The organism is Pseudorhodobacter aquimaris (genome assembly GCF_001202025.1).
GTDB classification, from domain to species: domain Bacteria; phylum Pseudomonadota; class Alphaproteobacteria; order Rhodobacterales; family Rhodobacteraceae; genus Pseudorhodobacter; species Pseudorhodobacter aquimaris.
Genome location: NZ_LGHS01000041.1, coordinates 1 through 212,815 on the forward strand (window position 1 = coordinate 1; position 212,815 = coordinate 212,815).

The 212,815-nt window shown below is 58.5% G+C and carries 193 protein-coding genes, 4 tRNA genes and 10 pseudogenes; 107 read left to right on the top strand and 100 right to left on the bottom strand.

Annotation, left to right across the window (positions count from 1 at the left end; translation table 11 throughout):
- Positions 1-559, top strand: a 559-nt coding sequence (locus AKU94_RS05295) for a DDE-type integrase/transposase/recombinase (protein ID WP_157056431.1), incomplete at its 5' end; no start/stop codon positions are given.
- A 255-nt stretch (positions 560-814) separates the two neighbouring features.
- On the opposite strand, the gene AKU94_RS19595 is transcribed toward AKU94_RS05295, so the two are convergent.
- Entirely contained in the window at positions 815-1,006 is a 192-nt protein-coding gene (locus tag AKU94_RS19595; RefSeq protein WP_157056432.1) for a hypothetical protein, read from the bottom strand.
- A gap of 112 nt (positions 1,007-1,118) precedes the next feature.
- Positions 1,119-1,370: a DUF1127 domain-containing protein gene (locus tag AKU94_RS05300; RefSeq protein ID WP_198144844.1), complete on the bottom strand. Its 252-nt coding sequence runs from the start codon at positions 1,368-1,370 to the stop codon at positions 1,119-1,121.
- An 891-nt stretch (positions 1,371-2,261) separates the two neighbouring features.
- Between AKU94_RS05300 and AKU94_RS05305 the strand changes: the two genes are divergently transcribed.
- The 4 genes and pseudogenes from AKU94_RS05305 (at position 2,262) to AKU94_RS05320 (ending at position 4,800) form a co-directional block, all read left to right on the top strand.
- Positions 2,262-2,603, top strand: a complete 342-nt coding sequence (locus tag AKU94_RS05305; protein ID WP_083444951.1) for a GreA/GreB family elongation factor — start codon at positions 2,262-2,264, stop codon at positions 2,601-2,603.
- Between the two features lie 475 nt (positions 2,604-3,078).
- A pseudogene (locus AKU94_RS20850) lies at positions 3,079-3,516 on the top strand (mechanosensitive ion channel family protein); the annotation flags it as partial.
- Positions 3,517-3,564: 48 nt separating this feature from the next.
- Positions 3,565-3,885: a hypothetical protein gene (locus tag AKU94_RS20730; RefSeq protein ID WP_050526288.1), complete on the top strand. Its 321-nt coding sequence runs from the start codon at positions 3,565-3,567 to the stop codon at positions 3,883-3,885.
- Between the two features lie 120 nt (positions 3,886-4,005).
- Positions 4,006-4,800, top strand: coding sequence for a hypothetical protein (locus AKU94_RS05320; RefSeq protein ID WP_050526289.1), 795 nt, complete (start codon positions 4,006-4,008; stop codon positions 4,798-4,800).
- 105 nt (positions 4,801-4,905) lie between these two features.
- On the opposite strand, the gene aldA is transcribed toward AKU94_RS05320, so the two are convergent.
- The 8 genes from aldA to AKU94_RS05360 form a co-directional block, all read right to left on the bottom strand.
- Positions 4,906-6,381 (bottom strand): aldehyde dehydrogenase, encoded by a 1,476-nt coding sequence (gene aldA, locus AKU94_RS05325; RefSeq protein ID WP_050526443.1) that lies wholly within the window; start codon positions 6,379-6,381, stop codon positions 4,906-4,908.
- A gap of 130 nt (positions 6,382-6,511) precedes the next feature.
- Positions 6,512-7,483 carry a GAF domain-containing protein gene (locus AKU94_RS05330; RefSeq protein ID WP_050526290.1) on the bottom strand — a complete coding sequence of 324 codons (972 nt, stop codon included), beginning with the start codon at positions 7,481-7,483 and terminating at the stop codon, positions 6,512-6,514.
- 96 nt (positions 7,484-7,579) lie between these two features.
- Complete coding sequence (locus AKU94_RS05335; protein ID WP_050526291.1) at positions 7,580-10,789, bottom strand: hypothetical protein; 3,210 nt, start codon at positions 10,787-10,789, stop codon at positions 7,580-7,582.
- Positions 10,790-10,986: 197 nt separating this feature from the next.
- A complete protein-coding gene (locus AKU94_RS05340; protein WP_050526292.1) occupies positions 10,987-11,652 on the bottom strand; it encodes a hypothetical protein in 666 nt (221 codons plus the stop codon).
- 30 nt (positions 11,653-11,682) lie between these two features.
- On the bottom strand, positions 11,683-12,615 hold the full coding sequence (locus tag AKU94_RS05345) for a chymotrypsin family serine protease (protein WP_157056433.1): 933 nt from the start codon (positions 12,613-12,615) through the stop codon (positions 11,683-11,685).
- Between the two features lie 126 nt (positions 12,616-12,741).
- Positions 12,742-13,803, bottom strand: coding sequence for a dipeptidase (locus AKU94_RS05350; RefSeq protein ID WP_050526444.1), 1,062 nt, complete (start codon positions 13,801-13,803; stop codon positions 12,742-12,744).
- 78 nt (positions 13,804-13,881) lie between these two features.
- Positions 13,882-14,997, bottom strand: a complete 1,116-nt coding sequence (aroB, locus tag AKU94_RS05355) for a 3-dehydroquinate synthase (protein ID WP_050526294.1) — start codon at positions 14,995-14,997, stop codon at positions 13,882-13,884.
- Between the two features lie 3 nt (positions 14,998-15,000).
- Complete coding sequence (locus AKU94_RS05360) at positions 15,001-15,573, bottom strand: shikimate kinase (RefSeq protein ID WP_269744957.1); 573 nt, start codon at positions 15,571-15,573, stop codon at positions 15,001-15,003.
- A gap of 237 nt (positions 15,574-15,810) precedes the next feature.
- Between AKU94_RS05360 and AKU94_RS19955 the strand changes: the two genes are divergently transcribed.
- The 6 genes from AKU94_RS19955 (at position 15,811) to AKU94_RS05385 (ending at position 22,038) form a co-directional block, all read left to right on the top strand.
- On the top strand, positions 15,811-15,948 hold the full coding sequence (locus AKU94_RS19955; RefSeq protein ID WP_198144845.1) for a hypothetical protein: 138 nt from the start codon (positions 15,811-15,813) through the stop codon (positions 15,946-15,948).
- Positions 15,938-17,485: a hypothetical protein gene (locus AKU94_RS05365; RefSeq protein WP_050526296.1), complete on the top strand. Its 1,548-nt coding sequence runs from the start codon at positions 15,938-15,940 to the stop codon at positions 17,483-17,485. The genes AKU94_RS19955 and AKU94_RS05365 overlap by 11 nt, the downstream gene beginning before the upstream one ends.
- Entirely contained in the window at positions 17,482-18,417 is a 936-nt protein-coding gene (locus tag AKU94_RS05370; protein ID WP_050526297.1) for a tyrosine recombinase, read from the top strand. The genes AKU94_RS05365 and AKU94_RS05370 overlap by 4 nt, the downstream gene beginning before the upstream one ends.
- Positions 18,418-18,426: 9 nt before the next feature.
- On the top strand, positions 18,427-19,731 hold the full coding sequence (locus AKU94_RS05375) for an HlyC/CorC family transporter (protein WP_050526298.1): 1,305 nt from the start codon (positions 18,427-18,429) through the stop codon (positions 19,729-19,731).
- Positions 19,732-19,830: 99 nt separating this feature from the next.
- The gene (locus AKU94_RS05380; RefSeq protein ID WP_050526299.1) at positions 19,831-21,879 is read left to right on the top strand and encodes an ASKHA domain-containing protein; all 2,049 of its coding nucleotides are present in this window, start codon (positions 19,831-19,833) and stop codon (positions 21,877-21,879) included.
- A gap of 85 nt (positions 21,880-21,964) precedes the next feature.
- Positions 21,965-22,038 (top strand) — tRNA-Gly (locus AKU94_RS05385).
- A 114-nt stretch (positions 22,039-22,152) separates the two neighbouring features.
- Here AKU94_RS05385 and AKU94_RS05390 read toward each other — a convergent pair.
- A tRNA-Val gene (locus tag AKU94_RS05390) sits at positions 22,153-22,228 on the bottom strand.
- Between the two features lie 168 nt (positions 22,229-22,396).
- Between AKU94_RS05390 and AKU94_RS05395 the strand changes: the two genes are divergently transcribed.
- A complete protein-coding gene (locus tag AKU94_RS05395; RefSeq protein WP_232295690.1) occupies positions 22,397-22,993 on the top strand; it encodes an acylneuraminate cytidylyltransferase family protein in 597 nt (198 codons plus the stop codon).
- 105 nt (positions 22,994-23,098) lie between these two features.
- On the opposite strand, the gene AKU94_RS05400 is transcribed toward AKU94_RS05395, so the two are convergent.
- Genes AKU94_RS05400 through AKU94_RS05430 form a run of 7 tightly spaced genes read right to left on the bottom strand, consistent with a single transcriptional unit; the run spans position 23,099 to position 29,896 of the window.
- Entirely contained in the window at positions 23,099-24,376 is a 1,278-nt protein-coding gene (locus AKU94_RS05400) for a 3-deoxy-D-manno-octulosonic acid transferase (protein WP_050526300.1), read from the bottom strand.
- Entirely contained in the window at positions 24,373-25,611 is a 1,239-nt protein-coding gene (locus AKU94_RS05405; protein ID WP_050526301.1) for a 3-deoxy-D-manno-octulosonic acid transferase, read from the bottom strand. The genes AKU94_RS05400 and AKU94_RS05405 overlap by 4 nt, the downstream gene beginning before the upstream one ends.
- Positions 25,604-26,725, bottom strand: coding sequence for a UDP-N-acetylglucosamine 2-epimerase (neuC, locus tag AKU94_RS05410; RefSeq protein WP_050526302.1), 1,122 nt, complete (start codon positions 26,723-26,725; stop codon positions 25,604-25,606). Before neuC ends, AKU94_RS05405 begins: the two co-directional genes overlap by 8 nt.
- A gap of 44 nt (positions 26,726-26,769) precedes the next feature.
- A complete protein-coding gene (locus tag AKU94_RS05415) occupies positions 26,770-27,798 on the bottom strand; it encodes an N-acetylneuraminate synthase family protein (protein WP_050526303.1) in 1,029 nt (342 codons plus the stop codon).
- Between the two features lie 24 nt (positions 27,799-27,822).
- Positions 27,823-28,341, bottom strand: a complete 519-nt coding sequence (locus tag AKU94_RS05420; RefSeq protein ID WP_050526304.1) for a gamma carbonic anhydrase family protein — start codon at positions 28,339-28,341, stop codon at positions 27,823-27,825.
- Positions 28,338-29,003 carry a guanylate kinase gene (gene gmk, locus AKU94_RS05425; protein WP_083444954.1) on the bottom strand — a complete coding sequence of 222 codons (666 nt, stop codon included), beginning with the start codon at positions 29,001-29,003 and terminating at the stop codon, positions 28,338-28,340. The genes AKU94_RS05420 and gmk overlap by 4 nt, the downstream gene beginning before the upstream one ends.
- Positions 29,003-29,896 (bottom strand): YicC/YloC family endoribonuclease, encoded by an 894-nt coding sequence (locus AKU94_RS05430; protein WP_050526305.1) that lies wholly within the window; start codon positions 29,894-29,896, stop codon positions 29,003-29,005. The genes gmk and AKU94_RS05430 overlap by 1 nt, the downstream gene beginning before the upstream one ends.
- A 241-nt stretch (positions 29,897-30,137) precedes the next feature.
- Between AKU94_RS05430 and AKU94_RS05435 the strand changes: the two genes are divergently transcribed.
- Entirely contained in the window at positions 30,138-30,818 is a 681-nt protein-coding gene (locus tag AKU94_RS05435) for a PAS domain-containing protein (RefSeq protein ID WP_050526306.1), read from the top strand.
- Between the two features lie 138 nt (positions 30,819-30,956).
- On the opposite strand, the gene AKU94_RS05440 is transcribed toward AKU94_RS05435, so the two are convergent.
- On the bottom strand, positions 30,957-32,327 hold the full coding sequence (locus AKU94_RS05440) for a class II 3-deoxy-7-phosphoheptulonate synthase (protein ID WP_050526307.1): 1,371 nt from the start codon (positions 32,325-32,327) through the stop codon (positions 30,957-30,959).
- 162 nt (positions 32,328-32,489) lie between these two features.
- On the opposite strand from AKU94_RS05440, the gene AKU94_RS05445 reads away from it, so the two are divergent.
- The 6 genes from AKU94_RS05445 to AKU94_RS05470 all read left to right on the top strand — a co-directional run bounded on the left by AKU94_RS05445 (position 32,490) and on the right by AKU94_RS05470 (position 38,881).
- The gene (locus tag AKU94_RS05445; RefSeq protein WP_050526308.1) at positions 32,490-33,503 is read left to right on the top strand and encodes a GlxA family transcriptional regulator; all 1,014 of its coding nucleotides are present in this window, start codon (positions 32,490-32,492) and stop codon (positions 33,501-33,503) included.
- Between the two features lie 157 nt (positions 33,504-33,660).
- Positions 33,661-34,845, top strand: coding sequence for an ABC transporter substrate-binding protein (locus AKU94_RS05450; RefSeq protein WP_050526309.1), 1,185 nt, complete (start codon positions 33,661-33,663; stop codon positions 34,843-34,845).
- A 107-nt stretch (positions 34,846-34,952) separates the two neighbouring features.
- A complete protein-coding gene (locus tag AKU94_RS05455) occupies positions 34,953-35,735 on the top strand; it encodes an ABC transporter ATP-binding protein (protein ID WP_050526310.1) in 783 nt (260 codons plus the stop codon).
- An 81-nt stretch (positions 35,736-35,816) separates the two neighbouring features.
- The gene (locus AKU94_RS05460) at positions 35,817-36,527 is read left to right on the top strand and encodes an ABC transporter ATP-binding protein (protein ID WP_050526311.1); all 711 of its coding nucleotides are present in this window, start codon (positions 35,817-35,819) and stop codon (positions 36,525-36,527) included.
- A 45-nt stretch (positions 36,528-36,572) separates the two neighbouring features.
- On the top strand, positions 36,573-37,583 hold the full coding sequence (locus tag AKU94_RS05465; RefSeq protein WP_050526312.1) for a branched-chain amino acid ABC transporter permease: 1,011 nt from the start codon (positions 36,573-36,575) through the stop codon (positions 37,581-37,583).
- Positions 37,580-38,881 (top strand): branched-chain amino acid ABC transporter permease, encoded by a 1,302-nt coding sequence (locus tag AKU94_RS05470; protein WP_050526313.1) that lies wholly within the window; start codon positions 37,580-37,582, stop codon positions 38,879-38,881. Before AKU94_RS05465 ends, AKU94_RS05470 begins: the two co-directional genes overlap by 4 nt.
- A 51-nt stretch (positions 38,882-38,932) precedes the next feature.
- Here the strand turns inward: AKU94_RS05470 and AKU94_RS05475 are convergent, their stop codons facing one another.
- From AKU94_RS05475 to purQ, 3 genes are all read right to left on the bottom strand, one after another.
- On the bottom strand, positions 38,933-40,261 hold the full coding sequence (locus AKU94_RS05475; RefSeq protein WP_050526314.1) for a sigma-54-dependent transcriptional regulator: 1,329 nt from the start codon (positions 40,259-40,261) through the stop codon (positions 38,933-38,935).
- A 3-nt stretch (positions 40,262-40,264) separates the two neighbouring features.
- On the bottom strand, positions 40,265-41,968 hold the full coding sequence (locus AKU94_RS05480; protein WP_157056442.1) for an ATP-binding protein: 1,704 nt from the start codon (positions 41,966-41,968) through the stop codon (positions 40,265-40,267).
- 113 nt (positions 41,969-42,081) lie between these two features.
- Complete coding sequence (gene purQ, locus AKU94_RS05485; protein ID WP_050526316.1) at positions 42,082-42,750, bottom strand: phosphoribosylformylglycinamidine synthase subunit PurQ; 669 nt, start codon at positions 42,748-42,750, stop codon at positions 42,082-42,084.
- Positions 42,751-42,965: 215 nt separating this feature from the next.
- On the opposite strand from purQ, the gene AKU94_RS05490 reads away from it, so the two are divergent.
- From AKU94_RS05490 to AKU94_RS05505, 4 genes and pseudogenes are all read left to right on the top strand, one after another.
- The gene (locus AKU94_RS05490; protein WP_083444955.1) at positions 42,966-43,325 is read left to right on the top strand and encodes an ArsR/SmtB family transcription factor; all 360 of its coding nucleotides are present in this window, start codon (positions 42,966-42,968) and stop codon (positions 43,323-43,325) included.
- A gap of 113 nt (positions 43,326-43,438) precedes the next feature.
- Positions 43,439-43,945 (top strand): TRAP transporter small permease subunit, encoded by a 507-nt coding sequence (locus AKU94_RS05495; protein WP_050526317.1) that lies wholly within the window; start codon positions 43,439-43,441, stop codon positions 43,943-43,945.
- Positions 43,945-45,270, top strand: coding sequence for a TRAP transporter large permease (locus AKU94_RS05500; protein ID WP_050526318.1), 1,326 nt, complete (start codon positions 43,945-43,947; stop codon positions 45,268-45,270). Before AKU94_RS05495 ends, AKU94_RS05500 begins: the two co-directional genes overlap by 1 nt.
- A 42-nt stretch (positions 45,271-45,312) precedes the next feature.
- A pseudogene (locus AKU94_RS05505) lies at positions 45,313-46,346 on the top strand (TRAP transporter substrate-binding protein).
- Positions 46,347-47,524: 1,178 nt separating this feature from the next.
- On the opposite strand, the gene hflX reads toward AKU94_RS05505, so the two are convergent.
- From hflX to dusB, 9 genes are all read right to left on the bottom strand, one after another.
- Positions 47,525-48,763 (bottom strand): GTPase HflX, encoded by a 1,239-nt coding sequence (hflX, locus tag AKU94_RS05515; protein ID WP_050526447.1) that lies wholly within the window; start codon positions 48,761-48,763, stop codon positions 47,525-47,527.
- A 92-nt stretch (positions 48,764-48,855) separates the two neighbouring features.
- Positions 48,856-49,089, bottom strand: a complete 234-nt coding sequence (gene hfq / locus AKU94_RS05520) for an RNA chaperone Hfq (protein ID WP_022704857.1) — start codon at positions 49,087-49,089, stop codon at positions 48,856-48,858.
- A gap of 142 nt (positions 49,090-49,231) precedes the next feature.
- Positions 49,232-50,743: a TrkH family potassium uptake protein gene (locus tag AKU94_RS05525; RefSeq protein WP_050526448.1), complete on the bottom strand. Its 1,512-nt coding sequence runs from the start codon at positions 50,741-50,743 to the stop codon at positions 49,232-49,234.
- Between the two features lie 9 nt (positions 50,744-50,752).
- Positions 50,753-52,129: a Trk system potassium transporter TrkA gene (trkA, locus tag AKU94_RS05530; RefSeq protein WP_050526320.1), complete on the bottom strand. Its 1,377-nt coding sequence runs from the start codon at positions 52,127-52,129 to the stop codon at positions 50,753-50,755.
- A gap of 73 nt (positions 52,130-52,202) precedes the next feature.
- Complete coding sequence (gene ntrX, locus AKU94_RS05535) at positions 52,203-53,615, bottom strand: nitrogen assimilation response regulator NtrX (RefSeq protein ID WP_050526321.1); 1,413 nt, start codon at positions 53,613-53,615, stop codon at positions 52,203-52,205.
- A complete protein-coding gene (locus tag AKU94_RS05540; RefSeq protein WP_050526449.1) occupies positions 53,612-55,864 on the bottom strand; it encodes a sensor histidine kinase NtrY-like in 2,253 nt (750 codons plus the stop codon). The genes ntrX and AKU94_RS05540 overlap by 4 nt, the downstream gene beginning before the upstream one ends.
- A 97-nt stretch (positions 55,865-55,961) precedes the next feature.
- Positions 55,962-57,323 carry a sigma-54-dependent Fis family transcriptional regulator gene (locus AKU94_RS05545; RefSeq protein ID WP_050526322.1) on the bottom strand — a complete coding sequence of 454 codons (1,362 nt, stop codon included), beginning with the start codon at positions 57,321-57,323 and terminating at the stop codon, positions 55,962-55,964.
- Positions 57,324-57,326: 3 nt separating this feature from the next.
- Entirely contained in the window at positions 57,327-58,385 is a 1,059-nt protein-coding gene (locus tag AKU94_RS05550) for a two-component system sensor histidine kinase NtrB (protein WP_050526323.1), read from the bottom strand.
- Positions 58,382-59,356, bottom strand: a complete 975-nt coding sequence (dusB, locus tag AKU94_RS05555) for a tRNA dihydrouridine synthase DusB (protein WP_050526450.1) — start codon at positions 59,354-59,356, stop codon at positions 58,382-58,384. Before dusB ends, AKU94_RS05550 begins: the two co-directional genes overlap by 4 nt.
- 189 nt (positions 59,357-59,545) lie before the next feature.
- Between dusB and ispD the strand changes: the two genes are divergently transcribed.
- The 4 genes from ispD to AKU94_RS05575 are packed head-to-tail and all read left to right on the top strand — an operon-like array spanning position 59,546 to position 61,649.
- The gene (gene ispD / locus AKU94_RS05560) at positions 59,546-60,211 is read left to right on the top strand and encodes a 2-C-methyl-D-erythritol 4-phosphate cytidylyltransferase (protein WP_050526451.1); all 666 of its coding nucleotides are present in this window, start codon (positions 59,546-59,548) and stop codon (positions 60,209-60,211) included.
- Positions 60,212-60,691: a 2-C-methyl-D-erythritol 2,4-cyclodiphosphate synthase gene (ispF, locus tag AKU94_RS05565; RefSeq protein ID WP_050526324.1), complete on the top strand. Its 480-nt coding sequence runs from the start codon at positions 60,212-60,214 to the stop codon at positions 60,689-60,691.
- A complete protein-coding gene (locus AKU94_RS05570) occupies positions 60,688-61,185 on the top strand; it encodes a phosphatidylglycerophosphatase A family protein (RefSeq protein WP_050526325.1) in 498 nt (165 codons plus the stop codon). Before ispF ends, AKU94_RS05570 begins: the two co-directional genes overlap by 4 nt.
- Positions 61,182-61,649, top strand: a complete 468-nt coding sequence (locus AKU94_RS05575; protein ID WP_050526326.1) for a CinA family protein — start codon at positions 61,182-61,184, stop codon at positions 61,647-61,649. The genes AKU94_RS05570 and AKU94_RS05575 overlap by 4 nt, the downstream gene beginning before the upstream one ends.
- On the opposite strand, the gene AKU94_RS05580 is transcribed toward AKU94_RS05575, so the two are convergent.
- Complete coding sequence (locus AKU94_RS05580; protein ID WP_050526327.1) at positions 61,646-62,098, bottom strand: type II toxin-antitoxin system RatA family toxin; 453 nt, start codon at positions 62,096-62,098, stop codon at positions 61,646-61,648. The two genes, AKU94_RS05575 and AKU94_RS05580, sit on opposite strands and share 4 nt — an antisense overlap.
- A 78-nt stretch (positions 62,099-62,176) precedes the next feature.
- Between AKU94_RS05580 and hpt the strand changes: the two genes are divergently transcribed.
- From hpt to AKU94_RS05600, 4 genes are all read left to right on the top strand, one after another.
- The gene (gene hpt / locus AKU94_RS05585; protein ID WP_050526452.1) at positions 62,177-62,722 is read left to right on the top strand and encodes a hypoxanthine phosphoribosyltransferase; all 546 of its coding nucleotides are present in this window, start codon (positions 62,177-62,179) and stop codon (positions 62,720-62,722) included.
- Positions 62,722-63,213: a mismatch-specific DNA-glycosylase gene (locus AKU94_RS05590; RefSeq protein ID WP_050526328.1), complete on the top strand. Its 492-nt coding sequence runs from the start codon at positions 62,722-62,724 to the stop codon at positions 63,211-63,213. Before hpt ends, AKU94_RS05590 begins: the two co-directional genes overlap by 1 nt.
- On the top strand, positions 63,210-63,398 hold the full coding sequence (locus tag AKU94_RS05595; RefSeq protein ID WP_050526329.1) for a hypothetical protein: 189 nt from the start codon (positions 63,210-63,212) through the stop codon (positions 63,396-63,398). The genes AKU94_RS05590 and AKU94_RS05595 overlap by 4 nt, the downstream gene beginning before the upstream one ends.
- Before the next feature lie 77 nt (positions 63,399-63,475).
- Positions 63,476-64,369, top strand: coding sequence for a cytochrome c (locus tag AKU94_RS05600; RefSeq protein ID WP_050526330.1), 894 nt, complete (start codon positions 63,476-63,478; stop codon positions 64,367-64,369).
- Positions 64,370-64,379: 10 nt separating this feature from the next.
- On the opposite strand, the gene lipA is transcribed toward AKU94_RS05600, so the two are convergent.
- Together lipA and AKU94_RS05610 are read right to left on the bottom strand one after the other, a co-directional pair.
- Positions 64,380-65,312 carry a lipoyl synthase gene (gene lipA / locus AKU94_RS05605; protein ID WP_157056443.1) on the bottom strand — a complete coding sequence of 311 codons (933 nt, stop codon included), beginning with the start codon at positions 65,310-65,312 and terminating at the stop codon, positions 64,380-64,382.
- 120 nt (positions 65,313-65,432) lie between these two features.
- Positions 65,433-66,542: a DUF6456 domain-containing protein gene (locus tag AKU94_RS05610; protein ID WP_050526332.1), complete on the bottom strand. Its 1,110-nt coding sequence runs from the start codon at positions 66,540-66,542 to the stop codon at positions 65,433-65,435.
- Between the two features lie 221 nt (positions 66,543-66,763).
- On the opposite strand from AKU94_RS05610, the gene AKU94_RS05615 reads away from it, so the two are divergent.
- Entirely contained in the window at positions 66,764-67,054 is a 291-nt protein-coding gene (locus tag AKU94_RS05615) for a DUF6477 family protein (RefSeq protein ID WP_050526333.1), read from the top strand.
- A 76-nt stretch (positions 67,055-67,130) separates the two neighbouring features.
- Here AKU94_RS05615 and AKU94_RS05620 read toward each other — a convergent pair whose 3' ends face one another.
- Positions 67,131-68,672 (bottom strand): trimethylamine methyltransferase family protein, encoded by a 1,542-nt coding sequence (locus AKU94_RS05620; RefSeq protein WP_050526334.1) that lies wholly within the window; start codon positions 68,670-68,672, stop codon positions 67,131-67,133.
- 228 nt (positions 68,673-68,900) lie between these two features.
- On the opposite strand from AKU94_RS05620, the gene guaA reads away from it, so the two are divergent.
- The gene (gene guaA, locus AKU94_RS05625) at positions 68,901-70,457 is read left to right on the top strand and encodes a glutamine-hydrolyzing GMP synthase (RefSeq protein ID WP_050526453.1); all 1,557 of its coding nucleotides are present in this window, start codon (positions 68,901-68,903) and stop codon (positions 70,455-70,457) included.
- 35 nt (positions 70,458-70,492) lie between these two features.
- Here the strand turns inward: guaA and AKU94_RS05630 are convergent, their stop codons facing one another.
- On the bottom strand, positions 70,493-72,022 hold the full coding sequence (locus AKU94_RS05630; RefSeq protein ID WP_050526454.1) for a helicase HerA-like domain-containing protein: 1,530 nt from the start codon (positions 72,020-72,022) through the stop codon (positions 70,493-70,495).
- 440 nt (positions 72,023-72,462) lie between these two features.
- Between AKU94_RS05630 and AKU94_RS05635 the strand changes: the two genes are divergently transcribed.
- Positions 72,463-73,095, top strand: a complete 633-nt coding sequence (locus AKU94_RS05635; RefSeq protein WP_050526335.1) for an invasion associated locus B family protein — start codon at positions 72,463-72,465, stop codon at positions 73,093-73,095.
- A gap of 88 nt (positions 73,096-73,183) precedes the next feature.
- A complete protein-coding gene (locus AKU94_RS05640) occupies positions 73,184-74,071 on the top strand; it encodes a MurR/RpiR family transcriptional regulator (RefSeq protein ID WP_050526336.1) in 888 nt (295 codons plus the stop codon).
- Positions 74,072-74,783: 712 nt separating this feature from the next.
- On the opposite strand, the gene AKU94_RS05645 is transcribed toward AKU94_RS05640, so the two are convergent.
- The 4 genes from AKU94_RS05645 to pdxH all read right to left on the bottom strand — a co-directional run bounded on the left by AKU94_RS05645 (position 74,784) and on the right by pdxH (position 76,666).
- A tRNA-Pro gene (locus tag AKU94_RS05645) sits at positions 74,784-74,860 on the bottom strand.
- Between the two features lie 74 nt (positions 74,861-74,934).
- Positions 74,935-75,411 (bottom strand): DUF192 domain-containing protein, encoded by a 477-nt coding sequence (locus AKU94_RS05650; protein ID WP_050526337.1) that lies wholly within the window; start codon positions 75,409-75,411, stop codon positions 74,935-74,937.
- The gene (locus AKU94_RS05655; RefSeq protein ID WP_050526338.1) at positions 75,408-75,944 is read right to left on the bottom strand and encodes a cold-shock protein; all 537 of its coding nucleotides are present in this window, start codon (positions 75,942-75,944) and stop codon (positions 75,408-75,410) included. Before AKU94_RS05655 ends, AKU94_RS05650 begins: the two co-directional genes overlap by 4 nt.
- 119 nt (positions 75,945-76,063) lie before the next feature.
- Entirely contained in the window at positions 76,064-76,666 is a 603-nt protein-coding gene (gene pdxH, locus AKU94_RS05660; protein WP_050526339.1) for a pyridoxamine 5'-phosphate oxidase, read from the bottom strand.
- A 156-nt stretch (positions 76,667-76,822) separates the two neighbouring features.
- Here pdxH and fabI point away from each other — a divergent pair, with 156 nt between their 5' ends.
- The 6 genes from fabI (at position 76,823) to trpE (ending at position 83,505) form a co-directional block, all read left to right on the top strand.
- Positions 76,823-77,653, top strand: a complete 831-nt coding sequence (fabI, locus tag AKU94_RS05665) for an enoyl-ACP reductase FabI (protein WP_050526340.1) — start codon at positions 76,823-76,825, stop codon at positions 77,651-77,653.
- The gene (locus AKU94_RS05670) at positions 77,650-78,255 is read left to right on the top strand and encodes a LysE family translocator (protein WP_050526341.1); all 606 of its coding nucleotides are present in this window, start codon (positions 77,650-77,652) and stop codon (positions 78,253-78,255) included. The genes fabI and AKU94_RS05670 overlap by 4 nt, the downstream gene beginning before the upstream one ends.
- Before the next feature lie 89 nt (positions 78,256-78,344).
- Entirely contained in the window at positions 78,345-78,848 is a 504-nt protein-coding gene (gpt, locus tag AKU94_RS05675; protein WP_050526342.1) for a xanthine phosphoribosyltransferase, read from the top strand.
- Between the two features lie 27 nt (positions 78,849-78,875).
- The gene (locus tag AKU94_RS05680; protein ID WP_050526455.1) at positions 78,876-80,054 is read left to right on the top strand and encodes an aminotransferase; all 1,179 of its coding nucleotides are present in this window, start codon (positions 78,876-78,878) and stop codon (positions 80,052-80,054) included.
- 70 nt (positions 80,055-80,124) lie between these two features.
- Entirely contained in the window at positions 80,125-81,987 is a 1,863-nt protein-coding gene (locus AKU94_RS05685) for a SurA N-terminal domain-containing protein (protein WP_050526343.1), read from the top strand.
- Positions 81,988-81,996: 9 nt separating this feature from the next.
- Positions 81,997-83,505 carry an anthranilate synthase component I gene (gene trpE / locus AKU94_RS05690; RefSeq protein ID WP_050526344.1) on the top strand — a complete coding sequence of 503 codons (1,509 nt, stop codon included), beginning with the start codon at positions 81,997-81,999 and terminating at the stop codon, positions 83,503-83,505.
- Positions 83,506-83,510: 5 nt separating this feature from the next.
- Here the strand turns inward: trpE and AKU94_RS05695 are convergent, their stop codons facing one another.
- Entirely contained in the window at positions 83,511-84,779 is a 1,269-nt protein-coding gene (locus tag AKU94_RS05695) for a divergent polysaccharide deacetylase family protein (protein WP_050526345.1), read from the bottom strand.
- Between the two features lie 419 nt (positions 84,780-85,198).
- Between AKU94_RS05695 and AKU94_RS05700 the strand changes: the two genes are divergently transcribed.
- The 6 genes from AKU94_RS05700 (at position 85,199) to lexA (ending at position 90,038) form a co-directional block, all read left to right on the top strand.
- Complete coding sequence (locus AKU94_RS05700) at positions 85,199-85,780, top strand: anthranilate synthase component II (protein ID WP_050526346.1); 582 nt, start codon at positions 85,199-85,201, stop codon at positions 85,778-85,780.
- Positions 85,777-86,796, top strand: coding sequence for an anthranilate phosphoribosyltransferase (trpD, locus tag AKU94_RS05705; RefSeq protein ID WP_050526347.1), 1,020 nt, complete (start codon positions 85,777-85,779; stop codon positions 86,794-86,796). The genes AKU94_RS05700 and trpD overlap by 4 nt, the downstream gene beginning before the upstream one ends.
- Positions 86,797-86,815: 19 nt before the next feature.
- Complete coding sequence (gene trpC, locus AKU94_RS05710) at positions 86,816-87,628, top strand: indole-3-glycerol phosphate synthase TrpC (RefSeq protein WP_050526348.1); 813 nt, start codon at positions 86,816-86,818, stop codon at positions 87,626-87,628.
- Positions 87,628-88,107 carry a cyclic pyranopterin monophosphate synthase MoaC gene (moaC, locus tag AKU94_RS05715; protein ID WP_050526349.1) on the top strand — a complete coding sequence of 160 codons (480 nt, stop codon included), beginning with the start codon at positions 87,628-87,630 and terminating at the stop codon, positions 88,105-88,107. Before trpC ends, moaC begins: the two co-directional genes overlap by 1 nt.
- On the top strand, positions 88,104-89,282 hold the full coding sequence (locus AKU94_RS05720) for a molybdopterin molybdotransferase MoeA (RefSeq protein ID WP_050526350.1): 1,179 nt from the start codon (positions 88,104-88,106) through the stop codon (positions 89,280-89,282). Before moaC ends, AKU94_RS05720 begins: the two co-directional genes overlap by 4 nt.
- Before the next feature lie 69 nt (positions 89,283-89,351).
- Entirely contained in the window at positions 89,352-90,038 is a 687-nt protein-coding gene (lexA, locus tag AKU94_RS05725) for a transcriptional repressor LexA (RefSeq protein ID WP_050526351.1), read from the top strand.
- On the opposite strand, the gene AKU94_RS05730 is transcribed toward lexA, so the two are convergent.
- The gene (locus AKU94_RS05730) at positions 90,032-92,125 is read right to left on the bottom strand and encodes a ComEC/Rec2 family competence protein (RefSeq protein ID WP_232295691.1); all 2,094 of its coding nucleotides are present in this window, start codon (positions 92,123-92,125) and stop codon (positions 90,032-90,034) included. The two genes, lexA and AKU94_RS05730, sit on opposite strands and share 7 nt — an antisense overlap.
- A gap of 75 nt (positions 92,126-92,200) precedes the next feature.
- Here AKU94_RS05730 and gltX point away from each other — a divergent pair, with 75 nt between their 5' ends.
- The 3 genes from gltX to AKU94_RS05745 all read left to right on the top strand — a co-directional run bounded on the left by gltX (position 92,201) and on the right by AKU94_RS05745 (position 95,587).
- Positions 92,201-93,604, top strand: coding sequence for a glutamate--tRNA ligase (gene gltX / locus AKU94_RS05735; RefSeq protein WP_050526352.1), 1,404 nt, complete (start codon positions 92,201-92,203; stop codon positions 93,602-93,604).
- Between the two features lie 101 nt (positions 93,605-93,705).
- Positions 93,706-95,001, top strand: coding sequence for a citrate synthase (locus AKU94_RS05740; RefSeq protein WP_050526353.1), 1,296 nt, complete (start codon positions 93,706-93,708; stop codon positions 94,999-95,001).
- 103 nt (positions 95,002-95,104) lie between these two features.
- Positions 95,105-95,587, top strand: coding sequence for a PaaI family thioesterase (locus AKU94_RS05745; RefSeq protein ID WP_408633670.1), 483 nt, complete (start codon positions 95,105-95,107; stop codon positions 95,585-95,587).
- On the opposite strand, the gene AKU94_RS05750 is transcribed toward AKU94_RS05745, so the two are convergent.
- On the bottom strand, positions 95,584-96,618 hold the full coding sequence (locus AKU94_RS05750) for a DUF2235 domain-containing protein (RefSeq protein WP_232295692.1): 1,035 nt from the start codon (positions 96,616-96,618) through the stop codon (positions 95,584-95,586). The two genes, AKU94_RS05745 and AKU94_RS05750, sit on opposite strands and share 4 nt — an antisense overlap.
- A gap of 230 nt (positions 96,619-96,848) precedes the next feature.
- On the opposite strand from AKU94_RS05750, the gene AKU94_RS19960 reads away from it, so the two are divergent.
- The 5 genes from AKU94_RS19960 (at position 96,849) to AKU94_RS05770 (ending at position 103,502) form a co-directional block, all read left to right on the top strand.
- Positions 96,849-97,661 (top strand): cache domain-containing protein, encoded by an 813-nt coding sequence (locus AKU94_RS19960; RefSeq protein WP_198144846.1) that lies wholly within the window; start codon positions 96,849-96,851, stop codon positions 97,659-97,661.
- Between the two features lie 8 nt (positions 97,662-97,669).
- Positions 97,670-98,677 carry a sensor histidine kinase gene (locus tag AKU94_RS19965; RefSeq protein ID WP_198144847.1) on the top strand — a complete coding sequence of 336 codons (1,008 nt, stop codon included), beginning with the start codon at positions 97,670-97,672 and terminating at the stop codon, positions 98,675-98,677.
- Positions 98,677-100,026 (top strand): sigma-54-dependent transcriptional regulator, encoded by a 1,350-nt coding sequence (locus AKU94_RS05760; protein ID WP_050526354.1) that lies wholly within the window; start codon positions 98,677-98,679, stop codon positions 100,024-100,026. The genes AKU94_RS19965 and AKU94_RS05760 overlap by 1 nt, the downstream gene beginning before the upstream one ends.
- A 215-nt stretch (positions 100,027-100,241) precedes the next feature.
- Complete coding sequence (locus AKU94_RS05765) at positions 100,242-101,219, top strand: TAXI family TRAP transporter solute-binding subunit (RefSeq protein WP_050526355.1); 978 nt, start codon at positions 100,242-100,244, stop codon at positions 101,217-101,219.
- A gap of 105 nt (positions 101,220-101,324) precedes the next feature.
- Entirely contained in the window at positions 101,325-103,502 is a 2,178-nt protein-coding gene (locus AKU94_RS05770; RefSeq protein WP_050526356.1) for a TRAP transporter permease, read from the top strand.
- Between the two features lie 101 nt (positions 103,503-103,603).
- Here AKU94_RS05770 and AKU94_RS05775 read toward each other — a convergent pair whose 3' ends face one another.
- The 7 genes from AKU94_RS05775 to AKU94_RS05805 form a co-directional block, all read right to left on the bottom strand.
- A complete protein-coding gene (locus tag AKU94_RS05775) occupies positions 103,604-104,992 on the bottom strand; it encodes a M20 family metallopeptidase (RefSeq protein ID WP_050526357.1) in 1,389 nt (462 codons plus the stop codon).
- A gap of 3 nt (positions 104,993-104,995) precedes the next feature.
- On the bottom strand, positions 104,996-106,561 hold the full coding sequence (locus AKU94_RS05780; protein ID WP_050526358.1) for a gamma-glutamyltransferase family protein: 1,566 nt from the start codon (positions 106,559-106,561) through the stop codon (positions 104,996-104,998).
- Between the two features lie 18 nt (positions 106,562-106,579).
- Positions 106,580-107,569, bottom strand: a complete 990-nt coding sequence (locus AKU94_RS05785) for an ABC transporter ATP-binding protein (protein ID WP_050526359.1) — start codon at positions 107,567-107,569, stop codon at positions 106,580-106,582.
- Positions 107,566-108,579 (bottom strand): ABC transporter ATP-binding protein, encoded by a 1,014-nt coding sequence (locus AKU94_RS05790; protein WP_050526360.1) that lies wholly within the window; start codon positions 108,577-108,579, stop codon positions 107,566-107,568. Before AKU94_RS05790 ends, AKU94_RS05785 begins: the two co-directional genes overlap by 4 nt.
- A gap of 3 nt (positions 108,580-108,582) precedes the next feature.
- Positions 108,583-109,485: an ABC transporter permease gene (locus AKU94_RS05795; protein WP_050526361.1), complete on the bottom strand. Its 903-nt coding sequence runs from the start codon at positions 109,483-109,485 to the stop codon at positions 108,583-108,585.
- 1 nt (position 109,486) lies between these two features.
- Positions 109,487-110,404 carry an ABC transporter permease gene (locus AKU94_RS05800; protein ID WP_050526362.1) on the bottom strand — a complete coding sequence of 306 codons (918 nt, stop codon included), beginning with the start codon at positions 110,402-110,404 and terminating at the stop codon, positions 109,487-109,489.
- A gap of 95 nt (positions 110,405-110,499) precedes the next feature.
- Positions 110,500-111,984 carry an ABC transporter substrate-binding protein gene (locus AKU94_RS05805; RefSeq protein ID WP_408633672.1) on the bottom strand — a complete coding sequence of 495 codons (1,485 nt, stop codon included), beginning with the start codon at positions 111,982-111,984 and terminating at the stop codon, positions 110,500-110,502.
- A gap of 219 nt (positions 111,985-112,203) precedes the next feature.
- On the opposite strand from AKU94_RS05805, the gene AKU94_RS05810 reads away from it, so the two are divergent.
- Positions 112,204-113,013 carry an IclR family transcriptional regulator gene (locus tag AKU94_RS05810; protein WP_050526363.1) on the top strand — a complete coding sequence of 270 codons (810 nt, stop codon included), beginning with the start codon at positions 112,204-112,206 and terminating at the stop codon, positions 113,011-113,013.
- On the opposite strand, the gene AKU94_RS05815 is transcribed toward AKU94_RS05810, so the two are convergent.
- The 8 genes from AKU94_RS05815 to AKU94_RS05845 form a co-directional block, all read right to left on the bottom strand.
- Positions 112,992-114,164, bottom strand: coding sequence for an OpgC family protein (locus tag AKU94_RS05815; protein WP_232295693.1), 1,173 nt, complete (start codon positions 114,162-114,164; stop codon positions 112,992-112,994). The two genes, AKU94_RS05810 and AKU94_RS05815, sit on opposite strands and share 22 nt — an antisense overlap.
- Positions 114,151-115,932, bottom strand: a complete 1,782-nt coding sequence (gene mdoH / locus AKU94_RS05820) for a glucans biosynthesis glucosyltransferase MdoH (RefSeq protein ID WP_050526365.1) — start codon at positions 115,930-115,932, stop codon at positions 114,151-114,153. The genes AKU94_RS05815 and mdoH overlap by 14 nt, the downstream gene beginning before the upstream one ends.
- A gap of 13 nt (positions 115,933-115,945) precedes the next feature.
- On the bottom strand, positions 115,946-116,116 hold the full coding sequence (locus AKU94_RS19600) for a hypothetical protein (protein WP_157056435.1): 171 nt from the start codon (positions 116,114-116,116) through the stop codon (positions 115,946-115,948).
- Positions 116,113-117,693: a glucan biosynthesis protein gene (locus tag AKU94_RS05825; RefSeq protein ID WP_083444958.1), complete on the bottom strand. Its 1,581-nt coding sequence runs from the start codon at positions 117,691-117,693 to the stop codon at positions 116,113-116,115. The genes AKU94_RS19600 and AKU94_RS05825 overlap by 4 nt, the downstream gene beginning before the upstream one ends.
- A 254-nt stretch (positions 117,694-117,947) precedes the next feature.
- Positions 117,948-118,715 carry an SDR family oxidoreductase gene (locus AKU94_RS05830; protein ID WP_050526366.1) on the bottom strand — a complete coding sequence of 256 codons (768 nt, stop codon included), beginning with the start codon at positions 118,713-118,715 and terminating at the stop codon, positions 117,948-117,950.
- A 29-nt stretch (positions 118,716-118,744) separates the two neighbouring features.
- Complete coding sequence (locus AKU94_RS05835; RefSeq protein WP_050526367.1) at positions 118,745-120,013, bottom strand: TRAP transporter large permease; 1,269 nt, start codon at positions 120,011-120,013, stop codon at positions 118,745-118,747.
- A gap of 4 nt (positions 120,014-120,017) precedes the next feature.
- Positions 120,018-120,509 (bottom strand): TRAP transporter small permease, encoded by a 492-nt coding sequence (locus tag AKU94_RS05840; RefSeq protein ID WP_050526461.1) that lies wholly within the window; start codon positions 120,507-120,509, stop codon positions 120,018-120,020.
- Between the two features lie 72 nt (positions 120,510-120,581).
- The gene (locus tag AKU94_RS05845) at positions 120,582-121,565 is read right to left on the bottom strand and encodes a DctP family TRAP transporter solute-binding subunit (RefSeq protein ID WP_050526368.1); all 984 of its coding nucleotides are present in this window, start codon (positions 121,563-121,565) and stop codon (positions 120,582-120,584) included.
- Between the two features lie 189 nt (positions 121,566-121,754).
- On the opposite strand from AKU94_RS05845, the gene AKU94_RS05850 reads away from it, so the two are divergent.
- The 5 genes and pseudogenes from AKU94_RS05850 to AKU94_RS19605 form a co-directional block, all read left to right on the top strand.
- Positions 121,755-122,501, top strand: coding sequence for a GntR family transcriptional regulator (locus tag AKU94_RS05850; RefSeq protein ID WP_232295694.1), 747 nt, complete (start codon positions 121,755-121,757; stop codon positions 122,499-122,501).
- 16 nt (positions 122,502-122,517) lie between these two features.
- Positions 122,518-123,414 (top strand): 3-hydroxyacyl-CoA dehydrogenase NAD-binding domain-containing protein, encoded by an 897-nt coding sequence (locus AKU94_RS05855; RefSeq protein WP_050526370.1) that lies wholly within the window; start codon positions 122,518-122,520, stop codon positions 123,412-123,414.
- A gap of 25 nt (positions 123,415-123,439) precedes the next feature.
- The gene (locus AKU94_RS05860; RefSeq protein WP_050526371.1) at positions 123,440-124,372 is read left to right on the top strand and encodes a BKACE family enzyme; all 933 of its coding nucleotides are present in this window, start codon (positions 123,440-123,442) and stop codon (positions 124,370-124,372) included.
- Positions 124,373-124,760: 388 nt separating this feature from the next.
- Positions 124,761-124,962 (top strand): annotated as a pseudogene (locus AKU94_RS20855) (IS3 family transposase); the annotation flags it as partial.
- Positions 124,963-125,188: 226 nt separating this feature from the next.
- Positions 125,189-126,011 (top strand): annotated as a pseudogene (locus AKU94_RS19605) (IS3 family transposase); the annotation flags it as partial.
- Here AKU94_RS19605 and AKU94_RS05865 read toward each other — a convergent pair.
- A pseudogene (locus AKU94_RS05865) lies at positions 126,012-126,295 on the bottom strand (IS110 family transposase); the annotation flags it as partial.
- A 146-nt stretch (positions 126,296-126,441) separates the two neighbouring features.
- Between AKU94_RS05865 and AKU94_RS20280 the strand changes: the two are divergent.
- Positions 126,442-126,788 (top strand): annotated as a pseudogene (locus AKU94_RS20280) (integrase core domain-containing protein); the annotation flags it as partial.
- A gap of 348 nt (positions 126,789-127,136) precedes the next feature.
- Here the strand turns inward: AKU94_RS20280 and AKU94_RS05870 are convergent.
- On the bottom strand, positions 127,137-128,399 hold the full coding sequence (locus AKU94_RS05870) for a glutamate-5-semialdehyde dehydrogenase (protein WP_050526373.1): 1,263 nt from the start codon (positions 128,397-128,399) through the stop codon (positions 127,137-127,139).
- Positions 128,400-128,529: 130 nt separating this feature from the next.
- Between AKU94_RS05870 and AKU94_RS05875 the strand changes: the two genes are divergently transcribed.
- From AKU94_RS05875 to AKU94_RS05890, 4 genes are read left to right on the top strand one after another with little or no spacing between them, the layout of a single operon-like run.
- Positions 128,530-129,651, top strand: coding sequence for an ABC transporter permease (locus tag AKU94_RS05875; RefSeq protein WP_050526374.1), 1,122 nt, complete (start codon positions 128,530-128,532; stop codon positions 129,649-129,651).
- 5 nt (positions 129,652-129,656) lie between these two features.
- The gene (locus tag AKU94_RS05880) at positions 129,657-130,442 is read left to right on the top strand and encodes an ABC transporter ATP-binding protein (protein WP_050526462.1); all 786 of its coding nucleotides are present in this window, start codon (positions 129,657-129,659) and stop codon (positions 130,440-130,442) included.
- A gap of 3 nt (positions 130,443-130,445) precedes the next feature.
- On the top strand, positions 130,446-132,164 hold the full coding sequence (locus AKU94_RS05885) for an MlaD family protein (RefSeq protein WP_050526375.1): 1,719 nt from the start codon (positions 130,446-130,448) through the stop codon (positions 132,162-132,164).
- Positions 132,165-132,181: 17 nt separating this feature from the next.
- Positions 132,182-132,814 carry an ABC-type transport auxiliary lipoprotein family protein gene (locus tag AKU94_RS05890; protein ID WP_050526376.1) on the top strand — a complete coding sequence of 211 codons (633 nt, stop codon included), beginning with the start codon at positions 132,182-132,184 and terminating at the stop codon, positions 132,812-132,814.
- A gap of 13 nt (positions 132,815-132,827) precedes the next feature.
- On the opposite strand, the gene proB is transcribed toward AKU94_RS05890, so the two are convergent.
- The 6 genes from proB to AKU94_RS05920 form a co-directional block, all read right to left on the bottom strand.
- Positions 132,828-133,946: a glutamate 5-kinase gene (gene proB / locus AKU94_RS05895; RefSeq protein WP_050526377.1), complete on the bottom strand. Its 1,119-nt coding sequence runs from the start codon at positions 133,944-133,946 to the stop codon at positions 132,828-132,830.
- Positions 133,934-134,956, bottom strand: a complete 1,023-nt coding sequence (obgE, locus tag AKU94_RS05900; RefSeq protein WP_050526378.1) for a GTPase ObgE — start codon at positions 134,954-134,956, stop codon at positions 133,934-133,936. The genes proB and obgE overlap by 13 nt, the downstream gene beginning before the upstream one ends.
- 76 nt (positions 134,957-135,032) lie before the next feature.
- A complete protein-coding gene (locus AKU94_RS05905) occupies positions 135,033-135,572 on the bottom strand; it encodes a GNAT family N-acetyltransferase (protein ID WP_050526463.1) in 540 nt (179 codons plus the stop codon).
- Positions 135,573-135,738: 166 nt separating this feature from the next.
- A complete protein-coding gene (rpmA, locus tag AKU94_RS05910) occupies positions 135,739-136,008 on the bottom strand; it encodes a 50S ribosomal protein L27 (RefSeq protein WP_050526379.1) in 270 nt (89 codons plus the stop codon).
- 6 nt (positions 136,009-136,014) lie between these two features.
- A complete protein-coding gene (rplU, locus tag AKU94_RS05915) occupies positions 136,015-136,497 on the bottom strand; it encodes a 50S ribosomal protein L21 (RefSeq protein WP_050526380.1) in 483 nt (160 codons plus the stop codon).
- Between the two features lie 214 nt (positions 136,498-136,711).
- Positions 136,712-137,467: a DUF2059 domain-containing protein gene (locus tag AKU94_RS05920; RefSeq protein WP_050526381.1), complete on the bottom strand. Its 756-nt coding sequence runs from the start codon at positions 137,465-137,467 to the stop codon at positions 136,712-136,714.
- Positions 137,468-138,082: 615 nt separating this feature from the next.
- Here AKU94_RS05920 and AKU94_RS05925 point away from each other — a divergent pair.
- Positions 138,083-138,172 (top strand) — tRNA-Ser (locus AKU94_RS05925).
- A 247-nt stretch (positions 138,173-138,419) separates the two neighbouring features.
- The gene (locus AKU94_RS05930; RefSeq protein WP_050526382.1) at positions 138,420-138,710 is read left to right on the top strand and encodes a hypothetical protein; all 291 of its coding nucleotides are present in this window, start codon (positions 138,420-138,422) and stop codon (positions 138,708-138,710) included.
- A 128-nt stretch (positions 138,711-138,838) separates the two neighbouring features.
- Here AKU94_RS05930 and AKU94_RS05935 read toward each other — a convergent pair whose 3' ends face one another.
- The 7 genes and pseudogenes from AKU94_RS05935 to AKU94_RS05960 all read right to left on the bottom strand — a co-directional run bounded on the left by AKU94_RS05935 (position 138,839) and on the right by AKU94_RS05960 (position 144,423).
- Positions 138,839-139,417 carry a hypothetical protein gene (locus tag AKU94_RS05935; RefSeq protein WP_157056436.1) on the bottom strand — a complete coding sequence of 193 codons (579 nt, stop codon included), beginning with the start codon at positions 139,415-139,417 and terminating at the stop codon, positions 138,839-138,841.
- Between the two features lie 178 nt (positions 139,418-139,595).
- Positions 139,596-141,088 (bottom strand): annotated as a pseudogene (locus AKU94_RS05940) (YfjI family protein).
- Entirely contained in the window at positions 141,085-141,972 is an 888-nt protein-coding gene (locus tag AKU94_RS05950; RefSeq protein ID WP_050526386.1) for a DUF7146 domain-containing protein, read from the bottom strand. Before AKU94_RS05950 ends, AKU94_RS05940 begins: the two are co-directional and overlap by 4 nt.
- Positions 141,969-142,127 (bottom strand): hypothetical protein, encoded by a 159-nt coding sequence (locus AKU94_RS19610; RefSeq protein WP_157056438.1) that lies wholly within the window; start codon positions 142,125-142,127, stop codon positions 141,969-141,971. Before AKU94_RS19610 ends, AKU94_RS05950 begins: the two co-directional genes overlap by 4 nt.
- Positions 142,128-142,129: 2 nt before the next feature.
- Positions 142,130-142,315: a helix-turn-helix transcriptional regulator gene (locus AKU94_RS19075; protein WP_408633671.1), complete on the bottom strand. Its 186-nt coding sequence runs from the start codon at positions 142,313-142,315 to the stop codon at positions 142,130-142,132.
- Between the two features lie 106 nt (positions 142,316-142,421).
- Positions 142,422-143,198, bottom strand: coding sequence for a hypothetical protein (locus AKU94_RS05955; RefSeq protein WP_157056439.1), 777 nt, complete (start codon positions 143,196-143,198; stop codon positions 142,422-142,424).
- A 10-nt stretch (positions 143,199-143,208) separates the two neighbouring features.
- Entirely contained in the window at positions 143,209-144,423 is a 1,215-nt protein-coding gene (locus AKU94_RS05960; protein WP_050526388.1) for a tyrosine-type recombinase/integrase, read from the bottom strand.
- A 608-nt stretch (positions 144,424-145,031) separates the two neighbouring features.
- Between AKU94_RS05960 and AKU94_RS05965 the strand changes: the two genes are divergently transcribed.
- The 4 genes from AKU94_RS05965 (at position 145,032) to AKU94_RS05975 (ending at position 148,779) form a co-directional block, all read left to right on the top strand.
- Positions 145,032-146,195: an efflux RND transporter periplasmic adaptor subunit gene (locus AKU94_RS05965; protein ID WP_050526389.1), complete on the top strand. Its 1,164-nt coding sequence runs from the start codon at positions 145,032-145,034 to the stop codon at positions 146,193-146,195.
- Between the two features lie 2 nt (positions 146,196-146,197).
- Positions 146,198-146,350: a hypothetical protein gene (locus AKU94_RS20860; RefSeq protein ID WP_232295695.1), complete on the top strand. Its 153-nt coding sequence runs from the start codon at positions 146,198-146,200 to the stop codon at positions 146,348-146,350.
- A gap of 139 nt (positions 146,351-146,489) precedes the next feature.
- Positions 146,490-148,142, top strand: coding sequence for an ABC transporter permease (locus tag AKU94_RS20645; protein ID WP_269744956.1), 1,653 nt, complete (start codon positions 146,490-146,492; stop codon positions 148,140-148,142).
- 283 nt (positions 148,143-148,425) lie between these two features.
- Positions 148,426-148,779 (top strand): RcnB family protein, encoded by a 354-nt coding sequence (locus AKU94_RS05975; RefSeq protein ID WP_050526390.1) that lies wholly within the window; start codon positions 148,426-148,428, stop codon positions 148,777-148,779.
- Positions 148,780-149,035: 256 nt separating this feature from the next.
- On the opposite strand, the gene AKU94_RS05980 is transcribed toward AKU94_RS05975, so the two are convergent.
- The 4 genes from AKU94_RS05980 to AKU94_RS05995 form a co-directional block, all read right to left on the bottom strand.
- Positions 149,036-149,218, bottom strand: a complete 183-nt coding sequence (locus AKU94_RS05980; RefSeq protein ID WP_050526391.1) for a hypothetical protein — start codon at positions 149,216-149,218, stop codon at positions 149,036-149,038.
- A 60-nt stretch (positions 149,219-149,278) separates the two neighbouring features.
- Entirely contained in the window at positions 149,279-149,845 is a 567-nt protein-coding gene (locus AKU94_RS05985) for an HNH endonuclease (protein WP_050526392.1), read from the bottom strand.
- Between the two features lie 585 nt (positions 149,846-150,430).
- Complete coding sequence (locus AKU94_RS05990) at positions 150,431-151,090, bottom strand: alpha/beta hydrolase (RefSeq protein WP_050526393.1); 660 nt, start codon at positions 151,088-151,090, stop codon at positions 150,431-150,433.
- Entirely contained in the window at positions 151,087-151,716 is a 630-nt protein-coding gene (locus AKU94_RS05995) for a DNA-3-methyladenine glycosylase family protein (protein ID WP_050526394.1), read from the bottom strand. The genes AKU94_RS05990 and AKU94_RS05995 overlap by 4 nt, the downstream gene beginning before the upstream one ends.
- A 127-nt stretch (positions 151,717-151,843) precedes the next feature.
- On the opposite strand from AKU94_RS05995, the gene AKU94_RS06000 reads away from it, so the two are divergent.
- Positions 151,844-153,070, top strand: a complete 1,227-nt coding sequence (locus tag AKU94_RS06000; protein ID WP_050526395.1) for an MFS transporter — start codon at positions 151,844-151,846, stop codon at positions 153,068-153,070.
- 30 nt (positions 153,071-153,100) lie between these two features.
- On the opposite strand, the gene AKU94_RS06005 is transcribed toward AKU94_RS06000, so the two are convergent.
- The 4 genes from AKU94_RS06005 to cysS all read right to left on the bottom strand — a co-directional run bounded on the left by AKU94_RS06005 (position 153,101) and on the right by cysS (position 158,361).
- Positions 153,101-154,333, bottom strand: a complete 1,233-nt coding sequence (locus AKU94_RS06005) for a lytic murein transglycosylase (RefSeq protein ID WP_050526396.1) — start codon at positions 154,331-154,333, stop codon at positions 153,101-153,103.
- A 79-nt stretch (positions 154,334-154,412) separates the two neighbouring features.
- Entirely contained in the window at positions 154,413-155,159 is a 747-nt protein-coding gene (locus AKU94_RS06010) for a squalene/phytoene synthase family protein (protein ID WP_050526397.1), read from the bottom strand.
- Positions 155,156-156,772, bottom strand: a complete 1,617-nt coding sequence (gene cimA, locus AKU94_RS06015) for a citramalate synthase (protein WP_050526398.1) — start codon at positions 156,770-156,772, stop codon at positions 155,156-155,158. The genes AKU94_RS06010 and cimA overlap by 4 nt, the downstream gene beginning before the upstream one ends.
- The gene (cysS, locus tag AKU94_RS06020; RefSeq protein ID WP_083444961.1) at positions 156,769-158,361 is read right to left on the bottom strand and encodes a cysteine--tRNA ligase; all 1,593 of its coding nucleotides are present in this window, start codon (positions 158,359-158,361) and stop codon (positions 156,769-156,771) included. The genes cimA and cysS overlap by 4 nt, the downstream gene beginning before the upstream one ends.
- A 147-nt stretch (positions 158,362-158,508) precedes the next feature.
- Here cysS and AKU94_RS06025 point away from each other — a divergent pair, with 147 nt between their 5' ends.
- Entirely contained in the window at positions 158,509-159,378 is an 870-nt protein-coding gene (locus tag AKU94_RS06025) for a TPM domain-containing protein (RefSeq protein WP_050526399.1), read from the top strand.
- Between the two features lie 65 nt (positions 159,379-159,443).
- Complete coding sequence (locus AKU94_RS06030) at positions 159,444-160,196, top strand: SDR family NAD(P)-dependent oxidoreductase (protein WP_050526464.1); 753 nt, start codon at positions 159,444-159,446, stop codon at positions 160,194-160,196.
- 56 nt (positions 160,197-160,252) lie between these two features.
- On the opposite strand, the gene AKU94_RS06035 is transcribed toward AKU94_RS06030, so the two are convergent.
- The 3 genes from AKU94_RS06035 to ndk all read right to left on the bottom strand — a co-directional run bounded on the left by AKU94_RS06035 (position 160,253) and on the right by ndk (position 163,328).
- Positions 160,253-160,840, bottom strand: a complete 588-nt coding sequence (locus AKU94_RS06035; protein WP_050526400.1) for an outer membrane protein — start codon at positions 160,838-160,840, stop codon at positions 160,253-160,255.
- Between the two features lie 170 nt (positions 160,841-161,010).
- Positions 161,011-162,822, bottom strand: a complete 1,812-nt coding sequence (locus tag AKU94_RS06040; RefSeq protein WP_050526401.1) for an ABC-F family ATP-binding cassette domain-containing protein — start codon at positions 162,820-162,822, stop codon at positions 161,011-161,013.
- 83 nt (positions 162,823-162,905) lie between these two features.
- On the bottom strand, positions 162,906-163,328 hold the full coding sequence (ndk, locus tag AKU94_RS06045) for a nucleoside-diphosphate kinase (RefSeq protein ID WP_050526465.1): 423 nt from the start codon (positions 163,326-163,328) through the stop codon (positions 162,906-162,908).
- Positions 163,329-163,464: 136 nt separating this feature from the next.
- Between ndk and AKU94_RS06050 the strand changes: the two genes are divergently transcribed.
- The 3 genes from AKU94_RS06050 to AKU94_RS06060 all read left to right on the top strand — a co-directional run bounded on the left by AKU94_RS06050 (position 163,465) and on the right by AKU94_RS06060 (position 167,447).
- Positions 163,465-165,318, top strand: a complete 1,854-nt coding sequence (locus AKU94_RS06050) for an ABC-F family ATP-binding cassette domain-containing protein (protein ID WP_050526402.1) — start codon at positions 163,465-163,467, stop codon at positions 165,316-165,318.
- Between the two features lie 111 nt (positions 165,319-165,429).
- Positions 165,430-166,215, top strand: coding sequence for an HAD-IIB family hydrolase (locus tag AKU94_RS06055; RefSeq protein ID WP_050526403.1), 786 nt, complete (start codon positions 165,430-165,432; stop codon positions 166,213-166,215).
- A gap of 11 nt (positions 166,216-166,226) precedes the next feature.
- A complete protein-coding gene (locus AKU94_RS06060; RefSeq protein ID WP_050526404.1) occupies positions 166,227-167,447 on the top strand; it encodes a glycosyltransferase family protein in 1,221 nt (406 codons plus the stop codon).
- A gap of 3 nt (positions 167,448-167,450) precedes the next feature.
- Here AKU94_RS06060 and AKU94_RS06065 read toward each other — a convergent pair whose 3' ends face one another.
- Positions 167,451-169,202 carry a sugar phosphorylase gene (locus AKU94_RS06065; protein ID WP_050526466.1) on the bottom strand — a complete coding sequence of 584 codons (1,752 nt, stop codon included), beginning with the start codon at positions 169,200-169,202 and terminating at the stop codon, positions 167,451-167,453.
- Positions 169,203-169,670: 468 nt separating this feature from the next.
- Between AKU94_RS06065 and urtA the strand changes: the two genes are divergently transcribed.
- From urtA to urtE, 5 genes are read left to right on the top strand one after another with little or no spacing between them, the layout of a single operon-like run.
- A complete protein-coding gene (gene urtA, locus AKU94_RS06070; protein ID WP_050526467.1) occupies positions 169,671-170,951 on the top strand; it encodes an urea ABC transporter substrate-binding protein in 1,281 nt (426 codons plus the stop codon).
- Positions 170,952-171,010: 59 nt separating this feature from the next.
- Positions 171,011-172,936, top strand: coding sequence for an urea ABC transporter permease subunit UrtB (gene urtB, locus AKU94_RS06075; protein ID WP_050526405.1), 1,926 nt, complete (start codon positions 171,011-171,013; stop codon positions 172,934-172,936).
- A gap of 4 nt (positions 172,937-172,940) precedes the next feature.
- Positions 172,941-174,107 (top strand): urea ABC transporter permease subunit UrtC, encoded by a 1,167-nt coding sequence (gene urtC / locus AKU94_RS06080; protein ID WP_050526406.1) that lies wholly within the window; start codon positions 172,941-172,943, stop codon positions 174,105-174,107.
- Positions 174,104-174,853 (top strand): urea ABC transporter ATP-binding protein UrtD, encoded by a 750-nt coding sequence (urtD, locus tag AKU94_RS06085; RefSeq protein WP_050526407.1) that lies wholly within the window; start codon positions 174,104-174,106, stop codon positions 174,851-174,853. Before urtC ends, urtD begins: the two co-directional genes overlap by 4 nt.
- Positions 174,846-175,541 (top strand): urea ABC transporter ATP-binding subunit UrtE, encoded by a 696-nt coding sequence (gene urtE, locus AKU94_RS06090; protein ID WP_050526408.1) that lies wholly within the window; start codon positions 174,846-174,848, stop codon positions 175,539-175,541. Before urtD ends, urtE begins: the two co-directional genes overlap by 8 nt.
- Here urtE and AKU94_RS06095 read toward each other — a convergent pair.
- The 6 genes from AKU94_RS06095 to AKU94_RS06120 form a co-directional block, all read right to left on the bottom strand.
- Positions 175,538-177,319: an ABCB family ABC transporter ATP-binding protein/permease gene (locus AKU94_RS06095; protein WP_408633673.1), complete on the bottom strand. Its 1,782-nt coding sequence runs from the start codon at positions 177,317-177,319 to the stop codon at positions 175,538-175,540. The two genes, urtE and AKU94_RS06095, sit on opposite strands and share 4 nt — an antisense overlap.
- A gap of 180 nt (positions 177,320-177,499) precedes the next feature.
- Positions 177,500-178,102 (bottom strand): superoxide dismutase, encoded by a 603-nt coding sequence (locus AKU94_RS06100; protein ID WP_050526410.1) that lies wholly within the window; start codon positions 178,100-178,102, stop codon positions 177,500-177,502.
- 99 nt (positions 178,103-178,201) lie between these two features.
- Positions 178,202-178,747 (bottom strand): sarcosine oxidase subunit gamma, encoded by a 546-nt coding sequence (locus AKU94_RS06105; protein WP_050526411.1) that lies wholly within the window; start codon positions 178,745-178,747, stop codon positions 178,202-178,204.
- A complete protein-coding gene (locus tag AKU94_RS06110) occupies positions 178,740-181,685 on the bottom strand; it encodes a sarcosine oxidase subunit alpha family protein (RefSeq protein WP_050526412.1) in 2,946 nt (981 codons plus the stop codon). The genes AKU94_RS06105 and AKU94_RS06110 overlap by 8 nt, the downstream gene beginning before the upstream one ends.
- Positions 181,682-182,005, bottom strand: coding sequence for a sarcosine oxidase subunit delta (locus tag AKU94_RS06115; RefSeq protein WP_050526413.1), 324 nt, complete (start codon positions 182,003-182,005; stop codon positions 181,682-181,684). The genes AKU94_RS06110 and AKU94_RS06115 overlap by 4 nt, the downstream gene beginning before the upstream one ends.
- Positions 182,006-182,078: 73 nt before the next feature.
- Positions 182,079-183,326, bottom strand: a complete 1,248-nt coding sequence (locus AKU94_RS06120) for a sarcosine oxidase subunit beta family protein (RefSeq protein ID WP_050526414.1) — start codon at positions 183,324-183,326, stop codon at positions 182,079-182,081.
- A gap of 222 nt (positions 183,327-183,548) precedes the next feature.
- Between AKU94_RS06120 and ccmI the strand changes: the two genes are divergently transcribed.
- From ccmI to AKU94_RS06135, 3 genes are read left to right on the top strand one after another with little or no spacing between them, the layout of a single operon-like run.
- Complete coding sequence (ccmI, locus tag AKU94_RS06125; protein ID WP_050526415.1) at positions 183,549-184,757, top strand: c-type cytochrome biogenesis protein CcmI; 1,209 nt, start codon at positions 183,549-183,551, stop codon at positions 184,755-184,757.
- Positions 184,754-185,236: a Holliday junction resolvase RuvX gene (gene ruvX / locus AKU94_RS06130; RefSeq protein WP_050526416.1), complete on the top strand. Its 483-nt coding sequence runs from the start codon at positions 184,754-184,756 to the stop codon at positions 185,234-185,236. Before ccmI ends, ruvX begins: the two co-directional genes overlap by 4 nt.
- Complete coding sequence (locus tag AKU94_RS06135; protein WP_050526417.1) at positions 185,233-185,466, top strand: DUF1289 domain-containing protein; 234 nt, start codon at positions 185,233-185,235, stop codon at positions 185,464-185,466. Before ruvX ends, AKU94_RS06135 begins: the two co-directional genes overlap by 4 nt.
- Here AKU94_RS06135 and AKU94_RS06140 read toward each other — a convergent pair.
- The 6 genes from AKU94_RS06140 to AKU94_RS06165 form a co-directional block, all read right to left on the bottom strand.
- Positions 185,463-186,281, bottom strand: coding sequence for a sulfite exporter TauE/SafE family protein (locus tag AKU94_RS06140; protein WP_050526418.1), 819 nt, complete (start codon positions 186,279-186,281; stop codon positions 185,463-185,465). The genes AKU94_RS06135 and AKU94_RS06140 overlap by 4 nt on opposite strands.
- Positions 186,282-186,354: 73 nt before the next feature.
- The gene (dusA, locus tag AKU94_RS06145) at positions 186,355-187,302 is read right to left on the bottom strand and encodes a tRNA dihydrouridine(20/20a) synthase DusA (RefSeq protein WP_050526419.1); all 948 of its coding nucleotides are present in this window, start codon (positions 187,300-187,302) and stop codon (positions 186,355-186,357) included.
- Positions 187,303-187,767: 465 nt separating this feature from the next.
- On the bottom strand, positions 187,768-188,445 hold the full coding sequence (locus tag AKU94_RS06150; RefSeq protein ID WP_050526420.1) for a glutathione S-transferase family protein: 678 nt from the start codon (positions 188,443-188,445) through the stop codon (positions 187,768-187,770).
- A gap of 31 nt (positions 188,446-188,476) precedes the next feature.
- Entirely contained in the window at positions 188,477-189,340 is an 864-nt protein-coding gene (yghU, locus tag AKU94_RS06155; RefSeq protein ID WP_050526421.1) for a glutathione-dependent disulfide-bond oxidoreductase, read from the bottom strand.
- 45 nt (positions 189,341-189,385) lie between these two features.
- Positions 189,386-190,003 (bottom strand): TetR/AcrR family transcriptional regulator, encoded by a 618-nt coding sequence (locus tag AKU94_RS06160; protein WP_050526422.1) that lies wholly within the window; start codon positions 190,001-190,003, stop codon positions 189,386-189,388.
- Between the two features lie 150 nt (positions 190,004-190,153).
- The gene (locus tag AKU94_RS06165) at positions 190,154-190,453 is read right to left on the bottom strand and encodes a DUF2218 domain-containing protein (protein WP_050526423.1); all 300 of its coding nucleotides are present in this window, start codon (positions 190,451-190,453) and stop codon (positions 190,154-190,156) included.
- A 120-nt stretch (positions 190,454-190,573) separates the two neighbouring features.
- Here AKU94_RS06165 and AKU94_RS06170 point away from each other — a divergent pair, with 120 nt between their 5' ends.
- The 9 genes from AKU94_RS06170 to AKU94_RS06210 all read left to right on the top strand — a co-directional run bounded on the left by AKU94_RS06170 (position 190,574) and on the right by AKU94_RS06210 (position 198,740).
- Entirely contained in the window at positions 190,574-191,464 is an 891-nt protein-coding gene (locus AKU94_RS06170) for a siderophore ABC transporter substrate-binding protein (protein ID WP_050526424.1), read from the top strand.
- A gap of 37 nt (positions 191,465-191,501) precedes the next feature.
- Positions 191,502-192,455, top strand: a complete 954-nt coding sequence (locus tag AKU94_RS06175) for an ABC transporter permease (RefSeq protein WP_050526425.1) — start codon at positions 191,502-191,504, stop codon at positions 192,453-192,455.
- Positions 192,448-193,389: an iron chelate uptake ABC transporter family permease subunit gene (locus AKU94_RS06180; RefSeq protein WP_050526426.1), complete on the top strand. Its 942-nt coding sequence runs from the start codon at positions 192,448-192,450 to the stop codon at positions 193,387-193,389. Before AKU94_RS06175 ends, AKU94_RS06180 begins: the two co-directional genes overlap by 8 nt.
- A complete protein-coding gene (locus tag AKU94_RS06185) occupies positions 193,386-194,141 on the top strand; it encodes an iron ABC transporter ATP-binding protein (protein ID WP_050526427.1) in 756 nt (251 codons plus the stop codon). Before AKU94_RS06180 ends, AKU94_RS06185 begins: the two co-directional genes overlap by 4 nt.
- A 46-nt stretch (positions 194,142-194,187) precedes the next feature.
- Positions 194,188-194,847 (top strand): MotA/TolQ/ExbB proton channel family protein, encoded by a 660-nt coding sequence (locus AKU94_RS06190; protein WP_232295697.1) that lies wholly within the window; start codon positions 194,188-194,190, stop codon positions 194,845-194,847.
- Positions 194,844-195,221 carry an ExbD/TolR family protein gene (locus AKU94_RS06195; RefSeq protein ID WP_050526429.1) on the top strand — a complete coding sequence of 126 codons (378 nt, stop codon included), beginning with the start codon at positions 194,844-194,846 and terminating at the stop codon, positions 195,219-195,221. Before AKU94_RS06190 ends, AKU94_RS06195 begins: the two co-directional genes overlap by 4 nt.
- Positions 195,222-195,223: 2 nt before the next feature.
- The gene (locus AKU94_RS06200; protein WP_050526430.1) at positions 195,224-195,646 is read left to right on the top strand and encodes an ExbD/TolR family protein; all 423 of its coding nucleotides are present in this window, start codon (positions 195,224-195,226) and stop codon (positions 195,644-195,646) included.
- Complete coding sequence (locus AKU94_RS06205) at positions 195,643-196,524, top strand: energy transducer TonB (RefSeq protein ID WP_050526431.1); 882 nt, start codon at positions 195,643-195,645, stop codon at positions 196,522-196,524. Before AKU94_RS06200 ends, AKU94_RS06205 begins: the two co-directional genes overlap by 4 nt.
- Positions 196,525-196,757: 233 nt before the next feature.
- Positions 196,758-198,740 carry a TonB-dependent receptor domain-containing protein gene (locus AKU94_RS06210; RefSeq protein WP_050526432.1) on the top strand — a complete coding sequence of 661 codons (1,983 nt, stop codon included), beginning with the start codon at positions 196,758-196,760 and terminating at the stop codon, positions 198,738-198,740.
- A gap of 80 nt (positions 198,741-198,820) precedes the next feature.
- Here AKU94_RS06210 and AKU94_RS06215 read toward each other — a convergent pair whose 3' ends face one another.
- Both AKU94_RS06215 and AKU94_RS06220 read right to left on the bottom strand, forming a co-directional pair.
- Positions 198,821-200,128 carry a short-chain fatty acid transporter gene (locus AKU94_RS06215; RefSeq protein WP_050526433.1) on the bottom strand — a complete coding sequence of 436 codons (1,308 nt, stop codon included), beginning with the start codon at positions 200,126-200,128 and terminating at the stop codon, positions 198,821-198,823.
- A 150-nt stretch (positions 200,129-200,278) separates the two neighbouring features.
- Positions 200,279-201,058 (bottom strand): DeoR/GlpR family DNA-binding transcription regulator, encoded by a 780-nt coding sequence (locus tag AKU94_RS06220; RefSeq protein ID WP_050526434.1) that lies wholly within the window; start codon positions 201,056-201,058, stop codon positions 200,279-200,281.
- Positions 201,059-201,261: 203 nt separating this feature from the next.
- Between AKU94_RS06220 and AKU94_RS06225 the strand changes: the two genes are divergently transcribed.
- The 5 genes from AKU94_RS06225 to wrbA all read left to right on the top strand — a co-directional run bounded on the left by AKU94_RS06225 (position 201,262) and on the right by wrbA (position 207,015).
- A complete protein-coding gene (locus tag AKU94_RS06225) occupies positions 201,262-202,143 on the top strand; it encodes a choline kinase family protein (RefSeq protein WP_050526435.1) in 882 nt (293 codons plus the stop codon).
- 12 nt (positions 202,144-202,155) lie between these two features.
- Positions 202,156-204,603, top strand: coding sequence for a GcvT family protein (locus tag AKU94_RS06230; protein WP_050526436.1), 2,448 nt, complete (start codon positions 202,156-202,158; stop codon positions 204,601-204,603).
- Between the two features lie 155 nt (positions 204,604-204,758).
- Entirely contained in the window at positions 204,759-205,967 is a 1,209-nt protein-coding gene (gene eutH / locus AKU94_RS06235) for an ethanolamine utilization protein EutH (RefSeq protein WP_050526437.1), read from the top strand.
- A 98-nt stretch (positions 205,968-206,065) separates the two neighbouring features.
- Positions 206,066-206,428: a hypothetical protein gene (locus AKU94_RS19615; protein WP_157056441.1), complete on the top strand. Its 363-nt coding sequence runs from the start codon at positions 206,066-206,068 to the stop codon at positions 206,426-206,428.
- On the top strand, positions 206,425-207,015 hold the full coding sequence (gene wrbA / locus AKU94_RS06240; protein WP_050526438.1) for an NAD(P)H:quinone oxidoreductase type IV: 591 nt from the start codon (positions 206,425-206,427) through the stop codon (positions 207,013-207,015). Before AKU94_RS19615 ends, wrbA begins: the two co-directional genes overlap by 4 nt.
- 439 nt (positions 207,016-207,454) lie before the next feature.
- Here wrbA and AKU94_RS06245 read toward each other — a convergent pair whose 3' ends face one another.
- Positions 207,455-208,372, bottom strand: a complete 918-nt coding sequence (locus AKU94_RS06245) for a LysR family transcriptional regulator (RefSeq protein WP_050526439.1) — start codon at positions 208,370-208,372, stop codon at positions 207,455-207,457.
- A 107-nt stretch (positions 208,373-208,479) separates the two neighbouring features.
- On the opposite strand from AKU94_RS06245, the gene AKU94_RS06250 reads away from it, so the two are divergent.
- The 7 genes and pseudogenes from AKU94_RS06250 to AKU94_RS19080 form a co-directional block, all read left to right on the top strand.
- The gene (locus AKU94_RS06250) at positions 208,480-209,412 is read left to right on the top strand and encodes a VOC family protein (protein WP_050526440.1); all 933 of its coding nucleotides are present in this window, start codon (positions 208,480-208,482) and stop codon (positions 209,410-209,412) included.
- Between the two features lie 35 nt (positions 209,413-209,447).
- Positions 209,448-210,032 carry an alpha/beta hydrolase gene (locus AKU94_RS06255; protein WP_232295698.1) on the top strand — a complete coding sequence of 195 codons (585 nt, stop codon included), beginning with the start codon at positions 209,448-209,450 and terminating at the stop codon, positions 210,030-210,032.
- Between the two features lie 35 nt (positions 210,033-210,067).
- A complete protein-coding gene (locus AKU94_RS06260; protein ID WP_050526442.1) occupies positions 210,068-210,295 on the top strand; it encodes a pirin family protein in 228 nt (75 codons plus the stop codon).
- Positions 210,280-210,855 (top strand): annotated as a pseudogene (locus AKU94_RS06265) (FecCD family ABC transporter permease); the annotation flags it as partial. The gene AKU94_RS06260 and the pseudogene AKU94_RS06265, both read left to right, overlap by 16 nt.
- Positions 210,852-211,610, top strand: a pseudogene (locus AKU94_RS06270) (ABC transporter ATP-binding protein); the annotation flags it as partial. The pseudogenes AKU94_RS06265 and AKU94_RS06270, both read left to right, overlap by 4 nt.
- A 90-nt stretch (positions 211,611-211,700) precedes the next feature.
- Positions 211,701-212,045: a pseudoazurin gene (locus tag AKU94_RS19970; protein WP_269744958.1), complete on the top strand. Its 345-nt coding sequence runs from the start codon at positions 211,701-211,703 to the stop codon at positions 212,043-212,045.
- A 114-nt stretch (positions 212,046-212,159) separates the two neighbouring features.
- A pseudogene (locus AKU94_RS19080) lies at positions 212,160-212,815 on the top strand (transposase); the annotation flags it as partial.

The window sequence follows — 212,815 nt, forward strand, 5'->3', positions numbered from 1 at the left end:
CCTGAAGCGTGATAAACCCGAGCCATTGGCTGTGCCTGACAGACCCAATGAGACATGGTCGATGGATTTCATGGCTGATCAGCTCGCAGATGGGCGTTCGATCAGGACATTGAACGTGCTGGATGACTTTAATCGTGAAGGCTTATGTATTGAAGTGGACTTCTCGCTGCCCGCAGAGAGAGTTGTCAGAAGCTTAAACCAGATCATCGAATGGCGCGGACAACCTCAGGCAATTCGAGTCGACAACGGCCCAGAATATGTGAGTGGAAAGCTTATGGAATGGGCTGAAAAACACAATGTGCGGCTCGAATACATCCAGCCGGGCAAGCCTCAGCAAAACGCCTATATCGAACGCTATAATCGCACCGTTCGCGGCGAATGGCTGGGACAATACATCTTCGAAACGATTGAGGAGGCACAAGACCAGGCGACTGAATGGCTCTGGACTTACAACAACGAGCGGCCCAACATTCCTCTCACGGTTTGCTTGCAAACCGTTGCCGGACAGCGGGGCATCGGCGGCATAACTCCCGCAATGAAATTGAAAACAGCCGCATGAATTCTATGGCTGGACCCCATTAAAAATGGGGAGATTACCCATCCTACATGGTGGATGGATGGGGTGACCTATGAAAAACCTCTTTCAATCAACGAAGTCGACATTCGTATTCAACAACTTCGAGGTGGCATTTTTTGAACACGGGCAATTGGTTCTTGCGTTTCTGCATTTGGGAACACTTCTTTCGCCATGCGATCCACCTTAAAAACCGATCCAAATCTCCGCGACTAAATCTGAAATCAATGGCGCGTGAGGTTAAGCCTGTCGTGGCATGGGAGGATGGCAGGCGAACAGGCGGTTTGCGCCACAGTGCTGTTCGCCACCGTCGTTCTTGCGGGTCAAACCACCCCCATCCGATTGCGATATGATCGCTTTTTCTGAACTTGGCGGCGGAGCAGGGAAAAGGTCCGGGAACAATTCTTGGAAATCGGCTTTGCAAATCATCATCAGTCAGTCTCCTTCATACGTGGGGTTTGGGGAAAACGTAGTAACGCTGCGCGCGGGTATGTTCCTGTGCGTTGCCCCTTTGAATGGCATGGTGTGGGCGGATGGCCGACGATCAAATGCTTGGCTTGGGCGGTGCCAGCGGGGTCATCCGCAGCTCATGCGCGTCAAAGCCTTTTACAATGCGCTCGATATCACTGCGCTCAATGCCGATATCCCTGAGCATCCAGTTGTCCATTGCGTTGAGGGCGGCGATCATCTTGCGTTGCTGCCATGTGCGGGCGGAACGCGTCAGCCAGCGACGAAGCAGACCGCCGACAGCATTGTGACCGATGACAGGGTGTGGGTAAGATGGCGTAGGATGCATGACATTCTCCTGATGATGAGTAATGAATTCAGCACAAACCAAGGCACCAAACTGTCCCAAAACGCGGCGGGACCACATCTGAGCGAGCCTGAAAGCTTGGGCGGATTCTGATTTGATTTGTAAGAGACGTTAATGCCGCCGAGGCGGAAAGCGACATCGCGCAGTATGCCCGCCCGGGGTTACACCCGGTTCAGTCTGTTTCCTGCGTAAAGCAAGAACCTCATATCAATACTAAACATCATCATACCTTTCATATGGGCATTGAGGCGGGAGCTTTCAATCGGCCTCGGCCTGGTGGCGGCCCATTCGGCGCAAAAGCGCCCAAGGTGGGCCATTTATATGACAAGCGCGTGAAGTTATCTGCGGGCTGCCGGGCGTCAATTGACACGAACGCAGTGGGTACCTAGATTAGGATCATGATGAAGTCTGTAGATCATTTCCGGTCCCCTTTGCTGAACCGCCTACTTCCCCGGGCGGAGTAGGCGCGTTTGCGCCTGACGAACTCCCCGGGGCCTCCTCATAATCTTAAAATGAGCGCGTGACGTTACAGCGTCCGAGGAGCAAAAATGATCAAAACCCATCTCCTTTTGCCGATAATATCCCCAGTAACAGTCTGCGACCGCTGCAAGCTGCGACCACGTTGAGCGGCCGGAATGATCGCGCTGCGTATCAGTGATACGCATGCATGTGTTGCTGACCGACATCATTAGCTGAAGCGCCGCAAATCCTGTGCCAATCCCACAACCCGATCCCGGGATAGGAGGCCTGCCAACAGGCCATCGTTTCAAGGACCTGCCCCATAAATATCCGAATATTTGAGAACCAAAAAAACGCGAACCAGTGACCTGTAGCGACACGTCCGCCCATGTTGAAAGGCTGACGGATACCGTCATGTTGCGCAACACCGTATTGGCCGACCGCATGCTCGAAGAGCTTGGCCACGCGAGGAGTATCAAGCCGAACGATATGCCCAAAGATATTGTCTCGATCGGCAGTACCGTGACCTACCGCGATGAAGCAGCAGGCAAGATCCAGACTGTAACGCTGGTTTATCCTGAACATGCCAACCCTATGGACCAGCGGGTCTCGATTATGACACCCGTCGGTGTGGCGCTTTTGGGGCTATCGGTCGGGGCCGCTTTTTACTGCGATACAGGCTGCGACCAGCGCCGCCTGTTGACGGTCATGGGGGTATTGCGACCATCCGCAAACGAAAGCGGTGATCTGTCATAGCCCCCGATCCTCTTAAGCCCCGAGCAGCCAAGCCAGTGTTGCAATCCTCACTGACGCGTTTGTTCGAGGCACTATCAGACATCTTCCATCCTCAATAATCTTATTCCGGAGTGAGGCCAGTGCCACCACAATCCAGCCGCAATCATTGTACGTCTTGCCATCAGATGCTTCCTAGGTCAGCAGCGTTTCGCTGCCCCTTCTGCCGTGCACATATCCAGCCCTGCAAACTGTCTTTTGGCACGACCTGTAACCTGTGCGGCGATCCGATACCGCGTGCACATGCGGGGAAATGCCCGTGTCTTACGGTTGCTAACCTCAATTATGCCAGAGAACCTGAAAGGAGACAAAAGTGACCGCAAAACATCATGCCCGCCGCCTTGTGTGGCCGACAGCCCTTGTGATTTTAACGCTCGGATTGGTGACGTTCCTGTTTTATACGGACATCAGCGCCCTTGTCGAAGATGGCGAAACCTTGATGCTGGGGGTCACGGGGCTGGCCTATTTTGCTGTGGCATGGTTTGCCAGCCGGCTTTTGGCGCTTGTGCTGGATCAGGCAACGGCGCGTCGACGGCGCTATCCGCGACTGCTCAAGGACTTGATCGCAGTGATGCTGTTTCTCTTTGCATTTGCGGCAACAGTGGCCTTGTTCATGGGACAGGGGGCGACAGGCGCGCTGGCCGGGTCGGGTCTGGTTATTGCGATGCTGGGTTTTGCCATACGAAACGTGGTGGCCGATACGCTGTCGGGGATTGCCCTCGGTGTCGAGGGGCCCTTTCGCATCGGTGACTGGGTCGATATCGTCGGGCTGGCGCGCGGTAAAGTCGTTTAGATCGGCTGGCGCACCACGCGCGTTCTGACGCGTGACCAAACGTATCTGATTATTCCCAACAGTGCGATCGCGCGCCAACGCATCACCAATTATTCCGCGCCAAAGCCGCAATATCGCGCACAAGTCTCTATTATGCTTGATCATGTGATACCGATTGAACTGGCAAAAGAAGTCATGCTGGGTGCTGTGAAAGAGGCAAAGCTCATTCAGCAGGATCCGGCCCCGGATGTGCGCGTGTTGTCCTATGACGAGGGCGGGATCGTCTATGGGCTGCGCTACTGGCTGACACGTTTTGACCGGGATATTGACTGCCGCGATGAAGTCTATAGCTTGATCGATAACGCCTTGCGCAAAATTGGCAACACAATGCCACATCGACGTATCGAACTGGTTCCAGCCGAAGCACATGATTTCGACAAACTAGAGGGATTGGACTTCATAAAACCATCATAAGCCACAAAGGCTGGTTAACGGGCCACTTGCCCGTTCGCAACTGTGCGCCTTGCACAGCATGGGGCGCAGCATATCGTGGATATCTGGCGTGCCTGATATCCATAAAGGGAAGTAACCCACATGTCTTCTGATCTGCTCGTTGAGCTTTTGGTCCGGGTTTTTGCAACCGCAGGGATCGTCATCGGCATCACATTATCGGTTGAGCGGCTTGGCCCGAAGATCGGCGGTGCGCTTGCTGGTTTGCCCATTGTCATCGGCCCTGCCTTTTTCTTTATTGTGCGCGATCACAGCATTGAATTTAGTGCGAATGCGGCCGCGGCTTCCTTGATTTCCCTTGCCGCGACACAGGCGTTTTTACTGGCGTATATCTTTGTTGCGGCCAGATCAAGGGCGGCGATTTTGGCAGCCACCTTGGCTTGGGCAGTCTGCGCTTGGGGGTTGTCTTGGGTTGCGCCATCGCCCTGGACCGGATTGCTGATTTTCCTGCCTGCAATGATTGCGGTGCGTATCCTGTCGCGCAGGTTCGTGCGGCCCTTTACGCCAGGCCGCGCAAAGGGAACCCTGACCTTGTTGGTTATACGCGGTGTTGCCGCAGGCTTGCTTGTGGCCGGGGTCACTGCGGCCTCGTGGCAGCTTGGACCTGTATGGGCAGGGCTGCTTATTTCCTATCCTGTCGGCCTGACCGTTATTTCGATGACCATTCACCACCGTTCCGGCGCGGATATGGTGATATCAACGTTGCGGGCGGTTATGTTGGGGGTGCTCAGCCCGGTTGCCTTCACATTTGTGCTTGCGGTTTTGTTGGAACCTTTGGGGCCGGTTCTGGCGTTCGCCCTTGCCCTTATTGCCGGGGTTCTGGCCACCTCTGGGCTGATCCTCGTGGCACCAAAGAAACCGGATACGGCACGGAGCTAAGCGCGTATCTTGGCGCGACAGACCTGCCCCCAATCCATCAAAATTTGCAATTGGGGGCAGGTTAAAAACTGTCGTGAGGGTACGGATTTATATAAGGTCGCGCAGCTATTCCTGAATATACACGACCTGAGTCACCATAAATTCGTAAAGCCCGTGCTTGCCATCGGCCCCACCAATGCCCGACTTTCGGTGACCAGCGTGATAGCCCTGCATCGCCTCAAAATTCTCGCGGTTGATATAGGTTTCACCGAACTTCAGCTCACGCGCGGCCTGCATGGCCGAACTGAGATCGCGGGTATAGATCGAGGACGTCAGCCCATAGTCGCTGTCATTTGCGAGGGCGATGGCCTCATCAAGGGTATCGACCGCCTGAACAGGCAGCACCGGTCCGAATGTTTCGCGTCGCATGATGTCCATCTCATGGGTCGCGCCTGTGATCACTGTTGGCTGGAAATGGAACCCCTGCCCCAGATCGGCGGGTTTGCCGCCGCAAACGATGGTTGCGCCCTGCTCTTGGGCCAGATCGACCGCCGCGGTCACCTTGTCCAAGCCCGCCTTATTGACCAGCGGTCCCATATGCAGGTCGTCCTGCTCTGACGGATCGCCATAGCGGGTGGCCTCAAAATGGGCGGTCAGCTTTTCGACAAAAAGATCATGGACCTCACGCGCGACATAGACCCGTTCCGCGCAGTTGCAGACCTGTCCGGTATTGATGATGCGTGAATCATAGATTGCATTGGCCGCCAGATCGAGATCGGCATCCTTCAGCACAATCGCCGGGGCTTTGCCGCCCAGTTCCAGATTGACCTTGGTCAGGTTCTTGCCCGCCACCTGCATGATATGCGATCCGGTCCCCACGCTGCCCGTAAAGGTGATCAAATCCACCCCGGGATGGGAAATCAAGGCTTCACCGGCCACAGCCCCCCGTCCGCCGACAAGATTGAACACCCCCTTGGGCAGATCGGTCTCGGCCAGCAACTCGGCAAAGAGATAGGCGTTGATCGGGGTTTCTTCGCTTGGTTTGATGACAATGGTGTTGCCCGTGACCAGCGCGGGGGCCAGTTTACGTGCAATCAGGAAAAACGGAAAGTTCCAAGGCAGGATGCCAGCCACAACCCCAACCGGCTTGCGCAAAAGCAGCATGGTTTCTTTGGGGCGGTCGCTGGTCAGGACTTCGCCCTCAATACGGCGTGCCCATTCGGCCATGTAGTCGATGTAATCCGCGGTGAAATCGACCTCAACCTGCGCCAGACCGCGCACCTTGCCCTGTTCCTTGACGATGATATCGGCCAACTCAAGGCGGTGCTCGCGCAGCTTGGCCGAGATTTTGCGCAGATAACCGGCACGCTCGATCGCTGGGAGTTTTTCCCACGGCCCCTGTGCGCGGCGCGCCGCCTGAACCGCCCTGTCAACGGTCTCGGCGCTTGTTTCGGGGATACGGCCCAAAAGTGCCGCATTGGCGGGGTTGAGGACGTCGATCATATCGCCGTCATTGGCGACAAAGGCCCCGTCGATATAGTTGCGGTAATCCTGTGGGTCGCTGGAAAAACGCTCGGCAGTTTTACGCAAAGCTGTGGTCATTTTGATTTCCTCCTCTAAGGCATTGCTGCCATTTTCTGAAGAAAGTCTTGAGGCCATTGTGCAAAGACGCAATACGCGGCCTGCATACCGACTTTAAAAACCGGTTCATATTTGAGCCGGTTTCAGGGCCTTAGTTCAGGTGACGGCGGTCAAGCCTGTGGATATTGAGTTTGCGCTTGATCGTTGCGTGGCTGATGTTCAGATTGCGTGCGGTCGCTGTGACATTGCCGCCGTTGCGAATAAGCCAACGTCGCAAGACGCCGTATTCGGCCCCCTGCAATGTTTCATCCGCGCTATCCAGAGATCTGGCAAAAAGATCGCCCGCGATGACCCCCGCCTTCAAATCCGCAGCTGTCAGGTCAAAGATACGCCTTGCGCCGCGTGTGGCCCCGATGATCACATCATCAGGGTCCACCGCAATCAAGATCGCTCCCGAACGGGTTTCACCGGGAACAGAGATGATCCGCTCGCCGGCAAAGCTTTGGTGGAAATGATCGATCTCGATCTGCCGGGTTGCATCCGAGATACCTGGCATCAACAAACCGACAGGGGCCTCTTCACTGCCGCGGCCATAGTAGGTGATATTCGCGGCCCCCGCCAGCGTCCCCTGGTCGTCGAAAAACGGTGCAGACACGCAGGTGATGCGTAGCGCGTTGGTGTAAAAATGCTGATCCGGCCGGACGTATAGTGCGCGGCGTTCGACCAGCGACGTGCCAATTCCATTGGTGCCGCTTTGTGCCTCGCTCCAGTCCACCCCTTCGCAAAGACCATGTTGGCGCAGGTCCGGCATATCGACGTCAGGCCCCCAACACAGCACCGGAACACCCTGCGCATTGCTGACCAGCACACAGACCCCCCGATTTCCCAGTGCGTGCCGCAAACGTTCCAGGGTGGGCGCCGCGCTGGCAAGCATAGGTGCCAGCGGTTCGGACAGTCGGCGCAGCTCGGTGTCGGTGATGCGCTCCGGCTTGGGCGGCGCCTCTGGGTCGAGGCCGTGCAGATGCGCGCAGCGATGCCAAGACGCCGCAAGCGGCAAGCGCGCCATATCCTTGGTCGCAATAGTTTGGCGTACATGCGCGGCATGCGAGATCAAATCCGTCATCGCCCCCTCCTCCCTTCTGCCGCTGATCTGGGAGCAAACCGGCGGCGTAATTGTTCTTCAGGTTACTCTTGGGCGGGGAGGTGTCAACTCCTTGCGCTACCGGCGGCACCCTTGCAAGGAGCGATGCAGCGCAGGGTCAACAAAGGCGATCTGCCTGAAATGCCTTGCGGGATCCATGCGAAGATAGGTTTGCATGTCTGCACTGCTGCGATCCATGAACGGCCCTGCGCAGCGACAATAGCTGCGGGTTGTATTCATGATCATTCCATCGTCCAGCGCCACAAGGCAGATGTCAGCCATTGCAAGCGCCTCAACCGGCACCCCGTCAGCGGGATTGATCACATAGCGGCGTGCATTCTCGAAAAGGCTGCGCAGCTCGTTTCCTGTGCAGTCAAGATTGCGCAGCAGGATCTGTGCGTCCCCGTCGGCGGTGGCGAATATCTCATCTTGCCGCATCGCGCGTGACATCGCAGCCCCCGGATCGGCAAGCATGCCCAACCCCTCGACGATAGCGTTCAAACCTTGGGCCGCAACCTGATCGCGCGACCCTGTCAATGCGTTCAGATCGATGAAATACCCGGTAACCAGCTGGGGCAGTTCCGGTGGCAATGCCGCCGGGCAATAGTCACGAAAGACCCGCGTCAGCCGTTGCAGATAAAGCATCGTCGCATCACGGTCAGCACGATAGGCTGCGATACGGTCCCCTGTCAGAAAGGCCGTGATAAGTGCATTTTGGCGCAGGTTGGCAAGATTTCCGCCTGAAAGAACAGGCTCCACCCTGAGCAGATCTGGCACTGGCGCGGCGCTGACAATCTTGGCCAGAAGCGCACGGGCCTTGGCGTTATAACCGGCCAAAATCTGTGCATCGCTGCCAAAGTGTTGCCGGAGCTGACTGAGCAACGGTTGCAGGTCCTCGATCCGGGTGACACGCGCAATCCGGTCTTGCAGGGCGGATCTTGCCTCGGCCTGTGCGCTACGCCGGTTTTGCTCTATGCGGGCGATGGTATTGGCAATCGGCGGGAACAGCGTAAGCTGTTGCAGGGAGGCAAGCTCCGTATCCGAGGCATCTTCCACCTGACCGGCAAGGGTTTGCGCCACCCCGTCAAGCCGTTCAATCCAGTGCGCGCGTTCTTGTGCGCTGCGGTCTTGCAATATTGCGTTGGCCCGTATGAAACCTTGTGAGCTTGTCGGTTCCGTTCCATCCGCAAGCGCGGAGAGGAAGGCATCACTTTGCATCGCGGTGATTTGGGCCGATCTTTCGTTCAGGATTGCCGCAAGCTCTGCCCTATCGGTTTCCAGTAGGGGTAACGCTGCAAGGCGGTCATGCAGCCCCGGAATGACCGCGCCAGATGCGGGAATCAAAGGTAGGGCTGTGATCTCTTTGGTCAGACGCAGGGCCTCGGCGTCATTCTGGCGGGCCTTGGCCACGGCAAGACGAAACCTATGGGCCTTGCTCGCAAAGAGCGCGCTGTTGCGTTCCACGCCGAAGGCCAGCGACAGGGCCGTTCGCAGGTGCAAATCCTCCACCCCAAGGTCGCCGCATGTTTTGCGCAGCGGGGCGATCAATGCCTGGCCCACCGCTGGGGATGCCGAAAGCTGCGCATAGGGCAACCCGAAGACCGGTTCGAAATAGCGGTCCTGAAAGAGCATGGGCCACCCGCCGTAATCACTCACCCAGCTGCCCGCGCGCGTCATCCGTGCCTCTGCCGCGCTAAGGGGGCGAACCCAATTGGCAACGGCGCTGCAAATCTCGGCGGGGGGTGCGACGCTCAGGGTTGTATCGCCGCTTTGTGCAACCAGCAGTGCGCCCTGACCGGCATGGCCGGGGATGGCCGCAAATGCCGGTGGCGGGTCGGCACGATTAAGGGTGGTATCATCGCAGCCCTGCGCAAAGGACAGCAAAAGCCCCGCATCCTGAAGCGTCAAAGAGGCTGGCTCAAAAGACTGCTGGTTGAGCGGGCCGGAACGTTGTTCGACCAAGGTCAGGGCAATTGGATCGCCAAGCTGCGCGCCCAGTACAAGATGTGTCGTCCCCGCCAGTTTCCCCGTTTCGAAATAACGGAAATCAAGGTTTCCCCCCTCGCCGATCAGGTCGGGCAGTGTCAGTTCCAGCAAATGTTCGGCCCCGTTGCATTGGGCGAAACCGGACCAGAGGCCAGCCATACGGGCTATGGTGTTTTGCGCGGCGTCACCAAGCAGGGTTGGGGGCGGGTCAGCAGCGGCTTTGGTGCGGCTTACGGTAACCGGCCCGCAGCCTGCCATCGCGCCCTGCATCGCGGCCCCGTCAGGGGCGATGCTGAAGGTGACCGGCAGGGCTTGATGGCGATAGGGGTGTACCACCCATTGCAGCGGCATAAGAGAGATTTCCCCCACCCCTGCGGCCTCTGCGTGAAAGAGTATCTCGCCCTCAAAACCGTTGCCGCGGTAGCCCCATCGGGCCAATGTCAGGCCACTGACGGGATCTGCATCCATGGTCAGATCCAGCGCGGTTTCGACACCGCAATTGTAACTGCCCTGCCATTGCCCCAGAAAACCTGCCGATGCCAGATCTTTGGTCGCTGCAAGCGCCTGTTGGGGTAACGGCAGCGGGACGCGCTCAAAGGTGAACTCTGTGCATGTGTGGCTTTGCAGATCGGCATTCTCTACGCGCAAGCGATCCGCGGATAGGGTCGTGCCAAAAATCTGCGGAATTTTATATCCCTCTACCGGCACCGAAATCGGTGAATTTGCCGTCAACGTGATACTGCCGTTTGCCGGGGTAACCTGTGCCAAAAGCGGCCAGACCCCGGTCTTGCCTTTGTCCGGCCCGCCTATCAAAGTCAGGTGCAAATCCCCCAAATATCCGTTTTCATAAAAATGCGGGCGTAGCGTGACCTCGAACTCTCCGATGCCTTGGCTACAGGTGATGCGGCCCCGCCACTTTCCCGCCAGGCCGTATTTGCGGGCAAACGCGAGGGTATAGGGGTCAGCCGCTTTGGTCTCTTGTGCCGGGGCGGTCAGCGCGCTGCGGGCCAAAAGCGGGTTGCCAGCAGATTTTTTATGAAGCCGGATTTCAATTATCTGGCCCGGCCCAGGATCATCAAAATGAACCTGAGCCGCCTTCGGGCCGGTCAGATAGTGAAAGCTTGTATAGGCGCCCAGCTCTGCACTCGTTGGAACCAGTGTGATCCAATAGCTTTGGTTGGCATCAAGATCCGACACGGTTACGTCGACCCCCTCTCCCGCCCGCGTCAACAAAATTTCCGGATCGGCATGCGCAGAGAAAGGCAGGGCCAGAAAGGCAAAAAGAAAAAGCAGTCCGCGCATTACAGAGCTTTCAAGAAATTAAAATTTGTTCGATGCAAAAAAATAATAACAATATTTCGCAACAAGTCAAATTGCTGAGGCAAAGACGTCGTCGCAAGGCGCTAACCTTCGGTGCATAAAACTGGCGGAAAGACACAGCTTCCGGCGCATCAATGGTTACGACTATTGCCCGAAAAAGATCTCGCCGCCCATAATCATCACTGTGCGTTATCCTCGGGTGTAGCGCTGTGATACCCAAGATGAACGGGCCTGAGGTAATGTAGGGCGCTTTCTCCGAAGACGTATTTTTGAATATTCGCAAAGGCCTGCATGTATTCTGCGAAATTTTCGACGCTTAGTTGTGCGGGTGACGGGATCAAATCCCCAAGGGGGCCGCAGAAACCGGAAACGGAAAGGGCAATGCGGACATCACTTTTGCCGTAATCAAGCTGCGCGCTGGCCGCGAGGTTCGGAATGGTTAGCTTGGCGCTGAAATTCTGTGAGCTGGTCGCAGCGGTCAGACGAACGGCACAGCCAATTTCCGTCTTTACGCCATTCTCGCCTACAAGGATACGGTAGCGTTTGGCCTCTTGCACGACGCCTTGCAAGACAACCCTGCCCTTGGTTGAAAACAAACGCGCAAGCAGATCGACTTTTCCGCCGATCTCACTCCGGTATTGATGCGCCTGTACATCCCAAAGCTCCAGATCTGCCCCCACCAGCGGCTGCGTGCCGCTATGCGGGGTTCCGTAATCAACCTCGTCAGTGCTTTCCATCAAAAGCCGGGGGCGTGAAGCTGTGCGGGCCTCTTGCATTGCCTGTTCTGCAATTTCCTTTACGTCGGCCGGTGTGCCATCGGAAATTCCGGATTCTGCGATAAACATGGTCACTCTCCTACTTTGGGGTTTAACTGTTCAAAGCTGCAAATTTGGCCCACCCCGTGCGCGGATCTCTTGCAATTGATATCCAATGGATTGAACGACGGATGTGTTCCTTTGGTTATAGGCGCCAATCAGGCTGCCGACAGTCCGGCCACCGCTTGTGACAAGCCCGCCAGAGTCGCCGGGACGGGAGAAAACCTTTTCGGTTATAAAAACTTCGCCGTAGGTGGCCCTTGCGGGGCCAAAGCGCACGAAATCACAAAAGCCGAACACAGCATCGCTTTTTGCGGTGGCGGCAAGGTCAAGCGGCTCACCGCTGCCCGGAAAATGCCGACCGGTGCCAAGCCCGTTTACCGTGACATGCGCAAGCGCCTCAATGATGGCCACATCGACGTCTTTTGAGGGGTGCCGCTGCCTGCCCGGGTCGTTCTGCCAAAGGACGGGGCCAATTGTGGCACCACCACCGCCAACTGCCATGGCATTGACGCGGCGCGCCACATGGCCTGCTGTCAGATAACCACTGTGCGGCCCCCATCTTACCGCGGCACCAAGACGACCATCGGGCGGAAAGAAATAGATTTTGTCCCCCGGGGCCGCGTGGCGCTCCTCGGTTTCAATGGGCAAAATCTGGCAATTGAGCCGACGGATAAGATCATTGGGACTGATAAAAGAGGGGAATAGTTCAAGCGCGGAACTGAGGGATTCAAGGCTCCTGAGGTTTTCGGCGACAGATGCTTCTTGATCAACTTCTTGTCTAAGGAATGTGTTGTCTACAAGAACCAAGAGCGAAGGATCAGCACCCGGTGCAAGGTAACTTATCCCCAAACCGAACACATAGCGCCGAACGGCCGGATCGTCACTGGTCTGGTACCAGTTCGACAAGACTTCGGCCGCCTCTAGCAAATATGAGGCGTTTTCGCTGATACGCGACCCCTCGGTGGCCACCAGAAATGCATAGAGTGACATCGACATGCGCCTCCCCGATCATGCTGCGACAGACACCATACGATATGGTGCCTGTGATACGGGGTTCGGGCAAGTATTTTATGCGGGTGCCACAAGTCCTCGCCCATGCCAGTCAAGCTGGGGGCGCTATGCCCCCCAGGTCTTGTCCAGCACCCGCAGCCAGTTTTCATGACATAGTTTCGCAACCAGTGCTGGGCCATAGCCGTGCTGATCCATCGCCGCGCGCAAATCTGGAAGGTCCGAAATACGCGTCAACCCTTGCGGCACCATCGCCCCGTCATAATCGGAGCCAAGCCCAACCCGATCCTCGCCCAGCTTTTCCAGCAGATAGTCGAGGTGGCGCAGCATCTGGGCGATCGGCACATCGGCCTGCATCTTGCCGTCATCGCGCAAGAAGGCCACGGCAAAATTCAACCCCACCATACCGTCACTGTCGCGGATGGCGTCCAGTTGCGCATCGGTCAGATTGCGGCTGTGGGGAGAAATGGCATGGACGTTGGAATGGGTTGCGACCAAAGGGGCCTCCGAATGGCGCGCAACATCCCAAAAGCCCGCCTCGTTCATATGCGACAGGTCCAGCATGATGCCCAGCTCATTACACCGGTTGACCAGCCGCACCCCTGCCTCGGTCAGCCCGCCTCCGATATCGGGGGTGCTGGGGAAACAAAAAGGCACGCCCTCGGCAAAGATCGTGTTCCTGCTCCAGACCGGCCCAAGGGAACGCAGGCCGGCCTGATAAAGCACATCCAGCGTGTGCAGGTCGGGATCAATGGCCTCTGCCCCTTCCATATGGAAAATCGCGGCCATGATGTCCGCATCCATTGCGGCGCGGATATCAGCCACCGTGCGGCAGATTTTCAAACCGCCAAGGCGCTCCAGCTCAAACAGGATCGCGGCTTGTGACATTACCACCGGAATCGCAGCGTCCCAAGAAACCGGATCAGGCAGCGAGAGCCGGTACTGCGGCTTGGACATCTCTGCCAGTTTTTCATCCAGATCGGTGGGCGATGGAACATAGACCGCAAAAAAGCCGCCGCCAAAGCCGCCCGTCTTGGCGCTGGGCACATCAATCGCCCCCGGAAGGCCGGTCAGGAACGCAGGTGCCGGCGAGGTCCCGCCCGCCTCATATAGCCGGTAGAGCAGATCGTTATGTCCGTCAAAGATTATAGGAGCCGTTGGTTGCGTCAAATTCAGTCCCTCCGCAGTATTCAGCGCATTGATTGACCGGGTTTGCGATTTGCGCTTGTTGGCAAACCCGGGGGGCACTTAGCGGCCGCGCAAGGCGTCTTGCAGCAGGTCAAGCACCACATCACGCGGCACATCCCCCGACACAAAGCTGTCCCCTATCCCGCGCGCCAGAACAAAGCGCAGCTTGCCATCGACCACTTTCTTGTCCTGCCCCATCAGCTCCAGCAGGGTTTCGGCATCCGGCAGATCGCCCGCGATATCGGCGATATCGACCTTCATCCCCATGGCGCGCAAATGGGCACGCACCCGGCTCGGGGCCTCCTGGCTGCACAGGCCTAGGCGCATGCTCAGCTCAAAGGCCAACGCACAGCCGACGGCCACGCCCTCACCGTGCAACAGACGGTCGCCAAAGCCCGTCGCCTTTTCCAGCGCATGGCAAAAGGTGTGCCCAAGGTTCAACAGCGCGCGGTCGCCTTCCTCGGTCTCGTCGCGGGCGACAATCTCGGCCTTCATCTCGACTGAGCGGCGCACGGCATATTGACGCAACGCCACATCACCGCGTGCCAAGGCCGGGCCGTTTTGTTCCAGCCAGCCGAAAAACGCATCATCGCCCAGCAAACCGTATTTCGCCACCTCGCCGTAGCCGGACAGGAAATCGCGCGCCGTCAATGTGCCCAGCAGGCCAATATCGGCCAGCACAAGACGCGGCTGATGGAAGGCGCCGATCAGGTTCTTGCCTTGGGGTGCGTTGATGCCAGTCTTGCCGCCAACGGAACTGTCGACCTGTGCAAGCAGGCTGGTCGGGATTTGCACAAACCCCACCCCGCGCCGCAGCACCGCCGCCGCAAAGCCGACCAGATCGCCGATGACCCCGCCGCCAAAGGCAATCACAAGGTCTTTGCGTTCCACCTTTTGATCCAGCAGCCATTCGACACAGCGCGAGAAATGCGGCCAGCTTTTGGTCCCTTCGCCCGCAGGCAGGGTCAGCGCCGTGCTTTCAATCCCTGCCTCCATTAGGGCGGCCTGCAAGCGCGCCAGATGCAAGGCGCCTACGTTTTCATCGGTGACGATGGCCACGCGGCGACGTGGCAAGAGCGGTGCAATCTCGGCGCCTGCCCGGTCAATCAATCCATCCGCGATCCGCACGTCATAGCTGCGAGACCCCAATTCCACATGGACGACATCGGTTTGCATGGCTTATCCTTCCAAAACATCGGCGCGGGTCAAAAGCGCCTCACGGACCCTTAGGGACATATCCTCGATTGACAGATTGGGGGCGGAATCCACCGTCAGATCTGCCTTGGCATAGATCGGCACGCGAGCCCGGAAAATTTCGGCCAGGGTGGCGCGGGGGTTCGGGGTGTGCAACAGCGGCCGGGTGCTTTTGTGCCGCACCCTTTGCCACAACAGGTCAAGATCGGCGCGGAGCCAGACCGACACCCCCTTGGCCGCAATCGCCTGCCGGTTGGCCTGTGCCATAAAGGCCCCCCCGCCGGTAGAAAGAATGCATGGCGGGCCTTGCAGCAGACGTTCTAGAACCTGCGTTTCCTTTTGACGAAAGAAGGCCTCGCCCTCACGTTCGAATATCTCGGCGATGGAACGGTTGGCGGCCTCGACGATGGCATCATCAGAATCGATGAAAGGCACCTCCAGAAGTCGGGCAAGCTGGGTGCCGATCGCGGTCTTGCCCGATCCCATCATCCCCACCATGACCACCGACTTCTTTAACCGCATCATCAAGCCACCCCTGCGTTTGTTTTTTTGCTTTATTCTTCCAATAACGGCCTCACTTGGCCCCTGTCCAGCCCCAAGCACCCTGCCCTCATATCGAACATCGGCAATCCCTCGCTAAAATCGTTGCAGATTCGCGCTTGAGGGCGTGAACTCATCCAAGAATGCGTATATAAGGCTGGCCAGAGAGACCGAACGCAGCGATGGTTCGCAGGATTTTGCCCTGCACCATAGGATGTAAAGTCGGCGAATGAGGTTTGGCAAGAAAGCAGCAGCATGAAACTTTTTATCTTCAAGGCCGTGTTGATATTGTTGGTCTTCGGATTTCTGGGCCTCGCGGGCTTTGCCTATCTGGGGGATCTGTCTCCCAGTCAGGAAACGGTGACCAAGCCGGTGGTGCTTGATGTCGAATAGGCCAAGGCCTTGGGCGGTTCTTTTATGTGCGACACTGGGGTTTGCCTCGCTTGCCGCCCATGCCCAAGAGCCGCTTTCCGCGATTGACTGGCTGTCGAGTTCGGTCGCAACCCCCGCCACCAAACCCGCCCTCAATGAGCCGGGCGTGACGGGTGTAGGCAGCGCCATGCCGCAAAGGGTTATCGTCTCGCGTCTGGACGGGCCGTCACCGGATGCGGCGGGGGTGCTGGCCTCTCGCGTTACCGGACTGCCGCGCAACCTTTGGGGTTTGGGCGAAACCGAACAGATCGCGGCCCTGATCTCGACGCGGCGCGATGATGCCCTGCCGTCGCTTCAACGGGTGATGATGACCTTGATGCTGGCGCAGGCAAATGCGCCTGCAGATGCCGACGGGCGCGGTCTCTTGTTGATGGCGCGGATTGACAAGCTGCTGGATATGGGCGCGCTGGATGAGGCGAACGCCCTGATTGCCGCCACGGGCAAGATGACGCCGGATGTCTTTCGCCGCTTTTTCGATATTTCGATGCTGACCGGCCATGAGGATGACGCCTGCGCGCATTTGCATAAATCGCCCGATCTGGCACCGACCTATCCTGCGCGGATCTTTTGCCTTGCGCGCTCGGGCGATTGGACGGGGGCGGCGCTGACGCTGCGCATGGCGCAGGCTTTGGGCTATGTAGATGCGGCCGATGACGCGCTGTTGTCGCGTTTCCTTGATCCCGACCTTTATGAGGGGGAGCCGCCCCTGACCCCGCCCGCGCCCGTAACCCCGCTGGCATGGCGGATGCTGGAGGCGATTGGCGAGAGCCTGCCCACCATCCATCTGCCGATAGCCTTTGCCCATGCCGAGCTGCGCGATGCGGCGGGCTGGAAGGCCAAGCTGGACGCCGCCGAACGTCTGGGTCGGGCCTCGGTTCTGTCGCCCAACCGCTTGCTCGGGATCTATTCCGAACGTTTGCCTGCGGCCTCGGGCGGGGTCTGGGATCGGGTCGAGGCTGCGCAACGCTTTGACACCGCCCTCAAGACTGCGGACCCGGGCGCGGTCGCGCTTGCCCTGCCCAAAGCGTGGGAGATGATGGTCGAGGCCGGGCTGGAGGTGCCTTTTGCGGAACTCTATGCCGAAAGGTTGATGCGCCTGCCCTTGACCGGAGAGGTCGCGGCGCTGGCCTTTGAAATCTCGCTCCTGTCATCGCAATATGAGGTGGCCGCCCTTGAGCGCAGGCCTGCCAATCCGCAAGAGAGCTTCCTGATCGGCATCGCCCGCGGCAGCCTACAGGGTGTCACCCCGCCCGACGCCCTGTCGCGTGCCATAGCGCCTGCCTTTTTGCGCGCGGCCCCGCCTACCGATCTTCTGGCCTTGCTCGAGGAACAGCGTCTGGGTGAGGCCATCCTGCACGCCGTTGACCGTATCGAGCGCGGGTTGCACGGCGATCTGCGCGGCGTCACCGAAGGGCTGGCCCTGTTTCGCCATGTCGGGCTGGAAACCCTCGCGCGCCGTACCGCATTGGAGTTGATCTTGCTGGAGCGACGCGGATGAGCGCGGAACATGACCGCTGGATTTCCACCTTTCTGGAGGCGCAGGCCGCCGAGCTTGACGCCGCGCAGAACACGCGCTTGGCTTATGGCCGCGATCTGGTGGATTTCGGGCGTTGGCTTGCCCGCAAGGAGAAGGCGTTTTCCACGGCCCTGCGTGAGGATATCGAGGATTATCTGATCTTTTGTGAGGCGCAGGGGCTGTCGCGTTCTACCCGCGCGCGTAGGCTATCGGCCATCCGTCAACTTTACAGGTTTGCCTTTGACGAGGGCTGGCGCGGCGACAATCCCGGCATCCGGATCAAAGGGCCGGGACGCAATGCCAAGCTGCCGCAAACGCTGGAATGGCCCCAAGTAGAGGCCTTGCTGGAAGTGGCCAGGGAAAGTGGGCGCACCAGGATGGATAGCCTGCGCAACAGTTGCATGCTGGAGCTGATCTATGCCACCGGCATGCGGGTGTCAGAAATGGTGGAACTGCCGGTCGCCGCCGCGCGTGGCAACCCCGCGATGCTTCTGGTGCGCGGCAAGGGCGGCAAAGAGCGTATGGTGCCGCTGTCGCCTCCCGCCAAAGCGGTGCTGGCCAAGTGGCTGATTGCGCGCGACGAGGCCGAAGAGGCCGCGCAGGCCAAAGGCAAAAAGCCCTCGCGGTTTTTGTTTCCGGGGCGCGGTGCGGCAGGCCATGCCACGCGGCAACAGTTTTTTGTCTTGCTCAAATCCCTCGCCGCCAAGGCGGGGCTGGACCCGCAAAAAGTCACCCCGCACACCCTGCGCCATGCTTTTGCCACCCATCTTTTGGCCGGCGGTGCCGATTTGCGCGTGATCCAGACACTTTTGGGCCACGCGGACCTTTCCTCGACCGAGATTTACACCCATGTTCTGGACGAGCATTTGAAATCTCTGGTGCTGGAACATCACCCGCTGGCACGCAAGACATAAGGATTTATTGTGGACGAGACTGTTTTCGACACGGGGCTATGGCTGACGGCTGCAGCAATTCTGGGCCTTCTGGTGCTTTCGGCATTTTTCTCCGGTTCTGAAACCGCGCTGACGGCGGCATCGCGGGGCAAGCTGCGCGCGCAGGCCGATCGCGGGTCCAAGGGGGCCGAGCATGCGCTGGATGTGACAGACGACAGCGAAAAGCTGATCGGCGCGCTCTTGCTGGGCAATAACGTGGTTAACATTCTCTCGGCGGCGCTGGCGACGGCCCTGATGACGCGGCTTTTTGGTGAAAGCGGTGTGGCGCTGGCGACGCTGGTGATGACCATGCTGGTGCTGATCTTTGCCGAGGTGCTGCCAAAAACCTATGCCATCACCAATGCCGAACTGGCCGCCTCACGCGTGGCGCCGGTGATCCGCCTGATCATTCCGGTGTTCTCGCCCCTAGTGAACCTTGTGCGCCGTCTTGTGCGCGGTATCTTGTATGTGTTCGGGGTGCGCACCGATCCCAACAGCAAATTCTTGGCCCTGCGCGAAGAGATTGCCGGTGCCATCGCCCTTGGCCATTCCGAAGGGGCTGTGCAAAAAGAAGACCGTGATCGCCTGCTGGGCGCGCTGGACCTGCATGACCGCACCGTGGATGAGATCATGCGCCACCGCCGCGAGATCGAGATGATCGATGCCGCCAAAGCGCCGAATGATATCCTGAGCCAGGTGTTGGCCTCGCCCCATACTCGTCTGCCCGTCTATCTTGGCGATGATGAAAATATCCTCGGAGTTGTCCATTCCAAAGACCTTTTGCGCGAGGTTGAAAAGCTTTTGCGGTCGGGGTCTGGCCGGATCGCCAAGCTGGATGAGCTGGATATCCTCAAGGTTGCGATGAAACCCTATTTCGTGCCCGAAACCACCCCTCTGGATGACCAGATGCGCCAGTTCCTGAAACGGCGCACGCATTTTGCCTTGGTGGTGGATGAATATGGCGCCCTGCGCGGCTTGCTCACACTTGAGGATATTCTGGAGGAAATCGTCGGCGAGATTCGGGACGAATTTGATATTGTGGAAAAGGACCAACCCTTTGCGCGGACCGAGGCCGGAGATTATGTGATTGAGGGCGCGATGACCATCCGCGACCTGAACCGCATAACCGATTGGGGCTTGCCCGATGAGGAGGCCAACACCATTGCAGGGCTGGTGATCCACGAGGCGCAGTTGATCCCTAATGAGGGGCAGGTTTTCAGCTTTCACGGCTTCCGCTTTGAGGTGGCGCAGCGCAAGGAAAACCGGATTACAACGTTGAAAATCCGTCCGCTTTGATCGCGGGCGGCGGCGCAACCGTGCCGCCGAATGCCGCTTTGAGGCGATGCAAGGCGCGCGCGGGGGCTTAGAACAGATCAAAGCACTTGGGGGAACGACATGACGCCAGAATCCGGCAAAGACGCTTTGGTGATCTTTACGCCCTCGGGCAAACGTGGACGCTTTGCGCATGGCACCCCGGTTTTGACGGCGGCGCGCGCGTTAGGCGTCGACCTCGACAGCGTTTGCGGCGGGCGCGGGATTTGTTCGCGCTGTCAGATCACCCCCGGCTATGGCAGCTTTGCCAAACATGGTGTGACGGTGGGCGCGGATGCGCTGTCGGAATGGAACGCGGTCGAGGAGCGCTATAAATCCAAGCGCGGGCTGATCGAGGGGCGGCGCTTGGGCTGTCAGGCAAAGGTGCAGGGCGATGTGGTCATTGATGTCCCCCCCGAAAGCCAGCTCCACAAACAGGTGATCCGCAAACGTGCCGAGGCGCGGGAAATCACGCTCGACCCCTCGGTGACGCTGCATTACGTTGAGGTGGCCGAGCCGGATATGCACGATCCCTCGGGTGATTTTGAGCGGCTGACCGCCGCGCTGCGCGATCAATGGCAGTTGGATCACCTTGGGGCTGATCTGTCGGTGCTGACAACCTTGCAACCGATCTTGCGCAAGGGCGATTGGAAGGTCACCGTGGCGGTGCACCGCGCCCAAGAGGGTGTAACCCCACGCATCATGCATGTCTGGCCGGGGCTTTATGAGGGCACGGTTTACGGCATGGCGGTTGATCTTGGCTCCACCACCATCGCGGGCCATCTGTGCGATCTGCGCACGGGTGAGGTTCTGGCCTCCTCCGGTCTGATGAACCCGCAAATCCGCTTTGGCGAGGATTTGATGAGCCGCGTCAGCTATTCGATGATGAACCCGACGGGGGCTGCCGATATGACAACGGCGGTGCGGGCGGGGATGAACGCGCTTTTCACCCAGGCGGCGGCCGAGGCCGAGGTTGATGTCGGGTTGATCATGGATGCGGTCTTTGTCTGCAATCCGGTGATGCACCATCTTTTCCTCGGGATTGATCCGTTTGAGCTGGGTCAGGCCCCTTTTGCGCTGGCAACCTCGGGCAGTTTGCACCTGACGTCCCATGATCTTGAGCTACAGATGCATCCTTCGGCGCGGGTCTATATCCTGCCCTGCATTGCGGGGCATGTGGGGGCCGATGCCGCCGCTGTGGCCCTGTCCGAAGCCCCCGAGAAATCCGAGGACCTTGTCTTGATTGTCGATGTTGGTACCAATGCGGAAATCCTGCTGGGCAACCGCGAAAAAGTGCTGGCGTGCTCCTCCCCCACCGGCCCCGCCTTTGAGGGCGCGCAGATCAGCTCGGGTCAGCGAGCCGCCCCCGGCGCGATCGAGCGGGTGGAAATTGACCCCGTCACCAAAGAGCCGCGATTCAAGGTGATCGGTTCGGATCTCTGGTCGGATGAGCCGGGGTTCGAGGCGGCCGTGGCCAGCACCGGCATCACCGGCATTTGCGGGTCGGGCATCATCGAGATGGTGGCCGAGATGCGCATCGCCGGTATCGTGGACGGGCCTGGCTTGATCGGCTCGTCTGTCCAAACCGGCACCACGCGCTGTTTTCTCGACGGGCGCACCCATTCCTATATGGTTTGGGACGGCAGTGCGACGGGCGGGCCGGTGATCACCGTGACCAACCGCGATATCCGCGAGATCCAGATGGCCAAGGCCGCGCTCTATTCCGGTGCGCGGCTGTTGATGGATAGGTTCGGCGTCGATCATGTCGACCGGATCGTGCTGGCCGGGGCCTTTGGCGCGCATATCAGCCCCAAACATGCGATGGTCTTGGGGATGATCCCCGATGTGCCATTGGATAAGGTGACATCGGCGGGCAATGCCGCAGGGACCGGCGCGCGGATTGCCCTTCTCAACCGTGCCGCGCGGGCCGAGGTGGAACAAACCGTGGCACAGATCCACAAGATCGAAACCGCCATCGAGCCGCGCTTTCAAGAGCATTTCGTCAATGCCTCCAACATCCCCAATGCGGTTGAGGGTTTTCCCCATCTGTTCAAGGTTGTGACATTGCCCGAGGTGACCTTCAATTCCGGCGGCGTAGAGACATCAGGCGGGCGCAGACGCCGCCGCGGCTGAATTCAACGGGGACAGGCAAAAATCGCCAGCCGGCGCGGTAACCCGCTTGACGCCACCGCCGCGCTGCCCTATTTCAACGCTCAACGCGGGTGTAGCTCAATGGTAGAGCAGCAGCTTCCCAAGCTGAATACGAGGGTTCGATTCCCTTCACCCGCTCCATCCCCACATTTTATGCATACGTCCCCATAAACACGCCATGCCAAATGGTCGGTTTTATGCGCGCCAAAGCAACCAATACAGACTGCTGTTTCTTCACTATAAAAAGAAGGAAAATGGTGGGTAATGACGGGCTCGAACCGCCGACATCTTCGGTGTAAACGAAGCGCTCTACCAACTGAGCTAATCACCCGACTGGCGTCTAATTAGCCCAAGCCTTTGAGTGCTGCAAGAGGCCTTTGTGGTTTTTTTTCACGTTGTCCGTTAATTTCTTGCAAGGCGCGCCTAGGGCTTCTCCGGCCCATTGCAAAGCCCGCCGAAGGTTGGCATTTTCAGGGCTGCCAATCCAAAGGGGAAAGCCATGATCATCGGCCATATCGGCGTGCGCAAAGGGTCCAAAGGGGTGCCGGGCAAGAATTTCCGGCCTGTTTGCGGCAAGCCATTGATGGATTGGTCGCTGGACCAGCTGTTTAACGAGCCGCGCGTGGATGCGGTCGTTGTCTCCACCGATGATGAGGTGATGTATGAACATGCCGTCAAGCGGGGCGCGCTGGATATCGGTTTGCGCCCGGCCCATCTGGCGACCGATACCGCCGGCAAGTTCCACGTCTGGCAACACGCGCTCGAGGTGACCGAGGCGATCACTGGCCCCGCGACGGCTTTTCTTGACCTCGACTGCACGTCGCCGCTGCGGCTGCCCTCGGATATCACCAATGCGCTGGATCTTTTTGCCGCCGAGAATCCCGATATGGTCATGTCCTGCTGTGAGGCGCGCAAGAACCCCTATTTCAACCTTGTGGAGCCGGATGAAATGGCGCGCTGCATGTCTCCAAGCCCCTGCCCGGCCGCGTTCTGGCGCGTCAGCAAGCGCCGGTGGTCTATGAGCATGTCGGCGTGGTCTATGTCGTGGCACCGGACTATCTGCGCCGCGCCGAAGGGCTCTATGACGGGCGGGTGATCCCCTATGTTCTGTCGGCGGAACGTTGTCATGATGTCGACAGCCCGTTTGATCTGCGGATTGTCGAGTTCCTGTTGCAAGATCAAATAGACGCAGGCCTGAAGCCTAAGCCCTAAGGGCCGCGATCCCTGCAAGGGTCCGGGCCGTAGCGCCGGCATGGGCGGCGAAAAACGCATCGATCTGTGCAGGCGTGGGATCGTCCCGCGCGATCAGGGCCTGTGCCAAAGCCTCAAAGTCGGGGACTGATCGCGCCACCCCTGCGGCCTCTGCCTCGGTGAACGGGTACTCGATGGTCCATGTTTCGGGCCCGACCAGAACCGGCTTTTTCAGGGCCAGCGGCTCGATGATGTTATGCGCGCCCTTAGGGTTGAAACCGCCCCCGACGACCACACGATCAGCCATGGCCAGATAGAAATACATTTCGCCGAGGCTATCTCCATAGAAAACGTCGATGCCCTCGGGCAGGTTGCCGGAAAGGTCTTTGGCCAGAATTTTGGACCGCCGCGCCAGACGCAGACCGGCGGCTTCGATCTGTTGGGCCACCTCATCAAAACGTTCAGGACGGCGTGGGACATAGACAAAAAGCGTGTCACGAACGTCCCGCACAGCCCTGATTGCGCTTATATATCCAGTATCCTCACCTTCGATCGCACTGGCGATGACCACGATGTCACGCGCAGGTTTCAGCGTACGCCCCGCGGCGATCTGTGCAGGCGGGATTGGTTGGTCAAAGCGCAGCTCACCGGTTATCTCAATCCCTGTGACACCGACCTGGGCAAAACGGCGCGCCTGAAGATCGGATTTTACCAAAGCTCCCGCAAACCCTTGCATAAGCTGTGCCCTAAGGCCGATTTTCCCATCACGCTCAAAGGCTTTACTGGGGTATTGCGCATTACACATGAAGAGTGGGATATCGTGGCGGCGGGCGGCCATGATCATGCGTGGCCAAACCTCCACCTCCATCACCAGCCCGTATTTGGGGGTGAAACGGTGAAAGAACCCCGCGAAACAAAAGCCCAACTCAAACGGGACCCAAACCACCCGCACCCGCCCTGCGGCGATCTCATCGGCATAAATCTGGGTTGAGGAGCGCCTACCTGCGGGCGTGAAATGGGTGATCACCACCCGTTCCCCCTGCTCTAACAGCGCGTTGATCAATGGCACCGCTGAGCGAAACTCCCCCAAGGAAACGGCATGTACCCAGACCGCATCCGCCATTGGCGTCCCACCAAGGCCAAAGCGTTCCGCGATATGGCTGCGGTAATCGGAGTCTTTGCGGCCCCTGCGCCAGAGATAGAACAAGGCCAAAGGCAGGCCGAGCGCCCACAACAGTGCGTAGCCCCAAAGGGCGATCCGAAGTTTGAAGCCGGGGAAACGGTTCACTTTGCCATCCCCAAAAGCTGTTTGGCCAAGCCGTCCAAGGGCGCCGCACGACGGACCCGTGACTGCCCGCGCAAGCCCATCTGGGCCAGATCGCCCTTGAGTGCGCGGACCAAAGAGGCCGCATCCGTTATCTCTTTGGCGGCCTGAGCCATGTGAAGGGCATTGAAATCATTAGCAAAATTTTCAATGCGCGGGCCGTGTAGAACGGCCGTCCCCAAGGCGGATGCCTCCCACGGGTTATGGCCCTCGACTGCGCTGAAACTGCCGCCGATCAATGCGGCATCGGCCAGCCTGTACCACAGCCCAAGCTCGCCAAAACTATCGGCAAGATAGACCGGCTGATCGGTCAGGTTGTCTTCCGCGCTGCGCCTCGCAAAGGGCTGATCGAGCAACAACTCTCGCTTGGGATCGCGCGGAACCAGAACCAGCAGCCAACGCGGATCATCGGCGAAAAGCTGTGCCTGTGCGGCCAATGCCACGGCCTCATCCTCGGGGTGAGTAGAGGCCGCAACCCAGATCCGCCGCCCGTCAAACATCGCCCGCATCCGTGCAAGTTCCGCCTCGTCCACGGCAAGCATTGGTGCCGCGGATTTCATCGAAGGTGCGATCTCAACCGCGCTTGCACCAAGCGCCTTCAGGTTTGCGGCACTACGGCTGTCTTGGGCCAGAACAAGTTGAAACCGTCTCAGAACATCTTCGTAGAGTGGCTTGATAAAACGTTTCTTTTCCAAGGATTGATCCGTGATCCGCGCATTCAGAAATACCAAGGGGATACCGCGTCTGTCTGCTTCTAGCGTGCAAACAGGCCAGATTTCCTGATCACTCCAGATCGATAGATCGGGTTGCCAATGCTCCAGAAACCGCGCCACAAAAGCCGGCGCATCAATCGGCAAATATTGGTGGATGCTGCGCGGCGGCAGGTTGCCCGCCACCACCTGCGCCGAGGATCGCGCCGAGGAGGTTATCAGAAAATGCGCCCGTGGATCAGCGCGCCCCATGGCCGCGATCAGCCCGCGCAGGGCCATCACCTCGCCCACGCCAACACCGTGCAGCCATATCAGCCGCCCCTTGGGTCGTGGCCTGCCCGCCTGCCCCAGCTTTTCTTGCCAACGGGCCGGATCTTCGCGCCCTTGGGCCAAACGGCGCCGCAGGTGCATTGGGGCCAAGGGCGCCAGCATCCGCGTCAGCATCATATAGGCGCGCAAGGCCCTTGTCGGGGAACGGGGCTTATCCAAGGTCTTGAAACTCTTTTTGCAATCCACGCGCCCAGAATTCGGGGTCTTTCAGCACTGCGGCAAAACGCTCGGCGGCAGAGCCGGAGCCGAAGCCCTCATGCCGCGGATGGGAATTTCCCCATTCATCGGCCAGAAAAGCGGCAATCGTATCGGCATCCCCTGCATCGGCAAAACGAATGGAGGGCGCATCAGAGCGGTTATGTTGACGCGTGCCGATATCGAGCGAGGGAATGCCCAGAAAGGGGGCCTCACGTACACCGGCACTTGAATTGCCGATCATACAGGCTGCATTCTTCATCAACTCTGAAAAATGCGCGAAACGCATTGAGGGCAAAAGGCGGAAACGCTCTTTGGGCAGGGCATTGATGACATCAAAGATCTCTTCGGAGCCGGGATCGTTATTCGGTGCGATCAGCACGAAATTCCGGCCCGAGGCCTCAAGCGCCGCGTAAAGATCACGCGCCTGTACGCCCATGGTGGCCTGTTCGGAGGTGACGGGGTGGAACACACAAATCCCGAAGTCCTTGAATCCGATGCCATAGCGCGCGCGCACCTCATCGATTGTCACGCCAGAGGGGCGCGAGTGGAAATCAAGCTCGGGTGAGCCGATGACATGCACCGCTGATTGCGGCTCGCCCAGTGCCATCACGCGGCGGGCGGCGGCCTCGGATGAGACGAAATGCGCCGAGGCGAGCTTGGTGTTACAATGGCGGAAAATCTCGTCGATGGTGCCGGACACCTCGCCGCCCTCGACATGGCCGGAACGGATGTAATTGGTCGCCGCGACCAAGGTACAGGCCAGCGCCTCAACGCGGTCACCGTGCGTGATGATCAGATCGGGGCGCATTTCGGTGACGAAATCGGAAAACCCCATTACGGTTTTGGCCAGCACCATATCTTGGGGATCATTCGGGCGCTGGTTGAGAAACTCATAGGCCATGATGCCGTCGAGGCGCTGCACCTCAAGCTTGGTCAGCCCGTAGCGTGCCATCATATGCATGCCGGTCACGAAAAATGAGACCTCGAACCCCGCCGCTTTCGCGGCAGAGGCGAGCGGTTCCAGCTTGCCAAAATCGGCACGGGTTCCGGTCACGAAAAGCAATTTGCGCGTCATGCGCGGCCCTCTTTACTGTTGTGTGCATATACCCATTTACAGGGTTACGCCAGATCATCCCATTTCAACTGGGTGTTGCGTGTAACCGCACGTGTCAGCCGACGGCCCACCACCTTGTCGAAATCATAGCCCGCGATCTCTCCGCTGCCGGGGCGACGTGCCCAGATGTCGGATTCGGTGATCACATGGCCTGCGGCCAGATCACGGTCGGCCACCACGCTTGCGCGGGCAAAGCGGTAGACGGGCTCTTCGGCCTCGGTGCGCCGTTTGGGGTTGTTCGCGGCAATCCAGATTTCACGCGAACGGTCGATCAGGTGGCGCAGCTCTGCCGGGTCCATCGAGTTGATGATATCCGGCCCGATGCGGTAGCGGCTGTCGGTATAATGCCGCTCCACAATGCTTGCGCCCAAGGCGACACTTGCCAGTGCCATCTCCGGCCCGATGGAGTGGTCGGAAAACCCGACAACAGCCTTGGGAAAGGCTGCCTTTAGGTCAGTAACCCCTTTCAGCGACACAATTTCCGGCGGGCTGGGGTAGAGGTTGGTGCATTCCAAAAGCGCGTAATCCACCCCCGCCGCATCCAGAATCTCGACCGATGCGCGGATGGACTCGATACTCTGCATCCCCGTCGACATGATCACCGGCTTGCCCTTGCGCGCGATGTGGCGGATCAACGGCAGGTTGTCCGCCTCGCCTGATCCGATCTTATAGGCTGGCACATCGAGGCTTTCCAGAAAATCCGCCGCCGCCCGGCTGAACGGGGTGGACAGGTAAATCATCCCCAAACTTTCGGTATAATCCTTCAGGCTGCGCTCATCCTCCAGCGAGAGCGCACAACCCGCCATCACATCCCAGATGGAGACATCGGCATTGGGCGGAAAGATCGATTTCGCCTCCTCCGTCATCTCGTCTTCGAGGATATGGGTCTGATGCTTGACGCATTCACAGCCCGAAAGCGCCGCAAGCCGCACCATTTCGCGTGCCACCTCAAGGCTGCCGCCATGGTTGATGCCGATTTCGGCGATCACCAAGGGCGGATGGGCGGGGCCGATCTCACGGTTACCGATTTTCATCTGTCACATTCCCTTTTAGCGCGGTTATACCCGCCGCAATCCATCCCGAAAACGCCGCATGTTGGCGCGGTAATTGGCCGCCGATTCCAGCAGCTTTTTCTGCGCCTCAGCATCCAGCACCCGGATCACCTTGCCCGGTGCACCCATCACAAGGCTGCCATCGGGGATCTCTTTGCCTTCGGTGATCAAGGCCCCCGCCCCGATCAAACAGCCCTTGCCGATGCGTGCACCGTTCAACACGGTTGCCCCCATCCCGATCAAGGAGCCCTCACCGATGGTGCAACCGTGCAGCATCGCCTTATGGCCGATGGTGCAATTGGCGCCAATCGTCAGCGGATAGCCCATATCGGTGTGGAGCACAGAATTTTCTTGCACATTGCTGCCCGCGCCGATCAGAATTTCTTCATTGTCGCCGCGCAGGGTGGCACCGAACCAGATGCTCGCCCCCTCTTCCAGCACGATCTTGCCAATCAGATTGGCATCACCCGCCACCCAAGTGTCGGCGTGGATTTTCGGGGCGTATCCGTCGAGGGCGTAAATCATCTGGCGTCAAACTCCTGATTGAGACTGCGGACAAAGTTGGAAAGTTGCGGCTGGCGGTCACGGCGCAGGCGCTCGCCCTCCAGAATGGTGCGAAGCTGGGTAAAGGTCTGGTCCAACTCCTGGTTCACCAGAACATAGTCGTATTCCGCCCAATGGCTGATCTCGCTCTGGCTTTTCTCCATACGGCCGGTAATAACCTCATCGCTGTCCTGCGCACGACCACGCAGGCGGCTTTCAAGCTCGGCAATCGACGGCGGCAGCACAAAGATCGATACCACATCGCGGCCCAACGAAGAGTTGCGAATCTGCTGGCCGCCCTGCCAGTCGATATCAAACAACGTATCGCGCCCCTCTTGCATCGCCGCCTCAACCGGCGCCTTGGGCGAGCCATAGAAGTTGCCGAACACCTCAGCATGTTCCAACATCTCGCCCGCCGCGATCATCGCCTCGAAATCGGCACGGTCGCGGAAATAATATTCGCGCCCGTCCTCTTCGCCCGGACGCGGGGCGCGGGTCGTGGCCGAAACGGAAAAGCGGATCGTCGGATCCCATTGCATCAACATCCGCGCAAGGGTGGATTTTCCCGCCCCCGAGGGCGACGAGAGAATAAGCAAAAGCCCGCGGCGGTTGGCACTGTCTGGCCCCGAAGTATATGGCATCATCATTCCACGTTTTGAACCTGTTCACGCATCTGGTCTATCACGGTTTTCAGGTCAAGCCCAACCCGCGTCAGTGCCAGGGATTGCGCCTTGGAACACAGGGTATTTGCCTCTCGCATGAATTCCTGCATCAGGAAATCAAGTTTGCGACCGACGGGAACATCCGCCGCGATCAGGGCGCGGGCCGCATCCGTATGCGCGTGCAAACGGTCGAGTTCCTCACGGATATCGGATTTGACGGCCAGCAGGGCCAATTCCTGCGCAAGTCGCCCCTCTTCAATAGTATCGGTGGTTTGCAACAGTTTTTGAACACTATCCCTCAGGGTTTCGGCGGCGGTCTGGCTGCGTTTTTCGGCCTCGGTCTTGGCGATGGTGATATAGGCTTTTATCTGTGCAAGTTGGGTCTGGATAACAGTGTGTAGGGCTGCACCCTCTTGTGCGCGCATGGTTTTCAGATCCTCCAGCGCGGCTTGGAAATCCTGCATGAGGGCGGCGGCCAGCGGTGCGCTGTCTTCTTCGGTCTGGCTTTGCTCCATCACACCGCGCATCACCAGCACATCTGCCTGACTTGCCTGAGCGAGGGTTACGCCATTGGTCATAGCGGCCTCCTCGATCTGGCCCAGCATGGAAAGGACCCGATGCAAAGCCTGCGTGTTCAGCCGCAGTGCATTTTCACCCGCATCCTCGCGCGTGACTTTCAAGGTGACCGAAATGCTGCCGCGGGCCAGCTGTTGAGAGAGAAGCTTGCGTATTTGCCCCTCGAGCCCGTTAATCCATTCTGGCACCCGCAACCGTAGATCCAGCCCCTTGGAATTCACCGAGCGGAGATCGATCTGCCATGAATAAGCCGCAAATCGGCCTTGCTTGGTGGCATAGCCGGTCATGGATTTGGTCATATATACAGATCTTTCCAACTAGATGTTGTGTTGCGCGCGGCGGATAAGCCCGTTATTTACCATTTATATTGTTTATTTGCCAAATGCAGTAGGCTTCGTGTAATTTAAGGTTTTAGTAAGGCTTCTTGCCGTATTCTTAACATAGTTTCCCAGACGATGCGGGAATGGACACAGTTAGGAATGCAAGAGGGACACAACAATTTAAGGGGCCACGCCAAAGCGGTGCGGACAGGGTACGGATATGACAACATTTATCGAAACGGACCAAGACGATGCCCTGTCCCGCAAGTCCCGACTTGACCCATTGCCACAGCTTGCGGCTTATTGGGAAGCCTTGCGCGACGGGGACAGCATTCCCCAGCGTACGCAGATCAGCCCCCGCGGAATCGAAGGGGCTCTTTCCTCTACCTTTTTGATTGAACGGGTGGCCCCCAGCGTCGCGCGTTTTCGAATCGCCGGTCTGGATTTCGCCGAATTCATGGGGATGGAGGTGCGTGGCCTACCGTTCTCTGCGATCTTTGGGCCTGCTGCGCGGCAGGATGTCGCCGACCGTCTTGCAAGCGTATTTGAGGATCCGGCACGGCTGACGATGGACCTTGCGGCCGAACGTGGCATCGGACGGCCCGCGTTATCTGCACGGATGCTGGTGCTGCCGTTGCTTGATACACGGGGCCGTATTGCAATGGCGCTTGGCTGTATGGCGATTGAGGGCAAGACAGGCCGAAGCCCGCGCCGGTTCGAGATTACAGCATCCAGCGTCAAAAGGATTTATCAGCCCGCCCCCGAGGCCCTTCCAGAAAGGCCCACGGGTTTTCAACCATTGGTGCTTGAGTCCAGCAAACCACGCGCCTTTGCCGAGGCGGCAATCCCGTTCAGGGGGCCGCGCAAGAAATCTGCGCCCTATCTGCGGCTTGTGGAGTAAGCTCTGTCGATATCAATCTTGGATTATCAATGCCGTCGTTGATTTAACAAAAAGCCGCCAGAATTCTGACGGCTTTTTTTCAAATCAATTTCGGTGCCAAAATATCAAAGGGCCCTGCAAAACAAAGCCCCTGATACCCTACATCGCAATGCGACGGTCGATATTGCGGATGTTCGACAACTCTTCGGCGACCAAAAAGGCCAATTCCAGCGACTGGCTGGCATTCAGGCGCGGATCGCACGCGGTGTGATACCGATCCGAGAGGTTCTCATCCGTGACATCCCGCAGACCACCGGTGCATTCGGTAACATCTTTGCCGGTCATTTCAAAATGTACGCCACCGGGGATGGTGCCCTCGGACTGATGGATCGCAAAGAATTCCCGCACCTCACGCAAGACGGAGTCGAAGGGCCGGGTCTTATAGCCCGAAGCCGCCTTGATCGTATTGCCGTGCATCGGATCACAAGACCACAAGACCTTGGCCCCCTCTTCCTGCACTGTCTTGATCAGGCGTGGCAGGTTATCCCCGACCTTGCCCGCGCCAAAGCGCGCAATCAGGGTCAGGCGGCCCGCCTCGTTTTCTGGGTTCAGCTTGGCCATCAGAACCTTCAGATCATCGGCGGTGGTTGTCGGCCCGCATTTCAACCCGACCGGGTTTGAGACGCCGCGCGCAAATTCCACATGGGCGCCGTCGGGCTGACGGGTGCGATCCCCGATCCAGATCATATGCCCTGACCCTGCAATCGGCTGGCCCGAGATGCTGTCAACGCGCGACAGCGCCTCTTCATATTCCAGCAACAAGGCTTCATGGCTGGTGTAGAAATCGACCTTGGAAAGTTGATGCGCGGTGGAGCTGTCGACACCTGCGGCCACCATGAAATCAAGCGCATCCGAAATGCGGTTCGACAATTCGCGGTAACGCTCTGCCTTGTCATGTTCGGCAAAACCAAGGGTCCAGGAATGGACGCGGTGAATATCGGCAAAACCACCCGTGGAAAAGGCGCGCAGCAGGTTCAGGCTGGCGGCGGCCTGCGTATAGGCCTGCAACATCCGGTTGGGATCGGGGATCCGGCTTTCTTGTGTGGCCTCGAACCCGTTAATGATGTCACCGCGGTAGCTGGCGAATTCCTCACCGTTGATAACTTCGGTCGGGGCGGAACGCGGCTTGGCGAATTGCCCTGCCATCCGGCCCACTTTGACCACAGGCACTTTGGCGCCGTAGGTCAGCACCACGGCCATCTGCAACATAACGCGGAATGTGTCACGGATGTTATCGGCAGAAAACTCTGCAAAGCTCTCGGCGCAATCGCCGCCCTGCAACAAAAATGCCTTGCCCTCAGAGGCGGCGCCCAGCTTTTCTTTCAGGCGGCGCACCTCACCGGCGAAAACCAGGGGCGGATATTTCGCAAGCTGGGCCTCAACAGCGTTCAAGGCATCTGCATCCAGATAATCGGGCATCTGCACCCGTGGTTTGCTGCGCCAATCTGATTTTTTCCAAGCCTGCGTCATCGGTCTTCTCCGAAAGTTAGCGGTATCTGTCTGGGTATACGGAATAAGCAACCGATTGCAAAGCCTGAAAGGCCCTGCCCCCCTTGCCGAACCTGCGTTTTGCTGTTTCCTTGGTTTGGGCCCCTCATTTCATAGGTGAAGCCCCCTCATCAAAGGTGAAGAATGTCTGTTATTCTGAAAAAAGCTACTTCTATTGCCAAGGATAGCGCACCAAAACGTTTTGTTTTTTTGCTTTTGGACCAGTTTACGATGCTGTCCTTTGCCAGCGCGATAGAGCCGCTGCGCATTGCCAACCGCGTGATGGGGCGCGATGCCTATAGCTGGGTGCTGGCGGGCGAAGGTGACGGGTTTGTTAAATGTTCTGGCGGGGCGAGTTTTGCACTGGATATCGGTTTGGAAGAGATCGACCGCGAAGATTCCGTTCTGGTTTGTGGCGGTATCGATGTGCAAAAGGCAACGACCAAGGGGGTTCTGAACTGGCTACGACGCGAGGCCCGGCGCGGAGTGGCGATCGGCGGGCTTTGTACAGGGGCCTATGCCTTGGCCAAAGCGGGGTTGCTGGACGGACGCCGGGCCACGATCCATTGGGAAAACCAGGACGGCTTTATGGAGGAATTCGAGCAGGTCAGCCTGACACGTTCGATCTTTGTGATCGATGGCAACCGGATGAGCACGGCCGGCGGCACCGCCTCTCTGGATATGATGCTGCGGATTATCTCGGTCGATCATGGAAATGAGGTCGCAAATACCGTGGCCGACCAGCTGATTTATTCCTCTATCCGGACCGATCAGGATACCCAGCGGCTGTCCATTCCCACGCGGATCGGCGTGCGCCACCCAAAGCTGTCTCAGGTCATTCAGATCATGGAAGGCGCGATCGAGGAACCGATCAGCCCCGCCGATCTGGCCGAGGATGTGGGCATGTCCACGCGCCAGCTTGAACGTCTGTTCCGGCGCTATTTGAACCGCAGCCCGAAGCGCTATTATATGGAGCTGCGCCTGTCCAAGGCACGCAATCTGTTGATGCAGACCGATATGTCGGTGATCAATGTGGCGCTTGCCTGCGGTTTTGCCTCGCCTTCGCATTTCTCCAAATGCTACCGCGCGCATTATTCCACCACCCCCTACCGTGAGCGTGGCACCCAAGGCGGGGTCTCCCGGCCAGCAACGCTTTGAAGCTTCCCTAAGGTCATGGCGCGGCGGCTTCATTTATGCTGTCTAAATAGCTTGGCGAGCGCCACACACCCCTGATTTGGCATGTTTTGGAGCCTTTTCTTTTGAAAGGACTGCGTCTAGGCTTCCAGTAGGAACAAGTTCCATTAGGGAGTAAAAAATGAAAAAATTGATGTTGGCCTCTGCCGCGACGGCGTTGATGGCAGGCGGCGCATTTGCCGAGGATGTAAAGGTCGGGATTATCTTTGGTTATACCGGCCCGCTGGAATCGATCACGCCAAGCATGGCGGCCTCGGCCGAGCTGGCAATCAAGGAGGTCAACTCCTCGGGCAATTTCATGGGCGGCAGCAATGTGGATTCTGTCCGCGCTGACAGCACCTGTATCGACGCCACCGCCGCCACCGCCGCGGCAGAGCGTTTGATCACCGTGGAAGGCGTAAGCGCGATTGTGGGCGCGGATTGCTCCGGGGTGACTGGCTCTATTTTGCAAAACGTGGCGCGGCCCAATGGTGTTGGTATGATCTCGCCTTCGGCGACCTCTCCGGGGCTTTCGGATGCCGAGGATGACGGGCTGTTCTTCCGCACATCGCCCTCTGATGCCCGTCAGGGTGAAGTGACCGCCCAGATCCTGATCGACCGCGGCGCGAAATCCATTGCGATCTCCTACACCAACAACGATTATGGCAAAGGCCTTTCCGACAGTATCGCCGCCGCCTTTGAGGCAAAAGGCGGATCGGTGACGGCCAATACCGCGCATGAAGACGGCAAGGCCGACTATTCCGCCGAAGTGGCCACATTGGCCGCGGCCGGTGGCGATGTGCTGGTCGTCGCGGGTTATGTGGACCAAGGCGGCAAAGGCATCATTCAGGCCTCTTTGGATACCGGCGCTTTTGACACATTCTATCTGCCCGACGGCATGTATGGCGACAGCCTGATCGAGGCCATCGGCAGCGGGCTGGACGGCACCTACGGCACAATTCCGGGCACTGATTCCGAGGGGGCGGCAAAATTTGCAGAGCTGGCAACAGCGGCAGGTTTCGATCCGACATCCTCTTTCACCGGTGAAAGCTATGATGCGGCGGCTCTGATCTTGCTGGCGATGCAGGCGGCGCAATCAACCGATTCCAAAGACTGGACCGCCAAGGTGATGGATATCGCCAACGCACCGGGCGAGAAAATCGAACCCGGCCAGCTGGGCCGCGCGCTGGAGCTGATCGCGGCGGGCACCGATATCGATTATGTCGGCGCAACCGCGGTCGAGTTTATCGGCAACGGCGAATCCGCTGGCAGCTTTCGTGAGTTTACTGTCACTGACGGAGCATTCGTGACTGATGGCTATCGCTAATCTCCGACAACCTTAGGTTATAGCGTCCCGAAAGGTTTTGTCTTTTCGGGGCGCTTTTTAATTTGTAACAGCATGCCAAAATGCTGGCGGGGGAGATTTGAGTCAAAATGATTTCTGTTCAGAATCTGCATAAGAAATTTGGCGCGTTCCATGCCGTGGACGGGGCCACGCTTGAAATTGCGACCGGTTCCATTACCGGGTTGATCGGGCCGAACGGGGCGGGGAAAACCACCTTGTTCAATGTGATCGCAGGGCGTCTTCCGGCAAGCTGTGGCAAGGTTCTCATGGCAGGTGAGGATATTACCGGCCTGCCTCCGCATGAGTTGTTTCACAAGGGCCTGCTGCGCACCTTTCAGATCGCGCATGAATTCGGATCGATGACGGTGCGTGAAAACCTTATGATGGTGCCCGAAAATCAGGCGGGGGAAACACTGTGGAATACCTGGTTCGGTCGCGGGCGTGTCGCCGAGGAGGAACGCCGCATTCGTGACAAGGCCGATGAGGTTCTGGAATTTCTGACCATCACCCATCTGGCCGATGAAAAAGCATCCAACATCTCTGGTGGGCAGAAAAAGCTGTTGGAGCTGGGCCGCACAATGATGGTCGACGCCAAGATCGTGTTTCTCGATGAGGTGGGCGCCGGCGTGAACCGCACGCTGCTCAACACTATCGGCGATGCGATTGTGCGCCTGAACAAAGAGCGCGGATATACCTTTTGTGTGATTGAACACGACATGGATTTCATCGCGCGGCTTTGCGATCCGGTGATCTGCATGGCCGAGGGCAAGGTGCTGGCGCAAGGCACAGTGGATGAGGTCAAGAATGATGAGCGCGTGATCGAGGCCTATCTTGGCACCGGCCTGAAAAATAAAGTGAAATCCAATGCGTAATTTGATACGGCGCGGAGCCCCGCGATTGGAATTTTTTGAACAGATAAAACTGCGGTGCATTATGTCACCCAAGGGGGCGTAATGGCCGAACCGTTTTTGATTGGTGAGCGGATGACCGGCGGCTATGGCGCGGCCGATATTTTGCATGGCTGCACGATTGCGGTCGAAAAGGGCGAGATTGCCGTGATCGTCGGCCCTAACGGGGCAGGCAAATCCACCGCGATGAAGGCGGTCTTTGGCATGCTTCACCTGCGCTCGGGCCGCGTATTGCTGGACGGTGAGGATATCACTGCGCTCAGCCCGCAAGACCGCGTGGCCAAGGGGATGGGGTTTGTGCCGCAGACCTCTAATATCTTCACCTCCATGACCGTAGAGGAAAACCTCGAGATGGGGGCGTTTTTGCGCCGTGATGATATTTCGGGCACGATGGAACAGATCTATGACCTCTTTCCCATCCTCAAGGACAAGCGCCGGCAGGCCGCGGGCGAACTTTCGGGTGGCCAGCGCCAGCAAGTTGCCGTGGGCCGCGCGTTGATGACCAAGCCCAAGGTTTTGATGCTGGATGAGCCGACGGCAGGTGTCTCGCCCATCGTGATGGATGAGCTGTTTGACCGCATCATCGAGATCGCCCGCGCGGGGATCTCCATTCTGATGGTGGAACAGAATGCGCGCCAAGCGCTTGAGATTGCGGATAAGGGCTATGTGCTGGTGCAAGGCGCCAACCGTTTTACCGACACCGGACAGGCCTTGATGCAAGACCCCGATGTCCGCCGCAGTTTCCTGGGGGGCTGATATGGAACTGGGACCCCGACAGATAACAAGCCAGGAGCAAACCTGATGGATATTCTCAACGCAATCGTTGCCTTCACGAATTTCGTGTTTATTCCGGCAACGGCTTACGGGGCGCAGCTTGCGCTCGGGGCGCTGGGGGCCACGCTGGTTTACGGCATCCTGCGCTTTTCCAACTTTGCCCAGGGCGACACGATGGCCTTTGGCACCATGGCCACGATCTATGGAACTTGGGGGCTGCAAGCGATGGGGGTCAGTTTCGGCCCCTTGCCCACCGCCCTTCTCGCCCTGCCCTTTGGCATTCTGGTGACTGTGGGGCTGCTGCTGGCCACCGATTTTTCGGTCTACCGGTTTTACCGAAAACAAAAGGTGGCGCCGACGATTTTGGTGATCGTCTCGCTGGGGGTGATGTTTGTGATGAACGGCATCACCCGCATCATGATCGGGGTTGAAGAGCAAAACTTTACCGATGGCGAACGTTTTGTCTTTACCGCGCGGGAGTTCAAGGAATGGAGCGGTTTGAATGAGGGCATGGCCCTGAAAACCACCCAGGCCGTCACCATCGTCACCGCCGTTCTGGTGGTCGCCTGGCTCTTCTGGTTCTTGCAAAAGACACGGACCGGAAAATCCATGCGGGCGTTTTCGGATAATGAGGATCTGGCGCTTTTGTCGGGCATCAACCCCAACCATGTGGTCAGGGTCACCTGGATCTTGGTGGCTATTCTGGCGACGATTGCGGGGGTGCTTTACGGATTGGACAAATCCTTCAAACCCTTCACCTATTTCCAGCTTTTGCTGCCGATCTTTGCCGCCGCGGTTGTGGGCGGGCTTGGCAACCCTTTGGGCGCGATTGCGGGCGGTTTTGTCGTCGCCTATTCCGAGGTCTTTGTGACCTATGCGTGGAAAAAGGTGATCGGTTATCTGGTGCCTGCCGATATGGCGCCGGACGGATTGGTGCAGCTGATGTCCACCGATTACAAACTGGCGGTAAGCTTCATCATTCTGATCATCGTTTTGCTGTTTATGCCAACGGGGCTGTTTAAGGGGAAATCAGGATGAATATGCGGAACCTGTTTCTATTTGCACTGGTTGCGGTGCTTTATCTCGGCACCGGATTTTTCCAAAGCTGGAACCTTGCGCTGAATATCCTCAACCTCGGTTTGCTCTCGGCGATCATGGCCTTGGGGGTGAATATGCAATGGGGCTATGCCGGATTGTTCAACACCGGCATCATGGGCTTTGCCGCCTTGGGGGGCTTGGCCGTGGTGCTGGTCGCCGCCCCGCCAGAGCCGGAGGGCTGGGCGGCGGGTGGTTGGGGCATTATGGCGGGGCTTGCCTTTGGCATTGCCGTGATTGTGGCCGCAACCCAAGTGTACCAGCGGATGCGCAAGGGGGCTTTGCGCAATCTGGCGCTCTTTGTTGTGATCACGGTCGGGTTTTTCGCCTATCGCGCGCTGTTTGACCCGTCAGTGGCGGCGGTTGAGGCGGTGAACCCCGCGACGGCAGGCAATATCGGCGGGCTTGGCCTGCCCTCTATCCTGTCCTGGCCTTTGGGCGGTGTTCTGGCGGCAGTGGCGGCTTGGGCGATCGGTAAGGTGTCGTTGGGCCTGCGGTCGGATTATCTGGCGATTGCCACCTTGGGCATTGCCGAGATCGTTATCATCGTTTTGAAAAACGAGGATTGGCTGGCGCGGGGCGTGAAAAACATGATCGGCCTGCCCCGCCCTTGGCCGGTGCCCTATGAGGTGGACCTGCAGCAATCTGCGGGTTTTCTGGAATGGGCGGCGGGTTACGGGTTTGATCCGGTCAGCGCCTCGACCATCGTTGTAAAGCTTCTCTATGCCGCGCTCTTTTCCGTTGTGCTGCTGGCGGTGATCTGGCTGTCGGAACGCGCCCTCAACAGCCCTTGGGGCCGGATGATGCGTGCGATCCGCGACAATGAGGTGGCGGCGGCCGCGATGGGCAAGGATGTCACGGGCAGACATCTGCAAATCTTTGTCATCGGCTCGGCTGTGGTCGGCTTTGCCGGGGCGATGATGACTTCTATGGACGGGCAATTGACGCCGGGCACCTATAACCCCTTGCGCTTTACCTTCCTGATCTGGGTGATGGTGATCGTGGGCGGATCGGGCAACAACTGGGGCGCGGTTCTGGGCGGTTTGCTGATTGGCTGGCTCTGGCTGATCGTGGAAAGCGTTGGGCCGGGGGTGATGTCGGTGATCACTTCGGCGATGTCGGAAGGGGCGCTGAAATCCCATCTGATCGATTCCGCGCCGCATATGCGTTTGCTGACGCTTGGGGTGATTTTGCTGTTGGTCTTGCGGTTCAGCCCGCGCGGGTTGATCCCCGAGAAATAAGAAAACGGGGCGGAGGGTTGTGCCCCCGCCCCGCCCATTCAGGTGCCGCCGTCAGGTATAGTCGGAACGGGTCAGCGAATATTTCGCCATCTTCTCGTTCAGGGTCCGGCGCGGCAGGCACAGCTCTTCCATCACCGAAACGATAGAGCCTTTGTGACGGCGCATCGTGTTATCGATCAGCATACGCTCAAACGCCTCGACGTAATCTTTCAGCGGTTTGCCCTCGGTGGTCAGCGCGGGGCCGGTTGCCTCGTTATCCGCCATTAGCAGCGACGCGATAGAGCCGGACCCACGACGGTTCTGCAAAACGGCGCGTTCGGCGATATTCACCAATTGGCGCACGTTGCCCGGCCAAGGTGCTTGCAGCAATTGTGCGGCCTCTTGGGCGGCAACCTGCGGCGCCTCACAGCCGTATTCCTCGGCGAATTGTTCCGAAAGCCGCGTGAACAGCGTCAGGATATCCTCTCCGCGCGCGCGCAACGGCGGGCAAAGGATCGTCAGCGCGCCGAGGCGGTAATAGAGGTCGGGACGCAGGCTGTCCTCGATGGTTTTATCGGGGGCATGTTCGTTCACAATGGCGATGATGCGGGTTTCCGGCGGGCTGCCTTGCTCGTTGATCATCGTCAAAAGCCGCGATTGCAGGCCATGTGACAGGCTGTCGATATCCTCAAGGCAAAGGGTGCCGCCGCGGGCCTCCTCGACCAAGGGGATACCGCCGTCTTCCATCGGGCCGAAAAGCTTGGCCGCCAGTTGATCCTCGGACCAGGCCGCACAAGAGATGGTCACGAATTTCTTGGAGGCCCGCGGCCCCACAGCATGGAGCGCATGGGCCACAAGGGTTTTGCCAGTGCCGGTTTCGCCGTCGATCAGCACATGGCCATCGGCCTGACCAAGGTCCAGAATATCCTCGCGCAAGCGTTCCATTTCGGCCGAGGTGCCGATCAGCTTTTGCATCAACACGCTGCCATCGGACAACTCACGGCGCAATGCGCGGCTATCGAGTGTCATCCGCCGGCTTTGCGTAGCACGCTTGGTCAGCTCGGTCATCCGGTCCGGGTTGAACGGTTTTTCGAGGAAATCGAATGCGCCCACGCGCATCGCCTCCACGGCCATCGGCACATCGCCGTGGCCCGTAATCATGATCACCGGCAGGCCGCTATCAACACTCATCAAGCGTTTCAGGAAGGCCATGCCATCCATGCCCGGCATCTTGATATCTGAAACCACAACACCGGGATAATCCGCGCCGATCTTTTTCAGCGCCTCTTCGGCCGAGGCATAGGTTTCGGTTTCAAAGCCCGAAAGGGCCAGCCACTGGCTGATCGATTGCCGCATGTCGGCCTCATCATCGACAATCGCGACCTTCATTGCACGCGCCATAGTTTACTCCGCTGTTGTCAATTCTGTGCCCAATATGGGAAGTTGTACCTCAAATACAGCCCCCTCCTTGTCACCATTGCGTGCGATCAATCGACCGCCCAAATCTGTAATAATCCCGGATGAGATGGCCAGCCCAAGGCCGACCCCCTCTCCGGGTTTTTTTGTCGTGTAGAATGGCTCGAACAGGTTTTCGAGACTTTTCAGTCCGACGCCATTATCTTGCACCGTCAGATGGACCGAATGATCCACCACCACCGCAATATCAATGCGCGGCTCGGGGGTGTCTTTGGTCGCATCAAGTGCATTGCGCAGCAGGTTAATGATGACCTGTTCCAACCGCAAGCGATCCGCCATCACCATGACCGGATTGCGCGGCAGATCGCGCGTGATCTGGACCACACGGGTTTTCAACTGTGGCTCCATCATCGACAGCGCACTGGACAAACAGGCCCGCACGTCCACCGGCTCAAAGGCCTCGCCCCCCTTGCGGGCATAGGATTTGAGTTGCCGGGTGATCGCGCCCATACGTTCGATCAGATCATCGATGCGCTGGAATGAGGATAGCGCCTCTTCGGGGCGGTGGCGTTGCAGTAACAGCCGCGCACCGGCCAGATAGGTTTTCATCGCGGCCAGCGGCTGGTTCAACTCATGGCTGACCGCAGCCGACATTTCGCCCAAAGCGGCAAGTTTTGACGATTGCGCCAGTGTCAGCTCTGCCACGGCGAGATCTTTTTGCACCTTTTCCCGTTGCGCGATTTCGCGCTTCAGGCGCGCGTTCAACAGGCGCAATTCCGCGCTTTCACGCTGAAAGGTCGCGCTTTGCGACCATGCCCGGCGCGACAACAGATAAAAAGTCACTGCCAGCAGGATCGCAAACCCCATGATTTCCAGCGCAAGAACGCCGTTGACCTTTTCACGCACGGAATCATAAGCAGTAAAGGTCTGGATGCGCCAACCGCGAAACGGCACGCGCGCCTCGGTCTTCATAACGGCAGTGCCGCGCAGATAGGCGTCGGGGCGGCTCTGGCTCCAGTCGGTTGTGGCGCGAACGGCGCGCTCGATCGCGCTTGGCGGGTCTTGGACCGCCAGCGCCTCGTCCAGACTTAACCCGCGCCACCGCGGCTCGGTCGCAAGGATCACGCGGTTTTCGCTGTCGGTGACCAGAACCGCATCGGTCAGACCGGCCCAGGCGCGTTCATATTTCATCAGATCAACCGCGACCACGATCACACCGATCATCCGGTTATCGGCGATCACCGCACGCGAATAAGTGAAATCATTGCCGCCGGTTTCGCGTGGCTGGGCTGAAAACACCGTGTCCTTGGTGCGCTGCGCATCCACGAAATAGGCCGTGCTGCGGTGCGCCGAACCAAGCAGGTTGCGGTTTGTCGCCCCCACCGCGCGCCCGTCCTTGTCCAACAGAAGAATAGAGGCGGCGCCGATCTCGGCCTGAAAAGAGATCAACCGCGCCGAGGTGCTGGCATATTGCCCGTCGTTCAGGGCGCGAATCAACTCAGGATCGCGGGCCAACAAGAGGGGCACGACCGAATTACGTTGCAGCTCTGAAATCAGGTTGCCGGTATAAAGTGCAAGCCGCAGTTCTGCACGGTTGCGGGTGGCCTCGGTAAAGCGATCCGTCAGCCAGGAATTGGTCACCAGAACCATGGCAACCGCCGCCGCAAAAAGTGCTGCGATCAACCCGCGCATAACCCAAGACAACCGGCGAGACTGGGCCGATTGCGCGGGCTGATTGGGGGTGGCTACGTCATTCATGCCGGTCGGTTTACGGCGAGAGCGTCATAACCTCAAGCGTGACAGTATTATGCAAGCGCCAAAGCGCCGGTAAGCGAGCGGAAAAGCACCGACCCATCGGTGCCGCCATGCGAAACCTCGCTTGCCCGTTCGGGGTGGGGCATCATCCCCAGCACACGACGGTTTTCCGACAAGATCCCCGCAATCGCATTGGCAGAGCCGTTGGGGTTGTCAGTATAGGTAAAGGCGATCCGGTCCTCATCTTGCAATTTGGCAAGGGTTTGCGCATCGGCGCTGTAGTTACCGTCATGGTGGGCGACCGGAATAGTGATTTCCTGTCCTGCGGTATAAGCGTTTGTATAGGCGCTATTGGTCGTGGCAACCTTCAGGCCGACCGGCTTGCAGATGAACTTCAGCCCCGCATTGCGCATCAAGGCACCGGGCAGCAGCCCCATTTCGGTCAGCACCTGAAACCCGTTGCAAATGCCCAGAACATAACCGCCGCGCGCCGCATGGGCACGCACCGCCGCCCCGATCGGGCTTTGTGCCGCAATCGCCCCGCACCGCAGGTAGTCGCCAAAGGAAAATCCGCCCGGAACCGCCACCACATCAATGCCCTCGGGCAATGCGGTGTCTTTGTGCCAAACGCGGTGAACCTGCGCCCCGGCCTGTTCAAAGGATACGGCAAGGTCGCGATCACAATTTGATCCGGGAAAGGTAAGGACAGCGGCTTTCATGGGTGATCCTTTACGGCAATAGGGATAACGCATCCCATAGCCCAAAGCGGCGCGCTGTTCCAGCCCTGCGATTGTCTTTCGCCGCTGCTAATTTTGGCCTTCCGGTTTTGGCTGCGGGCTTTGGCCGCAGGGCGTGCCGTGAAATCCGTTTCTTGAACATTGTCGGTTGCTGTATTATCTAGGTAACCTCTGTTTTTTGATCGAAAGCCCTTTGAATGTCTGTCGATACCCATGCACGCGACCTTGTACTGGATGGCACCCCTGCTGTCGTGGATGAGGTCATCCCGGCCGAGGAATTGATCCGTCAGGCAGAAAAAGCCGCCAATTTTCTCAAGGCACTTTCGCATGAGGGGCGGCTGATGATCTTGTGTCACCTTATATCGGGTGAAAAGTCGGTGACCGAGTTGGAAACCCTTTTGGGCAGCAGGCAGGCCGCTGTCAGTCAGCAGCTTGCACGGTTGCGGCTGGAAGGGTTGGTTGAATCCAGACGTGACGGCAAAGCCATCTATTACACGGTCAGTGATCCGCGCGCCCAGCAGATGATGTCATTGATTCACGAGATATTTTGCGCCTGAGGGCGGATGCCAAAAATCTGCAATCCTGCGCCCAAGATACTTGCAATCTGATTTCTGTCTCGCCATGCTGACCGAAAGGTCAAAATTTGCCATAAGGCATTTCTGGAGGGGCTATGCCGAATTTTCTGATCCGCTATGTGCATTTCGTTGAAAAATGGAACAAGCGTATCGGAAGAGTGGCGATGTATCTGCTTTTTGCGCTGATGGCGGTTCTGCTTTGGGGGGCGATCTCGCGGGCGGCTTGGCATCCGCAAATCTGGACCGATGAGATGGGACAGTTCCTGCTGGCGGGGTATTTCATGCTGGGCGGGGCCTATGCCTTGCAGATGGGATCGGCGGTACGGATGGATGTGTTTTATTCCAACTGGTCCACGCGCACCAAGGCGCTGGTGGATGCCGTGACCATTTTTGCGCTGTTGTTTTATTTAGCGGTGTTGCTGTGGGGCGGGGTCGAAAGCACGGCCTACGCGCTGGAATATGGTGAACGGAAATCTGGTATGTGGCGGCCCTATATGGCGCCGGTTAAAATGGTCATGTGTTTTGGAATTGTGATGATGCTGGCCCAATGCAGCGCGTTTTTCCTGCGCGATGTTGCCAAGCTGCGGGGACAGGAAATCTGATGTCTTACGATATGATTGCGGCGCTGATGTTCGGCTCCATGCTGATGATGCTGATGACTGGGCAGCGCATGTTCGGGGTGATCGGCTTTGTGGCTGTGGTGGCGGCCTTGCTGCTTTGGGGGGATCGGGGGGGTTATGATCTTGCCTTTGCCCAGACGATCAAGGTGATTGGCTGGTTCCCGCTGCTGACGTTGCCGATGTTCATCTTCATGGGATATGTGCTGTCGGAAAGCCGTCTTGCCGATGATCTTTACCGGATGTTTCATGTCTGGTTCGGTCCTGTGCCGGGGGGGCTTGCGATCGGGACGATCCTGTTGATGGTGCTGATTTCGGCGATGAACGGGCTGTCGGTGGCGGGGATGGCAATTGGCGCGACGATCGCCCTGCCTGAGCTGCTCAAACGCAATTACGACAAGCGGATGGTGACAGGGGTCATTCAGGCGGGGTCATCGCTGGGCATCCTTGTGCCGCCCTCGGTGGTGTTGGTGCTCTATGCGCTGATCGCGCGGCAATCGGTGTCGGATCTGTGGCTGGCGGGGATTGTGCCGGGGTTGATGATGGCTTTGATGTTCATTGCCTATATCTGGATACGCTGCAAGTTGAACCCCGCGCTTGGGCCGGCTTTGGACGCCGATGAACTTGCCGCCGTGCCAAAGGCCGAGAAATACCGTCTGCTGATGGCAGGGCTTTTGCCCTTCGGGATCTTTTTGGTGATGATGGTGCCTTTCGTGACCGGCTATACGCGGCTGGTCGAAAGCTCGGTGATCGGGGCGGTGGCCTCGGTTCTGGTGGCGGTGGCCAAGGGGCGGATGACGCGGGCCGTGTTTGAAACCGCGACCCGTCAGACGCTGGCGATTTCCTGCATGTTCTTGTGGATCATCCTTGCTGCATTGGCCTTTGGTGCGGTGTTTGACGGCTTGCGCGCGGTGGATGCGATCAAGGGGCTGTTCCTTGACAACCTCGGGCTTGGGCGATGGCAGGTGCTGATCCTGATGCAGCTTTCCTTTATCCTGATGGGGACATTTCTGGACGATACCGCCATGCTGGTGATCGTCGCGCCGCTTTATGTGCCGCTGGTGAAAATTCTGGAATTCGATCTGGTCTGGTACGGTGTGCTCTATACCATGACCTGTCAGATTGCCTATATGACGCCGCCCTTTGGCTATAACCTGTTCCTGATGCGCGCCATGGCACCCAAAGAGGTCAGTCTGGTCGATATTTACCGCTCTATCGTGCCTTTTGTGGGCGTTATGGCGCTGGCGCTGGCGATTGTGATGATTTTCCCGCAGCTTGCACTTTGGCTGCCCAATACGCTTCGACACTAACCAATGGCGGATCCAACCGCCCTTTCAACAAGGAGAGTTCCAATGACCACCAGAAGAAAGTTCCTGACCTCGGGCGTGATGGCCGCCGGTGCCTCGACGCTGGCCGCCCCTGCCCTTGCCCAAGCGCCGATCAAATGGCGCTTGCAGACCTATGCCGGGGCCGCCTTGGGCGCCGAGGTGATCAAGCCTGCCATCGACCAATTCAACGCCATTGCCGAAGGGCAGATGGAGATCGAGCTTTATTACGCCGACCAATTGGTCCCCACGAGCGAGCTGTTCCAGGCCATGCAGCGCGGCACCATTGACGCGGTGCAATCGGATGATGACAGCATGGCAAGCCCCACCGATGTCACCGTGTTCGGCGGCTATTTCCCCTTTGCCAGCCGCTATTCGCTGGATGTGCCGGTGCTGTTCAACCAATACGGGTTGAATGAGATCTGGGACGAAGAATACGCCAAGGTCGGCGTGAAACACATCAGTGCCGGCGCATGGGACCCCTGCCATTTTGCGACCAAAGATCCCATCAACAGCCTTGAGGATCTGAAGGGCAAGCGCATCTTTACCTTTCCGACGGCGGGGCGTTTCCTGTCGCAATTCGGCGTGGTGCCTGTCACCCTGCCATGGGAAGATATTGAGGTTGCGGTCCAACCGGAGAGTTGGACGGCATTGCATGGTCCGGCATCACCGAGGTCTATACCGTGGGCTGGGCCAATGTGACCAATTACTTCCTGACCAATAATATCTCGGGCGCTTGGATCGGGCATTTCTTTGCCAATATGGACCGCTGGAATGAGCTGCCGCCACATCTGCAAATGCTGGTCAAGGTGTGCTTTGAGCAATCACATTACCACCGCCAGCATTGGTATTGGGGCGGCGAGGCCGATTTGCGCGTCAATGGGCCCAAGCTGAAGCTGACCTCAATCCCTGATGCCGAATGGGCGCAGGTGGAAAAAGCCGCACAGACCTTCTGGGATGAAATTGCCGCCGAATCAGAGGTGAAGGCAAAGGTTGTATCGGTCTTCAAAGAGTATAACGCCACGATGGAAAAAGCCGGAAGGCCCTACCGCTACGGCTGATCCATGCAAAAGGCTTCGCGAATTGCCAGCCCTCTACGTTGAATGATGCAATCCACGGCAAGCTCTGACTGCCGTGGATTTTATATTTTCTTTGCCAGAATCTGAACCCATCTCCTCAGCAGTAAAGAGCTGAGAATAGAATGGCGATATTCGATAGCATTAAAGAGCTTGTGAGTAGATCCAATGAGAACGAGACAGCCTATATCTGCATGTCTTACAAGTCGGCTGGTTATCGAACGGAGCGGTTTCTCAAGACTGATCAGGTTTATTTTCACGACCAAAACGCAATACACGAGTATCGCGAAGACAATGACAGGCAGTTTTTCAATGCTATCGATTGTGTTTCCATTACGGTCCATTTGTGGCCGACCATCTCTTAAACGACATCGAGCAAGACATCCCAATATTGTGGTCGTATCCGGATGAAGAGCAAAAAGAGAACATCAAGATCGGGCAGCCTTTTATCCTAACCGAATAGATCCCTCGCGTAGATCTTGCCCTTTGCCATCCCCAGCGTCTGCTGGGGTTGTCTTGATTTTATGGGTTCCCATCCAGTTATGCGTGAAACGGTAGATTTCGATAACCCTCGATATAGTCGCTGGATTGTAGAGATAGTGACGATCCCAAGCATAACCGTTGTTGCCCCATATCAGTTTTTCCCGACTTGCGGTAAAGGGTAGGATTAAGTTCTCGAAGCGCGCCGTAATTCTCACAGACCTCTGTTTGGCAAGTGTCCTTGGAGAACGCTTCGGAAAAACCGGCTTCTCAGACGACGATATTCCTGAACAATCGCCCGATTATTTTTGACGACAGAGCTCTGACCGCAAGCCCCACAAGTATATGTATTCTCTGCCCCTGAGCCGATGACCTTTCCTCGGAGAATGTTCGATTTGACTTTTGCTGAATGTTTCCCTTTTTTATCAAAGGAGTTCGGAGGAATATAAAAAGCCCGCATCGGGGGTTCGGCAAAAGTTAATGTCGATTCCGTGGAAGGGCCGGGGTAAGCGGCGCTTGGAACCTGTCGAAGATATATTCGAGAGATGGTTCAATCAATTTCCCTGAAAAACTGCTACATTTTGTGTGATCAGGGATAAGGTTGGCCAAAATCTGGACAACCCAAGGAAATATTGCATCATTTAACGCAAAGGGCTGGCGTGAATTGCGGGGCCTTTATGCCATTACAGCGCGCGGTAGGCTGCTTCCTGACGCTCAGTCCAGCGCACGCGCAAAGTCCAGCCCGTATCGGTCAGGATCTCTTCCTCGATCACGCCCTCGGCATGAAGCCAAGCGTGGGCGCGGCCCATGCTGAAGTCCAGTGACAATTCCGCATCCGAACGGCTAAGCTCAAAGGCCCCTGACACCGCAGCCAGAAGGTCATCCACGCCCTGCCCTGTGATGGCAGAGAGCGCGAAGATCCGCTCTGATGCGGCAGCCTTGGCCATCAACGCTGCACGCGCAGATTCATCTACCAAATCCAGCTTGTTCCAGATTTCAAACTGCGGTGTCTCATTGCGCACACCAAGACTGGTCAGAATATCACCCACATCAGCCGCCTGTTCCGCGGATTCGGGGTGGCTGATGTCGCGGACGTGCAAGATCAGATCGGCTTCCAGAACCTCTTCCAGCGTGGCGCGGAAGGCCGCGACAAGCTGTGTCGGCAGATCGGAAATGAACCCCACCGTATCGGAAAGAATCACCTTGCGCCCGTCGGGCAATTCCATGCCGCGCATTGTCGGGTCCAGCGTGGCAAAGAGCATATCCTTGGCCAGAACCTCAGCCCCGGTGATCCGGTTGAAAAGCGTTGATTTTCCCGCATTGGTATAGCCGACCAAGGCCACAACCGGAAAGGGCACCTTACGCCGTGCCGCGCGGTGAAGCTCCCGGGTTTTGACAACCTTGTCGAGCTGACGCCTGATGCGCACAACCTGATCATCGATCGCGCGACGGTCCGATTCGATCTGGGTTTCGCCGGGACCGCCCACAAAACCATATCCGCCGCGCTGACGTTCGAGGTGGGTCCAGGCCCGCACCAGACGCGTGCGTTGGTAGGAAAGCGCTGCAAGTTCTACCTGCAGCACACCTTCGCGCGTGCGGGCACGATCAGCAAAAATTTCCAAAATCAACCCGGTGCGATCCAGCACCTTGACGCCCCATTCCTTTTCAAGATTGCGCTGTTGCACCGGCGTGACCGGCCCGTCGATCAAGACCAAGCCGATTTCAAGGGCCTTGAGTTGGGCCGAAATTTCCGCGACTTTGCCGGTCCCGAACAATGTGCCGGGCAAACGTTTGGGCAGACGCACAACCTCACCGCCTACCACCTCCAATCCAGGGAGCGCGGCGGCCAGAGAGGTGGCCTCGGCCAGCCCGTGTTCGGGCAAGCGGCGCGCGCGGGCGGTTTTCAGATCGGGATGCAGCACATAGGCAAGCGTGGCCTCGTCACGCGTGTCATGCCCTGCAAGCCGTAGCTCTACGGAAAATCCGTCGTCGTCGTGATCAGATGCGGTCAAGCTTATTCTTCGCCTTCATATAGGCTGATCGGCGCCCCTGGCATGATGGTCGAAATCGCGTGCTTGTAAACCAGCTGCGACTGCCCGTCCCTGCGCAACAACACACAGAAATTATCAAACCAGGTGATAACACCTTGCAGCTTTACGCCATTGATCAAAAAAATCGTAACCGGGACTTTGGCCTTCCGGACGTGATTCAAAAATGCATCTTGGAGATTTTGTTTGTCGGAAGCCATTATTGCTTTGCCTTTTTTTATTCTGGTTACCGTCCTCACCTGCGGTCCTTCCCGCAAGGCATTCACGCTAATATGTCGCGGGAATTGCCGAGTTTCCAGCCCAAAAGCGGGTTAGCTGAAAATGTGGCAAAATAACACCGCCTTATTTGCGCCATACATCGGGTGAGAGCAGCGCAAGGATTGCCAAAATTTCCACCCGTCCGACAATCATTGCAACACCCAGAATGGCCTTGACCGGAACAGAGAGTTCAATCATGCGGATCGGTGTCTCGGCTGCAAGTATGGCCAAAGGGCCGGTAGTTGTTACGGCGGCGACGGTCAGGATCAGGCTTTGGTCAAACTCTAGCCCGCGCAGGGCAAGGGCCGCGATCACAATCGAAAACGTCAGCGCATAAAGCATGAAGAATATCCACGCCACATAGGCCCCGCCCTGTCGCAGCCGCCGTTCCCTATCGCCGCCGCCGCCGATAGAGCTGGGGTGTACCAGCCGGTTCATCTCGCGCTCCCCGTGGCGCGCCAAAGCATAGACGCGCAAGAGTTTCAGTCCCCCCGCCGTGGTTGCAATCCCGCCCCCCATCATCGCCAGCCCCAAAAGCACCAAGCCCGGACTGTTGAGCCCCGACCATGACCGCGCCTCTTGCCAATCCGCGCTTTCAAAGCCGGTTGTCGTCAAAAAAGACATGGTGGTGAAAAGCCCACCCCAAAGCGCCTTGACCGCGGCCAAAACGTCAAACCGTTCCTCGACGCCCATTGCCCCAAGCCAATGACGCGAAAACAAGATCAGCGGCACGACAACCAGAAAGGTCAGTGCCAGACGTAACTCGTGGTCAGTCCACAGTGTCCGGCTTTTGTCAGCCTGCACCGATCCGGGCATAAAGCGCCGCGACAAGGCCAAAGCCATGAAGGCAAATATCAGAACCTCGGACAGATGGCCCCCATTGACGCTGCCCGGCCCGTTGGTGATGCCGCTGGTCGAAAGCGTCGACATCGCCAGCACAATTGCCGTCATCCCACGTTCACCCGCCATCAAAAGCAGCACCCAAAGCAGCACCGTCAGACCAAGGTATGCGGGGAATAATTTGGCAGAATGGCGGATCATACGCTCTGACGGGCCCGCGCCATGGACGATCTGCTCGACCCCCCTTGCGCTGCGACCGGGGACGCGGTTTGAAAGAACCTCTACCCCGCCAAGGTTCAGCGGGGCCAATATCGCAACTGCCGACATCAGCACGAAAAACCCGCCAAGCCAGCCCACAAGCCCGCGCCACAGGTGCAAGGAGGGCGAGAGACGCCCCGGCATGTCATATTGCGTAACGCCGGTGGTGGTGAAAGAGGATACCATCTCAAACCAGGCATTGACGAAAGTGGTGTCGGGCAGTGCCTCGGAAAACGGGATCGCAAAAAGGAAGGGCAGCCAAAGATAGGCCCCGAATAGTGCTGCAAGCTGGCTGCGCGCCGCGATCTTGGCACGGTAGTTATCGGTGGCAATCCCCAGCAGCAGGGTAAAGATAAAAAACATCACCGCGCCATAAAAGAACGGCCGCGCTACGGTAAAATTGCCAAACACCGCCGCATGGGCCGCAGGTAACAGCATCGCAAGCGATCCCCACCCCGTAAGGACCACAAGCAACGGCAGTTCCAGAATGCGGCGCATCATGTCAAATCAAAAGAAATCAACGGAGACTTGCAGCAGGCGCCCCACCTCTGGCACGTCCTTGGCCATAGAAAAGATCGCGACGACATCGCCTTCCTCCATCCGCAGATCGCCAGTGGGTTTCACCACTTTTCCCCCCTTCATTACCGCGCCGACCAGCACCCCTTCGGGGAAATCAATCTCACGGATCGCACGCCCGGCCAGCGGTGAAGTAGACAGCACCTGCGCCTCGATCACCTCGGCCTCGGCATCACCGATGGAATAGATGGAGCGCACACGCCCATGCCGGATATGGCGCAAGATTGAGGATACAGTGGTCGCGCGAGGGTTGATAAAGGCGTCGATATCCAGCGCATCCATAAGCGGGACCAGTGTCGGATCATTGACCAGCGCAATCGCCATCGGACAGCCCGCCTGTTTGGCCCGCACCGCCACCAGTAGGTTGGTTTTATCGTCATCGGTCACGCAGAGCACGGCATCGGCGCGGTCGATGCCCGCTTCCATCAGTATTTCGATATCCATGCCGTCACCGTTCAAAACGATGGTCCGTTCCAGCGCGTCGGCGGCCTTCTCGGCGCGGGTGCGGCTCTTTTCGATCATCTTGGCGCGCATCCGCTCCACCCGCGCTTCAAGAGCTGTGGCCACCGCCAGCCCGACATTCCCCCCACCCACGATCACGACGCGTTCTTGTTTGCGGGTGGTTTTGCCAAAGATCTCAAGCGTGCGGGTCAGGTCGTCATTATGGATGAACACATAGATCCGGTCGCCTGAAAAAAGCTGGTCGCCCGCCTCGGGGGCAAAGAGCCGCTCGTTGCGGCGCACGCCAACCACCGTGGCCCGCAGGGTCGAAAACAGTTCGGACAATTGCCGCAAGGGGGTATTCAGCACGGGACAATCATCATCCAGCACGATCCCCAAAATTTGCGATTGCCCGTCCATGAAGCTTTCGGCGTCAAAGGTTGCCGGGGCGGCCAGACGTTGCAAGGCGGCCTCGGCCACTTCTTTTTCAGGGCTGATCACCACATCGATGGGCATATGATCGCGGCGATACAGATCGGCGTAGATCGCATCAAGATAGCTTTGCGCGCGCAGCCGCGCGATTTTACGCGGCACCGAGAACACCGAATGCGCCACCTGACAGGTGACCATATTCACCTCGTCGGAATGGGTGGCGGCGATGATCATATCGGCATCACGCGCGCCTGCCCGCGCCAGCACATCCGGGTAGCTGGCAAAGCCAACGATCCCTTGCACGTCAAGCGTGTCGGTTGCGCGTCGCACCAGATCGGCGTTGAAATCCACCACCGTCACGTCGTTATTTTCACCCGACAGATGGCGCGCGATTTGCCAGCCGACCTGCCCTGCGCCACAAATGATCACTTTCATGGGCCTTCAACTCCGTGGTGGCGGCATTCCAGCACCTTCATTGGCAGAACTGGGCCGATTGGTCAACGCACGCCTAGGCCTGTGCCTCATCGCTGTCTTCGATACGGGCCTGCCGCGCCCCCGATTTAGTGGTGGTCACGACGCCCAAGGATTTGAGCTTGCGGTGCAGCGCGCTGCGCTCCATGCCGACAAAGCTGGCAGTGCGGCTGATATTGCCGCCGAACCGGTTGATCTGGGTCAGAAGATATTCCTTTTCAAACAGCTCGCGTGCCTCGCGCAATGGCAAAGTGGCCAGCGCCCCGCCCAGCACCATACGCCCCTCTTCATGGCTTGCCGTCTCTTGCCCCGGCAGCTCTTTTACATCCACCGGACCGGCACCATCGCCCAAAATCAAGACCCGTTCGATGACGTTGCGCAATTGGCGCACGTTGCCCGGCCATTGCATGGTTTGCAGCATCGCCTCGGCATCCCCCGTCAGGCTACGTGCGGGCAGGCCTTGGGTGCGGTGGAACATATCGATGAAATAGGCGGCTAACTCGGGGATATCCTCACGGCGTTCCTCAAGGCTGGGCACGGCGATCGGCACCACGTTCAGCCGGTCGTAAAGTTCCTGACGGAAGCGGCCCGCAGCAATCTCGGCGCGCAAATCGCGGGTGGTCGAGGAGATTACCCGCAGATCGACCCGCACCTTATCCACGCCCCCAACGCGGGTGAATTGCTGGTCCACCAGCACGCGCAGGATCTTGGTCTGGGTGCCCAGTGGCATCTCTGCCACCTCGTCAAGGTAAACCACACCGCCATGCGCCTGTTCCAACAACCCCTGCTCCACCCCGCGGTCCGGGGTTTCGCGGCCAAAGAGGACCTCTTCCATATGTTCCGGTTCGATTGTGGCAGAGGTGACGGTGACAAAGGGCGCGCTGGCCCGGTTCGAATTGGCATGTATAAAGCGCGCGGCCAATTCCTTGCCCGATCCGGCCGGCCCCGAGAGCATGACCCGCCCGTTGGATTTGGTGACTTTTTCCAACTGGACCTTCAGCGCCTTGAATGCCGTGCTGGAGCCGAGCATGTCCGAAGAGGTGGTATCGCGCCGCCGCAGGTCGGTGTTTTCACGGCGCAAACGGCTGGTCTCCATCGCGCGGCTGACAACCACCATCAGTTGATCGATGTTAAAGGGCTTTTCGATAAAGTCATAAGCCCCCTGTTTGATCGCGGCGACGGCAATTTCGATATTGCCATGCCCCGAAATAATGACCACCGGAATATCGGGGTTGTCGCGCTTTACGGTTTTCAGGATGTCGATCCCGTCCATCTGGCTGTCTTTTAGCCAGATATCGAGGATCATCAGCGAAGGCGCCTCGGCCCCGATTTCCGCCATACAGTCATCGGAATTGCCGGCAAGCCGCACGGCATAGCCTTCGTCCTTCAGGATATCCCCGATCAATTCACGAATATCACGCTCATCATCTACGATCAGAATACTGCTCATATCGCTCCCTCTGCCTTACGGCTGACGTTTTTGGCCCGAAGCCGTGGCAGGCATATTTCAGCCATCGCTCCGGCATGGGTGTTACCTTCAAAAATCTCTGCATCCAGAAGCGCCAGCGTGCCGCCGTGTTCCTCGATAATCTTTTTCACAATCGGCAGGCCAAGGCCGGTGCCCTTGCTGCGGGTGGTGACATAGGGTTCAAACAGCCGCGCCCGGTCCGGCGGCAGGCCGATACCGCTGTCGGCGATGCGGATATAGGCGTGATCATCGGTCACATCCAAGCTGATCCGAAGCTCGGAGATGACATCACCTCCGCTTTTTTCAATAAGCGTTTCAATGGCTTCTCCGCCGTTTTTGATCAGGTTGGTGAGCGATTGAGAGATCATCGTCGCGTCCAGATCCATCATCACCGACTCATCAGGAATATCCGTCACAAAATGGACATCCGGCAGGCCCGCCTCTTGCAAGGTCACGGCATCGCGCAGGATCTTGGCCAGATCCTCTTCGCGGCGCACGGGTTCGGGCATGCGGGCGAATTTAGAGAACTCGTCGACAATGCGGCGCAGGTCGTTGGTCTGGCGCACGATCACATCGGTATATTGCTCCAGATCGGCAACCTTGTCGCCCACCAGCGGGCGGAACTTGCGCTTGATGCGTTCGGCCGAAAGCTGGATCGGGGTCAGCGGGTTCTTGATCTCATGGGCGATGCGGCGGGCGACATCGCCCCAAGCGGCCATCCGCTGGGCCGAGACAAGGTCGGTCACATCGTCAAAGGCCACAACATAGCCTTCAAGCGTGCCGGTGTCCGACTGTCGCACGCTCATCCGTACCAGCAGGCTTTCCATGCGGCCCTTGCGGGTCAGGCGCAATTCCTCTTGAACCGACGCGCCAAGCCCGTCGTGCAGCTTGTGGAACATCGCCTCGAATTCAGGAACAACCAATGCCAGTTCGCCGCCGTGGCCCGCCCCCTTCATATCCAGCATGCGTTCGGCGGCGCGGTTCACGAAATCCACCCGCCCGTTGGCATCAAGCCCGATCACCCCCGCCGTGATCGACGACAGCACGGAATCAAACAAACGCCGCCGTCCCTCGGTTTCCACGTTGATCTGGACCAAAGCCTCATGCTGGCCTTTCAACTGGCGAGTCATCTGGTTGAACAACCGGCCAACCATGGCGATCTCGTCATCGCCGTCCTCTTCGGGGATCTGCACATCAAGGTTGCCGCTGCCGACCATCTGCGCCGCCCCCGCAAGCCGCCCGACGGGGCGCGACAGCCGCTCGGCCAGCCAAAGCCCCAGCCAGATCGCCGCCAGAATCAGGATCAGCGCAAAGCCAAGATACAACAGCCCGAATTCAAACAGCAGCCGTCCGCGCTCTGCCTCCAGCTGTTGATAAAGCGCGACCGTTTCGCGGGTCTCATCCAGCAGGCTCAGGATGGTGCCGTCCACCTCGCGGGTGACATAGAGGAACCGGTCGGCATAGGCATTTAGGAACACCAGCGCGCGCAGCTCGTCATTGGGCCAATCCTCGATCAGCACGGTTTCACCCGCCCGCGCCCGCGCGATCTGATCTGTCGTCAAAGCCTCAAAACCAAAGAGATAGGAACGCTCTCCTCGGGTTTTCAGATCACCGGTGCCATCGACCAGATAGGCCTCTTTGAGCCCGCGCTGGATGACCGCCTGCCCTTGGGTCAAAAGCGGGCGCAACTGGTCATCGGCCAGAAAGAAAGTGCTTTGCTTGGCCACATTCAGATAGGCGCCAAGGGCGTTCACATCCTCGATCAGATCCTGCCGGTGTTCGCCGTCATAGGCCTCTGCCGCGGCCAGAGAGTTGCCGACAACCGCGCGCACCCGCTCTGAGAACCAGCCCTCCAGCCCGACATTGAAGGTGATGGTGGCAAAAACCGCGACCAGAACCGTGGGCGTCAGCGCAAGGGCGGCAAAAATCCCCGACATGCGCAAATGCAGGCGCGAGCCGGCCGATTTGCTGCGCCGGTCGGTGATCATCCGTGAGACGCGCGCCAGCACCAAAGAGGCCACGACCAGAATATAGACCAGATCGGCCAAGAGGATCAGTCGCAAAAACAGCGAGCGCGCGCCTTGGTCAAACGGTCCCAGCGCCATGAATGTGGCAAAGGCCAGCACGGGGCCAAGTGTCACCAGAACAATGGTCATGATCGTCTGAAAACGCCGCTGCCTGCGTAGACGGGTCAGCCGCAGCCATGTGTTGCTTCGCGTTAAAGCCGGCAATTCTGCCCCCACCACAAGCAGGGCAACCAACGGAGCCCCATTCCTCAGCATGTCTTTCTTGCCATAGGTCAAGAATGACACGCCCCATGTGGCGGTTTTACATCACCTTGCGGCGCCGTGTCACGCGAATTTCCAGATCTACGATCTTTTTACGCAAAGTATTGCGGTTGATCCCCAAAAGATCGGCACATTTAGCCTGATTGCCGCCGGTTGCGTCCAAGGCGATCTCAATCAAAGGGGCCTCAAACTCTCGCAAAATGCGGCTATATACCCCCGGTGGCGGCAGGGTATCACCATGCAGGTCAAAGTAGCGTTGCAAATGGCGCGCAACCGCATCGGCCAGCTTCTCATCGCCAACGACACCGGCCGTTGGTGGCTGTACCGGATTGTGCCCGAGGATCAGGCTCACCTCTGCGCCTGTGATCTCTGGTCCCGTCCCTGTAACCGAAAGCCTGCGCATCATGTTTTCCAACTGCCGCACATTGCCGGGCCAGAAATGGTTGCGCAGGGCGTCTTGGGCCTCTTTTGACAAGCTCCGCATGGTGCCGCCGTCCCAGGCGCTGCGGGTCAGGAAATGTTCTGCCAACAGGGCGATATCCTCGACCCTTTCGCGCAGGGGGGGGACCTGAATCGTCACCCCGCCAAGCCGGTAAAACAGGTCCGAGCGAAACCGCCCCTCAGCCATACGCGCGGCAAGATCGGTTTGCGAGGTAGCCATGATCCGCGGTGCCTCATCGCCCATCGAATCCATCATCCGCACGATCCGCAACTGCAGGTCATCGTCATAATCGGCAACCTCATCCAAAATTAGGCTGCCGCCTTTGGCGCGGTGCAATAGGTCTGCTTGATCCTCGGCACTGGCCAGATCCTGTTCTTGCAACACAATAAGCCCTTGGGCGCGGCGGTCGGAAAAGTCATGGATGGCCCGGGCCACGAGCGATTTCCCGGTGCCCGACTCGCCCGTTATCAGCACCGGCAAATCGGTGTTCATCACCTTTGCCACCAATTGATAGAGCGCCTGCATCGATGCCGTGCGCCCTACCAAGGGCAAATCATCCCCCACTGCGCGCGGGGCCAGCGTTTGCTGGCGCACGCGCTTGCGGTCCAGCGCGCGGGCACAACGTTTCATCAGATCGGGCAGATCGAAGGGTTTGGGCAGATAGTCAAAAGCCTCGGCCTCGGTTGCCTGAATAGCCGTCATGATGGTGTTTTGCGCCGAGATCACAATCACCGGCAGGCCGGGACGTCGGGCGGCAATTTGAGGCAAGGCCTGCAACCCATTGCCATCGGGCATCATCACATCCGAGATGACAAGATCGCCTTTGCCCTCATCGACCCAGCGCATCAAGGTCGTCAGGCTGGCGGTGGCATGTACCTTGCACCCCGCCCGCGTAAGTGCCTGTGTCAAAACCGTACGGATCGTACGATCATCATCTGCAACAAGAACCGTGCCATCCATTGATCAGCCTTTCGCTTTTTTAGGAGCCAGGGGGAGGGAAAGCCGGAACGTGGTGCGTCCGGGGGCCGCGTCAACCGCAATCCGGCCGTCATGATCCAGCACAATCTTCGATGCCAATGCCAGCCCCAGCCCCGTGCCATTTTCACGCCCCGACACAAAGGGCTCAAAGATATTCTGTGCAATGTCGGGCGAGATCCCGCGCCCGTCATCCGTTATTTCCACCTGTAGCGCCAAGGGGGTGTCCGTTCCGTCCTGACGTCGCAAGCGCAGTGACAAATCATAGAATGTGTGCAGGCGAATATTCTTTGCCCCCGCCTCTACCGCGTTTTTGATCAGGTTCAAAAACACCTGCATAAGCTGATCGGAATCGGCGAATGTATCGGGCAATGACGGGTCGTAATCTTGGATAATCGCCACATTTCGGGCAAAGCCGACCAAGGCAGATTGCCGTGCGCGTGCCAAGGCGTCATGGATGTTCACCGCCGCGCGCTCTGGCGGGCGCAGATTTCCGAATTGTTCAACCTGCTCAAGCAGTTTCACGATGCGGCGGGTTTCCAGCACAATCAGGTCCGAAAGTTCGCGATCCTCAACCGAGAGGTTCATCGCCAGCAATTGCGCCGCACCAGAGATCCCGGCCAAGGGGTTCTTGATCTCATGGGCAAGCATTTCGGCCATGCCGATCGCCGATTTCGCCGCCGAATTTGCCGCCGCCGCACGGCCCACCTTTTCCGCAATCTCCAAGGGGAAAATCAGCAATAGCAACGTTTCCTGATCTTGGATGGGGGCAAATTGCAGGCGGCACGGCTCTGGCGCGCGGGCCCCTGTTGTCATCTCGATGTCATTGATGACGATAGAGGACTGCGTGGCGATAACCCGCGCCATTACCTGCTCCATCTCGGCATTGATGTGCAAACGCTCCAGCAGAGGGCGGCCGATCAGGGTGCGGGCAGACAGGTTGAGGAAGTCTTCGGCTGCGGGGTTTACCGCCGCGACCCGCCCTTTTGCATTGATCATCATCGCAGGCGTTGGCAAGGCGGCCCAGAGTGTAGCAGGTACCATCATGCCGCCACCGGTTCTGCATCGGCAAAAAGCGCATGGAGGTCTGCGACAAGCGTCGTCGGGTCACTTTGGGTCATCACCCGCCCGCGTGCGGCGACCAGACCTGCGGTCTCCAGATACCAGCCCAGATGTTTGCGCGCGACTTTGACGCCCAATTCCTTGCCGTAAAATCCAAGCATGTCCTGATAATGGCCGACGACCATATCGCCGAGGGCTGACCCTTGCGGTATCGCAGGTGCAGGCGCGCCGAACACCCGCGCGGCGATTTGTGCCAAGACCCAAGGCCTGCCTTGCGCCCCGCGTCCCACCATCACACCATCCGCGTCGGATGCCTCAAGTGCTGCCGCGGCCGATTGCGGGCCCAGCACATCCCCATTGGCAATCACCGGAATCGATACCGCCTCTTTGACGGCGCGAATTGCGGCCCAATCGGCGGCTCCTTTGTAGAACTGGCAACGCGTGCGCCCGTGAATGGTGATCATGGCGACCCCAGCCCCTTCGGCACGGCGCGCGATCTCGGGGGCGTTGAGCATATCATCATCCCATCCCAAGCGGGTTTTCAGTGTCACCGGAACCGAGACAGCCCCCACAACAGCCTCGATCAACCTCAGCGCGTGATCGGGATCTTTCATCAACGCTGAACCGGAATAGCCGGTGGTCACCTTTTTTGCGGGGCAGCCCATATTGATGTCGATCATCTGCGCGCCCATGCTTTCGACATAGCGCGCGGCCTCGCCCATCCAATAGGCCTCCCGTCCGGCAAGCTGCACGGATGTTGCCTGTTGGTCAAAGCCCAGTTCAGCCCGCGCCCGGGCCAGTGGCCGCGCCTGCACGACCTCTTGGCTGGCAACCATTTCAGACACGACAAGCCCGGCGCCAAACCGCGCGACAAGGCGGCGGAACGGCAAGTCGGTAATCCCCGCCAAAGGGGCGAGCAAGACAGGTGGAGCGATAGAAATAGGACCGATGAGCACGGAGGGCGCCTTTGTTTGGTTTTCTGTTTGATTAAAGCGGGGGCAGGCAGAATACAAACCATAGCACGGATAAAATGACTGAAAAACATGCATTGCCTGTTTTTTAAGCTAAATGCGGGGTCGCCCTGCCCATTGCCCCGGCAAGAGGCTTGGCCTAGAACCGATGCCAAGTTTGATCGGGGTGCCCAAATGACAAGCGCTGTCATCATTACTGCCGCAGGGCGCGGATTGCGTGCCGGGGGCGATCTGCCAAAGCAATGGCAAATGCTGGGGGCAAGACCCGTGCTTGCCTATACGGTTGATGCCTTTCGGGCCTTCGGCTTTGCCCATATTATTGTCACCCTGCATCCCGATGATATGAGCCGTGCGGCCTGTCTCGGTCCGAATGTGGATTTGGTGACAGGGGGTGAAAATCGTGCGCAATCGGTCAGGAATGCCTTGGAAACGCTTGATCCTGAAACTGTTTCCACAGTTTTCATCCATGACGGTGCGCGCCCCTTTGTGACCTCCGGCCTGATCGCCCGCCTTCAGGCCGCGCTGCAAAATGTCCCCGCCGCAGCCCCCGCGCTGCCGGTTACCGATGCGCTTTGGCGTGGAGATGGTGGCTTGGTCACAGGCGTGCAAGACCGCGCCCATTTGTTTCGTGCCCAGACCCCGCAGGCCTTTCACCTGACCCCGATCCTTGCCGCGCACCGCGCCCATCCGGGCAATGCCGCCGATGATGTCGAGGTTGCGCGTGCCGCAGGGCTTGCAGTTGCCATCGTTGAAGGCGAAGAAGACAATATTAAGATCACTCTGCCCGGCGATTTTTTACGCGCCGAAAAGATTTTGGCACAACACCAACAGGAGGCTTGAATGGATGTAAGGCTTGGTAACGGCTTTGATGTGCACGCCTTTTGCGAGGGCGATCACCTTTGGCTTTGTGGTGTGAAGCTGCCGCATGGGCGCGGGCTTTTGGGTCATTCGGATGCCGATGTGGGGATGCATGCGCTGACCGATGCGATTTATGGCGCGCTGGCCTTGGGCGATATCGGGCGGCATTTTCCGCCCTCGGACCCGCAGTGGAAGGGGGCCGCCAGCCATATCTTTCTGGCCCATGCGATAGAACAGGCGCGGGCGCGCGGTTTTGCGCTTGGCAATGCCGATGTGACGCTGATCTGTGAGCGCCCGAAAATCGGGCCCCACGCCGAGGCGATGCGCGCGGCCTTGGCAGGGATCATGGGTGTGGATCTGGACCGTATTTCCGTCAAGGCGACGACCAGTGAAAGCCTCGGCTTTACCGGCCGCGAAGAAGGCATCGCCGCCATCGCCACAGCAACATTGGTGAAACCATGACCGCAAGTCGTATCCTGTCGATCTTCTTTGGCGTCGGGCTTTTGCGCCCTGCGCCGGGCACTTGGGGTTCTTTGGCGGCGGTGGCGCTGGGGCTGCTTTTGCATCGGATCGGGCATTTTCCGCTGCTGTTGGTGGCCATGATCCTCGTAACTGTAGCCGGATTTTGGGCCTGCCGCCGTGAGTTGGGCCACCGCCCCGGTGATGACCCTTCCGAGATCGTGATCGACGAGGTCGCGGGCCAGTGGATAGCCCTTTTGGTGCCCTCCTTCGGCTTTTGGTATATCGGCTTGGACAGCAGCAATTTTCCCTATCCGGGTTGGGTGGTGGCCTTCTTGTTGTTCCGGCTTTTTGATATCTGGAAGCCGTGGCTGGTGGGGCGGGCCGATGCGCGCGGCGATGCCGACGGGGTGATGATCGATGACCTTTGGGCGGGGCTGTTTGCCGGTATCGGCACCGGGCTTTTGGCCGCAATCGTGCATCTGGTGGTGATATGACGCCGACCGAAATCCTTGCCGCCGCCCGGGCGCAGGGTGTGACCATCGCCACCGCCGAAAGCTGTACCGGCGGGATGGTCTCAGCGGCGCTGACCGATATTGCCGGATCGTCGGATGTGTTTGACCGCGGCTTTGTCACCTATTCCAACGCGGCAAAAATGGCCATGCTGGGTGTTTCCCCCCAAACGCTTGCCCGATATGGCGCGGTTTCCGAACCCGTGGCGCTGGAAATGGCGAAAGGTGCGATGGATAACGCGGGCGTCGGGCTGGCGGTGTCCATCACTGGCATCGCAGGGCCCGGCGGGTCTGAGCATAAGCCCGAAGGTCGGGTCTGCTTTGGCATTGCACGATCAGGTCAGCCGACGCAGGTGGAAACGGTGGAATTTGGTCCGCTCGGCCGTGACGAGGTCCGGCTTGCCGCAACCTGCCATGCCCTTGGCTTGCTGGCGACGGCGCTGGCCTAGGGGCGGCCTCCGTAAAGCTCTTCGGCGCGGCGTTCAAACGCGCGGACGATACGGTGCATTGCCTCATTAAAGACCACCCCGATGATGCTCTGCAAAATCGCGTTCTTGAATTCAAAATCCACCATGAAATCAATCTCGCACCCACCCTCGACATCACGAAACGCCCAGGTGGATTTCAAATAGCGGAACGGCCCGTCCAGATATTCGGTGTCGATCTTGCGTGCCTCGTGCCAGAGGGTGACGCGGCTTCCGAAACGTTCGCGGAACACCTTGAAGCTGATCACCAGATCGGCCTCCAGCACCTCGCCGCCATCAATCGGGCGGCGCGACCGGATGCGCGCGGCAGAGTTCCACGGCAGGAATTTGGGATAGCTGCCGACATCGGCAACAAGCGCATACATCTGATCGGCGCTATAGCGCAGCCGCTTGGTTTCGGAATGGCGTGGCATATGGCAATTCTTATCCGCTTTGGCGTGACTTGGGGCATGGTATTGGATAAACAGGCCGGGGAAATCAAGGGGCTGACCATGCAATCGAGACCTTATGTCATAGACCAGATGATTTCGGCCAAGTCCATCGCCGCCCGAATCGAGGAGTTGGCGACCGAGATCAAGGCCCGTTTCGACGGCACCGAGAAGCTGGTGGTTGTTGGGCTTTTGCGCGGATCCTTCGTGTTCATCGCCGATCTGGTGCGTGAACTGGATTTGCCGGTAGAGGTCGATTTCCTTGAGGCGTCCAGCTATGGCGACAGCACAAAAAGCAGCCGTGAGGTGCGCATCCTCAAGGATCTGCGCGGTGAGATCGCGGGGCGTGATGTCTTGGTGGTCGAGGATATCGTCGATACCGGCTTTACCCTGCATCATGTTTTGCAGCTGCTCGAATCGCGCAAACCCGCGCGGATGGAGGTCTGTGTTTTGCTCGATAAACCCAGCCGCCGCGAGGTAGAGGTCAAGGCGACATGGACCGGATTCGAGATCCCCGATGAGTTTGTCGTCGGTTACGGCATTGATTTTGCACAGCGTAACCGCAACCTGCCCTATATCGGCAAGGTGCGGTTTACGGATGGGCAGTGATGCTGCCCGATCTGTTGCAACCGGGGATGAGGCTGGTATTTTGCGGCACGGCGGCAAGCGCGAAATCCGCGGCGCGGGGGCATTATTACGCAGGCCCCGGCAACCGGTTTTGGCCGCTGTTGTTTGAAACCGGCCTGACGCCCCGCCTGTTTACCCCGGATGAAGATCATCTGCTGCCCGCGCTTGGGATCGGGTTGACCGATCTGGCCAAGGGCGTTTCGGGGATGGACCGTGACATCCCCTCTGCGGCCTATGCCCCCGACCGGCTTGCTGCAGCCATCGCCTATGTAGGCCCAAAGGTGCTGGCCTTCACCAGCCTGACCGCCGCCAAAATCGCCCTTGGGACCCGCCATCCGCCGGGCCGCACCCGATCGGCGGTTTTTCCGGATCTGACCCTTTGGGTGCTGCCCTCGCCTTCGGGGGCTGCGCGTGCCACCTTCAGCGCGGCCCCCTGGCAGGCGCTGGCCGATCATATTCGGGCGATGTCATGAATTATCGCTGGTTCCTGCGTATGGCGCAATGGGTGCGAAGGCCGCCCTCAGAAGGGCATGTGAAACTGGTTCTGGGGGTCATTCTGATCTGTCTTTTGCTGTTCGGGGTGGAGTATTTCTTTGGCTGGCCAGAGGCGCTTACGCCCAATGGCGGCGGGCGGGCGCACCGGATGCCGGGCCTTTGATGAATCGGGCGCGACTTGCACGATCGCTATAAACCCGCCAGACTGGTCCAAACCCGTCCAACGACAGGAGCCCCGTGATGCGCCGTCTTATTGTTTCCGCCTCTGTTCTTGCCCTGATCGGCGGGGGCGTGTTCTGGTTTGTCACCGCGCCCAAGACCCTTGCGCCCGAGGTCACAGCAGGGTTGACCGGCGACGCCGAGGCAGGGGAGGCCGTATTTTGGGCGGCGGGCTGTGCCTCATGCCATATGGCCGAGGGGGCCGAGGGCGAGGCAGAACTGGTGCTGGCGGGCGGGCAGCGATTCCCCTCCCCCTTTGGGATATTTCTTGCGCCCAACATTTCTCCGGATCCGGTAAACGGCATCGGGGCATGGCCGGTTGCGGCCTTTGCCAATGCGGTGATGCGCGGCGTTTCGCCCGAAGGGGAGCATTATTATCCGGCCTTCCCCTATAACGCCTATAACAAGATGGACGTTCAGGATGTGGTTGACCTCAAAGCCTTTATGGACGGGCTGCCCGCCAGCAGCGCGCCAAGCCAACCGCATGAGGTCGGCTTTCCCTTTAACATCCGGCGCAGCCTTGGTGGCTGGAAGTTTCTTTTCGAATCAGATGACTGGGTGATTGACGGTGATCTGACCGAGGCGGAAACCCGTGGCCGCTATCTGTCGGAGGCGCTGGCCCATTGCGGCGAATGCCACACCCCGCGCAATGTGCTTGGCGGGATGGAGCGGGGCAAATGGCTGGCGGGCGGGCCGGATCCTTCGGGTAAGGGCAGCATCCCTAACATCACGCCTGCCGCACTTGACTGGGATGAGGTCGACATCAAAGCCTATCTGACCAGCGGCTTCACACCGGAGTATGATTCCGTCGGCGGGCATATGGTGCATGTGGTCGAAAACATGGCGCGGCTGCCCGAATCGGACCGTGCCGCCGTCGCGGCCTACCTCAAGCGTGTACCGTCGGTTTCGAACTGAAACTGGCGCGTTACTGCGCCAGCTTTGCCAATCGAGCTGCACGCATCTGGGCAAAATCCTCCCCCGCGTGATAGCTTGACCGTGTCAGGGGCGTGGCCGAAACCATCAAGAATCCCTTGCCGTAAGCAGCCGTTTCATAGGCTTTGAACTCATCCGGGGTGACGAAACGGTCAACGCGGTGGTGTTTCGGCGTTGGTTGCAAATATTGCCCGATGGTTAGGAAATCGACATCGGCGGCCCGCATATCATCCATCACCTGCCGTACGGACTGCGCATCCTCGCCCAAGCCGACCATGATGCCGGATTTGGTGAACATCGTAGGGTCCAGCTCCTTGACCCGCTGCAACAGGCGCAGGCTGTGGAAATAACGCGCACCGGGGCGAACGGTTGGATAAAGGCCAGGAACGGTTTCGAGATTGTGGTTGAACACATCGGGGCGGGCCTCAACGACCTTTTCCAGAACCTCGGGCGCACATTTCAGGAAATCGGGTGTCAGAATTTCAATCGTGGTTTCCGGGCTGCGATGACGGACTGCGCGAATGGTCTGGGCAAAGTGATCGGCCCCGCCATCTTCGAGATCGTCGCGGTCCACCGATGTAATCACCACATGGTTCAGGCCCAATTGCTGTACCGCATGGGCGACACGACCTGGCTCAAAGACATCAAGCGTTTGCGGCTTGCCGGTGGCAACATTGCAAAAGGTGCAACCACGGGTGCAGATCTCGCCCATGATCATCATGGTGGCATGGCCCTGCCCCCAGCATTCGCCGACATTGGGACAGCCGGCCTCTTCACAAACCGTGACCAGCTTTTGTTCTTTCAAAATCTCGCGCGTTTTCTTGTAGCCTTCCGATGAAGGGGCTTTGACACGAATCCATGAAGGTTTCTTGGGTTGTTCATTGTCAACGCGATGCGCCTTTTCAGGGTGGCGCTGGTCCGGCATTTTAAGGTCACGCAAGGTTAGACTCCCCGAAAAAATGGCTCCTTCATGGATACGCTCTTTTGCGGGCTGAGACAACCAGTACCGCGCCCGCCCGATTGCCACTGTGGCGGGCGCGGATCCTTACCCGATCATCGGACCGTGTTTGCCGTAATGGGTGTCATAATGCAGCCGCAGACGTTGCAAGGCGATGCGCAGCACGATCTTGCCCGAGCGCGCCGACCAGCCCATGCGTTTTTCCGCAACCTCCAGCCCCTCCAGAAAACAGCAGCAGCGCAGAACCATATCGCCAAGCCCCGGCCCCAGATCCCGCAGGGCCACCGAAACCCGTTCACGCGCATCCGAGGCCCCCCCGCCGGTTTTTCCATCCGGCGCAAAGCTGCCGCGATCGCCGCCAGTCAAGAATCGCTCCCAGTTCTGGGTGACCCGGGGGCCCATCTGTGCCAGCTCAAAATCCATCCGCAGCTGTTCGGCCGCCCCCACCAACTCGGCCGCCAGAAAGGGTTTGCCGTCGCGGTCGCGCCTGCGCGCCAGAACCTGAACCGGGCTTTCAGCGGCATTATAGCGCACCCGGCGCTCCTCTCCGGCCTCAGGCACATCGCGGGTGGCCCAATCGCGATGCTGGTCACCAAATTGGGCCGGCGCCTCGGCCATGCCCCCCGCATCCCCCGGCACCATCCGCTTATAGGCCGCGCGCCCGGCTTGTGTGATCTGATAGGTCGAGACCCGACCCTGCTTCTCACAAGAGATCCAGTCCTTCAGCGCAAAAGCCTGCGCCAAGCTGCGATCAATCACGGCAAGGCGCAGGGTACGCCCGTCAGGAAAGCTGCGCAAAACCGCCGCCTTATCCATATCTTGCGCAATCGCCAGCACGGTATCCACCTCGGCCAGACGCCGCAAAACACGGCGCCCTTCGTGCATGATTGTCGCATCGTCAATTTTCAATCCGTCTTGTCTGATAGGGGCTGTCATGGCAGTGGCATCCTTCTGGCTGATGTTGCAAGCGTCGTTTTCCTGCACCCGCCCGAATGCCGACAGCGCCTCATCCACCAAGGGATCATCGCGTCGGTTTTCATAGCGGCGTACCTGTCGCATCACGGTCGACGCATGGCATCCCTCACGGCGCGCCAATTGCCGCAGAGAGACCCCCTGCTCCGTATGGTCAAGGTACAGGCGTGCCGCATCCGGCAGCCATGCAGGCAGCGAAAACTCCGAGCTCAGGTTTGATCCCATTACAGCGTCCTGTGGTGCCTTTGCAGTTAGGCCATTGGTCCCATTCTGGACAGTCGCAACTCTGGGCAGCATTTCTTACCTGTTCGTTAACATCTTCGCTTTCGTCCATAATTGTTTCCAAATCATAAACAAATGCGAAAGCAGCGCGCGGTGGAACGGCCCAAAACGCAACGCAGGGTTGTAATGGTGCATGCTGGTGCAACAAATTTCAGGAGCACCAAATGTCAGACATCAGCACAATCCTTGCGAATCTCCGCCGTCCCCGTTTACTGATCCGCGCCGCACGCCACGGCATTCAGGATTACCGCCGGGATCGGGATTTGCGCCGGTTGATCAACGCGGTTTCCCCCCCCTCCCCCGAGGCGGCATTGGCCCGTTTACGCGATGCCGAGGAACTGGCAGAGGAAACACGTCGCCGTGGGGATGCTGGCTATTCCATCGCGCGCCACGTCGATCTCTTGATCGCAATGATGGCAGAGCTGCGCTTGCTGCGCAATCACGCCGGCGCATAAGGCAGCGCAACTGTTGCCTGAACGCAAAATGGCCCCGCCTTTCACAGCGGGGCCATTTTGCCAAGAACAGATGGCTTTAGGCAAATGCGTCCGGCATAGAGGCTTTTTTACGCGCGACATAATCATCAATCGCCTCGCGAATCCCCTCATCCAGCGCAGGCGCTTGATAGTCGCCAACCATTTTGGCCACACGGTTTGCCGCCAATGTTTCGGTATCGCGCGCGCCCTCTTCGTACCATGTCTCAAAGGGTTTGTAATCCAGCAGGTCTGACCGCCAAAACGCTGATTTGAAATTCTTTTGTGTGTGTTCGCAGCCAAGGAAATGCCCCCCCGGACCGACCTCGCGCAGTGCGTCCATCGCCTGCCCGTTGTCATCCATCGAAATCCCTTGGGCCAGATGATGCAAAGCGCCAAGCTGGTCGGCATCCATCACGAATTTCTCAAAGGAGGCGACAAGCCCGCCTTCAAGCCAGCCACAAGCGTGCAGCATGAAGTTCACCCCCGACAAAAGCGCCATATTGAGGCTGTTGGCGGTTTCATAGGCTGCCTGCGCATCAGGCAGTTTCGATCCACAAAACGCCCCGCCGGATCGGTACGGCAGCCCCAACCGGCGGGCAAGCTGCCCCGCGCCATAGGTGATATGCGCAGCCTCGGGGGTGCCAAAGGTCGGCGCGCCAGAGTTCATATCGATCGAGGTCACAAATGCGCCGAAAATCGCCGGCGCACCGGGGCGCACCAACTGGCTATAGGCCACACCCGCAAGCACCTCGGCCAGCACCTGCGTCAGGGTACCTGCCACCGTGACCGGTGCCATTGCCCCGCCCACAATAAAGGGCGAAATAATAGCCGCCTGCCCTGCGGTGGCATAGGCCTCCAGTGCGCCCATCATCGTCGAATCAAAGGTTAACGGCGAGTTGATATTGATTAAGCTGGTCAGCACCACGTTCTGGTCAACGAACTCCGCACCGAACAGCAGCTTGGACATTTCGACCGAATCTCTGGCACGTTCGGGTTCGGTGACCGAACCCATAAACGGCTTGTCCGAAAGCACCATATGCGCGCGCAACATATCCAGATGGCGCTTGTTCACCGGAACATCCGTCGGCTCACAAACCGTGCCGCCGGAATGGTGCAACCATTTCGACATATAGCCCAGTTTCACGAATTTCTCAAAATCCGCCATGGTGGCATAGCGCCGCCCGCCCTCACGGTCGCGCACGAAGGGGGGGCCGTAAACCGGCGCCAGCACCAGATTGCGGCCGCCGATTTCCACCGAACGCTCGGCGTTGCGGGCGTGCTGGGTAAAACTTGAAGGCGCCGTGGCGCAAAGTTTGCGTGCCAAGCCGCGCGGGATATGTACCCGCTCGCCCTTCACATCTGCACCTGCTGCGCGCCAACGGTCCAAAGCGGCCGGATTGTCGACGAAATTCACGCCAATCTCTTCAAGCACGGTTTCCGCGTTATGCTCGATGATCTCCAGGGCTTCTTCGTTCAGAATCTCGAAATTCGGGATATTGCGGCTGATGTATTTTGCCACGTCAAAGCTGACGGCTGTCCGCTCTGCCCGCCGTGCCGAGCCTCCCCCGCCCCGCGCCCTGCGCTTTGTACCCTCAGTCATCCTCAATCTCCCCAAGCCCTACGCAGTCTTGGTGCCTTTATGGCCCAACCCGGCGCCGCTACCCTTGCCAATTCCGTCATATACCACCCAAAACCGACATTGGGGCATAGGCATCACGCTGTTTCAATTTGGCAAAAACCGGTGAAATGAGCCAGCCGGCCATCCGTCGCGCCCATAGGGTTGCTTTGCCCTCTTGCGATTCTGTCGCGCCACGCTTATTGCCCACCCATGACACATCATGAGCGCCTTCTTATCATCGACTTCGGGTCCCAAGTAACGCAGCTTATTGCGCGCCGCTTGCGAGAGTTGAACGTCTATTGCGAAATCCACCCTTTCAATAAGGTGACGGACGTCTTTCTGGCCGAATTCGACCCCAAGGCGGTTATCCTTTCGGGGGGTCCTGCGTCTGTCTTTGCTGAGGGCGCGCCGATGCCGCCAAAGGCGGTGTTTGATCTGGGCGTGCCGGTGTTGGGCATTTGTTATGGCCAACAGGTGATGATGCATTGCCTTGGCGGGCAGGTTGAGCGCGGTCATGGTACCGCCGAATTTGGCCGCGCCTTTGTGACGCCAACACAGGCGCAAACCGATCTGCTGGACGGCTGGTTTGCCGCTGACCGCGAGCAGGTCTGGATGTCGCATGGCGACCATGTTTCCATAATCGCACCGGGGTTTGAAGTTTACGGCACCTCGCCCAATGCGCCTTTTGCGATCACCGCCGATATTGAGCGTCGTTTCTATGCCGTGCAATTCCACCCCGAGGTGCACCACACCCCGAATGGTGCGAAGTTCTATGAGAATTTTGTCCGCATCGCCGGTTTTGCCGGTGACTGGACCATGGGCGCCTACCGCGAGGATGCCATCGCCAAGATCCGCGAACAGGTCGGTGACAAACGGGTGATCTGCGGGCTTTCGGGCGGCGTCGACAGCTCTGTTGCGGCGGTTTTGATCCATGAGGCCATTGGCGACCAGTTGACCTGCGTTTTCGTTGACCACGGGCTGCTGCGCCAGAATGAGGCCGAAGAAGTCGTCAAGATGTTTGGCGAGAATTACAACATCCCGCTGATTCATGCCGACGAATCAGAGCTGTTCCTCGGCAAGCTCGACGGCGTGTCCGACCCCGAAACCAAGCGCAAGATTATCGGTGGCTTGTTCATCGATGTCTTCCAGAAATACGCAAATCAAATCGAGGGTGCGGAATTTCTGGCCCAAGGCACGCTTTACCCTGATGTGATCGAATCGGTCAGCTTTTCGGGCGGCCCTTCGGTGACGATCAAATCGCACCACAATGTCGGTGGCCTGCCTGAAAAGATGGGCCTGAAACTGGTCGAACCTTTGCGCGAATTGTTCAAGGATGAGGTGCGCGCGCTTGGTCGTGAACTTGGCCTGCCGCCGTCTTTCATCGGTCGCCATCCCTTCCCCGGCCCCGGTCTGGCCATTCGCTGTCCCGGTGAGATCACCCGCGAAAAGCTGGCGATCCTGAAAAAGGCCGATGCCGTCTATATCGACCAGATCCGCAAGCACGGGCTGTATGATGATATCTGGCAGGCTTTTGTCGCCATCCTTCCGGTGCGGACCGTGGGCGTTATGGGCGACGGGCGGACCTATGATTTTGCTTGCGCCTTGCGCGCGGTGACCTCGGTCGATGGTATGACGGCGGATTACTATCCCTTTAGCCATGAATTTCTTGGTGAAACCGCCACGCGGATTATCAATGAAGTCCAAGGCATTAACCGGGTTACTTACGACATTACATCAAAGCCGCCCGGCACCATTGAATGGGAATGATCCAAGCGCGCCCCGATTGAGGGCGCGCTGTTATTTCAGCGGCTTTTAAAGAACGACCCCAAAATTCCGCGCACGAGTGCCTGACCGCTTTTGGTGCCCAATTGCCGCGCAAAGCTCTTGGCAAAGGCGGTTCCGACGCTGTCGGATGTGCGGGCCTTGCGAGATGTGACCCGTCCCCCGTCATAGCGGCGCGCGGAATTGAACTCCCGGGCCTGAGTTTCGGCGCGGGCCTCTGCGGCCTCGGCTTCGGCCACTTCCTTGGCCGCGGCTTCGGCGCGGGCCAGCAAACGTTCATGCGCCGAATCGCGGTCAAACCGTGCTTCATACTTCCCCGCAACAGGGGATGCGGCCATCAGGGCGGCACGGGTCGCGGCATCAATCGGGCCAAGCTGGCTGCTTGGCGGGCGGATCAAGGTGCGCTCCACCACGCCGGGAATGCCTTTGTCCTCCAGAAACGACGTCACTGCCTCACCGGTGCCAACCTGCTTGATCGCCTCTTCGGTCGAAAAACGCGGGTTGGTCCGATAGGTCTGCGCCGCCAGCTTCAGATCGCGTTGATCGCGCGGGGTGAACACCCGCAAGGCATGCTGCACGCGGTTGCCAAGCTGTGCCAGCACATCATCGGGCACATCACCGGGCTTTTGCGTGACGAAAAACACCCCCACCCCCTTGGAGCGGATCAGGCGCACGACCTGTTCCACCTTATCCACCAAGGCCTTGGGCGCGCCGTCAAACAGCAAATGCGCCTCATCGAAAAAGAACACCAGCTTGGGCTTGTCGGGATTGCCAACCTCTGGCAGCTCCTCAAACAATTCCGAGAGCAACCACAACAGGAACGTCGAATAAAGCCGTGGCGATCCCATCAGCTGATCTGCGGCCAGAATGTTAATGCGCCCGCGCCCCCCGGCGTCCAGCTGCATCATATCGGCCAGCTCCAGCGCGGGTTCGCCAAATAAATGGTCCCCACCTTGATTTTCCAACACAAGCAACCGGCGCTGGATCGCCCCGATGGAGCGGGTGGAAACAAGCCCGTAAGTCGTGCTGATCTCGCGCGCGTTCTCGGCGATAAAGGTCAGCATCGCGCGCAGATCCTTGAGGTCATACATCGGCAGACCCTCATCATCGGCCAGCCGGAAGGCCACATTAATCACGCCCTCTTGCGCATCCGAAAGCTCCAGCAGGCGCGAAATCAGCAAGGGGCCCATCTCGGCCACGGTGGTGCGCACCGGATGGCCCTGCTTGCCGAACAGATCCCAAAAGGTCACAGGAAAGGCGCTGTAGTCCAGATTAAGCCCGATGGTTGCGGCCCGCGCCATAAAGGCGTCATGCAGCTTGTGGCCTTCTGATCCGGCCAAGCCGATCCCCGAAAGATCGCCCTTCACGTCCGACAGGAACACCGGCACCCCGGCGGCCGAGAACCCTTCGGCGAGGATCTGCAGGGTCACGGTTTTCCCCGTCCCCGTGGCCCCCGCAATCAACCCATGCCTGTTACCATAGCCCAGCAACAAATTCTGCGGTGTGCCATACGCCTCATTGCCGCCACCAACGAAAATACTCGATGTAATCGCCACGCATTCCCCTTTCACCCAAACCAGCCAGCCAGAGCAGCCCGCCAGCGGCTTCAAAATACATTGTTAACCGATCTGTGCCAGAGTGGTTTTTACCAAGGCGCGTCAATGGCGTTTTGGTAAGACTTCCTCCCTGTTGAAACTGGCCGCGCCGCTGTACAAGGCGCGGTTTTTTTGTGCGTTTTGAAAACTTTTTTGCTGTTGACCTGTGTATCCTATGGTCCTAAATTTTCCTCAATGAAGTCGGCCGGTCCGATGGGGAGTTGAAACCAAAAGAAAAGGGTCGGTACGCCGGCCCTTTCACATTTCCCCCTTCCCCGCGTTTCTTGACCAGCTTTCTTCAGCCTCGCGTATTATTGCCGTAGCTTGTTTTCGGACCTGACTTTGGCAAAATCCCATGCTATGCGGTATCTTATATCATTGAAGGACCGAAACGAATGCCCGTGACAAAAACCGCACAGCTTTTTGCAACTACCCTTTGTCTTCTGCTTGGCACGGCAGCCTTTGCACAGGAAGCCGCGCCTGTCGCCGATGCTGAAAACACTGATACTTCTGCTGTCGGCGCGCCCGATGGCCTGTCGATGGGCACACAAGAGCCTGCCGCAAATGATGGTATCGGCTCTACCTATATTGCCGAGACTTTTGGCACATGGGAACAGCGCTGCGTCAAAACCGAAGACGGTGCCGATCCTTGCCAGCTTTACCACCTGCTCAAGGATAGTGACGGCAATAACGTGGCCGAGATTTCGATCTTTGGCCTGCCAAAAGGTCAGCAGGCCGTCGCCGGTGCCACTGTGATTGTTCCGCTTGAAACCCTTCTGACCGCTGAGCTTTCTGTTACTGTCGACAGCGCTGCTGCCCGCAGATACCCGTTTTCATGGTGCTCCAATATCGGCTGCATCGCACGTATCGGCTTTACCCAGGGCGAGGTTGACAGCTTCAAAAAGGGCAATGCCGCCAAGGTCAGCATCGTTCCCGTTGTTGCCCCCGATCAAAAAGTTGAACTGTCGGTCTCGCTGGCCGGTTTCACCGCAGGCTATGATGCGGTAAACAAGGCCAACGGTAACTAAGTTCGGCAAAACGACTTGAAGCCCGCCACGCCGGGCGGGTTTCAAGGTTGCATCCCGTCTATGCCGCGAATAACCAAGGGTTGGATGAATGTCGCAAGGAGACCCCCTTCGGGACAAGATCATCGCCCGTTATGACGCCATGTCGCCCCAGCTTCAGCAGGCGGCGCGATATGTCCTTGAAAATCCGCAAGAGGTTGCCCTTGTTTCAATGCGCGCTCTGGCAAGAAATGCAGGTGTGCAACCGGCAACGATGACCCGACTTGCGAAATATCTGGGTCTGGTCGGCTATGACGATATCCGCGCCCATTATGCCCGGACAATCCGGATGCGTGCCGACGGCTTTGCCGCGCGCGCGGCGGAGCGCGAAGCAGACGCACAAGGCGAAGGCGACGGACTTGCGCGCCAGATGTTGCAAGGGATGGCCGCCCAGATATCAAGGTTAAGCGAGCCTGAACCGCTTGCCCAGTTGCAAACTGCCGCAGACTATTTGAACAGCGCACGGCGAATTTATGTGCTGGGCCTTCGGTCGTGCCATTCCGTCGCCTGGCATTTTCACTATGTCATGAGGTTGCTGGGAGAAAAGACCGTGCATCTGGACGGTCCCGCAGGCACCTCGGGCGATGGTCTTTTGCGGGCCGGGAACAAGGATGTGTTGCTGGTGATTTCTGTCAGCCCCTATGCGCTTCACACTTTAGAGCTTGTGGCCGCGGCGCGTGAAAAGCGCGTGGCAGTCGTTGCCATCACGGACAGCGAGGTTTCCCCGCTGGTCCCCATTTCACAAGCCACCATTCTGTGTTCGACAGAAAGCCAGACATTTTTTCACACATTGACCCCTGCCCTCGCGATTTCCGAGGTCCTATGCGGCTTGCTTGCGGCCTACGATCGTCAAGCTGCGTTGGAGTCTTTGCAACAGGCTGACGAACACCTGCAATCCCTTAACGTCTATGCCAATGCGATTCCGCGCCGTCGAATATGATCCTGCCGTATCACAGCGAATTCGGCCAGTGCTGGTCTCGTGCAAGGGGGCTGTTCTTTGGCCGTTATCCATCGGATGGCTTTGTGGTAGCATCGAGGCGGCTGATTTTCTCGTGGCTTTGTGCCGTTCTTTGCGCGCAATTTTTGCTATGAAGAAGATAAGAAATGGCAACTTGCATTGCCATGACCAGCAGGCCGTCGCGTAGCACTCCCCCACTGATGCGTAGTCAAGACGTTCGCCCAGATCATTAATGGCAAACTGATCCGGAGCAACTGATGGGGATCCCGCCGTGAGCCAGAAGGGAGTGATATTCAACAATAGTAGGCACCCCTCATCAGGTGACAAAGGCCCCTTGGCCTCAGAGCAAAAGGTTGCCTAAATACGTTGAGATGCCGGGATGCAAGTGTGATGCGTTCAGAGCTATCGCTCTCACAGATGCCTCGGCTTAGTGTTCAGGCAATCGACGTAAGTAGTGACCTACACGCTGTAACGATGCCCCGAACGGCGCTATAGGTTACCTGAATGAATCAGAACGATCGAACTGCACGAGGACCGGCGGCCACTTGGTCGCGCTCGATACGTGTGAAACTTCGAGCTTTACCTCACCTGGGCAGAATTGCAAAAAATCAAAGGGTGAACAGGTTTGCTGTGGCGAGGACCAAGGCTTGCCCGGCCAAGACTAATTTCAACAGTGTAATGGACTTATTGAAAATGGTCGGGGCGATAGGATTCGAACCTACGACCTACGGTACCCAAAACCGTCGCGCTACCAGGCTGCGCTACGCCCCGACCTTTCAGCGTTCAATTCATTGCTGCATCGAACATATGGGCTTATTAGCGAAAGCTTTTGGGATTGAAAAGCCCTATTGCGCATCACAAGCCCATGAAGCTGAATTTTGTTTGAATCCCGGATGCCGAAGCACCGCACCGGCCTTAATATTCAAACGCTTAGCCAAGCCACCGTTGATCTCAAGAACGGCAAGCACGTCCTTTCCGCCATCGATTCCCGTCTCATCATGCGGAATTGCGTTTGCATGGACGTGACGCACAACGCCGGTCGCATCGGCAAAAATCATATCCAGCGGGATCAATGTGTTTTTCATCCAGAAAACGGCACGCTGCGGACGTTCGTACAAAAACAGCATACCCGAGGATTTGGCCATTTTCTCACGAAACATTAAGCCCTTGCTGCGTGCGGCGGCATCATCGGCCACTTCCACATTGAAACGTGCGACGCCGCCATCAGTCAGACGGATATCCACATGGCCTGCGCTACATTGTGCAAGCCCTGCGGCAGGTGCGCCGACGGCAAGAAAAACGCAAAGCAAAAGCTGTTTCATTTTGGGGCGCGCAAACCGGAATCCCAGGCGAGTACCTGCGCGGCCATGCGTCCCCGTTTGCTGTCAACAATCCGCAATGCGATCGCCTCTCCTGCTGTCAGGTCGGCAAAGCCCGAGGTCCGCAACACCTCAACATGCACGAAAACATCCTCCGGGCGACCAAACACATTTGCAAAACCAAATCCTTTGCCCTTGTCGAACCATTTCACCCGGGCAGGCTCCAGCGGGAGGGCCGCAATAGCTTCGGCGCTGACAGTCTGGTCATCACCGGCCAGCAAGAACCCCGACCCTTCGGGTGGAACAATGGACAGCACCTCTACGGCCTGAACGCCGCGCTGCGTACTTTGGATCGTCACAGTAATGTCGGCGCCATCAGCGACCGTGCTTTGACCAAAGTTTCTCAACACATTCGCGTGCAATAAAACATCGGTCTCCACGTCATCCGAAAGGATGAACCCAAATCCCTTAACCGGATCAAACCATTTAACCCGACCGTGCAACACTTGCAGCGGCATTTCATCATCATCATTCATGACAGAGCTTTTTCCCCAGATTGAGCCCTAATTCTAAATGTTCTTATGGAACATTCGTCCGAATGTTTAAGGACAAGTCTACGCCGATGGACGCAAAAAGTCCTGAACATTTCACACTTTCACGGATTCAACCGTTCTACACTCCAAGAATCATTTCTACTTGCGCGAGTCCAGCGAAAACGGTCATGCAACCGGAAGGAACCATCGGCCCAGAACTCCATCTCGGTCGGGATGATTCTTATCCCGCCCCAAAACGGTGGTCTGGACGGGTTCGGGCCGTGTTTTGCCGAAATTTTGACCACCTCGGCCATCAAGGCCGCACGCGACGACAGTGGCTTTGATTGTGCCGAGGCCCATGCACCGATTCGACTTTTAAGCGAGCGTGAGGCGAAATACTCATCCGCAGCGATACCATCCTCGCGTTCTGTCACTCCGCGCACCCGGATCTGGCGGCGCAATGATTTCCAGTGCAACACAAATGCGGCCTTGCCGGAGGCGGCGATCTGCTCTCCTTTGCGGCTTTGGTAATTTGTGTAGAAAACAAAGGCATCTTTTTCGATATCCTTAAGCAAAACCATACGGACATCGGGCAGACCATCGCCATCCACCGTCGCCAGGGCGATCGCATTAGGGTCGTTCGGCTCGGTCGCTTCGGCCTCAGTCAGCCAGCTGCGCGCCATCACAAAGGGATCATTCCCCGAAAATATTCCAGCCCGATCCATGACAGCCCCCAATTAACCCTTAACCATAACGGTCAACCTAGCCGACCGCGCGGTGAGGGCAAGCCCTCCAATTGGCGCAAAGCCACCGCGAGGCTTGATGCCGCTATCATGATCGCTTAAACCAATCCTTTATTGTACGAAATAACGGGGTATTTCATGGCTGGACTTTTGGCAGGCAAGCGCGGGCTTATCATGGGGCTTGCCAATGACAAGTCCATCGCTTGGGGGATCGCGAAGGCATGCGCCGACCAAGGCGCAGAGTTGGCATTTTCATATCAGGGCGAGCAGTTGAAAAAACGGGTTGGGCCGCTGGCCGCCTCCGTAGGATCAACCGAGTTGATCGAATGCGATGTGACGGATGAGGCATCGCTTGACGCGCTGTTCGCACGGATCAAAGACATCTGGGAAACGGTTGATTTCGTCGTCCATGCCATCGGCTTTTCGGACAAGAGCGAATTGCGCGGCCGCTACGTCGACACGGGGCGTGAGAATTTCCTGATGTCGATGGATGTTTCGGTCTATTCCTTTACGGCCGTGTGCCGCCGTGCCGCTGCAATCATGAAGCCGGGGGGCAGCCTGCTGACGCTGACCTATTACGGTGCCGAAAAAGTGATGCCGCATTATAACGTCATGGGGCTTTGCAAGGCCGCGCTGGAATCATCGGTGAAATACATCGCCGAGGATCTGGGCAAGGATGGCATCCGCTGTAACGCGATCTCTGCCGGGCCGATCAAGACGCTTGCCGCCAGCGGTATCGGTGATTTCCGCTATATCATGCGCTGGAATGAGCTGAACTCCCCGCTGCGCCGCAATGTCACCCAAGAAGAAGTGGGCAAGGCCGCGATCTATCTTTTGTCGGATCTGGGTTCCGGCACCACTGGTGAGAACCTGCATGTCGATGCGGGCTATCACGTGGTCGGCATGAAGGCGGTTGATGCGCCCGATATCGATGTGGTGACAGCCAAGGCCCAAAAAGGCGCCGAGTGACACCAGAGCCGTTTTTGGCACTGGTTGCGGTTCTGGCTCCGGCGATCCTTTCGCCGGGGCCGGCCATTATTGCGGCAACGCAAATGGCCTTGGCGCAAGGGCGTGAAAAAGCGCTGCCCTACGGGCTGGGGCTTGCCTTCGGGGCCTCGCTCTGGTGTCTCTTTGCGCTTTTGGGCATGGCGGCTGTGTTCAAGCTTTATCCGCCCCTGTTTTACGCCGCGAAAATCGGTGGGGGGATCTATCTGCTTTATATGGCGGTGGGGCTATGGCGCGGGGCGCGTGCGCCGCTGCCAGAGGCCGCAAAGCGGCGGTTTGGCAGCGGGTTTACGGGCGGGGTGATCCTGAACCTGTCAAACCCCAAGCCCGCGCTGTTTTATTCCGCCGTTATCCTGAGCATTTTCCCCGATCCGCAAGGGGGCAAGCTGCTGGCCGCCATCTATGCCACTGCTCTCGCGACCGAGCTTTCGCTTTATGCAGCGGTCACGCTTGCCATGTCGACCAATGTGATGCGCAAACGCTATTTTGCCGCGAAATTTTGGATCGATACCATTGCCGCAATCGCCATGGCGGGGCTGGCGGCCATGCTAATTCTTAACCTTTAGGTCAAAACGGGCATCTTTTTCTTTCGCGGCGGGCGCGCAGGTTATATGACCCTTGCAAACACAGCGCCAAAGCCAAAAGAGGACCCGCCATGACCGACCGTTTGCCCCATGAAAAAGGCTTCCATATCTCTTGGGATCAAATGCACCGCGATGCCCGCGCGCTGGCGTGGCGGCTGGACGGCAAAGGTCCCGATGATGGCGCATGGAAGGCCGTAGTCGGCATCACCCGCGGCGGCATGGTGCCCGCGATGATTGTGGCGCGTGAACTCGATATCCGCGTTGTCGATACGATCTCCGTCAAAAGCTATAACCACCAGGAACGCGCCGAGGCCAAGGTCATCAAATCCCCACAACAGGATATGATGGGGGATGGCACCGGCGTTTTGATCGTGGATGATCTGGTCGATACCGGCAAAACGCTGGAGTTGGTGCGTCAGCTTTACCCCAAGGCGCATTTCGCCACTGTCTACGCCAAACCGCTTGGCCGTGCGATGGTTGAAACCTTCATTACCGAGGTTTCGCAAGATACCTGGATCTTCTTCCCCTGGGATATGGCCTTGCAGTATGTACAGCCCTACCGTGGCGTCGAGTAAAACCCCTTGATGCGCAGGAGTCATATGATGACGCACCCCCTCAACCCGGCAATGGCCGCCACTGACGCGCCACCCGTGATGGAGGCGCGCAGATGGCTGGACGGCGTAGAGTTCCCGCCCGATCGCCCGTTGATCAACGTCTCGCAGGCCGCCCCCGTGGATCTGCCGCCCCTCGCCCTGCGCCAAGCCATTGCCGAGGCCGCGATCAACGATCCGGCAGCCCATCTTTACGGCCCCGTGCTGGGCATGCCCGCCCTGCGCGCCGAGATAGCGCAGCAATGGTCAGCCGCCTACGGTGGGGCGATCCGCGAAACCGAGGTGGCAATTACCCAAGGCTGCAATCAGGCCTTTTGTGCAACCCTCTCCACGCTTGCTGCCAAAGGGGATGAGGTTATTATTCCAACCCCCTGGTATTTCAATCATAAAATGTGGATGGATATGCAGGGCCTGCGCTGTGTTCCGCTGGCCACCGCAGCGGGGCTGGTGCCTCGTGCCGAGGATGCCGCCAAGCTGATCACCGCGAAAACCCGCGCGATTGTCTTGGTCAGCCCCAATAATCCCGGCGGGGCCGAATATCCCGCAAGCACCCTGCGCGCCTTTATGGAGCTGGCCCGCGCCCATGGGATCGCGCTGGTGGTCGATGAAACCTACCGCGATTTCGACAGCCGCAGCGGCGCCCCGCATGATCTGTTTAAAGGTCCCGATTGGGCCGATACGCTGATTCACCTCTACAGCTTTTCCAAGGCTTACCGGCTGACAGGGCACCGCGTCGGGGCCATCATCGCCAGCAAGGGTCGTTTGGCACAGGTCGAGAAATTCCTCGATACCGTCGCCATTTGCCCCAACCAATTGGGCCAGATCGCCGCGCTTTGGGGCATGCAGAACCTTGGCGATTGGGTCGCGACCGAGCGGCTTGAAATATTGTCGCGCCGCACTGCGATGATTGAGGGGTTCAAAACCCTGACGGACTGGAAGTTGCTGGGCTGCGGTGCCTATTTCGCCTATGTTGAGCACCCCTTCGCCCTGCCCTCGGATCAGCTGGCCAAGACACTGGTCACCAAGGCCTCTGTGCTGACCTTGCCGGGCACGATGTTCAAACCCGGCGATGATCTTTCCGCAAAACGCCAGCTTCGGATCGCTTTTGCCAATGTGGATGCGAGCGGCATTGCGGAGCTGTTCAAACGGCTGCAAAACCTGACCCTTTAGGCGGGGCATCTTGCCCCCGCGCCCCGAACCCCATAGACACGACAAAACCCCCGTTCCACGAGGCAGACCCATGGCAAACCCGACCCAAGACACCCCCCGCAAAAAAGGCAAAGGCACCAGCGTTGTTGTCTGGATCCTGATGGGCATGCTTGTCCTTGGTCTGGGCGGCTTTGGCGTCACCAATTTCGGGGGCGGTGTTACCGCAATCGGCAAGGTTGGTGATCGAGACATCAGCATCGGCGATTACGAGCGCGCCCTGCAACAAGAGGTGAACGCGCTCTCGGCCCAGTTCGGAACCCCGATTACCTTGCAACAGGCGCTCAGCTTTGGCGTTGACCAGCAGGTGCGCCAGCAGCTTGTAAACACCGCCGCACTGGACAATGAGACCGCGCGCATCGGGTTGTCGGTAGGCGACGAGCGCATCGCCCAAGAGATAACCAACGCCAGCGTGTTTCGTGGCCCCGCAGGGACATTCGACCGCGACACATACCGTTTTACATTGCAAAACAACGGCCTGACCGAGGCGCAATATGAAACGAAAATGCGTGAGGATCTGGCTCGCGCCCTGTTGCAAGGGGCGGTTCTGGGGGGCTTTGCCGCACCTGCCGTTCTGACCGATACGCTTTACGCCCAAATCTCGGAACGTCGGGAGGTTAGGCTGCTGCGTTTGACCGCCGCTGATCTGGAAACGCCACCCGCCGCCCCTACGGATACGGAAATCAAGGCGCATTACGACGCTAATATCGACGCTTTCACCAAGCCTGAGGCGCGCCGCATTACCTTTGCCGCCCTTTTGCCCGAAGATATCGCAGACCAGATGCCACTGGATGAGGCCATGCTGCAAAAGCTCTATGATGACCGTATCGCGGAATTCGTTCAGCCAGAGCGCCGCCTTGTCGAACGTCTGGTCTTTCCGAACCAGGAGGCTGCAGAGGCCGCCAAAGCTGCATTTGATGCGGGCACCCCCTTTGAGGCATTGGTCGAAGCGCGTGGCGTGACCCTCTCGGACATTGACCTTGGCGATAAATCCGAGGAAGAGCTGGGCACGGCTGGTCCTGCGATTTTCGCGCTGGAGGCCCCGGGCGTGGTTGGTCCATTGAACTCTGACCTTGGGCCTGCGCTGTTTCGCATGAACGCTACGCTTGCCGCGCAAAACATTACCTTTGAAGAGGCCCGCCCCGATCTGGCTGCCGAGCTTGCCGCCGATTCCGCCCGCCGCGCGATTGATGATCTGGTCGAGGATATCGACGACCGTCTGGCCAGTGGCGCCACCCTCGAGGATCTGGCCGCGGAAACAGATTTGACCTTGGGCCAGATCGATTTCAACGATCAATCAAGTGAGGCGATGGCCGCCTATCCCACCTTCCGTCAAGCGGCAACCGAGGCCGCTGAGGGCGACTTCCCCGAGGCCATCCAACTGGATGACGGCGGCGTTTTCGCCCTGCGTCTGGATGCGATCATCCCGCCCACCCCGATCCCGCTGGAAGAAGCTCGCGAGGCCGTGATCGAAAGCTGGACCGCACAAGCCACGGCCCAGGAATTGACAGCGATGGCCAATGACATCAAATCCAAAGTGGATGCGGGGGACGCCTTGGGCGGTTTCGGCATCACCGAAGTGATCCCGAATCTGACCCGTTCCACCACGCTGGATGACGTTCCCGCCGCACTGCTCAGCACCGTGTTCACGATGGCAGAGGGCGAGAGCATTGTCGTTGAGGATGGCAGTTTTGTCGGCGTCGTCCAGCTTGACAGTATCATCCCCGGCCCGACCACCGGCCCGGATGCCGAGGCGCTCAAATCTGCGATTGCCGCACAGGCCGAACAAGCCGTGGCTCAGGATGCCTTTACACTGTTCACCAATTCGTTGACACGTGACGCCGGTATTACGCTGGACAATGCGGTGATCAATGCCGTTCACGCCCGTTTCCAATAAGGTCTGCGCATGCCAAATCTGACACCTGATTTCGCCGAATTTGAAAAGGGCTGGGCTGCGGGACGCAATCAGGTCGTCTCGGCCCGTATCGCCGCCGATCTTGATACGCCAGTGTCGCTGATGCTCAAGCTCGGCGAGGCGCGCGGCGATACTTTCATGCTGGAAAGTGTGACGGGTGGCGAGGTCCGGGGCCGCTATTCCGTGGTTGGCCTGAAACCTGATCTGATCTGGCGGTGTCGCGGCAAGACGGTCGAGATCAACCGCGAGGCCCGCTTTGACCCCGATGCCTTTCAGGCCGATCCGACCCCGCCACTGGACAGCCTGCGCGCGCTGATCGCGGAAAGCGCGATTGATATGCCCGATGATCTTCCGGCCATTGCCGCGGGGCTTTTCGGCTACCTTGGCTATGACATGATCCGGCTGGTGGAGCATTTGCCCAATGTGAACCCCGACCCGCTTGGCCTGCCCGATGCGGTGCTGATGCGCCCGTCGGTTGTGGCGGTGCTCGACGGCGTCAAGGGAGAGGTGACCGTGGTTGCCCCCGCTTGGTCCAGTTCCGGCCTTTCGGCGCGTGCGGCCTATGCCCAAGCTGCCGAGCGGGTGATGGACGCGCTGCGTGATCTGGAACGCGCGCCCCATGCCGATCGCGATTTCGGTCAGGTCGCCGCCGTTGGGGATCAGGTATCGAACTTTACCCATGAGGGATACCTTCAAGCCGTTGAAAAGGCAAAAGAATATATCCGCGCCGGTGACATCTTTCAGGTTGTCCCTTCGCAACGCTGGGCCCAGCGGTTTGAGGCGCCACCCTTTGCGCTCTATCGCTCTTTGCGCCGAACCAACCCTTCACCTTTCATGTTCTTTTTCAACTTTGGCGGGTTTCAGGTGGTCGGTGCCAGCCCGGAAATCCTCGTCCGTCTGCGCGACGGTGAGGTGACTGTCCGCCCCATCGCAGGCACCCGCAAACGCGGCCAAACCCCCGAGGAAGACCGCGCCAATGAGGCCGATCTTCTGTCGGACAAAAAGGAGCTGGCAGAGCATCTGATGCTGCTGGATCTTGGCCGCAATGACGTGGGACGCGTGGCCAAAATCGGCACGGTGCGTCCGACCGAGGAATTCATCATCGAACGCTACAGCCATGTGATGCATATCGTCTCAAACGTGGTGGGCGAGATTGCCGATGGCGAAGACGCGTTGTCGGCCCTTTTGGCGGGCCTTCCTGCGGGCACGGTTTCAGGCGCGCCCAAGGTCCGCGCGATGGAAATCATCGACGAGCTGGAACCTGAAAAGCGCGGCGTCTACGGCGGCGGTGTCGGCTATTTCGCGGCCAATGGCGAAATGGATTTTTGCATCGCCCTGCGCACAGCGGTGCTGAAGGACGAACAGCTTTACATCCAAGCTGGCGGCGGTGTTGTCTATGACAGCGACCCGCAATCGGAATATGAGGAAACCGTCAACAAATCCAATGCCTTGCGCAAAGCGGCCGAGGACGCGGGGTTGTTTTCGGGCGGCAATCGCTAACCGCCCTAGGGCGCCATCATCACTGCCGTAGACGGTGCAATCGCCACCATTGACGATCGCCCTTCTTGGGCCCACTCTAAAAGGGCTGCGATGGTTTCGGGGCGCGTCTCACCGGCGACAACCACCCGCCCGTCTTGGGCCGCCTTAAAGGCCGCGCGGTCAAGGTAGCGGCGGATCTTGGGCGCGCCTTCGTTCTCTCCATCAAGGTTGCGAAAGATGACGGCGCTGCGCATCCCTTCACGCTGTGCGATCTGGCTGGCCGCATTCAACCCCCGGTCCCAAGAGATCACGCCAAGCCCATGGTCGCGCAGCAAGGCAAGCATTTGGGTCGCAAGGCTGCGATCTGCTTGAAAGCCGCCCTGTTCCAGATCGACAACTCCCACCGCCTCTGGCAATGCAGCCGTTATCACCTCCATAGAGACGGAAAGATCAGCGGCGGTCGCACCCTCGGGGATGCCTGTAGCAAGCATCAGAACCTCTTTGCCATTGGCGCGGTAGATTTGTGCAGCCTTTGTCGCCTCCGGCAGCGTCGCGTCAATAACAAAGGAGATGGGGAACGGCAGCCGGGCCAAGGCTTCGCGGTCAATATCTGGTTCGCCGGTATCGCGCAGCAGGATAGAGAACAACGGTTTTTGGGCAGGGTTATCAAAGCTGGCCGCAAATCGATCTACGGCCGGCAGGTCGATGTTTTCCTCGGGCGGGGTCACCTCTGGGGCAGCCATGGCTGGCTTGTCGTCACCGATTGAGGGCAAGCGTCCGGTTTTCACACCGGCAACACCACCGTCAAACCCCGTCGACGGTCGTATCACCGGCGCTTCGGCTTGCTCTGGCTGAGGTCGAAGGGCAGGCTCGGGCGGAGTATCCGGTCTGGGTGCGGCATCCTCTACACGGTTGCGCACCAGGGCTGCGGCATCTGGTGCCAAATCCGGCACTATCCCATCCCTGCCGGGCGCCAATGGCACATCTGTGCCGGACTGCGTATCGGGCAATGACGGGGCGTTGCTTTCGACCGCTGGCCCGCTGAGATCGGATGCGGTGCTGCTGTCGGGGATCTGCGGATCCGGCTCCGGTCTTGGATCAACTGTGGCACTTTCAGGGGGCGGGTTGGGGGAAACCTCTGGCGTGCTTTGTGCCGGTTGCGCCACCTGCGTGGTCAGCATTTCATCCAAGTCCTGTGGCGCAGGCAGGAAATCCGTCAACTGCGATACCGCGATCAGGCCAAGCCCAGCAACCACGGCCCCGCAACCAGCCCCTATGAAAAAACCACGGCTCACCCGTCTTCCTCCTGCCTTCAAAATCCAACGCCAACATCGGTAATGGGAGTGTTTCCCGTTATGCAGTTGCGCTTGGGGCCACCTATACCGCGAGATGCGGACAGGTTCACCCCCAAACCGACATGCAGCTCAACCCGCGGGCCAAAAATAGCCAGAGGCGCGCAGCGCAAACGGGCGCGTGGCCCCCTTGGCGGCCGCATGAGGCTGCTTTAAGGCAAGGCGACGCGTGGCGAATCGCGGTTAACGAGGGGCCTTTACCACAGTTTACACCGCCCGCCAGATCGGCGATAAGAGGGCCAAAGCTTCGGTCATTTGGGCGGATGTTGGGGAAATTACCGGAAAAAAAAGACCGGAAATTCACATAGCCATCACCCTGATACAAAGCCAGAAGCGCACCAAAACAAACGGTTGTGACCGCTATGCTGCTACTGATCGATAATTATGACAGCTTCACCTATAATCTGGTGCATTATCTGGGCGAGTTGGGCGCGGAGATAAAGGTCGTGCGCAATGATGCGATGGATGTGCAGGCAGCACTGGACTTGCGCCCCGAAATGATCGTGCTGTCACCCGGACCAAAGGCCCCTGCACAGGCCGGGATCTGTCTGCCGCTGACCCATGCGGCCGCAGAGGCGGGCATCCCCCTGTTGGGTGTTTGTCTTGGCCATCAAACCATTGGCGAGGCTTTTGGTGGCAAGGTCGTACGCTGCAACGAGATCGTACATGGCAAGATGGGTGCTATGCATCACGATGGCGCGGGTGTCTTTGCCGGTCTGCCAAGCCCTTTTAACGCCACACGCTACCATTCGCTGATCGTGGACCGCGCCACCCTGCCCGACTGCCTTGAGGTGACCGCATGGCTTGAGGATGGAACCATCATGGGCCTGCGCCATAAGACCCTGCCCATCGAGGGCGTACAATTCCACCCCGAAAGCATTGCGTCCGAACATGGCCACCAATTGTTGCGCAACTTTCTGGAACAGGCGAAGGTCCCCGCATGAGTGAACGCCTCAAACCCCTGATCAACGCTGCCTGCGACCGCCCCCTGACGCGGGCCGAGGCCGAATCCGCCTTTACCGCGCTGTTTGAGGGCGATGCCACACCGGCCCAGATGGGCGGGCTTTTGATGGCGCTGCGCACACGCGGCGAAACCGTCGACGAGATCGCCGCGGCCGCCTATGTGATGCGCGCCAAATGCAATCCGGTTACCGCCCCCGAGGGCGCGATGGATATCGTCGGTACCGGGGGCGATGGCAAGGGCACGCTGAATATCTCCACCGCGACGGCTTTTGTGGTGGCAGGCGCGGGTGTGGTTGTGGCCAAACATGGCAACCGCAACCTTTCGTCAAAATCCGGCGCGGCGGATGCGATGACCGAATTGGGCCTGAACGTGATGGTCGGCGCGGATGTCGTGGAAACCTGCCTGAACGAGGCGGGTATCGGCTTTATGATGGCGCCCATGCATCACCCCGCCACCCGCCATGTCGCACCTGTGCGGCTGGAGCTTGGGACGCGCACGCTTTTCAACATTCTCGGGCCGCTGACCAATCCTGCGGCTGTCAAAATGCAGCTGACGGGGGCCTATGATGCCGCGCTTTTGCGCCCGATGGCGGAGGTCTTGCGCGCGCTTGGCTCCACCTCGGCGTGGTTGGTGCATGGCGGCGACGGCACCGATGAGCTGTCGATTGCGGCACCTTCACAAGTGGCCGCGCTCAAGAACGGGGAGATCACCGAATTTGTGGTGCGCCCCGAAGATGCGGGCCTGCCCAGCCATCCGTTCGAGGCGATTATGGGTGGCAGTCCTGCAGAAAATGCGAAGGCACTTTTGGCCCTGCTGAACGAGGAAACTGGCGCCTACCGGGATGCGGTCCTGCTCAACGCGGCGGCGGCATTGGTTGTGGCGGGTAAGGCCTCCGACCTGAAGGCAGGCGCTGAACTGGCCCGCCAAAGCATCGACAGCGGGGCCGCCCTTGCACGGATGCAGGCCATTGCCCGCATCACCTCTGCCGCCCCATAACACGAAAGGTGCCCCTGATATGAGCACGATTCTAGACCGGATCAAAACCTATAAGCTGGAAGAGGTCGCCGCGCGCAAGGCCGCCCTGCCCCTGACCGAGGTTGAGGCCCGTGCCAGTGCTGCCCCAGCCCCGCGGGGCTTTATGCAGGCGCTGCTATCTGCCTCACAAAACGGCTATGGGCTGATCGCCGAGATCAAAAAGGCCAGCCCCTCCAAAGGGTTGATCCGCGCCGATTTCGACCCCGAAGCCCTCGCCCGCGCCTATGAGGCGGGTGGTGCCGCCTGTCTTTCGGTCCTGACCGATGCGCCGTCCTTTCAAGGGGCTGATGAATTTCTGACCGCCGCCCATGATGCGACCGACCTGCCCTGCCTGCGCAAGGATTTCATGTATGACCCCTATCAGGTCGTGGAGGCGCGCGCGCTTTCGGCCGATTGCATCCTGATCATCATGGCCTCGGTCACGGATGCCCAAGCACAAGAGCTGGAAGCTGCGGCCTTTGATCTGGGTATGGACGCCTTGATCGAGGTCCATAATACCGAGGAACTGGAGCGCGCGGAACTGTTGAAATCCAAGCTTTTTGGCATCAACAACCGCAATCTGCATAGTTTTGAGCTTGACCTGCAAACCACCCGTGACCTTGCCCGCCGTGTACCGGTGGACCGGATGATCATCTCGGAATCGGGGCTTTATACCCCCGCAGATCTGGCTGATGTCGCCCGTTTTGGCGCCCGCTGTTTCTTGATCGGTGAAAGTCTGATGCGTCAGGATGATGTCGAGGCCGCGACCCGCGCGCTTTTGGCCAATCCCCATACGGCGCAAGGAGGAATTTGATGTCAGGGCTGTCGCATTTTGATGCCTCGGGCCATGCCCATATGGTCGATGTGTCCGAAAAACCGGTAACATCACGCACGGCGATTGCGCGCAGTGCAATTCGTATGGCGCAGGAAACCTATGCGATGATCACCGACGGTCGCGCCTCCAAGGGCGATGTCTTGGGGGTGGCACGTCTGGCCGGGATCATGGCGGCAAAAAAGACATCGGATTTGATCCCGCTGTGTCATCCGTTGCCGCTGACCAAGGTATCGATCGATCTTGTTCCCGACCCCGATTTGCCCGGTATCACGATTGAAGCCACGGTGAAAACCGGTGGCCAGACAGGCGTGGAAATGGAGGCCCTAACAGCGGCGTCCATCGCCGCGCTGACGGTCTATGACATGGTCAAAGCGGTTGATAAGGCAATGGAAATCACCTCTACAAAGCTGATCTTGAAAGAGGGCGGCAAATCCGGTCGCTATGAGGCAGGCAAATGATCTCGGTTGCAGAGGCTTTGACGCTTTCATTGGGCCTAGTTCGGCCTTTGGACAGGGAAACCCTGCCCCTCGCCCAAGTCGCAGGGCGTTATATGCCCGAGCCTGCCACCGCCCGCCGCGACCAGCCCCCCTTTGCCGCGTCGGCGATGGACGGCTATGCCATCCGTGGTCCGGCCATCCCAAATGCCGAGTATGACGTTGTCGGCGAGGCAGGCGCAGGCCACGCATGGGCGGGAACGTTGAAACAGGGCCAGGCCTTGCGGATATTTACCGGTGCACCCGTGCCCGAGGGTGCCGATCAGGTGGTGATCCAGGAAAATGTAACCCGCAGCGATGACCACATAACGCTTGGCGCAGATATTGGCACCGGCCTCAATATCCGGCCAAAAGGGGCCGATTTCCTTACCGGTGACCATCTCTCGCCCCGCGTGCTTTGCGCAACCGATCTGGCGCTTTTGGCTGCAATGAATATCGCTGACGTTTCTGTGACGCGCCGCCCCGTTGTTGCCATTATCGCCACCGGGGATGAGCTGGTAATGCCCGGAGAAACGCCCCGCGCCGATCAGATCATTGCCTCCAACAGCTTTGCCTTGGCCGCAATGGCGCAAGACGCAGGGGCGATCACCCGCATGTTGCCAATCGCCCGCGATAATGAGGCCAGCCTCCACGCGGTCTTTGCCCTTGCCAGCGACGCGGATCTGGTTGTGACCATTGGCGGTGCCTCTGTAGGTGACCATGATCTGGTTGGCAAAGTTGCCGCCGACCTGGGGATGGAGCGCGCGTTCTACAAAATCGCGATGCGTCCGGGTAAGCCGCTGATGGCGGGGATGCTCAACGGATCCCCTATGCTTGGCCTTCCGGGAAATCCAGTGTCTTCAATCGTTTGCGGGCATTTGTTCATGCTCCCTATGATCCGAGCGATGCAGGGCATTCCTGCGCCGGAACCGGTCTTGCAACGGGCCCGGCTCACCGCTCCTTTGGCCGCCAATGGCAACCGGGCCCATTACATGCGCGCCAAGATCATGCAGGGTCAACATGGTCCCGAGATCCACGGTCTGGACAACCAGGACTCCGCGCTTTTGACGGTCCTATCCACCGCCAACGCGCTTTTGCTGCGCCCGGTTGGGGATGGTCCGCGCGCCGTTGGCGATATGGTCGAATACCTTACCATCTAAGCAAAGCGCTTGACACAAAGCAAGAACATGGGCAGAACGGGTACGGAACCTTTCGCAAAAGGATGGCATATGTTGACGCGCAAGCAACTGGAACTGTTGGATTTCATTCGGGTACGTATGGAAGCCGAAGGTGTTCCCCCTTCTTTTGACGAAATGAAGGTGGCGCTTGACCTGCGGTCCAAATCCGGCATTCATCGCCTTATAACGGCACTGGAGGAACGCGGTTTCATTCGCCGTCTTGCACACCGCGCTCGCGCAATTGAAATCGTGAAGTTGCCCGAGGCGATGGACCGGCCCGGCTTCAGCCCTCGCGTGATCACGGGGGACCGCCCCGAACAGCCCAAAGCCGCGATGCCCGTCGAAGCGGTCTATGCAGTGGATTTGCCTGTGATGGGCCGGATCGCGGCCGGTGTGCCGATCGAGGCTATTCAGGACATCTCGCATCACGTTTCGGTGCCCGGTTCCATGGTCTCGGGCAAGGGCCAGCATTACGCCTTGGAGGTAAAAGGCGATTCGATGATCGAGGCGGGCATCAATGACGGCGATATCGTTGTAATCCAGGAACAGAGTACGGCCGAAAACGGTGATATCGTGGTGGCATTGGTTGATGATGCCGAGGCCACACTCAAACGGTTCCGGCGTCGCGGATCCATGATCGCGCTGGAGGCCGCAAATCCGGACTATGAAACCCGTGTTCTTCCCGATCATCAGGTCAAGGTGCAGGGCCGTCTGGTCGGCTTGATCCGCAGCTACTGAGTTGAATTGGGCAGGTAAAGTGTAAATGCTGCGCTGCGTTCGTAGCTGGTCCAAAGACGGCTTTGGGTTTTGGTTGGCACCGCGTGCAGGCTGCCATCAGCCTGCGCCCAGAGTGCAAGCGGGCCCGTTGCGCGCAGTTTGTCGGAGTCTATGACCTGGCAACCCTCGGGTGCAGGGACTGTTGTTTTTCTGGCAACGATTATCAGATCTGCGTCCAAACAGGCCTCCTCGACCCGCCCCTCTGCGCCTTTTCCTTTGACCTGCGCCAGCCGCCAGCCGCCAAAGGAGAACCGCCGCATCCGCGCCTCTCCCTCAAATCCGTTTCGCAACGCGGTCTGTTCCTGATCCGCAAGGTCACCATCATTTTCCAACCATTGGCGGGCGGTAAACCCTGCCCCTTTTGGCGCTGAAAGTACCCGCCCCATAGATGTTTGCAGTCCGATCAACCCGCCATCGGCGCTGATCAACAGTGGCGGGCGTTCTGTTTGGGACCAAAGCACAAAGGCAAATGCCATCGGAGCCAGCCCGAAAAACCGGACCCGCCCGCGCCATAGCACCAGCCAGAGCGCGCCAAGTGCCAAAATCGGCAAAACCTGCCATGGGGGGCTTGGCACCGCCCGCACCGCCCCTTCCCATCCGGCGACCATTTCGGCCACCGACAAAATCCAGGCCGTACCTTTGCCCATGACCCAAAGCGCAGGCCCTTCAAGCCCCAATGGCGCCAGAACACCGGCAAGCACGGCGGCAGGCATTACCGCGAACCCCATGACCGGCACCGCCAACACATTCGCGGCAAGCCCATAGCCCGCCACCCGGTTGAAATGTGCCGCCGCAACCGGTGCCGTCGCCAGCCCCGCCAAAAGCGAGGTGAAAACCACTGTCGCCAAAGGGGCCACCCAGAACGGCAGACGCCGCCCCTGTCCGCGCAGCGCCGAATAGCCCGCGATCAGCGCGACCGTGGCCGCGAAAGACATCTGGAACCCCGGCTCCAGCAAGGTTTCCGGTTGCATCAGCAGCAAAACACAGGCCGCAAGCGCCACCGACCGGATCGATAGCGCCCGCCTGTCAAACAGCACTGCGCCAAGCATTACGGCGACCATGACAAAGGCCCGCTCCGTCGCGACATTGCCGCCCGAAAGCGCAAGATAAGCCGCCCCCGCCAAAAGCGCCAAACCTGCCGCGACCTTCTTGGATTGCACCCGCAGCGCCAAGGGCGGAACCAAGGCCAAGCCATAGCGCAAAGTGGCAAAGATGAACCCCGTCAGAAGCGCCATATGCAGCCCCGAGATCGCCAGCAAATGCGACAGATTAGCCGCGCGCAGATTTTCTTGCGCCTCGCGGCTCATGCCTGCGCGGTCCCCCGTCACCAAGGCAGCCGCAAAAGCGCCGGGATCCCCGGGCAGTTCTGCCTCCACGGCGGCGCGCAGTTTAGCGCGAAAACGGTTGACCCATTGGGCACCAGAGGCGGGCGGCTCCAGCAATAAAACCGGCACACGGGTATAGCCCACCGCGCCCAGCCGGTCGAAAAATGCCATACGCCGGAAATCGAACGCCCCCGGTTCCACCGGGCCTTCGGGGGCGGAAAGATGGGCGGTGGCGATCACTCTCTGCCCCGGCTCCAGCGCGACAAAACCCTGTTGTCCGTGCAATGAGATGCGCACCCTTTCCGGTGTTCGGCTTGGGGAGGTGCGCTCCAGCACAACGCGGTCCAATGTCAACCGCATCATATCCGATTGAGAGCGGTCAATAGAGACAATCCGCCCCTCAACCGCGCCATAATAGCGAAACCCAAGGATCGGCGCATTGACCAGATGCGCCCGCGCGCCCGCCGCCAGCATCCCCAAAATGACACAAATCATCACCACAACAAAAGGTTGCGCCAATTCCGGACCACGACGGTGAATTATGATACCCAGCAAAACGGCCGCCACAAGACAGGCATAATGCCAAAAAACCGGCTCTTGCGGCAGGGAAAACCAGAGGCCGACACCCACACCGATAAAAACCGGCACCCAGACAAACAAAAAGCCCCGCGCATGCGCGAGCGCCAAAACCGGCATAAGGGCCAGCGCGCGCAGCCTGTCCACCTTGTCTCTACCCCCGCGATTGCCTAGACGTAACTCAAGCCTATATCGATTATGGTTTCTGAAAGGTTAATATCAATGTCCGCTGAACGTCCCGTTGTCACCCGCATCGCCCCTTCACCCACCGGCTATATGCATATCGGTACGGCACGGACAGCCCTATTCAACTGGCTGTTTGCACGCGGGAATGGCGGCAAGTTCTTGTTGCGCATCGAGGATACCGACCGCGAGCGCTCTACCCCCGAGGCGACGGATGCGATTTTGCGCGGCATGAAATGGCTTGGCCTTGATTGGGATGGCGAGGCCGTCAGCCAGTTCGAGCAAAAAGACCGCCACGCCGAGGTCGCGCATGAAATGCTCGCGCGGGGGGCGGCCTATAAATGTTTTGCCACCCAAGAGGAAATCGAGGCCTTCCGGCAGGCGGCAAGCGCGGAGCAACGCTCTACCCTTTACCGCAGCCCCTGGCGCGATGCCGACCCTGCGACCCATCCCGATGCGCCCTATGTGATCCGCATGAAGGCACCGCAAAGCGGCGAAACCGTGATCGAGGATGCCGTGCAGGGGCGTGTCACCTTCCGCAACGATCTGTTGGACGATATGATTGTTCTGCGCTCTGACGGGACGCCGACCTATATGCTGGCCGTGGTTGTGGACGATCATGATATGGGCATCACCCATGTGATCCGGGGCGATGACCATCTGAACAATGCCGCGCGCCAAACCATGGTCTATGAGGCCATGGGCTGGGAGATCCCGGTCTGGGCGCATATTCCGCTGATCTTCGGTCCCGATGGCAAGAAACTGTCGAAACGGCACGGCGCCACCGGGGTGGAGGAATATCAGGCGATGGGTTATCCGGCGGCGGGAATGCGCAATTACCTGACCCGTCTGGGCTGGGCGCATGGCGATGATGAGTTCTTTAGCACCGAACAGGCAAAAGAATGGTTCAACCTTGAGGGAATCGGTCGCGCGCCCGCACGATTGGACTTCAAAAAGCTGGAAAACCTGTGTGGACAGCATATCGCCGCCAGCGATGATGCTGCGCTGCTGCATGAGCTGGAGGGCTATCTTGAGGCTGCAAAATTGCCCCCGCTTACTGCGCCACAACGTGACCGGCTGCTGCGGGCGATGTACTGCTTGAAAGACCGTGCCAAGAAGTTCCCAGATCTTATTGAAAAGGCTGAGTTTGCCCTGAATTCCCGTCCGGTTCAGCCGGATGAGGCTGCTGCAAAGAACCTTGATGCAGTATCCCGTGGTATACTGAGAACATTGACGCCGCGCTTGCAAAATGTTAGCTGGTCCAAAGAAACACTGGAGCCAATTTTGACTGACGCCGCCGCCGAGCATGGTATCGGCTTTGGGAAATTGGCAGCACCGTTGCGCGCCGCACTGGCGGGCCGCACCGCAACCCCCAGCGTTTATGACATGATGTTGGTATTGGGCCGCGATGAAACACTTGCCCGACTGGAAGATGCTGGCTGATCTGGCTTGCCGGTTCCTTTTCGGGAAATGCGCCCCCAGAGGACTTTAAAACAAAGGTCGGGATAGATTCTGTCCCACCTCAACAGAAAAGAGGGATACACATGGCGGAAAAGACAGGTACGGCACAGCTAACGATTGGCGAAAAAACCTTTGACCTTCCGATGTATTCGCCCACCCTCGGGCCGGATGTCGTTGATATCGCAAAGCTTTACGGACAGGCGGATGTTTTCACCTATGATCCGGGCTTTACATCCACCGCGGCCTGCCGAAGCGCGATCACCTATATCGACGGCGACAAGGGTGAATTGCTCTATCGCGGATATCCGATCGAACAGCTGGCGAAGGATTCGCATTTTCTGGAGGTCTGCTATCTGCTGCTGTTTGGCGAATTGCCCGACAAGGCCCAGATGGTGGATTTTGAAGAGCGTGTGACCAGACATACGATGGTCCACGAACAGATGAACAACTTTTTCCGCGGGTTCCGTCGTGATAGCCACCCGATGGCCACAATGGTTGGCGTTGTTGGTGCGATGTCGGCCTTTTACCACGACAGTCTTGACATTAACGACCCTTGGCAGCGTGAGGTTGCGGCCATCCGCATGATCGCAAAACTGCCGACGATCGCGGCGATGGCTTATAAATACTCGATCGGGCAACCCTTTGTGTTCCCGAAAAACTCCTTGGATTACTCCAGCAACTTCCTGCATATGTGCTTTGCCGTTCCGGCCGAGGAGTATGTCGTTGATCCGATCCTGTCCAAAGCCATGGACCGGATCATGATGCTTCATGCTGACCATGAGCAGAACGCATCGACCAGCACCGTGCGTCTGGCCGGTTCCTCGGGTGCCAATCCCTTTGCCTGCATCGCGGCCGGCATTGCCTGCCTTTGGGGCCCTGCACATGGTGGCGCAAACCAGGCCTGTCTGGAAATGCTGCGCGAGATTGGCACGGTGGACCGTATCCCCGAATTCATCGCCCGCGCCAAGGACAAAGATGACCCCTTCCGCCTGATGGGCTTTGGTCACCGCGTCTATAAGAACTTTGACCCGCGGGCGACCGTGATGAAGGAAAGCGCCGACGAAGTGTTGGAGTTGATGGGGATCCACAACAACCCAACCCTGCAAGTTGCCAAAGAGCTGGAACGGATCGCGCTTGAGGATGATTATTTCATCTCCAAGAAGCTCTATCCCAACGTCGACTTCTATTCGGGCATCATCCTTGATGCGATGGGCTTCCCGACTGCGATGTTCACACCGATCTTTGCGCTTTCGCGGACGGTTGGCTGGATTGCGCAGTGGAAAGAAATGATTGGCGATGATGAGCAGAAAATCGGCCGTCCACGCCAGCTTTATGTCGGCGAAACCTATCGCGACTACAAACCGGTCGACGAGCGCTAAAAATTCTACGGCGGCCTCAACGGGCCGCCGTTTTTTTGCTGACTGCCCCCGGATTTTAACCGCCAGACCGATCCTTGGAGGGCGTAATAGCAGGACAGATGCCGTGACCCTTTTCACACCGAAATCGCTGGCTGATATTCCAAACCGTGAGACACTCTTTTCGATGTCGGGGTTGGAGTTTTTACAAGCCACCCTCGAAGGGCGCCTGCCCCATGCGGCTATCGCGACCTTGATGAATGCGCAGCTGACAAGCGTAGCCCCTGGGCGCGTCACATTTCATGCCATCCCAGAATTTGAACATACCAACCCGGTCGGCGCCGTTCATGGCGGCTGGTATGGCACTTTGCTTGACAGTGCGTTCGGCTGTGCTGTGATGACATCGGTGCCAAAGGGAAAATGGTATACGACGTTGGAATATAAGGTGAATATTACAAGGGCGCTGCCCCTTGGGATGAAAGTGATCGCCGAAGGGGTGCTTGACCATTCCGGGCGCAGCACCGCGACGGCACATGCAACAGTCAAAGGTGCCGAGGATGGCAAGCTTTATGCCAGCGGTACCACCACCTGCATCATTCTTGATCGCTAAGGCTGACGCAGATGGCCGGGTGCAATCCTGGGTCGCCGCCCCCAACGCGATTTATGTGCAAGGGCGCTGGGGTGAATGCGCTCTGTCGGATCGACCCCGACAACCCGCCGCCTTCGCAGCAAAAACAGCGCACCGAAACCGCGCCAAGTGCCAACCGATGGGGCGTCGACGTCGCACGGAAAGCGGTCTTTCCAACCATCGGGCAGCGCAAGGCCGCAGGCCTCTGTCCGCTCCAGCATCCAGACCAGAGGAATATTTGACAAGGGGCGCGCCGCAGGCCGGTTGCCGATCTGGCCACCGATATCGGCATGGCTGCCGCGAAACCACATCTGTTCGATATTACCGGTCCAATTGGGCGGACATGTCCATAGCACCGGCGTAAACACCACCCGGGTTTCATGAAGGGCCAGCGCATGAAACCCGTGTTTGATGGAATGGCCAAGCGCATCATTATGAAAAGCGTGCTCTTGTTCGGTCAGCGTCCACAAGAACGGCAAGCGGACCCCCAGTGCTTTGACCGTATCCCAGACCCCCACCATCTCTATCGGCACCGCCTCATGACAAAACTGGCGGGCAAAGGCCTTGGCAGCAGGGCTGCGGGGATCATTTTGATAATGCCGATAGGCCTGCCGTACGTTGCGCTGGGTGGCATGCTCGCGCCGCAGCAGGCCAACCTGATCAATTACCCCCGCCAGCGATCGCACAGCATAGGCCCCCCGCGAATAACCCAAAAGATAGACACGGTCCCCAGGCCGGTAATGGCTTGCCAAAACCCCGTAGGCACGCCGGATTTGCCGGTTGATCCCCCGCCCGCGCGCGACATCGGCAAGATGCGCCCATTCCACCCATTGCACGCCCGGCTCATAATAAAGCCTGCGATCCGCCCCCAGGCCTTTTTCCGCCAAAAGTTTGAAAAGCAACCCTGCATTGGACTCATATCCCGCATCCAAAGAGGACAGCGTGCCGTCCAGAATAATGATATGGTCAACCCGCCCCCGAACCGCCTGCGCCCCCTGCGCCCTTGAGATCACGGGCCGGACGTATCGAAACCAGGACTGTATGCGCGTAAGAAGTGACAGAGTGTAGGCCTTCCTTATAAAAGTATCATCGGTTAACCGTAGATCCTGATTGGTAAAGGATATCTCACCATAAACAACATCTGCTGGATTTTCTGCCCCCGGTCGACGTAAAACAGGGGCGCGACAGGTCGCTTTCATGCCGATTATGGCAGTTGACGGAACAAGTAGAAAGGCCGGGCGACATGACATCACCTTTCGCAAGGCGGCCCTCCTTGCCGGGATTTATCACCTTGGTCACGCTTGTCATCCTTGCGGCAGGGTATCTGGCCTATGGGTTTGCCCTGCGCGGTGCCATGCAAGAGACCGCCCGACGGGGCGACAATACGTTGCAGCTTGCGACAACATCGCTGCGCGGCAAAATGGAACGGTTTGAGCGTTTGCCGCAATTTCTTGCTGGTCAGAGCCTGATAAAATCCATCGCCCAATCCCCAAGGGATGAAGCGCTTGTGGCGCGAACGAATGCCTATCTGAAGTCCACCCAGCAGCTTTTGGGGGCCTCTGATATCTATTTCATGGATAAAGGCGGCCTAACACGCGCTGCCTCCAATTTTGACAGTGATATCTCTTTTGTCGGGGGGGATTTCGGGTTCCGCCACTATTTCACCGAGGCGATCAAGGGCGGCTTGGGGCGGTATTTCGCGCTCGGGACCACCTCGGGCAAGCGGGGCTATTATTTTGGCGCGCCGGTTACGGCCCAAGGAGACATTGCCGGGGTGCTGGTGGTCAAGATCGACCTCGACGCGGTGGAGCAAGACTGGATCGGTTCTGATGATGCGCTGATCGTGACAGATGCGGACGGGATCATTTTCTTTTCCTCACGCCCGGAATGGCTTTATACCGCCTTTGCGCCGCTAACACGGGCCAAGCAACTTGCGTTGATCAAAAGCCGTCGTTACGGGGCTGTGCCGCTTTCGGGTTTTCCGCTGAAGGCGGGGCAAGAGGTGGCGGGGCAAACCCTTTTGACGGTGCAGACGGCCAAAGCTATCTTGCGCTGACTCAGTATATGGCCGAAGCGGATTGGACCATTCGGGTGATGCTGGATGCGGCCCCTGCCAAGCGGCAGGCCGTGCTGGTTGCGGTGATGATGATGCTTGCGCTTGGGCTTGGGATGATGGCGCTGGCGGCGGTGTTGCAATACCGCGCGCGGCTGCAAGAGCGTATCACCCTGCAACAAGCCGCCCGCAATCAGCTGGAGGCGCGCGTGAAGGAACGGACAAGCGAGCTTGCATTCGTCAACGAGCAGCTCGGCGCCGAGGTGATTGAACGGCGCATCGTCGAGCAGAACCTGCGTCAGGCCCAAACCGATCTGGTGCAGGCCGCCAAGCTTGCGGCCTTGGGGCAGATGTCGGCCGCACTGAGCCATGAATTCAACCAGCCGCTGGGGGCGGCGCGCACCTATGCCGACAATGCCAATGTCCTGATCGCGCGGGGGCGTCTGGACGAAGCACGCGGCAATCTGGACCGAATCCTGTCGCTGATTGACAGAATGACCTCTATCTCCAGACGTCTGCACAGTTTTGCGCGCGCGCCGGGACAAAAGCTGGGGCAAGTCTCGGTTGCCGATGCGGTCGAGGCCGCAAGCGAAATCGCACAATTGCGGCTGCGAAGTGCAGAGGTGACGCTGGAGGTCGCGCTTGCCGATAACCTGCCGCTGGTGGTGGCGGGGCCGGTGCGGTTGCAACAGGTGCTGGTGAACCTTCTGACCAATGCCGCCGATGCCGCGGAAACAGCACAGGACCGCCGTATCCATGTCACTGCCCAAAGGGTCGGCACAGGCGTGCACCTGTGCATCCGCGATCATGGTGATGGTGTCCCCTCCGGGCTGACAGAGCGCATCTTTGATCCGTTCTTTTCCACCAAGGGGGTGGGGAAAGGTCTGGGTCTGGGCCTGTCCATCAGCTATAACATCATCAAGGATTTCGGTGGCATCTTGCGGGTAGAAACCGCCGATGACGGGGGGGCGGTATTTGTGATCGAATTGCGTGCTGTTGAAACCGGGGAGGCTGCGTGATGTGGGGGCGCATCTTCATCGTCGATGATGAGCCGGATCTGCGCGCCTCGGTCGTGCAGGCGCTGGATCTTGCAGGCTTTGACACACGCGACTTTGCCCTCGCCGACCGCGTGCCCGAGCTTGTCAGCTATGGGTTTCCCGGTATCGTTCTGACTGATATCCGCATGGCAGGCATCGACGGGTTAAGCCTGATGAACCGGATCCACGCCATTGACCGCGATATTCCTGTGATCCTGATGACCGGCCACGGCGATGTGCAACTTGCGGTACGCGCCATGCATGAGGGGGCGCATGATTTCGTGCAAAAGCCCTTTTCAACCGAACAGTTGATAAAGATCATCAGTCGCGCGCTGGATGTCCGCAGGCTTGTGATTGAGAACCGGACCCTGCGCGCCGTCGCCGGGCAGGTTGACGATCTGGAAACACGGTTGGTCGGGCGGGCCAATGCAATGATTGACCTGCGTCGCCGTCTGCGCACGCTGGGACCATCCGAAGCAGATGTGTTGATCGTGGGCGAAACCGGATCGGGCAAGGAGGTGGCTGCCCGCGCGCTGCATGATCTGTCGCCCCGCGCGCAGCGCCCTTTTGTGACCATCGATTGTGCCAGCCTGCCTGCGGATCTGATCGAAAGCGAACTTTTCGGTCATGAGGCAGGTGCCTTTCCCGGTGCGATGCGTCCGCGCTATGGCCGCTTTGAACATGCGCGCGGCGGCACGATTGTGCTGGATGATATCGCCTCGATGCCGATGGCTGTGCAAGGCAAGCTGCTGCGTGCGATCGAAGGCCGGGTGATCACGCGGCTTGGCTCGAATGAAGATTACGCGCTGGACGTGCGTTTCATGACCACCAGCCGCGTCGCATTGGAGGCAGAGGTGGCTGCGGGGCGGTTCCGCGCGGATCTGCTCTACCGGCTGAATGTGGTGACCTTGCGCGTGCCTTCACTTGCGGATCGTCGTGAGGATATCCCCCTGCTGTTCATGCGACTGCTGGCCGAGGCCGCGGCCCGCCACCGCGTAGAGCCGCCCATCGTGCCGCCTGCCTTTATCTCTGCGCTTACGTCGCGCGTCTGGCCGGGAAATGTGCGGGAGTTGCGCAACCTTGCGGATCGCTTTGCGCTTGGCCTCGGGTTTGATCACAGCGATGACCAGACCCGCCGTGCCGAGAAACTATCCGATAAGGTGGCCGATTTCGAACGCCAAGAGATAGAGGCTGCCCTTGCCGCCCATCGGGGCCATCTGCGCCCTGTCTATGAAACACTGGGGTTGTCGCGCAAAACCCTGTGGGAAAAGATGCAGAAATACGGAATCGACAAGGCGAAATTCAGTGCCAGCCCGCCGACCGAAGGCTAGACCTGCACCAAATTGGGCGGATTTTCACACATCCCAGCCCAAAGATGTTACGGTTTCCACACAAATCCTTTCAATAGCCGGTTTTTCTTTGTCATGTTAATGTGTCAATGGTTGAAACAGCGCCCTGCCCTCTGCCCTAATACCCCATGCGTTTATCACTGGCTGCCCTTCAGCCGTGATTGTCGCGTCAGACATATATTCCTTGGGAGGAAATCATGAGTTTCACAAAACTGACGGCCTTGGCCGTGGTGGCATCATTTGCCTTTTCCGGCGTTCAGGCACAAGAGGTCGACAAGACCGGTTGGCCGAACTCCATGACCATCGGTACGGCCAGCCAGGGCGGCACCTATTTCGTCTATGGCAACGGTTTTGCCTCTTACCTGAATGAAACGCTTGGTCTTGCTGCAACAGGTGAGGTCACCGGCGGCCCGGTCCAGAACGTTACCCTGGTGGAAACCGGCGACCATCTGATGGGGCTTGTGACCATGGGTCCGGCCTATGATGCCTGGAACGGTAAATCCGAGCTGGCCCCGGGTCTGGAGCATAAATCCGTCCGTGCGCTGTTCCCGATGTATCAAACCCCGTTTCAGGTGGTCGCGCTGAAATCCAGCGGTATCACCAGCGTTTCCGATCTGGCGGGCAAACGTGTCTCGGCCGGTCCCGCTGGTGGCACCGCAGGCACCTATTGGCCGCTGTTTCTTGAGGCGCTTGGCGTAGAGGCGACCATTTCCAACGCAGGCGCATCGGATGCAGGCGGGCAGTTGAGCGATGGTTTAATCGACGCCTTTGCTTTTGCTGCGGGGATTCCGATCTCGGCTTTTGCGGAACTGGCAGCACAGCAAGATGTGGTCATGTTCGGCTTTAATGATGCTGAGATGCCAAAGATCCTTGAAGCTTTTCCCGCTATGTCGCCTTTGACCATCAAAGCGGGCACCTATTCAGGTCATGACTATGACCAGACGACGGTCGCGCTGTGGAATTATGCGATCGCCCATAAGGATATGCCCGACAGCCTGGCTTATGAGATCACCAAGTTGGCCTTGGACAATCCCGAACGCATGGTGCAAATCCACTCTGCGGCCAAGGAAACCTTGCTGGAAAACTGGAACACGAACAGCTTCATGACCTTCCATCCCGGCGCGGTGAAATACCTTGAGGAAAAGGGTGAAACCGTTCCTGACAATCTGAAGTAGGCGAAAACAGGGTCCGGGCATTTGCCTGGACCCGCTGCCTTTGCGGCGCCTTTTGGCCCGGCCGCAGTTACCCGTTTCAACCATAGTTCCCCGGGGAGGAAAAAGATGACCGCCACCGAAAAGGATGACGCCGGTCCGGCTCTGATTGCCGACGGCGTTGACGCCGAAATCTATACAGGCAACCAGCGCATTCCGATAGGAACCACACATCTGGTGATTGCCGGTCTTTGCGTGCTTTACACGATGTTCCATGTGGGGGTGATGAACCTTTACCCATTGGAGCCGTGGGTCTACCGGCTTATCCATGTCGGCGGGGGGCTGGCGCTTGCCTTTACGCTGTTTTCCTCGGGCATGTTCAATGCCGACACCCAAGCCCCGCAACAGCGGATGGCACAACGCAGCTATATCATGCTGCTGGCACCGGGGGCTGTTGCGGTTACGCTGGCCCTTCTGACAGTGATTTCCTTTTATCTCAGCGATGCGGGTATCAGCCAGGCTTCGGGCAAAACCGACGGGGTCTGGTCCTTTGGCTATCCGCTGGTCGCGGGCAGCATCTGGCTGATGGTCATGGGCTGGGTCGTGCCGGGGCGTGATCGTAGCCGCATCGACCTGGCCGATGTGTTTCTTGCGCTGGCCGCGGTGGCGGTCGCACTTTACATCATCTATCACGCGCCATTGCTGCGGCTGCGTGCGGGTACGGGGCTTGCCAAGGACGCCGATATGCTGGCAGCGCTCGCCGGTGTTATCCTGATCCTAGAGGCCACACGCCGCCTTGCGGGGCTTGCGCTGGTGCTGATCGCCGCTGTGTTCATTATCTACAGTTTTGTCGGCCCGTGGTTGCCCGGCATCTTGCAGCACCGTGGCTATTCGATGTCGCGGTTTTTCACCTATATCTATACCGACCAAGGGATTTTGGGGCCAACGACGGCGATTTCCTCGACCTATATCATCCTCTTCGTGGTCTTTGCCGCCTTCTTGCAAGCCTCGCGCGTGGGGGAGTATTTCGTGAACTTCGCCTTTGCTGCAGCGGGCGGGCAGCGTGGCGGGCCGGCCAAGGTGGCGGTGTTCGGATCGGGCCTGATGGGCATGATCAACGGCACTTCGGCGGGCAATGTGGTGGCGACAGGGTCACTGACCATCCCCTTGATGAAACGTGTGGGCTACAAACCCCAAACCGCCGCGGCGGTTGAGGCGGCTGCATCCTCGGGCGGGCAAATCTTGCCACCGATCATGGGGGCCGGTGCCTTTATCATGTCGGAAATCACCGGCATCCCCTATTCCGAAATCGTCATTGCCGCGATCATCCCGGCGCTATTGTATTTCGCCAGCGTGTTCTTCAACGTCGATATCTATGCCCAGAAATTCGGGATGAAGGGCCTGCCGCGCGAAGAGTTGCCGCAGTTCAAGAAACTGGCAAAGCAGGTCTATCTGTTCTTGCCGATCATCATCCTGATCACGGCGCTGTTCCTGAACTATTCAGTTATTCGCGCAGGTACGCTTGCCATGGCCTCGGCGGCGGTTGTCAGCTGGTTGACGCCCTATAAGATGGGCACGCGCTCTATCCTTTATGCTTTTGAGATCGCAACCAAGATGAGCCTGCAACTGGTCGCCGTTTGTGCCGCCGCAGGGATCATCGTGGGCGTCATTGCCCTGACAGGGATCGGTACGCGGTTTTCCTCGCTCTTGCTGGGGCTGGCCGATCAAAATCAGGTGGTTGCATTGTTCTTTGCAATGATCGTGTCGATCATTCTGGGGATGGGCATGCCCACCACGGCGGCCTATGCGGTGGCGGCCTCGGTGATCGCGCCCGGGTTGATCCAGATGGGGATTGAGCCGCTGACCGCCCATTTCTTCATCTTCTACTTTGCCGTGATGTCGGCGATCACCCCGCCGGTCGCACTTGCCGCCTATGCAGGGGCTGCCATCTCGCAATCCGACCCGATGAAGACATCCGTCGAAAGCTTCAAGATGGGGCTGGCGGCCTTTGTCGTGCCCTTCATGTTTTTCACCTCGCCGGCTTTGCTGATGCAAGGCACCGGCGGCGAGATTGCCCATGTGGTGATTTCCGCAGGCTTTGGCATCTTCTTGTTGTCGAGCACGGTTCAGGGTTGGTATTTTGGCAAGCTGTCCACCATCTTGCGGATCGTGTTGTTGGCGGCCGCGATGGGTATGATCGAGGGCGGCTGGATCACCGATGGGATCGGGCTTGCAGCGGCAATTTTTGTCTGGGCATTGCAAAAGAAGTTTGTGACACCCAAGACCATGGCCCGAGGATTGGACTGATACGCATCCTTAAACAAAAAACGCCGCGCCCTTATAAACAGGGGCGCGGCGAAAGTAACAGGTTTTCCCTTACCCAAGCCGGGGCATTGCTGACCTCATGCCTAGGCTTTTGGCGTCCCGCCCTCACCAATGTCCCAAAAGAGACCCGCCATCACCCGCAACGCGTCACGGCTAAGCGATTTAAGCACATGCTCATTCGGCGCATGTTGGGAACACCCACGATAGGAATGCGGCACCCAGACCGTCGGCAGGCCCAGAATATCGACGAAACTGTCATTGGGAAGCGACCCTGCGAGGTTGGGCAAGACATGCGGTGGCTGACCGGCGGTCTCCTCAATGGATGAGGTTACAAAGCGCACCCAAGGGTGCTTTGGGTCCAGCCGCGTCGCGGCAAAGAAACCGCGGTCATGTGGGCGGATCTCAATCGCCTCGAATCCATGCGCATCCAGATGACGGCGCAGGGCCGGAAGGATATCTTCTGGCTCAGTGCCCACGACATAGCGCAATTGGCAGGTTGCGCGTGCCGTATCAGAGATCGCATTCACCGGCGCCTCAGGCACGCCGCTGGTCATCGCCAGAACCGCAAAGCTGTTCCAGCCATAGACGCGTTCGGCGGGGGTCAGGCTTTCCTCCCCCCAATCGACATCCACGCTCGGCCCCTCGCCGCCCGCAACCGGCAAACCATGCAGGGCCGCGCGGATATCATCGGTCAGGCTGTCGGGGCGCCATTCGGCGATCTGGATCTGACCCCGCCGGTCAACGATTGTCGCCAAAGCATGGGCCATGATCGTCGCCGGATCAGCCAGCAAGCCCCCCCAGTTCCCCGAATGATGCGCCCCTTCGCGCAGGGTCAGCACAAGGTCGAAACTGACCCCGCCCCGCGATCCCATGAATACGGTCGGCACCTCCGGCTGGAGGCGCGGCCCATCCGAGGCAATCAGCACATCGGCCGTCAACCGGTCCTTATAGCTGTGAAAGACATCCGCAAGCCCGCTGGAGCCGACCTCTTCGCTCATCTCGATAATAACGCGCAGGTTGAAGCCAAGCTTGCCGCGCGCGGCCAGAACCGCCTCAAGCGCTGCGATATTAATCAGATGCTGGCCCTTGTTGTCGGCGGTGCCGCGCCCGTAAAGCCGGTCGCCTTCCTCCACCAGATCAAAGGGCGCAAGGCCTTCGCGCCACATCCCCTCTTGTGCGCGGATCACATCGCCGTGGCCATAGGTTAGAACCGTGGGCCGATCATCGCCTTCGCGCCGCTCTCCGATCAAAAGCGGGCCGCCGCGCGGGTCGGGATTGGCGATGATCTCGGTCGTCACGCCAAGCGCGGTCAGCCGCGGCTGCACCACCTCCTCCAGATAGCGCATCAGCTCGGGCGCGGCCTCCGGGTTCTGGCTTTCGGTCGGATAGGCCACAAGCGCGGCCAGATCGTTTTGAAAGGCGCCCTTGTCGAAATAACTTGTCACGGTATCAATTGCAGTTTGGCGGCTCATGGCTCACTCCTCTTCAAGGGCTGCGTCACCCCATGGCGACATGATCTCGGTGCAGCCGGAATTCAGATCCCCCTCGCGCATAACCCCGGCAGGGCAGGCAAAGGCATAGGGGAAGACCGTGCGCGGTGCGGTGACAACCTCATGGGTCTTGCGCAATGCGACCAGCACCTCGGGGGTATGGTCCTCATCGGCAACGACCTTGGTCCCGCCCGATACATCGATGCGCGGATGGTGAAAGGCCGCCTCTACATCCATGCCGAAATCCGCCACGAATGAGGCCATCTGGGTCATGGCCGAGACGATCTTGCGCCCGCCCGAGGCCCCGAAGGCAATGCGTTTGCCGCCCGCCTCTCCCAGAATGGGGCAGACGTTCATCAAACAGCGCTTGTCCGGCCCCAAAGAGTTCGGCCGCCCCTGAACCGGATCGAACCACATGATCCCGTTGTTCATCAGCAATCCGGTCGAGGGCGAGACCACGCGGCTACCAAAGATCGACAACAGGGTTTGCGTTTGCGAGACCATATTGCCCGCACTGTCGACGACCGAGAAATGTGTGGTACAGCCGGGGGCCTCGGGGCTTTCGCCGTCATCGCCCATCTTGCCAAGTCGCGCGGCATAGGCATCCCTCAAAGCATCCGCATAGGCCGCAAAAGCCGCAGGTTTGTCGCCCAGATCCCGCCCTGCCAGTTCCGACATCGCATGGGCAAAGGTCGGACCGGCCGTCAGCCCGCCCATGACATTGAAAACCGCATCGCGGTAGGACACCCGCAGCGGGGCCTGCATCTCGGCACGGTAGGCGCGCAGATCGTCATGGGTCAGATAACCGCCCTTGTCCTGCACATCCTGCGCCATGCTGGCCCCCAGATCGCCATCATAAAGCGCGCGCGCACCGTCGCGTGCGATGGTATCAAGGCTATCGGCCATCCGGCTTTGATCCAGCCGCTTTTCGGCCAGCGCAGTCCAGCCCGAAATCGTCGGCCATTGCCCGTCCTCAAGGAAAAGCGCCGCCGCATCCTTGTCCTGCGCCAAGGCACGGGTCGCGGAGGCGATGATCAATGCGGCATACCAATCGACAAGCAGCCCTTCGCGCGCATGGGCAACCGCTGGGGCAAGCAATTCCGCCCAAGGCATCCGCCCGAAACGGGCATGGGCCTGACCAAGCCCGTCAACCACGCCGGGCACCGCAATCGCCTTGGCACCTTGAACGTTCACATCGCCCACGACCTTTTCCCATGGGAACAAGTCCCCCGCGACACCTTCACCCGAGAGCGGGAAATCCGCAACGCGCAGCCCTTTGGGCGACCGCATCCCGTAGTTCAGCGCAATCGCCTCTCCCTCACCTGCGCGCCAGAGCATCATCGCGCCCCCGCCCGCAGGGCCGCTCATCCATGGCTCCAGCACGCCGATCACAAAAGAGGTCGCAACCGCCGCATCAACCGCATCCCCCCCTGCCCTCAGAACCGCGGCACCGGCCTCTGCCGCCAGACGGTGCTGTGAGGCCACCACCCCGCCCTTGATTTTGATGACAGTCTTGCGGGTTTGCATCGTGCGCGACAGGCTGGAGGCCATGGAGGTATTCCTTGTGGTTTAGACAGAGAGATTTTCGCGGTACATTGTGCTTTCGGGATCATGCAGATGACATTCCACATGCCCGCTGGCGGTGGGTATCGGACGCGGCGCCTTGGCCTTGCATTCCGCCTGCGCAAAGGGGCAACGCGGGTGAAAATGACAGCCCGACGGCGGCGAGATCGGATTGGGATAGGCCGCGCCTAGCTGGGTATCAGGCACACCCTGCGACGGGTCCGGCGTCAGCACAGAGTTCAGCAAGGCCCGCGTATAGGGGTGGCGCGGGGTGGCAAAGAGCTCCTCGACATCCGCCTCTTCGACGATACGGCCCAGATACATCACCGCGACACGTGTTGCCAGATGTTCGATCACCGCAAGGTCATGGCTAATGAACAGATACGTCAACCCAAAGTCATCGCGCAAATCATTGAGAAGGTTCAGGATCTGGCTTTGCACGGAGACATCCAGCGCCGATGTCGGCTCATCGCAGATCACGATTTCGGGGCGCATGATCAGCGCGCGCGCGATGGCAACACGTTGCCGCTGACCGCCCGACATCTGACTTGGATAGGTGTTCAAAACCCGCGCAGGCAGGCCCACCAGTTCAAGCGTTTCGCGCACGGCTTTGGCGCGGCTTTCGGCATCACCAACCCCGTGAACACGCAACGGCAACGACACAATATCGGAGATTGTCTTGCGCGGATTAAGGGATGAATAGGGATCCTGAAAGATCGGCTGGATACGTTTGGCAAGCGCAAGCCGATCCTGCCCGCCGATCGCATCGCCGTCGACCAGAACCTGACCCTCTGTGGGCGCCTCCAATCCCAAAAGGATTTTAGCCAGTGTCGACTTGCCGCAACCGGATTCACCGACAAGACCCAAGACCTCGCCGCGACCCAGCTTCAACGACACATCATTGACCGCTTTCAACGGTTTCGGTTTGCCAAACAGCCCCTGTTTTACACGGTATGTTTTGGCGACATTTTTTAACTCGAGGACAGGTGCGCTCATGCGGGTTCTCCTTCGGCAGCGCGGGCGCCATCTGCGTGAACACATAAAAACTCATGCGGGGGGGTGCCGCGTTCGGGAATTTCGCCGCGGCAGGCCTCAACAACATGCGGACAGCGGGTGCGGAAGGCGCAGCCCTGCACTTCGCCGATCAATGAGGGCACGATGCCCGGGATCGTTCCCAGCTTCTCCCCCCGTTTGGTTTTGCCCGGCTGGGGAATACAGTGCAGCAAGCCGCGGGTATAAGGGTGCATCGGCGCGCCGAAAACCTCGCTGGCGGGGCCGGTTTCAACCAATGCGCCCGCATACATGACGCCAACCTTATCCGCGACCCGCGCAACAACGCCCAGATCATGGGTGATCAGGATCATCGCCACATCCATCTCTTTGGTCAGATCGACGAGCAAGCTGAGGATCTGCGCCTGAATGGTCACATCCAGCGCGGTTGTCGGCTCATCCGCGATTATCAGCTCCGGCTCACACATCAGGGCCATGGCGATCACGACACGCTGGCGCAAGCCCCCCGACAGTTGGTGGGGATATTGGCCCAAGCGGCTTGCGGCCGCGGTAATGCCGACCTTTTCCAACAGCTCTACTGCCCGCGCACGGGCCTCTTCATTGCTGACCTTGCGGTGCAGGCGCAGGGCCTCAACCAGCTGGTCACCAATGGTATAGGCGGGGTTGAGCGAGGTCATCGGCTCTTGAAAAATCATGGCGATGCGATTGCCGCGCAGGGTGCGCATCTGGCGTTTGGAGGCCCCGATCAGATCAACCCCGTCGAAATCCAGCGTTTGGGCACTGCGGCGGATGTTTTTCTCCAGCAGCCCCATGATTGCAAGCGATGTCAGCGACTTGCCCGAACCGGATTCCCCGACGATGCAGAGGGTCTCCCCCTTGTGCAGGTCAAAGTCGATCCCCCGCACGGCATGAAGCGTACCGCTTGCCAATGGGATATCCAGCGTCAGCCCACGCACGCTCAGCAGGGGTTTTGCGTTCTCTTGAAGTTGGCTCATAAGTTAGCTCCGGCTTTCGGGGGCAGTCACATCACGCAGCCCGTCACCCATAAGGTTGATCGCAAGCACCAGTACAAACAGCACAACACCCGGGATCAGGACCAGCCACGGCTCGAACAGCATCATGTTCTTGCCCTCGCTGACCATAAGGCCCCAGCTTGGTGTCGGCGGCTGTACCCCCAGCCCGAGGAAGGACAGCGCCGCCTCCAGCAAGATCGCATGGGCCATTTCCAAGGTGACGATCACGATCAGGTTGTTCACGATATTGGGCATGATTTCCGACAGGATCACCCGCGGCGTCGAGGCCCCGATGGCCTGCGCGGCAGAGACATATTCACGCTGTCTGACCTGCAGGGTCGAGGCGCGCATGACCACGGCAAAGCGGTCCCAGAGCAACAGGCCCAGAACCCCGATCACCACCTGCAAAGAGCCGCCCATAATTGCAACAACAGCCAAGGCCACCAGCACCACCGGCATCGCAAGGCGCACATTGATCAGAAAGGTGACTACCGCATCAACCTTGCCGCCGAAAAAGCCGGCCGCAACGCCCATTGCCGTTCCGATCACGCCAGAGATCAAGGCCGCAACACCGCCGATTAACAGCGAGACCCGCGCGCCATAGATCAAACGCGAAAGGTAGTCGCGCCCCAGATGGTCGGTCCCCAAGGGATGCTCCCATGTGCCGCCCATAAAGATGGGCTTGACCATCCGGTTGCCGAGGTCTTGCAGATAGGGGTCATGCGGTGCCAACACCGGCGCAAGGATCGCAACCACCACCAAGAGCAGGACAACACCCAGCCCGAAGAGCAATCCCATATGCCCCCGCACCCGCTTGCGCAGGATCTGGCGCGGTGTCGGGCCGCTGATTTCTTCGAGAAGCGGATCGATTGTGGGTTGAAGTGCCATATCAGGAACTCCTCATGCGGGGGTCAAGCCATGCGTTCAACACGTCGGCCAGAAAGGTGAAAATGATGTAGAACATAGAGAAAATCAGAATCAGCGCCTGCACGGTCGGAAGGTCGTTGCGCGCGATGCTTTCCCACGCCAGATAGCCCGCCCCATGCAGCGCAAAGACGGATTCAACCACGATAGAGCCGCCCAGCATGAAGCCCATCTGAACCGCGGCAAGGCTGACCACCGGGATGATCGCATTGCGCAGCGCATGTTTGAACAAGACACGCCCCTCGCCCGCCCCCTTGGCACGCGCGGTGCGGATGTAGTCGGAGTTCAACACCTCCAGCATCCCCGCACGCGTCAGGCGCATGATCGCAGGCATCGCGTAATAGCCCAGAACGATTGTCGGCATGATGAAATGCTGCCATGTCGACGCCCCCGAGGGCGGCAGCCACCGCAGCTTGATCCCGAACAGAACGATCAGGATCAGACCGAACCAGAAGCTCGGCATCGCCTGCCCCGCAACAGAGAGAAACAATGCGATACGGTCAATGATCGAATTGGGCCGGATCGCCGCAACCACGCCCAAAGGCACTGCGGTCAGCAAGGCAAAAGTGATCCCGCAAACGCCCAGGGTCATCGTCACCGACAATCGGTCGGCAATTAGGCTGGCAACCGGAAGTTTGAAATAATAGCTCTCGCCGAAATCGCCGCGCAGGGCCTGAAACAGCCACTCGCCGTATTGCACCAGCATGGGCCGGTCAAAACCGTAGAGACGGCGGATCGCCTCGATATCTTCGCCACTGGCGGTTTCACCCGCAAGAGCTGCGGCCGGATCACCCGACAAGAACAGAAGTGAAAAGCTGATGAAGCTAACCGTAAAGGCCACAAGGGCCGCGAGGCCAAGCCGCTTGAGTATGAATGGCAGCATTGTTTGCTGTCTCCTTGCCGGATTTTGCGAGGGCTTTCGTTGAAAAGAAAAGGGCCCGAAACGCCGCACAGACACTTCGGGCCCGACTCCAGACCTTAGTTCCAGCGCATGGTTGTAAAGCGCAGAACCTCATCCGCCGTTGGTGTGTAATCCACCTCGGGGCTGGTCACATAGTTGGTGTTATAGCTGAACATCGGCGCCCAATAGGCCTCATCCGCGATGCGGGTCAGGGCCTTGGTGTAATATTCAAGCCGCGTTTCCGGCACATTGGACTGGTCGGCCACATCAAGCCATTCCAGCACTTGATCATCGCGCGTGGAATCCAGGCTGCCATGCTTGAAGAACTGGCTGACCATGGCCGATGCGTCATTAATCGAATAGCTGCCCCATGTCTGGAACGACAAAGGTACATCACCTTTCATGTTCAGCTCACGCAGGGCGGAATATTGAAGCATCTTGAAATCGGTCTTGATGCCGACCGCGTTCAGATAGCTGGAAATTGCCTCGGCATAATCGCGGTCACGATACGCATAGAACGGGGTTTCAAACCCGTTGGGATATCCCGCCTCGGCCAGAAGTTCCTTGGCTTTGGCCGGGTCATAGGGATAGGTCGTCACATTCTGGTCGCAACCGAACTGGCTGGGGAAACAGGGCGTCCAGACGACCTTGGATTCGCCCTTCAACAGGTTGTCGACAATCGCATTGCGGTCGATGGCATAGTTGACGGCTTGACGCACTTTGATGTCCTGAAACGGGTTCGGGTCCATGCTGGAACGGCCCGCCGCATCCATGGACAGATAGCCCACGCGCATCGTGGATTCGTTCGAGACCACGAATTGATCGCCCATCGCCGCCAGCTTTTCGGCCTGATCCGCAGGCACTTGCCAAATCAGATCAAGCGAGCCGGAAAACAGCTCTGCGATCTGGGTGTTCACATCGGGGATCGTGCGGATCTCAATCCGGCCGATCGAGGGCTGGCCTTTGGGGCTGTCATGATAGTTTTCGTTCTTTTCCAACACAAATTTCTGGCCGGGGACCACTTCGACCACCTTATAAGGGCCGGTGCCAACAGGTGCGAGCCCCATGCCCGACGGGCCAACCTCGGCGTAATATTCGGCCGGATAAATCGATACAGGACCGGAGAGGAATTCGATCGCGGCCGGAAAGACCTCTTTGGTTTTGATGCGAACGGTGAAATCATCGACCTTCTCGGCCGATTCCATCCAGTTCACATTGCGCTGTGTCTTTGCGCCGTTCTCTTCTTTGGCAACAAAATTGACGGTTGCGACAACATCATCGGCACTGAAGGCATCGCCATTGTGAAAGGTGACACCCTCACGCAGCGTCAGCTCCAGCGTCTTGTCGTCAATCCATTCCCAGCTTGTCGCAAGGTTGCCCTTGTATTCATTTGTGATCGGATCACGGTAGATCAGCCCGTCCCAGACCGCGCGCTGCATGACGACGCCTTCGCGCGAAGAGTTGAAATAGCTGTCAACGTTTTCAAGCTCTTTGGTATAGGCAACACGCAACGTGTCATTCGCCTTATCCGCCAGGGCCACCCCGGAGGTTGCAACAGACATGGCGAGAGCAAGAGCTGTCGTCTTCAAATAAGCAGCTTTCATCTGGTTTCCTTCCTTACCGCAGGCGGTCTGCGAGTTTGAAAAATATTTCGTTTGCGCGCGCCAAGTTATCATATAGTAATAACTTAAATCGCCATATGATTATTCTGGCCTTCGCCCTTGACAAAAATCAAGACCAAATCACGGAAACCGGCTGAAAAATTAATCTCGCGGGACAAAATGACAAAAATTAAGCAAAACACCCTTTTTGTTGGAACCCTTGCAAAAGGACTGCGCATTTTGCGGGCTTTTGACGAAACCCATACAGATTTGTCCCTAACCGAATTATCTGCCATCACAGGGCTGGACAAAAGCGCGGTGCAGCGGCTTGCGCATACGCTGCATCTTGAAGGGATGCTGGACAAAGACCCCACGACACGGCGCTACAGCCCGTCGCACGGCTGGTTGCGGCTGGCATATGCCTATTACTGGTCCGATCCGCTGATCGCCCGCGCTATGCCCAAGCTCATAGACCTGTCGCAACGGCTGGGCGAGACGGTCAATCTGGCCCAGCTCTCGGGGCAAAAAATAATTTATACCAACCGCCTGCCCGGCACCCGCACGACCTTTGCTGCAACCCTGCCCGGCCGGACCGTGCCCGCGCTTTGCACCTCTGCCGGTCAAGCCATTCTTGCAACCTTTCCACCGCAAGAGCGTGCCGCAGCCATCGAGACCTGGCCGCTGGAACGCTACACCCCCCAAACGACCATGGACCGCGCCACCATCGCCGAAGAAATCGACAGAGCCGCACAAATCGGCCATTCCATTTCCCACGATCAGTTGATTTTGAACGAGGTCGGTATTGCCTGTGCTATTCGCGGCCCCGATGGCCGGGCATGGTCTGCCGTGCATTGTTCGGTATCGTCCCACCACTGGAATGATGACCGTATCCGCGCCGAAATCCTTCCATGGTTGCACGACACAGCCAATGCCATCCCCCCGTCCCATGAAAGGACATCCGCCCCCCATCACATAGGGCTCAAAGCATAGGCAATGCGCTGTTTTTTGGCGCTTGCGGATTCGGATATCCATGCAACCGCCAGCATTACCAGTATCCCCAAGGGCGGCAGCAGGACGGGATAGGGCATCGCGCCACCCGTCGCTTTTAAGATCACATTGAACACCAGCGCCAGAAGCGTACCCGCCGCAAAGACCAAAAGCCCGTTGCGCCCCAAAAGCCGCAAAGGCGCGCCCGGACCACTGGCCGTTGCCCGAAAAACCCAAAGCGAGCAGGACAGCACATAGACCAGCGCCAGACAATGCAACAAACGCGGCAGCGCCAAAAAGGTCTTGTCATGCGACACAAGATGGAATGGTGCGCCCGCCGCCCCCAAACGGGCCATCTGATGGTTCAGATAGGGGCCAACGCCCGGCACATGGCGCCACGCAAAGACCAGAATCAGGAAACCCAAACACAGCCCGAACAACAGGCGAGATTTCGGAATGAACCGCTCTTTGCGGCCCAAAGACAGGCCCGTCAACAGCCCGCAGACAAAGACCAATTGCCAAGCCAAGGGGTTAAAGAACCACCCCCCCGGATTTGGAAAATTCGGCAGGTTCCACCGCCACAGCCCCGCACAAAACCACAACAGCACAGAGGCCGCCGCCAAAATCCAAGGGCGGCGCAACCCCACCATGATCGCAAAGGGCGTGAGCGCCAAAAGCACCATATAGGCGGGCAGAATATTCACATAGCCAAGCTGATGCGTCAGCACCGGAATGCCGATCAGGGCCGCTTGCGTATTCTCGTAAACCTGCCGCAGATTGATCTGCGTAAGCAACGCCGGAACATCAAAAAGCTGCGCCCCGCCGGAATAGATCGCAATCGCCCAGGCGGTCAGGAAAATCTGCACCAGATAGAGCACCCAAGCCCGATTCCAAACCGGCGCGACCCCATGCCAAAGCCCCTTTTGCGCGACGTTCTGCGGCAAAAACCGTGCGCTATAGGCAAGCCCTGCGGCCACCCCCGACATGACAAAAAACGCCTCGGCGGCATCGGAAAAACCGATATTGCGGATTGTGAAACGCTCATAGGGGTTGCCGGGCACATGATCGATGAAAATCATGATGAGCGCCAACCCGCGAAAGGCATCGATGCGCGGGTCGCGGCTGCGCGGAACCGCGGTGCTAGGCTGTGACATTGAGATGGCTATCGCTTTCTCGGGACGGATCCTGATCTGCCGACCAATCTGCCAATTGCGCCTCATAGGCGGCCACGATGGCAGGGGGACGGCATTCTTGCGGAACCGTGAACAGGGTATGGGTCAAGGGGCGCGAGGTCCATGCAATCAAGAACGGCGCGCAAAGCATGGGCAGGCACACCGGCAACAGCCACAGGCTGAGCTTGGGGGCCAGCAAGGCCACAGCGATCAGGCTGATTGCGCCGGTCATGGCGATCCACGCCCCGTCGCGCAAGGCTGACGCCAGCACAATCGCCCCCTCGGCGCGCGAACTGGCAGGCCAGCCCCCGTCCCTGCGGGCGAAAACCTGCGCCACCGCGCGGGTCTGATACATCAGCATCAAAGGCGCAAGCAGCGAGCTGAGCAAAATCTCGGAGACCACTGATTTGGTGGCTTTAAGTGCCCCTCCGAAACCGGCCACACGGTCCGAAAAAATCGCGCCGATCAGGACCGAGAGTTTCGGCACAATCAACAACCCGCCAATGCCAACGGCCAGCGCCGTTATCTGCTTGGTGCGGTCGCTCGGGAAAACCGGGAAAAGCTGATGGGGTTGGGGAAAATAGTCAGGCTCATGCGCCATCATCGTCGCCAGAACCGACGCGATTAGAAAGGCCGCCCAAAGCACCGATACCAGATAGGCAAAGATGCCTTGCAAGAACACGAACCTGCTCCAGCCCTTCAGGCCCGGCGCGAACAGCAGGCGGATATGTTGCAGGTTTCCCTGGCACCAGCGCCGGTCGCGTTTGGCATAAGAAATGATATTTTCCGGCCCACCCTCATAGGATCCACCGATGGTTTCATCGACCTGAACCGTCCAGCCCGCGCGCGCCAATAGGGCGGCTTCGACATAATCATGGCTCAGGATGTGCCCTCCAAAGGGCGGAGCGCCCGACAGCTCTGGCATAGCGCAGCTTGCGGCAAAGGCACGGACCCGCACAATCGCATTATGCCCCCAGAACGGGCCGGTAGCGCCTTGCAAGCGGGCAAGACCGCGCGTGAAAACCGGGCTGTAGAACCCCGAGGAAAACTGCATCGAACGCCCGAAGAATGAGTGCGCCCCGATGATCTGCGGCAAGGTCTGAAGCAGGCCAAGACTGGGATCGGCCTGCATGCGCGCGATCAAAATGCGCAGGGTGTCCCCCTCCATCAAGCTATCGGCATCAAGGATTACCGCAAATTCATAGGCCCCGCCGGACTTCCGAATGAAATCCTCGATATTACCAGCCTTGCGGCCCTGATTATCCGTCCGCCGCCGATAAAACAGCCGCCCGCCGCCAGCGGTTTGCGCCGTAAGACGGGCAAAGGCGATGCGTTCTTGTTCTGCGGCATCCATGTCCTGAGTGTCAGAGAGCACCGCAATATCAAGCGTCAGCCCCGCCGCAATGCTAGAGCGGTGCATGGCGGCAACCCGCGCAAAAGTGGCGGTCGGGTCTTCGTTATAAATCGGGATCAGGACGACGGTTTTCGGCACGGGCGCAAGTAACTCAACCGTGCCGGGGGGTTGGCGGCGGCCGGGCAATCCAACCAGCGCAAGGGCCGCCCCCCATGCCAGCCAAGCAGTCGTCACCAATATCAGAACCGCTCGCGCGATATCCCATGCGTCCAGCCCGTCCTGTGCCGCAGCCTCCACCAGCAATACGGTTGCGGTCAAGGCCGTGGTCAGGGCAAAGGCCAAGGCCCCGGTTCTCAGGGCGCGGGTCTGGCTTGGCGGGGGTGGTCTGTGGGACAATCTTCAGCCCCTTTCAGACAGGCTCACGCGGGAAGATGAGCATCGCAAGTTGCTCGATCAGGCTTTTGCCTGTCGGCTGTTCAAGCACCTGCCGTGGCATCGCCAAGGGCGCCATCGGCGGTTCCCACTGGCGGGTGGTTTCATAAAAAGGGTCTTCGCAATCGTTTTTTTGATCCACGTTCATTTTCTCATCCACTGATATAACCAGGTTTCGGACAAAACGCGCCCATAGCCTGACAGGCTGGCCTTAAGCTCTACGACGGCACCGGCTGCGGCCTCAACCTCGATGACCAGCCGCCAGGTTTGCGTGCCGCTGATCTGGCTCAGGACCACCTGTGTTACGGTGCCTTTGGTTGCGCTTACTTGGGGAATAACGTCGGCATCGCCAGATAGTTCCCGCAAAAAACCACCCGCGAAATCCACGACGAATTTCCGCCGACCGTTTTTTTCCTCTACGCCCGCAACACCGCCCTCGCCCACACGGGTCCGCAGGATGCGGGCGCGCGCGGCATGGGCATCACCCGGCGGGTTCATGCCCCAGTGCAGACGATAGGTCACCTCCAACTCACGCCCGGCGCGCATATCGCCCTCGGGCACCCAGAAGGCTACGATGTTATCGTTACCCTCAAGCTGCGAGGGGATTTCAACCAGCCGCATGGTGCCGCTCCCCCAGTCGCCAAGCGGCTCTACCATCAAGGAGGGGCGCTTTTCATAATGCGCCTCGGCGTCGAGGTAGTCGTCGAAGCGGCGGCTGCGTTGGACCAACCCGAAAGAGCTTGGGTTTTGCGCACCAAAATATGAATTGGACAGCCGCGGCGGGTTGTTCAGGGGGCGGTAAAAGGTCTCATCGTTGCGGGTGTTCAGGATCAGGGCCTCGCTGTCATGGACGGCCGCGCGGAAATCGTCCTGCTCATCAGGATCGCTGCCGCCAAACAGAAACATCGAGGTGATCGGTGCAATGCCAAGCTGGGCGATATCCTTGCGTAAAAACAGCCGCGCGGTGACATCAACCACCGTGGTATCGCCTGGACGGATCACAAAACGGTACGCCCCCGTCACCGAAGGGCTGTTCAGCGCGGCATAGACCACCACTGCATCCGCGCCCAATGCGGGGCGCTCCAGCCAGAATTCGGAAAATCGCGGGAATTCCTCGCCTTCGGAATGGCCGGTGTTGACCGCCAAGCCACGCGCGCTCAACCCGTAGACGTTGGCGTGGCCAAGCGCGCGGAAATAGCTGGCACCCAGAAAGGCAATCAATTCATCAAAACGGTTCACACGGTTGAGCGGCGACAAAAGCCGGAACCCTGCCACACCGGGCATGGGGGCGTTTTCAGGGATATCTTGGGTGATACCCTTACCGTATTCGAAATCCGCCGTGGAAAACCCCAGCGTGACCTCACGCCCCTCAACGACCTCATGGATCGCCACCGGTTCTTCGAACAACCAGCCGAGGTGAAAGGCTTGCAGGCCAAAAATCTGGCCCTCCTCTTCCCAGCGTGTCCGATCACGACGATATCGAATCATCTGATAGCCGTCATAATCGAGATCTGCGACGAATCCCTCGACCGGTTGCGGCTTGCGGTAGGGCTCTTTGCTGTGCAGGCGCATCCGCTCTGTGAGGCCGTCAAAGCTGAATTCCGGGGCCGACGCGGCCTCTGTTTGCTGTGCGAACACTGTATTTGTTGAGAAAAGTGCAGAGGCTGCGACCGAGGCCGACAGGGACGTCAGGAAATGCCGTCGGCCGATTGCCCTGCCCGTCATGGCAAGGCCCCGAAACTTATCTGTTTTTTCCACGCAAAACCCCCAAAGATCGCAAAGCTGATAGCGCTAATAAGGACCAATTTTGGAAAGGTTCAATGGGCATCTTTTTTCAAATGGCAATCTTTCGCTCTTGGGTGGCAAAAGACTGCCGGTTTCGCCTGACTTGGATGCGATGACTATATTCCCGTGCCCCTGCCGTTAAACTCCTGCGCCCGCCGACGCCACAGCACAGGGATCACGCCGTGTTGGTCCGGTCACCCCAACATGCCCGTATCCCCGCAAACCGAAATTGCCTGCCCCGAAACGGTCTTGCTGCGGGCGCTGGCGAGGAAAACCACCTGATCGGCGATTTGTTCGGGCGTCACATAATCGGCGATGGAAGTGAAGGAAAACGCCTCGGTCTCGGCCTGCTTAAAGGAGATCCCGCGCGCCTCTGCCCGTGCCTCCAGCACCTTTTGCTGGCGCGCGCCCGCGACAAGACCGGGCAGAAGGGCATTGACGCGGATACGGTCTGGCCCCAGCTCTATCGCCATGGATTTGGTCAGGCCGATCACCCCCCATTTGGCCGCCGCATAGGGGCTGCGCAGCTTGAACCCCAAGCGCCCCGCAAGCGAAGAGATATTCACAATCGAGGGGTTATCGCTTTGGCGCAGATGCGGCACGGCGCGGCCGATGGTCACAAACTGGCTGGTCAGGCAAAGCGCGAGGCATTGCTCCACCGCGCCGATCTCAAGCTCCTCGATCCGCCCGGTTGGCCCCGCGCTGCCTGCGTTGTTGATCAGGCAGTCGACACCGCCAAGCGCCTCGGCGGCGGCATCGATGAACCCTGCCAGATCCGCGAATTTGCTGACATCCACCTGCCGATGCCAAACCCCCTCGGGCAAAGAGGCAAGCCCGGCCGCGTCGATATCACAGGTCGCGACCCTGGCCCCCGCAGCAAGGAAAGCCTCGACGATGGCGCGCCCGATGCCCCCGGCGCCGGCAGTGACGATAACCCGGGCACCTTCAAGAAAAAGATCCATTTATTCAGTCCTTCCTAAGAATTACGGCCTTAGCGGCCCGTCGGCGCCAATGACAGCCACGGCACAAAGCTGATGACCATCAAGACCAGCATGATAAGCCCGACAAAGGGCAGCACCGCCCGCGACAGGCGTGCAATCGAGATGCGCGAAATTTGCGAGGCGATGAACAGGTTCAGCCCCACGGGCGGCGTGAACATCCCCATGGCAAGATTGACCACCATGATGATCCCGAAATGCACCGGATGGAACCCGAAGTTGAGCGCAATGGGCAGCAGGATTGGTGTGAAGATCAGGATCGCCGCCGCCGCCTCAAGGAACATCCCCACGAAGAGCAACAGGATGTTGGCGAGGATGATGAACAGCCACGCGCTGTCGATCGCCCCCACAACGAAATCCGAGATGATCGTCGGGATCTGCAGTGACAGGATGATACGCCCGTAAAGCCCTGCGGTCGCAATAATGCTGACCACCACGGCCGATGTAACGGCGGAATCGCGCAGGATGGCCGGGATCGCACGCAAGGGCAGCTCACGGTAAACCACCACGCCAATGAGGAAGGAATAGACCACCGCGATCACCGCCGCCTCGGTCGGGGTGACGATCCCGCCATAGATCCCGCCAAGGATCAGCCCCGGCATCAAAAGCGCAAGGATCGCCTTGCGTCCGGCGCGAAACACCTCCCCCAGAGTGGCAGAGCTATCACGCCCGGCGGGGTGCCGCACCGCGTGGAAATAGGCATAGGCCATCAAAGCACCAACCACGACAAAGCCGGGCATGAACCCCGCAGCAAACATATCGCCGACCGATTGATTGGCCGAGATCGCATAGAGGATCAGCGGGATACTGGGCGGAATAATCACCCCCAAAGCCCCCGAGGCCGCCTGATTGGCCGCCGCATAGGCGCCGTTATAGCCCTGCGCGATCATCGCCGGGATCAGGATCGCCCCGACCGCCGCCGTGGTCGCCGCCCCCGACCCCGAGATCGCCGCGAAAAATGCCGATGTAACGATGGCCACCATCGCCAAGCCGCCATTCATCCCGCCGACAAGCGTGCGCGAGAACTCAACCAGCCGGTGTGAAATACCGCCCTGCTGCATCAGGTTGCCCGCAAGGATAAAGAAGGGGATCGCCAAAAGCGGAAAGGAATTGATAGAGCGGATCATCTCTTGCGGGACGATCAACATCGGCATGATCTCTCCCTGCCAGATGGTCACAATCGCGGCCAGCCCCAGCGAGAAAGTCACCGGAACGCCGACCAGCAAAAGCAAAAGCAAAAGGCCAAAAAGCAATGCAATCATGGGCTTAATCCTCCTTCTTGATAAAGGCGTCGAGAAGAATCGCCAGAGCATTGAGCATAATCAGCGCCGCCCCCGCAGGCATGGCCCCGTAAAGCCAGGCCATAGAGACCCGCGTACTGGGCGCGGTTTGCGACACCACCCGCCCGGTGATATTCCACCCTTGGGTCAACAAAACCCAGGCAAAGACGCAAGAGAGCGCCGCCACGCAAAGCCGCAACAGATTGGCGAAACGCGCCCCCCCTATATCAGAGAGCAGCTCTACCGAAATCAGGGACCCCTGCCGATAGGCATAGCCCGCGCCCAGCATTGTCATCCAGACCATGGAAAACCGCGCGACCTCTTCCGAGAATGTCAGCGAGTCGCCCATCACATAGCGCGCAAAAACCTGCCAGCTGATCAGCACAGTCATCACCAGCAACAAGAGCGCCAAGAGCCACCCGCAAAGCCAGTTCACACGATCAACACCGCGGATCACATTTCGCAAAACGAACTGCATCGCCATCTCCCCCCTAATTCGTGGAACAACGGGCCCGCCGAAACCGCCGGACCCGTCGCAATATCAGGCCGATTATGGCTTGAAGTTGATCGCGCTATCGACCAGATCGGCGCCGACGACCGATTTCCACTCCTCGATCACAGGAACCACCTTGGCGCGGAAGGCTTCCAGATCAGGCCGCGTCACCGTCATGCCAAGAGTTTCCAGTTCGGTGATCAAATCCGATTCCATGCGCTGCGAGGCCTCGCGCTGAAACGGAACGGCAATGGCAGCCGCTTCCATGATGATCGCCTGATCCACCTCTGAGAGCGAATTGAACAGCTGCGCCCCCATCATGAAGGGAGCTGGTGAATAGACATGGCCGGTCAGGTTCAGGTATTTCTGGATCTCATAGAATTTCACGTCGTAGATCGTCGGGATCGGGTTTTCCTGACTGTCCATAACGCCCTGCTGAAGGGCGGTGAACACCTCGGTCCAGGCCATCGGCGAAGCATTTGCCCCCAAGGCCGTCCAGGTATCCACCTGCACGCGGCTTTCTTGTGTGCGGTGACGGATGCCCTCCAGATCCTCGGGCGTGTTCAGCGGGCGGACGTTGTTGGTGTTGTGACGGAAACCGTTTTCCATCCAGCCAAGGGTCTTGACCCCGATGGTCTCTTCCAGTTTTTGCGCCAAGGCGTCGCCATGCTCGCTGTCGAGAAAGCCGTAAACATGCTCGGGGCTGGTAAAGATATAGGGCAGATCAAAGAGCATATAGTCATCGACAAAGCCGCCCATCGGCCCGGTAGAGCTGATCCCCATATCGATCAGGCCAAAGCCCATGCCTTCGACCACCTCACGCTCGGCACCTAAGGCGTTGTCGTAATGCGGGCGGATCGTCATCCGGCCTTCCGACAGACGCTCCAGCTCCTCACCGAACTTGAGGATCCCGGCCGCGTGATGCGACTTCGGCCCCAGTGGCAGGCTGACGTCAAATGTGCGGGTCGCCTGCGCGTAAGCCGCGCTTGTCATCAGCCCCAGCGCCGCGGTCGCGGCGACGGCAAAAGTAAAGTTACGCATATTTTTTCCTCTCCTAGACAATCGATGATTGCCCCCATTGAACGATCAGACACAGTATAAACCGTGATCACACCTTACGTTAAAACCTGAAACTAGTTTCAGTCAACCTAATTTTTTAACTGATTTGCGTTGACAGGTAGCGAAAACTATCTACAAAATTAGAAGGTGCCTAACATTGTGAGATCACAGTTGTCCGAAAGAAACACATACCCGACCCACGACCATGAGACCGATGGCTGGTCACGGATGCGCCCGCTGACCCTGCAAGAAGGTGTAACGGCACAGTCGCTGATCTATGCTGCATTGCGTGAGGCCTTGATGAGCGGATATTTCCGCCCCGGTGAGGAAATCAGCCTGCGCAAAGCGGCCCATGTGCTTGGCACCAGCGTCACCCCCGTCCGCGAGGCCTTGCGTCAATTGCAAAGTGATGGCGCGCTGGAGGTGTTTGGCGGCAACCGCGTGTTGCGGGTCCCCATCCCCACAGAGGCAGAGCTGACCGACATCCGCGATATCCGCGTCAATCTCGAAGGGTTCGCCGCCGCACAGGCCGTCAACCAAGACATCCCCCCGCAGATGCGGCTTATCACCAATGCCTATGACTTGATGCAGCGCGCGTCTGATAGCGGCGATGTCGATATGTATCTTGAAAACAACTGGCGGTTTCATTCGCTGATCTACCATGCCGCCGGGCGGCCCGTGCTGTTGTCGCTGATAGAGGCGATGTGGGTGCGGGTCGGCCCGTTGATCCGTCTGGCCGTCACCAAACCGCTGCATTTTGACCGCTCGATGGACAGCCACCGCTGGGCTTTGGATGCCCTGCGCGCAGGTAATGCCGATGCGCTGCGCGCGGCCATTGTCCGCGACATCACCGATGCGGCCAATGATTTGCAGCAAACTGTTCACGGCTGGAAAACACCGCAAAGCCATACTGCCTGAGGGAAAAGGAATTCACATGTCAAGAAATGTTGCCGTCATCGGAAGCGGGTTGATCGGCCGGGCCTGGGCCGTGGTCTTTGCGCGGGCCGGATGTCAGGTGCGCCTATGGGACCCCTCACCCGAGGTGCGCGCCACCCTGCGGCAAACCTTGGCCGAGACTTGCACCCTGAGCGGCGATGATCCGGCCGCATTGGACAATGTCACCATCTGCGACGATATGGCGTCGGCGGTTGAGGGCGTCGAATGGGTTCAGGAAAACGGCCCTGAAAAGCTTGAGATCAAACGTCAGATCTACGCCGATCTTGACCGGCTGGCCCCGCCCGATGCAATCCTTGCCTCGTCAAGCTCGGCCCTCGTCGCCTCTAGCTTTGCCAAGGGGCTGGTGGGCCGTCACCGTATTCTGGTTGCCCATCCTGTCAACCCGCCCCATGTGGTGCCGGTGGTGGAGCTTTGCCCGAGCCAGGACACCGCCCCCGAGGTCATGGATCGCGCCGAGGCCTTGATGCGGGCCGTTTCGCAGGTGCCCGTCCGCCTTAGCCGCGAGATCGACGGCTTTGTTCTGAACCGTCTGCAAGCGGTGCTGCTGGCGGAGTCTTTGTCCTTGATCGAGCAGGGCATCGTCACGCCTGAGGGTCTTGACGATACCATCTGTCACGGGCTTGGCCGCCGTTGGACATTGCTGGGGCCGATGGCCACGATCAACCTGAATGCCCCCGGTGGGGTCACGGATTATCTGGACCGCTACGGCCCCACCATGGCGCGGCTAAGCGATAGTGCGGCCCGCGGCGAGGCCTTTACCGAAGCGGCCGCAAAACGCGTGGCCGCCGCAATGCCCCCCCCCGAGGAGGTGCCCGAACGCACAAGGGCACGGGATGCAAAACTGGCCGCACTTGCGCGGTTTCTAAAAGATTAAGCGATTTAGGGAGAGAGAATCCACCATGACCACCAAGAACAAAGTCATCATCACCTGTGCCGTCACAGGTGCGATCCACACCCCGTCGATGTCGCCGCATCTGCCCGTCAGCGCCAGCGAAATCGCCGAGGCCGCAATCGGCGCCGCAGAGGCCGGCGCGGCAGTGGTCCACCTTCATGCCCGCGACCCCAAAGATGGCCGCCCCGACCAGACCCCCGAGGGGTTTCGCCCCTTCTTGCAGGTGATCAAGCAACGGTCCGATTGCGTGGTTAATATCACCACAGGCGGCGCGCCCACGATGTCCATTCAGGAACGCGTCGCCCCCGCCGCCACCTGGAAGCCAGAGCTGGCCTCACTGAACATGGGGTCGATGAACTTTGGTCTCTTTCCGATGCTCAAGCGGTTCGGCAATGACCTGAAACACGAATGGGAACGCAACTACCTTGGCGACAAGGGCATTTTGTTCCACAACACCTTTGCCGATATCGAACATATTCTGACCACGCTCAGCCCCAATGGCACGCGGTTTGAATTTGAGTGCTATGACACGGCGCATCTTTATAACCTCAAGCATTTCATGGATGAGGGGTTGGTCAAAGGGCCGCTGTTCATCCAAACCGTCTTTGGTCTGATGGGCGGAATTGGCGCACATCCCGATGATATGATGCATATGAAGCGTACTGCTGACCGGCTCTTTGGCGACAATTACCGCTGGTCGGTTCTGGGCGCAGGACGCAACCAGTTGAACGCGGCGGCGATGTCTGCGGCCATGGGCGGCCATGTGCGCGTTGGCTTGGAGGATTCGCTTTGGGCCGGTCCGGGCAAACTGGCCACCAGCAACGCCCAACAGGTCAAGGCCGTCCGCCAGATCATCGAAGGTCTGGGCCTCGAGGTCGCCACCCCAGATGAAGCCCGCGAGATCCTTCACCTGAAGGGTGCAAGCGAAGTAGGTTTCTAAGCCCTGAATAATTGAAGGCGCGTGATCTGCCCTGACACATTCCGCTTGGTCGGAGCCTGGAGCAATCAGAGCTGGCGCATCGCGCGCCAACTCTGATTGCGATCGCTCCAGAAATCGCTGGGAGCCAAAACCGGACGGAGATGCCGGAAATTCGAACCGTTTTGCTAGGGGTGGGCATTCACCTGCGCGATCAAGAAAACTCCTAGATCTCTGCCATTCTCTTATTTGCAAAAACACGGCCAATATTTAGCGGCCACAAGCTTGTCGCAATCGTTAGGCACAGGATCGATTCATTTGCTTGAGATCAGCAGGGCATTGCGCAGCAATGGCCCGTGAAGGGGGATTCAAGGAGTAGAGTTCGACGGACAAGCTATGCCCCAAGCCTGCGCTGAGCGTTGCGACGTTCTAAAAGTCGAAGGCCAAATATGGCGGGATGGATGTTCCCGACGCCAAACGGCTCAAGCAGTTGGAGCATGGCAACGCGAAACTGAAGCGCCTAGTGGCAAATGCATGCTGGACAATTGTGTGCTGAAGGACCTTTTAAGAAAGCCCTTACTACGCTGATGCAACGGCGGGACGCGGTGCTGCGGCCGATAACCCCAAGGCCCGTCTGGAAATGAACAAAATTGTTAAGAATCGACTGCGGTTCGGTTAACAATTGCCCGGCAGCCTATATGCGGTATCCATAAGAGGGGCGCGTGGGCGACCTGCTGGAGTGCGTTGACATGATTATGAACAAAAAGAAGCTTTACCTATTGTCTGGCCCTGTCGCATTTCGATGCCGCTCCTTTGTTACTGCAACACAGGAGGCTGACTATAGGACTGAAACGGACGGACGAATTCCGCCGGGATGCGGTGCGGATCGCACGGGCCAGCGGGCTTACGCGTAAGCAGGTGGCAGATGATTTGGGCGTTGGCATGTCGACGCTGAACAAGTGGATCATGGCGCATCAAGGCACAGGTGTCGAAAGACGAGTTAAAACGCGCCAACGGGAATGACCGACTTCGGCGCGAGAACCGTATCCTCAAGGAGGAGCGGGAAATTTTAAACTAAGGAGGGACAGAAAACCGTCTGGGGGGTTGTTTTCCCGGCGAAGGCCACAGTGTTCTTTGCGATCCAAAAGCCGTGAGGTTTAGGTTCATCAAAGAGCATCAATCTACGTTTTCCACCCGGCGTATGTGCCAAGTGGCGCAGGTCAGATCGCGTGGATTGCGGGCCCTGCGCGGCCGTCACGCCAATCGCAGGCAACGGACTGACTTGGTCACATTTGCACATATCAAGGAACAGTCTCGACTTAGCCTTGGTCGCTACGGCAGGCCACGGATGACCGAAGAGCTGAAAAGAGATTGGTCTGAATGTCGGTCATAGTTGCGTTGGCCGCTTGATGCGTCAGAACGGCATAGGTCACGACAGATAGCGATCATAAGGTCAACATTGCGCCCAATCTGCCGGACAGGGACTTTATGGCCGCGGGGCCAAACCAGAAACGGGCAAGCGACATCAGTTATGTGTGGACCCGGGAGGGCTGGCGTCCGACATGGGCCTGAGACCAATGGTGGCCCTATGTCGAACTTGGCTGTCATCTTTGATCTGCATTCACGCCGTGTGATCGGCGGCGCGGTGAGCAATCGCATGAAAAGCCACTGAGGACACCAGCTTTACCTCAAAGCCAGCAGTTGCCGGATGGTACGCCAAGGCACGTTGGTAATTGCCGCCAAGCACATGGTTTGGCCCTCAAGAGCTACACGAACCGGGCGTCCGTATTCCTTCAATACCGTGACGAGGCGGTTGAAGTCGGCAAGTTCATTCCAAACGGTTAAGCGACGTTGCCGTTTCTTATCTGGCATATCGATCAAAACTTCATGGCGGGCCTTGGCGATGTCGATAGCCACCAAAACAGGGGCAGCTTGTGCAACAATGATCTTGGGCCAATGTCGGTCTCCTTTACGGCGTGATTTGTGCACAACCAACGTAGAGACCCGAGACCCGGCTATGACCACCTGCGGCGCTATTTGGCGGCTGCACTGGCGGTCATAGCCTTTTAATCAGCATCATTCCGAAGTGTTATGGAACGGAGTTCACGAACGAAAAGCTGATGAAACGGGCGAACGACAACAAGGTCGAGTGGCATAACATTGATCCGGGCAAGCCGCAGCAGAACGGATACATCGTGTCATTCAATGACAACTTCCGCGATGAATGCCTCACCGAAGAGGCCTTCGACAGCATATCTGAGGCCAGCTGAACGCCCGCGCTCTGGCGCTAGGATTTCAACAATGTCAGGCCGCATTCATCGCTGGGAAACACCCCCCCGCAGAAACGCGTCGGGCGCTTGAGCTAATTGATGGCAACGCGCCCGGCGCGCTTGTCACAGCCGAAAACGACGACTGCCAAACCCAAGGCCACTTGGTATGACTGAGGGACAAACGGTGGGCAGGTTGTTGATCGTCGTAATGATCTGCCGGGCAGTTGCTTTTGCACCCACTGGATTAACCGCGCCCGCCAACACCCAAATCACAGAAAACCGGCGGCCACCTTAAACCTGTGGTCGTGGCAATGCGCATTGCATCACGACGAAACTTCTCCGCGATCTCGTTGCCGCCCCTTATCTCCATTATAGCATACATTGAGCGAAAAGGACTGGAATTAGGCTGCGAAAAGGCCAGGCTTGGGTTCCCTGATGACGCCCCAGATGCCCCGCTTTCCTAATTCTGGTGACGGATCAATGCCAATTGGGGGCTCAGGTCTTGCGGGCCCCTTTTTTTAGACCCGGCAGGTGCCATCACCGGTGACCAGATACTTGAAGCTGGTCAGCTGTTCGGCGCCGACAGGGCCGCGGGCATGCATCTTGCCGGTTGCAATGCCGATCTCGCCGCCCATTCCGAACTCCCCGCCATCCGCGAATTGCGTCGAGGCGTTGCGCATCAGGATCGCGCTGTCAAGCCGCTGGAAAAAGCGGGCTGCGGTGGTGTCATTCTCGGTCAGGATCGCCTCGGTATGGTTGGAGCCGAATTCGCGGATATGGGCAATCGCGCCGTCAACGCCGTCAACCAAGCGTGCGGCGATGATCATATCCAAAAACTCCTGCCCGAAGTCCTCGGGGGCGGCCTTAACCACGCCTTTGACATCGGCAACCTCACCCTCGCCACGCACCTCGACGCCCGCATCCAGCAGGTCCTGCACCAGAACCGCGCCGTGTTTGGCCCAGAAACCGCGATCGATCAGCAGGCATTCCGCCGCGCCGCAAATTCCGGTGCGCCGAGTTTTGGCATTCACCACCACGCGCCGCGCCTTTTCCAGATCGGCATCCGCATCGGCATAGATATGACAGATCCCTTCGAGATGCGCAAAAACCGGCACCCGCGCCTCTCGCTGCACCAGCCCGACGAGGCCCTTGCCCCCGCGCGGCACGATCACATCAATATAGTCCACCGCGCGCAGCATTTGCGCCACCATATCACGGTCGCGGGTCGGGATCAGCTGGATCGCCGCGGCAGGCAGACCCGCTTGCACAGCGCCTTTGACCATACAGGCATGGATCGCGGCCGAGGAATGAAAGCTCTCGGAGCCACCGCGCAAAATCACCGCATTACCGGCCTTGAGGCATAGCGCCCCCGCATCCGCCGTCACATTCGGGCGGGATTCGTAGATCACCCCGACAACCCCCAAAGGCGTGCGCACCCGCTGGATATGCAGCCCCGTCGGGCGGTCCCATTCGGTGATCACCTGGCCGACGGGATCGGGCTGTTCGGCCACGCTGCGCAGGCTGTCCATGATGCCGCGAATGCGGTACTCATCCAGCGCCAGACGGTCGAGCATCGCAGGCGACAGCCCCTTTTCGCGCCCGAACTCCATATCCTTGGCATTGGCCGCGATAATCTCGTCGCGCGCCGCCCAAACCGCATCCGCCGCACCAATCAGCGCCGCGTGTTTGCGCTCGGCACTTGCAAAGGCCAGCTCGGCCGCCGCCGCACGGGCCGCGCGGCCGATCGCATCCATCATATCCGTCGAATTTTGCGTATCCATACCCGCCCCCAATGTATTTATGCCACCGAGATAGACTTTATTTCCCGCCCTGGCAATCATAGGGACAAAGGGAATGGCCCCGAAAATAAGGGTATGATAGCAAAGGTGAAAACATCAGGTACCGCCCCTTGTGACCGAAGAAGCGCCAACATATCAGATTGAGACAACATCGCAGGATGGCATCACCCATATTGCCCTGCGCGGTTCCTTCTCTTTGGCGGGGCTTACCCCCCTGCATCACAGGTTGGATGCGGCCCTTGCGCAAGGGCCGGTCACGCTTGATCTTTCTGGCGTCACCCGGCTGGATACAAGTGCCGCCTGGGCCATTGTGACAGCCGAGGCGCACGGCGCCCCCTTGACCGTAACGGGCAGCAGCGAGGATGCCGCGACCCTACTTGCCACCGTGCGCAAGGCCTTGCCCAAACCCGACAGCCAGAACCAAAAGCCCAAAACGCTGGTTGACCGGATAGAGGGCATCGGCCGCGCTGTTGCAAAATCCGCCAGTTTCGCGACCGAACTGCTGGGCTATTTCGGGATTTTCCTGCACCGTCTGGCGCGCAGCCTGCGCCACCCCGGCGAATTTCGAATGACCGCCCTTGTCCACCACTGCCAAGAGGTCGGCCTGAAAGCCGTGCCCATCGTGGCGCTGATGTCCTTTTTGATCGGTGTCGTGCTGGCGTTCCAAGGCTCTACCCAACTGCGGCAATTCGGGGCCGAGGTCTTTGTCGTCGATCTGATCGCGGTATCGGTGTTGCGCGAATTGGGGATCTTGCTGACCGCGATTATCGTGGCGGGGCGCACGGCGTCGGCCTTTACCGCCGCCATCGGGTCGATGAAAATGCGCGAGGAAATTGACGCGATGCGTACGCTGGGTATTGATCCGGCCACAGCCCTTTTTGTGCCGCGCATATTGGCCTTGCTGTTCATGCTGCCGATCCTTGGGTTGATTGCCAATCTCTCGGGGTTGATCGGGGGGGCGTTGATGTCATGGATCGATCTGGGGATCTCACCGGGGATGTTCCGAACGCGGCTGATCGAGAATACCGGCATCTGGCATCTGGCCGTCGGCATGATCAAGGCGCCGTTTTTCGCGCTGATCATCGGAGTTGTCGGCTGTCACGCAGGGATGCAGGTTGGCAGCAACGCCGAGAGCTTGGGGCAAAAGACATCGGACGCAGTTGTGACCGCAATTTTTGCCGTGATCGTGATTGACGCCGTGTTTTCGGTCTTCTTTGCACAGGTGGGGGTATGACGGATATGCCCAAAGAAACCGTGATCCGCCTGCGCGGGGTGCGCAACCAGTTCGGCAGCCATGTTGTGCATGACGGTCTGGATCTGGATGTCTACCGCGGTGAGGTTTTGGGCGTGGTCGGCGGATCGGGCACCGGAAAATCCGTTCTGCTGCGTACCATTGCGGGGCTGCAAATTCCCAAGGCGGGTGAGGTTGACGTGCTGGGTACCGATGTGCGCACCGCCTCCGAGAATGAGCGCCAGATGCTGGAGCGTCGCTGGGGTGTGATGTTTCAGGATGGCGCGCTGTTTTCTTCGCTGAATGTGCGCGAGAACGTCGAGGTGCCGATGCGCGCGGTCAAAGGGCTGGACCCGGATCTACGCCGCCAGATGGCCGACCTTAAAATCTCTCTGTCCGGCCTGCCCTTCCTTGCGGGCGATAAATTCCCGTCCGAGCTGTCGGGCGGGATGCGCAAACGGGCTGGCCTTGCCCGTGCGCTGGCGCTGGACCCCGAGATCCTGTTTCTGGATGAGCCGACAGCCGGGCTGGACCCGATCGGGGCGTCCGCATTCGACATCCTGATCCGCCAGCTTTCGCAGACCATGGGGCTGACGGTGTTTCTTGTGACCCATGACCTTGATACATTGCACGCCACCTGCGACCGTATTGCCGTATTGGCGGAAAAAAAGGTGCTGGTCACCGGCACCATGCGTGAGATGCTCGACGTGGATCACCCATGGGTGCATGAATATTTCCACGGGCCCCGTGCCCGCGCGGCGAGTGACGCCATACCTGCAAAGAAAGACCCGTAAGCCATGGAAACCAGAGCAAATTACGTTTTGATCGGCTTGTTCACGATCCTCGGATTTTTGGGCATGCTGGCTTTTGCCCTTTGGTTCGCACGCGTAGAGATTGACCGCCAGTTCGCCTACTATGATGTGAAGTTCACCTCTGTCTCGGGCTTGGCGCGGGCGTCGGATGTGCGCTTTGCGGGGCTGCCGGTTGGTCAGGTGGTGGATGTAAAACTGTCGCCCGACAATGACGGCACCATCGTCGCACGGCTGGAAGTCGCGCAAAACACCCCCGTGCGCACGGGGTCAGTGGCCACCATTGAAAGTCAGGGCGTGACTGGTGTCTCATATGTCGGCATCAGTGCGGGCGATCCGGCAGAGAGATTGCTGCGCGATGTATCCGAGATGGAAGTCCCGCAGATCGAGGCGGGACGCGCCTTATTGCAAAGCCTGTCCGAGGATGCCCCGGCGCTGCTCTCTGAGGTTTTGGGCGTGGCCCGCGATATCCGCGGCCTGTTCACCGAAGAGAACGTCGGGCGGATCGACAACATCCTTGCCAATCTTGAACTGGCCTCGGATGAATTCGCGCAATCTCTGGATGATTTCTCGGTCGTGGCAAGCTCTGTTTCCGGCTTTGCCATCGAGATCTCCAATTTCAATGCCATGCTGCAAGGGCTGACCTCCAAGGCGGAAAACCTGTTCGATACCGCCGATCAGATGCTTGTTTCCTTTGCCGAACTTGCCGAAGATACCAAGACCACCGTGGCAACGGCCGAAACTACCCTGAATGAGACCACCAGGACGATGACCTCGGCGCAGGCCTATATCGACGATGATCTGGCCCGCATGACCCAAGAGCTTTCCGATGGTTTGACCGAAACCCGCGACCAGATCGCAACACTGGGGGCAGATGCCCGCGCCATGATCGCGGAATTCAAGCGCACGGGTGAGTTGGCAACCAGCAGGCTGATAGAGGCCGAGGCCACCATCAAGGCCACCGACGAGATGATCGTGCAGTTGAACACCACGCTGGAATCAATGGATCAGGCCTCGATCAGCTTTGATGATCTGGTCACCCAAGACGGCGCCGAACTGGTGGCCGAGGCGCGTGCCGCCCTTGCCCCCATCGCCCGCGCGGCGCAATCCGATCTGCCCGCAATGGTGGCCGATATCCGCACCGCCACCGCCACCGCCAATCAGGTCATGACCGATGTCGGCACGGCCCTTACCTCGGCCAGTGACAAGGTTGACGGGCTTATGGATGAGGCCAGCATCTCGCTTGCCGCCGTCACCGACAGCTTTACCCGCGCCAATACCACGCTGGATGCGATCAATTCCGCGCTGGCGGTGGGGGAGCGTACATTGGTCGCCGCCGAGAAAACCTTTGACGGGGCTGACCGGATTATCAATGACGATATCGCAGCCATCACCGCGGATCTGCGGCGCACCATCGACGGGCTGGACAAGGCAATTGCCGGGGTCTCGGATGCGATCCCGCAGGTCACATCCGATCTGACCGCCGCCTCCAATGCCGCGCGCGAAACCTTTGAGCGGGTCTCCGGGCTGGTCGCATCCTCTGATCCGCCGATCCGGGATTTCACCACAAGCGCCCTGCCCCAGTTCACACGACTGGCGCGCGAAACCCGCGAGTTGATCAACAACCTTGACCGGCTGACCAGCCAAATCCAGCGTGATCCCGCACGTTTCTTCCTTGGGGGCGATACCCCTGTCTATAAACGCTAATCTGAAAGAGGCCCGCTATGACCCTGCGCCCCTATCTGGCCGCCCTTTGCACCGTGGCCCTGCTGTCCGGTTGCTCTGCCATCTCTGTGTTGAACGGTGCCACCACGCCGCTTGACGCCTATGACCTCAACGCCCCTGCCGACCCGACCCTCGCGCGCAGCACGACCGGGCGGCAGGTGGTGGTGGAACTGCCCTCATCCCCCGGTGCGCTGGCGACCGATCGCATCCTGATCCGCCCGCACCCGCTGCAGGCTGCCTATTTGCCCGAGGCGAAATGGACCGAGGAAACCCCGACCATGCTGCAAACCCTGATGGTGCGCAGCCTTGAGGACAGCAACGCCTTCCGATTTGTCGGGCGCAGGCCGCTGGGGGCATCGGGCGACTATGCGTTGCTGTCGGAATTGACGGATTTTCAAGCCGAAGCCACCGAAGACGGCAAGGCCGCGACCATTCGCCTGCGCATGACGGCCCGTCTGGTGCGCGAGGATGACGCGCGCGTGATGTCATCGCGCAGCTTTACCAGCACGGCCGATGTCGTCTCGACCGAAACACTGGACCTTATTGAGGGGTTCAACACCGCCAATCAGGCGATGCTGTCAGAGGTGACACAATGGGTGCTGACAAGTTTGAACATCGGGCTGAAACGCTAGTGCCCGTAGCGTTTCAGATGACCATATCATCACGGTGGATCAAGGCGGCACGGCCAACCGAGCCAAGGATCGCCTCGATCTCACCCGATTGATGGCCTGCAATTGCCCGCGCTTCTGCCGCGGTATAGCGTACCAGCCCCTTGCCCAAGGCCGCGCCATCCGGCCCCACAATCGCCACTGGATCACCGCGCCCAAAGGTACCGGTCACCATTTTAACCCCTGCGGGCAATAGCGATTTCCCTGCGCCTAAGGCGGCCACTGCCCCCGCATCAATATGTATATCCCCGCGCGGTTTCATCGCATTGATCCACCGTTTGCGCGCCTGCTGCGGGTTGGCTTGCGGCACAAACCATGTGCGCGCCGCACCGTTTAACAAGGCCTGCAAGGGGCGAATGTCCGAGCCTTCCATGATCGCCATCGCGCAGCCCCCCGCCACGGCGGTTTTTGCCGCCAAAAGCTTGGTCTTCATCCCGCCTTTGGACAGGCCGGAAATCGGATCGCCGGCCATCGCCTCAATCGTGGGGGTTATATTGTCGATCACGTCGAACCGCTGGGCCGAGGGGTCTTGTTTGGGGTTGGCGGAATAAAACCCGTCAACATCCGACAAAAGGATCAACTGGTCCGCGCCCACCGTTACCGCAATTTGCGCGGCCAGACGGTCGTTGTCGCCAAAGCGGATCTCATCGGTGGCGACGGTATCGTTTTCGTTCACGATCGGCACCACGCCCAGACCCAAGAGGGTTTCCATTGTGGCGCGACTGTTCAAATAGCGCCGACGATCCTCGGTATCCTCCAGCGTGACCAAGACCTGACCCGTGGTGATGCCGTGAGGGGCCAGCACCTCTTCATAGGTGCGCGCAAGGCGGATCTGCCCGACGGCAGCGGCGGCCTGAGATTGCTCCAGCGCCAATTCGGCAAAGGGCAGGCCCAAAATCGTGCGCCCCAAGGCAATGGACCCCGAAGACACAAGGATAACATCCGTCCCCCGCGCCTTGGCGGCCGCCACATCCTGTGCCAAGCCGCACAGCCAGTCACGCCGCAACCCTTTGGCCCGGTCCACCAATAGGGCCGAGCCGATCTTGATAACCAGCCGTTTTGCCTGTGTAAGGTCCGGTGCGATCAGGGCTGCCAAGGCGTATCATCCGTTTCGACAACGCGCCCCGCAACAATCTGGGCATAAATGCTGCGCAACACCTCGGTGAGGCCCTCGTTGGAAACACCTGAGATGGCAAAGACATCCCCCGCAACAGCGCGCAATTCGGCCAGTCGTTCGGCTTGGGTTTCCGCGTCCAGCGCGTCGATCTTGGTCAGGGCGGTGATGCGCGGCTTGCAGCCCAGCTCATCAGCATAGGCTTCCAGCTCGGTCACGATGGTCTGGTAATCCTCGGCCACATTCTCCGAGGTTCCATCCACCAAATGCAGCAAAACCGAGCAGCGTTCCACATGCGCCAGAAACTGCACCCCAAGGCCGCGGCCCTCAGAGGCGCCCTCGATCAGGCCCGGAATATCGGCCATCACGAACTCATGCCCGTCGATGCCGACAACACCCAGATTGGGCACCAATGTGGTGAAGGGGTAGTCGGCAATCTTGGGCCGCGCATTGGAGACACTGGCCAAAAACGTGGATTTACCGGCATTCGGCAAACCGACAAGCCCCGCATCCGCGATCAATTTCAAGCGCAGCCAGATCGTGCGCTCCACGCCTTCCTGTCCTGGATTGGCCTTGCTTGGCGCGCGGTTGGTTGAGGATTTGAACTGCAGGTTCCCCCAGCCGCCATTGCCACCTTTGGCAAGCTGGACCCGCTGGCCCACCTCGGTCAGATCGGCCAGGACGGTTTCCTCATCCTCATCCAGAATTTCGGTGCCAACCGGAACGCGCAACACGATATCTTCGCCGGTTTTGCCAGTGCGCTGGCTGCCCATACCGGGTTGGCCGGATTTGGCAAAAAAATGTTGCTGATAGCGGAAATCGATCAGCGTGTTCAGCCCGTCGACCGCCTCTACCCAAACAGAGCCGCCATTGCCGCCGTCGCCGCCATCCGGCCCACCGAATTCGATAAACTTCTCACGCCTGAACGACACACACCCCGATCCGCCGCCACCGGAGCGGATATAGACTTTGCAAAGATCAAGGAATTTCATGGGGCGGGCCTTCTGGATTGGTTCAAACCAAGCCGATACAGGAACCCGCCCGATATCTCAAGTCACCGTAGCGCGGTCAGCCCATCTTGCGCAGATAAGTCCAGGTTTGTACCTGTGCATTGCGCGCCACGCTGAAACTTTCGGCGTCGCCAAGATAATCGAAGCCGCAATTGGTCAGCACGCGCGCCGATCCGGGGTTGTCCTGAAACACCTGCGCAAAGACCGCTTTATTGCCCAGCGGGTTGGTCTTCATCAGCGCGCCAACTGCCTCAGAGGCGTATCCGGTATTCCAAAAGGCCGGGGCAACCCAATAGCCAATCTCTGACTGGTCCCGGTCCATCTGTTTTAGCGAAATAACGCCAAAGACCTCGGGCAGGTTCTGGAGTGTGCCATCCATGACCCAAATCCGTTCGTTTGACTCCGCCGACATCGCGCGGGCGACAAAGGCCTCGGTCGCGCCGGGCGGCAAAGGATGCGCAATTGAGCTGGTGTGCATCGCAACCCGCTTGTCCCCCGCATAAAGGGCCAAAAGCCCCGCATCCGACACACGGACAGGCCGCAAGACGAACCGCGCTGCCGCAATCGCATCCTTGACTTCAATAGTTTGCAAGATCATCGCGCCCTCCTCCGAAAGCACATCAGGGTCGTTTTCCTGACTTATTTAGGGAACCCGCGCCAGAATAATAAGGCTTGGGCGATATGGTTTCGCATCCCTCCAGAAATGCGAAGGGGGACCGGCCTTTCAGCCGATCCCCTTGTTACATGTCTTTGTAACGGTTGGCTTACTCAGCTGCTTCCGCAGCTGGAAGCACAGAAACAAAGGTGCGGCCCTTGAGGCCTTTTTTGAAGGTGACCTGACCCTCGACCTTGGCAAAGATCGTGTGATCCACGCCCATACCGACACCCTCACCCGGGAACATTTTGGTTCCGCGTTGACGGATGATGATATTGCCCGGAATGGCCGACTGGCCCCCGAACAGTTTCACGCCCAAGCGGCGACCGGCTGAGTCGCGACCGTTACGGGATGAACCACCAGCTTTTTTATGTGCCATGGGGGATTACTCCTCGCTCGAAGCAGCTTTCGCTGCTTTTGGTTTCGCTGTTTTCGGCTTTGCAGCAGCTTTCGCTTTTGCAGGTGCCTTAGCTGCCGAAGCGGCATCAGCATTATGGGCCGCGCGGCGGGCATCGGCCGTGCCGATTGCTGCCTTGACGTCCGACTTGTCAGCACCGCTTGCCAGAACGTCGGTCACACGCAGCAGCGTCAGCTGTTGACGGTGGCCTTTGGTCCGCTGGCTGGAGTGTTTCCGGCGACGCTTTACATAGTGGATGACCTTGGGGCCTTTGATCTGTTCGATCACTTCGGCCTGAACGCCAGCACCCGCGACCAGCGGTGCGCCAACGGTCAGCTTATCGCCACCAACCATCAGAATTTCATTGAACTGGATCTTGTCGCCAGCAATGCAGTCAAGCTTTTCAACACGAAGGATATCCCCCGCCTGAACTTTATATTGCTTGCCGCCTGTCTTGAGGACCGCGAACATGGTCTTTCCTTTTCATTTCTTCGCGTCCTGCGGCCCCGGCTGGATCCGGTGTTCATCGCTGCCTTCGGACGGCGCGCCCTGATTGGGCGTGACAATAACAAACCGGGCCAAATGTCACCATTTGTCCACGATACGCGCTTATCTCGGATGCACTATCCAAAGTCAAGCCTTTCGACAGGCCTGGAGCACGCATTATCGCAGCGGTTCGACGCGGTCAAATATCCTCGCCGATCATCCGGCTGGCCGCTGCACGCCCTAGATCCTGCGAGATGGACGCAAACACCTGATCAAACGCACCGAATAATGCCAGATTCAGTTTACGCCCCGCAGGGCTTTGGGAAAAGGCGAGATATTGCGCCATCTCGGCCTCTGACAGCGGGCCATAGGCAAGCACAAGATACGGGTAAATCCAGCGTTCGGTCTGGGCGCGGATATCCGGCTCTTGCGCCCAGACTTCCATCAGCATCTCTTCCTCGCTCATCTCTTGTGCGAAGCCGCCCCCCTCAGCCAAGCCCATAAAGAAGGAAAAATTGGAGTTCATTGCCCCGGAAACATTCATGTCGATCAGGTCGTTGACATCCGCGAATTGCTGCAAGACGCCAAATTGTGGCGCCGCCTCTGCCATCATCTCGTCAACCTTCGCGACGGCTGCATCCTCTACCGCCTCATCCATCAGCGCGGTTCTGGCCTCCACTTCCAAGGTCAGGATGCGTTGCCCCAGATTCGTGTCAAAAAACGCGGTGATTGCCGGAATAGCGTCTTCCCCCGCCACGAACTCCGCGGCCAATGCGGTTTCAAACCGTTTTCGCATTGTTGCGATGTCATATACCAGGCCGACCACCTCCTGCCATGCCGCGCCGCCCTTGCCAGGAAAGAGATCCGCTTCCATGTCGCGGCCATAGCGCAGCCCCTCTAGCCGCATTACTTGCAGCACGGCATCAACCTGCAACACATCCATCAGCCCGGTCATTGAGGGTGTGGCCTGTTGCGCCAGATGCAAAGGCCCTGCCCTGCCCTGCCCCACTGGGGCCCCAACAAAGCAGCACACCGCTGCGACACAACAAATGAAACGAGAGGCGATACGCATGACAACTGTCCGCAAGATCAGGAGGGTTTATATCTAGCGCCTCTACTATTCGTTGCCAACCCGTCGCGCAAATGACATGCGCGGGTTTGCGGAAGAATGATTTTTTGCCGACAGCACAACAGGTCGCTAACACCAAGCAGGCAGGCCCTCTGTCAAACAGGAGCTGACAAAGCGATTACCCCCCAGGGAGGGCCAATGGTAGCAGCAGACGCAAAGAGGTCTTGGCATCACACACGGTGGAACCCCGCCCTCAGCAGTAGTGGCAAAATAGAGCAAAGCAGTTCCCGCCAAACAGTTATTGGAAACCAGCCCCCAATCCTAGACAAGCTTTTTCGGAACGAACCAGCGGCGCGCTTCGTCGGCAAGACAACGGACTAAAATTACAAGTCACTTTATCTCATCCAAGAAAAATACCTACCAATCGAGCTTGTGCATGGAAAACAGGCTTGCAACCCACCGCCCGGCAAGCTAAGTCGTCCGCCAGACGATCCCCGCCGCGGAGAGGTGCCGGAGTGGTCGAACGGGGCGGTCTCGAAAACCGTTGAGCCTTCACGGGTTCCCAGGGTTCGAATCCCTGTCTCTCCGCCACATTTTCTTTTTAAGTTATTGATTTAGATGGAAAAAATGATAATTTCACTTAGTTGATCCCCCGTTCGATCCCCCATCGAATTCTGGAACTCCTAAGAACTTAATGTTGATCGCAGCAAGTTAACACCTAAAATTCCATTGTGCTTCCGCGTTCTTAATGTGGACTGATGTTATCACGTCACATTAAGGTAGCTGTATATCTGAGGTGCCACGGGCTCCAAAAGCAATCTGAGAGAGAATTCAAAACATGGTAAAGCTAAGTGATATTGACTTAAATGAGGTTAAAGAATTCTATTGTCACGGAGGTGAAGAAGGTTACAGAACTGTTACTGTGGAGCGGACTATAAAAGTTCTCACGCAAAATTATGATCGCGGGAACAGCAAGGCGCCCATCACATCAATCAACTTATTCTTGGAAGAAGGTGGAGCGGTAATTCGACATAATGGTCAGCTTGTAGTGGTTGAAACCGGTGAGATCCTAGCTCCATATCGTGCCTGCATGATGGACAAGTCTGTTGTGGTGGTAGACGCAAATTAGACCTTATGGGATTTGCAGTTTCCCTACATTCACCGATTTTTATCCTGCATTGTGGAAGGAGCGGCGGATACGAAACTGCAATCCCGCCGCCCTATGCTGCTAATCCCGCTAATCTGCTAATCTATGTCTTAATCTACATATGCCAAAAACGAGGTTCCAAGCAAACAAAATGCCTCGGCTCCGTCCTCTTCGCGCAAAAAACCAGAAACGCCCGTTATATCACTAAAGAGAATAGGAACGATCATCTGAAATTTTTGGTATCCAGCGTACCCACCATAAATATTCTTTGCGTTGTATTCTCCGCAAACCGCAACATGAAATGGCGATCCACTCCTCGCAATGGGTATCTGGTACGAATTTGTGATTGTAATTTTCGCTGTATCTGGGTCCAAGAGGCCAGACTTTACCTCTTTGAAAACGGCTTCTTTCATGGTGTTCGTTAGCCCTACTTGCTTTTCCAGAGGCCATCTTACCATGTGCGCGACAATCTGATCTCTGCTTTGCCCAACGCTGTACTTCGTTGCGTAGTCTTGCATAGCTTTTTTAGTCTTAGGTCCGAATATACCGTCGGCTTTTTCGTCGAGCATCCTTTCTTGTCGAAGTCGTGTTTGAAACGCTTGCTCAAAACTAAATGTTTGCGATGAGGCTATATCTGGTAATGTTAGAGCAATTGAAAGCGTAATAAACATAGCGGGATTTTTTGCCATAATCGGTCCTCATCTTAAAATACCGCAGAAAAACTATACTGCGATATTTTTATATTGTGTTTTAAATTGTTTAGTGAACTATTGACTAGAATGGTTGGCAGCGTAACCGGTTATTATTGGCTAGGCATTTCAGAGGAATGGTAATGCCTAGCCGCTTTACTTGCTAGTGCTTTGAATATCAGGTCGCCTTGTTTGTTGCGATTTTGTAGGCTTCTTTGCGTGCGCTTCCCCGTATCACAGCGCCAGCGTCTAGCTTAACAAGCCAGCCAGCATCTTCAAGGGTTTTGATTGCAGCTTTCGCCGCTTTCAATTCCCGCAATTGATTCGGGCCAGACTGCACCACTTCACTTGGTAGGATCTCTGGGTGTTGCCACTTGTCCAGCAACCAAACCCGCAAGCTTTCGGCCTTGGCGGTTTCGGCTGATATGATTGCCGCATCTTTCAGGCGCAGGGCTTCGTTCAAGTAGAACTCTGCCAGTTCCACGGCATCTGTCATCGTTGCCGCTTCCACTTGCCTTGCATCAAGATCAGGCCAGAGCGTTAGAACCGCTGCAATCCGTGCCGCGTGTTCGGCGGCTTTGGATGCATAACCCGTAACACCTGCATAGATCCCGCTGCCATCCATCGCTGTTTCGACCTTGTCCGAGAACTGGATCAAAACGTCACGCGCTTGTGCTGACAATGGCAAAACGCGGGGCGAGAGAGCGCGTGTCTGTTCATCCATTGGCATTGCCGTTTCAAGTATAGCTGTCAGGCGTTTTGAGAACGCGCCCAGCGCAGCCGGGTTAGTGCGTGTCTTGGCATGTAGCCTTGTGCCAATCGTGCTTGGCGGTTCTGTGATCAAAAAGCGTGGTAAAAACCCCGTTTCGGCTGTCAGTGGATCCGCCATGAAGTCGCGCAGCACAGCGGGTTGCGCCATCAAGTGAATAGCAAGCCTACGCCCAAACAGAGTGCTGCACCCATCCCCAGATCGTGTGCGCTGGATCGGGTTGCCCTGCCATAGATCATTGAGCGCGGCCAAAGTTTTAGTCCTTTGGTCTTTGGACATTGCAAAGCCGCCAAGGAACTGCCCGCCTTCATCCGAGAACAAGCCTATGCTTGGTTGCCCTTCTGTCAGTTTGCGCACCAACCCTTCAAAGGTCGGTTCGGACACTGTGCGATCCGTAGATGGCGGTGGCGTAGGTTCTGGGCCTAACGCTTCCAAATCGGCACGCGCACTTGCTGCAGCAACCTTGTCTTTGGCTTTGCCCGCGTCATGAACACATTTCTTGTGTTGTGCTTCCCATACAGCAAACGCATTTTTGTAGCGATCTATATCACCCCGTTGGGTGTCTGCCTGTTCTTTTTCAAACATCCGCAAGCTTTCCATCAAGGGTGCGTCACACTTGATTTGCGTTCACCTGAAAGTGCTATCGTCAGGCAGTAAAGCGTGCTTGGCCTGTTGCCGCCAAGGGTTTCAACATCCGCAAAACTTTGCACAGCTAAGGAGGCAACCGACAAAGCGGATTGCGCAGGAATTGCCATAGGGGCTTGGGTTTGGCCTTGTACGGCCTCTACCACCTCTCTGAGCGGCCCTAGCGCGTGAATGGGATAGGGCGCGCCTTGGGGGATAGAGCGCACAAGCGGTTGCGGGCCTTCGGCCTTGAATGGTGTTGGGGTGATTGCGTTCATGCTGCACCGCCTTTCATGTTCAAATAATCATTCCAATCTTGTCCTTGCGGGGCGGGAAGCAGGGACACCTCCCAGCCCAGCGCGCTTGCCCTTTGCGCCAATGCCTGAGCCGCCCTTAATCCTGCGCCGTTGTCGTCACTGTCAGAAGCTATGATCATCTTGTGAGGCAAGGCAGGCAGGGAAAGCCCCTGCATCCCAGAGGTGGAAAGCGCCGCCCAGATCATCGCAGGGCCATCCAGCAAGCCACTGGCAAGCGATAGAGCCGTTTCAGTGCCTTCAGTGATAACCAGCGGCCCCGCACCATCCGTCAGCCTCACAGCACCGCCTTTGCAGGTGCCTAGCATTGCCTTGTTCGGGCTTAGATCTGCCTTAGCGCCGCTTGCATCCAAATAGGTGCGATGCACGGCAAACGCTTCGGCCCCTTCGATCCGTGCTACCATTGCAGGAACGCGCTGGGCGCTATGGTGCCAGCATTCAGGACTGAACCGTAAAGCTGAGGGCAAGGCGCAAGTAATGCCCCGCCGCCGCAAGTAAGTTTCCGCCAAAGTGCCTGCAATCGGCTGGGCGCTGTCCCAGATCCCCCGCGCTTGGGTTGCACGTTGGACCAGTTTGGCTTTTTCCTGCCTGCGCCGTCTTGCCAACTCGGCTGGATCGGGCGGGGTGTAGGTGCTGCGCCCTTCGATCAACCCCATGCCCTTGAGGGCATCCAGAATATCCAAGAAGTCACAGCCCGCATGGCAATGCGCCAAAAGCTGCCCCTGTGCGCCTTCAGACAAGCTGAGGGCCGGGGTTTTGGTGTTGTGGTGCGCTGGGCAATAGGCAAGGCCGTAGCCCCCATGCCAGCGCCCCTTGAGAGCGGTTGTGATCTGCTTTGCATCGCTCATTGTGCCGCCCCCATGATCGGGGAAGGAACAAGCATCGTTTGACGCTTGGTTTCGCTTTGTGCTAGGTAACTCTCAATCGCCAGTGACCATTGGCAAGAATTATGAGCTGGATCCTGCGCCAACAGGGTTCGGCTCTTTTCTGTTTTAAGTCCCATAATCAAACCTCATTGCGAAGTTTGAGGCCATCAAGCCAAGCGGCAATATCAGCTTCACGCCATCCAACTGCACGCGGTCCCAGCTTCACAGCTTGGGGGAATGTGCCTTTAGACATAGCCGCATAGATTGTAGATCGGGAAAGCCCTGTCAGTGCCTCAACGGCGGGCCGTTTTAAGATTTTAGTCACAATCAAATCCTTTCAGTTTGTTGAATGTGACCTGTAATTAGGGGCAAACCTTTGGACAGTGGATTGCAATGTCCAAACAAAATGTCCATGCTTGAATGAAGGGTCTTTAAGGATTGAAAATCCTTTTGTTTCTTGTCCAGAGTTTTTGGTTTGCGCCTCGACTGCTCCCTAGACCATTCTCAAAAGTCAGTTTGGCCGCTTGATTGATCGATATGTTTCGATCACTCATTTCTTTCATGGATTTAAGGATTTGAACGGTGCGGGGGCCTAAAGCTTGTTTCCGCGCCACCCCCCCTGCCTTCCTTGCTTTCTGGCCTCGAATATCTCGTTTTATCATCAATCCAAAGTCTCGCCGCCATTCGCGGTCTTTTTCGAATTCTGCTATCTGAAAGATGCGAACGAGGTGGCCCTGATAGGTATTCTCCCTCTCTGTGTTGATCATGGCGCAAAGGTGGTGAATTTGTCCGGCATACCATTCCTCTGAAAACACATCTGCTGCATTCATGGCGTAGACATCCCCTAAACCGCTGCCATGACTTGGCTTGCCAAGTTCTTCCCAAAGCCGCCTTCCCTCAATGGGGTCTTTGTCCGCAACAAGTACAATATCCCGCTCAATCTCGTTTGTAGGTTCGCGGGTTTTGGGGATCCAGCCTAGCCCTACTGTGAATTTTACAGCCATGTCTGGATCTGGATACCCGCTCGCTATGAGGGTTTCTTTGCTTTCTTTCATCAAACCTTCGATGTGATCCCAAAATGGATTTTCGGGCGGACCGTCCCAGTCTTTCCGCGTGCCATCCTCTTTGAGGGGTTGTCTATGGATCCGAGTGTGAATGCCATCACTACCCAAAACCGTTACTTTCTCATTTGGCTTGGGTTCAGTCATGAATGCGGTCCTACAGTTTCGTGGCGACTAAGTAGCTGCCCCAATCATCCATCAACGTACGCCGCTTTTCAAACAGATCCGAGCGTGCATAAGCTGCTTCGGAGGCATCCTTGATGCTATGGGCAAGCGCAGCTTCGGCCACTTCGCGTGAAACGTTTGTCTTTTCCTGCACCCATGTGCGGAATGACGTTCTAAAGCCGTGAATATCAACATCAAAGCCCAGTTCCTTTACGAGCTTTGAAAGGGTCATGTCTGACAAGGGTTTGCCCTGCTTTGTCCCTGCAAACACAAGATCCCCGCCATCGCTCAAGTCTTTAGCTTCCCGCAAGATATCTACGGCACGCGCACAAAGGGGAACACGGTGTTCGCGCTTCATTTTCATGCGCTGGGCGGGAATAACCCATTCGGCCTGATTAGCAGGATTAGCGGAATTAGCAGGGGGGCTGTCGTCAAACGTGATTTCAGTCCAAACCGCTTCCCGAACTTCACCAGAGCGTGCCGCTGTCAGGATCAGGAACTCAAGAGCAAGCTTTGTGGTGCGTCCAGCGCCGGAAGCTTTCGCCACCTCAATGCAGGTCGCTACATCGCGATAAGACAGCGCCTTGCGGTGTTTCACTGCCTGGGTTTGCTTGGGAAGGGCTTGGCCTATGTTTTGGGCGGGATTGTCTTGCCGCCACCCTTGAGCAATGCCCCATTTCATCACTGTGCCAATCCGTTGCCGTACCCGCCGCGCTGTTTCCTGCTTTGTAAGCCAGATCGGGGTAAGAACTGCCAGCACGTCTGCTGTCGTGATTTCACCAATTTTATATTTCCCTAATGCGGGAAATGCGTATGTTTCCAGAGTGCTGATAAACTGCGCCGCGTGCTTGGGGTTTGACCAGCTTGGCTTTTGCAGTTCATGTACCTTGCGGGCGGCTTCTTCAAAGGTCAGCACAGCTTGATTTTCGCGCTTGGCTTTCAGGGGATCGCCGCCAGAACGTGCAAGCTTTAGGTTTTGCAGTGCTGCTTCCCGCGCTTCGCCCAAACTTACTAGATCGGCACTGCCCAATCCCATTTCAGTGCGCTTGCCCCTAATCGTGATCCGTTGCACCCACTGCTTTGCGCCATTGGTTTTGACTTTGAGAAAAAGGCCATTACCATCGAAGTGCTTGCCTGCTTCTGTTGTCGTGCGGACAAAAGCGGCTGTCAGCGCCTTCTTCGGAGTTCGAATCCCTGTTTCAGCCATCTAACGATCCCCCAAATGATCCCCCACTATATCCATGAATACACTAGATCTTACAGGAAGTCACGGCACATAAATTTATGCTAATGCTCTGGCAATGCTAACTTTATTAGATTTTCTTGGACCGCTTTGGAAGTGAAGCAGGCAGACTGTCTCTCCGCCATTACCTATTAAAACATTAGGTAAAATCGTATAGTTGCTAGCTTACCCCACATCACACCCCACAAAGAAAAAACGCTTGGGAACTGTTATGTTTTGCATTTGGTTGCATGGAATCGTTACAGATATTTTTGTTACTTAACTTAGCGCACTGAGCTGGCCCTGATCTCGCTCCTGTTTAGTTCCCGTCCGCTCGCATGATGAGTGACCGCTTCGGGCCATTCATGACTTTGGGTTTGCCCTCGACGAAAAGCGGAAACCGAACCTTTGCTGCGTGTGCGAATGAAGATTCCGATAGTCAACGGACAGGCAATTGCGGGCGGTGTAAAATTGGGTGTCCTTGGGCTTTTTGCCGTTCGGAGGGACGATGCCCGAAGAACTGGCGACGGAAATACCATGCTCTGGCGTATAATGGGTTGTCGCCACGGTTTCCGCCCGAAAGGCCTTAGTTTATGAAAACATTACGCATCCTGATTCCGCTCGTCTTAGCGTTGGCCGCGGTTGGTGGCTGGTTCTATTTGGCCCAGAACGAAGCCGAGGCCCCTCCGACGACGGCTCTTGTCAGACTTGGCACCGTTGAAGAGACGGTGCTGGCGTCGGGCACGATGGAGGCCAACCAATTGGTCAGCGTTGGCGCACGGGTCTCGGGTCAGATCGAAACACTGGCAGTTGCCCTTGGTGACGAGGTCGAGAAGGGTGACCTGATTGCGCAGATCGACAGTCAGGACCAAGAGAATGCTGTGCTGACGGCAAAAGCGAATCTGGCCAATATAAAGGCCCAGATCGCCGCCAAGAATGCCAGTTTGGTCAAGGCCAAGCGGTCGCTGGACCGGCAGATAAAGCTGACCACCTCGGATTACGGCTCGAAGGAGGATCTTGAGGCAGCCCAGGCAGAGGTTGATGTCTACAAAGCCGAGCTTGACGCGCTGGCCGCACAGCAAGAAAGCGTTGAAGTCACTGTATCAACTGCGCAAATTGCGCTTGACCGGACCAAGATCACTGCGCCGATTTCGGGGGCCGTCGTGGCAATCGTCAATGATGAAGGCCAGACGGTGAATGCCTCGCAAAGCGCGCCGACAATCGTCAAGCTTGCCGATCTGGACAGTATGGTGGTGAAGGCGGAAATTTCCGAGGCTGACGTGGTGCATGTGAAACCCGCGCAGCAAGTGTTCTTTACCATCTTGGGGGAGCCGGATCACAAATTCTCTGCCACAGTGCGCGCTGTCGAACCTGCGCCTTCGGCAATTGAGACCAGCGACACCATCTCGACCGATGTGGCGATTTATTACAATGGGTTGCTGGACGTGGACAATCCAGACCATTTGTTGCGCATCGGCATGACCGCCGAAGTCTCGATCATTCTGAACAAGGCGGAAAACGTGTTGACCGTGCCGTCCTCGGCGCTGACCAATGACGCTGATGGCGACACCGTCAAACTGTATGATGCCGCGGACGGCACAACGACGGTTGTGCCGGTTGAGGTCGGGCTGAACAACAAGATCAGGGCCGAGATCAAATCGGGCTTGGTTGAAGGCAACAGGGTTGTTACCGGCACTGCCGTCACGACCCCCAAGACGTCACAGAGCAATACCGGCATGCCTCGGGTGAGGATGTGACGATGGAGGAACCGCTGATTTCCGCACGCGGGATCTCGCGCAGCTTTCAGGCTGGCGATGAAACCATCACAGTCCTGCGCGATGTTGATGTTGATATTGGCCGGGTGAGATGGTGGCGATCATCGGGGCTTCTGGCTCGGGTAAATCAACGCTGATGAACATCCTCGGCTGTCTCGACCGCGCCAGTTCGGGCAGCTACAGCTTTGCCGGTCAGGATGTCAGCGAACTTGGCCCCGATCAGCTTCCCAACTGCGGCGCGAGCATTTCGGCTTTATCTTCCAGCGCTATCAACTTTTGCCCGATCTTGACGCGGTGGGCAATGTCGAGGTGCCCGCGATCTATGCCGGTGAGGGCCGCGCAGATCGGCACAAGCGCGCCTCTGATCTTCTGGGCCAGCTTGGTCTGGCCGACCGGTTGGACCACCGCCCCGGCGAGCTTTCGGGGGGGCAACAGCAACGGGTTTCCGTGGCACGCGCGCTGATGAACGGCGGCGAGGTCATTCTGGCGGATGAGCCGACCGGGGCGCTTGATACCAAAAGCTCTCAGGAAATGATCGATCTGCTGTTGGAGCTGAACCGCAAAGGCCACACCATCGTCATGGTTACCCATGACCCCGAGGTCGCCCAGCATGCCCATCGCACGATCGAGATTAGTGACGGGCGGATCATCTCGGATACACAGACGGCCGCCAAGGATGTAACGGATGCCAACCGATTGGAGCACGCCCCGCGGAAAACGGGCACCGGGGCTGCGCTGTTGCGGCTGCGCGAGGCGTTTGAAATGTCGTTCAAGGCGCTTTTGGCGCATCGGGTGCGCTCAATTCTGACGATGCTGGGCATCATCATCGGTATCGCATCAGTGGTGTTGGTTGTCGCATTGGGAACCGGCACCAAAGAAAAGGTGCTCGAAAGTATTTCATCGCTTGGGACCAGCACGATCACTGTTCGCTCGGGCACGGGGTTCGGCGCGCGCGATGCGGCCAAGGTGGAAACGCTGATGCCTTCGGATGCTGATGCGCTGGCGCTGCAACCCTATGCCGACAGTGTCTCGCCTTCAGTCGCGACCCAACGCAACGTTGTCTATCTCGGCACTGCCTCGGAGGCAGCCATCAACGGGGTGAGCGGGGATTATTTTCAGGTCCACAATTACATCACGGTGACCGGCAGCACCTTCGCCTCCGACGATGTTATCGACCGCAGCCAAGTCGCGGTGATCGACGAGGATACGAGCGACACGTTTTTCGACGCGGGCAATGACCCGGTTGGCAAGGTTTTGCTGCTGGGTGGCGTGCCGGTGCGCGTGATTGGGGTGGTGCGCTCCAGCGGGGCAAGCTTTGGCCCGGAATCACTGAATGTATGGGTGCCCTATACCACGGTGATGACGCGGATTTCCGGGCAGAATTTCCTTGATAGCGTCGAGGTGCGGGTGAGCGATGATTACGACACCACGAGTGCCGAGGCAGAGATCAACGCCTTGCTGACCACCCGCCACGGCACCAAGGATTTCTTCCTTTCAAACTCGGACACGATCCGCGATACGATGACCTCGACCACGGAAACGCTGACCTTGCTGGTGGCGATGATCGCTGTGATCTCGCTGATCTTGGGCGGGATCGGGGTGATGAATATCATGCTGGTATCCGTCACCGAGCGCACAAAAGAGATCGGCGTGCGCATCGCGATCGGGGCGCGGCGGTCGGATATTGTGGCGCAGTTCTTGATCGAAGCGGTGCTGGTGTGCCTAACAGGTGGCGTCATAGGGATCGCCGGAGCCCTGATCGGCGGGCAGATGGTGGGGTATTTCTCGTCCGATGTGCAGCTGAGTTTCTCGGCTACGGCGATTGTTCTGGCTTTCCTGTCCTCGACCCTGATCGGGATTACCTTTGGCTATTTGCCAGCGCGGGCGGCGGCAAGGCTCGACCCGGTAGTAGCGCTTAACCACGCGTGAGAGAAACCGGGTGCTATTATCGGTTAACGTGAACGTCCTACATCGCAAGTGGTGAGGATTAAGGTGCCATCGCCACTGAAAATCACGACACAGCCTAAAACAGACGCGTGTCGCCGCGGCGCAATCCAGCTCGGCGTGAAGGCGATACTAGCCCAACTTGCAACCTTCCAGCCACCAAACTCGACCGTCCTAGCGCGGCATATCGCAAATAACTTCAAAGGTTCAGCGACGGAAACCCTTCGAGCACATGTTATAATAGCAGTTAACAAAGAGGCAGGACCCAATGCAGCACCTAATGAAACGATGCGCCACTATTCTGGTCTTGGCAACGACAGCAGTCGCTGTTGTGCCAATGACGGCTATGGCGGACAAGGTCGTTATAAAGAAGGCCCCCTATAGCAATAACACCAAGGTGAAGATCCCCTATAGCCACGGCCCTAAGGTAAAGGTGGTGAAACAGCAACGCCATCGGCATGCAGTTGGTTACCAATTCCGCAAGCAGGATATAATCGTTGTCAAAGACTGGAAAAAACGTGGCCTGCCGAACCCCGGTCGTAACGAGGTTTACGTCTCTGATGGAAGCGATATCTACTTGGCGGTGGCTGCAACGCTTTTGGTTACAGCTTTGATTAACTAAGAAGCGCCCAGAGTATTTGACTAGCGCTGTCCGCGCTGCGGTTATTCGTTTTCAGAAATGCTGTGTTGTCCACGCACGGAAGGAATGCGAAAGCTGCGGCGCGGCCAAAAGCGCACCGGTCAATGTCTCCTTTGGGCCGGGTGCTCTCCCCAGAAGCTTTTGGCAAAGGATGTTCACATGCCCCATTGGGCGAACAGCGCGCCAAATAATCATCAATCTCTACTGCGCAGGACTGATTTAGTTTAGCGATCAAAGTCTATGTATCTTCATTTGCGCGTTCCGTACCCACGTAGTTGCCGTTGATGCGCTGCGCAGCGAAAGTGCGGTTTCCACCCTTCTTGGAAAAATGTTGCACGAAGGCAATTGGACCATTGCCAGATTTGCACCCGAATTGTTTATGAAAACTATGCGTGGTGAATCCGATGCTCATTTCTGCCATCAGAAACGCCTATTTTTTGACTATTATTCTAGCAGTTACAGTAGCTTATCCCGGCAGCAATCACCCCTCAATCTCGGCGCTCCAATAGAGATAGTCCAGCCATGTATTGTGAAGCTCTTCTTTTACCAAGGGCATTTTCCGTGCAATCCGGTCCAGCTCTGGCGGGGTTGGGCGAAATGGCGATCTTAAAAGTTTCATTCTTGCCTCGCCCGGGGTTCTGTTCGCCTTTCTAAGGTTGTCGGGGCCACAAGAGGAGACAATATTTTCCCATGTTGAATGCCCGTTACGGCTTTTGGGCACGACATGGTCGAACGTCAGCTCATTGGCCGGGAGACGTTCTCCGCAATACTGGCATCTGAATTCGTCGCGCAGAAAGACGTTATACCGCGAAAATGGCACATGTTTGCGTTTCCGGTAGCGTTTAAGCACGACAACGGCCGGCACCTCAAAGGCCTGTCGCTGGGTTTGGATCAGAACATCATCATAGGATTTCACCTGGATCACCCGCTCTTGCATCACTGCGACCAGCGCTTGCTGCCAGCTCCAGGCTGATAGGGGAGCCCAGCTCAGGGGTTGGAAATCGGCGTTCAGGACAAGGGTTCTTAGGCCCGAGACAGAGGCGTTCATGCGATGCCCTCCGAAAAATGTACTGACGAAATCCGGCGGTCTGCCGCAGCCAAAAATCGTCGCGTTTTGAGTGGCGTTATATCAAGATATGTCGTTACAAGAGTCATGATCGTTCCAAGCCATTGAGAGCATTGACGTAAAATGATTTGCACTAAGGTACTGACGTAAACAGAGATCCGCGCAAAAACAAAAAAGCGCGTCAAGCAGACGCGCTTTTGAAGTTTTGTGGAATGGGTCGGGATAAAGGCAAAGGGGATGCGGATATGATACCTTTGACTCTGAGGGGGATGGTCCGGGTCAAAGGCAATTGTAGCAGGCATGGCCCTTATGGTCTCCATCCAGGGCCTGCGCGAGATTGCGTCATCAAGGCGGTGTTTAAGCCCTGCCCCTACAACCGATATCCCGGACGGATGCAAAGCAACCGGCTCAGGCCTAAAGGTTGTTTTGATGTCGCAGCCCATCGTCTATCGCACTCTCCCAAGACCGTCGGGCGAGAGGCCCCACCCCTATGGAACCGGACTATATATAGCGGTGATGATCTGACAACCCTCTTTTTCCATTACCGGAGAAGCATAGAGCCGGATCTTATGCCGGCAGCCGTTCCTTTAGAAAGGCCAGCGCCACAGAGAGGCCGTCAGGGGCGATGCCATGGCCCGTCCCTTTCATAACATGGCCAAAGACCTCAAAGTCTGCAGCCACCAGCGCATTGCCGGCAAGGCCCATATCCTCAAAGGGAACAACCGGATCCTGATCGCCGTGGATCAACATCACGGGCGGTTTGACGCGGGCCTCATGCAACAGCTCGGGCGCAAGCAGCCTGCCGGAAAAGGCGACGACACCGGCCATTTCATATTTCCGGCGCGGCGCGATTTGCAGGCTCATCATCGAGCCTTGCGAAAACCCGACGAGGGCAAGCGCCTCGGGGTTCAGCCCCTCTTCGGCCAGCTTGTCATCGATAAAGGCGTTCAGGTCGTCAGCAGCGGCCAGCAGGCCCTCGCGCGCGGCCTCTTCGGAAGAGCCGTCAATCCAGGGGATCGGGAACCATTGGCGACCCATCGGCGCGCCGTTGCAGGGTTCGGGCGCGTCGGGGGAATAGAAAACCGTATCGGGCAGATGCTGCGAAAGCGGATCGGCCAGACCGAGCAAATCCGCCCCGTTCGCGCCATAACCGTGAACGAAAATGACCATGCTCTTGGCTTGGCCCTTTGTCGGCCCTTTGCGGTCGGAATTTAGGTTACGTGTCATCTGATCCCTTCTCTTGCAGTCGAAACGCGATAGTAGGCCCAAAGGATACGGGCCGCAACCGAACGCCATGGTGCCCAGTCCTTTGCAAGCGCGCGCATCGGTTTTTCTTTTGGCCGTTCGGACAGGTCAAACAGCCTGCGCGCCGCCTCTTGTAGCGCCAGATCGCCATGGGCAAAGACATCCGCGCGGCCAAGGCTGAACATCGCATAGATCTCGGCGGTCCACGTGCCGATGCCGGGAACGGCTGTCAGCGTGGTGATGACCTCTGCATCCGGCAGTTGGCGCAGGCGGGGATAATCGATACGGGCGGCGGCAAGCGCATGGGCATAGCGGATTTTCTGGCGCGAGAGGCCACAAGCGCGCAAGGCGTCCTCGGTGGCGGTGGCGACCTGCGCCGCCTCGGTCAGCCCTGCGGCCTCCAGCCGTGCCCAGATGGCAGCGGCCGATTGGGTGCTGACCTGCTGACCGACGATCGCATCGAGCAAGGCGGCAAACCCGTCGGTCTTGCGCCGCAGCGGCAATGGCCCCACCTGCGTCAAGGCATAGGCGAAACGCGGTTCCCGCAGCGCAAGCCAGTCGGCCCCCTCGGCAACGCAGGCATCGCCCTCAATGATACGTCCAACCATGTAACCCCGCTTTTCGGTCACGCTAGCCTTGGGGGATGCGCAAGAAAACCCCAAAAGCAGCCTTGGTGATTGTAGCCATGACAATTTGTCCCTTGCCCGAATGTAGGGTGCGCCCTAATCAACATGCATGAGCCATGCAGATACCATTCCCGACTCCGCCCAATCGCGCCGCAATGTCTGGGTGTTGATTGCCGCCCAAGCCCTCCTTGGTGCGCAGATGCCGATGATTTTCACCATCGCGGGGCTTGCGGGGCAAACCCTTGCCTCCAACGCCTGTTGGGCCACGCTTTCGATCTCGATTATGGTTATCGGCTCCATGCTTTCGGCCACACCGCTTTCGGCGATCATGCAGAAATACGGGCGTCGGGCCGGGTTTTTGATCGGCACGGCGGCGGGCGCCTTGGGCGCGGGCATCGGGGCTTATGGGCTTTATTCGGCATCCTTTCCGATCTTTTTGCTGGGGGCGCTGTTTTCCGGCACCTATATGTCGGCGCAGGGGTTTTACCGTTTTGCCGCCGCCGATACCGCATCCGAGGCCTTCCGCCCCAAAGCGATTTCTTGGGTGATGGCGGGCGGGCTGCTTTCGGCGATCATCGGCCCGCAACTGGTCAAGGTCACGGCGCAGGCCTTTGTCGTGCCGTTCATGGGCACCTATCTGGCGGTTATCGGGATCAACTTTGTCGGGTCCTTTCTGTTTCTGGGTCTGAAAATCCCCAAGCCCCCTGCCCCCAAGGCGGGTGAGGCCAAGGGCCGCACCAAATGGGAAATGATCAAAGAGCCGCGCATCGCCGTGGCCGTGATCTGTGCCACCGTGTCCTATGCGCTGATGAACCTTGTGATGACATCCTCGCCGCTGGCGGTTGTCGGCTGCGGGTTTGAAACCTCCAATGCCGCCGATGTGGTCACGGCGCATGTTCTGGCGATGTATGTACCATCATTTTTTACCGGCCATCTGATCGCACGTTTCGGCGTGGAAAAAATCATCGGCCTGGGCTTGGTAATCCTTGCCGGCGCGGGGGCCGTTGCCCTGACAGGGGTGGAGCTGGAGAATTTCTTTATCGCGCTGATCTTGTTGGGCGTGGGCTGGAACTTCGGCTTTATCGGTGCGACGACGATGCTGGCCGGAGAACATTCCCCAAGTGAACGCGGGCGGATGCAGGGGTTGAATGACCTTTTGGTCTTTGGCGGCGTGACGCTGGCGTCACTGTCCTCGGGCGGTTTGATGAATTGTTCGGGTGGCTCGGTTGAGGAAGGCTGGGCAGCCGTGAACCTTGCGATGCTGCCGTTTTTGGTGCTGGCGGGGGGCGCGCTGATCTGGCTTGCGCTACAGCCCAAAGAGACCCGCAGGGCCTAGCCCTGCCCCCAAAGGGGCAAGGCCCCCGTATTAGCGCAGGCTGGCCAGCAGCGACAGGCTCGGCTCTCCGGTCACCGCCATATTGCGGCTGGCCTGATAGGCCGAGATCGCCGCACGGGTCTTGCTGCCGATCACCCCGTCCGCGCCTTCGGTGTCAAACCCTTTGGCGGTCAAAAGCCGCTGCATCTCTTTGCGGGTTTTCAGGGTCATGCCGTTTTCATCCGGCGGGAAATCTCCGCGAATAGGGCCACGTCCCATGATACGGTCCGACAGATGCCCCACCCCGATCACATAGCTTTCAGAGTTGTTGTAGCGCGTGATCGCGGTGAAATTGCCAAAGGTCATAAAGGCCGGCCCCGCCATGCCCTCGGGGATGATGATAGAGGCGGCACCGTGGTTTGGCACGCGGCCCCCGTCCATATCGCGCACCCCCATTGCGGCCCAATCGGCAGGGCTGCGGGTGGATTTGCGCCCTGCAAGCCCCGTGTTGAAATCGGCCGGAAGACGCACCTCAACACCCCAAGGCTGACCCTTGGTCCAACCCGATTTCGCCAGATAGGCGGCGGTAGAGGCCAGCGCGTCGCTTGGGTCATCCGCCCAGATATCGCGCCGCCCGTCGCCGGTAAAATCCACCGCGAACAGCTCGTATGAGGTGGGGATAAACTGGGTGTGGCCCATGGCGCCGGCCCATGATCCCGTCATCCGCTCTACCGGAACATCGCCGTTCTCCAGAATTTTCAACGCCGCGACCAGCTGTTTTTCAAAGAACGCCCCGCGCCGCCCGTCATAGGCCAAGGTCGCCACCGCCGAGATCACGGGGATATCGCCGCGCCGCTCTCCGTAAAAGCTTTCCAAGCCCCAGACGGCCGCCACGACATGGGCCTCAACCCCGTAACGCTGTTCAATCCGTGCAAGGGTGGCGCGGTGGCGCGCATAGGCGGCACGCCCCTTGGAGACCCGCTCATCCGAGGCGGCAATTGCAAGGTAATCTTGCAAGGAGCGTTTGAATTCGGTCTGGTTGCGGTCGCGTTCAATCACCTCGGGCAAATAGCCCACGTTGCGAAAGGCGGCATTCATCGTGCTGGTGCTGACGCTATTGGTGCGGGCGCGGAAACTGGCAACCCAGGCGTCGAAACCGGCATTCGGCACGGCGCGGTACTGGGTTGTATTGCGCGCGGCAACGGGGCCTGTGACGCCCCCCACGCAGCCGCTTAAAAGCGCCGCGCCCAAGGTGGCTAGGGTTGTTCGTCTGGTAACCTGCATCGCGCTCTCCTCAACATGCTCTGGGCATTCGCCCTTGGGGCAAACCCTAGCGCAGTTCAGGCAACGGGGAAAGGTGGCGTCAGAAGCGACCGGTAAAAGCCTGCCACATCAGGCCCCCGCGGCGTGCGAATTCCGACAGTTGCAAGCTGCCCTCACCCACGCGGCCCGGCTCTTTTTCGGCCATGCGCAACAAGCCCTGCGCCTGCCAGCCCGCCAGCACCGCCGGACGCCCCGCCGCACTGATGCGAAGGCGTCGCGCCTGCGCCAGCCGGTCAAGCCCGCGCCGTGCCAGTGCGGCAATCCCCGCATCGCGCCCGTCCAGCAAGGGGACGCGCCCGCGCGCGGCCAGCTCCGGCACCGCCTGCAGATAGGCCGCAAGCCCTGCGGCCCAGCCCACCCCGCGCAAGGCGGCCTCATCATTGCTGCCAAGCGCCTTGCCGCCGAGCCACATCAACCCGCCCGCCGTATCTTCCAGATAGGCGTCCATCGCGGCCTGATCGGCAAAAGCATCGCTATAGATATCCCAGCGCCGCGCATCGGCCATCCGGTCAAGCAGATCAAGCGGCAAATCCAGTTCGGCCAGCGGTTGCAAAACCTCATGCCCGCGCACAACGCCCTTGCCCAGATCCTCAACCGCGTCGCGCCACCATTGCAGGCGCATCTCGGCGATCATCGGCTCTTTGCTGACCCAAGGCGCGCGGGCCAGCTCCAGATTATAGGCGTAAAGCGGGGCAAGCCGGGCGCGCGCGCTCACGGGCGCCGCCATCAACGCCGCGAAACGGGTCGGGTCGCCGCGCTCGATCAGGGGTAAAAGGTCGTGCGTCATGCCGCGCCATCGCGGATCAACTTCCAGGTGATCGCATCCAAGAGCGCCTCAAAGCTGGCATCAACGATATTGGGTGATACCCCCACGGTTGACCAGCGTTTGCCTGCGGAATCCTCGCTGTCGATGATGACGCGGGTCACGGCCTCGGTGCCGCCTTGGGTGATGCGCACCTTGAAATCAACCAGATGCATATCGTCGATATAGGCCTGATAGGGCCCAAGATCCTTGGCCAGCGCTTTCCACAAGGCGTTGACCGGCCCGCGATCGGTGCCGCTGCCGTCCATCGACTCGCTGACCGACAGCATCTTTTTGTCGCCAACCTTCACCACCACAACCGCCTCGGAAAGGGTCACGGTCTGGTTGCGCTTGTTCTTGCGGCGCTCCACCGTGACGCGGTAGCGCTTTACCTCAAAGAACTGCGGGCAAAGGCCAAGGGCACGCCGCGCCAGCAGCTCAAAACTGGCCTGCGCACCGTCATAGGCATAGCCCTGATCCTCTCGCAGTTTGATGTCATTAAGGATATCGCCAAGACGCGGATCTTTCGCCTCGACTGTGATCCCGGCTGCGGCGAGCCTTGCGCGCAGGTTCGACTGCCCCGCCTGATTGGACATCGGAATGATCCGCGCATTGCCGACCGTTTCCGGCGGAATATGCTCATAAGTCGTCGGATCCTTGAGGATGGCCGAGGCATGCAGCCCCGCCTTATGCGCAAAGGCCGAGGCCCCGACATAGGCCGCGCCCCGCGCAGGCACACGGTTAAGGATATCATCCAGCATCCGGCTGGTGCGTAAGATCCCCGCCAGCGCTTGTGGCGTGACGCCGGTCTCAAACCGGCTGGCATAGGGCTCTTTGAGCAAAAGCGTCGGGATCAGCGACACGAGGTTGGCATTGCCGCAACGCTCCCCCAACCCGTTCAGCGTGCCCTGAATTTGCCGCGCGCCCGCATCGACTGCCGCTAGCGAACAGGCCACCGCATTGCCGGTATCATCATGGCAATGGATGCCCAGCCGGTCCCCCGGAATACCCGCGGCGATCACCTCGGCGGTGATGCGGCCGACATCGGCGGGCAAGGTGCCGCCATTGGTATCGCATAGCACGATCCAGCGCGCCCCCGCCTCCAGCGCGGCACGCAGACAGGATAGCGCATAATCAGGATTGGCACGGTAGCCGTCAAAGAAATGTTCCGCATCAAACAGCGCCTCACGCCCCTTGGCGGTGATATGTCGGAAGCTCTCGGCAATCGCGGTGAGGTTTTCCTCAAGGCTGACACCCAGCGCGGTGGTGACGTGAAACTCATGCGTCTTGCCGACCAGACAGATCGCCGCCGTGCCTGCATCCAGAACCGCGGCCAGCACATCATCATTCTCGGCTGAGCGGCCCACACGTTTGGTCATGCCAAAGGCGGTCATCGTCGCGCGGGTCTCAAGGTTCTGGGCGAAAAACTCGCTGTCGGTCGGGTTCGCACCGGGCCAGCCGCCCTCGATATGATCGACGCCCAAAGCATCCAGCGCCTGCGCGATCTGGATTTTCTCGGCGGTGGAAAACTGCACGCCTTGGGTTTGCTGCCCATCACGCAGGGTGGTGTCATAGAGGTAGAGGCGTTCGCGGGTCATTGGTCTGATTCCAGAATTTCTTCTACCAACCTTGCTTCGGCTGCGGCCATTTCAATATGCTTTTGAAAGTGCTCTTCATAGGTGCCATCATCAAAACCGGAAATTGCTGAAGGACCATCCCTATCCAAGCTGACATCAAAACCAGCCGATTTAAGCAACTCTATGTAGTAATTCGCCTCTTTTAAGTTTCCGGCCTTGAACTTCTTTGTCGCATTTGAAAGCGCATAGCGTTGAAGAGCATCGGGGTCACGAAAAGCCCCACTGGACAAACTGTGATCATAAACTGCAACGCCTGCTTCAATTAGGCTATTGCGGAGACGGTCGGAGAGATCAAAACGTCCGGATGCTCGTGCGCGGATTCGAACTACCGTCACCTGATAAATTCTCAAATCCTCATCTATTTTTTGATGTTCATCTGGGTCAAACCACTGACTGGTGGATGGCAACAACAGACCCAGAAAATTTGCACAAGCGAGTAAGTTAGAAGCATTACCTTGTTTGGCATATCGATGAAGAATTGATACCGCTTGTGATGTATTGAGATCATCGGCCAACGCATCGATAAACTCTGAGGGCAGTTTCTTGCTTGGCTTGGCGGTCAAGCAAATGTAGTGCCATTTCCGGAGCGTTTTTTCTGCATCCCACGCTTTTTGATGGGTCCAATCCATCGTCTTGCGGTAATGGGTTTGCAGGAACACTAGCCGGATTACCTCACCTGGGATACCCTGATCAAAAAGCAGGTCGCGCACGGTAAAAAAATTGCCCAAGGACTTGGACATCTTTCGGCCTTCGACCTGCAACATCTCATTATGCAGCCAGACATTGGCAAAGCTGGCATCCGGATTGGCGCAGCAGCTTTGCGCCACCTCGTTTTCATGATGTGGAAAGGTCAGATCGGTGCCGCCGCCGTGGATATCGAACGACGGGCCCAACAGGGCCTCGCTCATCGCAGAGCATTCGATATGCCAGCCGGGCCGCCCCCTACCCCATGGGCTGTCCCAACCGGGGGTGTTTGCATCCGAGGGCTTCCACAGCACGAAATCCATCGGGTCGCGCTTGTAGGGGGCGACCTCAACCCGCGCGCCTGCGATCATATCATCCACCGAACGGCCCGAGAGCTGCCCATATGCAGGGTATGAGCGCACATCAAACAGCACATGCCCTTCGGCCGCATAGGCATGGCCCTTGGCGATCAGATCCTCGATCATGGTGATCATCTGGGTGATATATTCCGTCGCGCGGGGTTCCTCATCCGGGCGCAGGTTGCCCAATGCATCCATATCGGCGTGATACCAGCCGATTGTCTCATCGGTGATTTCGCGGATCGGGCGGCCGGTCTCGGCGGCCTTGGCGTTGATCTTGTCATCGACATCGGTGAAATTGCGCACATAGGTGACGTGATCCACACCGTACACATGGCGCAGCAAACGGTAGAGCACGTCAAACATGATCACATTGCGCGCATTGCCGATATGGGCGCGGTCATAGACCGTCGGTCCACAGAGATAAATCCGCACATTATCGGTATCGATCGGGGTGAAAACCTCTTTTTGGCGGATTTTCGAGTTGTGCAGCTTAATCTCTGTCATGGCAGTACCTTCCGCAGTCCGAATGCAGTGTATGCGCGCGGGCATAGCAACTTCGCGCCCGATTGGAAAACGAAAAGACACAGCTTGGCGCGCATCGGCCCTGTGGTATAGGGTGTTGAAGTCTGCCGTGCGACAAAAGGACCGCCCATGATCCGCCTGCTTGCCCTTCTGTTGTGGTTGCCGCTTGCCGCCAATGCCCAAAACTATCCCGAGCCGTTGTCGGATACGGTCAGCGATTATGCCGATTTGCTGCCGCCCGAGGCCGAGGACCGCGTGGCCGCCACCCTGCAAGCGGCGCGCGACGAGACCGGGGTGCACATCGTGCTAGCCACGATCAATGCGCAGGCCGATTACGGCTATTCCGGCCGCTTTGCCGATTTTGCTACCGGCTGGTTCAACTTTTTGGGGATTGGGGATGCGGCGCGCAATGACGGGATCCTGATCCTTGTCTCAAAAGAGGACCGCGAGATGCGCATCGCGCTGGGGCGCAGCTATGATGTGATCTGGGACGGGCGGGCGCAGCGGGTGATCGATACTGCCATGCTGCCCGCCTTTCGGGAGGACCGCTATGCCGAGGGGTTGGAGGCCGGTGTGCAATCCGCGATTGAGCATCTGGCCCGCCCCTTTGCCGCCAACGAAGAGGTGACCGAGACCAGCGGGTTTCCAACAGCCCCTTGGTGGGAAAAGCTCTTCGGGCCGCTGATCTTTGCTTTGTTCGGGCTGTTTATGGCGTTTACGATTTTGCGCAAACGGCTGCGTGATGTCTTTGACCGGATCAGCGCCTGCCCCAATTGCGGCAAGCGTAAAATGGAGGTCACGCGTGAGGTTCTGCTGGAGCCGGGCGAGGAGACTGAAGGCCAGGCCATGCGCCATCTGCGGTGTCGCGCATGCGGCTATGATCATGGTGAGCGTTCTACGCTGCCCTCCAAAGCGGCACGGCGCAAGGCGCGCGCCTCGTCGCGCAGCGGCTTCGGGGGCGGCAGCTCTGGCGGGGGCGGTGCATCGGGCAAGTGGTAACCCTCTCGACAGAGGGCAACGGAATGCGTTAATTGAACAGGCGTTCAGATAGCGGGAGGATGAGGATGCAGATCGAGAATACAGCAGTGGTTGTCACGGGCGGGGCCTCGGGGCTTGGCGCGGCGGTGGCGCGGTTGATGCGCTCCAAAGGGGCGGCGGTCACGCTGTTTGACCGTGACACGGCGCGGGGCGAGGCATTGGCCGCCGAGATCGGCGCGACGTTTTGCACGGTCGATGTGACGGATGAACCTTCGGTTCAGGCCGGGGTTGCGGCGGCCAAGGCGGCGATGGGCAAGATTACCGCGCTGGTCAACTGCGCAGGCATTGCCACAGGTGCGCGTGTGGTCGGGCGTGAGGGGCCGCATGATCTGGCGCTGTTTCAACGGACCATCGACATAAACCTAGTCGGCAGCTTTAACTGCATGCGGCTGGTCGCGGCCGAAATGGCAGGCAATGATCCCGTAGAGGGGGAGCGCGGCGTGATCGTCAACACCGCCTCTATTGCCGCATTCGACGGACAAAAGGGCCAGACCGCCTATGCCGCCTCCAAGGCCGGTATCGCGGGGATGACCCTGCCCGCCGCGCGCGATCTGGCGGGGCAAGCCATCCGGATTTGCGCCATCGCGCCGGGGGTGTTCATGACGCCGATGCTGGAAGGCCTGGGGCCAGAGATCCACGAAGGACTGGCCGCCGATGTGACCTTTCCAAAACGACTGGGCCGTCCCGAGGAATATGCCTCACTTGCCGCTTTTATCATCGAAAGCAGCTATTTGAACGGTGAGGTGATCCGCCTTGACGGGGCCTTGCGGATGCGCTGAACCGAAAAAAGGGCGGAGGTTTCCCCCCGCCCTTTCCCATGCCGTTGATCCGAAGATCAGAAACGGTAACCCACGCGCAACTGCACCATGTTACCCTCGGCGTCTGTGCCGGAGTTGTCAAAGTCGTCGAAACGGTTGTGTGTATATTCTGCACCAACGGTCCAAGCGTCGTTGATCGCATAGTCTACGCCAACGCCTGCCAGCCAGCCGGTGTCAGAGCGGTTGCCTGTGCCGGTTTCAACCTTTGCATGCGCCGCACCGACTGTACCGTATACCAATGTACGGCCCATGTCATAGCCGCCCATGAACTTCAGTTGGGTCAGGTTCTTGCCTTTGTTGCCCATAACCTCGACGTTGGATCCGTTGTAGGCAAGTTCGGCACCCGCAACAAACTGGCCAAAGTCATAGCGGTAACCTGCGTGCACGCCACCGATTGCGCCGTCGCCATCAACCCCAGCGGTGTTTGACGACATATCGCCATAGCCAAGCTGACCACCTACATAAAAGCCGGTCCAGTCAGCAGTGACAGGGGCAACCACAACCGGGGTGATCATTGGCTCGGGTGTAGGCTCGGTCAAACCGCCAGCAAATGCAGTAGGAGCTGCAAGGGCAGTTGCCAGTGCGAGGGATGTAAAGAGTTTCATATGTCTACCTTTCAACGTTAACATCCGGCCGAAGCCGACTGTGGGACTAACGCCTAGGTAGTGTTTTGGTTCCAATAATGTAAGCCCCTGTCACACCTATGTGAACCCAACCCCGACTAAGCGCCAATATCCGCCTATCATAAGGGTAAAGTAGGTCAAAAACAGCCGATTTACAAGGCTGCTTTCTCCTCCAGCGCCATCCACTCTTCTTCCAGCGCAGCCAGCTGGGTCTGGCGCTCTGCCATCATCTCAGAAGCTTTGCGGAATTTGACGGGTTCCTTGGTGAAAAGATCATCGGTTTCCAACAATTCGCCCAGCTTGCTGATCTCCGCTTCCATCTTGGCGATCAGATCCGGCAGGTTCTCAAGCCGCTTGCGTTCGGTGAACGACAGCGTGTCGGCCCGCTTGGGCTCGGGTTTGGGGGCGGGTTGGCTGGCGGCTTTGGGCTTGAAGGTGGCCTCTGGCGCCCATTCGGTATCGCGCTGCGCCATATAATCGGACCAGCCACCGGGAAAGACGCCAACACGCCCCTGCCCCTCTAGCGCGACAGTCGAGGTGGCAACGCGGTCGATGAAATCACGGTCGTGGCTGACCAACAGCACGGTGCCGTCATATTCGCCAAGGATATCTTGCAACAGATCGAGGGTTTCCACATCCAGATCGTTGGTCGGCTCATCCAGAATCAACAGGTTCGAGGGTTTCGCCATGATCCGCGCCAGCAACAGCCGCGCCTTTTCCCCGCCCGAGAGCGACCGCACCGGCGCGCGGGCCTGCGCCTCATTAAACAGGAAATCCTTGAGATAGCCGACGACATGCTTGGGGGTGCCGCGCACCATCACCTGATCGGAGCTGCCCGAAACCGCCATCAATGGATCATTGGTCAGATTGTCCCAAAGCGAGGCGTTCGGGTCCAGCTGCGCGCGGGTCTGGTCGAACACCGCGATATCAAGGTTGGTGCCAAGGGTGATCGTGCCGCTATCGGGTTGGATCTCGCCGGTCAGCATTTTCAACAGCGTGGTCTTGCCGATCCCATTGGGGCCGACAAAGGCGATCCGGTCGCCGCGCAGCACGCGCAGGTCAAGATCCTTGACGATCTGGGTATCGCCAAAGGCCTTGGAGATGCCCTTGGCCTCCACCACCCGCTTGCCCGAAGTGGTCCCTGATTCCAGCGCCAGTGCCGCAGTGCCCTGACGGCGGATCTGGCCCGCGCGTTCGGCCCGCAAATCGGCCAGCGCGCGCAGACGGCCCTGATTGCGTTTGCGCCGCGCAGAGATGCCCTCAACCGCCCAACGGGCCTCGGCCTTGATCTTGCGGTCCAGCTTGTGGCGTTGTTCATCCTCTTCGGCCCAAACGGTTTCGCGCCATTCCTCAAAGCCGTCGAAACCGCTTTCGCGGCGGCGCACCTGCCCGCGGTCGATCCACAAGGTCGCACGGGTCAGCGCCTTGAGGAATGCACGGTCGTGGCTGATCAGGACAAAGGCCGTGCGGGTGGATTTCAGCTCATCCTCAAGCCATTGGATCGCCTGAATATCAAGGTGGTTCGTTGGCTCGTCCAGCAACATCAACTCGGGCGCTTCGGCCATCAGCCGGGCCAAGGCCGCACGCCGACGCTCTCCGCCCGAGGCAGAGGCGACCGGGGTTTCGGGATCGAATTTCAGCCCTTCGGCCACCATCGCGACCTTATATTCCTCACCGTCGGGCAAGGTTGCGGCGGCGAAATCGCCCAAAGTCTCAAACCCCGACAGATCGGGGTCCTGTTCCATATAGCCGACCGAGACACCGGGCGGCACCACGCGGGTGCCCGCATCTGCCTGTACCAACCCCGCCATCACCTTCATCAAAGTGGATTTGCCCGATCCGTTGCGCCCGACCAGCGCCACGCGGTCGCCGGGATGCACCACAAGGTCCAGATTGTCGAACACCGGATCGCCCCCGAAGGTCAGCGAAATACCGGAAAGTTGCAAAAGCGGTGCGCGGGCCATGGGGAACTGCCTTATGGTTTAATGCATGAAAAGCCGCCCCTATCGGGACGGCCCTTTGGTTCTTCTCGCGATGTCAGCGACGATTAGCCAACCAGTTCAAGACCGGAGAAGTAGAAAGAGATCTCACGTGCCGCAGCTTCGGGGCTGTCGGAACCGTGAACCGAGTTTTCGCCAACGGACAGGGCGAATTCCTTGCGGATGGTGCCTTCGTCGGCGTTGGCAGGGTTGGTAGCGCCCATGACTTCGCGGTTTTTCAGGATGGCGCCTTCGCCCTCAAGGACCTGAACGATGATCGGGGCCGAGGACATGAATTCGCACAGCTCACCGTAGAAGGGACGCTCGGAGTGCTCGGCGTAAAAGGCACCGGCTTGGGCAGGTGTCAGGTGGATACGCTTTTGCGCAACGATGCGCAGGCCGGCATCTTCGAACTTGGCGTTGATCTTGCCAGTCAGGTTGCGGTTGGTTGCATCGGGTTTGATCATCGAAAGGGTGCGTTCTACGGCCATGGTACTCTCACTTTGGGATGCGGGGAAAATCCCCTGGTGTTTATGGCGCCCTGCTAGCATGGGCCGCGGGCCTTGAAAAGCCCATGTTGCGCGCAAGGAGTTGACGCCGCGCGCCGCTTCGGGCAAGGCGTGATCCATGTTACGCATTTCAGATATCAGCTATTCCGTCGAAGGTCGCCCGCTGCTTGTGGGCGCCTCTGCTACCATTCCCACAGGCCATAAGGTTGGCCTTGTCGGCCGCAATGGCGCGGGGAAAACCACGCTCTTCCGGTTGATCCGTGGGGAGTTGGCGCTGGAGGGTGGCGATATTTCCATGCCCGCGCGGTCGCGTATCGGCGGGGTGGCACAAGAGGTGCCGTCGTCCTCGACCACGCTTTTACAAACCGTGTTGCAGGCCGATACCGAACGCGAATCCCTGATGGCAGAGGCCGAAACCGCCACCGATCCGCACCGCATTGCCGAAGTGCAGGCGCGGCTGGCCGATATTGACGCGTGGTCGGCCGAGGGGCGCGCCTCTTCTATCCTCAAGGGTCTGGGCTTTGATGCCGAAGCGCAGTTGCGCCCCTGTTCGGATTTCTCGGGCGGCTGGCGGATGCGGGTGGCGCTTGCGGGCGTGTTGTTTGCCCAGCCCGATTTCCTGCTGCTGGATGAGCCGACAAACTATCTCGACCTTGAGGGCGCTTTGTGGCTGGAAAGCTATCTGGCGAAATATCCGCATACGGTGATCATCATCTCGCACGATCGCGGGCTTTTGAACCGCGCTGTGCAAGGCATTCTGCATCTGGACGAGAAAAAGCTGACCTATTGGACCGGCCCCTACGACCAGTTTGCCCGCCAGATGGCCGAACGCCGCGCCGTCCTTCAGGCCGAGGCGAAAAAGCAAGAGGCACGCCGCGCGCATTTGCAAAGCTTTGTGGACCGTTTCAAGGCCAAGGCCTCCAAGGCCGTGCAGGCGCAATCCCGCGTCAAAATGCTGGAAAAGATGGAAACCATCACCCCGCCCGAGGAAGCGCGCAAGCAGGTCTTTACCTTCCCCGAGCCAGAGGAACTGTCGCCCCCGATCATCAATCTGGACGGGGTTGCGGTCGGCTATGACGGCCCGCCGGTCTTGCGCAACCTGTCCTTGCGGATTGATCAGGATGACCGCATCGCCCTTCTGGGCCGTAACGGTGAAGGGAAATCCACACTTTCCAAGCTCTTGGCGGGTAAACTTAAACCGACTACGGGCAAGATGACGCAAAGCAGCAAGCTGCGCATCGGCTATTTCGCGCAGCATCAGGTGGATGAGCTGTTCATCGACGAAACCCCGCTGCAACACCTGCAACGCATGCGCCCCGCCGAGGGGCAACCCCGCCTGCGTGCCCGTCTTGCCGGCTTCGGTCTTTTGGCCGATCAGGCCGAGACTGCCGTGGGCCGTCTGTCGGGGGGACAAAAGGCACGGCTGTCTTTGCTTCTGGCCACGCTTGAGGCGCCGCATCTGCTGATCTTGGACGAGCCGACAAACCACCTTGATATGGAAAGCCGTGAGGCCTTGGTCGAGGCGCTAACGGCCTATTCCGGCGCGGTGGTTCTGGTCAGCCACGATATGCACCTGTTGTCGCTGGTGGCGGACCGTTTGTGGCTGGTCAAGGGCGGGGCCGTTGCCCCCTACGGCGAGGATCTTGAGGCCTACCGCAAGCAATTGCTGGCCGGTGATGAGACAACCAAACCCGTCAAACCCGCAAAAGCCGCCGAAAAGCCGAAAAAGGCCAGCCGCGATGATATCCTTGCGATGCGCGCCGAGGTTCGCAAATGCGAGGACCGTTTGGCCAAGCTCAACGAGATGAGCGAGAAGCTGGCGAAAAAACTGGCAGACCCTGCGCTTTATGAACCCGAACGTCTGGGGGAGATGGAGACATGGCAAAAAAAATATGCCGAGGTCCGTGAAGCCACTGACCGCGCCGAGGCCATGTGGCTGCGCGCACAGGAAAAGCTGGAAAGTGCCGCTTGATTGGCGTAATTGCCTATTTTTTAATCAATCAGGTTGATATTTGAACCTTACGGTCCGTCGCATTGCGGCGGGCAGCTTGCCGCAGGTTTTCCGTCGCGCCATAGATCGTGAATGAAATCCAACATTCGCCTAATGGTCTTTACGGATCTTGATGGGACCCTGATCGATCACGACACCTACAGATGGGACGCCGCGCAAGAGGCCTTGAGCGCGCTTGGCTCTGCCGCGGCCGCTGTCGTTCTGGCAAGCAGTAAAACCGCCGCTGAGGTTGGCGCATTGCGGGCCACGCTTGGCCTGCCGCAATGGCCTGCGATTGTGGAAAACGGCGCAGGTGTTCTGGGTCCGCATATTTGTGATGCGCCCGATAACACCCCCTACATCGCCCTGCGCGACGCTTTGGACCAGACGCCCGAGGCGCTGCGCCACCTGTTTCGCGGTTTTGGCGACGCCTCGGCGGCAGAGGTGTCGGAAATGACCGGCCTGCCCCTGCAGGATGCAAAGCTGGCAAAACAGCGCGTCTTTTCAGAACCGGGCAAATGGTCGGGAACCGACGCGCAAAAAGCCGAATTTCTGCGCTATTTGCAGGGTGGGAATATCATCGCACAACAGGGCGGACGGTTCTTGACCCTTTCCTTTGGCGGTAACAAGGGCGATCAGATGCGCAAGATCATCGCAGATTATCAGCCACAGCATACCATCGCCCTCGGGGATGCGCCAAATGATGTGCAAATGCTGGAAGCCGCCGAATTCGGGGTGGTAATCGCCAATCCGCGTCGCCCACCGCTTCCCCCGCTGAAGGGAGAGGCGACAGGACATATCATTCGCACCAAAGCTGCCGGCCCTTCGGGGTGGAACGCGGCGATTCTCGATTTACTCAGCCGACTTGAACCACAGTAGGACAACCCGCCATGGCCGACTTTCATCAAAACGGAAACATCACAACGCTGCACAACCTGCGCACCCGATCCATGGAAGAGATGGAGCACGATCTGGCCGTCTTTGCACAATCGCGCAAAATCTCGCTGATCCTGCCCTGTCTGTTTTCAGAGCTGGAACGCGAGGCGATGCCCAATATCCTGTCAGAGCTTTCCAAGGTCAGCTATTTGCACCGGATCATTATCGGGCTGGATGCGGCCGATGAGATGCAATACCGCTATGCCAAAACCTACTTCAAGGATCTGAACCAGAACCATATCGTGATCTGGAACGACAGCCCCCGTATGCTCGCGCTTGGCGCGCGGCTGGAGGCGATGGGGCTTGCACCTCTGGAAAAGGGCAAGGGCAAGAATGTCTGGGCCTCATTGGGCTATTTGATCGGTTGTGCCGACAGTTCGGTGATGGCGATCCATGATTGCGATATCCTGACCTATAAAAAGGATATGCTGGCGCGACTGCTCTATCCCGTGGCCAATCCCGCATTTCCCTATCAGGTCGCCAAGGGCTATTACCCGCGCATCGGCAATGACAAGCTGAACGGTCGGGTGACGCGGCTGTTGGTCAGCCCCTTGTTGATCGCGCTGAAACGGGTGGTCGGGGATCGTGATTATATCGACTACCTGCGCAGTTTCCGCTATCCCCTCTCGGGGGAGTTTGCCATGCGCACGGCCATCCTGCCCGATCTTCGTATCCCCTCGGATTGGGGGCTGGAGATTGGCGTGCTCTCCGAGGCATGGCGCAATCTGGCCCCCAAGGCGGTCTGTCAGGTGGATATCGCCGACGCATATGATCATAAACACCAAGACCTTAGCCCCGATGAGGCCCATGCCGGGTTGAACCGCATGTCGACCGATATCTGCAAGGCGATTTTCCGCAAGCTGGCGGCGGATGGGACCGTGTTTACCGCGAATGTTTTCCGCACGCTTAAGGCGACATATTATCGTTGTGCGCTGGACCTGCTGGAATCCTATTACAATGATGCCAAGATGAACGGGCTGACGATTGACCGCCATACCGAGGAACGCTCTATCGAGCTGTTTGCGGAAAATATCATGCGCGCGGGACAGGTCTTTTTGGAGAACCCGCATGAGACCCCCTTTATCCCGACATGGAACCGTGTCCATTCTGCCGACCCTTCGTTCCTGACGGATATGACGGCGGCGGCCAAGGCGGATGAGGCCGAATACCAATAGCGCCTAGGCGCGATTGGTGATCCAGCGGCACTGGTAAGGGGCCAGCGTGATCATACTGTCCTGCATCATCTCGATTTGCTCCCCACTGAGCAGATCGGTCCAGCTTTCATCATCGATGAAATTCAACGCCAGCGGAGAGATTTTGACCGTATCCCCGCTGACGTTATGCAGTGCAAAGATCGACTGGTGCCGGTCCAGGCTTTGCCGCCAGACGCCGAACACGCGGTCATCGAGAAGGATGGTGAACTGGGTCGCATTGGGGTGAAAGGCACGTTGTCTGGCCCTGATGCGCAGCCGCTCCGACAGGCCGGCCAGCACGCGCGACTGGATCGAGGCGGGATCATCCAGCAAGGCGTTCAGCTGGGGGTAATCCCAACGGTGCCGGTTGATCGCGCGGTTCATGCCGCGCCGTTTGACCTGTGCGTGATCATTGGGTGTGGCCAGCATCGAGTGGATGTAAAAGGCGGGTATCCCCTCCAGCGACATCACGATGGTTTGCGAACAGATGAAACGGTCGAAATGGTGATCGTCCTTGCCCTCAAACGTCCGGCCAGTGGCCTCATAAAAGGTGGTGTTGATCTCATAGGGGGCCTCACCGCCATCCGGCAGGGCCCGCATAGAGACAAGCCCGCCAATCTCCTTGATGGTGTCGATCATCTTGGCCTGCTCTTTTGCGGGCAGAATACCCTCGGCGGGGCGCATGCCGATGCCGTCATGGCTTGCGGTAAAGTTGAGATAGGCACAGCCGAACTGGGCCGGCGGCATCCCGCTTTGCCAACGTCGCAAGTAATGCGCCGATCCCGACATCACCGCATGCAGGATCAGCGGCGGCAGCGGAAAGTTATAGATCGCATGCGCCTCGTTGCGCCGCCCGAAATAGCTGAGGTTCTCGGCCTTGGGGACATTGGTTTCCGTCAAAAGTATGATGGTCTCGGATGCATAGTCACACAGCATCCGCATCAATTGCACGATTGCATGGGTTTGCGGCAAATGGATCGAGGGGGTCCCGACCTCTTTCCAAAGAAAGGCCACCGCATCCAGCCGGATAATGCGCACCCCGTTATCGACATGCAGCCGGATGATGCGCAGAAATTCCAGCAAGACCTCGGGGTTGCGGAAATCCAGATCAATCTGGTCATGGCTGAAGGTACACCAGACATGGCGCGGCCCGTTCGCGGTTTCGATCTCTTGCAGCAAAGGTGTGGTGCGCGGGCGCACAACGCTAGAGAGGTCATCCTCGGGCGAGGCCTCAAAGAAAAACTTGTCATAGGGCGCTTGCCCCTGACGGTAGCTGTTGAACCACGTCCCCTGACTGGACACATGGTTCAAAACCAGATCTGACATCAGATGGAAATCGGCGCCGATCCGGTTGATATCGGCCCAATCCCCCAGTTGCGTATCGACCGAACGGAAATCGGACACGGCAAAACCGTCATCGGAGGTATAGGGAAAGAATGGCAGGATATGCACGCCGTTCACCACCCCCTTCATCCGCCGCAACAAGAAATCATGCAGCAGATCCAGCGGCTTATGCGCTCCGTCCAGAATGGAGTTGCCATAGGTGATCAGCAGAGCATCCTGTTCCGACCACAGGTTATTACTTGGCAACCGCCCGCGTTTGCGCAGCTTGGTGCCCTCGGGCCAGAAGGCCTCGACGATCTTGCTCAGCAAAATATCTGCATCAATATCAGGATAGATCTGCCTGATAAGCGCGGTCAGCCCGGAGCTGAATGAGTTGGCTTTGTATCTTCGCATAAGCCAAGTAAGCTCTGAAAATCGGGCAGGGTTCAAGCTGCCCTGCACGTTTGGCCGAAAATGCGTTCTCCAAAGCGCCTTGCCGCAGAAAATTCAACCAAACGGCCCGGTTCTTGGGCGAAATCGAAATCCGCCCCCCAAACGTTCAAGATGCGCAACCACACAGGATGGTTTGGATGCAGGTGCAGTATTCGATCAAAAAACAGGCATTCGCCCCGTATCTGACCACGAAATACACTTTGTTAAGTAATCCGCGCCCCCTGCCTCGGATTGGCTGGAGTAACCGAAAATCCTGTTCCTAGATTAAAGGGCGAAGAAACGCCGCGCAGAGGGTTATCCTGCAAGATCATCCCCCCTACGCGGCCACAACATAACAGTTGCGGGTTTTGAATACACGGCTCCGGCCGCTTTTGGAAAGTGTTTTGCACCAATTCCAACCGCCCGCGACGCAACATGGATTTTAAACCGATGACGCTGAAATTTCCTTCATTTATTGCTGTTGCCTTGATGGGCACGACCACGCTTGCATCTGCCGAATGTGCTGATCCGGTCAAGGTCGGTGTGCTGCACTCGCTGTCCGGCACCATGGCGATTTCCGAGACGACGCTCAAAGATACGATGTTGATGCTGGTTGAGAAACAAAACGCCGCGGGCGGGGTGTTGGGCTGTCAGATTGAGGCGGTCGTGGTTGATCCGGCATCCGACTGGCCGCTGTTTGCCGAAAAAGCGCGTGAGTTGCTGACGGTCAATGAGGTGGATGTGATCTTTGGATCATGGACCTCTGTGTCGCGCAAATCCGCGCTGCCGGTGCTCGAAGAGCTCAACGGTTTGATGTTCTATCCCGTGCAATACGAGGGTGAGGAAAGCTCTAGAAACGTGTTCTACACCGGGGCCGCACCGAACCAGCAGGCGATCCCTGCGGTTGACTATTTCCTTGAGGAACTGGGCGTCGAGAAATTCGCGCTATTGGGAACGGATTATGTCTATCCGCGCACCACGAATAATATTCTGGAACAATATCTGCAGGATAAAGGCATCGCTGCCGAAGACATCTTTGTGAATTACACCCCCTTCGGGCATTCAGATTGGGCGACGATCGTGGCCGAGGTGGTTGCCTTGGATGCGGATGGCAAACAGGTCGGCGTGATCTCTACCATCAACGGCGACGCGAATATCGGTTTCTACAAAGAGCTGGCCGCGGCCGATATCTCGGCGGATGATATCCCTGTGGTTGCCTTTTCGGTGGGTGAGGAAGAGCTTTCGGGTCTGGATACGACCAACCTTGTCGGCCATTTGGCGGCATGGAATTATTTCCAATCCGCGGATACGCCCGCAAATGCCGAATTCATCGCAGAGTGGAAGGCTTTTGCCGGTGAGGACCGTGTCACCAATGACCCGATGGAGGCCCATTACATCGGCTTCAACATGTGGGTGAATGCGGTTGAGGCCGCAGGCACCACCGATGTCGACGCGGTGCGCACGGCGATGTACGGGCAGGAATTCCCGAATCTGACAGGTGGCACGGCCGTGATGTTGCCGAACCATCACCTCGCCAAGCCGGTGCTGATCGGGGAGATCACCGCCGATGGCCAGTTCGACATCATCTCGCAAACCGCCGAAGTGCCGGGCGATGCATGGACAGATTTCCTGCCCGCATCCGCGGTATTGATGTCGGATTGGAAGGATCTGGGCTGCGGTATGTATAACACCGAAACCAAGACCTGCGTGCAGTTGACCTCCAACTACTAAAACCCTGCGCGGGGGTGGCATCCCATCCCCGCACATCCCCCTATTGAAAGCCTTATCCTATGCGCCAGCTATTCTTGGCCGTCATCCTTTGCCTGACCTCTGCCATGGCCGCACAGGCACAAGAGCTGCAATCCCTGTTGCAGACCCATGTCGATGAGGTCGCAAAGCCCTCGCGGACCTCGGTTTCGGTCCTGCTGGAGGATCTGGCAGGCTCCGGTCTGCCGGGTGTTGCGGATTTTCTGGAAAACTGGTCGGATAAGAACATATGGCAGCGCGATGACGGTGTTTTTTTTATCGCCACCCCCCAAGGCGATGATCTGGCGCTGGTCGATATCGACAGCGGCGCGCAAAGCTTCGCCCCGCAAAGCCGGTTTCAACAGACAAAACCCAATGGCGGCGTGCGGCGTCTGATCGGCACCGCCTTGGTCCAGTTCCAACTGAGCGATCCCGATCCTGCTCGCCGTGCAAGCGCTATCGCCTCGATTGCGCGCAAACCCGAGGCCGCCCAGCTTGCCCCGTTGCTGGCCGCGATCAAGGATGACCCTGACGCCGCGCTCAAGGCGCGCAAAATTCAGGTGGCAAATTTCCTCTCGGCCCGCTTTGCCCCCGATCCGGGCGACAGGATCGCGGCGATCAACAGCCTGTCCAAGGATACCAGCGTCGAGGCGCGCAGCGTGTTGAACCAGATCCTCGAGGCGTCCGAAGGCGTCTCAGCCACGCCGCCCGAGGGTAATATCGCGCGCATCCTTGATCCTGCCCAAGACCCCGACGGCTTTTACGCCAAGCTGGTCGCCGCCGGTATGGCCCCTGCGCGCATCTCCCCCGCCGAGGTTCGCGCAGCCCTTGAGGCCAATATCGTGGCGGGCAAGGTTGCTAGCATCCCGCTTGGCCAATTGGACAGTGATGATGCCCGTTTGCGCGCCTATACGCTCTTGTCCGAGGAGGGGCTTGTGCCGCCATTGGTCACGGATGAGGACCGCGATAACGCCCTGAACGCACATGTCTTTTTCGAACGCTACGCTGAGCCGGACCCCGCAATCACAAAGGCTGCCGAGGCCACACGCCAAGCCGTCGAGCAGCGGGTTGCCTGGGCGCAGGGCGGGGATCTGGTGCTGGACGGGTTGTCACTGGCGTCGATCTATTTTCTGGCGGCCATCGGTTTGGCGATCACCTTTGGTGTGATGGGCGTGATCAATATGGCCCATGGCGAGTTTATCATGATGGGGGCTTATACCGGCTATGTCGTGCAGCTCTTCGTGCCCGATTATACCCTCTCGATCATCGTGGCGCTGCCGCTGGCCTTTGCTGTGACCTTTGGCGCGGGTGTGGCGATGGAGCGGCTGGTGATCCGCCATCTCTATCACCGCCCGCTGGAGACATTGCTGGCCACTTTCGGTATTTCCATTGCGCTGCAACAGCTTGCCAAGAACATCTTTGGCACCCAAGCGCGCCCCCTGACCTCGCCCGATTGGCTGGGCGGGGCTTGGATGATCTCGGATGTGATCTCCATCAGCTATATCCGCATTGCGATTTTCGTGCTGGCGCTCATGTTTCTGGCGTTGATCCTTTACGTGCTCAAACGGACCCGTTTGGGGCTTGAGGTGCGCGCGGTGACACAAAACCCCGGCATGGCCGCCAGCATGGGCATCAACCCCGACCGCATCAATATGCTGACCTTTGGCTTTGGGTCGGGGATCGCGGGGATCGCGGGTGTAGCCATCGGGCTTTATGCCAAGGTCACATCGGAAATGGGTGCGGATTACATCGTCCAAAGCTTTATGACCGTGGTTGTGGGCGGTGTCGGCAATGTCTGGGGCACGCTGGCGGGGGCCTCGATGATCGGGGGGCTGCAAAAGGGGATCGAGTGGTTGAACCCCTCAAATACCCTCGCCGCCCAGACCTATATGATCCTCTTCATCATCCTGTTTATCCAATTCCGGCCCAAGGGCATCGTTGCCCCCAAAGGCCGGGCAGCGGCGGATTGAATCCATGAAAAACACCTTTATTGCTCAAAATCCTTCGGTTCTGTGGTTTCTTCTGGCGCTTGGCCTGTTCAGCATTGGCGTCACCGCCCTCTCAGAGGTCAGCGGCGTCGGGGTGATCTCCACTTCCTTTGTCAAAGTGCTGGGCAAGATGCTCTGCCTGTGTCTGATCGCCATCGCGATGGATGTTGTCTGGGGGTATTGCGGTATCCTCAGCCTCGGGCATTTCGCCTTTTTCGGGATCGGCGGCTATGCCGTTGGCATGTGGCTGATGTATGCGCGCACCGAAGGGATCGTACTGGAAAGCCTGTCGACGCAAGTGATCCCCCCCACCCCGCAAGAGATATCTGACGCCATTGGTAACCAGATCTTTGGCGTTGTGGGGTCATCGGATTTCCCGATGATTTGGTCCTTTGCCGACAGCCTTTTCCTGCAACTGCTGATGGTGGTGCTGATCCCCGGGCTGCTGGCCTTGGTGTTTGGCTGGCTGGCGTTTCGCAGCCGCGTCACCGGGGTTTACCTATCGATCCTGACCCAAGCCATGACCTTGGCGCTCTCGCTCTATCTGTTTCAAAATGATAGCGGGTTGCGCGGCAACAACGGGCTTTCGGGGTTGCAGAATATTCCGGGGTTTGAGGCGACCTCGCAGGCGACCCTCTCTATCGCTTTCTTTCTGGCATCAAGTTTTGCGCTGGCGGCGGGCTATGTTTTCTTTGCCTGGGTCGTGTCGGGCAAGATGGGCAGCGTGGTCAAAGGCATCCGCGACAATGAGGCCCGCGTGCGATTTTTGGGATATCATGTCGAGAGCTATAAGCTCTTTGTCTTTACTATCACCGCCATCGTGTCGGGCATCGCGGGCGCGCTTTACTATCCGCAGGCGGGCATCATCAACCCCGGAGAGATCGCGCCGATTGCCTCGATCTATCTGGCGGTCTGGGTGGCCATCGGCGGGCGTGGACGACTTTACGGTGCGGTCATTGGGGCGGCGTTGGTGTCGCTCTTGTCCAGCTGGTTCACCGGCGGCGGTGCACCAAACATCAACCTCGGCTTTTATACCGTGAACTGGACCGATTGGTGGCTGGTGCTGCTTGGTTTCAGCTTTGTCGCGGTCACCCTGTTCTTTCCCAAGGGCATCGGGGGCCTGTTCGATTATCTGGTAAGGAAACCGCAATGAGCATGCTTTTGGAAGTGGATGGTGTCTCGGTCAGCTTTGACGGCTTTCGCGCCATCAACAATCTGTCGATCAACTTTGGCAAGACCGAATTGCGCGCCATCATCGGGCCGAACGGGGCGGGCAAGACCACCTTTATGGATATCGTGACCGGCAAGACCAAACCGGATGAAGGCTCGGTGATCTGGGGGGATATGAATATCTCTTTGCTGGGCATGTCCGAAAGCCGGATCGCGATGGAAGGCATCGGGCGCAAGTTTCAAAAACCCACGGTGTTCGAGGCGCAAACCGTGCGGCAAAATCTGGCCATGGCGTTGAAAAACCCGCGCGGGCCCTTTGCAGTCTTGACCCACCGTAAAACGGCTGAAAACGCCCGCAAGATAGAGGCCGTCGCTGCGGAGATTGGGCTGGCCGACAGCTTGACGCGGCTTGCGGGGGAACTCAGCCACGGGCAAAAACAATGGCTGGAGATCGGGATGCTATTGGCACAAGAGCCGCGCCTGCTGTTGGTCGATGAGCCCGCTGCCGGCATGACCGTGGAGGAGCGTGAGAAAACCACGGATATCCTGAGACGTGCCGCGCAAACCCGTGCGGTTGTGGTGGTCGAACATGATATGGAATTTGTCCGCCGGTTGGATTGCAAGGTTACGGTCCTGCATGAGGGGGCCGTGCTGGCCGAAGGCAGCCTTGATTACGTGATATCAAACCCTCGGGTGATCGAGGTTTATCTGGGGCGCGCCGATGCTTGACGTTAAAAATCTCGACCTGTTTTACGGGCAAAGCCAGATCCTTTACGGGATATCCTTGGAGGCATGGCCGGGCCGGATCACCACCGTGATCGGCAATAACGGTGTGGGCAAAACCAGCCTGCTCAAGGCAATCGCAGGGCGTCATCCGGCGGCGGGTGGCACGGTTGCCGTTTCGGGTGACGCGGTGATGTTGTCCTCGGCATATGATGCGGCGCGGGCGGGTATCGCCTATGTGCCACAAGGCCGGGAGGTCTTTGCCTTGATGAGCGTGCAGGAAAATCTTGAAACCGGTTTTGCCTGCCTGCCGAAATCCGAACATCACATCCCCGATGAGATTTTCGATCTGTTTCCGGTGCTGAAAGATATGCGATCCCGGCGTGGCGGGGACCTCTCGGGGGGGCAGCAACAACAGCTTTCCATCGCGCGCGCCCTGATCACCCGCCCCCGGGTTCTACTTCTGGATGAGCCGACCGAGGGCATTCAGCCCAATGTCATCCAGCAGATCGGAGACGCGCTTGGCCTGCTCCGCACAAGGGGCAATATGGCGATTGTTCTAGTGGAACAGAACGCCGATTTCGCCCATGGGCTGGGCGACAGCTTTGTGGTGATGGAAGGCGGGCGCATAAAGCGCCGCGCCGAGAAAGCCAGCTATACCAAGGCAATGTTGGTGGATGATCTGGCGCTTTAAGCCGACGCGGCGCCGTCCTCTTCCTCGGAGGATTGGCGCGCCCACATCGCCGCATAGCGCCCGCCATTGGCCAAAAGCCGGTCATGGGTGCCTTGCTCGACGATCTCGCCCGCCTCCAGCACGATGATCTGGTCGGCATCGGCAATGGTCGACAGGCGGTGCGCAATGGTGATCACGCTGCGCCCCTCACCCATGGCCAGAAGGCTATCCTGAATGTCGCGCTCTGTCTGGGTATCCAGCGCCGAGGTCGCCTCATCCAACAGCAGGATCGGCGGGTTTTTCAGCAAGGTGCGCGCAATGCCCACACGTTGCTTTTCCCCGCCCGAAAGTTTCAGGCCGCGTTCGCCCACGGGGGTCTCATATCCCTCGGGGAGCGACAGGATGAAGTCATGGATCTTGGCGGCACGGGCGGCGGCCTCTACCTCGGCAGCCGTGGCATCGGGGCGACCATAGGCGATGTTATAGCGCACGCTGTCGTTGAACAGCACCGTATCTTGCGGCACCACGCCGATCTGCGCATGCAGGCTGTCCTGGGTCACATCGCGCAGGTCCTGCCCGTCGATGCGAACCCCGCCATCCACCACATCATAAAAGCGAAACAACAGCCGCCCGATGGTCGATTTTCCCGAACCCGACGGCCCGACAAGCGCAATCCGCTGCCCCGGCGCCACGGTAAAGGACACCCCTTTCAGGATCGCGCGATCCGGATGATAGGCGAATTTGACATTGTCAAAGACCACCTCGCCGCCGCTGACCTTAAGGTCTGGTGCACCCGGCTTGTCCTTCACCTCGGCAGGCTGGCCAAGCAATGCGAACATATCGCCCATATCCACCAGCGACTGGCGGATCTCACGGTAGACCGAGCCGAGGAAATTCAGCGGCATAGTGATCTGGATCATATAGGCGTTGACCATGACAAAGTCACCCACGGTCAAAATGTCCTGCTGCACCCCCATCGCCGCCATGACCATTACAATCACAAGACCGGTGGTAATGATAAGCGACTGCCCGGCATTCAGGAACGAAAGGCTCTGTCCGGTCTTGACGGCCGCCGTTTCATATTGGCGCATGGCACCGTCATAGCGGTCCGCCTCGCGCTGTTCTGCGCCAAAATATTTCACGGTTTCAAAGTTTAACAGGCTGTCGATCGCCTTTTGGTTCGCATCGGTATCTTGATCGTTCATCTGTCGGCGGATCCGCACGCGCCATTCCGTCACCTTGAACGTGAAACTGACGTAAAGCGTGATCGTCACCACCACCACGGCCATATATTGCCAGCCGAAAAGCACGGCAAAAAGCACCGATACCATCGACAGCTCAAGGATCAACGGACCGATGGAAAACAGCATGAAGCGCAACAGGAAATCCACACCCTTCACGCCGCGCTCGATGATCCGGCTAAGGCCCCCGGTCTTGCGCGCGATGTGATAGCGCATGGACAGACGGTGAATATGGGTGAAGGTTTCCAGCGCCAGCTTGCGCAAGGCCCGCTGTCCCACGCGCACAAAGACCGCATCGCGCAATTCGCCAAAGGCCACCGCGCCAAGCCGCGCAAGGCCATATGCAATCGTCAGCCCCACCGCGCCAAACATCAAAAGCGCGCTTTCGCTCGGCGCCTCACCGGCCAGCGCATCCACAGCAGCCTTATAGAAAAACGGCGTGGAGACCGAGATTATCTTGGCCAGCACCAGAAAGAACAGTGCAATCACCACGCGGCGGCGTACCCAAGGCGCGTCATCGGGCCACAGATAGGGGATCACCCTGCGAATGGTTTGCATCGCGGGGGCTTCGACCTGGCTGGGGTCGCGGGTTGTGGCGGTGTTGCGCATTCTATCTCTCGCTTGGCGTTCTTGCCCGTATCTATCCCGCGCGCCGCGCAATGGCCATAGCCGCGCACAGACCGCAGCAAAAAACCTGCCGAGGGGTCCCAGCAGGCAAATTTCAGCATATCAAAGGACTTATTTCAGGCGCGATGCCACGTTTTCCCAGTTGACCAGATTGTCGAGAAAGTTGGTCAGATAGGCAGGGCGCTTGTTGCGGAAATCGATGTAATAGGAATGCTCCCAAACATCACAGCCCAGCAAGGCAGTCTGACCAAAGCACAGCGGGTTCACGCCGTTTTCGGTTTTGGTCACCTTGAGGCTGCCGTCCTTATCCTTGACCAGCCACGCCCAGCCGGAACCGAACTGGCCCGCGCCCGCAGCCGAGAAATCATCCTTGAATTTCTGCACCGAGCCAAAGCTGTCGACCAGCGCTTTTTCCAGATCGCCCGGTATAGCACCCTTGCCCGGCCCCATCATTTCCCAAAACTGGGCGTGGTTCCAGTGCTGGCTTGCGTTGTTGAAAATACCGCTCTGCGCGACTGCGTCCGCGTCATAGGTGCCGACGATAATCTCTTCGACAGACTTGCCTTCCCACTCGGTTCCGGCGATCAGCTTATTGCCGTTATCGACATAGGCCTTATGGTGAATGTCGTGATGATATTCCAATGTTTCCTGGGACATACCGGCCGAAGCCAGCGCATCATGGGCGTAGGGAAGATCGGGAAGTGTAAAAGACATGGCGTTTCCTTTCAGAAGTTACATCTGTTAACCCGAATAAGAGGCTTCGGGTTCCAAAGGTCAAGGGCAGAGGCAATAAATAACGTTCTGCACCAGCGCCTAAATCTCTGAGCCCTTGGTTGCCGAATGCGTCAACAGCCCCATCACATAGCTTGCAACAGAGCGAAAGCTGACCAAAGTATAGCCGCCATCTTCCACCCAAAACGCCACCGCAACCTGTGCTGCACGAGTTCGACGCAGTTCTCCGGGTTCCAGCCCGGCCAGATCCACGGGGCAAAGCTTGGACAATATCTGCTCCGCCTTCTCTCCTTCGATCCGGAAAACGGCGCGGGCATCAGAAACATCTTCGGCCAGAAAATGAATTACTGCCAGCGCGTTACGCAAAGTTTCTAATGTAGAACCTACATCCGCGTAAGGTAGGATTACGAGTAGTTCATCCGGTGACATCCAACCAACAGAGCGCCCGCCTTTTTGCACGATTCGACGCGCCGCCGGCACCGAAAGCCCAAGCTTTTTCAGCGCCGCTGCCAGCGGTTTTTGCCTTAGATCACACCGCAGGCTGATCATGCCCAAAGGACCAATCTCACGGATTTTGGCGAAACCTTCAAAAGTTTTCCCGCCCAAGGCGCTGACCAGATCATGCATTGCCTTTCTCCCCTGCTTTGTCAAAGAACACCGCATCAACGATCTTGGCCGCGATGGTGCCACCGTCGACTTTATTGAAAGTTACAACCTCTCCCATCCGGTCTGGTCCGTGCTTGATCAGCCCCATGGCGATACCGCGCTTTAAGGTCGGGCTGTAATAGGTTGATGTTACACGACCTTCTACATTTCTTTGCCCGTTGGCATTCACCCCGTCGACCACGGCATAAGCCCCGTCCGGGATCACCGATCCATCCAGTGTTTCCAGCCCGACCAGCTTCCAGCGATCAGGATCTGCCAGATGGGACCGCTCCATCCCGCGCTTGCCCAGGAAATCGGTCTTTTTCTTGGAGATCGCCCAACTCAGGCCCAGATCCAGCGGCGTCACCGTGCCGTCGGTCTCGTCCCCGATCATGATAAAGCCCTTTTCCGCCCGCATGATATGCAGGCATTCGGTGCCATAAGCCATAGCGCCGAACTCGGCCCCCTGTTTGTGCAGCATCTCCCAGAAGGCCGCGCCGTGGCTGGCCCGAATGGCGATCTCATAGGACAGTTCCCCCGAGAAGCTGATCCGGTAGACCCGCACCGCAAAGCCGCCAAGCGTGCCATCCGCCCATTGCATAAAGGGCAGCGCCTCTTTGGAGACATCCATCCCGCCCAGCTTTTCCAACAGCTTGCGTGCATTGGGTCCAACCACGGCGACTTGGGCGTATTGCTCGGTCACATTGGCGGTATAGACCTTCCAGTCCCACCACTCGCATTGCAGCCAATCTTCCATCCAGCCGTGGATCCGGTCGGCGCCGCCGCTGGTGGTGTGGCACAGCCATGTTTCCTCATCAATCCGCGCAACGACGCCATCATCTGACAAGAACCCCTGCTCATCACACATCAGGCCATAGCGGCATTTCCCGACCGGCAGTGTCGACATCATATTGGTGTACATCATATCGAGGAAACGCCCCGCATCAGGCCCCTTGACGATGATCTTGCCAAGGGTCGACGCATCCAGCAGCCCCAGCTTTTCGCGCGTATTCAACACCTCGCGGTGGACGGCCTGCGCGTGGGTTTCGCCATTGCGCGGATAGCAATAGGGCCTGCGCCAATGGCCCACGGGTTCCCAGTAAACGCCGTTCGCCTCATGCCAATCATGCATCGGCGTGCGGCGCAAAGGCTGGAACAGCTCACCCCGCGCCTCACCTGTTAGCGCGCCGATGGTAACGGGCGTATAGGGCGGACGGAAGGTCGTGGTGCCGACGCGCGGAATATCCTCACCCAAAGCATCAGAAAGAACACCCAAGCCATTTATATTGCTTAGCTTTCCCTGATCTGTTGCCATCCCCAGGGTGGTGTATCTTTTGGTGTGTTCGACGCTCTCATAGCCCTCGCGGGCGGCAAGCTGAACATCCGAGACCTTCACGTCATTTTGATAGTCCAGCCACATTTTCGACCGTAGGGCCACGGGCGCACCCTGCGGCATGACCCAGACCGGCGGCACCGGCGACGTATTCTCAACCACCCCCGAAGAGGTGATGATATCATCGGTCCGGTAAATCCCCGCAGCTGCCCCGACCACCGTGACCATGGGCGATCCGTCATGGGTGATCGGCGGCCGCGTGGTATCGGGAATAAAGGCCGAGATATGATCCGACCATGTCAGCTTGCCCCCGCAATGCGACCACAGGTGCACCACCGGCGACCAGCCGCCCGACATCGCCACCGCATCGCAGACGATCTCTTCCAGCACAGCCCCCTCACCGGCTTGCAGGCAAACCTCCACCCCCGTCACACGCTTGCCACCCTTGACGCGGGCGACGGCGCGGCCGGCCTCTATGCGAATGTCCAAAGCGCGGGCACGCTCGGGCAGATCGCCCGTCACCTCGGTGCGCGCATCCAGAATGGCAGGTACGGCAAGCCCGGCCTCTGCCAGCGCAATCGCGGTCAGATAGGCATCGTCGTTATTGGTAACGATCACCGTCCGGTCCCCAAGCGAAACACCGTAGTTCACCAGATAGTCGCGCAATGCCCCGGCCAGCATCACTCCCGGAATATCATTCCCCGCAAAAGAGAGCGGACGTTCAATCGCCCCGGTCGCGGTGATGATATGCCCCGCCCGAATACGCCAGAGCCGCTGTTTGGGCCGCCCGTCGCCGGGGGAGTGATCGGCAACACGCTCATTCGCCAGCACATAGCCGTGGTCATAAACCCCCGCCCCCATACAGCGCGTCCGCAGCGTCACATTCTTCATCGTCGCCAGCGCATCAATCGCGGATTTCACCCAGTCCTCGGCAGGCTCATCCTCTACCACATCGCCATCGACAACGGCGCGGCCGCCCCAATGCGGGGTTTGTTCGATCAACATCACGCGTTTGCCCGCTTGTCCCGCCGTCAGCGCCGCCTGAAGCCCAGCAATCCCGCCGCCGATAATCAGCACGTCGCAAAAGCCGTAGACATATTCATAGCGGTCCGGATCGGGGCTTTTGGGCGCGGGGCCCAAGCCTGCGGATTGGCGGATGACGGGTTCGAACAGGTGCTTCCACGCCGCGCGCGGCTGCATGAAGGTCTTGTAGTAAAACCCCGCAGGCAGGAACCGCGAAACATAGCTGTTGACCACGCCGACATCGAACTCAAGGCTGGGCCAGTGGTTCTGGCTTTGCGCAACGAGGCCCGGAAAAAGCTCGGTCGTGGTGCTGCGCTGGTTCGGCTCTACGCGGTCGCCATGGCCAAGGTTGACCAGCGCGTTCGGCTCTTCGGGGCCTGCGGCCATGATGCCGCGCGGGCGGTGATATTTGAACGAGCGCCCCACCAGCATCTGGTCATTGGCCAAAAGGGCCGAGGCCAATGTATCGCCCTGATGTCCCGAAAGGCGCTTGCCGTTGAACATGAATTCCGCGCGGGTCGAACGGTCGATCAGACGACCACCTTTGGCAAGACGGGTGCTCATTTGTAACCCTCCCAGTCGGGACGTTTTTGCTTGATTTTGGCAACCAGATCGGCGGGCGGTTCGGTGCTTTGCGCTGAATATGTGCCAAAGACCTCTAGCGTGTTGGTGTCGCGTGCGGCCAGAAACCATTTGCCACAGCCGTAGGCATGGCGCCAGCGTTCGAAATGCACGCCCTTGGGATTTTTGCGAGCAAACATATAGCCCTCAAATTCCTCATCCGAGGAGCCTACAGAAAAGCGTTTCAAATGCGCCTCATGGCCGGGCGCCAGTTCGGTTTCATCGGCTTGCACGCCGCAGTAGGGGCATTGAAGGGTTAGCATGCTGATGTCCCTTTCCGGTTCGGCTTGATGTTGTACGACATGGCTGACATATCAATAAATTCAGGGGTACAGGTCAATGCGCCACCCCCGCAGCCACGCTTTCGTCGATAAACCGCCCTTCTTTGAAACGGTCCATCGTGAAGGCTTCGGCCAGTGGTCCCGGTTCTCCTTTGGCCATCAGTTCGGCCATCGCCCAGCCAGACCCGGGGATCGCCTTGAAGCCGCCCGTCCCCCATCCGCAGTTTACAAAGCAGTTGCCAAGCGGGGTTTTGGAAATAATCGGGGAACGGTCGCCGGTCATATCGACAATCCCGCCCCATTGGCGCAACATCTTTAGGCGCGAGATCATCGGGAAGGTTTCAACCAAGGCGCGCAGGGTTTCCTCGATGTGATGGAACGATCCGCGCTGGGTGTAGTTATTGAACCCGTCGGTGCCGCCACCGATCACCATCTCGCCCTTGTCCGATTGCGACAGATAGCCGTGAACGGTATTGGCCATGACCACCACATCCATACAGGGTTTGATCGGTTCCGAGACCAGCGCCTGCAGGGCGACCGCCTCTATCGGCAGGCGAAAGCCCGCCATTTGCGCAAGCTGGCCGGAATGGCCAGCAACCACCATACCCAGCTTTTTAGTCCCGATGAAGCCCTTGGTGGTCTCTACCCCGACAACGCGGCCCGCATCGGAGCGCACGCCCGTCACCTCACATTGCTGGATAATATCCATCCCCATCGCCGAGCAGGCCCGGGCATAGCCCCAAGCCACCGCATCATGGCGCGCGGTGCCGCCCCGCTTTTGCCAAAGCCCGCCCAGAACCGGATAGCGTGGCCCGTTGATGTTGATGATTGGCATCAGCTCCTTCACCTTTTCGGGGCCGATATATTGCGTTTCCACCCCTTGCAGGGCGTTTGCATGGGCGGTGCGCAAATAGCCGCGCACCTCACTATGGGTTTGCGCCAGCATGACCAGCCCGCGCGGGGAAAACATCACGTTGTAATTCAGGTCCTGGCTCATCGTCTCATAAAGAGAGCGGGCCTTTTCATAGATCGCGGCAGAAGGGTCTTGCAGGTAGTTAGAGCGGATAATCGTTGTGTTACGCCCTGTGTTGCCGCCGCCCAGCCAACCTTTTTCAATCACCGCAACATTGGTGATGCCGTGGTTTTTGCCCAGATAATAGGCCGTCGCCAGCCCGTGCCCGCCCGCCCCGATGATGATCGCATCATAAGACGCCTTGGGCACCGGCGATGCCCATGCCTTTTCCCAGCCGCTATGGTGGCGAAGCGCCTCTCTTGCGATGGCGAATACCGAATAGCGTTTCATGCGCAGCGCTCCCTCAATGGCGGGTTTCACGGGTGTTTTTCCTATAAACTGTAGGTATAGCCGCAACCAGTAGCGGCACAATGGATATATTTGCGACATCTGTGTGATTACCTGCGGCCAGAAGTCCCAATCACAAAGATGTTTAAGGCTTTTGCCTGTGGCCCGGAGGCGGTACATGTGTCGCAGACGGCAAAAAGAGACAGGTGGCACGTGGCGGATAGTATGTTTTGGGCAGCGGCAGGTGCGATTGCACTGGTGGTGGCGGTAATCTTGATCCGGGCCTTGCGCCAGCCGGACCGCGAGGCCACGGATGCCGCCAGCTTTGACCAGCAGGTTTACCGCGACCAGCTGGCCGAGATTGAGCGCGATGCCGCCCGCGGCGTGGTGGCCCCCGATGAGGCCAAGCGCCTGCGCTCTGAGGTGGCCCGCCGCCTTCTGGCCGCTGATCGGGCCGCAGATAGCCGTGACGTAACGCGCCAAGGGCCTGCCTCGGTGCCGGTGTTAATGACCATCGCACTGGTGCTTGCCGCTGGCTTTGGCGGCTACGTCTATTTGGGTCAGCCCGGCTATGGCGACCTTCCGCTCAAAACCCGCATTGAAATGGCCGAAGAGCTTCGCGCAAACCGGCCCGACCAAGCCACGCTAGAGGCCGCCGCACCGCCCCGCCCCCCGCTTAACCAGGTCGACCCCGAGTTCATGACATTGGTGGAACGTCTGCGTGAGGCTGTGGCCGCCCGCCCCGATGACCTGCAAGGCCAGGCCCTGCTTGCCCGGAATGAGGCAAATCTGGGAAATCTGACCGCTGCCTATCAGGCACAGGAACGTGTTATCGCGCTGAAGGGCGGCAACGTTACGGTTGGCGACCTGCTGACGCAGGCGACCTTGATGGTGCAGGCGGCAAACGGTCAGGTCTCTCCCGAGGCGGATCTTATTTTGCAACGCGTGCTGGCCATCGACCCGACCAATGACACCGCGCTGTTTTTCAGCGGCATCACGAATATGCAGGTCGGGCGCTATGATCTGACATTTCGCTATTGGAAAGAAATCCTGGATACTGCCGCCCCCGACAGCCCCTGGCGCCCCGAAGTGCGTGGCCGTATCGAAGCGCTCGCGCAGGCCGCCGGTGTCCGCTATAGCCTGCCGCCCGAGGCCCCCGGCCCCAGTGCCGCCGATGTCACCGCTGCCGAGGATTTAAGCCCCGAGGACCGGCAGGCGATGATCCGCTCTATGGTTGACGGGCTCAACGACCGTCTGGCCACCGAGGGCGGAACGGCACAGGAATGGGCACGTCTGATCGGTGCGCTGGCCACCTTGGGCGAGGCTGACCGTGCCCGCGCGATCTGGGTTGAGGCACAGCAAAACTTTGTCGGTCGTGAGGCCGAGCTGGGCATTATCAATGACGCGGCCAGCGGCGCTGGTCTTACCCCATGAGCCAATTCGAGCAGATGGAAGATCTTGCCCCGCTCTTGCCGCCCATGGGCCCGCTGGCGGGGCTGGATTTCGGGGATAAGACCATCGGCGTGGCGATATCGGACCGGATGCGCGGCGTGGCAACCCCGGTGCTGACGATCAAACGGGTGAAATTCACCGTCGATGCCGAGGCGCTGATCAAACTGCTGGAGGCGCGTGAGGTGGTGGGGCTGGTCCTTGGCCTGCCGCGCAATATGGATGGGTCCGAGGGGCCGCGCGTTCAGGCCACCCGTGCCTTTGCCCGCAACCTTGCACGGCTTTGTCCGCTGCCCTTGGTCTATTGGGATGAACGCCTGTCCACGGTTGCCGCCGAGCGCGCGATGATCGAGGCGGATATGTCGCGCAAACGTCGCAAAGAGCTGATTGACCACGTCGCGGCCGGCTATATCTTGCAAGGGGCGCTGGACCGGCTGGCGCATATCAAGCGGGGGCAGGCATGACAGATGAAATTTGGGCACGCGACGAGATCGAGAGCCCCTGCGTCAAGCTTTGCGTGATCCAGCCCGAGGCAAGGATCTGCGTCGGCTGTTACCGCAGCATGGATGAAATCGGCTCTTGGTCCAGCATGACCCCCGAGGCGCGGCGCGAGGTCATGGCGGTTTTGCCCGAACGCGCCAAACTTCTGGCCCTGCGCCGCGGCGGGCGCAAGGCGCGCCTTAAATCGCGTTAACCCATCATCACTTTGCGCAGCATATTCAGCGCAACCAAGGTGATAAACACGGCAAACACCCGTTTGAGCGGCGCGGGATTCATCTTATGCGCCAGCCCGGCCCCGATCGGCGCGGTCAGCAAGGTCATTGCAATCACCATACCAAAGGCCGGCAGGTTCACTGCCCCAAAGCTAAAAGGTGGCGCATTCTCGATATGGACGAACAAGAAGCCGACCACCGAAGGCACGGCGATGATGATGCCAAAGCCCGCCGCCGTGGCCACGGCCCGATGGATCGGAATATTGTAAAGCGTCATCAAAGGCACGCCAAAAGATCCACCGCCGATCCCCATCAGCACCGAGAAGAACCCGATCACCGTCCCAACGCCCGCACGTTTTCTCCCCACTGGCATGGTCTGTCCCAGCCGCCAATGCGATTTGCCAAGCGCCATGTAAAGCCCGGCCCCCAGCGCCAGAACACCAAAGATGATCTGCAACGTGGTGGACCGCAAGGAGGAAACCACAAACATCCCGATCACCGCGCCAGAGCCGATATAGGGCCACCAGCGGCGCAGGACCTCCCACTCCACAGCGCCCTTTTTGCTATGCGCCATGACCGAGCGGGCCGAGGTCAAGATAATCGTCGCCAGCGACGTCGCAAGACACACCCGCATCAACTCCGGCCCGCCATAGCCCAGATGACTGAAGGCGTAAAAGAAAGCAGGCACCAGTACAATCCCGCCACCCACGCCCAACAATCCGGCGATCACACCGGCGAAGGCGCCAATCGCCATCAACAGGGCTACCATCGGCAAAAGCGTTGCAAGATCGGGCATGTCATAGGGCCTTTTTATCAAAGTCTTACGATGAATAGCCTTGTCGTGGCGGCAATACCACTGGCCCGACCGATTATTGCGGGATTTGGCTTTCGACCTCGGCAAGGGCTGCGTTAAACACCTCCAGCCCCGCACCCTCACGGCTGGCCCCTTCGGACAGGACCCGTCGCCATGCGCGCGCGCCGGGCCGCCCGTGAAACAGTCCCAGCATATGCCGCGTGATCTGATGCAAGCGCCCGCCTGTAGTAAGATGATCTGCGATATAAGGGCGCATCAAACCCGCCACCTCAAAGGCATCCGGGCCGGGGTCATCCCCCCAAAGCGCATCCGCGCCGATCAAGACCGAGGCCGGATCATGATAGGCCGCACGCCCGATCATCACACCGTCAAGCCCCTGCCCCAACAGCTCCCGCGCCAGATCCAGAGAGGCAATCCCGCCGTTGATACAGATCGTAAGCTCTGGAAATTCCTCTTTCATCCGCACCACCAGCGGATAATCCAAAGGCGGCACCTCGCGGTTTTCCTTGGGCGACAATCCCTTGAGCCAGGCCTTGCGCGCATGGATGATGAAATGCGATACCCCTGCCCCGGCAACTGTCTCCAAAAACGCAGGCAAGACCGTTGCGGGGTCCTGATCATCCACGCCAATCCGGCATTTGACCGTCACCGGCACGTCCGTCTCGGCCTGCATCGCCTTGACACAATCGGCCACCAGTTGCGGTTGCTCCATCAGCACCGCACCAAAACAGCCCGATTGCACACGGTCCGAGGGGCAGCCCACATTCAGGTTAATCTCGTCATAGTCAAACCGCGCCGCCAATCGCACCGCTTGCGCCAATTCCTGCGGGTCAGAGCCGCCAAGCTGCAAGGCAATGGGATGCTCAGCATTGTCATGGCCCAAAAGCCGCTCTCGCGGGCCATGGACAACGGCCGGCGATGTCACCATTTCGGTATAAAGCATCGCATGGCGGGTCATCAGACGGTGGAAATAACGACAATGCCGATCCGTCCAATCCATCATGGGGGCGACACTGAGCCGAGCGGCCAGTTCTACTTTTGAATTCGACGACATAACAGCAATTCCGAAATTTCTTTACTTTTGTGCATTTTCCAAGGTTACCACGGGTTTTCCGAGAATGCTTGTGACCCAATAGCAGCTTTCTACGCCGATCACATCCGAAGATGTTGACGATATGCGTGGCACCGCATCGAAACCCATATCGCCAAAATCCCGAGGTATGAAGTGCAGGATCGGTCGGCACTGCCAATAAAGACTACATGCCCCGTTGCGACACCAGGTCTGATCATCCACGGACTTAGGTGACGTATTTGGTGTTCTGGCCCCAAGATGGCCTTACCGGCCGATCTGTATTTCTAAAATACCCGGTAAAACAAAGCGTTTTTAAGAAACTCGTTCCAATTGATCCGAAACTGAAACCCCTCATGGATATCCCGCCCTGAGTCCCTGTCTCAGAGCGGGATAGAATCAGCTCGGCGCGTAGTTGCTGGGGAACAATGCGCGCAGCGAGGCCTCATCGCCGGGCGTCTTGAAGGTTTCATCCTTGCCGATTTGCAGCGCCTTCTCGACGGCGGGGCGTGCGTTGATCGCCTTGAACCAGCGCGCGACCTCGGGAAAGCGTGCAAGACCCTCACCGCCCAGCACCCGATCCCCGCGAATGGCCCAACCCCATGCAGAAATATCGGCGATGGAATAGCTGTCGCCAACGATAAACTCGCGCCCTTTCAGATGGTCATTCAGCACCTGATAATGGCGCTCTGCCTCTCGCATAAAGCGGTTCTTGGCATAGGGGATATCCTCGGGGGCGCTGTGATGGAAGTGAACGCATTGCCCTGAAAACGGCCCCAGCCCCGAGGCGATGAACAACAGCCAGGACAGCATGGCACCGCGATCCTCGGCCGCGCCGCCCAGCTTGTCGGTCTTTTCCGCGAGATAAAGCAGGATCGCCGTGCTGTCGAACACAAGCGTGCCATCGTCATCAATGGCAGGAACCTTGCCGTTGGGGTTGACGGCCCGGAATTCCGGACTGTGCTGTTTGCCCGCAGCCGTGTCCACTGGCACCAGCTCAAAGGACAAATCTGTTTCGGCCAGAAACAGCGCGATCTTTAGCGGGTTTGGCGTCGGGTGATAATAGAATTTCAACATTTATATGTCCTGTCAGATTGGGGAATATGGGTTACTTGCCCGCGTTCTCGATTTTATCCTGTGTCTTGGTGTCGAAATCCGATGCGTCGTGACGCTCGCGCAGTTGCTCGTTCAGCGGGCCGTTGGTGCGGTTCACGATCCGGCCACGTTGCACCGCAGGGCGGGCGAGGATCTGTTCGGCCCAACGCCGCAGGTTGGTATAGCTTTCGACGTTCAGGAATTCGCCCGCATCATAGGCGTTCCCAAGGACCAGATTGCCGTACCAGGGCCAGGTCAGCATATCCGCGATGGTATAGCTGTCGCCGCCCAGATATTCATTTTTGGCCAATTCGCGGTCCAACACATCCATCTGCCGCTTTGCTTCCATCGTGAAGCGGTTGATCGGATATTCAAATTTCTCGGGCGCATAGGCGTAGAAATGCCCAAAGCCGCCCCCAAGATAGGGTGCCGACCCCTGAAGCCAGAACACCCAGTTCATGACCTCGGTGCGATGCGCCAGATCTTTTGGCAAAAAGGCCCCGAATTTTTCGGCAAGATACAGCAGGATAGAGCCGCTCTCGAACACGCGGATGCCGGTATCGCGGTCCATCAGGGCGGGGATTTTGGAATTCGGGTTGATGGCGACAAAGCCTGACGAGAACTGATCGCCGTCCCCGATCCTGATCAGATGGGCATCATATTCCGCGCCGGTCTTGCCCAGTGCCAGAAGCTCTTCGAGCATGATGGTGACCTTCTGGCCATTCGGTGTGCCCATTGAATAAAGCTGTAGCGGATGCTTGCCGACGGGCAGCTCTGCGTCAAAGGTTGCGCCTGCAATGGGGCGGTTGGTTTTGGCCCAGTTGCCACCGTTCTCGGCATCCCATGTCCAGACCTTCGGGGGGGTATATTCGGTCATCGTGTCATTCCTTTTTCGGGTTGAAGGCTGCCGCTTGTGAGGCGCCTAGGGGTGGGCAATATCCGGGCGTTCGCTGCGCAACGCCTCTATCTCTTGTGCGAGATCTTCAGCCAGCGCCGCGATATCGGTCTGATCGGTTTCCAGATGCAACTCGAACCGCAGCGCAGTGACCGCAGCTTGGAACCGCCGCGCAAGATGTGCGCAATCGGCCTTTTCCGACAACTCGCCCGCCGCCTTGGCGCGCGCGAAACCATCGGCAAAGGCCTGACGGATCTGTTTGAGGTGGATTTTGGCCTGGGCTGCAATCTCGGGGGCGGTCGAGGTGACATCCACCAAGGTCTTGGTCAGCATGCAGACTTGGGGCGCGCCGCCATTGGCACCGTTGCGCGCAAAGCCGCGCAGATATTCAGCCAGCCCCGTCAAAGGAGAGGCGGCCTGATCCATATGCGCCTGAAACCGCGTCACCGAGCGTCCGACGTAAAGCTCAAGGGCCAGAAGATAGAGGTTCTCTTTGTTGGAAAAGGCGCAATAGATGCTTCCGGGCTTCATATTCAGCCCCTTTTCCAGATCCTTGAGAGAGGTCGCATGATAGCCTTTTTTCCAAAAGATCAGCATGGCCTTTTGCAAGGCTTCTTCTCGATCATATTGGGTTGGTCTGCTCATGGGCATGCTTCTACACTGGACAATCGCCCCTCTTGTAAAAGTTTATGAGCGATCACTCAATTAAAAACGAACCCATCACAGTCATTTGATAACCCGCCCGCGTGTCTTTGTTGGCACCTCAACGGACCGCGTTATTGAAGCCTCTGCCGGTCAAGGAGACTCAGGTGACATTTCCCAGCTCAGCCCGGTAAACCCTTCGCGGTGGGCAAAGGTTACAAGGTGGATGTCGAATACAAAACGCGCACCGATAATTCCCTTCGCGTCCTCGGCCGTGACCCGTATCGTCAAGCCACTCTCATCGGCAGACAGTTCTGCCGGGCCTGCCTCCAGCGCCACAGAGCCTTGCTGCGCATCATTGGTCACGGCGACCTTATGGGCAAAATGCTTGCACAGTTGCTGCAGGTATTTTGATGCGTGCTGTGTCGGGTAATGGGCCGTGGATGTGAGCATGTCGTATTCCTTACTTTTTTACTATACATATATCTTTACCTTTTGAGCGCAAGCCGCTAGGTCGTCACAAAACAGCGAAGCCAAATTATTAGCCACGCCATGAGTCATAAGGAGACTGCAATGAACCGCATTGCTTGTGCTGCGCTATTTGGTTTGTCCCTCTTTGCCGCCCCCGCGGTTATGGCCGAGGATATTCTTATCCAGACCGCCCAAGGTGAGGTGGCAACCGCCCATAACCCCTCCAGGGTCGCAGCGCTTGATGTCGCGTCGGTTGATACGCTGACCGCGCTTGGCGTCACATTGGTGGGGGCGCCGGACAAGCTCTATGTCGATTACCTTGGGGATCTGGGCACCCAGCCTGTCGGGACTTTGTTTGAGCCGAATATGGAGGCCTTGGCAAATCTGGGGCCGGATCTGATCATTGTTGGCGGGCGCTCCGCAACCAAGGCCCAGCCCCTGTCCAAGATTGCCCCCACGATCGATATGACAATCGGCACCGATACCATTGCCAGCGCGAAGGCAAATATCGACGCCTATGGCAAGCTTTTCGATAAAACCGATAAGGCCGCAGCCCTTGCGGGCGAACTGGATGCGCGGCTTGCGGATGTAAAAGCGGCCGCGGCTGATCAAGGCAACGCGCTTATCCTCATGACCAACGGCCCGAAAGTTTCGGCCTATGGGCGCGGGTCGCGCTTTGGCTGGCTGCATACGGCGCTTGATCTGCCCGAAGCGTTTGAGAACCTCAACCCCGAGGTGCATGGCGATGCGGTCTCCTTTGAATTTATCGCCGAAACCAATCCCGACTGGCTGATCGTGGTCGACCGCAGCGTTGCGATTGGCGAGGCGTCCTCGGCGCAGACGACCCTGGATAATCCGCTGGTCGCCGGAACAACCGCGGCGCAAAAAGGTCAGATCGTCTATCTGTCAGCCGCGCCGCTTTATATTGCCGGGGGTGGCTATACCTCGCTCAGCACCACCTTGGACGAGCTGAAAACCGCATTCACCAAATAGGCAAAGGGCCGGGGTATATGCCCCGGCCAGTATTCCCATGCGCCCCACCCTCATCCTTATCGGCCTGTTGATGCCCTTGACGGCGGCCAGCCTGTTGATCGGTGCTGCGGGCATCGGCATGACCGGCCTTTTCAGCGATCCGCATATGGCGTTGATTATGACCGTTTCGCGGTTACCTCGCACGCTTGCGGTGATCCTGACCGGGGCGGCCCTGGCCGTGGCAGGGGTGGTGATGCAACAGATGGTCCGTAACCGTTTCGTCGAACCCGGCACCACCGGCACCGCCGAGAGCGCGGCCCTTGGCCTGTTGGCGGTAACGCTGATTGCGCCAGAGGCCCCGATCTGGATCAAGATGGTGGTGGCCAGCCTTGCGGCGATGGCGGGCACGGCCCTGTTTTTGCAACTGATCCGCCGCCTCCCCCCGCGCGAGTTTTTGCTGGTGCCTGTGGTTGGGTTGATCCTGTCGGGGGTACTGGGGGCGGTGGTGACATTTATCGGCTGGCAAACCGATCTTTTACAGCTCATCAGTATCTGGTTGATGACGGGTGAATTTTCCGGCGTCATTGCGGGGCGATATGAATTGCTTTGGCTGGCTGCGGGGGCTGCGGCACTGGCATGGTTTGCCGCCGATCAGTTTTCCATCCTCAGCCTCGGACGAGAGACAACAACCGGCCTTGGCCTTAATCCCGATGCGGTGATGCGGCTGGGGCTTGTGGTGGTCTCTGTTGTGACCGCGCTGGTGATTGTAACGGTGGGGATGATCCCCTTTGTCGGGCTTGTGGTGCCCAATATCGTGGCGCGGCGCATGGGTGACAACCTGCGCCGGACCTTGCCGGTTACGGCGGCGGGTGGTGCCACATTGGTTCTGGCTTGTGATATTTTGGGACGGCTGGTGCGTTTTCCCTATGAGGTGCCGGTCGGGACGATCTTGGGTGTGGTCGGCTCTGCGATCTTTCTGTGGCTTTTGTATCGGGAGCCTTCAGGTGGATAGGCGATTGACAGCTTTGACGGGTGCGCTGGTTGTGGCCTGTGCGGCCTATCTGTTTTGGGGGCTTGGACCGCGCTGGCAGTTCATTCTGGGCCTGCGCGCGCCCAAGCTGGCGGGAATGCTCTTGGTCGGGGCGGCAATCGCGGTTGCGACAATGGTTTTCCAGACCCTATGCCGTAACCGTGTCCTGACACCGCAAATCATGGGGTTTGATGCGCTTTATATCCTGATGCAAACGGCATTGGTCGCAGGGCTCGGGGTTGGCGGATATGCCGGGTTGTCGCTCTCGGCTAAATTCGGCATCGAGGTGGTTTTCATGACCCTGGCCGCGCTTATGCTCTTTGGCACGCTGTTGGGGCGCGGCACGCAGGATATCGCAAGGCTGGTGCTGACGGGCGTGATTTTCGGGGTGATGTTCCGCTCTTTCTCGGGGTTTCTGGCGCGGATCATCGACCCGAATGCTTTTGCCGTGGTTCAGGCCGCAAGTTTTGCAAGCTTCACCGCGATAGAGCCTGCGCTGCTGCCGGTGACGGGGGCGCTGTGTATTGGCACAATCGGGGTCGCGCTCTGGATGGCGCCGCGTCTGGATGTGCTTGCCCTTGGTCAGCCGATCGCGGTTTCGCTGGGGCTGGCGCATGACCGGCTTGTGATCGTGGCCTTGATCATGGTTGCGGTACTGGTGTCGGTTGCGACGGCATTGGTCGGGCCGATTGCCTTTTTCGGGCTGTTGGTGTCGGGGCTTGCGCATGAGCTGACAGGCTCTGCCCGGCACGCACGGCTGTTGCCCATGGCCATTCTGGTGGGCTGCCTGATGCTGGTCATCGGGCAAACCCTGTTTGAACGCTTTTTGGGGCTGCAATCCACGCTTTCGGTGGTGATCGAATTTGCGGGCGGGGTGTTTTTCCTCTGGCTTTTGTTGAAAGGACGGATGCGATGATTTGCGTCGAAGGGGTCAGCCACAGCATCGGCAAGACCGAAATCCTGCATGACATCTCGGTTGAGATCCCGAAGGGCAAGGTCACAGCATTGGTCGGGCCGAATGGCGCGGGGAAATCGACGCTTTTGTCGCTGATCGGGCGGCTGATGCCCTTGCAAAGCGGGCGCATCAGCGTTGACGGGGCCGATACGGTGCAAACGCCCAGCCGTGATCTGGCGCGGTTGATGGCGATCCTGTCGCAAACCAACACGCTTGGCAGTCGCTTGCGGGTGCGTGAGCTGGTGGCCTTTGGCCGCTGGCCGCACCACCAAGGCCGCCCGACCGCCGAGGATGTACAGCAAGTCAATGATGCCCTTGTCGCCCTTGATCTGATCGCGCTGGGTGATCGTTTCCTTGAGGCGCTCTCGGGCGGGCAACGCCAGCGCGCCTTTATTGCGATGGCCTTGGCGCAGGGGGCGGATTGGCTGCTTCTGGATGAACCTCTGGCGGCCCTCGACATGGCCTTTGCGCGCCGTATCATGGCACAGCTTGTCACATTGCGCGCCGCAGGGCGCAGCGTTGTCGTTGTGGTCCATGACATCAATCATGCCGCGGTCTGGGCCGATCATATCGTCGCGATGAAGGCCGGGCGGATTGCCGCCGAAGGCCCGCCCCAAGCCGTCTGTACCAGCAAGGTGCTGGGCGATATTTACGGCATGGATCTGCGTGTCACCGAGATTGACGGAAAGCCCCTTGTCCTGCACCACCTTTAACCCAAGATGCCCTGCCCCAATAGCAAAGTGAAACACCATGGAACCAATGACCAACCTCCCCCTCCAAGATGCGATTGACCGGCTTTTGACCTTTGTCGGCATGGGCGGTGCGGCCATGTGGGCCATTGCCACCCTTTCGGTTATCACGGTTGCCCTGATCTTGTGGAAGGCGATGCGCCTGTTGTCGCTGGGGGCATGGTCGGGGGGCGCGCGCACCGAGGCCGCCCTTGCCCTTTGGGCCAATGGTCAGAAAGATGAGGCCATCGCATCCCTTGAGAAACGCCGCTCCTTGCGCGCGATGCTGGCCCGTGCGGCCATGCAGGCCAGCTTGAACCCGGATCTGGACCAAACCGCGGCCGAGGCGGAAACCGGACGTGTGGCACGCGGGCTTTTGCTGCGCGCACGCAGCGGCCTGCGCGGGTTGGAACTGGCATCGACCATCGGTCCGTTGTTGGGCCTCTTGGGGACGGTGACCGGCATGATCGCGGCCTTTCAGGCCTTGCAAGAGGCCGGATCGCGCGCCGATCCCGCAGCCCTTGCCGGCGGTATCTGGGAGGCATTGCTGACCACGGCGGCGGGCATGGCCGTGGCGATCCCGGCCTCGGTCGCGCTGACATGGTTTGAAAGTGTGTTGGACAGCCTGCGCCACGATATGGAAGACAGCGCCACCCGCATCCTGCACAGCACGCAACGGTCCCGGAAATGATCAGTTTCGGCGCATCCAAACCCCGGCGCAGGCCCAATTTGACGCCGATGATCGACGTGGTTTTCCTGCTGTTGGTGTTTTTCATGCTGGTCTCTCGTTTCGGGGCAGATCGTGTGATCCCGCTTTCCTCTGCCGGATCGGGCGGCAGCTATAGCGGCCCGCCAAGGCTGGTGGAGCTGGTCGCCGATGAGGTCCGCCTCAACGGGATCGCCATGCCCCAAGACGCGCTGGTCGAGGCGCTGCAGGGCCTGACAGAAACCCCCGAAGATGCGATTGTCCTGCGCGCGCGTGACGGGGCGGACCTACAGGCCCTTGTGGGTGTGATGGACGGTCTTGCTGCCGCGGGATTTTCCCGGCTTGTCTTGGTGGAGTAGTCATGGATTTCAGCACCCAAACCCCGAAACGCAAGGAAGATAACCTGCTGCCCATGATTAACGTCGTGTTCCTGCTGCTGATCTTCTTTCTGATTTCCGCCAAGATGACACCCCCCGAGCCTTTCCCCGTCACCCCGCCCGAGGCAGAATCCGAGGCCGAGGCCGAGGGTGCCTTCACGCTTTATCTTGCCGCCGACGGGCTGATCGGGTTTCATGACACCGAAGGGGATGCCGCCTTGCAGATGCTGGAAACCGCGCGAACCGATTATTGCGAGTTGGCCGATTGCGAGGCCGCTGCCCCCCGGCTGACCCTGCGCGCAGATACCGCCCTGCCCGCCGAGAAGCTGGCCGCGATCCTGCCCCGGATCTCGGCGCTTGGCTTTATGCAGATCGAACTCGTAGCGCAATCGGGGGGCACACCATGAACGGACGCATCCAAGCGGGCGTTGCCATCGCCCTTGCCCTTGGCCTGCATGTGGGCGCTTTTGCGCTGCGCCCTGCCCCGGTCGGTGCGATCTCTGCGGGGGCAGGAGGTGAGGATCTGCTGTCATTGCAGGCCGCGAATGCCTCGATCGCCGAAATGGTAGAAGATTGGGACGCCCCCCCGCAACCCGTGCAAGCCGCCGAGCCGCCGCCCCAGCAACCCAGCCAAAGCATCGAGGCCCCGAAACTGCCCACCCCCCCGGTACAGGCCCCGACACAGACGCCGACACAGGCGCCCGCTCCGATGGCATTGCCAAGCCTCTCTGCCGCGCTGCCCGAGGCGGACATAAGCCTGCCGCCGCCGCCGCCCCCGAAGGTGACGGAGCCGGACTACAAGCCCGCACCAACGGTCGATGTCCGTCCGCCCGCAAAACCGGATCCGCAACAGAGATCCAAACCCCAGCCCAAAAAACCTGCCAAGAAAGCCGCGCCATCAGCGGCACGTCCGGCCCAAAAGGCAAGCGGTGCCGGTAATGGAACGCAGGCGGGCACAGGCGGCAGATCCGCCGCAGCCACATTGTCCAAAGCGACATTGAACGACCTGCGCGCCAGCTGGGGGGCCAGCATCCGCTCCCGGATTGAGCGGCGCAGAACCTACCCTTCTGCCGCGCGCGGGGCATCGGGCACCGTCACTGTGGGGTTGACCGTCAGCCGCGCAGGCGCGTTGATCGATGTCTCGGTGGCCAAATCCTCGGGCAATGCCGCCCTGGACCAGGCGGCGATCAAAGCCGTCAAAGCTGCACGAAGCTTTGCCGCTGCCCCCAAGGGGCTGACCGAATCACAGTACAGATTCAATCTTTCGATGAGGTTCTCGCGCTAGGATTTTACCGAAATACAAACAGCGCCAGCCCGTCTACAGCCAGCCACAGCCCAAATTGCTCTGATCAGCTATACGCCGTCGGAAGGGGTATTTTGATGTGCATTTTCTCAAAAAATCGACTGCGTAAAATTCATTAAATAGATGTTTTTCAATGCACTAATCTATTTCTTATTGTTTTGCTTGGGTATATGTCATCACATATCAAAATCCCTTCCCTACGAACCGGAGCAATAATGCAATATACCAAAACCCTATCGTGGACGGGCGTTTCACTTCTGGCCCTATCCAGTGCGATTCATGCACAAGAGGCAGGCGGCGCCTTCGTTCTGGACCCGATCAATATCATCCGCGAGGGTGAAGATAACATCGAGGCGACCGGCGGCACCGTTCTGACACAAGACGATCTGGAGGCACTTCAACCTGCCGATGTATCGGAGCTGTTTGCGCGCGAATCGACTGTCACCGTTTCGGGCGGTGCCAGCCCGGGCAAGAAAATCCACGTGCTGGGGATGGAGCAATCCAACCTTGCCGTCAGCGTCGACGGTGTGCCGCAAACCGCGACGAGTTGGCATCACACCGGGTCGAACGTCATCGATCCCGTTTTCCTGAAACGGGTTGAGGTAGAGGCCGGTGCGGCGGCCGCTGATTCAGGCTTTGCCGCCGCTGCGGGTGCGATCCGCTATGAAACGGTCGGTGCGGATGATCTGTTGGAAGAAGGCCAGAACACCGGCGGCCGCGTTGCCCTGTCTTATGGCACCAACGGGCGTGGCGCATCGGGAAGCCTTGCCTCTTATGGTCGCTATGAAAATCTTGACTGGTTCGTGATGGTCAGCAAGACAGATGGCTCTGATTACGAAAGCGGGGATGGCATCACGGTTGAGGGCACAGAGCCCGCGTCGAATGCGCTGCTTGCAAAATTCGGTTATGAATTCGAAGACAGCCGGGTCGAGCTGAGCTTTGAGCGCAGCCGCGATGAGGCCGACCGTCTGATCAAGATGAACCTCGGGCTTGCAGGGGATGAGCTGCACCCGCTCAAGATCAGCCGCGACTCTGTCAAGCTGACCTATACCTCGACTAACCCCACCGACAGCTGGGACCCCGAGGCCACGGTTTATTTCAGCCAAAGCGATTATTGGCGCGATAACTATTCCACAGGCCGCACCAATGGGAATATGGTCCTGAAAGAAGATCTGTTCGGCGGTAAGTTGCAAAACACCTTTGCGCTTGGCGCGGGCAAGATCACCGCTGGTGTCGACTTTAACCAGCATGATTACCACACCGACAACTACGGTGTGAACGACCGCCGTTACCGCAATTTCTCGACCAGCCAGATCGGTGCCTTTGTGCAGGGGCGGTTTGAGTTTGACAATGGTATCAACCTGTCCACGGGCGCGCGCTATGATGCGCACCGCTTTACCGATTGGGACGGCAACCGCTTTTCCGACAGCGGCGGCAGCATCAACGGGACCCTGGCCTATAAGGTCAATGACAACCTGGAGTTCTTTGCCGGTGCATCCCAGACATGGCTTGGCTATGTCATCGGGGATTACGGCTATGTCCACGCCCGCACAGATGCTTTCTTTACCGATCCGTCCTTTAGCACCGGTGAGGCCAAGAACATCAAACTTGGCGCGAATTTTGGCGGGGATAACTGGAAAGGTGGCGTGACGCTTTTTGACACCAAGCTGAACGGGTTGCCCACCTATGGCTATGATGCCGCAAGCTATAGCCTGCATAACAACCCTGACGAGTTCCGCAGCCGCGGTGTGACATTGAACGGCAGCTATGATTTTGGTGATACCCGTGTGGGGGCGACCTTTACCTCAGCAGATGTCACCCAAGGCGGCGTCTCGGCATTGCCAGACAGCGGCACTTTCATGCCGGTGGGCGATATGGCGACGCTTTATGTCGACCACGAGTTGCCCAACCAGAATCTGACGGTCGGGGCGACGGTCGAATGGGCCGGAAAGATCTCGGATGCGGTGGCGACGGCGGCAGGGTTTTATGACCAAGAGGCCTATACGGTGGTCAATGCCTATGCTGAATGGACACCGCCCTCCTATGAGACGCTGGCGGTACGGCTTAGCGTCGACAACCTGTTTGACAAGACTTATTTTGAGCGTTCTGGCTATGCGACCAGCTCAAGCCGTGGCGGGATCGATCCTGTCTATGCGCCGGGGCGGACGATTACGCTGGGGGCAAACCTCAAGTTCTAGGGCATAGGATCTTGCCAGTAAAACATCGGGCCCGCCATGACTATGGCGGGCCCTTTCTTCATCGCTCTAAGGGTGATCGGTCAGATGAATGTCAGGCCGATTGAGATGATGATGCCCGACAAGATCAGATGCACGACACAAAAGCCCATGATGTCCTTGGCGCGCAGACCGGCAATCCCAAGGATCGGCAGCGCCCAGAAAGGCTGCACCATATTCGTCCAGGCATCCCCCCAGGCCACAGCCATCGAGGTGCGCGCAAGATCGGCGCCAAGCGCTTGTGCTGCGGGCAGGATCACAGGGGCCTGCACCGCCCATTGGCCGCCACCCGAGGGCACGAAGAAGTTGACGATCCCCGCCGAGATGAACGACCAGAACGGCAAGGATGCGGCCGTCGCCAGACCGACCAACCCCTCAGAGATGCTGGCAGCCAAGCCCGATTGCACCATGATCGCCATGATCCCCGCATAGAAGGGGAACTGGATCACAATGCCCGCCCCGCCCTTGACCGCATCCGTCAGCGCGTTCAGCAAACGGCGCGGCGTCCCGTGCAACAAGATCGCCAATGTCAGGAACAAGAAGTTGATGACGTTCAGCGACAACCCGTTTCCGGCAGCAAAATACTGGATCAACCACGCAAGGCCCGCTGCACCAATCAGCATGGAGAGCACATAGCTGTTCTCCATACGCTCGGCCGGTGTCGAGAGTGCGGGTTGTTCCGCGTCATCCTCAACCAGCAAGGCAGGATCGACATAGATCGCATCCTCTTCGCGCGGCAGCATGGCACGGTTCACAAAGGGCACCACGATGAACAAGGCGATCACGATCGCGAGGTTATACACCGCGAAAATGGTGTCCGAGGTTGGGATCACCCCCGTGATATCGGCAAAGGGATGGCCTTCGGTTGCAATCGAAAGCGGCACCGAACCCGCCAGCCCGCCATGCCAGATGATGAATCCGGAATAGGCCGAAGCGACCAGCAAGCGGTAATCAACGCGGATTGTCCGCGCCAGCTCCCGCGCGAATAATGCGCCGACAACCAAGCCGAACCCCCAGTTGATCCAGGAGGCTGCAAGGGACACGAAACTGACCAGCAAGATCGCAGAGCCGGGGCTGCTTGCCATGCCCGCAAGGGCCGAAAGCCCGCGGCGCACCAGCGGCGTCGAGGCCATCATATAACCGGTAACCAGCACCAACAGCATTTGCATTGAGAAGGTGAGCAAGGTCCAGAACCCGTCGCCCCACATCGTGACGACCTCTACCGGGCCGGTCCCTTGGGTAAAGACCGCCGCCAGACCGGCAATCAGGGTCAGCACCAGAACGAAAACGAAAGGATCGGGCAAGTAGCGGTCGACAAGACGCACCATTGGCCGTGACAAGAAATTAAGCATGGAATCCTCCTATTCCAGATTATGACAATCGGCTCTAGCCTGTACTATTAAAGATTGCCATGCAGAAGGCTATGCTATTGGTGCGCCTGTCTTTCTGGAAACCGTCAGGTGGCATCACGCCCCTGCCCCACCTCATCTGCCAAGATGGGCCTATTCTGCCGGCAGAAACTCGATCCCATGCCCCTTGAGCATTCTGCCGATATCATCCGGCGGGGGGGCATCGGACACCAATATGTCAAAGCGGTCGGCATGATCGAGCATAACCGGCGCGCGTTTTGCGAATTTCTCGGCAACGGTCACGACGATGCACACCTGCGCGTTCCGGGCCGCTATACGGGCGATATTGGCCTCTTGGAAATCATGCAGCATGAACCCGGATTCGGCATTGACCGCCCCGATGGAAAAAACTGCGAACTGGGTATTGAACCGCCCGACCAGCTCCAGCGCCTCGGCCCCGAACGCGCCGCCGTCATGGGGGCGCAACTCTCCTCCCGCCAGAAACACCCGGTTGCCATTGCGCATCGAAAGGGTCTGCGCCACGAAAATCGAGTTGGTCACAACGTAAAGCTTTTTATGCGCGCGCAGCGCCATGGCAACATAGGCCGTGCTGGAACCGACATCGAGAAAAACCGAATCCCCGTCGCTGATCAGCCCCGCCACCCGCGCGGCAAGCCGCTCTTTGACCGATGACTTTTCATCCATACGGTTCTGGAATGGCGCCTCATGCAGCCGGTGCACCAGATGGACACCGCCATGCACCTTGCGCACGATCGCATTATCCTCTAGCGAGCGGAGGTTGCGCCGGATGGTTTCCTTGGACACGCCAAGACGTTCCGCCAGAAAATTCACCCGACAAGAGCCGCCCGCCCGGCGCAGCTCTGTCAGAATTTCTTCTTCGCGTTGATTTGTGGTTTTGGCGTCTTGGGTCATAAGGGCTCGGGGTGTTTTGTTGTTTATGAGCAATACGACGAAAACGATTGCCACAAAATGCCAAATTTTAAGCACAGGGAAAAAAACGTATGTGGCTAAATGTGTTTTTATTGACAGAAGATGAACGTTAATGCACGGTTTTAGTGGGGGAAGCCTAGTGTTCCCGATTAAATCGAACACTTTGCACCGTGGAAGGGGACAGGATGGACCATAGGGAACGCATTCGGGGCATAAAAGCTTTGCCGTGTTGGGTGGGCGATGTTTCACTTTCGCCTCTGGAGGGTGGCATTACCAACCTCAACTTTCTGGCCGAGGATGCCGAAGGGCGATATGCGGTGCGCGTTGGCTCTGACATCCCCGAACATCACGTCATGCGATTCAATGAGCTGAGCGCGATGCATGCCGCCTATGCCGCCGGTGTCGCCCCCCGCGTGAAATATGCAGAGCCTGCGATCACTGTCCTTGATTTCGTCGACAGCCACACGCTGACGCCAGAGGATGTCACCGCCCCCGAAATGCTGCCCCGGATCATCGATCTGGTAAAATGCTGCCACCAAGAGGTGCCCAAACACCTGCGCGGTCCGGCGTTGATCTTTTGGGTGTTCCATGTGATCCGCGATTACGGTGCCACCCTGTCCGAACGCGGTAGTACCTATGCCGATCTGATTGACGAGTTGGTCAGCCATGGCAATGCGCTAGAGGCCGCTGCCGGCCCGTTTGATGTGGTCTTTGGCCATAATGATTTGCTGGCAGGAAATATTCTGGATGACGGCAAGCGTCTGTGGCTTATCGATTATGATTATGCCGGTTTCAACAGCCCGTTATTCGATCTTGGTGGGTTGGCATCCAATAACAACCTGTCGGAAAAACAAGAGCAAGCCTGTCTGGAACAGTATTTCGAGACCCCTGTCACGGGCGAGTTGTTGCACCGCTATTCGGCCATGAAATGCGCATCGCTCTTGCGCGAAACCATGTGGAGCATGGTGTCGGAGCTCACCTCCGAACTGGACTTCAACTATGCCGCCTACACCGCTGAAAACCTTGATGCCTTTCGGCACTCCTATGCTGATTTCAAGACTATATAAGGACCGACCTGAATGACTGACCTGCCAACATCTGCCAAAGCTGTAATCATCGGGGGGGGGATCGTCGGGGTCTCTACGGCATATCACCTTGCCAAGCTGGGCTGGACCGATACCGTCCTGCTGGAGCGCAAGAAGCTGACCTCGGGCACCACATTTCATGCTGCGGGCCTTGTGGGCCAGCTGCGTTCAAACGCCAATATCACCCAGTTGCTGGGCTATTCGGTTGATCTTTACAACAAGCTGGAGGCCGAAACCGGGTTGGGCACCGGCTGGAAGATGAACGGCGGGCTGCGGCTGGCCTGTAATGAGGAACGTTGGGCCGAGGTCAAGCGTCAGGCCACAACCGCCCATAGTTTCGGGCTGGAGATGGAGCTGTTGACCCCTTCCGAGGCGCAAAAGCTCTGGCCGTTGATGAATGTCGATGATGTGGTCGGCGCGGCCTTCATGCCGACGGACGGTCAGGCAAATCCTTCCGATATCACCCAAGCCTTGGCCAAGGGTGCGCGGATGGCGGGGGCTTCGATCTTTGAAGACACCAAGGTTATCGATCTTGAGATCGAAAAGGGCCGAATTCGCGCCGTCATTACCGACAAGGGCCGCATCGAATGTGAGCGGGTGATCTGTTGTGCCGGTCAATGGACACGCGCCTTTGCCGCCAAATTTGGCGTCAATGTGCCGCTGGTGTCGATGGAGCACCAATATATGGTCACCGAGGCCATTGAGGGGGTAACCGCCAATCTGCCAACCCTGCGCGATCCCGACCGGCTGACCTATTACAAGGAAGAGGTCGGCGGGCTGGTCATGGGCGGCTATGAGCCGAACCCGATCCCTTGGGCCAATAACGGCATTCCCAAAGGGTTCCATTACTCCCTGCTCGACAGCAACTTTGACCATTTTGAACAGTTGATGGAGCTGGCGCTTGGTCGCGTCCCTGCCCTTGAAACGGCCGGTATCAAAACCCTGACCAATGGTCCCGAAAGCTTTACGCCGGATGGCAATTTCATCATCGGTGAGGCGCCCGAGCTGAAGAACTTCTATGTCGGTGCCGGCTTTAACGCCTTTGGCATCGCGGCAGGTGGCGGCGCGGGGATGGCGCTGGCGGAGTGGGTCCATAAAGGGGAGCCGCCGTTTGACCTGTGGTCCGCCGATATCCGCCGCTTTGGTGTGCCGCATTTCGACACCGATTGGGTCCGCACCCGTACCGTTGAAGCCTATGCCAAACATTACACAATGGCATGGCCGCATGAGGAAAACCGTTCGGGTCGGCCTTGCCGTAAATCGCCGCTTTATGACCGGTTGGAAAAACAAGGCGCCTGTTTCGGTGAAAAGCTGGGCTGGGAACGTCCGAACTGGTTTGCCGATAAATCCCTCGGAGAGACACCCAAAGACACCTACAGCTTTGAGCGCCAGAACTGGTTTGCCGCGGTCGGGCGCGAACATCGCGCCGCGCGTGAGGCAGCGGCCCTCTTCGATCAAAGCTCTTTCGCCAAATTCATCCTCAAAGGCCCTGATGCGCTGAAGGCGCTAAGCTGGATCGCCTCCAATGATGTCGACAAGCCCGTGGGAACCCTGACCTATACGCAGATGCTCAATGATCACGCAGGCATCGAAAGCGATCTGACCATCGGGCGCATCGGCGAGGAAGAGTTCTACATCGTCACCGGCACCGGCTTTGCCACCCATGATTTCGACTGGATCAAGCGCAATATCCCCGAGGGCTACAACTGTCAGCTTTTCGATGTGACCTCCTCGCGGGCGGTGCTGACGTTGATGGGGCCAAAGGCACGCGATATCCTGAGCGCGGTCACCCGTGATGATATCAGCAATGAGGCCTTCCCCTTTGGCACGCTTAAACCCATTGGTATCGCAGGCTGCCGGGCCGATGCGCTGCGCGTCACCTATGTTGGCGAATTGGGTTGGGAGCTTCACCTGCCCGTTGAATTCGCCACCACCGTTTATGATGCGATCATGGCGGCGGGGGCCGAACACGGGCTGGTCAATGCGGGCTACCGTGCGATTGAATCGCTGCGGCTGGAAAAGGGGTATCGTGCTTGGGGCTCCGATATCGGTCCCGATCACACGCCGTTCGAGTCCGGCCTTGGCTGGGCGGTAAAGCTGCGCAAGGACATTCCTTTCAAGGGACGTGAGGCGGCGCAGGCCCAAAAAGAAGCCGGCGTCAAAAAGCTGATTGCCTGCTTTACCACCGATCCGTCCGTGGTGCTTTTGGGCCGCGAGACAATCTACCGCGACGGTGAACGTGTCGGCTGGCTGACCAGCGGCGGCTTTGGCTATACGGTCGAAAAATCCATCGGCTACGGCTATGTGCGCAACCCCGAGGGCGTTACCCGCGCCTATGTCGAGGCGGGCAGCTATGAGCTGGAGGTCGGCACCGAGCGCGTCCCATGCGAGGTGCATATGGTCCCGCTCTATGACCCGAGCATGTCGCGTGTGAAGGCGTGACGGCACATAAAAACCAGTGACCACAACCGGCTCTGCATTGCAGGGCCGGTCTTGCAAGGTCCATAGGCATGAAATCCGACGGGGCGATCCGACCCGGTCCAACTGATGACAAGGCCGGTCAACGGCCGCATATTTTTACAACATGGAGATAAAGCATGGAAATAATTGGGACAGTTATCATCTACATCATAATGGCCTGCGCCGTTATCGGTGCCTTTGCCTATATACGTGATCCCGAATCCGGGCTTGGCAAGGAGTTTCAGGAAGGGCTTTATTCGATCGGTCCCATCTTTGTGCCGGTGGCTGGTATCATGGCGGCCATCCCCTATTTGTCGCAATTTGTCAGCGCCGTTGTCGGGCCGCTTTTTGCGATGATCGGGGCAGATCCGGCCATTGCCGCCACCACGATCATTGCCATCGACATGGGCGGCTATCAGCTGGCCAATGTTCTGGCGCAAAGCCGCGAATCCTGGATTATCGCGACGCTGGTGGGCTATATGGCCGGTGCCACGATCATCTTCTCGATCCCCGTCGGGCTTTCGATGCTCAAGAAATCGGACCACCCCTATATGGCGCTTGGGATTATGTCGGGGATCCTGAGCATTCCTATCGGGGTGTTCATTTCGGCGCTTTTGATCATGCTGGGCGATGTTCAGGTGCGGCCCGAGATTGCGGCCACGGGGGATGCGACCCTGTCGCTGGCATTGGATATCGGATCGATCCTGCGCAATCTGGCACCGCTTGCGATTTTTTGTGTGGCCATTGCCCTTGGCCTGCGGTTCGCGCCCAATGCGATGATCAAAGGATTTCTGTGGTTCGGCAAGATCATGTATGCGGGGATCACGCTGGTTCTGGTATTTTCCATCGTGGAATATTTCACCGGCATTTTCTCGACCGTTCTGGGCGGCTGGGGCTTTGATCCGATCATCGCAGATGAGGCCGACCAGTTCCGCGCGCTAGAGATTGCGGGCTATATCGGCATCATGCTCTCGGGGGCCTTCCCGATGGTCTATCTGGTCACCAAATATCTCGCAGGCCCGATGGAGGCGATGGGCAGTGCGATTGGTGTGTCGCCGCGCGGAGCCGCAGGGCTTTTGGCGGCGGTGGCCAATGTGCTGGCGATGTACCGTCTGATCGGTGATATGCCAGCCCGTGACAAGGTCCTCGCCATTGCATTTTGTGTCTGTGCGGCCTTTTCCTTTGGCGACCATCTGGCATTTGCCGCGAACTTTCAGCCTTCCATCATCTTGCCTTTGCTCTTGGGCAAGCTCGGTGGCGGAATATGCGGTTTTGTCATCGCGCTGTGGCTTTCGGTGCCCAAAGCCCGCGAAATCGAGGCAGGGCAGATCGCTGCTGTAGCTTAACAGGCCTGACCTTTTGTTCATCCGGCCAATCGGGCGCCCATTCACGCGGGCGCCCGATTGCGTAGCTGACACGCCGATCCTGCCCGGCAAGGCCGATATTGGGCTTCTACGAATACCTAACCGTTGTTGCGCGGGCGCTGCGGGTCACACCCCTTGACGTCAAACCAATTTCCTTTTTCTCTCTGCGGGCGACATCAACGGCGACAACCCGCAAGCCTCTGACCTTTCTTCTCGTGGCGATGCGCGGACGTCAGGGCAATTCCCAAATTATTGCAATTCCAACAACAGTAAATGAAATACTATTTCTATATTCGTCAATCATCAGTACTCCTATAGTCAACAGCGAGAGGATTGAGGTGCTTGGATTCTATGTGCCTCCCCATCCGATCCGGACCGTTCTTGCCTATGCAAAGATCGCTCCGGTTCGCCTTGAAACCGAACTTCAACGGAGAGAGAAATGACCGTCAAACTCGCAATCATCTATTATTCCAGCTATGGCACCAACCATCAGATGGCGACGATCGCTGCCCAAGCTGCAAAAGCTGCGGGTGCCGAAGTGCGCCTGTTGAAAGCGCGCGAAACGGCCCCTGCCGAAGCGGTCAACAGTCAGGACGCGTGGAAAAACCATCTTGAAGCGACCAAAGACATTCCCGAGGCCACGGCTGAAGATATGGAGTGGGCTAATGCCTATCTTATTTCTTCGGGAACACGCTTTGGCGTGATGACAAGCCAAATGCGCGCCTTTATCGACACGCTGGGTGGTGTCTGGAGCAAAGGCGGCCTTGCGAACAAACCGATCTCTGCGATGACCTCCGCTCAAAGTCCACATGGCGGGCAGGAAACAACGCTTCAATCCCTTTACACCACCGCGATGCACTGGGGAGGCATCATCGTCGCACCGGGTTTCACCGACGAGGTGATCTTCAAAACCGGCGGCAACCCCTATGGCTACAGCCACACGCAGGGCGGCGATTTTACCGACGAGGTGATATCCGCAATTGGCCATCAGGCACGCCGACTGGTCGAGGTGGCTGAAAAACTGGCCTAAGCCTCATCGCCCGGCACGGGCAGGCAGGTGTTGCCGCCCGTGCCATTTGCGCAAACATGTGCCTTATGGTGCCCCACATTCTGGCCCTCTGCGCCACGCATGATTTAACGCAGCCCTTCTGCACAACGCACAAGGGCCGATGCCCGACAGCGTCGCGTTGATCTAAGGCGGTATCCGCAGACATCCCGCTCTATCACGCCAACGAAGACGGTGCTTTGATTGATTACAAGATCTGCGACAGATTGGCTGGCTTTTCAACGTTCTCATCTGCGCAATCGGATTGCGCTATTTTGCGATGTGTGTGTCTGGTGAAATCAACAATCTGCAAAAGATGCATCGGGCAGATCACCGGACATCATCAGACGATCAAGGCTCGTCCAGTCACATTCATATCGGCACACATTCCATCGACCAACACGCAAAAACATGTCACGCCAATTTACTCTCTGCGCTGAAAGTTCAACTCGTCAACATCGCGCAAGTAAGATTCGAAGAAATCCGTAAATGTGGCGACCAGCGGCGGCAACACCTCGTAAGGCGGGTAAAATAACGTGAGCCAGAGAGGGTCGACAATCCAGTCCTCCAAAACCGGGACGACGTCACCAGCGGCAATTGCGTCCCGCGCGATGAAATCCGGTAAAAGGGCCATTCCATTGCCAGACCTGACCAGCGATGTCAGGAAATCGCCGTTATTGGCGATCACCGATGATCCGGCGGTGACATTGCGTTTCAAGCCATTCTTGCGCAGTTGCCAGACCTCAGGCTGACCACTTTCCGAATAGGACATGCAGAACACCGGCTCCAGATCGTCCGGAGACTGGGGCATTTGCATACGCTCGAACAAAACGGGCGACGCGACAATCTGGCGGGGCACCTCGCAGACCTTGCGCCAGATGGTCGACTTGTCGCTGGGCGGTCCTGATACGCGAATGGCAAGGTCAGAGGGCTCCTCCAGAATATCCACCAAGGTATCCGTCAGCTTTATATCAAGCGAGATGTTAGGATAGGCCAACCGGAAGCGATCGATCAACGGCGGCAATATCCTCAGCCCAAGAGACATGGGTGCATTGACCGTCAGCCGCCCGCGGTCAGGGCGCGTTGCCCGCATCAGCTCTTCGGTCACACGGTCGAATTCGGCGACGATAGATCCAAACCGCGCCGCAACAAGCGCACCTGCGCTGGTTATCGACACCTGCCGTGTCGTGCGCACCAAAAGCTGCTGACCAAGGTCCGCTTCCAGCTTGGCAACAATACGGGTGACCGACGCCGGCGTCATCTTCAGGTCGCGGGCGGCGGCGGCAAAGCTGCTTAATTCGACCACCTTCAGGAATACGCGGATTGGCTTGATATCTTGCATGCCCGTATTATTGCATTACGAACAACAGTAAATGCAACACCATTTCTATTCATGAAAACGAAACCGCACCCTATCTTGGCAATAGCAAGGATTAGAAAGGTTACACCATGATCAAGAACATCAATGGCCTGCATCACGTAACATCAATGGCGGGCGATGCACTTGAAAACAACGTTTTCTTTACCAACACTCTCGGGTTGCGGCGCGTCAAGAAGACGGTGAACTTCGATTCCCCCGACACCTATCATCTATACTACGGCGATGAGGTCGGCACCCCCGGCTCTGTGATGACATATTTTCCCTTTGCCAATATGGCCAAAGGCCGTCGTGGAACGGGCGAAGTTGGCACGACGGAATTTGCGGTGCCCAAGGGCGCGCTGGATTTTTGGAAGGAACGCTTGGGCAACTACGGCGTGACCGGCTTGAAGGACACGACCTTTCTTGGTGAAAACCGCCTGCAATTTGACGGGCCGGACGGCGACGGTTTTGCTTTGGTTGAGGCTGATGCACAGGGGCGTACACCCTGGACAGGCACAGACGTGCCAAAATATGCAGGCATTCTTGGCTTTCACGGGGCGCGTCTAATGTTGCGCGACGCGGCGGCTACGGGCGAATTGTTGGGTTTCATGGGGTATCAGAAGGATGAAACCGACGGCAGCGTCACCCGTTATCGTATGGAAAACGGCAACGGCGCGGATACGATTGATCTGGAAGAACTGCCAAGCGCGCGCCCGGCGGGCCAAGGGGCCGGATCGGTGCATCATATCGCTTTTGCAGTTGATGATCGCGCAGCCCAACTTGAGGTGCGCAAATTACTGATGGACACCGGGTATCAAGTCACACCGGTGATCGACCGCGATTACTTCTGGGCGATCTATTTCCGCACCCCCGGCGGCATTCTGTTCGAGGTTGCGACGAACGAGCCCGGCTTTAATCGTGACGAGGACACCAGACACCTTGGCGAAGCCCTGAAACTGCCCCACCGCTATGAGCCCCTCCGCCCCCAGATCGAAGCGTTGTTACCTGAAATTCCAGCGTAAAAGAGTCTTATATTTCAACCGATACTTATCACGCATTGACCAAAGCCCCCGCGGGTGGCGCGCCACTTATCTTTGCCTTTCACGGCACCGGCGGGGACGAGACGCAGTTCTTTGGCCTTGCCCGACAGATCGCGCCGGACGCTGGCATCGTGTCCCCTTGCGGGAATGTGTCCGAAGGCGGCGCCAGACGTTTTTTCAAACGCACAGGCGAAGGCGTCTACGACATGCAAGACCTTGCCAGACGCACCGAGGCGATGGCCCGGTTTATTGCTGCCCACAAGGCGGATAACCCGGGCAGCGCCGCCTACGGCTTTGGGTATTCCAATGGCGCGAACATCCTTGCCTCTGTGGCACTCAAACACACTGAATTGTTCGACCGCATCGGACTGCTGCACCCTCTGATCCCGTGGCCCTTGGGCGCGACCCCGGGGCTGTCGGGCAAGCGCGTGCTGATCACCGCCGGGCGGCGTGATCCGATCTGCCCATGGCCCGCAAGCCAACGGCTTATCGACTGGTTCACCGCCCAAGGCGCCGACATCAGCACCGAAATCCATGAAGGTGGCCACGATCTGCGCCAGCCCGAGCTGGTGGCTTTGCAAACCCTCCTGACCGCGCCTTGACATAACGGTGGCGCCCCCTCGAAAGGAAACATACGATGATCACGATCCACCCCAAAGCAGTGCGCGGCCATACGCGTGGCGGCTGGCTCGACAGTTATCACACCTTCTCGTTCGCGACGTTCAAGGATCCCAAGCGTATGGGATTGGGGAACCTGCGGGTGCTGAACGAGGATACAATCATCCCCGGATCCGGATTTGCCAGCCATTCCCACCCCGATATGGACATCCTGGTGGTGGCACGGGTTTGCGCGCTGCGGGCGTGATTGTGCTGGCGGGGATCGCGGGTTCACAGCTTTTCAACGCACTCACCGCTTTCATCATTGCCAAGTCCGCAAGTGCGGAACAGGCCCGCGGGATCATGTTCTGGTTGATGGGCAACCTGAGCGGGGTCCGCTGGCCCGATACCATCGCGGTTGTCCCCGCAGCCTTATTCGGTTTGGTCGCCTGCCTGTTCAATATACGGGCTCTTGATGCCTTCACCTTTGGCGCGGACAGCGCCGCATCATTGGGGATTTCTGTAAAGCGTGTTCAGTTCGGATTGATCGGCATCGCCGCGCTTATGACGGCGGCAATGGTATCTGTCACTGGCTCCATCGGCTTTGTGGGGCTCGTCATTCCACACGCCATGCGCATGGTCGTGGGCACACGGCACCGTGCCTTGATCCCGGCCTCGGCTTTGGCTGGTGCGATCTTTTTGATCGGTGCCGACATCATTTCGCGGGTCGTGATCCCGGGTCAAGTCTTGCCCATTGGTGTGGTTACCGCCTTGGTGGGCGCGCCTGTGTTTGCCCTCATTCTGATCGGACGGAGGGCGGCGATGTGATCCTACGTTGCGAAAACCTTGGCTGGCGTGTCAAACGCAAGGACATTGTGTCAGACGCGACACTAACGGTGAATGAAGGCGAAATGCTGGGCCTGATTGGCCCCAATGGCTCTGGAAAACCCACTTTGTTGCGCATGTTGGCAGGGGTCCGGCAGCCCAGCGTTGGCCGAGTTTTTCTTGATAGCACCCCGATGGCCGAGCTGCGTCAGCGTGACATCGCACAAAAACTGGCACTGGTGGAACAACACGCCGATACAGAGGAACGGATCACGGTTCGCGATGCTGTGGAGCTGGGACGCACGCCTTTCCTGTCCACCCTGCAACCTTGGAGGGACGCGGATGATTTTATCGTAAACCAGGCTTTGTCTGATGTTGAGTTGCACGGCTTTGAGGACCGGCTCTGGCATACGCTGTCCGGAGGGGAGCGGCAGCGCGTTCAAATCGCCCGTGCTTTGGCACAGCAACCACAAGTCTTGCTATTGGATGAGCCAACCAACCATCTGGACATCCGGCATCAACTGGCGATCCTGCATCTTGTCAAAAACCTGTCCATCACCAAGGTGGTTGCCCTGCACGACCTGAACCAAGCGATGATGTGTGATAGAATCTGCGTATTGCAATCTGGTCGGATCGAGGCCGTTGACACACCGCAAAACATTCTGAACGAAGAGCGCCTGATGGGTACTTTCGGCGTCTGCGGGCATTTCTTAACTGATCCGAATGACGGCACGACCGTCATCCGCTTCCACAGCGCCCACAAAGGAGACTGGCCCATGCGCCTGCTGCTTACATTGCTCATGATCCTACTGCCCAGCCTGACCTTGGCAGAAACCTACGAAGTGCAAATGCTGAACCGCAACGCTAACGGCTCCATGGTCTATGATCCGCCCTATCTGAATGTCCAAGTTGGCGATAGCGTCTCTTTTCTTGCCACCCGCCCCGGCCATAATGCGGTGAGCATCGATGGAATGGTTCCCCATGGCGCAACCCCGATCAACGGCAAACTGAACGAAGAAATCACGGTGACATTTGAAGTCGAAGGGCTTTACGGTATCAAATGCACGCCTCACTATGCCATGGGTATGGTTATGCTCATCGAAGTGGGTGAACAAAAGGCCAGTGCCGACGATCTACCGCAGGGCTTGCCGAAACGGGCAGAAGAGCGTCTACAGGCCTATCTGGAGCGCTGAAACGGAGGCAAAACAACAAGTGCCTTTCTATCTTATCTAGGTAGGTAATCCCCCCTAAAATTAGTGGTGTTCAAAAGTAGAATTTTCTCGGCAAGATATCTGAGGAGATTTACGATGAAGAATGGACGATACAGCGACGCGCAGATCATGGCGGTGTTGAAGCAAGCGGAGGGCGGTGTTCCGGTTTCTGAGCTTTGCCGGGAGCATGGAATGAGCAGCGCAAGTTTTTATAAATGGCGGGCGAAGTTCGGCGGCATGGATGCGTCATTGATTTCAGAGATGAAGGATATGGCGGAGGAGAACCGCCGCCTGAAGCGCATGTATGCCGAAATGAGCATGCAAAACGACTTGCTGAAGGAAGCCCTTGGAAAAAAGCGCTGAAGCCATCTCGAAGGCGGGAGATGGCCATGAATGCGGTCGCGCAGAACGGGGTCAGCATTGCGTTGGCTTGCCGTGCGTTTGAGATCAGCGAGACGTGCTACCGGTACGCCCAATCCTGAGCGACGAGAACGAGGAGATCGCCGCTTGGCTGGAACGGTTGACCGAGAATAAGCGAACCTGGGCTTTGGCCTATGTTTTTTGTATCTGCGCAACGTCCAAGGCTATGGCTGGAACCACAAACGCGTTTACCGGATCTACTGTGAACTGGAGCTGAACCTGCGGATCAAGCCAAAGAAGCGCCTGAAGCGTGATAAACCCGAGCCATTGGCTGTGCCTGACAGACCCAATGAGACATGGCCGATGGATTTCATGGCTGATCAGCTCGCAGA

What these genes read in the sequence shown, in the direction of transcription:
- AKU94_RS06165 (WP_050526423.1), bottom strand. Translation starts at nt 190,453, where the DNA reads ATGCTCACATCCACGGCCCATTACCCGACACAGCACGCATCAAAATAC.
- AKU94_RS05885 (WP_050526375.1), top strand. Translation starts at nt 130,446, where the DNA reads ATGGAAACCAGAGCAAATTACGTTTTGATCGGCTTGTTCACGATCCTC.
- AKU94_RS19955 (WP_198144845.1), top strand. Translation starts at nt 15,811, where the DNA reads ATGAAACTTTTTATCTTCAAGGCCGTGTTGATATTGTTGGTCTTCGGA.
- AKU94_RS05525 (WP_050526448.1), bottom strand. Translation starts at nt 50,743, where the DNA reads ATGCGCCGCATTCTGGAACTGCCGTTGCTTGTGGTCCTTACGGGGTGG.
- AKU94_RS05475 (WP_050526314.1), bottom strand. Translation starts at nt 40,261, where the DNA reads ATGGCGCGTGCAATGAAGGTCGCGATTGTCGATGATGAGGCCGACATG.
- AKU94_RS05430 (WP_050526305.1), bottom strand. Translation starts at nt 29,896, where the DNA reads ATGACCAAATCCATGACCGGCTATGCCACCAAGCAAGGCCGATTTGCG.
- AKU94_RS05300 (WP_198144844.1), bottom strand. Translation starts at nt 1,370, where the DNA reads ATGCATCCTACGCCATCTTACCCACACCCTGTCATCGGTCACAATGCT.
- AKU94_RS06115 (WP_050526413.1), bottom strand. Translation starts at nt 182,005, where the DNA reads ATGCTAACCCTTCAATGCCCCTACTGCGGCGTGCAAGCCGATGAAACC.
- AKU94_RS05720 (WP_050526350.1), top strand. Translation starts at nt 88,104, where the DNA reads ATGATCTCGGTTGCAGAGGCTTTGACGCTTTCATTGGGCCTAGTTCGG.
- AKU94_RS05470 (WP_050526313.1), top strand. Translation starts at nt 37,580, where the DNA reads ATGAATATGCGGAACCTGTTTCTATTTGCACTGGTTGCGGTGCTTTAT.
- AKU94_RS05575 (WP_050526326.1), top strand. Translation starts at nt 61,182, where the DNA reads ATGACGCCGACCGAAATCCTTGCCGCCGCCCGGGCGCAGGGTGTGACC.
- AKU94_RS05680 (WP_050526455.1), top strand. Translation starts at nt 78,876, where the DNA reads ATGACGCACCCCCTCAACCCGGCAATGGCCGCCACTGACGCGCCACCC.
- lipA (WP_157056443.1), bottom strand. Translation starts at nt 65,312, where the DNA reads ATGCCGGACCAGCGCCACCCTGAAAAGGCGCATCGCGTTGACAATGAA.
- AKU94_RS06035 (WP_050526400.1), bottom strand. Translation starts at nt 160,840, where the DNA reads ATGAAACTCTTTACATCCCTCGCACTGGCAACTGCCCTTGCAGCTCCT.
- AKU94_RS06190 (WP_232295697.1), top strand. Translation starts at nt 194,188, where the DNA reads ATGACCAACCTCCCCCTCCAAGATGCGATTGACCGGCTTTTGACCTTT.
- AKU94_RS19965 (WP_198144847.1), top strand. Translation starts at nt 97,670, where the DNA reads ATGGCCGAAGCGGATTGGACCATTCGGGTGATGCTGGATGCGGCCCCT.
- lexA (WP_050526351.1), top strand. Translation starts at nt 89,352, where the DNA reads ATGTTGACGCGCAAGCAACTGGAACTGTTGGATTTCATTCGGGTACGT.
- rplU (WP_050526380.1), bottom strand. Translation starts at nt 136,497, where the DNA reads ATGTTCGCGGTCCTCAAGACAGGCGGCAAGCAATATAAAGTTCAGGCG.
- AKU94_RS05600 (WP_050526330.1), top strand. Translation starts at nt 63,476, where the DNA reads ATGCGCCGTCTTATTGTTTCCGCCTCTGTTCTTGCCCTGATCGGCGGG.
- dusA (WP_050526419.1), bottom strand. Translation starts at nt 187,302, where the DNA reads ATGATGGATTGGACGGATCGGCATTGTCGTTATTTCCACCGTCTGATG.
- AKU94_RS05620 (WP_050526334.1), bottom strand. Translation starts at nt 68,672, where the DNA reads ATGACTGAGGGTACAAAGCGCAGGGCGCGGGGCGGGGGAGGCTCGGCA.
- ntrX (WP_050526321.1), bottom strand. Translation starts at nt 53,615, where the DNA reads ATGAGCAGTATTCTGATCGTAGATGATGAGCGTGATATTCGTGAATTG.
- AKU94_RS05545 (WP_050526322.1), bottom strand. Translation starts at nt 57,323, where the DNA reads ATGGATGGCACGGTTCTTGTTGCAGATGATGATCGTACGATCCGTACG.
- AKU94_RS20860 (WP_232295695.1), top strand. Translation starts at nt 146,198, where the DNA reads ATGGAGGAACCGCTGATTTCCGCACGCGGGATCTCGCGCAGCTTTCAG.
- ccmI (WP_050526415.1), top strand. Translation starts at nt 183,549, where the DNA reads ATGTTTTGGGCAGCGGCAGGTGCGATTGCACTGGTGGTGGCGGTAATC.
- AKU94_RS19610 (WP_157056438.1), bottom strand. Translation starts at nt 142,127, where the DNA reads ATGGGACTTAAAACAGAAAAGAGCCGAACCCTGTTGGCGCAGGATCCA.
- AKU94_RS06040 (WP_050526401.1), bottom strand. Translation starts at nt 162,822, where the DNA reads ATGGCCCGCGCACCGCTTTTGCAACTTTCCGGTATTTCGCTGACCTTC.
- AKU94_RS05500 (WP_050526318.1), top strand. Translation starts at nt 43,945, where the DNA reads ATGTCTTACGATATGATTGCGGCGCTGATGTTCGGCTCCATGCTGATG.
- gmk (WP_083444954.1), bottom strand. Translation starts at nt 29,003, where the DNA reads ATGATGCCATATACTTCGGGGCCAGACAGTGCCAACCGCCGCGGGCTT.
- pdxH (WP_050526339.1), bottom strand. Translation starts at nt 76,666, where the DNA reads ATGGATCGGGCTGGAATATTTTCGGGGAATGATCCCTTTGTGATGGCG.
- aroB (WP_050526294.1), bottom strand. Translation starts at nt 14,997, where the DNA reads ATGCAAACCGATGTCGTCCATGTGGAATTGGGGTCTCGCAGCTATGAC.
- AKU94_RS05615 (WP_050526333.1), top strand. Translation starts at nt 66,764, where the DNA reads ATGTCAGACATCAGCACAATCCTTGCGAATCTCCGCCGTCCCCGTTTA.
- AKU94_RS05335 (WP_050526291.1), bottom strand. Translation starts at nt 10,789, where the DNA reads ATGCGCGGACTGCTTTTTCTTTTTGCCTTTCTGGCCCTGCCTTTCTCT.
- AKU94_RS05635 (WP_050526335.1), top strand. Translation starts at nt 72,463, where the DNA reads ATGCCCGTGACAAAAACCGCACAGCTTTTTGCAACTACCCTTTGTCTT.
- AKU94_RS06055 (WP_050526403.1), top strand. Translation starts at nt 165,430, where the DNA reads ATGAAATCCAACATTCGCCTAATGGTCTTTACGGATCTTGATGGGACC.
- AKU94_RS06225 (WP_050526435.1), top strand. Translation starts at nt 201,262, where the DNA reads ATGGACCATAGGGAACGCATTCGGGGCATAAAAGCTTTGCCGTGTTGG.
- ispD (WP_050526451.1), top strand. Translation starts at nt 59,546, where the DNA reads ATGACAAGCGCTGTCATCATTACTGCCGCAGGGCGCGGATTGCGTGCC.
- AKU94_RS19595 (WP_157056432.1), bottom strand. Translation starts at nt 1,006, where the DNA reads ATGATGATTTGCAAAGCCGATTTCCAAGAATTGTTCCCGGACCTTTTC.
- AKU94_RS05960 (WP_050526388.1), bottom strand. Translation starts at nt 144,423, where the DNA reads ATGGCTGAAACAGGGATTCGAACTCCGAAGAAGGCGCTGACAGCCGCT.
- AKU94_RS06105 (WP_050526411.1), bottom strand. Translation starts at nt 178,747, where the DNA reads ATGCATGATCTGGTCAGCGCCTTGGGCGGGAAAACTTTTGAAGGTTTC.
- urtC (WP_050526406.1), top strand. Translation starts at nt 172,941, where the DNA reads ATGAAAAACACCTTTATTGCTCAAAATCCTTCGGTTCTGTGGTTTCTT.
- AKU94_RS06260 (WP_050526442.1), top strand. Translation starts at nt 210,068, where the DNA reads ATGATCACGATCCACCCCAAAGCAGTGCGCGGCCATACGCGTGGCGGC.
- AKU94_RS06005 (WP_050526396.1), bottom strand. Translation starts at nt 154,333, where the DNA reads ATGCAGGTTACCAGACGAACAACCCTAGCCACCTTGGGCGCGGCGCTT.
- moaC (WP_050526349.1), top strand. Translation starts at nt 87,628, where the DNA reads ATGTCAGGGCTGTCGCATTTTGATGCCTCGGGCCATGCCCATATGGTC.
- AKU94_RS05995 (WP_050526394.1), bottom strand. Translation starts at nt 151,716, where the DNA reads ATGGTTGGACGTATCATTGAGGGCGATGCCTGCGTTGCCGAGGGGGCC.
- AKU94_RS05840 (WP_050526461.1), bottom strand. Translation starts at nt 120,509, where the DNA reads ATGCAGTTCGTTTTGCGAAATGTGATCCGCGGTGTTGATCGTGTGAAC.
- AKU94_RS05490 (WP_083444955.1), top strand. Translation starts at nt 42,966, where the DNA reads ATGTCTGTCGATACCCATGCACGCGACCTTGTACTGGATGGCACCCCT.
- AKU94_RS05370 (WP_050526297.1), top strand. Translation starts at nt 17,482, where the DNA reads ATGAGCGCGGAACATGACCGCTGGATTTCCACCTTTCTGGAGGCGCAG.
- AKU94_RS05580 (WP_050526327.1), bottom strand. Translation starts at nt 62,098, where the DNA reads ATGCCACGCCATTCCGAAACCAAGCGGCTGCGCTATAGCGCCGATCAG.
- trpD (WP_050526347.1), top strand. Translation starts at nt 85,777, where the DNA reads ATGAGTGAACGCCTCAAACCCCTGATCAACGCTGCCTGCGACCGCCCC.
- rpmA (WP_050526379.1), bottom strand. Translation starts at nt 136,008, where the DNA reads ATGGCACATAAAAAAGCTGGTGGTTCATCCCGTAACGGTCGCGACTCA.
- ispF (WP_050526324.1), top strand. Translation starts at nt 60,212, where the DNA reads ATGGATGTAAGGCTTGGTAACGGCTTTGATGTGCACGCCTTTTGCGAG.
- yghU (WP_050526421.1), bottom strand. Translation starts at nt 189,340, where the DNA reads ATGACCGAATATACCCCCCCGAAGGTCTGGACATGGGATGCCGAGAAC.
- AKU94_RS06205 (WP_050526431.1), top strand. Translation starts at nt 195,643, where the DNA reads ATGAACGGACGCATCCAAGCGGGCGTTGCCATCGCCCTTGCCCTTGGC.
- AKU94_RS06030 (WP_050526464.1), top strand. Translation starts at nt 159,444, where the DNA reads ATGCAGATCGAGAATACAGCAGTGGTTGTCACGGGCGGGGCCTCGGGG.
- AKU94_RS06185 (WP_050526427.1), top strand. Translation starts at nt 193,386, where the DNA reads ATGATTTGCGTCGAAGGGGTCAGCCACAGCATCGGCAAGACCGAAATC.
- AKU94_RS05785 (WP_050526359.1), bottom strand. Translation starts at nt 107,569, where the DNA reads ATGAGCGCACCTGTCCTCGAGTTAAAAAATGTCGCCAAAACATACCGT.
- cimA (WP_050526398.1), bottom strand. Translation starts at nt 156,772, where the DNA reads ATGACCCGCGAACGCCTCTACCTCTATGACACCACCCTGCGTGATGGG.
- AKU94_RS05330 (WP_050526290.1), bottom strand. Translation starts at nt 7,483, where the DNA reads ATGACGGATTTGATCTCGCATGCCGCGCATGTACGCCAAACTATTGCG.
- AKU94_RS05780 (WP_050526358.1), bottom strand. Translation starts at nt 106,561, where the DNA reads ATGGCCTCCAGCCTGTCGCGCACGATGCAAACCCGCAAGACTGTCATC.
- hfq (WP_022704857.1), bottom strand. Translation starts at nt 49,089, where the DNA reads ATGGCTTCCGACAAACAAAATCTCCAAGATGCATTTTTGAATCACGTC.
- AKU94_RS05445 (WP_050526308.1), top strand. Translation starts at nt 32,490, where the DNA reads ATGTCTGTTATTCTGAAAAAAGCTACTTCTATTGCCAAGGATAGCGCA.
- urtB (WP_050526405.1), top strand. Translation starts at nt 171,011, where the DNA reads ATGCGCCAGCTATTCTTGGCCGTCATCCTTTGCCTGACCTCTGCCATG.
- AKU94_RS05965 (WP_050526389.1), top strand. Translation starts at nt 145,032, where the DNA reads ATGAAAACATTACGCATCCTGATTCCGCTCGTCTTAGCGTTGGCCGCG.
- AKU94_RS05340 (WP_050526292.1), bottom strand. Translation starts at nt 11,652, where the DNA reads ATGTTTATCGCAGAATCCGGAATTTCCGATGGCACACCGGCCGACGTA.
- AKU94_RS05760 (WP_050526354.1), top strand. Translation starts at nt 98,677, where the DNA reads ATGTGGGGGCGCATCTTCATCGTCGATGATGAGCCGGATCTGCGCGCC.
- AKU94_RS05905 (WP_050526463.1), bottom strand. Translation starts at nt 135,572, where the DNA reads ATGATCTTGCAAACTATTGAAGTCAAGGATGCGATTGCGGCAGCGCGG.
- AKU94_RS05740 (WP_050526353.1), top strand. Translation starts at nt 93,706, where the DNA reads ATGGCGGAAAAGACAGGTACGGCACAGCTAACGATTGGCGAAAAAACC.
- AKU94_RS05655 (WP_050526338.1), bottom strand. Translation starts at nt 75,944, where the DNA reads ATGAATGATGATGATGAAATGCCGCTGCAAGTGTTGCACGGTCGGGTT.
- AKU94_RS05790 (WP_050526360.1), bottom strand. Translation starts at nt 108,579, where the DNA reads ATGAGCCAACTTCAAGAGAACGCAAAACCCCTGCTGAGCGTGCGTGGG.
- guaA (WP_050526453.1), top strand. Translation starts at nt 68,901, where the DNA reads ATGACACATCATGAGCGCCTTCTTATCATCGACTTCGGGTCCCAAGTA.
- AKU94_RS05345 (WP_157056433.1), bottom strand. Translation starts at nt 12,615, where the DNA reads ATGTCACTCTATGCATTTCTGGTGGCCACCGAGGGGTCGCGTATCAGC.
- urtD (WP_050526407.1), top strand. Translation starts at nt 174,104, where the DNA reads ATGAGCATGCTTTTGGAAGTGGATGGTGTCTCGGTCAGCTTTGACGGC.
- AKU94_RS06245 (WP_050526439.1), bottom strand. Translation starts at nt 208,372, where the DNA reads ATGCAAGATATCAAGCCAATCCGCGTATTCCTGAAGGTGGTCGAATTA.
- cysS (WP_083444961.1), bottom strand. Translation starts at nt 158,361, where the DNA reads ATGACAGAGATTAAGCTGCACAACTCGAAAATCCGCCAAAAAGAGGTT.
- AKU94_RS05455 (WP_050526310.1), top strand. Translation starts at nt 34,953, where the DNA reads ATGATTTCTGTTCAGAATCTGCATAAGAAATTTGGCGCGTTCCATGCC.
- AKU94_RS06095 (WP_408633673.1), bottom strand. Translation starts at nt 177,319, where the DNA reads ATGCAAACCATTCGCAGGGTGATCCCCTATCTGTGGCCCGATGACGCG.
- AKU94_RS05795 (WP_050526361.1), bottom strand. Translation starts at nt 109,485, where the DNA reads ATGGCACTTCAACCCACAATCGATCCGCTTCTCGAAGAAATCAGCGGC.
- AKU94_RS06100 (WP_050526410.1), bottom strand. Translation starts at nt 178,102, where the DNA reads ATGTCTTTTACACTTCCCGATCTTCCCTACGCCCATGATGCGCTGGCT.
- AKU94_RS05610 (WP_050526332.1), bottom strand. Translation starts at nt 66,542, where the DNA reads ATGGGATCAAACCTGAGCTCGGAGTTTTCGCTGCCTGCATGGCTGCCG.
- AKU94_RS05480 (WP_157056442.1), bottom strand. Translation starts at nt 41,968, where the DNA reads ATGCGCGGGTTGATCGCAGCACTTTTTGCGGCGGCGGTTGCCATGGTT.
- AKU94_RS06010 (WP_050526397.1), bottom strand. Translation starts at nt 155,159, where the DNA reads ATGACGCACGACCTTTTACCCCTGATCGAGCGCGGCGACCCGACCCGT.
- AKU94_RS05855 (WP_050526370.1), top strand. Translation starts at nt 122,518, where the DNA reads ATGTCAAGAAATGTTGCCGTCATCGGAAGCGGGTTGATCGGCCGGGCC.
- AKU94_RS05420 (WP_050526304.1), bottom strand. Translation starts at nt 28,341, where the DNA reads ATGATTTACGCCCTCGACGGATACGCCCCGAAAATCCACGCCGACACT.
- AKU94_RS05815 (WP_232295693.1), bottom strand. Translation starts at nt 114,164, where the DNA reads ATGTCACAGCCTAGCACCGCGGTTCCGCGCAGCCGCGACCCGCGCATC.
- AKU94_RS05770 (WP_050526356.1), top strand. Translation starts at nt 101,325, where the DNA reads ATGACCGCCACCGAAAAGGATGACGCCGGTCCGGCTCTGATTGCCGAC.
- AKU94_RS05920 (WP_050526381.1), bottom strand. Translation starts at nt 137,467, where the DNA reads ATGACCGGGCTGATGGATGTGTTGCAGGTTGATGCCGTGCTGCAAGTA.
- AKU94_RS06170 (WP_050526424.1), top strand. Translation starts at nt 190,574, where the DNA reads ATGAACCGCATTGCTTGTGCTGCGCTATTTGGTTTGTCCCTCTTTGCC.
- AKU94_RS06135 (WP_050526417.1), top strand. Translation starts at nt 185,233, where the DNA reads ATGACAGATGAAATTTGGGCACGCGACGAGATCGAGAGCCCCTGCGTC.
- AKU94_RS05465 (WP_050526312.1), top strand. Translation starts at nt 36,573, where the DNA reads ATGGATATTCTCAACGCAATCGTTGCCTTCACGAATTTCGTGTTTATT.
- AKU94_RS05495 (WP_050526317.1), top strand. Translation starts at nt 43,439, where the DNA reads ATGCCGAATTTTCTGATCCGCTATGTGCATTTCGTTGAAAAATGGAAC.
- AKU94_RS06230 (WP_050526436.1), top strand. Translation starts at nt 202,156, where the DNA reads ATGACTGACCTGCCAACATCTGCCAAAGCTGTAATCATCGGGGGGGGG.
- AKU94_RS06065 (WP_050526466.1), bottom strand. Translation starts at nt 169,202, where the DNA reads ATGCGAAGATACAAAGCCAACTCATTCAGCTCCGGGCTGACCGCGCTT.
- AKU94_RS19600 (WP_157056435.1), bottom strand. Translation starts at nt 116,116, where the DNA reads ATGAACGTGGATCAAAAAAACGATTGCGAAGACCCTTTTTATGAAACC.
- aldA (WP_050526443.1), bottom strand. Translation starts at nt 6,381, where the DNA reads ATGACCACAGCTTTGCGTAAAACTGCCGAGCGTTTTTCCAGCGACCCA.
- AKU94_RS05305 (WP_083444951.1), top strand. Translation starts at nt 2,262, where the DNA reads ATGTTGCGCAACACCGTATTGGCCGACCGCATGCTCGAAGAGCTTGGC.
- AKU94_RS06250 (WP_050526440.1), top strand. Translation starts at nt 208,480, where the DNA reads ATGATCAAGAACATCAATGGCCTGCATCACGTAACATCAATGGCGGGC.
- eutH (WP_050526437.1), top strand. Translation starts at nt 204,759, where the DNA reads ATGGAAATAATTGGGACAGTTATCATCTACATCATAATGGCCTGCGCC.
- AKU94_RS05435 (WP_050526306.1), top strand. Translation starts at nt 30,138, where the DNA reads ATGACAACATTTATCGAAACGGACCAAGACGATGCCCTGTCCCGCAAG.
- AKU94_RS06050 (WP_050526402.1), top strand. Translation starts at nt 163,465, where the DNA reads ATGTTACGCATTTCAGATATCAGCTATTCCGTCGAAGGTCGCCCGCTG.
- AKU94_RS05320 (WP_050526289.1), top strand. Translation starts at nt 4,006, where the DNA reads ATGTCTTCTGATCTGCTCGTTGAGCTTTTGGTCCGGGTTTTTGCAACC.
- trkA (WP_050526320.1), bottom strand. Translation starts at nt 52,129, where the DNA reads ATGAAAGTGATCATTTGTGGCGCAGGGCAGGTCGGCTGGCAAATCGCG.
- trpC (WP_050526348.1), top strand. Translation starts at nt 86,816, where the DNA reads ATGAGCACGATTCTAGACCGGATCAAAACCTATAAGCTGGAAGAGGTC.
- AKU94_RS05980 (WP_050526391.1), bottom strand. Translation starts at nt 149,218, where the DNA reads ATGGCAGAAATGAGCATCGGATTCACCACGCATAGTTTTCATAAACAA.
- AKU94_RS06215 (WP_050526433.1), bottom strand. Translation starts at nt 200,128, where the DNA reads ATGCTTAATTTCTTGTCACGGCCAATGGTGCGTCTTGTCGACCGCTAC.
- AKU94_RS05825 (WP_083444958.1), bottom strand. Translation starts at nt 117,693, where the DNA reads ATGACGGGCAGGGCAATCGGCCGACGGCATTTCCTGACGTCCCTGTCG.
- urtA (WP_050526467.1), top strand. Translation starts at nt 169,671, where the DNA reads ATGACGCTGAAATTTCCTTCATTTATTGCTGTTGCCTTGATGGGCACG.
- AKU94_RS05650 (WP_050526337.1), bottom strand. Translation starts at nt 75,411, where the DNA reads ATGAAACAGCTTTTGCTTTGCGTTTTTCTTGCCGTCGGCGCACCTGCC.
- AKU94_RS05860 (WP_050526371.1), top strand. Translation starts at nt 123,440, where the DNA reads ATGACCACCAAGAACAAAGTCATCATCACCTGTGCCGTCACAGGTGCG.
- AKU94_RS19960 (WP_198144846.1), top strand. Translation starts at nt 96,849, where the DNA reads ATGACATCACCTTTCGCAAGGCGGCCCTCCTTGCCGGGATTTATCACC.
- AKU94_RS20730 (WP_050526288.1), top strand. Translation starts at nt 3,565, where the DNA reads ATGCTTGATCATGTGATACCGATTGAACTGGCAAAAGAAGTCATGCTG.
- AKU94_RS05775 (WP_050526357.1), bottom strand. Translation starts at nt 104,992, where the DNA reads ATGAGCCGCCAAACTGCAATTGATACCGTGACAAGTTATTTCGACAAG.
- AKU94_RS06210 (WP_050526432.1), top strand. Translation starts at nt 196,758, where the DNA reads ATGCAATATACCAAAACCCTATCGTGGACGGGCGTTTCACTTCTGGCC.
- AKU94_RS05950 (WP_050526386.1), bottom strand. Translation starts at nt 141,972, where the DNA reads ATGAGCGATGCAAAGCAGATCACAACCGCTCTCAAGGGGCGCTGGCAT.
- AKU94_RS05640 (WP_050526336.1), top strand. Translation starts at nt 73,184, where the DNA reads ATGTCGCAAGGAGACCCCCTTCGGGACAAGATCATCGCCCGTTATGAC.
- AKU94_RS05935 (WP_157056436.1), bottom strand. Translation starts at nt 139,417, where the DNA reads ATGGCAAAAAATCCCGCTATGTTTATTACGCTTTCAATTGCTCTAACA.
- AKU94_RS05415 (WP_050526303.1), bottom strand. Translation starts at nt 27,798, where the DNA reads ATGAAAATCGGTAACCGTGAGATCGGCCCCGCCCATCCGCCCTTGGTG.
- AKU94_RS05395 (WP_232295690.1), top strand. Translation starts at nt 22,397, where the DNA reads ATGATCATCGGCCATATCGGCGTGCGCAAAGGGTCCAAAGGGGTGCCG.
- AKU94_RS05380 (WP_050526299.1), top strand. Translation starts at nt 19,831, where the DNA reads ATGACGCCAGAATCCGGCAAAGACGCTTTGGTGATCTTTACGCCCTCG.
- trpE (WP_050526344.1), top strand. Translation starts at nt 81,997, where the DNA reads ATGCCAAATCTGACACCTGATTTCGCCGAATTTGAAAAGGGCTGGGCT.
- AKU94_RS05975 (WP_050526390.1), top strand. Translation starts at nt 148,426, where the DNA reads ATGCAGCACCTAATGAAACGATGCGCCACTATTCTGGTCTTGGCAACG.
- AKU94_RS05700 (WP_050526346.1), top strand. Translation starts at nt 85,199, where the DNA reads ATGCTGCTACTGATCGATAATTATGACAGCTTCACCTATAATCTGGTG.
- AKU94_RS06195 (WP_050526429.1), top strand. Translation starts at nt 194,844, where the DNA reads ATGATCAGTTTCGGCGCATCCAAACCCCGGCGCAGGCCCAATTTGACG.
- AKU94_RS05930 (WP_050526382.1), top strand. Translation starts at nt 138,420, where the DNA reads ATGGTAAAGCTAAGTGATATTGACTTAAATGAGGTTAAAGAATTCTAT.
- AKU94_RS06200 (WP_050526430.1), top strand. Translation starts at nt 195,224, where the DNA reads ATGGATTTCAGCACCCAAACCCCGAAACGCAAGGAAGATAACCTGCTG.
- AKU94_RS05810 (WP_050526363.1), top strand. Translation starts at nt 112,204, where the DNA reads ATGACAAAAATTAAGCAAAACACCCTTTTTGTTGGAACCCTTGCAAAA.
- AKU94_RS06025 (WP_050526399.1), top strand. Translation starts at nt 158,509, where the DNA reads ATGATCCGCCTGCTTGCCCTTCTGTTGTGGTTGCCGCTTGCCGCCAAT.
- AKU94_RS05460 (WP_050526311.1), top strand. Translation starts at nt 35,817, where the DNA reads ATGGCCGAACCGTTTTTGATTGGTGAGCGGATGACCGGCGGCTATGGC.
- AKU94_RS06060 (WP_050526404.1), top strand. Translation starts at nt 166,227, where the DNA reads ATGGCCGACTTTCATCAAAACGGAAACATCACAACGCTGCACAACCTG.
- AKU94_RS05800 (WP_050526362.1), bottom strand. Translation starts at nt 110,404, where the DNA reads ATGCTGCCATTCATACTCAAGCGGCTTGGCCTCGCGGCCCTTGTGGCC.
- AKU94_RS06120 (WP_050526414.1), bottom strand. Translation starts at nt 183,326, where the DNA reads ATGAAACGCTATTCGGTATTCGCCATCGCAAGAGAGGCGCTTCGCCAC.
- purQ (WP_050526316.1), bottom strand. Translation starts at nt 42,750, where the DNA reads ATGAAAGCCGCTGTCCTTACCTTTCCCGGATCAAATTGTGATCGCGAC.
- AKU94_RS06110 (WP_050526412.1), bottom strand. Translation starts at nt 181,685, where the DNA reads ATGAGCACCCGTCTTGCCAAAGGTGGTCGTCTGATCGACCGTTCGACC.
- AKU94_RS05990 (WP_050526393.1), bottom strand. Translation starts at nt 151,090, where the DNA reads ATGACACGTAACCTAAATTCCGACCGCAAAGGGCCGACAAAGGGCCAA.
- AKU94_RS05450 (WP_050526309.1), top strand. Translation starts at nt 33,661, where the DNA reads ATGAAAAAATTGATGTTGGCCTCTGCCGCGACGGCGTTGATGGCAGGC.
- AKU94_RS05365 (WP_050526296.1), top strand. Translation starts at nt 15,938, where the DNA reads ATGTCGAATAGGCCAAGGCCTTGGGCGGTTCTTTTATGTGCGACACTG.
- wrbA (WP_050526438.1), top strand. Translation starts at nt 206,425, where the DNA reads ATGACCGTCAAACTCGCAATCATCTATTATTCCAGCTATGGCACCAAC.
- AKU94_RS05870 (WP_050526373.1), bottom strand. Translation starts at nt 128,399, where the DNA reads ATGGATACGCAAAATTCGACGGATATGATGGATGCGATCGGCCGCGCG.
- AKU94_RS05550 (WP_050526323.1), bottom strand. Translation starts at nt 58,385, where the DNA reads ATGATGGTACCTGCTACACTCTGGGCCGCCTTGCCAACGCCTGCGATG.
- ruvX (WP_050526416.1), top strand. Translation starts at nt 184,754, where the DNA reads ATGAGCCAATTCGAGCAGATGGAAGATCTTGCCCCGCTCTTGCCGCCC.
- AKU94_RS06175 (WP_050526425.1), top strand. Translation starts at nt 191,502, where the DNA reads ATGCGCCCCACCCTCATCCTTATCGGCCTGTTGATGCCCTTGACGGCG.
- AKU94_RS05570 (WP_050526325.1), top strand. Translation starts at nt 60,688, where the DNA reads ATGACCGCAAGTCGTATCCTGTCGATCTTCTTTGGCGTCGGGCTTTTG.
- ndk (WP_050526465.1), bottom strand. Translation starts at nt 163,328, where the DNA reads ATGGCCGTAGAACGCACCCTTTCGATGATCAAACCCGATGCAACCAAC.
- gltX (WP_050526352.1), top strand. Translation starts at nt 92,201, where the DNA reads ATGTCCGCTGAACGTCCCGTTGTCACCCGCATCGCCCCTTCACCCACC.
- AKU94_RS05805 (WP_408633672.1), bottom strand. Translation starts at nt 111,984, where the DNA reads ATGTCTGTTGCAACCTCCGGGGTGGCCCTGGCGGATAAGGCGAATGAC.
- AKU94_RS05590 (WP_050526328.1), top strand. Translation starts at nt 62,722, where the DNA reads ATGCTGCCCGATCTGTTGCAACCGGGGATGAGGCTGGTATTTTGCGGC.
- AKU94_RS05595 (WP_050526329.1), top strand. Translation starts at nt 63,210, where the DNA reads ATGAATTATCGCTGGTTCCTGCGTATGGCGCAATGGGTGCGAAGGCCG.
- fabI (WP_050526340.1), top strand. Translation starts at nt 76,823, where the DNA reads ATGGCTGGACTTTTGGCAGGCAAGCGCGGGCTTATCATGGGGCTTGCC.
- AKU94_RS05835 (WP_050526367.1), bottom strand. Translation starts at nt 120,013, where the DNA reads ATGATTGCATTGCTTTTTGGCCTTTTGCTTTTGCTTTTGCTGGTCGGC.
- AKU94_RS05685 (WP_050526343.1), top strand. Translation starts at nt 80,125, where the DNA reads ATGGCAAACCCGACCCAAGACACCCCCCGCAAAAAAGGCAAAGGCACC.
- AKU94_RS19970 (WP_269744958.1), top strand. Translation starts at nt 211,701, where the DNA reads ATGCTGAACCGCAACGCTAACGGCTCCATGGTCTATGATCCGCCCTAT.
- gpt (WP_050526342.1), top strand. Translation starts at nt 78,345, where the DNA reads ATGACCGACCGTTTGCCCCATGAAAAAGGCTTCCATATCTCTTGGGAT.
- AKU94_RS05880 (WP_050526462.1), top strand. Translation starts at nt 129,657, where the DNA reads ATGCCCAAAGAAACCGTGATCCGCCTGCGCGGGGTGCGCAACCAGTTC.
- AKU94_RS05765 (WP_050526355.1), top strand. Translation starts at nt 100,242, where the DNA reads ATGAGTTTCACAAAACTGACGGCCTTGGCCGTGGTGGCATCATTTGCC.
- AKU94_RS05955 (WP_157056439.1), bottom strand. Translation starts at nt 143,198, where the DNA reads ATGACTGAACCCAAGCCAAATGAGAAAGTAACGGTTTTGGGTAGTGAT.
- urtE (WP_050526408.1), top strand. Translation starts at nt 174,846, where the DNA reads ATGCTTGACGTTAAAAATCTCGACCTGTTTTACGGGCAAAGCCAGATC.
- AKU94_RS05890 (WP_050526376.1), top strand. Translation starts at nt 132,182, where the DNA reads ATGACCCTGCGCCCCTATCTGGCCGCCCTTTGCACCGTGGCCCTGCTG.
- neuC (WP_050526302.1), bottom strand. Translation starts at nt 26,725, where the DNA reads ATGACGCGCAAATTGCTTTTCGTGACCGGAACCCGTGCCGATTTTGGC.
- obgE (WP_050526378.1), bottom strand. Translation starts at nt 134,956, where the DNA reads ATGAAATTCCTTGATCTTTGCAAAGTCTATATCCGCTCCGGTGGCGGC.
- AKU94_RS06140 (WP_050526418.1), bottom strand. Translation starts at nt 186,281, where the DNA reads ATGCCCGATCTTGCAACGCTTTTGCCGATGGTAGCCCTGTTGATGGCG.
- AKU94_RS06220 (WP_050526434.1), bottom strand. Translation starts at nt 201,058, where the DNA reads ATGACCCAAGACGCCAAAACCACAAATCAACGCGAAGAAGAAATTCTG.
- AKU94_RS06160 (WP_050526422.1), bottom strand. Translation starts at nt 190,003, where the DNA reads ATGAGCAGACCAACCCAATATGATCGAGAAGAAGCCTTGCAAAAGGCC.
- AKU94_RS06000 (WP_050526395.1), top strand. Translation starts at nt 151,844, where the DNA reads ATGAGCCATGCAGATACCATTCCCGACTCCGCCCAATCGCGCCGCAAT.
- AKU94_RS05985 (WP_050526392.1), bottom strand. Translation starts at nt 149,845, where the DNA reads ATGAACGCCTCTGTCTCGGGCCTAAGAACCCTTGTCCTGAACGCCGAT.
- hpt (WP_050526452.1), top strand. Translation starts at nt 62,177, where the DNA reads ATGCAATCGAGACCTTATGTCATAGACCAGATGATTTCGGCCAAGTCC.
- AKU94_RS05440 (WP_050526307.1), bottom strand. Translation starts at nt 32,327, where the DNA reads ATGACGCAGGCTTGGAAAAAATCAGATTGGCGCAGCAAACCACGGGTG.
- AKU94_RS06150 (WP_050526420.1), bottom strand. Translation starts at nt 188,445, where the DNA reads ATGTTGAAATTCTATTATCACCCGACGCCAAACCCGCTAAAGATCGCG.
- AKU94_RS05830 (WP_050526366.1), bottom strand. Translation starts at nt 118,715, where the DNA reads ATGGATCTTTTTCTTGAAGGTGCCCGGGTTATCGTCACTGCCGGCGCC.
- AKU94_RS05845 (WP_050526368.1), bottom strand. Translation starts at nt 121,565, where the DNA reads ATGCGTAACTTTACTTTTGCCGTCGCCGCGACCGCGGCGCTGGGGCTG.